This is a genomic window from Chromohalobacter marismortui, from assembly GCF_004364315.1.
Taxonomy (GTDB): Bacteria; Pseudomonadota; Gammaproteobacteria; order Pseudomonadales; family Halomonadaceae; genus Chromohalobacter; species Chromohalobacter marismortui.
On sequence record NZ_SOBR01000003.1, the window covers coordinates 286382 to 512232 of the forward strand.

The following is a 225851-nucleotide window of genomic DNA, read 5'->3' on the forward strand; positions in this document are numbered from 1 at the left end:
CGCAAGGCCGATCATAAATGAGCCAGTAGCCATGGCGAAAACGAAAAGCTATAATAGGAATCACTTTTATACTCAAAAGGCATAAATGCTTTTGGGAAACCATCCGACATCGGATAGCAACGCCTCATTCAAGGAGCTCGCATAATGAAAGACACCCTGGCCCACGCCCTGCGTCCTGTTCGTCTTCTCGGCGCCGCCGCATTACTTGGTGCAGGCTTGATCGCCGGCTGCGGAAGCGATGACGCCAATACGCAATCGATCAAGGTCGGCACCGTGGCAGGACCGGAAACGGACGTCATGAAAGTCGCCAAGCAAATCGCCAAAGAAGAATACGACCTCAATGTCGAAATCATTGAATTCACCGATTATGTCTCGCCCAATGCGGCGCTTGCCGATGGCAGCCTGGATGCCAATGCCTTCCAGCATGAGCCCTACCTGAACAGCATGATCCAGGATCGCGGCTACGATTTCGCCATCGCGGGCAAAACCTTCGTCTATCCGATCGGGGCCTATTCCGAGCGCTACGACACCATTGAAAACTTGCCCGACGGCGCCATCATTGCGCTGCCCAACGACCCATCCAATGAAGGGCGTTCGCTGATCCTGATGCACAACAAGGGGCTGATTGAACTCAAGGATCCCACCAATCTCGAAGCGACGCCCATCGATATCAGCAAGAACCCCCACAACTACGAGTTCCGTGAGATCGCCGCCGCGCAGCTGCCTCGCGTATTGCCCGATGTCGACCTGGCCTTCATCAACAACACCTTCGCCCAACCGGCGGGGCTCAGCCTGGATGACGCACTGATCAAGGAAGGCCCCGAGTCGCCCTACGTCAACTTGATCGTGACGCGTGAAGGCATGCAGGACAACAAGGCAATCCAACAGCTGGTTGACGCCTATCAATCGCCGGCGGTCATCGACAAAGCCGCCGAATTGTTCAAGGGCGCTGCCGTACCTGGCTGGAAGTAACCGCCCTCCGCCACTTCGTTCGACAGGCCGACCCTATGGGGCCGGCCTGTTTCGTTACCATCCACATTCGTTTGGAGACATCATGAGCGACTACGCGCTACTCGCCCGCCAGCTCGAAACCCTGCTGGATACCCGTGACTGGCTGACCAACGCGGCACAAACCTGCGCCTTTCTGACACATGAGATTGGCGATTTGAACTGGGTCGGCTTCTACCTCCAGCGCCAGCCTAGGACACTTGTCCTGGGGCCATTTCAAGGCCTGCCCGCGTGCAACCCCATCCCGTTCGACAAAGGGGTCTGCGGGGCGGCCGCCACCACAAGGCGCACGCAGCGTGTCGCGGATGTTCATGCCTTCCCCGGCCACATCGCCTGCGACGCCGCGTCGCGCTCGGAACTGGTCGTGCCCATCATGCACGACGGCGAACTCTGGGGCGTGCTCGACCTCGACAGCCCGCGCCCCGAACGCTTCAGTGAAGACGACCAGCGTGGAATCGAACGCCTGATGGAGATCTTCAGTGCCGCCAGCGACCTCACCAAGCCATGCAACGTGACTGGATAAGCGCCTGGTTAGCGTTCTCGTAACGCACAACGCAAACGCCCCCGCTGAAAAGACAGCGGGGGCGTTCAATATGCTGGTAGGACCGAGCGGATTTGAACCGCTGACCTCCACGATGTCAACGTGGCGCTCTAACCAACTGAGCTACGGTCCTGCAAATCGATGGTTGGCAGCATGTCGGCTGTTGGGCACTTCTGGCAATTAGCGCGTCTGGTAGGACCGAGCGGATTTGAACCGCTGACCTCCACGATGTCAACGTGGCGCTCTAACCAACTGAGCTACGGTCCTATTGGGCACTCATTGAGCGATACACTGCCATTTAGCGATGCACTGCCGTTGAAGGCTCTCGCCCTTAGCGACGGATGAGTATTTTACTCAGATCGCAGGAAATTGCAAGACTCGAATCTAAAAATTCGCCAAGGTTCAAACGCTTGACGCGCTCATCAGACACCGTGTAAGCGCTGTTGATGCCAGTGCCCTTTATCGAGAATGATTCATGCCCATTTTCGTTTTGCAACACGCCATGGTGCCTTTTTCCTACACGAGGTCATGGTTTAACATGGCGCTGCAGCCCGTATTGCCGTGCCTGTGCAAGGCTCGCACCATCCCATACGACATGGCTCATTCATCGGCCGTTTTACTCGCCAGGTAACGGAACTTTCCATGACACAACAAGATCGCCACGATGCCATCGTCACCTTGGTCAAGCGCCAGGGCTACGCCTCCATCGAACAGCTCACGCAGCATTTTTCCGTCACGCCACAGACGATTCGCCGCGACCTCAACCAATTGGCCGACGAGGGCGCCATCAAACGTGTGCACGGCGGCGCCGGTCTTGAGTCGAGCACGGTCAATACCGCCTACCATACGCGCAAGACGCTCAACGCCGATGCCAAGCAGCATATCGCCGAATGCGTCGCTGCACAGATTCCCGACTCCGCTTCGCTGTTCATCAACATCGGCACCAGCAACGAAATGGTTGCCGAGGCACTACGCGATCACCAAGGCCTCGAGGTCATCACCAACAATCTCAACGTGGCGGCAATCCTCCAGCACAAGGAAGACTTCAACGTCATCATCGCCGGCGGTCAGGTGCGCTCGCGCGACGGCGGCATCATCGGCGAAGCCACGATCGACTTCATCAATCAGTTCAAGGTCGATTACGGCATCATCGGCATCAGCGGTATCGACGATGACGGCTCTTTGCTCGAGTTCGACTATCAAGAAGTCCGTGTCGCCCAGGCCATCATCCGCAACTCACGCCAAGTCTTCCTGACGGCCGACCACTCCAAGTTCCACCGCAATGCTGTGGTGCGCCAGGGCAACATCGCGCAAATCGACGCGCTGTTCACGGATCGCCAACCGCCCGATGGCATGCTACGCCTTCTCCGCGAGCATGACGTGACACTGCATATCGCCGACGCCTGAGCGGCTTGCTCCGCTTGCGGCGCCACCAAGTGACGCCGCGTTCGTTTCGTCGACTTGATGTTCGTTTTCGATTAAACTACTTTCATATCCGAACAATCGATCTGCGAAACCAACCTTGCGGAGCTTGCCATGAACGCCTCCCCCCGGCAGGACATACTCGATCTTTTCGTCATCGGCGGTGGCATCAACGGCACCGGCATCGCCAATGAGGCTGCCGGCCGTGGCTTGCGCGTCGCCCTGAGCGAGCAGCACGATCTCGCCAGCGCGACCTCCTCGGCGAGCAGCAAACTGATCCATGGCGGCTTGCGCTACCTCGAGCATCGCGAATTTCGCTTAGTGCGCGAAGCACTGCATGAGCGTGAAGTATTACTACGCAAGGCGCCGCACATCGTTTGGCCATTGCGTTTCATCCTCCCGCATCAGCCTCATTTACGCCCAGCCTGGATGATCCGCGCGGGACTGTTCCTTTACGACCATCTCAGCCAGCGCGACAGCCTACCCGCGTCCAAGGGATTGCGTTTTGGCTCTGAAAGCCCCTTGAAGCCCGACATCAAGCGCGGTTTCGAATATTCCGACTGCTGGGTCGACGATGCCCGTCTCGTCGTTCTCAACGCCGTGCAAGCGCGCGAGCACGGTGCCGACATCCAAGCGGGTAGCCGCTGTATCGGGGCTCGGGTAGAAGATGGTATCTGGCATATCACACTGGAAGATGTCATCACCGGCAAGCGTCATACACGCTTCTCACGCGCCCTGGTCAACGCTGCCGGCCCTTGGGTGGAACGGGTGGTGCGTGACAACGTTCAACGCGAATCGCGTTACGGCGTGCGCATGATTCAGGGAAGTCATATCGTGGTACCGCGCCTCAACACCGACGAACGCGCCTATATTTTGCAAAATCAGGACCGACGCATCGTCTTCGTACTGCCCTATCAGCAAGACTACAGTCTGATCGGTACCACCGATGTGCGTTATCAGGGCGATCCCCGCAAGGTCAGTGCCAGCCGTCAGGAAATCGACTATCTGCTCGATGTGGTCAATCAGCATTTCACCCAGACGCTGTCTCATGAGGACATCGTCACCACATTCTCCGGCGTTCGGCCGTTGTGCGATGACGAGTCCGCCGATCCGTCGGCGATGACGCGCGACTACACACTCGATCTTGATACACGCGGCGCCCCGTTATTGTCGGTCTTCGGCGGCAAGATCACCACGTACCGCAAGCTGGCCGAGGCCGCGCTGGAACAACTGTCACCTTACTTCCACGCTATCGGTGAGGCCTGGACCGCCGACGCCGTCTTGCCGGGGGGCGATATCGACTCGCGCGAAGCTTTCACCATGCAACTGGTTCGCGATTACCCCTTCTTGGGCGAAGCCCGGGCACGACGCTTCGCTTCCAGTTATGGCTCGCGGTGCCTGCACTTTCTGCAAGGTGTCAGCCGTGAAGACCAGCTGGGCGAGGCGTTCGGCGCCGGTCTGACACAGGCCGAAGTCGACTACCAGGTGAATGAGGAGTGGGCACGTTCGCCGGATGATATCTTGTGGCGACGCACCAAGCTGGGGTTACGTTTCACGCCCGAACACTATCAGCGCCTGACCACCTATCTCGACCGTCATTGCCAGGGGCATGCCGCCTGATGAGGCTACCCGATATCGCCTTTACTTAGCATAACTGCGCGTCAGCCTGCTACGCTCAATCTCCACGCTGACCATGGACGGTAACGCCCCGGCATGGAGCCAGGGGTCGGCGCCGCCTTAACGAGGCCATGATGATTGAGTATGTCGCCGAGCTAGTGCTCACCCTGTTCGCGCTCGTCGCATTTATTGCCACTGCCATCCCATGGCTGAATCTACGCTACTGGTGGGTGCGGGGGTTCGACTTCCCCCGCATGCAACTCGCGGCGCTCGCTGTGGTAATTTTCATTGCCTTGCTGAGTGTGCTGCCTTGGTCACCGCTGGGCTGGACCGGAGCAGTCGTCAGCTTGATCGTGCTCGGCGTGCAAGGCATGCATATTTTTCCCTGGACGCCACTGGCAGCATGCCAGGTGGTCAATGCCGAAGGCAAAGACGCCTCACGCCAATTCTCGCTGCTGATCGCCAACGTTCTCACGCCCAATCGCCAAGCCGCGTCACTGATGCGCCAGATTCACGAGACCGATCCCGATATCGTGCTGACATTGGAGTCCGACGCCTGGTGGGAAGAACGCCTCGACGAGGCACTGAGCGAGAGCCACCCACATACCGTCAAGATTCCCCTCGACAATCTCTACGGCATGCACCTGTATTCACGCCTGACACTGTGTGAACCACATGTCGAGTGGCTGATCCAGGACGATATTCCGTCGATACACGGCTGGTTCGCGCTGCCCAGTGGCGAGCGCGTGCGCTTCCATGCCGTACATCCAAGACCCCCCGCACCCGGCGAAAGCGATGAATCGCTATGGCGGGATGCCGAGCTATTGCTCGTCGGGCAAACGATTCGTGACTCGGATCACCCCACCTTGGTCGCTGGCGACCTCAATGACGTGGCATGGTCGAAAACGACACGTCTATTTTGCCGCATCAGCGGCATGCTGGATCCACGCTGCGGACGCGGACTATTCAGCACCTTCCATGCCGAGCATCGTTGGCTGCGTTGGCCCTTGGACCACGTCTTCGTCAGCGAGCATTTCACCTTGGTCGCACTACGCCGCCTCTCGGCATTCGGTTCCGATCACTTCCCCATTCTCGCCACCCTCCGTTATCGGCCGGCACGCGCCGACGAAAACGACAGCCCCGACGCCGACCGCGAAGAACGGCAAGACGCCGAGCAAACCATCGAAGAAGCCCATGACCGGCGTGGTGAAGAGCCCATCAAGCACGACGACTAAGCCCCTCGTCGTCATCCGCCGACGTCAGCAAAACAAGATGAAACACAACACGATGCGCTACATGAATTGGGCGCCCATGAGGGCGCCCAAGCAACGTCCTGGGGGCCGCGCTGTCACGTCATTCGGGAATACCGCCTTGTGTCAGTTGCGTCGGATCGAGCAAACGCTCGAGCTCCTCGCGGGACAAGTCCGTTTCTTCCTCGGCCACGTCGATGATCGGTCGGCCGGCCTGATAGGCTTTCTTGGCGACTTGCGCCGCCGCGTTGTAGCCGATCACCGCGTTGAGTGCGGTCACCAGGATAGGGTTACGCGACAGCGGCGCCTCGATGTTGTCGCGACGCACATTGAAGGTCGCGATGGCACGATCGGCGAGCAGCGCACTGGCCCGTGACATCAAGCGCACCGAGGTCAACAGGTTGCTGGCGATCAGAGGCAGCATGACATTGAGCTGGAAGTTGCCGCTCTGCCCCGCCACCGTGACCGCACCATCCAGCCCGATCACCTGGGCCGCCGTTTGCGCCGCCGCCTCGGGAATCACCGGATTGACCTTGCCTGGCATGATCGAGCTGCCTGGCTGCAAGGCTTCGAGCTCGATCTCGCCCAGCCCGGCCAAGGGGCCGGAGTTCATCCAGCGCAGGTCGTTGCTGATTTTCATCACTGCGCAGGCATAGGTCCGCAACTGTCCGGAGAGTTCGACGGCGGCATCCTGCGAGCCGAGGCTGGCGAAGAAGCTATCGTTGGGGCGCAGGTTGAGTCCCGTCTGCTCGCTGAGCGCCTTGGCGACGCGCGCGGCGAATTCAGGATGGGCGTTGATCCCCGTGCCCACGGCCGTTCCCCCGAGCGCCAGACGTGCCAGACGCGACTGCGTGCCTTCCAGTCGCTCGATGGCCTGAGCAACCTGACTGGACCATCCGCCCAGCTCTTGGCTCATGCGCACCGGCATGGCATCCATCAGGTGGGTGCGCCCGGTCTTGACGACATCATCGACGTCGCGTGACTTGGCATCGATGGCCGACTGCAGATGGCGCAAGGCAGGCAGCAGGTCGTGCTCGACCGCCAGCGCCGCTGACAAATGTAAAGCGGTGGGAATGACGTCGTTGCTCGACTGCCCCATGTTGACATGGTCATTGGGGCCGACCTCGGTGCCACTCTCGGCAGCGAGATGAGCGATCACCTCGTTGACGTTCATATTGGTCGAGGTGCCCGACCCCGTCTGGAACACGTCGATCGGAAATTGATCGCCATGCTCGCCGTCGACGAGACGCTGGGCAGCGTCGGCGATCGCCTCGGCACGCTCAGCATCGAGCAAGCCGAGATCGCGATTGACCTGCGCCGCCGCCAGCTTGATCCGCGCCACGGCCTGGATGAACTCAGCCGGCATCGCTTGCCCACTGATGGGAAAATTATTGATGGCACGTTGGGTCTGTGCGCCATACAGCGCGTCGGCGGGAACCTCGAGCTCCCCCATGCTATCGCGTTCGATACGCGTCTCGCTCATGACAGCCTCCTCTCGGTTGAGATCACCAGTGTGCGGGCCGCATCATGGCGGCGACAATCGATATCGGCGATCACGACGATAGGCACGCCGAGGCACGCCCGCCCGGTGACTGTCGATATAGGATTGTGCTGCTCAGGGCGCCTTTCAAGGCGTCGATCACCACGCACCGGGAGAAATGACATGTGGCACCGCACCCCCCTGACCCTGCGTCCCCGTCGGCAAGGCTTTCACCTCGTCACCGACGAGATCCTCGAGCAACTGCCGGTACTCGCCGACGTACGCCTCGGCCTGATCCACCTGCAGTTGCTGCATACCTCCGCCTCGCTGACCCTCAACGAAAACGCCGATCCTGATGTGCGCCACGATATGGCACTCTACGCCGCGCGGCTCGCCCCCCAGAACATCGAGGGCATGCAGCACACGCTGGAAGGCCCGGACGACATGCCGGCGCATGTCCTGGCCAGCCTGTTCGGCACGCAAGTCACGCTCGCCGTCGAGTCGGGGCGGCTCGCCACCGGCACCTGGCAAGGCATATGGTTAGGAGAACATCGTCAGCATGGCGGGCCACGCCGCATACTCGCCACCCTCAACGGCGAAGACACATGACGCAGTGCATTACCAGCCCAGCGCCTGCTTGACGAAAGGAATGGTCAACTTGCGCTGAGCGGAAAGCGAAGCACGATCGAGGCGTGCCAGCGCATCGAAGAGTGCGGGCAGCTGTCGCGGGCCCCGATGCAGGATGTAACGCGCGACCTCATCGGGCAGCTGCATGCCACGCACACGCGCACGTAGCTGCAAGGCCTTGAAGCGTCCGCTGTCATCCAGCGACTGGACATGGAAGGTCACGCCCCAGCTCAAGCGCGAGGCGAGATCGGGCAACACGATGGGTAACTGGCGCGGCGCGGCCTCGGCGGCCATCAACAAGCGCTTGTTGGCATCGCGCATGCGGTTGAAGAAATGAAACAGTTCTTCTTCCCAGCGCTTGCGCCCCAGCACCACGGAAAGATCATCGATCGCCACCAGATCGAGACGCTCGAGGTCTTCAAGCATATGCGGCGGAAAATGACCGAGGTCACGCAGAGGAAGATACAGAGCCCGATCTCCTCGGTCGCCGGCTTCATGGCACGCCGCCTGAAGCAGATGGCTGCGTCCGCTGCCCGGCGCTCCCCAGAGAAACAAAAAGGGCTCGCCATCCGCGTCGAGCTGTCCTCGCAAGCGCTCCAGCAACGGGGCATTGCCCGCGGCATGGAAGTTGGCGAACGTTGCATCGTCACTCAGCCCCACCCCTAGTGGCAGCTGCGCGGACCCGGTCATGACCTTTCCTCATCGCCTTCGTGCAAGGCGCCAGCGTGGCGGGAAGTATCGTATAAGCGACTGTTTTTATAGCGCTCGTGTAGGTAACGTAATACTACCATGATGATCGCCGCAACCGGCAACGCCAGCAGAATGCCAATGAAGCCGAACAATTGCCCCCCAGCCAAGACCGCGAAGATGACCGCAATGGGGTGCAAGCCGATCTTGTCGCCAAGCAGTATCGGTTGCAGTACGGTACTTTCGACCAGTTGCCCGATACCGAAGGTCACAGCCACGCCGAGTAACGGCAGCCATTCACCGAACTGGAAGAACGCCACCAGCGCCGCGATACTGATGCCCACGATCACCCCCAAGTAGGGCACGATACTCGCCAGCCCTGCGACCAGCCCGATCAAAAGGCCAAACCGCAAGCCCAGCAGACTCAATCCCGTCGCATAGATCACCGCCAGGCTGAGCATCACCAGCAGCTGGCCGCGCAGGAATGCCGATAGCACCTCGTCGCATTCAAGGCTCAAGCGGGTGACCGTTGGCTCGACATGGCGTGGCAGCAGATCGCGTACTCGCCCCTTCAAGCGGTCCCAATCGAGCAGGAAATAGAACGTCGTGACGGGGATCAGTGCCAAGTTGCCCATCCATACCACGATCGCCATGCCCGACTTGGAGGCTTGTGCCAGGACGGCGGCCGCCACGGTGCCGGTTTCCCGCCAATTGTCCATCAAGGTACTGCGCAACTGATCGAAGTCGGCACTGAGGTCGACGCCGGTCAAGGCCTGAAATTCCGGCAGCACCGTGGTCTGCACCCAATTGAAGATGGCCGGGAAAGCCTCAACCAACTGAGCTATCTGGCGCCCAAGCAGAGGAATCAAGATCAAGAAGGCCAGCACCATGCTCAATGCAAGCACCAGAAACACCACGCTTACCGACAGCCGACGCGACAAGCCACGGGCTTCCAGCCAGTCGGTCACCGGGTCGCCGAGATAGGCCAGGATCATGCCGACGAAAAACGGCATCAAGATGGGTTCCAGCAAGACGAGCAACCAGATCAGCCCCGCTGCCCCTAGAAGACTCCATCCCTGTATGCGTGTCATGCGATGCGCCTCTCCCGGCTTCTTTGATGACGATTCTACACGCCTGCACGGGCGATGCGCCTCCCGTGGGGCAATGCTACAATACGAGCTTCCCTTATCCCGCTCTGGCCTCGGGCGCCAGGCGGCGCCATCGGCTTCGCTCGGTCGCCTCCGCGACCGGCTCACTGTTGACAGGAATGCCCATGACTCGCAGTTCGGACACGCCCACCTCTTCCCACGCATCGCTCAGCTACAAGGATGCTGGCGTGGACATCGACGCCGGCAACGCGCTCGTCGAACGCATCAAGGGCGTCGCCAAGCGTACCACCCGCCCAGAAGTAATGGGCGGACTGGGTGGTTTCGGCGCGCTGTGCCAATTACCCAGCGGGTATCGCGACCCCGTACTCGTCTCCGGCACCGACGGCGTCGGCACCAAGCTCCGCCTGGCCATGGACCTGGCACGCCATGACACCATCGGTATCGACCTGGTGGCCATGTGCGTCAACGACCTGGTCGTCGCCGGCGCCGAACCGCTATTTTTCCTGGACTACTACGCCACCGGCAAGCTGGATATCGACATCGCCGCCGATGTCGTCACCGGCATTGGTGAAGGCTGCAGCCAGGCTGGGTGCGCGCTGATCGGCGGTGAAACCGCCGAAATGCCCGGCATGTATGCGGGCAGCGATTACGACCTGGCAGGCTTCTGTGTCGGCGTCGTCGAAAAATCCGAGATCATCGACGGCAGCCGCGTCGCCGAAGGCGATGTACTGCTCGGGCTGGCATCGTCCGGCCCGCATTCCAACGGCTACTCGCTGATCCGCAAGATTCTAGAGAGGGGACAGGCCGATCTAGCGCAAGACCTTGACGGCATTCCCCTGCGCGACGCCTTGCTGGCACCGACGCGCATTTACGTCAAATCGCTGCTGTCGTTGATCAAGGACAGCGACGTAGACATACATGCGCTTTCGCACATCACCGGCGGCGGCCTGCTCGAGAACGTACCCCGCGTATTGCCCGACACGCTCAGCGCACGCATCGACGCCGCAAGCTGGACCCGCCCCGCCGTCTTCGACTGGCTGCAACGTGAAGGCAACGTCGACGAGCACGAGATGCACCGCGTGCTCAATTGCGGCATCGGCATGGTAGCAATCGTGCCGGCGGCGCAGGCCGAACATGCCCAGGCCACGCTCGAGACCGCGGGCGAAACGGTGTACCACCTGGGAGATATCATCGCGCGCCAGCATGAGGAAGAACAAGTACGTCTGGAGAACGTCCGCTCATGAATGCTACGACTCAAGCCGACACCCCCGACGACAATGACTTCGCCGCGGAGCCGGCCGAGACACGTCGTGTCGTGGTGTTGATTTCCGGCAACGGCAGCAACCTGCAGGCGCTGCTCGATGCGCAGCAACACGACGAGCTGGGCGGCGAAATCGTTGCCGTGATCTCCAATCAGGGCGATGCCTACGGTCTGGTCCGAGCCAAGGAAGCCGGCATCGATTCCGTGGTGCTTCCGCATCGTGAGTACGACGATCGCGAAGCCTACGACCGCGCGCTGATCAAGGTCATCGACCGTCACGCCCCGGACCTGATCGTCCTCGCGGGGTTCATGCGCATTCTCACCCCGACATTCGTGCATCGCTATGCCGGCCGCATGCTCAACATTCACCCCTCGTTGCTGCCGAACTACCCAGGCCTCGACACGCATCGGCGCGCCCTTGCCGATGGCGTATCGGAGCATGGCACCAGCGTGCATTTCGTCACCGAAGAGCTCGATGGCGGGCCGGTCGCCTTGCAGGCCGCGGTTAGCGTCGATAGCGACACCTCCGTCGAGCAACTGGTCGAGCGGGTCCAGGCCCGCGAGCATTTGATCTACCCCATCGCCGTGCGCTGGTTCCTCGAGGGGCGCTTGAGCCTGGGGGCGCAAGGCGCTCAGTTCGACGGTATGCCGCTGCCGCCCACCGGACTGCGGATGTCGCATGAAGACGCCGCGGAAGAGCTCGACGAGGAAGGGTAGAACCCAGCTTCGGGCTTCGGGCTTCGGGCTTCGGGCTTCGGGCTTCGGGCTTCGGGCTTCGGGCTTCGGCAGCATTTTGGCTCGCTGCTCGTGGCCCGTTGCCCGTAGCTCGCTGCTTACGTCCTCGGTAGCGTCACGCCTCTCTGCCCCATGTACTTGCCGCCGCGATCCTTGTAGGAAACGTCGCAGACCTCGTCGGATTCCAGAAACAGCATCTGTGCCACGCCTTCATTGGCATAGATGCGTGCGGGCAGGTTGGTGGTGTTGGAAAACTCCAGGGTCACGTGCCCCTCCCACTCCGGCTCCAGTGGGGTGACATTGACGATGATGCCGCACCGCGCATAGGTGGACTTGCCCAGGCAAATCGTCAAGACACTGCGTGGAATGCGAAAGTATTCCACGGTCCGCGCCAGCGCGAACGAATTGGGCGGAATCACGCAGACATCACCCTTGACGTCGACGAAGCTCTTTTCGTCGAAGCCCTTGGGATCGACCACCGCCGAGTGAATATTCGTGAACACTTTGAATTCATCGGCGCAACGCACGTCATAGCCGTAGCTGGAGGTCCCGTAAGAAATCACCCGCCGCTCATTCACGTATCGAACCTGGTCCGCCTCGAACGGCTCGATCATGCCATCACGCTCGGCCATGCGCCGAATCCATTTATCGGATTTGATGCTCATTGAAGTTTCCTGCTCAGTGCGCTGTCGCGGTGACATCGGGCCGTCTCCGCGAACGCTTGGTCCGTCAACACTCGGTCCCGGAAAACAAAGGGGCCGTAATGATAACGGCCCCATCGCGTCACGCAAACGTTAGGTGGCGAACGTCACTCGCCAAAACTGATGGTCGGCGATTCGTCGGACTGTGCCTCGATCCCCTCGGCCACGGCACGCGCCACCTGGCGGAACGTCTGCGCGACGTTGCCTTCCGGGTCGGCGATCACGCTGGGCTTGCCACCATCGACCTGCTCGCGAATCGTACCGTCGAGTGGCAGTTGGCCCAAGAGCCGGGTCTGGTACTGCGACGCGATGCGCTCACCACCACCGCTACCGAAGATCGGCTCCTGGTGACCACACTGCGAGCAGATATGCTGACTCATGTTCTCGACGACCCCCAGCACCGGCACGTTGACCTTGCGGAACATCTCGATGCCCTTCTTGGCATCGAGCAGCGCGATGTCCTGGGGCGTGGTCACGATCACTGCACCGCTTACCGGCACCTTCTGCGCCAAGGTCAACTGCACATCCCCCGTGCCCGGTGGCATGTCGACGAAAAGGTAATCGAGATCCTTCCAAGCGGTCTGATTGAGCAACTGCTGGAAGGCCCCCGCCACCATCGGGCCGCGCCAGACCATGGGTTCATCGACATCCACCATGAACGCCATCGACATCGCCTGCAGACCATGAGCCTCCAACGGCTTGAAGGCATTTTCGCCCGCCGGCTGCGGACGCACGCCCGGGGCAATGCCCAGCATCTGCGCCTGGCTAGGACCGTAGATATCGGCATCGAGCAGGCCCACTCGGTATCCCTCGGCGGCCATCGCCAGGGCCAGATTGACGGTCACGGTGGACTTGCCGACGCCCCCCTTGCCCGACGCCACGGCGACGATATGCTTCACGCCTTCGATCACAGCAACTCTCCTTTCCACGATATGCTCATCTGCGGTGCGCCAGCCAGGCTGACAGCTCGATGTGCCCAGTATAACGTCCTGCGATGGCACTTACCCAAGCGTTTCAGTCAACTTTTCACCAGGCGTTTTCGAGTGCTCGGCGCACGCAGGCAGCACGTGGCCCGTCAACGCACAGGCATGGCCTCGAGCTTGGTGCGGATGAAGTCGCTATGACTGACATAAAGCAGGTCGGCGAGACGCCGAACGCGGTGCTCTTCCAGGGCATCGAGTTCGCCGTCGGCAAAAGCCAACTGCCACATCTGCGCCACTAACGCCACGCGATCCTCGTAGCCGTACTGCTCGCGAATCAAGCTGACGAATTCATAGTGGTCGACCGCCTGCTCGACCTCGGCCTCGGCCAGCGCCATCAGTTCCTCGACTTCTTCGGCACTGACGTGCAAGCGCGCGGTCAAAAGCTCGCGCAACAGCGCCTTCTCGAGTGGATCATGCTCGTAATCGGCACGCATGATCTCGCACAACAAGGCTGCCACCGCCAACTCCAACGTCACCTGCCGACGTTGAAGTTGCGGGGGTTCCAACATGCGCTGAAAGAATTGCTGAATGCCTGCGATACTCAAGAGATGCTCCCATGACAAAAGATGACATGACCTGTGACACCTTCTGCATACGAGGGTTGCATCCGGCCACTCACTCGACCATGGCATGATGCGCCTTGAGGTTCATGAACTTCTCGACGAAAGCATCCATCACCGGCGGATCGTACTCACGCAAGCCGCTGACCACCAGCTTCTTGGACCCATGGCCGATGGCCGTTTCACCGTCGGTCATCTTGAATTGCAGCAAGGCGTCCCCCCGCTTGCCGCAGACGTCTAACGTCGCGCCAGCAAAGGCCACGCCAGCCTCAGCGACATCCAGCCGTGACAACGAGAAGCCCATGCTGTCATAGATCACCAATGGCCGCTGGGGGTTGAACATGACGCCCTGCTCTTCCATCAGCGGTTTTAGATAGTGCGGAAAGTTGCGCCCCGAAAAGGCCACATAACGGCGCGTGAAGGCCTCGATGACGCCGGCGTCGTGGGTAATGTCCCCGCCGCGCTCGACCTCGAGATACACCTTGCCATGGGCGTCGGTCACTTGGACGGTATCGCCGCACTGAGCGAAGCACAACGGTACGCTGTCGCCGACCATGCCCTTGAAATGGAAGGTCATGCGCTGTGCCAAGCCAAAACGGGCCATCACCAAGGCGAACAACAGATCGCCCGGCACGCAGAAGCGCCGGGCATCCACATCATGAATGGGATTGTAATCGCCAGCGATACACTTGGCGAAACGGCTTGCCTGCTCGGCCGTAATACATAGCCGATCATCGGTCACGGTGTGAAAGTCGTCGAGAAACATGCGCTTATCCCTGCCCATCAAGAAGCGCCCACCACGGCGCGGATCACGAACGCCAAGATGGTATCAAATTCGTTGGCGCTCGGGCGCGGACCCCGCACACATTTCTCAACATAGCGCCACCGGACGATAACATCGAGCCCTCAATCGGCATCCAGCTCAAGCTAATGGCGAAAATGCCGTCGTCGTTGAACCCCGGCGGCGTGACTGGCGAGGCAGATGCCGTATTGCTACCATGCGCGCCTTTACTAGCACTCGACACGAGACATATGCGGTATCGCGTCAAGCTTTTCCCCGAAATCACCATCAAGTCGCGCCCCGTGCGCAAGCAGATGGTGCGCTGTCTGCGCACCAATCTGCGCAACATTCTGACGCCACTCGTTCCCGATGTGCGGATCGCCGACTGCTGGGATGCGCTTGAGGTACGGATTCGCCACGTCATCGACGACGCTACCCGCGCGCGTCTGGAAGCAATGCTGTCGCGCGTCCCCGGTGTCCACGAAGTGCTGGTGATCGACGTGCATACCTTCGTGTCCTTCGCCGATACCGCCGAACGCCTGGTGGCGCTGTGGCAAGCGCCGTTGGCTGGCCGCCGATTTCGCGTCAGCGTCAAGCGCCGCGGGCAGCACGATTTCACCTCCGCGGACCTCGAACGCTACCTGGGCGGCGCGCTGCTCGACGCCAGCCCGGACGCCAAGGTGGATCTTGCGCACCCCGAGTTTAACGTCACGCTCGAGTTGCAGGACCAACGTTTACGCCTGGTCACGCGCCGCTTGCCGGGGCTGGGGGGATATCCACTGGGTACCCAGGGCCAGGCACTGGCGCTCATCTCGGGTGGCTACGATTCACCGGTCGCGGCCTGGCGACTGATGCGCCGTGGACTCAAGACGCACTACCTGTTCTTCAACCTTGGCGGTGCGGAACACGAGCAGGCCGTGCGCGAGGTGGTGCATCGGGTATGGCAGGGCTACGGTGCATCGCATCATGCCCACTTCATCAGCGTGCCTTTCGATGGCGTGCTCGATGAAATCCAGCGTCGTGTGCCTCCCGGCCTGGCGGGCGTCGTGCTCAAGCGCATGATGCTGCGTGCCGCCAATCGCGTCGCGGCACGCGCCCGCATTTCGGCCCTCGTCACCGGCGACGCACTGGCACAGGTTTCCAGCCAGAGCCTGGTCAACCTGGGGCTGATCGACACGGTCAGTGAGCGGCCCGTGCTGCGTCCGCTCATCGCCGACGATAAGCAAACCATCATCGAGGATGCGCGCCGCATCGGGACCGCTGCCCATGCCGAGCGCCTGCCGGAATATTGCGGCACGCTCTCGAAACGCCCCAATACACGCCCCAGACCCGATCAGCTCGACACCGCCGAGGCCGACGTCGACATGAACGTGCTCGATGCTGCCCTCGAGGCCAGCAGCCAAACGCGAGTGGACCGTCTGCTCGATACGCCCGCACCGCGCACGCGCGATGTCCCCGTGATCGGGAGTCGCGAGGCGCTAGGCGAAGCCGAGGATGTCACGGTCATCGATATTCGCCATCCCGATGAACGCGACGCCGCCCCGTTGGAGTTGCCGCGAGGCGAACCCTTGGCGATTCCGTTCTTCGAGCTCGGCGAACGCGCGCCCCAATTGCCGCCGAACCGGCGCTACGCGCTATATTGCGATCAAGGCATCATGAGCAAGATGCAGGCGCTGCGGCTCGCCGACCAGGGGCTCACGAACTTCGTCGTCTACCGTGGCCACCATCACGCCGAACACTGAACCGTCATCCGTCGCCAACACAAGGTCGCCATGCACTCCCCCGTTCTCGCCATTCGTCGCACGCCCTTGGTCGCCGTGTACGGCACGCTCAAGCGCGGGTTGCGCAACCACCATTGGCTCGAAGGTGCCACGTTCGTGGGGGCCGACACGCTCGGAGACATCACCCTCTACGACTTGGGCCATTGCCCCGGCGCCAAACGCGAACCTTCACGCGGCATCGAGGTAGAGCTGTACCGAGTCGACGCCCGCGGCCTGCGCCACCTCGACCGACTCGAGGATTATCGCGTTCGCGCACCGCTGACCGGCACCTATGACCGCGTCCTGCATGACACCGCATTCGGCCCCGCCTGGCTGTACCTTTACAATCCCGAGGTCTCGGGCTGCCCAGTGATTCGTACTGGTGGCTGGCCGGTTAGCTAGTACCACGGGCATCACGGATGCAGCCAAGCGCCAAGCGGGCTACAATCGCCTATTCGATCATGTCGTTCGAGACACTTTTCTTCGTTTCCGATTTCAGTCACTAGAGCCACCATGCCGACTACCGCCAACGCCAAGCGCAAGATCCTGGTCACCAGTGCCCTGCCCTATGCCAACGGCTCGATCCATCTGGGCCATTTGCTCGAGTACATCCAGACCGATATCTGGGTGCGCTTCCAGAAGAGCCGCGGCCACGAGTGCCATTACGTGTGCGCCGACGATGCCCACGGTACCGCCATCATGTTGCGCGCAGAGCAGGAAGGCATCACCTCGGAGCAGTTGATCAGCAACGTCAGCGCCGAGCACCAGGCCGATTTCGCCCGCTTCGGAGTGGCATTCGACAATTACCATTCGACGCATTCGGAAGAGAACCGCCAGCACAGCGAGCGTATCTACACGGCGCTGCGTGACGCCGGCCATATCTCGACGCGTGACATCGAACAGATGTACGACCCGGTGAAGGGGTTGTTCCTCGCCGACCGCTTCATCAAGGGCACTTGCCCCAAGTGCCATAGCGGCGATCAATACGGCGATAACTGCGAGGCGTGCGGTGCGACCTATACCCCGGCCGAGCTGATCGACCCGGTCTCGGCGATCAGCGGTGCCACGCCGGAGGTGCGCAGCTCGACGCACTATTTCTTCAAGTTGCCCGACTTCGCCGATTTCATGCAGGGCTGGATCAACGCCGGTCATGTGCAACCGCAGATCCGCAACAAGCTGCTGGAATGGTTCGAGTCGGGCTTCAACGAGTGGGACATCTCGCGCGACGCGCCCTACTTCGGCTTCGAGATCCCCGATGCGCCAGGCAAATACTTCTATGTCTGGCTGGACGCACCGATCGGCTACCTGGCCAGCTTCCAGAACCTCTGTGAGCGCGAAGGCATCGACTTCGACAGTTACTGGAAGAAGGACTCCGAGGCCGAGGTCTATCATTTCATCGGCAAGGACATCGTCTACTTCCACGCCCTGTTCTGGCCAGCGATGCTCGAGGGCGCGGGGCTGCGCACGCCGACCGGCGTCAATTGCCACGGCTTCGTCACCGTCAACGGCGCCAAGATGTCCAAGTCCCGCGGGACCTTCATCAAGGCGCAGACCTATGCCGAATACCTCAATCCCGAGTACCTGCGCTACTACTTCGCCGCCAAGCTCACCGCCGGCGTCGACGATCTGGACCTCAACCTCGAGGACTTCGCCTCGCGCGTGAACGCGGATCTGGTCGGCAAGGTCGTCAACATCGCCAGTCGCTGTGCCGGCTTCGTCAAGAAGCTGGGTGCCGGCCGACTCGCCGCGCACTGTGCCGAGCCCGAGCTGGTGGCCCGCTTCGTGGCGGCCGGCGAGGCCATCGCCGCCGATTACGAGGCGCGCGAATTCGCCCGCGCCATGCGCAAGGTCATGGACCTGGCCGACGAGGCCAATGCCTACATCGCCGACAAGGCGCCCTGGGTGCTGGCCAAGGAAGCAGGCCGCGAGCAGGAGGTGCTCGACATCTGCTCGGTGGGCATCAACCTGTTCCGCATCCTGATGGTCTACCTGCAGCCCGTGGTGCCGGCGATGGCCGAGCAGGCACGCGACTTCCTGCAGATCGAGTCGCTCGACTGGGAAAGCCGCCGCACCTTGCTCGAAGGCCACGAGATCGCCAAGTTCAAGCCGCTGATGACGCGCGTCGATACCGACAAGATCGCGTCGATGACCGAGGCGTCCAAGGAAGTGCTCGCCGAAGAGCAGAAGCTCAAGGAACAGCCCAAGGGCCCCCTCGCCGACGACCCGATTGCCGACGAGATCGGCTTCGACGATTTTGCCAAGCTCGACCTGCGCATCGTGCGCATCGCCAAGGCCGAATACGTCGAGGGTGCCAAGAAGCTCCTCAAGCTGACGCTCGATCTGGGCGGCGAGACGCGCACCGTGTTCTCGGGCATCCGGGCCGTCTACGCACCCGAAGCACTGGAGGGACGCCTGACCGTCATGGTCGCCAACCTGGCACCGCGCAAGATGCGTTTCGGCGTCTCGGAAGGCATGGTGCTGGCCGCCGGCGACAAGGAAGGTGGCATTTACCTCTTGTCGCCGGACAGCGGCGCGGAACCCGGTCAGCGCGTGACCTGAGGAGGGCAAGGTGTCCGCTAACGCCGCGCTCATCGAGACCCTCGACGCCGAACTGCCGCAGACGCAATGCGGCAAGTGCGGGCATCCCGGCTGTCGCCCCTATGCCGAAGGCATTGCCGCCGGCGAGGCGATCAACAAGTGCCCGCCCGGCGGCGAGGCAACTGTGGTGCGCCTGGCCGAGTTGACCGGCCAGACGCCACAACCTCTGGCGCAGCCCGCCGAGTCGCCCAAGGTGGCGTATATTCGCGAGGCAGAGTGCATCGGCTGCACCAAGTGCATCCAGGCCTGCCCGGTGGACGCCATCCTCGGCGCCGCCAAGCAGATGCATACCGTCATCGCCGGAGAGTGCACCGGCTGCGAACTCTGTGTGGCGCCCTGCCCGGTCGACTGCATCGATATCCTGCCGCATCCCGAATGGGTCGCGGCAGAAACCCAAGCCCAGCAAGACGCCTACTTGGCCAAACGAGCCGAACTGGGTCGCCAACGCTATGAGGCACGCCAGCAGCGTCTCGCCCGCCAGGCCGAGGAAAAACGCCGCAAACGCGAACGCCGCCAGGCCAGCGTGTCGGCCATGTCCAAGCACGAGGCTGCCCCTGCGCAATCGACGCAACAGGGTGATGCCTCTAGTGTGGATAGCACGGCCCTCAAGGCGACGCGTGCCACGCTGGTCGCCGGACTCAAGCGAGTGGAACGTCAACGCCAGCGCGACGACCTGGACGCCGAGGCACGCCAGGCGCTCGATGATCGCGCCGAGACGTTGACCTCGCGCCTGGCGGACGTCGACCGGCAACTCGGCAACGCCCAGACACCGCGCGCCGACACCTCTGCCACGCATCATCGGCGCATGGCCGTCAAAGCCGCCGAGCAGTCATTGCGCAAGGCTCGCCAACAAGTCACGCATGCCCAGCGCCATGGCGATGCCGCCAGTCTCGAGGCCGCGCATGGCCAGGTCGACGACGCCCAGCGCATGCTCGATGCCGCTCGCGCCGCCTTCGATTCCCCCTCATCGTCGTGATTCGCCCATGAACGCTCAAAAACGCTACGAGATCTTTTCGCGCCTGCGCGCTCACACCCCCACGCCGACGACAGAGCTGCATTGGGAGACGCCTTTCGAGCTGCTGACGGCGGTACTGCTGTCCGCCCAGGCCACGGATGTCGGCGTCAACAAGGCCACCGCGCGCCTGTTTCCCGTGGCCAATACCCCACAGGGCATTCTGGAGCTGGGCATCGAGGGGCTCAAGGACAAGATCAAGACCATCGGCCTGTACAACAGCAAGGCCGATAACCTGATGAAAACCTGTCACCTGCTGCTCGAACGTCACGGTGGTGAGGTACCCGACACGCGTGAGGCACTGGAAGCGCTGCCCGGCGTCGGTCGCAAGACCGCCAACGTGATTCTCAACACCGCTTTCGGGCAGCCGACCATGGCGGTGGATACGCATATCTTCCGGGTCGCCAACCGCACACGCATCGCGCCCGGCAAGAACGTGCTGGAGGTCGAGCAAAAGCTGATGCGCCATGTCCCCAAGGAATTTCTGCACGATGCGCATCATTGGCTGATTCTGCACGGGCGCTACACCTGCGTGGCCCGCAAGCCACGCTGCGGAAGCTGCGTGATCGAAGACCTGTGCGAGTACAAGGACAAGACAGAGATCAGTTGAAGACGTCTACAGGCGTTCTTGCCTACTCTCCCCCCATAAGTACCTTACGATAGGCCTCACGCCACGCCGGCCACTGCCAGGCGCACGCGTCGGGCAGTGGCGGACGTGATGCAGGATCCGTCAGCCATTGCGCCAAGGTGGTCTCCAGGGACGCCTGGTCCCCCGTGTAACGGTACGCCGACGCGTAATATTCGGGAAAGCACAGGCGGTCCGGCACCAGCGGTATGCAGCCATGGGTCACCGCCTCCATGACCGCCAGCCCCTGGAACTCATGATCGGTCGTAGATACCACGATGTCGGCGCTGTCGAGCGTCTCTTGGTAGACATCGTCGGGCTGCTCGCCCCAGCACACGACGCGCTCGCCCAACCAGGCCCGTGCCGCCTCGAAGACCGGCGGTTGATCGCGGAACTGCTGTCCCATCACCGCCACCTCGAAATCGATACCTTGGCTCGCCAATGCCTGCAACGCGGTAAAAAAGGCCTCAGGATTCTTGTCATACTCCCAGCGATGATTCCACAGAATGCGCCTCCCCGAGCGCGCAGGCTTTGGCGTTTCTTCCGACAAGGGCACGGGAAGCACCACGGCCTTCTCGGCGACGCGTGACAGCACGGCGTCGAGGGGCAGACGCTCCGGCATGCGCTTGAGAAAGTCGCGCGCCCCACACAATAGGCTGTCGCGATTGTAAGCACTGTTGAAGACCACCACATCCGCCGCCAGCGCCGCGTAGAGATTGACCATCAGCGGCTCGGCGCGGACGCGCTGGCCCTTGGGCAGCGGATAAGCGAATTGATTCTCATGGAAGTACACGACCTTGTGCGCCTTCGCCAGCGAGGGATATAGACCCACCAAGGTCGCCAGATCGACCATCGAGGTGGCGACGATCACCTCATAGTCTTCCTGGAGACAGCCACTCTCCTGGCCCAGCCAGGTCAGGGGGTTACCGCGAATACGCCAGGGAAAATGCCGCGCAGGCAGCTCCAACCGCCGCCAGTCGATCTCAGGGAACTGTTGCTGCAGCCCATCCGCCCAGTGCCGATGGCTAACGGCCGCGTAGGCGGAAAGCAATAAAGCCTTCACGGCGGACTCCTGCTGAAAAACCCCCATGGTAGCCAACCGCGGCAATGACCGGAAAGTGGCATCGGCAGCTAGGACGACGGGGCCTGTCCGGCAGGCGATGTGTCGCCCCCACCCGGCTCGCTGCTCCCATCCCGAGGTGGCAGCGCGGCATCCGAGGACGACATGGCGCCACTTCCCTGGGCGCCACGACGGTAAATCACCTTGCGCGTGCCAGCATCACAGCTGCCCACGATATCGCCTTCCGCCAAAGGGTCGCCTTCGCGAACGCGCCCTTCGACGACCCTATCGCTTGAGATGATATCGAGCTGGAAGTCCTCGACGCCATTGGCACGAATCTTGGCTTCGATCTTATCCTGCAGGATATCGCAGGCCATCACGCCGGTGGCACTGCCATTTCCCGCGTCGTGCGCTCTCTCTGGGGCTTGGGCGTTGGCGATGATCGGCAGCGCCAACAGCCCCAATGCCAGCCCTTTGCCCCACCAGTGACTCGTCATGATCGCTCCTCTAGCGTGTCGCACTCAGGTTCAATTCACCGGTCTGCGCCACGGCACGCTGGTAGTCCGATCGTGCACGTATCCGCGCCAACCAGTCGCCAATGGCGGGAAAATCACCGATGCCACGTCGTGATTCGACCGCCAATACGGGGAAACTCATCTGAATATCCGCCGCCGTGAAGTCGGCGCCGGCAAACCAGGCATGCTCACCGAGCGTGGACGCCCAGAAAGCCAGATGCCGCTCGATCTCGGGATCCAGAAACTTGGCTTGCACGCCCTGGCCCAATTTGCCCGCCACGGGGCGCAATAACGCCGGCACCGGCGGCTTTCCAAGGCGTGAAAAGACCAGGTGCATCACCAGCGGCGGCATGGCCGATCCTTCGGCATAATGCAGCCAATAGCGATAGTCGCGATGCGCGGGCGTGCTCATCGGCGGCGCCAGACGGCCATCATCGTAACGCTCGGTCAGGTAATCGATGATCGCTCCCGACTCGGCCACGGTCAGGCCTTCGTCGACGATCAACGGCGCCTTGCCCAGTGGATGAAGACGCTTGAGACTCTCCGGCGCCAGCAGTGTCTGCGGATCGCGATGGTGCGTCACCAGTTCATAGGGCTGCTGCAGTGCTTCCAGCAGCCAGACGATGCGCAGCGAGCGGGAATTGTCGAGGTGATGCACGGTAATCATGCGCGGCTCCATCGGGATGATAAAAGGGTGGTCTCGCTCTACGCGGCAAGAGTTCCCGGTTCGCGTGCCCAGGCGTCACGGGAATAAAAACGCCACTATTTCAGAGGCCGTGGCTCCAAAGATAGTGGCGTTGGCGGCCGTGTGCGCGATCGCCAGGCGCGTTCAGCGCTCCTCGAACATGTCATCGCCGAGATCGTCGATAAAGCGCTGAGCCTTGCGCAGCGTGAGCTGGATGCAATCCTCACGGTTGGACACGATATCCGAGCGCTCGAAGCGATGCTCACGCGTTTCGCCGCCCTCGACGGGCTTGCGAATCCAGCCGCTGACACGGTACTGACCACCGGCATCCTGCGGGTCCGGCGTGATCAGGTAGCCTTCGTAGTCGGTGGCCGGTATTTCCTCGTCATTGACATTACCGCCACGGAACAAGCCATCGATGAGTCGTTTCAGCATGAAGCCTCCTGCGCGCTGGCCATGCGTGCCACGCCGCCCGACCGGGAGGCGTTCGACGCGAGTGAATGCGGATCAGTTCGCCTTGCGGCCTTTGGCCGCCGCGATGCGTAAACGCAAGGCATTGAGCTTGATGAAGCCCTCGGCATCTTTCTGATCGTAAGCGCCTGCATCGTCCTCGAAGGTGGCGATGGAAGCATCGAACAGTGACTCCGCGGACTTGCGCCCGACCACGGTGGCACTGCCCTTGTACAGTTTCATGCGCACCACGCCGTTGACGTTCCCCTGGGTTTCGTCGATGGCCGCCTGCAGCATCTTGCGTTCCGGGCTCCACCAGTAGCCGTTGTAGATCACCTCGGCGTACTTGGGCATCAGCTCGTCCTTGAGGTGCGCCGCTTCACGGTCAAGCGTCAGCGACTCGATCGCGCGATGGGCACGTAGCATGATGGTGCCGCCCGGTGTTTCGTAGCAGCCGCGCGATTTCATGCCTACATAGCGGTTCTCGACGATATCCAGACGCCCGACACCGTTGTCGCCACCCAGTTTGTTGAGCTTGGAAAGCACCTCATGAGGCTTGAGCGACTCGCCATCGATGGCGACGATATCGCCTTGTTCGAAGGTCAGCTCGATATAGGTCGGCGTCTCCGGCGCAGCCTCCGGTGACACGCTCCAGCGCCACATGTCCTCTTCGGCTTCCGCCCAGGGATCCTCGAGAATGCCGCCTTCGTATGAAATATGCAGCAAGTTGGCATCCATGGAGTATGGCGATTTCTTCTTGCTCTTGGAGAAGTCGACCGGAATATCGTGCTGCTCGCAATAATCCATCAACTTCTCGCGGGAGTTGAGGTCCCACTCACGCCACGGGGCAATCACCTGGACGCCGGGCTTCAATGCATAGGCGCCGAGTTCGAAGCGTACCTGGTCATTGCCCTTGCCGGTGGCGCCGTGAGAAATGGCATCGGCGCCGGTTTCGTTGGCGATCTCGATCAGCCGCTTGGCGATCAACGGCCGCGCAATGGAGGTCCCTAGCAGGTATTCACCTTCGTAGATCGTGTTGGCGCGGAACATCGGGTAGACATAATCACGCACGAACTCTTCGCGCAGGTCCTCGATGTAAATTTCCTTGACGCCCAAGGCCTGTGCCTTGGCGCGTGCCGGCTCGACCTCTTCGCCCTGACCGATGTCGGCGGTGAAGGTCACCACCTCGCAATCGTAGGTTTCCTGCAACCACTTGACGATGACGGACGTATCCAAGCCGCCGGAATAGGCGAGGACGACCTTGTTCACATCGGACATGCGGGACTCCTGAAAAGATGGATATGGATCGAATGGTTCGACTGCGCGAACACAGCAAAAACGTCACCCGATTATAGCGCCGAGCAAGGCCGACGAACACCGAGCGACGGGACGTCGAAGGGCGAAAATGCTACACTCGACGCCACTTTGTCGCCTCCAGCAGGGTATGGCGACGCAATCGAGACTGCATCGGGATGGGAGCAAAAGCATGGGCGACGGCCAGGCACGCGATTTAATGGCTCAACGTTTTCGAGGCTTTCTCCCTGTCGTCGTCGATCTGGAAACCGGCGGCTTCAATGCTCAACGAGACGCCCTGCTCGAGGTCGCGGCGGTGACGCTCACCATGGACGAGCTGGGCAACCTGATGCCCGATGCCACGCACGCCTTCCATATCAAGCCCTTCGAAGGGGCCAATATCGAGCAGGCCGCGCTGGATTTCACCGGCATCGATCTCGACAGCCCACTACGCCAGCAGGTGGCGCTGGATGAGCACGACGCCCTGGGTGAAATATTCAAACCGGTGCGCAAGGCCATCAAGGCCAACCAATGCACCCGTGCCGTTCTGGTCGGCCATAACGCCGCTTTCGATCAAGGCTTCCTGAATGCCGCCGTCGAGCGCAATGGCATCAAGCGCAACCCTTTTCATCCGTTTTCGTGTTTCGATACCGCCACGCTCGGCGGTTTGATCTACGGTCAGACCGTACTGGCACGCGCTTGTCGCGCGGCGGGCATCGAGTTCGACAACGCCTCGGCGCATTCGGCCCGTTACGATACCGAACGCACCGCCGAACTGTTCTGTGCCATGGTCAACCGCTACAAGGATCTCGGCGGCTGGGCACTGGCCCAGAAGGAACAAGGCATGGACGAGAACTGACGCGGTACGCCATCACCCCGACGCCCTGCAAACGCAAAGCCCCGGCGATCTTCATCGACGGGGCCGTGCGATGCACCCTGCGCGCTTTCAGGGAAAGCACGTCTGGCTAACGCCTCACTGCTGTTCGGTTTCGGCGTTGGCTGCGGCTTCCTTGATCAGTTTCTCCAACTCACCGCTTTCATGCATTTCGACGATGATGTCGCAGCCACCGACCAGCTCGCCGTTGACCCAAAGCTGCGGGAACGTCGGCCAGTTGGCGTATTTGGGCAATTCGGCGCGGATGTCCGGATTGTCGAGAATGTTGACGAAGGCGAAGCGCTCACCGCACGCCATCACCGCCTGTACTGCCTGAGCGGAAAAGCCGCACTGCGGCAGTTGGGGCGTGCCTTTCATGTAGAGCAGAATCGTGTTTTCGCCGATTTGCTGCTGGATGTTCTCGAGAGTCGTGCTCATCTCAGTGTCCTCACGCGGGCGGCTTGCCATTGGCGGTCACCGCCGCAATACGTCGGGTGAATGTAGGTCCATTCTACTGATGGCGGGCGCCGAAAACAGCCCTCTTGACGCCGACATTGCGCCTTCTTGGCAGCCTGGCTAGGATGGACGGCTTTCCGCACGGCCCTATGTCGCCCTTGCAAGGCCAAGCGTTGCACAAAGCCGCGCCTCGGAGCGCGTCTTGATGTCACGCTCATGCGCTTTCGTCGGTGGGCGTCGTTGCCCTGATATGCCGTGAAACATATATGAAAGGAGCGTCGCCATGGCCACACGCCACTTCTTGACCTTGCTGGATCTGTCACCCGAGGAGCTTAGTCACCTCATTCAGCGCGCGATCACGATCAAGAACCGTCTCAATGCGCAAGGGCCGACCTACACGCCCTTCACTAATCGCACGCTGGCGATGTTCTTCGAGAAATCGTCGACGCGCACGCGCGTCTCCTTCGAAACCGCCATGGCGCATTTCGGCGGCCACGCGCTCTTCCTCTCGCCGCGCGATACGCAACTCGGACGCGGCGAACCGATCGGCGATACCGCCCGCGTACTCGCCGAGATGGTGGATATCGTCATGATCCGCACCTTCTCGCATGCCGGACTCGAAGAATATGCCGCCGCCAGCCGGGTCCCGGTGATCAACGCGCTGACCGACGACTATCACCCTTGCCAACTACTGGCCGATGTCATGACCTGGACTGAATGCCGCGGGTCGGTGAAGGGCAAGACGGCGGTCTGGATCGGTGACGGCAACAACATGTGTCATTCGTGGATCAATGCCGCGCGGCAATTCGATTTCCGACTACGCGTATGCTGCCCGCCCGGGTACGAGCCGGATGGCGACCTGGTGGCCGCCGCCGGCGACCGGGTGGAAATCCTTCACGACCCGCAGCAAGCCGTACAAGGCGCAGAGCTGGTCACCACGGACGTCTGGGCCTCGATGGGCCAGGAAGAGGAGCAGGCCAAGCGCGAACGGGATTTCACCGGCTTTCAGGTCACCGAGGCATTGCTCGATTGCGCCGCCGATAGCGCGTTGTTTCTACATTGCCTACCCGCACATCGCGGCGAAGAAATCAGCACGACACTGCTCGACGACCCGCGCGCCGTGGTATGGCAAGAAGCCGGTAATCGCCTGCATGCCCAGAAGGCGTTGATCGAGTTCCTGCTGCTCGGCAAGGTCGATGAATAACTGACCGATATCCACGTCCACCGCAAGAAACGATGCCGCCCAGGCGGCATCATCGTCCTTGTCTAGCAAACGAATAAAGCGCGCTTGCTGCGCCACACACCGGTAGCCCCCTTTCCTGTAACGTCACTACCTCGGCCTCGGCCTGCCCGAGGTCCCGCTTGACGACGGTGTCTTTCGCCAAAGCATGTCCAAGATCCTGCGAACGTTGATTTTTTACTACCCGGGCGTCGCCAAGGTCTACGTTGACGCAGCGCTGCCAAACACCGACGTTTCTCTTTACGAGCCCCGTGCTCACAGGCTTCGAGCCTGGCCGTCAGCGGACGGCAGATATGCCTTTCATAGCCTCGAGACTACGGCAGGAGAACGACATGTTTCTCATCGAACAACGCGACAACGAACGTACCATCGAATGTCCGGCATGCAGTATCAGCGAGACGATCGTCGGCGATGAGCGTCTTCAAGCCTTCGAAGAGCGCCGTGCCGAGGACGGTTTGCTATACCGGTGTCTGGAATGCGGCGCTAGCGGTCCCGCCAGCCCTTGAGAGACGCCACCTTCGGCCGATAGGGACAGGGAGCATGGCACACACAAAACCGCCGACGGAGAACGTCGGCGGTTGAATATTCGTGCGGAATTGGTGGAGCCTAGCGGGTTCGAACCGCTGACCTCAACACTGCCAGTGTTGCGCTCTCCCAACTGAGCTAAGGCCCCACGTCGATACCTTGTTTTTGCTTCAGGTGTCGATATTCCAGGGGCAGACATCCGCGCCATTGCCCTAGAACGCTGCGTATATTACGGCCACGGTGCCGGCATGTCAAGGTGCGCATCTTGCCACCCAGCGGTGACGCGTCGCGACTGGATAACGCACGAAAGTGCAAAACCGACGGCAGCATAATGCCATGATTACTGTTAGGTTGATCATGAACGTCGCACAGTCGACATATGGCGCATTGCGCTGACGCGCTACATAATGGCCTTGCCACAGACCATGATGAACACTACCGTTAACCGGCGATTGATTGCAGGAGTTCCCTTGATCAAGGTTCTTGTCGCTGATGATCACCATCTAGTTCGTACAGCATTGCCCGAATGCTCGATTCCGAGGACGGTTTGCAGGTTATCGCCGAGGCCGTCGATGGCGAAGAAGCCGTCAACATGGCACGCGAGCTGCGCCCCGATATTGTCTTGATGGACATACGCATGCCCGGTATCGGCGGGCTTGAAGCCACGCGCAAGATCATGCGCGGCATGTCGGACATCAAGATCGTGATCGTGACGGCATTCCTCGAAGAAGCGTTTGCCCAGCGCCTCATGGACGCCGGCGCCGCCGGATTCATCAGCAAGGGCACGGAACTCGATGAAATGGTGCGCGCCATCCGCGCCATCTTCGGCGGGCAGCGCTACATCAGCCCGGATATCGCCCAGAAGGTGGTACTTTCCAAGATGGGGACGCAGGGCAACCCTTTCGATCAGCTCTCGCATCGTGAATTGCAAGTGGCGATGATGATCGTCAACTGTCAGAAGGTCAGCGATATTTCCGATCGACTTTTTCTGAGTCCCAAGACCGTCAATACATACCGCTACCGCATTTTCGAGAAGCTCAACGTACAGTCGGATGTCGAGCTGACGCACTTGGGATTGCGTTTCGGCCTGATCGATGGCTATGAGGCCTCCTGACAAGCGGTATCACCGATGCCTCGAATGCAGGTCCTCGCCCCCCTCGCCCTTTGATACACTAGCGAGCATGATCGATTCAACGAATGCCCCGCGCCCATGAGCTTCGATGCCAAGCATTTCCTCAAGACCGTTTCCGAGTCACCCGGGGTCTACCGGATGCTGGATACGAACGGCGACGTCTTGTACGTGGGCAAGGCCAAGCGTCTCAAGACGCGCCTTGCCAGCTATTTCCGAGGCGCACTCAACGCCAAGACCCAGGCCCTGGTCGGCCGCATCGATGACATCCAAGTCACCATCACACGCACCGAAACCGAAGCCTTGTTGCTCGAGCAGACGCTCATCAAGGAGCAGCGCCCGCCGTACAACATTCTTCTGCGTGATGATAAATCATACCCCTTCATCTTCGTCTCGGATCGGCACCCCTATCCCGCACTCGAATTCAAGCGGGCGCGGCAGAAACGCAGTGATGGCCGCTACCTCGGCCCCTTCCCCAGCTCGACCGCCGTCCGCGAGAGCCTTTCGCTGGTGCAGAAGATATTTCGCATCCGCAATTGTGAAGATAGTGTCTTCGCTCATCGTACCCGGCCGTGTCTTCAGTATCAGATCCAGCGCTGCAGCGCGCCCTGTGTCGACTACATCGGCCGCGAGGAATACCAGCGCGATATCGAGCACGCCATCATGGCCCTGGAGGGGCGCAGTGAGCAGGTGACCGCACAGCTCACGCAGGACATGGAAGCCGCCAGCCAGGCCCTGGACTTCGAGGAAGCAGGGCGTCTTCGCGATCAGATTCAGCAGTTGCGCCGCCTGCAGGAGCGTCAGATCGTCGATACGGGCGACGGCGATGCCGATATCTTCGCGCTCGCCGAACGTCCAGGCGGCGTCTGTATCAGCACGTTGAGCGTACGCGGTGGACGCATGCTCGGGGCACGCCACCATATGCCGCAAAATGGCCTGGATCTCACGGCAGAAGAACTGCTCGGCGCCTTCATCAGCCATTATTATCTGGGCCACGATCGCGACATTCCCAGCGAGATCATCACGTCCCTGCCGCTGCATGATGCCAACGTCATCCAGGCCGCGCTCTCCGAGCGCAGCGGCAAGCGTATCCGCGTGGCACATCAGGTACGCAGCCACCGCGCCCAATGGCTGCGTCTGGCCAGCACCAACGCCGAACAGCACCTCACCAGCCAATTGGCCAATCGTTCGCAGCTGGCCAAACGCTTCGACGCCTTGCGCGAAGCGCTCGACATGCAGGAAACACCGACACGCCTGGAGTGCTTCGATATCAGTCATAGCCATGGTGAAGCGACTGTCGCCTCGTGCGTGGTGTTCGATCAGGACGGACCGGTCAAGTCCGATTACCGACGTTTCAATATCGACGGCGTCGCGGCGGGCGACGATTACGCGGCCATGCGACAAGCGCTGACACGTCGCTATAAACGTCTAATGCAAGACGCCAGCAAGCTGCCCGACGTGCTTATCGTCGATGGCGGCAAGGGGCAGCTCAATATGGCACGCGAGGTGCTCGAGGACGTCGGCATCGTGAGCACTCGTTTGCTCGGCGTCGCCAAAGGCACGACCCGCAAGCCCGGCCTCGAGACATTGTTCCTGGAGACCGTCGACAATGCCCTGTCGCTCGACAGTGCCTCCCCCGGGCTGCACCTGATCCAGCATATCCGCGACGAAGCACATCGTTTCGCCATTACCGGACATCGCCAGCAACGCGACAAACAGCGCCGCACCTCGACCTTGCAGGACATCCCGGGTGTCGGCCCCAAACGTCGCCGAGAGCTGTTACGCTTCTTCGGCGGACTCCAGGGCGTGCGTCAGGCCAGCCGCGATGAACTGGCACGTGTGCCTGGCATCAGCGCCCAGATGGCCACGACCATTCATCAGGCCTTGCATGGATGAGTCATGAGCGGAAAGATAGAATGGCAAGACGATCTCATTCACCAGTCAGGACCTACGTCGCTCGATGAACATCCCCAATCTATTGACGCTTGCTCGCATCGTGTTCATTCCCTTGCTGGTGATTGCCTTCTACCTCCCCTACGCATGGAGTCTTCTCCTGTGTGCGGGGTTGTTCGGCTTCGCCGCCGTGACCGACTGGCTCGACGGTTACCTGGCTCGCCGCTGGGATCAGAGTACGCCTTTCGGTGCCTTTCTCGACCCGGTAGCAGACAAACTCATGGTCGTTGTCGCGCTGGCGCTATTGATCGAGCGCTTCGACGCCGTGTGGCTGACGCTGCCGGCGCTGGTCATCATCGGCCGCGAAATTGTCATCTCGGCGTTGCGCGAGTGGATGGCGGAACTCGGCAAGCGCGGCAGCGTCGCCGTCTCCTGGATCGGGAAGCTCAAGACCACCTTGCAGATGGTGTCACTTTTGCTGTTGCTCGGCTTCGCGCCTGGCACGATGATTGCCAATCTGGGCGTCGTCCTGCTTTATGTCGCCGCCGCGTTGACGCTGTGGTCGATGTTTCAGTACCTGCGAGCAGCCTGGCCTGAATTGACGCGTTCCATGTAAGCGTTATTGTTACGTGGCCGAGGCACATAAACGTTTGACATTCACAGACTTATCTCTATAATACGTCCTCGAGTTCAGCGGGAATAGCTCAGTGGTAGAGCATCGCCTTGCCAAGGCGAGGGTCGCGAGTTCGAATCTCGTTTCCCGCTCCAGAACTTGATAGCATTGGAACGGCCAACGAGGGTCGCGAGCTGGAACGCCAGCCCGGTCAAATCTCGTTTCCCGCTTCAAGCTCGAACGTTGACCGCTTTTAAGTGCGTTCAACAAGGCTGGATGGCAGAGTGGTTATGCAGCGGACTGCAACTCCGTGTACGCCGGTTCGATTCCGACTCCAGCCTCCATTTCTTCTGCGGTGTTCCCCTTCCGTATCCGTTAGCCCGGATGGCGAAATTGGTAGACGCAAGAGACTTAAAATCTCTCGGTGGTAACACCGTGCCGGTTCAAGTCCGGCTCCGGGCACCAGTCAACATAGAATACTCGGCGCCCTCCCCGCCTCGCAGTTCAACCGATCACGCCTAGAACGCCAACATCGTGTCGCCCATGGGCGTTGTCTCAATGTGCCGGCATACCGGCGAGACGACATGAACTCGGGGGGACGATGCCGGCATGCCAGATAGATTGGCGCGCGCGCCCATCCGCCAACGCCATGAGCCCGTCCAGGTCGTCGACCCTGATTTCTCGTCCCTTGGCGGTCAGCAGTCCCAAGTCCTGAAAACGTCCCAACAGCCGACTCACCGTTTCGACCGCCAACCCCAGATAATTGCCTATATCGCTTCGCGACATGGACAGACGAAAGCAGAACGGTGAGTATCCTTGTTGCCTGAACCGCGTCGACAAGGCAAGCAGGAAGCTTGCCAGGCGCACATCCGAGGTTCGGTTGAGCAACAAGCGTACCATCATGCGCTCTTGATGCAGCGCACGGCTCATCACGCGTAGAAAGCACCCATTACCGCCCTTCTCAGCCGCCTCTTTGCGAGAAAACTCTTCGAGGGCTTCAGGCAAAATTTCGCAGACGGATGTCGTTTCCAACGCCTGTGTCGTCCCCGGATGAAAACCGGTACTGATAGCATCAAGGCCCACCACCTCACCCGGTAAATAAAACTGGGTAATGTGCGCTTCATCGGTGATGTCGCGATAAACTTGCTTCAAGCTTCCACAGCGTACGATATACAGACTTTTCAACGCTTCGCCTTGCGCAAACAGCGTTTGGCGCTTTCTCAACGGTGATATCTGTCGGCTGATGGCACTGAACGTTTCCAGCTCCCCCACCGACAAAGGTGCCGGCAAGCACATGCCGCTCAAGCGATAGGCTGGCGTCGGACGCTCAGGTAGTGCCATGAATCGAGAGGCTTTGTATTGTGATGTCATTGTAGACTTCCCACGTCTGAATCGAGGTTTCAGTATGCGTGAGAGTCTTTTTGAGCACAGTTTGATATTCGTCTTTACGTGTCTGGTTTTTCTCATGCCAAACGCGAATTGCCTCGTAGCATGACACTCATCAAAGTCATGTGAGGCAATTCGCACTATGCGTCAGCCATCCGAAACCTGCATGTCGGCAAGACGCTCACCATCATACACCCCAGACATGCGCACCAGTGCCAGTGCTTGCTCTCGAGAAGCGACCCGCTCGACGCGCACCAATTCATCGTTCAGGCTCACCGGCATCCTGGTACGTTCAGCAAGCATTGATTCGAGCCTTTGCGTATCCAATTCGTCCTCGAAATGCAGCGTATCTACCTGGGCATTATCGCGACTCGGCAGGTAGATCGTGCCATTGGAAAAGTCGATGGCATACGCAATGACGCCGGGGATGATATAAAAAAGCAGGCCCACACCATCGGCGATGGCCACGGCAGGATCGATACGCCCGCTGGGCTGCCCCTTGCGCTCGGGATAGAACACGGTCCCGCATCCCGCCAGCATAGTGGTGGTGACGGCGATGATCAGACCGACTATCCAGCGGCGAACCTGGAGAACTCTACGGTCGTGCATGGCACTCATCACGTATTCCTCTTACTCTGTTGACATACATTATTCAAGATCAACGCTACGTTACTCATCATGCCGGGCATGACGCACGTAAGCATATCGCATGCATCACGGCAATGGGATCCTGCTCTCCCACGAGGCGTTCCTTCGCCCCCTCGCGCCAGGACGTCCCCGCATGCATCGCTTTTGCCGCGTCAACGCCTTGACCGTACAATAGCCTCATTTGCTGCGCCGCTTTTGAGCGACGCGATGTTAGGCCTCGACTCCAAGGAACCGCTTGTCCATGCGTGCCAGTCAATTGTTGCTCTCCACCCTCAAGGAAACCCCCGCCGACGCTGACATCGTCAGCCATCAGTTGATGCTGCGTGCGGGCATGATTCGTCGCCTGAGTTCGGGACTCTATACTTGGCTACCCTTGGGGCTGCGCACGCTTCGCAAGGTCGAGAACATCGTGCGCGAGGAAATGAACCGCGCCGGCGCCCAAGAAGTGCTGATGCCCGCCATTCAACCGGCGGAGCTGTGGCAGGAGTCCGGTCGCTGGGATCAATACGGCAATCTGCTGTTGCGCATTCGCGATCGCCACGACCGCGACTTCTGCTATGGCCCGACGCACGAGGAAGTGATCACTGACCTGGTGCGTAACGAAATACGCTCGTACAAGCAGTTGCCCGCCAACTTCTACCAGATCCAGACCAAATTCCGCGACGAAACGCGCCCGCGTTTCGGGGTCATGCGCGCCCGCGAGTTCATCATGAAGGATGCCTACTCCTTCGATATCGACCAGGCTGGCCTGCAACGCTCCTACGATGCCATGTACGACGCCTACATGCGCATCTTCACGCGCCTGGGGCTGGATTTCCGCGCCGTCGAGGCCGACAACGGCGACATCGGCGGCACCGGCTCCCACGAGTTTCAGGTGCTGGCCGATTCCGGCGAGGACGCGGTGATCTTCTCCACGTCGTCCGACTACGCGGCCAACATGGAAAAAGCCGAGGCACTTCCGGCGCCACTGGGCGAGACTCCCGAGCGCCCCGCCCCCCAGGAGACGTTGCGCCTGGTCGACACGCCGAATGCGCGTACCATCGCCACCTTGGTCGAACAGCACGGCCTGCCCATCGAGAAGACCATCAAGACGCTGATGGTGCATGCCGCCGAGGGCGGCCTGATCGCGCTGCTGGTGCGCGGCGATCACGAGCTCAACGAGGTCAAGGCCGAGAACCTGCCCGAAGTCGCCGCCCCCCTGACCATGGCCAGTGAAGCGGAAATTCGCCAGGCGGTGGGCGCCGGCCCCGGCTCGCTGGGCCCCGTCAACCTGGAGATGCCGCTGATCATCGATCGCAGCGTGGCGCTGATGAGCGATTTCGGCGCCGGTGCCAACATCGACGGCCAACACTATTTCGGGATCAACTGGGAGCGCGATGTCGCCCTGCCCAAGATAGCCGACCTGCGCAACGTGGTCGAAGGCGATCCCTCGCCGGACGGCCAGGGCACGCTGTCCATCGCCCGCGGCATCGAGGTCGGCCATGTCTTCCAGCTGGGGACCAAGTATTCCACGGCGATGAACGCCACCGTGCTCGACGACAATGGCCAGGCAATGCCGTTGCTGATGGGCTGCTACGGCATCGGCGTGACACGCGTGGTCGCCGCCGCCATCGAACAGAATCACGACGCCGGCGGCATCATCTGGCCGAATGCCATCGCCCCCTTCGAAGTCACACTGATCCCCATGAACGCCCACAAGTCCGAGCGCGTTCGCGAATATGCCGACACGCTCTATCAGCAGTTGAGCGACGCCGGGATCGACGTTCTGATCGATGATCGTGACTTGCGCCCGGGCGTCAAATTCGCCGATCAAGAACTCACCGGGATTCCGCACCGTATCGTGATCGGTGAGCGCAGCCTCGATAACGGTGAGCTGGAATACAAGGGGCGCCGCGATAGCGAGGTGACCATGGTGCCCGTCGACACGATCCTGACCTTCCTGCGTCAACACCTGACGACCTGAACCACGCTGGGGCATGGCTTTTACAGCATGCCCCGCTCTTTCCCGCGCTCGCATTCACTGCCACTATTGACCAGAGATCCGCCGCAACGTGGCTCGGCAAGCGCGTGAGCGTGACCATGCGCACCCCATAACGAGGATCGCCCAATTCCATACGACGTCTGAACACCAACACGTCGGGGTACTTTCGACATGGCGCAGGATGGCGCATGACGACTCATCTTTGTTTCGACGATCTTCGGTGTACCGAATGACGCTCGATACTGCCAACCAATTGCAGCGTTTGCGTCACCAACAGCGCCGCAACAACGTGCTTTTCCGTCTTTTCGCGATAGGCAGCGGGAGCGCACTCATGGGGTCGCTGCTTCTGGAGCAACGCCTGTCCTGGCCGCTAGCGATCACCATGATGGTGATGTTGCTGGGCGCGCTATTGCTGCGACATACGGTACGGCAAACCCGCTACAACATCGCACAATGGGAAATCATGCTGCAGGCACAACGACGCCAGACCGATCAGCAGGAAGCCTGGCGCCGGATGCGTGAACTGCTGCAACGCGACCTCGATGAAGACACCTTCTTGCAAACCTTGCTCGATACCAGCGCCGAAATTCTGAACACGGAGCGTGTCAGTCTATGGTTTCTCGACGAGGATCGCGCCCTGATCTGCCGCATGTCGCGCATCGACGCACTCAACGGCGTCAGATTGGCACCCAATGGCCTGGATGACTATATCGCGTCGCTGTCGCAGCATCCTTGCCTGGTCACGCCCGACGCCCAACATGACGAACGCCTCAGCGGCCTGCTGCCTTATCTGCGCGACAATCATATCCACGCCATGCTGGACGTGGGTATCTTCATCGGCGGCGAACTGCGGGGCGCCATCTGTTGTGAGGCGACGTCGCCACGCGAATGGCATGGCGACGAGATCACCACCCTGATGGGGCTGGCGGGATTGCTCTCCCAATTTTCAGAATCCCTGCGGCGTCGCGAAGTGGAGCATGTCCTGCATCGCCAGCTCCACTACGACGAAGTCTCGGGACTGGCAACCCTGAGAGGCCTCCTCGAGCGCTTGACGGCGCTGACCCAAAGCGACGCCCCATTCCACCTGCTGGTGCTACGGCTGGGCGGCCTCGGCCATATCAACGAGACGCACGGTCAGCAAGCCGGCGATGAAGCGATTCGCCAGGTGGCCGAGACGCTCAAGGAACGCCTGACCGAGTTGCACGGCAGCATTCATATCGGACGTCTTCCGGCCAATCGCCTGCTGATCGCCATTCCGGAGCAAACGGATGAGTCGCTGCGCCGCTTCTGCCTGGAGCGACTTCTCTCGTTGGGCGACAATAACTGGCGCATCTTCGGCACGCCCCGCCCGTTGCGATTCAATATCGGCGTGGCACGCCACCCGTTCGATGCCCAGGATATCGAGTCGCTATTGCAGCGCGCCGAGGTCGCGGTGCAACATGCCCGCGAGGCGCCACCGCCCCACCTGACGTTCTACACCAGTCAGTTGAGCGACTGGGAGCAGCGCCTCAATCGCCTGGAACAGGAATTGCGCACGGCGCTCGACGAGCACCAGTTTCGCCTTTACCTCCAGGGACAGTTCGATCCTGCCGGCCATCTGGCCGGCGCCGAGGTGCTGCTGCGTTGGCAGCACCCACGTGACGGGCTACTGGCACCCGGCGATTTCATTGCCGAAGCCGAACACAGTGGCTTGATCCGCCCCATGGGACAGTGGGTGCTCGACCAGGCCTGTGCCTTGCTCAGCGGCGCGCTGCACGACAGTGGGCTGTCGCTCTCGGTCAACGTCTCGGTACAGCAGCTTCATGACGACGCTTTCATGACGCATCTGACGCAATTGCTCGAGCACCACGACTTCGCCCCCCGACGCCTGATCCTGGAAGTCGTCGAGTCGCTACTCGTGACCCCGGGGATCGCCGCTCGGCTCGATGCACTCCGTGAACTCGGCGTACGCCTCGCGCTCGATGACTTCGGGACAGGTTACTCATCACTGCGTTATCTGCAGGATTTCCGCGTTGACGAAATCAAGATCGACAAGGTCTTCGTCGATGCCATCACTTCCCGCCGCGATGCCCCCTTGGTGCGCTCGATCATCGCCCTTGGCAAGGCGCTGGAACTCCGAGTGGTCGCTGAAGGCGTAGAAAATGCGATGCAGCAAGACTATCTACGTGCCCGCGGCATCGATTTCTTGCAAGGCTACTATCTGGCACGCCCCGAACCCATCGATGTCTTCCTGCGCCGACTGGAACGGCTCCCACCGGCGTAACATGCGGCCGACATTCCCCCTTATTGCTTGCGGTCTTCGACCTCGGAGGCCTCTACGTCCGCCGCCAATGGATGCCCCTTGGCAAGTTCCGCGCGCCTCGCCGGGCGGACATCGAGAATGTCGACACGAAACACCAGAGACTGCCCTGCCAGCGGATGATTGGCATCCACCGTCACCTGGGTATCATCCGCCTCGACCAAGGTCACCGTCCGCGGCCCATCAGGCCCCTGGGCCTGAAAACGCATGCCCGGTGATAACGTTTCAACGCCGGGAAAGGCCGTACGCGCCACTGTCTGCACGAGATCGGGCTCATGCGCCCCATAAGCCTCCTCGGGCGCCAGATGGATGTCGCGTGTATCGCCGCCGCAAAGCCCCGCCAATGCCGCTTCCAGGCCGGGCAGGATATTGGCGTGGCCATGCAGGTATTCCAGCGGCGCCTCACGACGCCGCGAGTCGTCGAGCACCTGTTCGGCCGAATCGCACAACACATAATGCAGGCGAACGACATGTTGCGGCGAGATGGTCATGAAACCTCCTGGTGTTACAGCATTGAGCGACGTGTCATGTCATGCGGCGCAGATTGCCCACTGGCAATTCGAGACGCTGCTGCTGATGCAGCATGTTGAGCAGAACGATAGCGCGCTCTTCGCCCTTCTGAGTCTCGAACACCGCTTTGAGCGCCTGAAAAGGCCCGTCGGTTATTTCGACGATTTCCCCTGGGCGAAAGTAGACGTTGCCCGCTTCGCGCATCGTCTCGTCGCGCTGGGCATGGGCAACCAGCATCCCGACCAGGGCATCCGGCACGGGCAGTGGCTCGTCGCCGAACGCGACCAGCTTCAATACCCCCCGCGTGGAGCGGATGGGCCGCCAATTACTGGCCACCCGGTCGAGACGAATGAACAAGTAATGAGGAAACAAAGGCTCGGCGATCCAGACCAGCTTATTGCGGCGCTTCTTCTGCACCTCGAGCACCGGATGAAAGACGCGATAGCCTTGATTGGTCAGGTGTTCGCTGGCACGAAAGGACTCCCCGCCCTTGCACTGCACCACGTACCAGCGAGGGCAGGCGGCCGCGTCGTCGGACGCGTTTGGATCGAGCTGATCGGTCATGTCCTCTAGCCTTCATCGTCGGGGTATGCCACGGTACGCAACCTGCGCGCCTGATGGCGCCGGACGTCACCGTGCAAACGCAACAGTCTAGCATTGTGCCGGATTCATGTCCGAGCCGCACCGGGTGGCTCGCTCACGGGAGGAACCGATGACTCACGATGTCGCACATCGCCGCTGGCGCGACGCCTTGGCGGTCTACCTGCAGGCACCGGTCATCACCATGCTATTTCTCGGCTTCGCCGCCGGTCTCCCCTTCCTGCTGGTATTCTCGACGCTCACCGCTTGGCTGCGCGACACCGGGGTGGACATCGCCGCCATCGGGTTCTTTTCCTGGATCGGCATCCTCTATTCGATCAAGATCATCTGGGCACCGGTCGTCGACCGTTTCGCGTTGCCCGGCCTGGGGCGACGGCTCGGTCAACGCCGCAGCTGGATGCTCTGTGCACAGTTGACGATCGCCGCAGGGTTGCTGGGCCTTGCCACGCTTTCGCCCCCCGGACATCTTCTCCCCATCGCCGGTCTGGCCCTGTTGGTCGCGTTCGGGTCGGCGACGCAGGATATCGTCATCGATGCCTATCGCATCGAGTCCGCCGAGGAAAACGTGCAGGCCGCCATGGCCTCTACCTACATCATCGGCTATCGCGGCGGACTGCTCGCCGCCGGCGCAGGGGCGCTTTATGTCGCCGATGCGGTCTCCTGGCATGCCGCCTACGCGTGCATGGCCGCGCTCGTCGGCGTCGGCGTGATCACCACCCTGGTGAGGCCGGAACCTCAGCGTTCGACGCTTGGCATCCAACTCGCCCATGAGCCACGCGTGCGCGCCTTCCTACACCGGTATCGGCATGCATCCCGGCCACGGCGACGCGTTGGCGCCTGGGTCATCGGGGCCATCGTCTGCCCCTTCACGGACTTTTTTACCCGGCATGGGCGCACGGCCTTGTGGTTCCTGGTGCTCATAGGCCTCTACCGCATCAGCGATCTGGCCATGGCCGCAATGGCCAACCCGCTCTATATCGACCTGGGGTTCAGCCTTTCCCAGATAGCCAATGTGACCAAGGTATTCGGTATCGCCATGAGTATCCTCGGTGGCGTGGCCGGCGGACTACTCGTGGTGCGTTTTGGATTGGGCAGGATGTTGGTGGCAGGCGCCCTGGCGGCTGCCGTCACCAACCTGATGTTCGTGGCCTTGGCGAACGCCGGGCACAGCTTTCCCATGCTGGTGTTGACCATCATGAGCGACAACTTGGCCAATGGGTTGGCCAGCACGGTCTTCATCGCCTTTCTCTCGAGCCTGACCTCACGTGCCTACACGGCGACGCAGTACGCCTTGTTCTCGTCGCTGATGACGCTACCCGGAAAGTTTCTCGGTGGCTTCTCGGGGCTGGTGGTGGATGGCTTCGGGTATACGGGCTTCTTTACCGTCAGCGCAGCCTTGGGCATCCCCGCCGTCCTGCTCGCGCTCTGGCTCACGCGCCCCCAGCGCTGACATCGTGATGGATCATCGGCGGTGGATATCCAGCCACGCCATGGCCCCTGGTGTCGCCATCCACTGATCGCGCATGAGCTGGCGATACTGCCACGCCTCGGCGCGCGTCCCCGGCGCCGGCGCATCGACCGCCAGCGCCACCGGCGTCGGTTTCTCGTCGCACAGCATCGGTACCAGGTAGGGATTGGCCTGCTGAGCAACGGCCAACACGGCGTCGGCCTCGTCACGACGTGACAGGCGATACAAGGCCAGCACACGGGCCATGGTCACGCCGATCATTTCCTCCTCATCGGTGCTACCGCTGAGCTCGGCCGCTTCCTCGTCACGCCCTTCACGCAGCAATTGATCGAGCACCAGCTCACGCAACCCCAGGTCGTCTTCTTCATCGAGCTTGAGCACCCGCTCGGCGAGATGACGCGAACGCGTACGCGCACCGCGCTCCATCCCCACGATCAACGCCAGGGCACAGCGCAGCAGGATGGCATTGTCGGCGTCATCCCACACGAAGGTGCCTTGCTGTGCCTCGAGTTGCGAAAGCCACCCCTCGAACCTATCCGCCAGCGGGGCAAAAAAGCTCTCCGCCATCCAGGGCAGGCTCCCGAAGCGGCTGGTCAATGCCAGGCACAGCGACTGCATCACCGCCGGCGCACCCAGCCACTCGGGATACGCGCACAAGGCAGGCAACCATTCTCCGGCGTTTTCCCAAGGATCCGCCTCGAAGCTCAGCGCCGCGTCTGCGTCGATGGCCACTTTGAAATGCTCGAACCATGCCGCGAAGGCGGTATCCTCGCGAGCGGTGGCATGATATTCCAGGCGCCCTTCCGAGGACCATGCCAACTGCAGCGGCGGCGGGTCTTCCAGGGTGTCGAGCAAGGTGGCAAGCGCCGCCAGCGGCTCGGCCAGATCGTCTTCGGAGTGGATCATCTGCTCGGCCAGGGTCGCTTCGGGATTGGCGGCCAAATCGGCCAAAAACTGTAGTTGATCGGCGTCGAGGTCGGCGCGTTTGGAGAGACGGCGCCACCAGAAATGTGCGCGGGCACGGGCTTCTTCGGCATGCCCCTCATGCAACAGCAGCATGGCCTCGATATAGGCCAGCGTGGGTGAGTCGGGCAACGTTTGCTGAGCGCGGACGAAGGCTTCCCGGGCACTGGCCAAGTCGTCACTGTCGAGGTGCATCAGGCACAGACGCTCGAGCGCCACACCACGCAGGAAGGTCGGGCCACGCTCCAGCACCGCATCGAGCAACGTCGCCCGTTTGCGGTGAAAACCGCGTGCCTGATAGAGGTCGACGAGGATTTCAAATGCCGGCTCGGCCTGCTCAGGAAGGCGCAACCAGTCACGTTCACTGGAAAAAAGGCTTTCGAGTATCTGCTGGGCGCGCCCACGCTGACCGCTTTCCGCCGCGATCAGGCCGGCCTCGAGCAACGCCTGGTCCGGTGCCTTGCCGCTTTTCAAGGCGGCCTTGAGCGTCTCGCCCGTCCATTCCTTGAGTGACAGCATCCACATCAGATGCGGCGGAATCGCGCCCGGCAACGTCACCGCGCCACAACATTGCTTTGTCTTGCGCCCGGAATCGCACCAGCAAGGCTCGTTGCGCCCCGGCCAGGCCAGAGGCTCGGGCTCGAAATCGAGTCGCACCAGCGGTGTCTGATTCCACAGCTGGGGCGCCAGGGCCTGCGCCATGCTCAAATCACCACCGACGCGTACCGCGCCTTCATCACGCGCCCACGTCATCAGCGCCGGATAATGCTCATTGTCGCGTATTGCCTTCAACGCGCCGCTGGCGTACCCCAGCAATTGTTCCACCCATGCGGCCAGCATCGCGACCCTCCTGAAAAATCGCCTTATTCTAGCATGCCCGATAAGCCACCCTCATCCATTGCACCACTGGGTGCACCAGCGGCGCTTTTCGGGTATTGTCGCCGACTGTCCGAACCCCGCCATATCAAGGGATGTCATCGTGCTCCTGCCGTTGCCGTTTCAGCGCAAGTCCTCGCCCTCTCAAGAAACCTCGCAGGTACGCCTCGAGCGCGAAGGGCGCAATGAAATTCGGCGCATCACCGCAGCCGTCGACAAGGTTCCCTGGTCGGTGAGTCTGATGCAGATCCTATGGACGGCCGGCCCCGTCACTCTGCTCGGCGCCTGGGGCGGCTATCTACTCGGATACGGCAAAGCGCCGACCACTGAAAACTACGTTTTCTTCATTTCCTACACGGTCATTACTGGCGCCGCGGGCATCCTGGCCAACCTCGGCTATCATCTCACGCAAGGCCGCAAGGCCGAGAAGACTTCCGGGCAGATCGAGCAGGTCATCAAGACATTGCCCGAGCTGCTGCTGGTCACCCGCGACCTGATCGTCGAAAGCCTCGAGGGAGATGCCCGACGCCGCGAGGCCGCCGCCATGCTGCTGCGCAAGCACGACCTCTCGCCGGAGGGCGTCGAGCTGGCCGCCATCGAACTGCTCGACGACCGCGATAGCGCGCGCCTCATCGGTCAGATCGACGTCTATCGTCGGGTCGGCTTGCATGCCCGCATCCGTGACCTCGTCACGCAATATCGCGATACCCTGGAGCCTCAGTTCAACGCTCTCTACGATATCGCGCCCATCGCCACGCACCTGTTGCGTGAGCGCTTCGAGGGGCGTGCTCCCGACCTTCACCAAGGCGTACCACGCGACGAAAACTTCATCGAGCGCGTCATGGCGGCCATCGAGCAGGACAATGACCTGCTGATGACCCTCCAGGACGTCGAGGAAATGGTGATTCTGGCATTCGAGTTGATCAGCGGGCGCAAGATTCCAGTGCTGTCGTTCGAATACCGTGGCCGCTGGCGTCTCGCCCAGGCGTTCGACAATCTGGAAGAAGCACGCGCACGCCAGCGCATCGCTCAGGCGACCGGCCTGTCGCGCCTGAAGGCACTCAACGTCTATCTCGCCGAACAATCCGGCACCCTGGTCGAGGATAGCGCCTCGGGGCTGCGCGCCGAACTGTTGCTGGAACGCTCGGTGCAAGCGATGGACGCACTGGCCGAGCAGATCGTGCACCTCGCCCAGGCGGTGGAAGCGGGTCAGGAAGATCGCAAGCGCGCATTGCGCACCAAGTCGGATATCCTGGCCAACGCCATCCAGCTGTACAAGAGTGTCTCCAGCGCCTACGAGCAAGTGGGCCGCAGTCATGCCCAGTTGCTCAAGTCGGTGGAACGCTGGGAGCGCATTACCGCCAGCCTGTCAGACGACACGACACGCTTGCGGCTGGGCCCCGGGCGACGCGGGCTGCGCATCCGCGAACGCGCCATCGCGCTGGATGATGAAGCCAAGGCGCGGGTCTGCAAGCATCTCGCCCGCTACCTGAACCAGACGGGTATCACGTCACGCCATCATGACGTGTGGCGTGGCGCGCATCGCGAGACCCAACTGGGCGTCGGCGTGGATGCCGCCAAGCGCCTGGCGATCGAGATCTTCCTCGCGCTCGAACCTCACGTGGGACTCTCGCAACCCGCCACGCAGCGCGCCATCAACAGCTCCAATGCCGCCGACTTCGGCCAGATCGAACCCAACCTCTCGGCGGCCGCCAAGGCCGCACTAGGGGCGTCCATGGTGCGCGAAGTGGATACCGAGTTATCGCGCGCGGCCGAGTCGCTGGCGTTGGCGCTGGTGCGTCACTACCGCGTCGAGCTCGAACCGGCGGCCATCGAGTTCCTCAAGCGCCAGTACGGCGCCCGCGACAGCACGTTGCAGATGCTTTCCAACCTCAATCTGGCAGGGCGCAGCGACGCGCGTAATGTCAGCTTCCTCAGCCATCGGCCGCCTGCCGTGGGCACCCCCCATCGTACTTGGTATCGTGCCTTGGTGCGTGCACGACGTCTCTTCGGACGCCGCTAGTCCAGGTTCAGCCCCAATTCGCCCCACGCCCCAGCGTGAACGTGGCAGAATAAGCGCCATGTTCATGCTGGATCACCTAACGTCATGCGCTTGATCGTCGCCGAAAAGCCCAGTCTGGCACGCGCCATCGCCGACGCATTGCCCGCCAAGACGCAACGCCAGGACGGGTATCTCGAATGCGAAGAGACCTGTATCAGCTGGTGCGTCGGGCACCTCCTCGAACAGGCGCCACCCGACGCCTACGATGCCCGCTATCAGCAATGGCGCCTCGACGATCTGCCCATCGTGCCCCAGCAATGGCAGCTCATACCGCGCGCCAAGGCGCGGGCGCAGTTGGCCGTGATTCGCAAGCTGCTCAAGCGCGCCGACAGTGTCGTGCACGCCGGTGATCCGGACCGCGAAGGCCAACTGCTGGTGCAACGCGTCATCGAACGACTCGGCTGGCGCGGCCCGATGTCGCGCTTGTTGATCAGCGACCTCAACCGCCCCGCCGTGCAACGGGCACTGCGCCACATGGAGGACAACGCGCGCTATCAATCGCTTTTCGAAGCCGCCGAGACACGTTCGCGCGCCGATTGGCTGTATGGCATCAACCTGTCACGCGCCTGGACCTTGACCGGCCGCCACGCCGGCTACTCCGACGTGCTCTCGGTGGGCCGCGTGCAGACGCCCGTATTGGGGCTCATCGTGCGCCGTGACCTTGAGATCGAGCGTTTCGTTCCGCGTCCCTTCTATACCCTGTGGGCGGACCTGGGCGTCGAGCACGGCATGCTACGCGCCTGGTGGCAGCCGCAAGCGCCGCATCCGCTCGATGACCAGGGGCGGCTGTTGACGCGCGAGCCGGCCGAGGCATTGGCAGCCCGTCTGCCCGGTGCCGAGGGGCACTTGAGCGCTCTGCAAAGCAAGAAAAAGTCCCAGACGGCGCCGCTGCCGTATTCGCTATCGGCATTGCAGGTCGATGCCGCGCGCCGCTACAAGCTATCGGCCAAGCGGGTGCTGGATATCTGCCAGGCGCTCTACGAACGCCATCAGCTCATCACCTACCCACGCTCGGATTGTCGGTACCTGCCCGAGGGCCATTTCGCCGCCGCGAAAAAGCTACTCTCTGCGGCCTGTGCCACTGACGAAACACTCGCTGAATGGCTAAGCGGCGCCGACTTCAGTCGCCGCTCACGCGCCTGGAACGACAAGCAGGTCGGCGCTCACCACGCGCTGGCGCCCACCGGGCGCCCGTTCGACGCCGCCCGCCTGTCCCATGACGAGGCCAACGTCTTCCGGCTGATCGCGCGCAATGTCCTGGCGCAATTCTACCCACCGCTGGAAACGCGTGACGTCAAGGCCGAGTTTTCGATCCTCGGCGAGTGCTTTCGCGCCCAAGGCCGCGAGATACTCGTGCCCGGGTGGAAGCCGCTCTTCACAACACGTGATGAAGCACCGGCACTGCCCGCGTTGCGCGAAGGCGAGGCCGGCAAGGTCCGGGAGTGCGCCGTGGAAGACCGTCAGACACGCCCGCCGGAACCGTTCTCCGACGCCAGCCTGATCAAGGCGATGATGAACATCGCTCGCTACGTCGACGATGAAGCAGTACGCCGGACCCTGCGGGATACCGATGGTCTAGGCACCGAGGCGACACGCGCCGGGATTCTGGAGACGCTCATCACGCGCGGTTACGTGATTCGCCAACAGGGCGCGCTGCGTGCCACGCGGCCTGGACGCGCACTTGTTCAAGCCTTGCCGGACACCGCCACACGCCCCGAGCGTACGGCGCTCTGGGAGCAGCGCCTGGCCGAGATCGCCGAGGGCAATGCCGACGCCACGGCGTTCCTGGACACGCTGGTCGGCGACGTCCGACAACTACTGAGTCAGGCGGATGCCGAGCGCATGCGTCAGGCGTTGGCCACCCACGGGGGCCCCGAACCCTCACGCTCGACACACGCCAAGCCCAAAAACGCGCGGCGACGCACTGCAAAACGTTCTCAACGCACCACCACGCGCAAAAAAGGGCCTGACCGATGAGCCAGGCCAACAGAGCATGCCGGCACTCGCGACGCTGTATCTCAACACACCACCATGAATACTCGGATCACGACAAAGGGAAACGCCATGCGCCATCGCCTCTTCATCACATTGCTGCTGGCCTTTCTGCTGCCGGGCCTGGGTCATCTATTCCTACGCCAATGGAGCTGGGCCGCGCTATGGATGATCGGCTTCATCGCGTTGCTCGCGCTGATGATGATCCCTGTTCGCTGGCTGGGCTTCATCTGGTTACTGCTGCTATTGGCCTTGTGGACGGCAAGCATGGTGCATGCGGCCACATTGGCACGCGCTCAAGCTAACGCGTCGACCGGACGCCGGCACGGAGCCTCATGAGAGCGATGGCGCCCACTCGTCTACGTGATCCGTACTTCATCTACCGCTACCGCCATCGACTGCATGTCCTGCGTACCTCGTTAGCGCTGGCCATTACCTTCATCGTCATTCTCACCCTGCAAATACCCCATGGCAGTTGGGCACTGGTCAGCACCATGATGGTGATGGGCAATCTGCCGCATATCGGCGGTGTCATCGACAAAGGGGGACAACGTCTGCTGGGCACGGTGCTCGGGGCCATCTGGGGCATCTTGCTGATGCTGATTCCCGCACCAGCGCCGTGGGTGGTACCCGCCTGGACCCTGATCGGCATCGCGGTCGCCACGCACACCACGTTCGCCACGCGCTATGGCTACAGTGCGCTGATGTTCGGCGTGACATTGTTGATGGTAGTGGGTGACGGCCACCAGGATTTGGGGATCGCGCTGTGGCGCGCCTTCGATGTGCTGATCGGGACGAGCATCGGCATCCTCGCCACCCTGTTCATCCTGCCTCAGAAAGCCACCGATCTATTGCGTTTCCTGCTCGCCGACAACCTCGACAAACTGGCACGCTTGTACCATGCGCATACCAATGCGACACAGCACGATGACGTCGACACACGCCGGTTACTCAAGCGCACCACGGACCAACTGGTCAAGCAGCGTGGCCTGGTGGATGCCATTCACAGCGAGCGCCGCCTGCATCGCGACGACCTGGAACGCATTCTGTCACTGGAGCGACGCATGCTGTCGACGACCGAACTGCTCCTGGAAACACACTGGGCCACACGCGCCGGTCACGACATCATCGCCGAACTGGATGGCTTGCGCGATGAACAGCACCGCCTGGCACGTGCACTAGGCAGCCTGGCCTTCCAGGTGCGCACGGGGCAGTCCATCGACATCACGGTGGCCGCTTTCGACCTGCAGCGTCATGCACAGCCCACGCTGGGGGCGCGCGGCGAAAACGACCGCGCCTTGTTCAGCCCGAGCGGCTACCTGTGGCTCAATCGTGAGCTGGCTCGGCTCACGCAGGCGCTCATCGACACCTTGCAGACGCTCGACCGACTGCCCAGCGCACGCTTGCGGCGCCGCGCCTCACGCCATACCTTGATTCGCGACCGTCTGGCCATGCCGCTGGATGCATCGCGGGGCGACGATGCACCACGCAGCGAGGAAGATACCCGCTCGCACTAACCGACGCGGCGCGCGGACGAAGCGCGTCAGCGCCGCTCCAGTGGCATCGTCGCCAGCAGCCGTACTCGAAACAGCCGACGCGAAACGCGATCTGCGCTGTCCGGCCACAGCCAGATGACGCGACGCCCGAGTCGCAGCCCGATCAACCACGCCCCAATACGCAGAGGTCTCGGCACGACGTTCTGCCACTGCCCCGAGACCTTGCGCCATTGCCATGTCGTCTGTTCTCCGTCGACGCGCTCCCGCAATTCCCAGTGCTGTTGGCCACGCCACCAGTAGCCCAGCAGCACGGCACCGCTCAGCGATACCGCCAACTTCAGCCAAGCGGGCCCCAGGGCAAGCACCACACCGCTCACGCCTCCCCACAGCAGCACATGCGCGGCCAGTGCCAGTCTAGAGGGTCCGAAACTGATCGTTGGAAGTGGTTTCAGCATAATCGACGATCATTTGCACGATACGCCGCAACTCGGCGTCGGCAGGCCATTCACGGCGCATCAACCAGATGAAGAGGTCCTGGTCCTCTTGATCGATCAACGCCTGATAGCGGACCTTGTCCGCCTCATCGAGCTGCGGATAACGATGCTCTAGAAACGGGATCAGGAGTAGATCCAGCTCCCACATGCCACGCCGCGAGTGCCAATAAAGCCGTTTGATGGTTGCATCGTCCTGCATGGAGACTCCCAAGCGCTGTCATGACATGAATAGACGACGAGTATACCCGAGGACTTGGTTACACACATCGTTTACCCACGTGCTTCAAAACCGGACAAGGTTGACTTGCAATGTGCTAGTGCGTTGTTTTATCGAGGTTTGGGCAGTATGCTGAAAGCACAACAATACCGTGGTCGCTTTACTGCCATGAGCAAAGAAGCGGCAAAGTCGCTTGGAGACATTCAATGACCAAATCCGAGTTGATTGAACAGATTGCCATTCGGCAGCCCGAGCTATCGGCCAAGGAGGTCGAGGCAGCAGTCAAGCTCATCCTCGAAGACATCACCCACTCACTTTCCAGTGGCGGGCGTGTCGAAATTCGCGGGTTCGGTAGCTTCTCCCTACACTTTCGAGAGCCCCGGACCGGACGCAACCCCAAAACCGGCGACCCCGTCGACCTCCAGGGCAAATTCGTACCGCATTTCAAGCCCGGCAAGGAATTGCGCGAACAGGTCAATGCCAGTCGCGCACTCGGCTACTGAAGCTCGGGGCGTCATACTTCCATGCAAAAGGAACCTGTCCATGCGTTGGTTTAAAGGTGTCGTGCTGGCCATCATCTTGCTGGTCGTTCTATTACTCGGCATCCTGTTTGCCGTCAATAACCAACAAGCCATCCCGCTTGATTTGATATGGATCGAGTTGCCGTCCGCCTCGTTGGCACTGTGGCTATTGCTGTCACTGGCCTGTGGCATGCTGCTCGGCATGCTGGCCATGACCGGTATCTATTTACGGCTGCGCACGCTCCTGACGCGCGCCCAACGTCATAATCAACAACAGCGCAAGGAACTGGATCGGCTACGTACCCAGGAGTTCAAGGAAGCGCCCTGAATGCTTGATCCACTGCTGCTTGGCCTATTGGTCGCGGCGATCGCCATCGGCTGGTGGCTCGGGCGTCGCGAGCGACGTCGCGCTCGTGAACACCTCTCCCCTGAGGTCTCATTGCCCAGAGACTACTTCATCGGGCTCAATCACCTGCTGAACGAGCAGCCGGATCAGGCCATCGAGACCTTCGTGCAAGCGCTCGAGGTCAACAGCGACACCATCGAAACGCACATTGCCCTGGGCAACCTTTTCCGTTCACGTGGCGAAGCCGATCGTGCCGTCAAGATCCATCAGAATCTTCTGGCACGCCCGACGCTAACCCCTTATCAAGGGGGGCTCGTGCAACTGGAATTGTCGCGGGACTTTCTTAATCTGGGGTTGCTCGACCGCGCCGAACGCCTGCTGCAAGCCTTGGTGAAGGAGTCTCCCGACGACGCGCTTCGCAACGCCGCCAAGCGATTGCTCGTCGATCTACTGCAGCGAGAGAAGGAATGGCAACAGGCACTGGATGTCGCCACGCCACAGCTCATTCGCCAAGACGCCGACATCAAGCGCGCGGCCGCCCACTGGCTCTGCGAGCTTGCCTCACAGGATCGACACAATGCGAGTCCCAGCGTGGCTCGCAAGCATCTGCGTCAAGCGCTGTCCATCGATGAGCGTTGTGTTCGAGCCACTTGGCTACTCGCCGAACTCGAACGCGATACGGGGCATTACAAGGCGGTCATTCGTCATCTCACCCGTATCCCCGAGCAGGATCCCGGCTTTCTACCCATCATACTCGAGCCCCTGCACGAGGCGTATCGACGGCTCGAGGACGAAGCAGGATGGTCTGCGTTCCTGGAAGCGAAGCTGCAAGAAACACACTACACCAGCGTGGTCATCATGCTGGCAGCGTCTCGGCTGCGTACTGACAGTCAGGAAACGGCCATCGAACTCATCAGTGAACAGCTACAAGCGCACCCCAGCTTGCGCGGCGTCGACTACCTCATGGATCTCTATCTGATCGGTGAGGACCATGGCGACCGCGAGCGCCTTCTATTGCTCAAGCAGCACACCCAAAAGCTACTCGCAGCACGCCCTCGCCACCGTTGCCATCGCTGCGGTTTCGGTAGCACCCACCTGCATTGGCAGTGCCCTCGCTGTCATTGCTGGGGCACCACGAAACCCATCATTGGGCTGGAAGGTGAATAGCCGCTAAAGGTACATTTCTTGCTCGATAGCGGCCAAAGCACTCATCGGCTCCGACGCTTGCGTCACTGGCCGCCCGATCACCAGGTGCGTACTTCCCGCCTCCCGCGCGCGTGCCGGTGTCTGAGTACGACGCTGGTCATCGTCATTCGAGACACTCGGCCGTATGCCCGGCGTGACTTTCATGAACGTATCGCCACAAAGCGCGCGTAACGCCGCCGTTTCCTGCGCGGAACACACCACCCCACTCATGCCACTGCGTTGCGCAAGCGCGGCCAGACGCTCGACCTGAGGCAACGGCTCGGCATCGACACCGACTTCGACGAGATCCTCATGCGCCATGCTGGTGAGCACCGTGACCGCGATCAGATGCGTGGTGAGTTGGCGCTTCTCTAGTCGCTCCCTGGCCGCCTCCATCATGCGTCGGCCCCCACTGGCGTGGACGTTGACCATCCACACGCCATGGTCCGCCGCCGCCTCGACGGCGCCCGCCACCGTATTGGGAATATCGTGAAACTTGAGGTCCAGAAACACCTCGAAGCCACGCGCATGCAAGGCCTCCAACACCTGCGGGCCGGTGCGTGTAAATAATTCCTTGCCGACCTTGACCCTGCAACGCCTGGGGTCCAACCGATCGGCCATGGCAAGCGCCTGATCAAGATGCGGGTAGTCGAGCGCGATGATCAACGGCGTATCAAGACGCGGCATGATGTCTCCTGCAAGCAATATGATGGGCGGCGGCATTATACCCACCCCCTCTTTCCTACACCATCTGACGCCACCTTGCCGGGAGGGCTTTCCAATGCCGACGCCAAGTTAATTGATGCTAATTTTGTCGTTTTTAACTTACAAACGATGTCATGAATGGATGACATTTCAATCATGCGATTCTGGGTATGGTAAAACACTCAATAAGATGTATCTAAAGGAGTGATTCCATGAAGAAACTGCTGAGCTATGCCCTCCTGGCCATCGCCCTGAGCGTCACCACCGCCGCGGTCGCCCAGGAAGATGTCACGACGCCCGTCGATATCAATCAGGCCCCGGCGGAGGTACTGGCCACGCTACCGGGCATCGGCGACGTCAAGGCGCAGGCCATCGTCGAAGATCGCAACGCGAATGGGCCTTACGCATCACTCGAGGACTTGACCCGCGTCAAGGGAATCGGAGAAGGAACGGTGCAGGATCTGGACGAGAAAGTCACGTTCTGATGCCACCCACGCCACGACGCTCGCCGGGTCGCTGCCCAGCGGGCGTCTTTCCGACGATGCTTAGATCCTCAACCCGCCATCGCATTCCAGCACCCGCCCCGTGAAGTAATCGTTTTCCACGATATAACGAACGCTCTCGGCGATATGCGCCGGCTTTCCCAAATGTCCAAGGGGAATGCCCTTGCTGATTTTCTCGAGCACTTCGGCACGCATGGAGGCCGTCATCTCGGTCTCGATGAACCCCGGTGCCACCGCCGCCACCCGGATCCCCTGGCGTGCCAGCTCCTTCGCCCACGTCACCGTCAAGGCGGCGACGCCGGCTTTGGAGGCACTGTAATTGCCTTGCCCCATGTTGCCCGCCCGCGAGATACTCGAGACATTGATGATGACACCTCCCCGTTGCGCCTCGACCATCTGCGTTGCACCTTCTCTGCCACACAGAAACACCCCGGTCAGGTTGACGTCGATCACCTGACGCCACTGTCGCAATGTCATGCGCTTCTCGACACGGCCTGCGCTGCCTTTAACCAGTAGCCCATCGTCAGTGACGCCCGCATTGTTGACCAACACCCCCAGCGGACCCAGCGATGCGTATTGCTGCGCGAAGGCTTGAGCCACGGCCTCTTCATCGGTCACGTCCATTAGAAAGGCGTGCACTTCAACATGACAGTGCTTCAACGAGGCGAGTGCCTCATTCAGGGGCTCCGCCTGGTGGTCGAACAATGCTATACGCGCACCCCGTGCGCCGAGTTCGGCCGCCATCGCCAGCCCCAGTCCCCGGGCGCCGCCCGTTATGCCCACCACTGTCCCTTCGAGCTGCATGGCGATACCTCCCACGTTCAAGAAACGAGCCAGATAGCTCATGGCCACTTTTGTGCACCGCAACATGAAGAGCTTAGCATGCGCTGCATGACGGCTCCATTCACCATGCACGACACGCTTGCATCACCGCGTCGCATCCCTTGCAATTCACACTCATGCCACCATCTATCAAGTAGTCGATCATACGGAGCCGCCATGCCACTGTTACTTCTCATTACGCTGTTCGGGCTACTCGATTTCGTGGTGCTATTCGCGATCGGTGGGCAGATCGGTCTGCTCCCGACCTTGGCACTCGTCCTGCTGTCCGGAGCACTGGGCCTTCACCTGATTCGACGCGAGGGCGTACAAACCCTGCAGCGCGCCCAGGCCCGGTTCGCTCAGGGCGAGATTCCGTCGGATGAGTTGATCACCGGTGCCGCGCTCATCTTCGGCGGCGCATTGTTGGTCGCCCCGGGGTTCCTGTCGGATGGGGTAGGACTTCTTTGCCTGATCCCGAGCAGCCGTCGTCTGTTGGGGCGTGGTCTACAACGTGGTGGCTGGCGCGGTCGCATTTTCACGATGGGCCCCGATGGAAGAACACGGGAAGGCACCACGGACAGTGACTGGCACGAGCATGCACCACGTGATGACAAGGCCTCACACGGCGACCAGGCGAGTAACGAACAACCAATTGAAGGCGACTACATAGGGAAGGACGATTCCCGGCATTGAAAAATTTCATCAAGGGCCCTTGAAAGTGAATACGTCGACCCAATCAAGCCCTTAACAAACGATTCGGCCGTAACGCCTTGATGCGTCGGCCTTATAAACAGAAGGCTCCGCCTTCACCCTTGAGCTTGGCTCAACGGGGTTATCCTATGATCCATGTAACCATCAGGAGAACGTGAGCAATGAAAATCCGTCCTTTGCACGATCGCGTCGTCGTCCGTCGCGTGGAAGAAGAGCAGAAGACCGCTGGCGGCATCGTGCTTCCGGGTAACGCTCAAGAGAAGCCGACCCGCGGTGAAGTGCTGGCTGTCGGCAACGGTCGCATTCTCGAGAGTGGTGAAGTGCGCCCGCTGGACGTCAAGGTGGGGGACACCGTGATTTTCAAGGATGGCTTTGGCGTCGAGAAGCAAAAGATCGACGGTGAAGAAGTCTTGATCATGAGCGAAAGCGATATTCTGGCCGTTGCCGAGTAACGCATACCGCTCATTAGGCACATTTTCGTTTCACGTTTGCGCGACTCGATCGCGCCATTAATGGGAAGAGCTAGAAATGGCAGCTAAACAAATCAAATTCTCCGATGATGCCCGTAAGCGCATGGCGCGCGGTGTTAACGTTCTGGCTGACGCGGTAAAGGTCACGCTCGGCCCCAAAGGGCGTAACGTCGTACTGGAAAAATCCTTCGGCTCCCCCACCGTCACCAAGGACGGGGTTTCCGTCGCCAAGGAAATCGAGCTCAAGGACAAGTTCGAGAACATGGGTGCGCAGATGGTCAAGGAAGTTGCTTCCAAGACCTCCGACGTGGCCGGTGACGGCACCACCACGGCGACCGTGCTCGCTCAGTCCATCGTCACCGAAGGCATGAAAGGCGTCACCGCCGGCATGAATCCGATGGATCTCAAGCGTGGCATCGACCAGGCCGTCGACGCCGCGGTCAAGGAAATCCAGTCGCTCTCCGTGCCGTGCACCGATGCCAAGGCCATCGCGCAAGTCGGCACCATTTCCGCGAATGGCGACAAGCGCATCGGCGAGATCATTGCCGATGCCATGCAGAAGGTCGGCAAGGAAGGCGTCATCACCGTCGACGAAGGACGTGGTTTCGAAGACGAGCTGGAAGTCGTCGAAGGCATGCAGTTCGATCGCGGTTATCTGTCGCCCTACTTCGTGACCAACCAGGACACCATGATGGTGGAACTGGAAGATCCGTACCTGCTGATGGTCGACAAGAAGATCTCCAACATCCGCGAACTGCTGCCGGTGTTGGAAGCGGTTGCCAAATCCGGCAAGCCGCTGGGCATCATCGCCGAAGACATCGAAGGTGAAGCGCTGGCAACCCTGGTGGTCAACACCATGCGCGGCATCGTCAAGGTGGCTGCGACCAAGGCGCCCGGCTTCGGCGACCGTCGCAAGGCCATGCTTCAGGATATCGCCATCCTCACCGGTGGTACCGTGATTTCCGAAGAAGTCGGCCTGACGCTTGAGCAAGCCAACCTGGATCATCTGGGTAGCGCCAAGCGCGTCACCATGTCCAAGGAAAACACCACCATCATCGATGGTTCCGGTGCCGAAAACGACATCGAAGCGCGCGTCGCACAGATCCGCGCCCAGATCGAGGACACCAGCTCCGACTACGATCGCGAGAAGCTCCAAGAGCGTGTCGCCAAGCTGGCGGGCGGCGTTGCCGTCATCCGCGTGGGTGCCGCTACCGAGTTCGAGATGAAGGAGAAAAAGGCACGTGTCGAAGACGCGCTGCACTCCACACGCGCCGCGGTCGAAGAAGGCGTCGTGCCTGGTGGCGGTACCGCACTGATCCGCATCCTTGGCAATCTCGCCAATCTCAAGGGTGACAACGAAGATCAGACCCACGGCATCGCCATTGCCCTGCGCGCCATGGAAGCGCCGCTGCGTCAGATCGTGACCAACGCAGGTCAGGAAGCGTCCGTCATCGTCAATCAGATCAAGGCCGGCGAAGGTAACTACGGTTACAACGCTCAAACCGGCGAGTATGGCGATCTGTTCGACATGGGCGTCCTCGACCCGGCCAAGGTCACGCGCAGCGCATTGCAGTCTGCAGGCTCCGTGGCTGGTTTGATGATCACCACCGAAGCCATGATCGCCGACGATCCGGACGAGAAAGAAGCCGGCGGTGGCGCACCGGACATGGGCGGCATGGGAGGCATGGGCGGCATGATGTAATCGCCGCCTGACGACTCCCGGGCCCTGTCCCGTGACTCGAACCCCTACCGGTTGCCCGGTAGGGGTTTTTCATGCGCGGTCGTAGCCCGTAGCCCGTAGCCCGTAGCCCGTAGCCCGTAGCCCAAGTACACTATCGCCCTGCCCTAGACTGCCTCGCGATGTTCTATGCTTTCCAATATTCGTATCGTACTCGTTCAAACGTTCCACCCTGGCAATATCGGCCAGGCGGCGCGCGCCATGAAAACCATGGGCCTGGGTGACCTGGTATTGGTCAATCCTCGTCGCTTCCCCGATGCCGAAGCGACTCGACTGGCCGCCGGTGCCACGGACGTCGTCGATAATGCACGCGTCGTCGACAACATGGCGCAAGCCGTAGACGACTGCGTCCAGGTAGTGGGCGCCAGCGCACGCCTACGCAGCCTTCCCTTGCCGCATTTCGACGATCCCGAGCCCATGGCCGCCGAATTGATCGCGCATGCACAGGACGCCCCGGTGGCCCTGGTATTCGGCCGCGAGCGCTCCGGGCTCACGAATGATGAAATTCGCCATTGCACGCATCAGGTCAGCATCCCCGCCAACCCGGATTACGGCGTGCTCAACCTCGCCCAGGCAGTGCAAATCCTGGCCTACGAAGCGCGCCGAGCCTGGCGTCATCACCAGGCCAGCCCGGCGAGCCCGCAAACGCCGCCTTCACTCCCGACCCGCGACCAGATGGCCCATTTCGAGACACATTTGCATGAGGCCTTGGTGACATCGGGATTTCTGACTCAGCCCCACGCGCGTACCGAAGATCATCTGCGCGCCCTCTTCGCGCGTGCACAGCCCTCCCGCAAGGAACTGTCCATTCTACGCGGCGTATTATCGACACTCGAGCAGGCTGGCAGCCCGGGGCATGGGAAGGAATCACGCTAGAGTCCCGACGCCTAGACATAAAAAAACCGCGCCTCAAAAGAGGCGCGGTTTTTTTTCGGCCAGAGAAAAACCTCCGCTACCGCGTACAAGACGCGGTAGCGATATAGCTTATTCGCCGCCCATCTGCTGCTTGATCAGATCACCGATGGTGGTCGGGCCTGATGGCTCCGGCTCAGCTTCCTGATCCCGCAGTTTACCCATCGCCCGGCGCGTATCGGCCTGATCCTTCGCCTTGATCGACAGATTGATGGCGCGGTTCTTGCGATCGACACCAACGATCTTGGCTTCGACGCTATCGCCTTCGTTGAGCACGTTGCGCGCGTCTTCGACACGATCAGGGCTGATCTCGGACGCTTTCAGCACGGCCACGACATCGGTCGCCAGCTCGACGTGGGCTTCCTTGGCATCGACTTCAACGACGCGACCGGTGACGATGGCCCCCTTGTCGTTGACGGCCAGATACTCGGAGACCGGATCGGTTTCGAGCTGCTTGATACCCAGCGAGATACGCTCACGTTCCGGATCGATCGAGAGGATGACCGCTTCGGCTTCGTCGCCCTTCTTGAACTTGCGCACGGCTTCTTCGCCGGGCTCGCTCCAGGAAATGTCGGACAGGTGAACCAGGCCGTCGATGCCGCCTTCCAGACCAATGAAGATACCGAAATCGGTGATCGACTTGATGGTGCCGGAGACACGGTCGCCCTTGTTATAACGCGCGCTGAAGTCTTCCCACGGATTCGTGGTGCACTGCTTGATGCCCAAGGAAATACGACGACGTTCCTCGTCGATATCCAGCACCATGACTTCGACGTCATCACCGACCTGAACCACCTTGGAGGGATGGATGTTCTTGTTGGTCCAGTCCATTTCGGAAACGTGAACCAAGCCTTCGACACCCTCTTCGAGTTCGGCGAAGCAGCCATAGTCGGTCAGGTTGGTGACGCGGGCGTTGACGCGGGTGTTTTCCGGATAACGATCCTTGATGTTGACCCACGGATCTTCGCCCAGCTGTTTCAAGCCGAGAGACACACGATTGCGCTCGCGATCGAACTTGAGCACCTTGACGTTGATCTCGTCGCCCACGGCCACGATCTCGCTGGGATGCTTGATACGCTTCCACGCCATGTCGGTGATGTGCAGCAAGCCATCGACGCCGCCCAGATCGACGAACGCGCCATAGTCGGTCAGATTCTTGACGATACCGTCGATCTGCTGACCTTCCTGAAGCGTCGACAGCAGCGCTTCACGCTCGGCACTGTTCTCGGCTTCGAGAACGGCGCGGCGAGAGACCACGACGTTATTGCGCTTGGGATCGAGCTTGATGACCTTGAAGTCCAGCTCTTTATGCTCGAGGTGAGCCGTATCGCGAACCGGGCGCACGTCGACGAGAGAACCCGGCAGGAAGGCACGGATGGAAGAGACGTCGACCGTGAAGCCACCCTTTACCTTGCCGTTGATCACGCCCTTGACGATTTCTTCCTTTTCGAAGGCCGCTTCCAGCTCTTTCCAGGCCTCGGCACGCTTGGCCTTTTCGCGAGACAGACGCGTCTCACCGAAGCCATCTTCGACGGCTTCAAGGGCAACCTTGACTTCATCGCCCACGGCGATGGTCAATTCGCCGTTGTCATCACGGAACTGCGCCACGGGGATTTGCCCCTCTGACTTCAGACCCGCATTGACGGTAATCCAGTCACCTTCGATATCGACCACGGTGGCCATGACGATGGCACCGGGTTCCATGTTGATGTCTTGGAGAGACTGTTCGAACAGTTCAGCAAAGCTTTCGCTCATGTTGTTCCTACGTGATCAACGTTAATAGCGGCCGGGCCGCTCATTCTCCGCACCACCAGCAAGCGCGGGCCTTTCCTACATATCCCTGGGGACGTTGGCGCTGGTTCGACCTGCGAAGGCTCTCGGTTGTCGCCCGCACACGTCATGACGTCTGGCCAGGGTCTCCGGATGGGTGCCCGTTTCACCCCAGCTACTCAGTTCGGGAGGCGCCGAGCCCACGTGCACTGAGCAGCCTTTCGATACACTCCACCACGTCCGGTATCGCAAGACTCGTGCTATCCAACAAGACAGCATCGTCTGCCGGCTTGAGTGGCGCTACCGCGCGCTGCATGTCGCGCGTGTCACGAGCCTTAATTTCCTCTAGAAGACTCGTTAGATTAGCATCCCGACCGGCATTCAGCAACTGTTCATGGCGACGCCGCGCCCGCTCTTCCGCCGAAGCCGTCAGGTAGATTTTCAGCGACGCCCGGGGAAAGACCACCGTCCCCATGTCACGCCCATCCGCGACCAGCCCCGGCCAGTCGCGAAAATCGCGTTGACGCATCAGCAGCGCCTCTCGCACCCGCGGCAGCGACGCTACTTGAGAGGCCGCGTCACCCACTTGCTCGGTGCGAATGTCGCCGCTCACGTCGCGACCTTCCAGCTCGATACGCGTTTCGCCAGCACATGCCACGAAGCGGACATCCAGGGTTGCGGCGCAGGACGCAAGCGCTGCTTCATCGTCCAGTGCCAGGCCATGCTTGAGCGCCGCCAATGCCGTGAGGCGATACAATGCCCCGGAATCCAGCAAATGCCATCCCAGACGCTCGGCGATCAAGCGACTGACCGTCCCTTTACCCGCCCCACCCGGACCATCGACGGTCAGTACAGGGATTTCGTCAGGCGACGGGGTCATGACGCCTCCTGCTCTTCAAGGGACAGCCCCACGCGACGCGCCAGATCGACGAATCCCGGGAACGACGTCGCGACGTTGGCACAGTCCTCGATGACGATGTCGTCAGCGGCACGCAGCGCAGCGATGACGAAAGCCATGGCGATGCGATGATCGCCCAGGCTCTCGACATGCCCGCCGCGATAATGCGCGCCGTGCGTATCGCTGACGTCGGCACGACCGACGATGTCGATGCCATCGGGATACACGGTATTGTCCACGCCCAGTGCGGTCAGGCCATCGGCCATCGCCTGGATGCGATCGGATTCCTTGACGCGCAACTCTTCCGCACCACGCAGCCGGGTCACGCCTTCGGCATTGGCAGCGGCCACGAACAACACGGGAAATTCATCGATGGCCAGCGGCACTTGATCCACGGGGATATCGATTCCTTTGAGCGGCGCATGCCGCACTCGGATGTCGGCGACCGGCTCACCGCCGACTTCCCGAGGATCGAGCAACTCAAGATCGGCGCCCATGGCCTTGAGGATGTTGATCACTCCGATACGCGTCGGATTGGTACCCACATGCTCGAGGAGCAGATCCGAGCCAGGCGTAATGGCCGCCGCCACCAGATAGAACGCCGCTGAGGAGATATCCGACGGCACGTCGATAGGCGCCGCCGTCAAGCGGCCACCGCCTTGCAACCAGGCCTCGTCGCCGTCGCGCTGCACCGCGTAACCGAAGCCATTGAGCATGCGCTCGGTGTGATCGCGCGTCGGTGCCGGTTCCCGCACCCGGGTTTCACCCTGAGCATAGAGTCCCGCCAACAAGAGACAGGACTTCACCTGGGCACTCGCCATGGGCATGTCATAGCGAATGCCGCGAAGTGCCTGGCCACCGCGAATGGTCAGCGGCGGCCGGCCACCCTCAGCGGTTTCGATCACCGCCCCCATCTCGCGCAGGGGATCGGCGACACGTCCCATCGGCCGTTTGTTGAGGGACACATCGCCGGTCAGTTCGGTATCGAAGGCCTGTCCGGCGAGCAAGCCGGCGAACAAACGCATGGCGGTGCCCGAATTGCCCACATAAAGGGGACCGGCAGGCGCCGTCAGGCCGTGCAGGCCGACGCCATGGATGGTCACGCGTCCCTGATGCGGTCCCTCTATGGCCACGCCCATTTCACGAAACGCCTGCAGGGTCGCCAGGCTGTCCTCGCCTTCGAGAAAACCATGCACCTCGGTCACGCCATCGGCGAGTGCACCGAGCATGATCGAGCGGTGCGAGATCGATTTGTCCCCGGGCACGCGGATCCGGCCGCGCACATCGCCACCGGGAGTCACGCGGTAACGGATATTGCGTTGTTCCATCGCTTGATAACTCGTCTGGTTCAAAAGCGTATCGAAATACTGCCGCGCATGACTGGCACGATCGAAGATCGCCAGCATGGCATCGCCATCATCATCGATCACGGCACGGCGCAAACGGGCGACACCCGCCTCGAATTCATCCAGTGCACCAAGCACCGCCTCGCGGTTGGCACTGAAGATATCGCGCCACATGACCGGGTCGCTACCGGCGATGCGCGTAAAATCGCGAAAGCCCCCCGCCGCATAGCGAAAGATGTCCAGGCGCTCATCCTGACGCGCCAGGGTATCGACCAACGAAAACGCCAACAAATGCGGGAGATGGCTGGTACGCGCCAAGACCTGATCGTGGCGCGCCACGTCCATTTCCAGCAGCTGCGCGCCGCATGCCGCCCATAATGCCCTCACGCGGGCCAGAGCGTCGGGATCGGTATCGGCGCGTGGGGTCAGTATGACCTTATGCTGTCGATAAAGCCCGGGGTCGGACGCCGCCACGCCGCTCTTCTCGGAGCCCGCGATCGGATGTCCGGGCACGAAACGCGGCGGCATGCTGCCAAAAACGCGCTCGACCGCCGCCTCGATGGCGCCCTTGGTGCTGCCGACATCAGTGATCGCCTGATCGGCGAGGTGCGGGGCCAGCGTTCGCAGCACACCTTCCATCGCCAATACCGGCACCGCCAGCACGATCAGGCTGCTTTCGGCGACCCAAGGGGCCAGCTCGGGGCTACCGGCATCGATCAGGCCCATATCGATCCCGCGCGCCACCTCGTCAGCGTCACGGTCACAGGCCAGTATCCGACCTGCAAACCCCGCTTCTTTCAAGGCTGCCGCCAGGGAACCGCCGATCAGCCCCAATCCAATGATGAGGATAGCGCGCTCAGTCGGCACACAAGACCGCACCGACATTTACAGCACACCCACTGGATAGGAACCCAACACCTTGAGCTCGGCGGCCCGTAACGTGATTTCCTCCAGCACCGCCGCGACCTGCGGGTCGTCGCGATGCCCCTTGAAGTCGATGAAGAACACATAGTTCCAGACGCCCGTGCGTGACGGCCGTGTCTCGACGCGTGTCAGATCGATCTTGTGGCGGTGGAACGGCTCGAGCAAGTCGTGCAGCGCCCCGGGCTGGTTGCGCATGGCGACGACAATGGACGTCTTGTCATCATCGGAAATCGGCGTGTCCTGATGCCCGATGATCAAAAAGCGTGTTGAGTTATCGGGACGATCCTCGATCTTCTCGGCGACCTTCTCGAGTTCGTAGCGCTTGGCGGCCATATCCCCGGCGATCGCCGCGCTGTGCCATTCGCTCTTGATCAGGCGCGCCGCCTCGGCGTTGGACGATACCGGGACCCGCTCGGCATTGGGAAAGTGCGCATCCAGCCACTTGCGACACTGCGCCAGGGACTGGGGATGCGAATAGATGCGCGACACCTTGTCACGGCGCGTGTTACTGGAGACCAGCAAGTGATGGTGAATGCGCAACACCACCTCGCCACAGATGCGCAGGCTGGCATCCATGAAGGTATCCAGGGTGCTATTGACGATCCCCTCGGTGGAGTTTTCCACCGGAACGACGCCGAAATGCGCCGCCCCTGCTTCCACCTCTCGAAAGACCTCATCGATGGCCGCCATCGGCAGGCTCACCGCGCTATCGCCGAAATGCTTGAGCGCCGCCTGCTGAGTGAACGTGCCTTCGGGGCCTAGATAGGCCACCTTGACCGGTCGCTCCAGCGCCAGGCACGCCGACATGATCTCGCGAAACAGACGTGCCATTTCCTCGTCGTCGAGGGGGCCTTTGTTGAGCGCCATGATGCGCCGCAGCACCTGGGCCTCGCGCTCAGGACGATAGAACGTCGCCTGCGAGTCGGTGTCGGTTTTCACCTGGGCCACCTGTTGCGCGCAATGCGCTCGTTCGCTGATCAGCTCGAGAATCTCGCTGTCCAGCGTATCGATCCGCTCGCGCAGTGCCGGCAAGTCTGCCGACGTGGCTGGCGTTTTCTTATCGGACATATCGTGATCAGCCATGGCGTCGTTCGAACTCCCGCATGAAATCGACCAAAGCATCCACCGCCGCTTCCGGCACGGCATTGTAAAGGCTGGCACGCATGCCGCCCACGCTACGGTGCCCCTTGAGATTCAACAGCCCCGCCGCCTCGGCATCGCTGAGAAACGCGTCATTGAGCGCTTCGTCCGCCAGCACGAAGGGGACGTTCATGCGTGAACGATTCGCCTTGGCGATGGGGTTGGAATAAAAATCGCTGGCGTCGATGGCCGCATAGAGCTTCTCGGACTTGCGCGCGTTGAGCCGATCCATCGCCTCGAGACCACCGACGTCATGTCGCAGCCAGTCGAATACCAGCCCCGACAGATACCAGGCGTAGGTCGGCGGCGTATTCAGCATCGAGCCGTTCTCGGCCATGACCCGGTAGTTGAGCATGGTCGGGGTTTTCGGCAAGGCACGCTCGAGCAGGTCCTCGCGCACGATGACCAGGGTCAACCCCGCCGGACCGATGTTCTTCTGAGCGCCTGCGTAGATGATCCCGAAACGCGATACATCCAACGGGCCCGAGAGAATCGAGGACGACATGTCGCACACCAGCGGCACGTCGCCAACCTCGGGAATGTAGTCGAATGCCAGGCCGCCGATGGTTTCGTTGGCCGTGTAATGCAGGTAGGCAGCGTCCGACGACAAGGCCATGTCCTCGGGACGCGGTACCGCCGTCAAGCCATTGGCTTCGCTCGAGGCCGCCACATGGGCGCCCGCGAGATGACGCGCCTCGTTGATCGCCTTCTTGCCCCAGATGCCGGTGTACAGATAGTTCGGCGTGCCCCCCGTACCCAGCAGGTTATAGGGCACCATCGCGAACTGGCTGGAGGCACCGCCCTGCATGAACAGCACTCGGTAATTGTCGGGTACGGCCAGCAAAGCACGCAGATCGCGCTCGGCCCGCAGGGCGATCTGCGTAAAGGTATCGCTACGGTGGCTCATTTCCATGACCGACAGGCCATGCCCCTGATAGTCGAGCAACTCGTCGCGGGCGCGCTCGAGCACGGGGTCGGGGAGTGCCGCTGGACCGGCACAGAAATTGAATTTGCGTGTCATCAGCGTGTTTCCAAACGTAAAGCGACCACTCCCGAAGAAGCGGCCGCATTGAGACTCAATCGCCTTGTGGCGCCTCGCCATCCTCCGGCGTGGGCGTCGCCTCGTCGACCGCTACCCCTTCTTCATCGGGGGCTTGCTCCTCTACCGGCTCATCGACCCGTACCGTGGCCACCAGATGTTCGTTGTCGCCGGTACGGATCAGGGTAACGCCTTGCGTATTGCGCGAGCTGACCGAGACTTCACCGACCCGCGTGCGCACCAGGGTGCCCTTGTCGGTGATCAGCATCATTTCATCGCTGTCGCGTACCTGAATGGCCGCCACCAGGGCGCCATTGCGCTGCGAGGTCTGCATCGCGATCACCCCTTGACCACCACGTCCACGCAGCGGGAACTCATCGAGGCGCGTGCGCTTGCCATAGCCGTTCTCGGAGGCGGTGAGGATATAGACCTGATCGTCACTGACTGTCTGGGGCGCGATCTCCTCGGCGTCATCACCCGTAGCGTCGGCTTCGGCATCGATGGTCAACGACTGCGGAATGATCAAGCTGATCACCTCGGCCTCGCCCTGCAAGCGCATGCCACGCACACCGCGTGCGGTACGTCCCATGGCGCGGACCTTGCTTTCCTCGAAGCGGATGGCCTTGCCATTGGACGAGAACAGCATGGCGTGATCGTCGCCGGAGGTAATGGCAGCGCCGACCAGACGGTCATCCTCTTCGAGATCGATGGCGATCAAGCCCACGCTGCGCGGCCGCGAGAATTGCTCCAGCGAGGTCCGCTTGACGGTTCCCTTGGCGGTGGCAAAGAAGATGTAGCAATCGTCACGGTATTCGCGCACCGGCAAGATGGCGTTGATCGACTCGCCATCATCGAGCGGCAACATGTTGACCAGGGGCTTGCCACGCGAACCACGGCTGGCATTCGGCATCTCGTAGACCTTGAGCCAATAGACCTTGCCGCGGTTGGAGAACAGCAACACGGTATCGTGCGTCGAGGCCACCAGCAGGTGTTCGATGATGTCTTCGTCTTTCATGCTCGTCGCCGACTTGCCTCGACCGCCCCGCCGCTGGGCCTGGTAGTCGGAAAGCGGCTGTGTCTTGGCGTAGCCGCTGCGCGAGATGGTGACCACCATGTCTTCTTCGTTGATCAGATCCTCGATGGTCAAATCCAGATGGCTGGCCTGCACTTCGGTCTGGCGCGCGTCACCGTACTGCGCACGGATGGCCTCGAGTTCCTCACGGATGACCTCGAGCAGACGTTCCGGCGAGGCCAGAATCTCGTTGAGCTCGGCGATGCGCTTGAGAATCGACAAGTATTCGTCGAGCAGTTTCTCGGTTTCGAGTCCGGTCAGACGATGCAGACGCAATTCCAGAATCGCTTGGGCCTGGGCCGGCGATAGACGATATTCACGCTCGTTGTCGGCGAGTCCATAGCCTTCGTCGAGATCCTCCGGCTTGCAGGACGTCGCCCCGGCCCGTTCGAGCATGCCGGTCACCTGCCCCGGCTGCCAGGCGCGCGCGATCAGTTTTTCCTTGGCCTCGGCCGCCGAGGGCGAGGCCTTGATGAGCTCGATCACATCGTCGATGTTGGAGATCGCCACCGCCAGGCCTTCGAGAATATGGCCACGATCGCGTGCCTTCTTGAGCTCGAACAGGGTGCGCCGCGTCACCACCTCGCGACGGTGGCGAACGAAGGCTTCGAGGATTTCCTTGAGGTTGAGGATCTTCGGTTGACCGCCATCCAGCGCGACCATGTTGATGCCGAAAACGGTCTGCAATTGCGTATGCGCGAACAGGTTGTTGACGACCACTTCGCCGGATTCGCCGCGCTTGACCTCGATCACCACGCGCAGGCCTTCCTTGTCGGACTCGTCGCGCAACTCGGCGATCCCCTCGACACGCTTGTCCTTGACCAATTCGGCGATTTTCTCGATCAAGCGCGCCTTGTTCACCTGATACGGCAGCTCGGTGACGATGATGTGGTCGCGCCCGGTCTTGTCGTCATGCTCGATGGTATGCTTGGCGCGTACGTAGATGCGCCCACGCCCAGTGCGATAGGCATCGAGAATCCCGGCACGCCCGTTGATGATGCCACCGGTGGGGAAGTCCGGGGCCGGGATATATGCCATGAGATCGTCGATGCTGAGCGTATAGTCATCGATCAACGCCAGACAGCCGTCGATCACTTCGCCCATGTTGTGCGGTGGGATGTTGGTCGCCATCCCCACGGCAATGCCCGAAGCACCGTTGACCAGCAGGTTGGGCACCTTGGTCGGCAATACTTCGGGAATCCGCTCGGTGCCGTCGTAGTTGTCGACCCAGTCGACGGTGTCCTTTTCCAGGTCGGCCAGCAGCTCATGGGCAAGCCGCGCCATGCGCACTTCGGTGTAGCGCATGGCCGCCGCGCTGTCGCCGTCGATGGAACCGAAGTTGCCCTGGCCATCGACCAGCACATAGCGCATCGAGAATGTCTGCGCCATGCGCACGATGGTGTCGTAGACCGCGCTATCCCCGTGCGGGTGATATTTACCGATCACGTCACCCACGACACGCGCCGACTTCTTGTAGGCCTTGTTCCAATCATTGCCAAGTTCGTGCATGGCGTACAAAACGCGCCGATGCACGGGCTTGAGGCCATCTCGTACATCCGGCAACGCACGGCCGATGATCACGCTCATGGCGTAATCGAGATACGACTGCTTGAGTTCGTCCTCGATATTGACTGGCAGAATTTCTCTGGCGATCTCACCCATGGGTCGTTCAATCCTTTGCACCGCGCCATACCATCGGTCATGGCACTGAATGAAACGAACAGTGGCTGGACGCGTCGCGAGACGCGTCACAGACCACTCTTCAGCGCTCGACGCCAATGGCCGTCACAGCAATCATTAAGCTTCGATGGCGGGCCCACCGCGAAGCGGACCCGAATCGCGCCATCATACCATTTCACGAGACAATGCGGCAGGCTTGGCAATGAGTTCTAAGCGTGTCGGACGTGGGGAGTGGCACCCGCCCTGGCGTTTCGCCATAATGAGCCCCTTTGTGACGGAACAGGCTCATGTGGTTCAAGCACTTGCATCTCTATCGTCTGCACGACACGACACCCATCGCGCTCGAGGCACTCGAAACGGCACTCGAAGCCTTCGCCTTTCGTCCGGTGTCGCCTAGTGAAGGCAAGCGCCTCGGCTGGCAACGCCCCGCGGGTCGGCACGGTCAACAGCTCGCCCATGAGATTCAGGGCCACCGCCTGCTGTCCTTGCTGCGCCAGGAGCGCCTGCTACCGGCCTCGGTGGTACGCGAGGAAGTCGAGGAGCGTGCCGCCGAGCGCGAGGCCGCCGAAGGCCGCCCCTTGCCGCGCCGCGAGCGCCAGGCACTCAAGGAACAAGTCGTGGAGGAATTCTTGCCGCAGGCCTTCACGCGTAGCCAGCGCATCGATATATGGTGGGATACCCGTCGCCACCTCATCGCCGTCAACTGCGCCAGCCGCGCCCGAGCCGAGGACGCCCTCGACCTGCTGCGTCAGTCACTGGGCTCACTGAAGGTCACGCCACTGGCCGTGCGCCAGCTGCCGTCGCGCAGCATGACGACCTGGCTCGAAGATGCCGCCTCACGCCCCGAAGCCCTGCGTCTAGGCGATCAGGTCGAACTCAAGGACGCCAACGGCGACGAGGGTGTCTGGCGCGCACGTGGTATCGACCTCGACGGCGACGAAGTGCAGAGTGTCCTCGCCAGTGGACGTCAGGCCAGTCGTCTGGCACTGGATGTCGAGGATCAACTGTCGCTGGTCCTGCACGACGACCTGACGCTCAAATCGCTGCGCTTCGCCGATGCCTTGCTCGACGAAGCCGCGCAGCAAGAAGACGATGACGACCCCACGCTACGCCTGGAAACGGACTTCGCTCTCATGGCCCAAGTGCTCTCTGGATTCATCGAACAACTCATCGACTGGCTGGGCGGCGAAGCCGATCCGGCAGCACCGACATCATGACGCACGCATCGACTCCTCAATCCGCTCTCCACGATTTCGACGCCATTCGTCCTTATCAGGACGATGAGGTGGCCGCCGTACTCGATCGCCTGGCGCATTGCGACGAACTGCTCGACGCCATCACGCATTTTCGCCTGCCACGGCTGGCGCGCTACGCGCCCCCCGTGGCGCGCTTCATCGCGCGCCTGGGGCTGCAACATGAAATGCGCAACATCGACAGCGTCGCCGCCTTTCAGCAGCGCATCGCGCGCTACATGGCCCGGATGATCGCCACCACCACGGATGGCTTCGAGATCGAAGGCCTCGAGCACCTCGACGCCGACAAGGCCTACCTGTTCATCGGCAATCATCGCGACATCGCCATGGACCCGGCGTTCGTCAACTACGCGCTCTACCAGGAAGGCCGCAATACCGTGCGCATCGCGATTGGCGACAACCTGCTGCAAAAGCCGTTCGTCAATGACCTGATGCGTCTCAACAAGAGTTTCATCGTGCCGCGCTCGGCCAAAGGCAAGCGCGCGATGCTGCAGGCCTATCAAACGTTATCGCGCTATATCCGCCATTCGATCACCGCCGATAACCACTCGATCTGGATCGCCGAGCGCGAAGGACGCGCCAAGGACGGCATCGATCGCGCCGATACCGCCATCGTCAAGATGCTGGGCATGGCCCAACGCATGGATGACGGCGATGCCGATATCGGTGCCGCCGTCTCCGAGCTACGCCTGGTGCCGGTGTCCATCAGCTACGAATACGACCCCTGCGATCTGCAGAAGGCACGTGAACTGTATGCGCGTCATACGGAAGGCCGCTACGACAAGGTCGAATTCGAGGATATTCAATCCATCGTCGCCGGCATCACGGGCCACAAGGGCCGTATCCGCCTGACCTTCGGCACCCCCCTGGGCAGCGCGTTCACGACCCCGGAAGCCGTCACCGAGGAAATCGATCGCCAGGTATTGATGAACTACCACATGTTTCCCAGCCATCAACTCGCGCTGGAAGCGACCGGGCTGGCACCGGAACTGGTCGACCTCAGCGACGTCACCGATGCCGACCGTTCACGCTTCGAGGCACGCCTGGCCACGGTGCCCGATCACCTGCGCCATTGGTGGTTGCGCCAATACGCCAACCCCATCCTCAACCGCGCCGGCCATATCGAGGAAGACGTCTGACGCGTCACTTCCGCCAGAACGTGGGCGTCAGCAGCACCAGCACGGTGAGAATCTCCAGGCGCCCCATCAGCATGCCCAGACTCAAGAGCCACTTGGCCGCATCGGGTAGCGAAGAGAAATTCCCCGCCGGCCCGATGATCGGCCCCAACCCGGGGCCGACGTTGGCCACGGCGGTGGCCGCGCCTGACAATGCGGTGACCAGATCCAGCCCCAGCATCGCCAGCCCCAGCGCCAGCCCCGCAATCGTCAGGAAGAAGAAGAACGAAAACGCAATGACTCCACGCACGACCTCATCGCTCAGCGGCTGCCCGTTATAACGTTGCGCGAAGACCCCTTGGGCATGCACGAGATGGCGCAATTGGGTGAATAGCATGATGGCACCGATCTGAAAACGGAATATCTTCATGCCGCCACTGGTGGAGCCACTGCAACCGCCGACGAAGGTCAGATAAAAGAACGCCGCGACGACCAACGGCCCCCACTGGGTATAGTCAGCGGACGCATAGCCGGTGGTGGTCACCACCGAGATCACGTTGAAGGCGACCTGGGTCAGCGCCGCGAAGATAGGCACCCCGGCGGCAACGCGATACGCGGTCAACCCCAGGATCACGACCACCAGCACCCCTATCAACCCTCGTACCTGCTGGTCTCGCCACAAGACATACGGCGTCTCACGCAGCGCACGAATGAACAGCACGAACGGCAGTGCGCCGCACAGCATGAAGAACGACGCCAGCCACAGAATCAGTGGGCGATCGTGATAAACCCCGAAAGAGGCATCCGAGTTCGCGAAGCCCCCGGTGGACATCGAGCTCATGGCATGCACGACGGCATCCAGCGGCGTCATGCCTGCCAGGTAGTACGCCACCATCGCCATCAGGGTACCGCCCAGGTAGATCGCACCGCTGGCCTTGGCGATGCCACCGGCACGCGGCAGCACCTTGTCGGACCAGTCCGACGACTCGGTCTGGAACAGGCGCATGCCGCCGACCTTGAGAAACGGCAGGATGGCGATCGCCATGACGATGATGCCGATGCCGCCCAGCCACTGCATCAGGCCACGCCAAAGCTTGAGGCCGTCGGACAAGTCATCGATGCCCACCAATACGGTCGACCCGGTGGTCGTGATCGCCGAGATGGATTCGAAGACGGCATCCGTGAAGGACAACTGCGGCGCCCCCAGGATCAACGGCAAGCTCGCGCCGGCACTCACCAGCACCCAGCTCAGGGTGGTGAGGATGAACATCTGGCGCGGCCGCAGCAGAATCTCGACGCCATGCGTCACACACCACATGACGCACGCCGTCCCCGCCACGATGGCGATCGACAGCGCAAAGGCCAGACGATCTGGGTCGCCTTCAAGGGTCAAGATGCCCAGCGGCGCGATCATCAAGGTCGCCAGCACGCCCAGCAGCACCGCCAAGATCCTGACCACCGGCGCAGACACCACCAGACTGCGTTTGATACGCGGATGAATCACCGCCACCTGACCACCTCCTCGCCCCATGCGCGCGGCCACCGCCGGCGCCGCGTCATCATCATGGGGCGCTACTATAAAGAGCGCGCGGGACTTTCTCCACCCGCATGGCGGCGCCTGCATTCACCTTGGCGGCCCACTGCCGTCCGCGGCGACGATGTGCTATCGTCCGCGTCATCATCCTGCGAGCCGATGGGCGACGCCGTGGCCGCACGGCACGCCATCCCGCATGAACCACACGGAGAGAGCCCCATGAGTTCCGCGTCCGAAATGCAGAAAGTCCGGATCATCAACGAGCTGCGTGAATTCATCAAGAAGCTGTTGCAGGATCCGGCGATTCTCGAGCAGTCCCTCGCCATCGCCCGCGCCCATTACACCGACGACGGCGACAGCCGCCAGATGTGGGCCACCATTGCCAACGAAATCTCGGGCAATACCAGCGTGCACATCCCCGAGGACCCTAGCGAGCACTCGGAAGCCGACCGGCTGTTTCTGGAAGTGTTGAAAGAAGTCGTCGACGAAGGGAAGGCGTTGTACTGAAGCGGGAAGCTGGAAGGTTTAAGAGATAAGAGAGAAGGAACAAGAACGAAGGGCCTCAGAGACAATCCGAAATCGAGAGACTAAAAAGGCCGGCGAATGCCGGCCTCCGAATCTGCGATTTTATGTATCACCTGCTGTGGATGTGCAATTAGATACATATTGCTCAGGGACGGTAGTCGTACAGCTCCATGAACGGAAATTATCGCCCTGTGCCTGGGCATACGTGTAAGTGACCGTGTTGGCGTTTGCTGCCGTCAAGCTAGAACTAGCCGATGTAGTACCCGAACCGAAAGTATACGTCACGCTGGCAGGACCATTGGCGTTACCTCCCTCACTCACGCCAACGACGTCAGTTATAGCACCGTACTCACCCTCAGTCCTGATGCCAAGATCATCCGCACTGGTAAAGGTGGCGCCCTGATCGACACGTTCCTGAATGGAAATCTTGGCGCCGCCCAGCAGTGAATGCGCTTCGGCGAATTGTGAGCGCGCCACATAATTCTGGTACTGCGGTATGGCGATGGCGGCGAGGATGCCGATGATCGCGACGACGATCATCAGTTCGATGAGCGTGAAACCGCGTTGCTGACGTTCCATGAAATTCTCCTGTAACCCCTTGTTGAATACCCTGCTGTTCGCCTTTTGGCGAGCCCGGCGTGGATGGATGATAACGCGTTGCGGGCACTCCAGCGAGGCGTGGATCACCTGCCGGCTCTCGGCCAGGCAGCCATCTAGGATGTTACGTTAAATTACACTTCCCATGCTGGCAAGATGATCGAGGTTAAAGTTTACTGAAAACCCGCCGATCCTATACCCATATGCTTATTGACGAGATAGCTCATGCCAAGGGTCTCCAAAGCGGGCATGCATGGGGTAGGATGCAAGAAGTCATGGGGTAGAGGCCGCCCCGCCTGGTCACTCCTTTTGGTGTCGGAACGCCTATGCATTCGTCTTCATCGTCGTCTCCCCCCACATCCGGCGCACCTTTTTTGACCGGGCTCGCCGCTCGTTTGGTCACGGAAGGCCTGATCGAGACGTCCCAGGCGCAGCAGGCTCTGGAAACCGTGCGCGACACGCATCAGTCGCTGCTCGAGCATGTCATCGAGCAGGGCTGGGTCTCGGCGCGCGAGGCCACCCAAAGCGCCGCGTGGGAATATGGCCTGCCCTTCGTCGACCTGGAGGCCGTCAGCCACGAGCGCCTGCCCATCGGCGAGGGGGTGTCCGATACCCTGATCCGCCGCCTCGGGATCTTGCCGCTGGCGCGTGGCGAGCGCCACATCAGCGTGGCGATTCCCTACCCCTCGACGCTGGCCCAGCTCGATGAACTGCAGTTCACCACCGGACTCACCGCCGAAGGCGTGCTGGTGGCCAGCGATCAGTTGAAGCCGGCCATCGAACGTTATCTGACGCACCGCGAGACCCACGGCATGCTCGAAGCCCTCGACGATGCCAGCGAAGCGCTCGAGACGCTGGATCTCGATGATGTCGATCCTCTCGACGACGGGCTCGACACCGATGACGACGACGCCCCGGTGGTCCGCTTCGTGCACAAGATGATGCTCGATGCCGCACGCCGCGGTGCCTCGGATATCCACTTCGAGCCTTATGAGTCGGCCTTCCGCATCCGCTTTCGTATCGATGGCATCCTGGTCGAGGTCGCACGGCCGCCGTACAATCTGCGTGCGCGTCTGTCGGCACGTCTCAAGGTGATGTCGCGTCTGGATATCTCCGAGCGCCGCTTACCGCAAGATGGCGCCATCAAACTGCGTGTCTCGGCCTCGCGCACCATCGACTTCCGTGTCAGCACGCTGCCCACGGTGCACGGCGAGAAAATCGTCCTGCGCTTGCTGGACGCCGGCGCCACTCGCCTGGGCATCGATGCCCTGGGCTTCACGGAAGAGCAGAAGGCGCTCTTCGAGCATGCCCTGGCGCAGCCACAGGGGATGATACTCGCCACCGGGCCCACCGGCAGCGGCAAGACCGTGACCCTGTATACCGGGCTCAATATTCTCAATACCGATGCGCGCAACATCGCCACCGCCGAGGATCCCGTCGAGCTCAAGCTGGACGGCATCAACCAGGTCAATGTACAGCCCAAGATCGGGCTGGATTTCGCCAGCGCACTGCGCGCCTTCCTGCGCCAGGATCCCGATGTGGTGATGGTCGGCGAGGTCCGCGACCTGGAGACCGCGGAGATCTCCGTCAAGGCCGCGCAGACCGGCCACCTGGTGCTCTCGACGCTGCACACCAACTCGGCGGCGGAAACCCTGACACGGCTACGCAATATGGGGGTGGCGGCCTACAACATTGCCAGTTCGGTGACCCTGATCGTCGCCCAGCGCCTGGTACGTCACTTGTGTCCCCACTGCAAGTCACCCGTCGAGCTGCCTCGGGAACTCTTCCTCGATGCAGGCTTCACGGCAGAAGAAGTCGAGACCGCGACCTGCTATCGCGCCACGGGCTGCACGCAATGCACCCACGGCTACAAAGGACGCGTCGGTCTCTATGAGGTACTCCCCGTCAGCGAAGCCATGAGCAAACTGATCATGGCCGACGGCAATTCATTGGAACTCGGCGAACTGGCCCGTCAAGAAGGCCATCCCGATCTTCGGCGCAGCGGGCTGAGCAAAGTACTCGCAGGCATTACCAGCCTCGAGGAAATCAACCGCGTAGTGCTCGAATGAGCGACCAGGGCAAGTGACATGAGGGTAACGACATGGCGGTAGCGACACGCAGCAAGACGCCTCGGCGCGTCGTCCTGCACCGCTGGCGGTGGAAGGGCAAGAACGCCCGCGGTGAAAGCATTCAAGGCGAACTGGTCGCTGCGGATGAAATGGGCGTGCGTCAAGAGCTAGGACGCCAGAGCATCCTCGTCAAGCGCATCCAGCGCGTGCGCAGCCCCTTCGGCATCGGTCGCATACGCCCCCAGGACATCACCCTGTTCGCGCGCCAGATGGCAACCATGATCCGTGCCGGCATCCCCTTGCTGCAAGCCTTCAGCGTGGTGTCGGAAAGCCTCAAGCGTCCCGCCATGCATCACCTCATCGAGACGCTGATGAATGAAGTCTCGGCCGGTGCCAGCTTCTCCGAAGCATTGGCGCAACATCCCCAACACTTCGACCGCATGTTCGTCAACATGGTCGAAGCCGGTGAGCAATCCGGGTCACTGGAGCGCATGCTCGAACGTGTCGCCAGCTACAAGGAAAAGATCGACTCGCTGCGAGCCCGCGTGCGCAAGGCGCTTTATTATCCCGCCGCCGTGGTGCTGGTGGGCATGGGGGTAACGGCCCTGCTGCTGATCAAGGTCGTACCGCAATTCGAGAGCCTGTTTCGCGGCTTCGGCGCCGACCTCCCCGCTTTTACGCAATTGACCATCTCTCTCTCGGAGTGGGTCCAGGCGTATTGGCTACACTTGCTGGGCGCCTTGATCGCATCCGGCCTGCTGGTCCGCCTCGGCATACGCCGCTCGCCGCGCTTCGCCTATCGCGTCGATGGGCTGATGCTGCGCCTGCCGGTGATCGGCGATATCCTCGACAAGTCGTCGGTGGCACGTTTCTCGCGGACCCTGGCGACGACCTTCAGTGCCGGCGTTCCGCTGGTCGAATCCCTGCATACCGCCGCGGGATCGACCGGTAACCGTGTCTACCAGCACGCCATCGAGGAAGTGCGTGAACACGTCGCCAGTGGCCAGCAACTCAACTTCGCGATGCGTGCCACCGGACGCTTCCCCAACCTGGCCGTGCAGATGATCGGCGTAGGCGAAGAATCCGGCGCGCTGGACGCCATGCTCAACAAGGTGGCAGATTTCTACGAGGAGGATGTCGACACCAAGGTCGACGCCCTGACATCGTTGCTCGAACCCTTCATCATCGTGGTGTTGGGTGTGCTGGTCGGCGGCCTCGTGGTGTCGATGTACCTGCCAATCTTCGAAATGGGCTCGGCCATCTAGGACGCTATCGCGTTTACCAATTTATCCGCCCCCGGCCTTCGCCGGGGGCGTTCGTTGCAGGAGTGACACGTTGCTCGCCGATATCCCTTTACCGTGGCTGGCCGCAATGGCATTCGTTCTCGGTACCTTGCTGGGCAGTTTTCTCAATGTCGTCATCGTGCGTCTGCCGGTGATGCTGATGCAGCAATGGCGCCAGGAAGCACGCGATGCACTGGCGCTTCCGGAGGAAGAGGTGGCGCGCTACAACCTGTGCACGCCGCGTTCGCAATGTCCGAGCTGTCGCCAGCCTATCGCCTGGCACGACAACCTGCCCCTCATCGGGTGGTTCAAACGTCGTGGTCGCTGCGCGCATTGCCAGGCGCGCATCAGCGTGCAATATCCGCTCATCGAACTGATGGCGGGCCTCTTGGTGGCGAGCGTCATCATCGTACAGGGCGCCACCTGGGCGGCGCTGGCCTGGAGCGGGCTGTGCCTGGCACTGCTGGTACTGGCGGTCATCGATCTGCGCACCCAGTTGCTCCCCGATATCATCACCTTGCCCTTGCTGTGGGCGGGCCTGCTCTATCAGCTCCTCTTTCAGCCCTACATGCTCGGGAACGCCGTGGTCGGTGCCATGGCCGGCTACGTGCTGCTGTGGAGCTTCTACTGGCTGTTCAAATGGCTGACCAGGAAGGAAGGCATGGGCTATGGTGATTTCAAGCTGCTGGCAGCGCTGGGCGCCTGGCTCGGCTGGACGATGCTGCCGTTATTACTGATGCTTTCCGCCGGGCTGGGCGCCATCATCGGCATACTGCTACAGTTCTCGCTGCCGCGCCTGCGGGGCATGCCGCTGCCGTTCGGCCCCTTTCTCGCCCTCGCCGGCTGGATCACGATACTCTTGGGTACACCATTACGCGCCTGGACCGGCTTATGAGCACTGTGCAATGACATCCACCGCCGCCATCATCGGTGTAACCGGCGGTATCGCGTCGGGCAAGTCCACCGTCGCCGACATGTTTGCCGAACGGGGCATTCCCTGGGTCGATGCCGACCTCGTGGCACGCGATATCGTCGCCCCGGGCGAGCCCGCACTTGACGCTATCGTCGCACGTTACGGCAAGGCGGTGCTCGACGCGCACGGCGAGTTGCATCGCCGTGCCTTGCGCGACATCGTGTTCGCCGATGACGACGAGCGCCAATGGCTGGAAAGCATCACGCATCCACGCATCCGCCAGCGCTTGTGCGAGCGTCTCGAGGCGTTACGTGAGGGCGACGCCCCTTATGCGCTACTCGTCTCACCGCTGCTGTTCGAGACGGACCAAGTGTCGTTGGTCGACCGTCGTCTGGTCATCGATGTTCCCGAAACGCTTCAAGTGGCGCGCACCCAAGCACGCGATGACGTGAGCGAAGCCCAGGCCCATGCTATCCTCGCCGCCCAGATGCCCCGCCAAGAGCGGTTGGCCCTTGCCGACGACATCATCGAAAATCATGGTGACATGACCGCACTGAAGGCGCAGGTCGCCTTGCTCGATGCGCGTTACCGGCAATTATTCGATGGCACCCATCAGGAGCACTCGCCTTAGCATGACGGAGACATCCCAAGACCGCCCCCTTGAAGTCGCTTGCCCCCAGTGTCGCACCAAGGTCGCCTGGACAACCGACAACCCGTATCGCCCCTTCTGCTCGAAGCGCTGTCGCTTGCTCGATCTTGGCGCCTGGGCCGATGAATCCCACCGTATCGCGGGAGAGCCTGCCATGGACGAGGCCGACCTCGACCGCCTGATCGATGACCTGGAACGCGGCGAACCGCGTCAATGACGCATTACACACCAACGGCCCGCCAAGAAGGCGAGCCGTCGATACGCGGCGCATGAAAAGTGCGTCGAGCGCGTTATTTCCAGAGGTCGCGAATCGTTGCGATCCCTTGGGCCCCCACTGCTCGAGCCTGATCGACATCGCCCCGCGTTACTCCGCCCAGGGCATAAACCGGCATGGCCGCCGTCTCCACCAGTTGCTGGAAATCGTGCCAGCCGACCGGGGCGGTGTCAGGATGGCTAGGCGTCACGCGTACCGGTGAAAAGGTCACGAAATCGCAGCCAATCTCAGCAGCCTGTTCAAGCTGTTGAGGATCGTGCGTCGAGGCCCCCAGCCATTTGTCATGCGCAATGGGGCGATGCTTGAGCGCCATCAGGGAACGACTGGGTAGATGGATGCCATCGGCCTCGATATCGTCGAGCAGTGCGGGGTCGCCATTGAGGATCAAGCGTGCCTGGTAACGCCGACAGAGCGCCAGGGCTTGTTCGGCACGCTGCAGGTAGGCGTTGTCATCCAGCGTCTTGGCACGCAGTTGTACCAGCCGCACATGATCGTCGCGCAGTGCTCGCTCGAGCTTGCCGAGAAAAACCGTGTCATCGGATTCCTCATCACTGATCAGATACTCGTGCGGCAGACACACCGCACGCAAGATCGGATGGTTGGCTTCCGGGAACGGATAATTATGCAGCTCATGCTGCGGTACCCAGCGCACCGCCTGGCCTTCGCGCCCATAGGGCTCACCCTGGAATTCATGCACCTGCCAGACATCGAGTAAAATGCGCTTGTCGGCATATTCATGGTGAACGCGAATGAGCGGCTGCGCGCGCAGAATATCCACGCCCAGTTCCTCGCGTAGTTCACGCTTGAGCGCTTCAAAACCGGTTTCGTAGGGTGCCAGCTTGCCCCCTGGGAATTCCCATAGGCCGCCCTGATCGACGATCGAAGGACGGCGTGCCAGCAGCACGTGGCCATCCTCACGAATAATGGCAGCCGCCGCTACGTGTACCCTTCTTTTCACCATGTTGGTCATTTCACCTTGACTGACTGTTCATGATCCGCGGGCCCAAGAGGGCCCGCTTATCGCTGCTGCCATCCGCACTCGACGAGCCGTGCTTCACGACTCGCCTTCAACTACGGTAGTCGGCATTGATGGAGACATAGTCGTGCGACAGATCCGACGTCCAGACCGTCGCCGCCACGTCGCCGCGCCCAAGCCGGATACGAATCGTGATCTCGGACTCGGCCATGACCGCGCTGCCCGCGGCCTCGGTGTACGACGCCGCACGGCCGCCGGATTCCACGAGCGCGACATCACCGAGATCGATGGCGACACGTGACACATCCAGATCGGGTATCGGCGCGCGTCCGACCGCCGCCAAGATGCGCCCCCAATTGGCATCACTGGCATAGAGCGCGGTTTTCACCAATGGCGAATGCGCTACGGTGAACGCCACATCCAAGGCTTCCTGCCGCGCCTTTGCCCCTTCGACCTTGAGCGTCACGAACTTGGTCGCGCCCTCGGCATCACGAATGATGGCCTGCGCCAATTCTACCAGTACCTCGGTCAACGCCGCAGCAAAGCGCGCCTCATGTTCGTCGCTATCGATGCGCGCGCCGCGCCCGGTGGCAGCCAATGTACAAGCATCATTGGTGGAGGTATCCGAATCCACGGTAATGCAGTTGAAGGAGTCATCGACGGCACGCCGCAATAATCGCTGCAGGCGCGCGTTGTCGATGGCGGCATCGGTGAAGACGAAACTCAGCATGGTGGCCATATCGGGCTTGATCATGCCCGAGCCTTTGGCGATCCCGTTGATCGTCACCGGTTGACCGCCGATCTCGATACGCCTGGTAGCGCCCTTGGTCCGCGTATCCGTGGTCAGAATACCCTCGGCCGCCGTCTGCCAGCCATCCGACGCTAACGCGGCAAGCGCCTCCGGCAAGGCATCGCAGAGCCGTTTTACCGGCAGGGGCTCGCCGATCACTCCGGTCGAAAATGGCAAGACGGACTGCGCGGCGACACCCGCCAGCTCGCCTAACGCCTGGCAACTCTGCTCGGCATCGCGCATGCCCTGCTCACCCGTACCGGCGTTGGCGTTACCGGTATTGACCAGCAGGTAACGCGGTCTGTCCGCCTCGAGATGACGTCGTGCCACATGAACCGGCGCCGCGCAAAACGCATTGCGCGTGAACGTCGCTGCCAACGCCGTCGACGCGGGCAACTCGATGACCACCAGATCGCGGCGCCCCGATGCCTTGATACTCGCCATCGCAGTCCCCAGGCGAATGCCTTCGATGGCCGGCATCGCCGGAAAACGTGCTTCCCCCACCGCCATGTCGTCTCTCCTCACGCCACGTTCACCACGGCCTCAGCTCAATTTGCCGTGGCAATGCTTGTATTTCTTGCCTGAGCCACAAGGGCACGGATCGTTGCGCCCCACTTTGGGGCCTTCGCGACGTACCGGCTGACCGTCGTCTCCCTCCGCGGGTGCTTCTTCGCCTTCGGCCACTGACTCGGCCGAGGCCACGGCATCATCGTGGACCGGCTGACTGACCGCTCGCTCGCGCTCCAGTGTGGCGCGCCGCTCATGCTCGAGCTCATCGACTTCTTCCTGGCGCCGAACCTGCACATGACTCAGGATGCGAACGACATCGTGCTTGATGTTGCCCAATAGCGCCTGGAAGAGCTCGAAGGCTTCACGCTTGTATTCCTGCTTGGGATTCTTCTGTGCGTATCCACGTAGATGGATACCGCGACGCAGGTGGTCCATGTGTTGCAGGTGTTCCTTCCAGCGCGTGTCGAGCACCTGCAGCATGACCTGCTTTTCGAAACGCCGCATCAGCTCCGGACCGACCGCTTCCGTCTTGCTGGCGAAGAGTCCCCGGTGCTGATCGTGCAGGCGTTCACGCAGCAATTCTTCATGGAAGTGTTCGTCCTCTTCCGCCCATTGCACGACCGGCACATCGAGGTTGAACTCTTGCTTGAGGTAATCCTGTAGCCCCGGCAGGTCCCATTGCTCGGCCAAGCTCTGTGGCGGCACGTAACTGCTGATGGCCTCGGACAAGACCTGCTCGCGGATCTCCGCGATATTCGAGGAGAGATCATCGGTGGCGAGCACCTCATCGCGCTGCTGATAGACGACGCGCCGCTGATCGTTGGAGACATCGTCGTATTCCAGCAACTGCTTGCGGATATCGAAGTTGCGACCTTCCACCTTTTTCTGGGCACGCTCGACGGCGTTGGAAACCATCTTGTGTTCGATCGCCTCACCGTGTTCCAGCCCCAAGGCGCTCATCAGCCGCTGCACGCGGTCGGAGCCGAACAAGCGCATGAGATTGTCTTCCAGCGAAAGGAAGAAACGCGTCGAGCCGGGATCGCCCTGACGGCCGGAACGCCCACGCAACTGATTGTCGATGCGCCGTGATTCGTGGCGCTCGGAACCGATCACATGAAGCCCGCCCGCGGCGAGCACGGCATCGTGACGTTCCTGCCATGCCGCCTTGAGTTCCGCGACTTGCTCGTCGGTGGGATTATCGAGGGCTGCCGCTTCGGCCTCCCAGTTCCCGCCCAGCACGATATCGGTACCGCGCCCGGCCATGTTGGTGGCGATGGTCACGGCCCCCGGACGCCCGGCCTGGGAGATGATCTCGGCCTCACTCTGGTGCTGCTTGGCATTGAGCACGTTGTGCGGTATCTGATAGTGCTGCATCAGCTTGGCGAGATACTCGGAGGTTTCGATCGATGCCGTCCCCACCAGCACGGGCCGGCCGGCCTCGCGTTGCGTCTTGACGTCGTCGATGATGGCTTCGAATTTTTCCTCGCCGCTCATGTAGACCAAGTCATTATGGTCCACACGCACCAACGGGCGGTTGGTGGGAATCACCATGACGTCCAGCCCATAGATCTGACGGAACTCGAAGGCCTCGGTGTCGGCGGTCCCTGTCATCCCCGCCAATTTCTCGTAGAGACGGAAGTAGTTCTGGAACGTGGTGGAAGCCAGCGTCTGGCTCTCTTTCTGTATCGTGACCCCTTCCTTGGCCTCGACGGCCTGATGCAACCCTTCCGACCAACGACGCCCCGGCATGCTGCGTCCGGTATGCTCGTCGACGATCACCACTTCGCCATCGTTGACGATGTAATCGACATCGCGGTGGTAGAGGTGGCGCGCGCGTAATGCCGAATGCACGTGTTGCAAGAGCCCCAGGTTCTGGGCCGAGTACAGCGAGTCGTCCTGCCCCAGCATGTCAGCGTCACGCAGCAAGCCTTCCAGCTTCTGGTGACCGGCTTCCGTGAGCTCCACCTGTTTTTGCTTCTCATCGAGGGTGAAGTCCCCGCTGGTGGGATCCTCTTCGTCGCTGCACTCCTCGAGCCCCTGAGAAAGCTGATTGATACGCCGATAGAGCTCGACGTTCTCTTCGACCGGGCCGGAAATGATCAACGGCGTACGCGCTTCGTCGATGAGAATCGAGTCGACCTCATCGATGATCGCGTAATGCAAGGCACGCTGGACTTTGTCATCCAGCGAAAACGCCATGTTGTCGCGCAGATAGTCGAAGCCGAATTCGTTGTTGGTACCGTAGGTAATATCGCATGCATAGGCTTCGCGCTTCTCGGACGATGGCTGGCCGGAGAAGATCGTCCCTACGCTCAGGTCGAGAAACTCATAGAGAGGGCGCATCCATTCGGCATCGCGACTCGCCAAGTAGTCGTTGACCGTCACCACGTGCACGCCCTTGCCGGTCAAGGCATTGAGGTAGACCGCCAGGGTGCCGACCAGGGTCTTGCCCTCGCCGGTCTTCATCTCGGCGATGCGCCCTTCGTGCAGCGTCATCCCGCCGACCATCTGCACGTCGAAGTGGCGCATTCCCATCACGCGCTTACTCGCCTCGCGCACTACGGCAAAGGCATCGGGAAGGAGTTTGTCGAGGGATTCGCCCGCCTCCAGGCGCTGGCGAAATTCGCCGGTCTTGGCCGTCAGCGCAGCATCGTCGAGGGCTTCGAACGTCGGCTCCAGCGCGTTGATGGCCTCGGTGGCCTTGCGCATGCGTTTGACTTCGCGGTCGTTCTTCGAGCCGACCAGCTTGCGTACGATCGTATTGAGCATGTGAGTTCCTGAGTTCCAAAAGTGCCGAAAACGTCATGACGATCACCGCTCTGACGCGGTGTCGATGTCGATATCAGGCGATTTTCCGCCCAACATCAGAAAACCAGGCACTCTTTGGAGGGCCGCGACGCGAGACGGCATCCAATCCGACGCTCAAGACATGACAACAACGCTGCGGCAAGCGCCACAGGCGCGATGATGACGGCCGACGTCGGGCACTCGCCAATAGCCGCGTGCGTCGTGCCACTCGACGCGACTGGGCGCGGATGGCTTCCGGCGCCATCAGGCAGATCTGCGTCAAGCGCTCGGCGATGCGCAACGCATCGGCGCTCACCAACCCCGCCGGCAATAAACACCCTACCAACAGGCCGGCAAGCCAGCATTGCGCACGGTGACGTGCGCGAACACGGCGACGTGGCCACGTTGAGCTGTGGTGCGTGGTGCTGCTCATGCTATCGACGAGCTCCGGCTCATGGTAGATTGCGCAGACATTCTGCTTTCCTTCGCGCGGGCAAGCCCATGAGTATAAAGGCTAAGCGTTTCCGAGCCCAGTCCATGCATCACCTTATCGACGGTTCCGGAGAACTGGGATCGGTGGTACGCATGGCCAAACTGCTGGAACACGCCCAACAGCACCTGCGTGCCGAGCTTCCCACCGAAGTCGCCGAACACGTCTATGTCGGCGGCTATCGAGACGGCGCCTTGACCCTGATTACCGATGGGGCCGTCTGGCTGACGTGGCTTCGTTACGAGCGACAGCGATTGCTGATGTTGCTGCGCCAGCTGCCCGAGTTCAACGCCGTGCTCTCGCTCAACTTCAAGGTTCGCCCCGTGCGTCCACTCAAGGCCCCGGTTCATCAGGCGCGCACGCTGTCCCCGGACGCCGCGCACCATCTCATGGTATGCGCCGACGATACCACGGATCCGAAGCTGAAAAAGGCATTGGCGCGCCTGGCGTCGCATGCCCCCGGGGATGCCTAGAGACTGTCTGACAGCGGTCCCCATGAAAAACGCCGACCTGAGCGGTCGGCGTCAATAAAAGCTTGGTCTTACTCTTGGCCTGACGATCAGGCCAGCGCGGGTGCCGCGTACGAGATGGGCGCCGCCTGAGTTTCGTCTTCGAAAGTCACGATCTCCCAGGCATCCTGCTGAGCCATCAAGGCACGGCATAGCTTGTTGTTCAAGCCATGGCCGGATTTGACGCCGCGAAACTCACCGATGAGGCTGTGTCCCAGTTGATACAAATCGCCAATGGCATCGAGCACCTTGTGCTTGACGAACTCATCCTCGTAACGCAGTCCGCCTTCGTTCACGATGCGATAATCATCGACGACGATGGCGTTGTCCAGGCTCCCGCCGAGCGCCAGGTTCTGGGCACGCAAGAATTCCAGGTCACGCATGAAGCCAAAGGTACGGGCGCGCGACACTTCCTTGACGAAAGAAGTGGTCGAAAAATCGACACTCGCGGTCTGTTTCTGATGCGCGAAGACCGGATGATCGAAGTCGATGGCGAACGCCACCTTGAAGCCATTGTGCGGTAGAAAGCGCGCTTCCTTGTCTTCTTCTGCCACCACGATCTCGCGTTTGATGCGAATGAACTTCTTGGGGGCGCCCTGCTCGGCGATACCGGCCGACTGAATCAGGAACACGAAAGGACCGGCACTGCCATCCATGATGGGCACTTCCGGCGCACTGAGCTCGACGAAGACATTGTCGATTCCCAAGCCGGCAAATGCCGACATCAAGTGTTCAACCGTCGCCACCTTGACGCCATCACGCGAAAGTGCCGTACACAGCGTGGTGTCGGTCACATGTTCGGCATTGGCGGCAATCTGCACTACGGGATCGAGATCGGTACGCACGAAGACGATGCCAGTATTGACCGGCGCGGGGCGCAGTGTCAGGTATACTTTTTCACCTGAATGCAAGCCCACACCAGTGGCACGGATGGTATTCTTTAATGTACGTTGTCTAATCATGGGCGTAAGCCAAGCTTGGAAATCGTTATGAAACGGCGTTCACTATAACACCGAACAAGCGTTTCAACAAAAAAATGTCGCCTGGCCACGCCTATGCGCCCAGCATATGTCGCTCGATCAATCGGCCTGACGACGCAAGAACGCCGGAATATCCAGGTAATCATCGAGCTCTTGCGACTTGCGCCGCGACTCCTGCCGAGACTTCGCCGACTCGTCCTGCTCCTTGGCCGCCTGCTGACGCATGACGGTGGGCTGCTGAAGCTTGCGATAATCGGGCGATTCGGCGCTGCGTGCCGCCGCGACCGTTTCACGCTGTGGGGTAGCGACTGCCGCCTTGTCCTTGAGCCCCTCGAGCCCTGCCGCCACGACGGTGACGCGCAACTCGTCGGACAACTCCATGTCGATGGACGTCCCCACCACGATCGTCGCGTCCTGAGACGCGAACTCCTGCACGGTGGCCCCGACATCGTTGAACTCCCCGATGGAAAGGTCCGGCCCCGCCGTGATGTTGACCAGGATACCGCGCGCGCCGTGCAAGTCGATGTCTTCCAGCAAGGGGCTGCGAATAGCCTTCTCCGCCGCTTCGCGCGCGCGATTCTCGCCAGTGGCCGCGCCGGTGCCCATCATCGCCATGCCCATCTCGGACATCACCGTGCGCACATCGGCAAAGTCGACGTTGATGATCCCCGGGCTGGTGATCAGCTCGGCGATACCCTGCACCGCACCGAGCAATACGTCGTTGGCGGCACTGAACGCAGACAACAGGCTGGCATTCTTGCCGAGTACCGCGAGCAGCTTTTCGTTGGGGATGGTGATCAACGAATCGACATACTCGGAGAGCGCTTCCATGCCTTCCTCGGCAGCTCGCATCCGCTTGGGCCCCTCGAAGGGGAACGGACGCGTCACCACCGCCACGGTCAGGATGCCCAACTCCTTGGCGACCTGTGCCACGATCGGTGCACCGCCGGTGCCGGTTCCCCCGCCCATGCCGGCGGTAATGAAGACCATGTCGGCGCCTTGCAGCAATTCCGCGATCCGCTCGCGGTCTTCCATCGCCGCTTGACGACCAACATCGGGACTGGCACCAGCGCCTAGCCCCTTGGTGATCTCGCTGCCGAGCTGAAGAACGGTCTTGGCGGCAACACGTTTGAGTGCCTGAGCGTCGGTATTGGCACAGATGAATTCGACGCCCTCGATATTGCTCTCGACCATGTGGTTGACGGCATTGCCACCGCCGCCACCGACGCCAATCACCTTGATAACCGCGCTGCTAGAAGGTGCGTTATCTACCAGTTCGAACATAAGCCCCGTCTCCTGTGACCGCTACCAGTGCGGCCCTCTCAGAAATTTCCTTTAAACCAACTTTTGATCCTTTCCAACCCCGAGCGCTCCTGCCTTTGTCCACGTCGGGTATGAGCCTCTTCTCTACGGGGCTGAGCCGACACGACGGCATTACGTTTGGCATCATTCATACCGTAGAGTAGCAAACCCACTCCCGTCGAATAAATCGGGTTGCGCACGACATCGACGAGACCGCGAACGTTGTGTGGATAAGCAATGCGCACGGGCATGTGAAAGATTTCTTCAGCCAGCTCGACGACACCCTCCATACGCGACGTACCGCCGGTGAGTACCACACCGGCCGCCACGAGATCTTCGTAGCCGCTACGCCGCAATTCTTCGCGCACCAATGTGAACAATTCCTCGTAACGAGGTTCGACCACCTCGGCCAACGCCTGACGAGAAAGATCTCGCGCCGGTCTGTCCCCCACGCTGGGAACTTTGATCATTTCATCGCTGCTTGCCAGCTGGGTCAGTGCACAGGCGTATTTGACCTTGATGTCTTCCGCATACTGTGTCGGCGTGCGCAAGGCCATGGCGATATCATTGGTCACCTGATCGCCCGCGATGGGGATCACCGCCGTATGGCGTATGGCCCCTTCGGTAAATACGGCGATATCGGTGGTCCCGCCACCAATATCGACCATGCAAACGCCCAACTCGCGTTCGTCTTCCGTCAATACCGCGTAACTCGACGCCAATTGCTCCAGAATGATGTCATCGACTTCCAAACCGCAGCGACGTACGCATTTTTCGATGTTTTGCACGGCATTCAAGGCAGCCGTGACCAGGTGAACGCGTGCCTCGAGTCGGACACCGGACATCCCCAAGGGTTCGCGGATACCCTCCTGGTTATCGATGGCAAACTCCTGGGGCAATACGTGAAGGATACGCTGCCCTTCGGAAATGGCTCGCGCCCGGGCCGAGTCGATGACGCGGTCGATATCCGAAGGAGTGACTTCGCGCTCCTTGATGGCCACGACACCGTCGGAATTCATCGAGCTGATGTGACTACCGGCAACGCCAACATACACCGAGTGAATATCGCAACCCGCCATCAACTCCGCTTCCTCGACGGCGCGCTGTATCGACTGCACGGTCGACTCGATATTGATGACGACCCCTTTTTTCATGCCGCGCGAGGGGTGCGAACCAATGCCTGCGATCTCGATGCTTCCATCATCGGACGGCTGACCAACGATAGCGACTACCTTGGACGTTCCGATATCCAGCCCAACCACCATGTTGGAAGCATTGGATTGTCCTGCCATAGGTCGGGGTCACTCCTCGAACTGCACTGGGTTTAAAAGCCATTGAGACACAAAAAAACGTGTTGAGCCAATTATAGGAACAGGAAACTTAAAGTCACCACCCAACAGGTTAAAACGGCCTCAGAATACGGTGATTTTTGCAAAAAGGGAAACCCGAGTCGCCCGGATTTCGTGGCCTGGCGCCGAAAAAGGCAATTGTGACGTTACTCAATCGCCTCGGTTTCGGTTTCTCCATGCCAGGCCACCGCAACCCCATTGGGATAGCGTAAATCAATGTAGCGGATTTGCGACGCCTGCGCTCCCAACTGGCGTTGCCAGGCCGCGGTAAAACGCGCCAGGCGAGACGCTAGGTCGGCGCGTCCCAGCATCACCCAGACACTATCATTGACCTGGAAACGCCACGCCCCACGATCCTCCAACCGCAACTGCGTGACTTTTAAATCCAGCACGTCCAAGCGGCGACGCAGCGAGTCGAGATACGCCAACACCTCAGGCCCGCTCCCCTTGGGCCCTGCCAGATCCGGCAAGGACTTATCCAAATCCTCGACCGGGCCTGGCGAGAAAGGCTCACCCTGCGTATTGAGAAGCTTGTCATCGTTCCAGTGCGCCACCGGCACTTGTTCGAAAAGCTCGAAGCGCAAGGCATTGGGCCACTCACGCGAGACTTTCACTTCCGAGAGCCAGTCGATTTCGCGCGCCTCATCGCGCACCTGATCGAGATCGATGGATAGCCACGTCTCACCGCTGACCAAGGGGGCCAGATTGTGCTGCAAATAGGCCGCCGAGACATAGTGCAGATCGCCGCCGATGGAAACCCGTTCTATGGGCCGGTCGAGCCAGATCCACAACGTACGCCCGCCAGCACCGAGCAAAACAACGAACAGAATCAAACCTAGCAAGGCACCGCGCAAACCGGCCTCCTTCATTGCCGCATCACTCGTCGCTCGTGGTGTCGAGAATCCGCAACACCAAGGCATCGAAGTCGAGCCCGGCATGCGCCGCTGCTTGCGGAACCAGGCTGTGGTCGGTCATGCCCGGCACCGTGTTGACTTCAAGCAACCAGAAGCGGCCTTGCGCATCGCGCATCACATCCACACGCCCCCAGCCCCGGCCGCCGATCACCTCGAATGCACGGCGGCATAGCTCGCCCAGCGCCCGCTCATCGGCGGCCTCGAGACCACATGGCAAGAGATAGCGCGTGGTGTCGGAATGATACTTGGCCTGGTAATCGTAAAAGCCGCTGGGCACCTCGACACGAATCGCCGGCAACACCTCGTCGCCGAGCAGCGACACGGTATACTCCTCGCCCTGCACGAACCTTTCGGCCATGATGGCATTGTCGAAACGCGCCGCCTCGGTATGGGCGGCGATCAACGCATCCCGCGTATCGACGATGCTGATCCCGATGGTCGAGCCTTCATGCACCGGCTTGACGATCATGGGCAGTCCGAGGGTCGCGATGACCGCATCCCAATCCACCGCACCTTCCAGCATGACGCTCTCCGGCGTGGGCAGGCCGTGGGCACGCCAGAACTGCTTGGTCCGCTCCTTGTCCATGCCCAGCGCCGAAGCCAGCACGCCGCTGCCCGTATAGGGAATGTCCAGCAACTCCAGGGCGCCTTGCAGGGAGCCGTCCTCACCGTCGCGGCCATGCATGGCGATGAAGACATATTCCGGTGCAAGCGCCTCGAGGCCGCTCAACCCACCGCCGGCGAAATCGAACCCACGCGCGTCGACGCCACTGCGCTTGAGCGATGCCAGAATCGCACGCCCACTGAGCAGCGACACTTCACGCTCTGCAGAACGCCCCCCGTAAACCACGACGACGCGCCCCCGATGCGGGCGCTTCGCGCGCGTGCGCGTCACGCTGTCATTCATAGTTCCATTCCATCCAGATGTAACCGGCAGCCGGCCAGACGCAACGAGATACCACCGATGTCGCCAGCCCCTTGGGTGATCAGGATGTCGTCGGGACGCAGCACGTGCGACAACAGCGTCGGCAGTTCCTGCTTGCTTTCGACGAACAAGGGATCGACCTGACCGCGTTGACGTATCGAACCGGCCAGTGTCCGGCCTTCCGCGCCTGGGATGGGAGCCTCCCCGGCGCTATAGACGTCCAGTAGCAACAACGTATCCACACCCGAGAGAACGCGTACGAAATCCTCATACAAGTCTCGGGTGCGTGAATAGCGATGCGGCTGGTAGAGCATGACCAAACGACGCTCCGGCCACCCGGCACGCACCGCGTCGATGACCATCTCCACCTCACGCGGATGGTGACCGTAATCATCGACCAGCATGACGTCGCCTTCGGCGGCCGGCGCCGGGAAATGTCCATGTACCTGGAAGCGCCGCCCCACGCCGGCAAAGTTGGCGAGTCCGCGCTGAATGGCGGCGTCCTCGACGCCCGCGTCACTGGCGACGGCAATCGCCGCCAGTGCATTGAGAGCGTTATGCCGGCCAGGCATGCCCAACTCGATCTCGAGCGGCGCCATGCCCGGCGGACGCTCGGCAGTGAAGTGCACCACGCCACCGCGCTGGACGAAATTGCACAACCGGTAATCGGCGTCCTCGGCAAACCCGTAGGTCACGAACTGGCGCTGAATGCGCGGAATCAGGCCACGCACGTTGTCATCGTCGAGACACAGCACCGCCAGCCCGTAGAACGGCAGGTTATGCAAGAACTCCAGGAAGGTGTCCTTGAGCCTGGAAAAGTCCCCTGCGTAGGTTGCCATGTGATCGGCGTCGATATTGGTGACGATCGACACCATCGGCTGCAAGTGCAGAAAAGACGCATCCGACTCGTCGGCCTCGGCCACCAGGTAATCACCCTCTCCCAGACGTGCGTTGGCCCCGGCACTGGTCAGCTTGCCGCCGATCACGAAGGTCGGGTCGAGCCCACCTTCGCCGAGCAGCGTCGAGGTCAGGCTGGTGGTCGTGGTCTTGCCATGCGTGCCCGCCACGGCGATGCCATGGCGAAAGCGCATCAGCTCGGCAAGCATTTCCGCACGCCGCACCACGGGAATGCGGTGCTCACGCGCCCAGCGGATCTCCGGGTTCTCGGTGTCGACGGCCGTGGAGACGACCAGGACATCGGCCCCCTGGGCGTGCTCATCGACGTGCCCGATGCACACGCGAATGCCGCAGTCGCGAAGATGCCGCGTGACCGGCGACTCACGCAGGTCGCTGCCGCTGACCGTATAGCCTTGGTTGGCCAGCACTTCCGCGATCCCGCACATACCGGCACCGCCGATGCCCACGAAATGAATATTATGAATGCGGCGCATGCCCAACCCGGTACGACTCGGGCGGGTTGCGCCGGCAACGTCATGCGTTGTCAAGATTAGCCTCCATGCACCCTGCCACCAGGCGCTCGATCGCTTCCAGGCGCGCCTCGGAGCGTGCCGCCATTGCCATGGTGGCCAGAGTCTCGGGTTCGAGAAGTACCGCCAGTTCCTCGGCGAGGCTCGCCGCCGATAAATGGTCCTGCGGCATCAAACGCGCAGCCCCGGCATCGACCAATTGCCGCGCGTTGAGCGTCTGATGATCGTCGACGGCATGCGGGTACGGCACCAGGACCGCAGGCTTGGCCGCTGCAGCGAGCTCGGCGATCGTCAAGGCACCGGCGCGGCAGACAATCAGGTCCGCCCAATCATAGGCCGCCGCCATGTCGTCGATGAAGGCGCTGACCGTGGCGCCGACCTCCATCTCGGTGTACGCCGCCCGGGTCGCCATTTCCTTGTCGCGTCCGGCCTGATGCCGTACCTCGGGGCGCCTGTTCGCCGGCAATTGCGCTATCGCCCGAGGGACCGCTGCATTCAGCGCCTGCGCACCGAGCGAGCCCCCCAATACCAGCAACCGCAAGGGCCGCGTGCGTAGCGTCTCCGCATCACGCGGCGTCTCGCCGAGCGTTGCGATATCGCCACGCACGGGATTTCCCACCACCTCCGCCATGCGCTCGCCGAACGCGCCGGGAAAGGCGGCATAGACGCGATGCGCCAGACGCGCCAAATAGCGATTGGTCATCCCCGCTACGGCGTTTTGTTCATGAATGATCAAACGCCGACGCATCATCCACGCGGCCAGTCCACCGGGGCCGCTGGCAAAGCCACCCAGCCCCACCACCCGTTGGGGATCGAATGTCGCGATCACCTGACGTGCTTGCCAGATGGCCTTGGCCAGACGCCATGGCGCCAGCAGCCAACCGGCGACCCCGTTGCCACGCAGGCCGGAGACCTGCACGCGATGCAAGGTCAACCCCGCCGCCGGCACCAACTGGTTCTCGATACCCCGGGGGCTGCCCAGCCATTCCACCACGACACCGCGTTCGCGCAGCGCCTTGGCCAGTGAAAGCGCGGGCACCACATGGCCACCGGTGCCTCCGGCCATGATCAGAACACGGGACACTTGCGGGTGAGGCACTAGCGCTCTCCTCGTTCTTGCTGCTTGGCTTGGCGTGCCGCCTGAGTGGCCCGCGTCTTGGCCCGCATTTCGGCATCGACGCGAAGCAACAAGGCGACCATGACGCAACTGACCGCCAGACTAGAGCCACCATAGCTCAACAACGGCAAGGTCAGCCCCTTGGTCGGCAACATGCCGGTACTGACAGCGATATTGATGAATGCCTGTGCCCCGAACACCAACGAGATGCCATAGCACAGGAAGGCGGAGAAGGCCCAGCCTCGCAACTCTGCCTGGCGCCCGATGCGCAGCCCACGAAAGACGAGCAAGGCGAAGAGGCAGACCACGCTCACGGCCCCGACCAGCCCCAGCTCTTCGGCCAGTACCGCAAACACGAAATCGGTATGCGCTTCGGGCAGATAGAACAGCTTCTGAATACTGTTGCCTAACCCCAGGCCTAGCCAGTGCCCACGCCCAAAGGCAATCAATGCTTGCGTCAACTGATAACCGCTGGAGTATTGCTCAGCCCAGGGATTGGCAAAACTCGTGATACGCTCCAGGCGATAGGGCTCGGAAACGGCAAGCAAGACACCGGCGCCAACGACCAGAATCATGACGAGCCCAAAGCGTCCCAGCGGCGCCCCCGCCAACAGCAGCATGCCCATCATGCAACCGCCGATCACCACGATGGCGCCGTAATCCGGCTCGAAAATCAACAGCACCACGTACACCGCAAGCACCACGAACGGGCGCAAGAAGGCGCCCCAGTCTCGGCGTACTTCGGGCAGATAACGTTGCAGGTAATCGGCAAAGTAGACGATGAGACACAACTTGGCGACTTCCGACGCCTGGATATTGATAAACCCCAGGGGAATCCAGCGCTTGCTGCCATTGACCTCATCACCGATGACCAGCACCGCAATAAGCAGCACGATACCCAACAGCAGCAGCCCGGGCCCCAGGGCACGCCAACGTTTGAGGGGGATGCACACCGCCACGAGCCCGAGAAAGCCAGAGAAAAGCACAAAAATGCCGTGACGAATACTGAAATAGTAGGGGTTGCCGGTGAGACTGGCCGCGATCTCCGTCGATGCCGAAGTCACCATTACCCACCCCACCAGCAACAGGGAGAGGGTCGCCAACAGCAACCATCCATCGGTGGCTTGTCCACGGGTGGAGAGTCGCTCTTTCCACTGCCCTAGCATACCGCCCCTCCCTGCTTCACCAGCCATTGCCGAAAGGCGTCGCCACGTGCCCTATAGTGGGGAAACTGATCGAGGCTGGCGCAGGCAGGCGACAACAGAACGGCGTCGCCGACGGTAGCGATGGACTGAGCCCGACGCATGGCGGATTCAAGGTCCGTCAAACGGGTCACCGGCATCCACTCGGAGAGGACACGCTCGAGACGCTGAGCGTCGCGTCCGAACACCACGACCTCCCGCGCATGACGCCGCAGTGGCTCGACCAATGGCGTAAAATCGGCACCCTTGCCGTCACCGCCCGCCAACAGGATCAGGCGCCCCTCGAGCACCGGCCCCACCCCTTCAATCGCCGCCAGGGTCGCGCCCACATTGGTGCCTTTGGAGTCGTTGATCCAGCGCACGCCATCACGTTCGGCGACCAGCTCACTACGGTGCGGCAAACCGGAAAAGCGCTCGAGCACGCGACGCATCGCCTCCAGCGACAATCCCAGCTGCGTCCCCATCGCCAGCGCCGCCAGGGCGTTGGCATGATTATGTCGCCCCGGCATGCGGACACGGCGCGTCGGCATTATCGGCATGTCGCCATGCACGAGCCAGGCATCACCGGAACGCGCGTCGATCCCCCAGTCTTCTCCCGTGGGAGAACGAGTAGTGAAGCGCACCACATCGGCGACCTGGCTAGCGGGCCATGTCGCGGCATCGTCGGCATTGACGACGGCATGACGCGCGCCGCGAAAGATGCGCTGCTTCGCCGCCTGATAACGGTGCATGTCGCCATGACGATCCAGGTGGTCCTCGCACAGATTTAGAAAAGCCACCGTCTCGGCGCCCAACCAGAGCGTGGTTTCCAACTGAAAGCTAGACAGTTCGAGGACGAATAGCGCCGCCTCCGGGACCTCGACGAGCAAGTCAAGCGCCGGCGTCCCCAGATTGCCCCCGACGGCGACCCGCCACCCCGATGCCTGCGCCATCTCGCCGAGCAGCGTGGTCACCGTGGACTTGGCATTGGAGCCAGTGATCGCGGCTATCGGGGCACGGCACGCACGCACGAAAAGCGCCATTTCACCGACCACCCGCGGGCCTTCGCCTGCGGCATTCACGTACTCGGCAAGTCCCGGCGTGCGCAAATCGACGCCCGGACTGACCACGATTTCACGTGCCTCTTGCATATCCAGCGCTTGCAGCGGACCACACACCACCTCGACATCGGGATGCGCGGCTTTGAAGGCCTCCAGGCCGGCAGGCGCCTCACGCGTGTCGGCGATCATGAATGGCACGCCCTGACGCGCCAGATGCCGCGCGATCGCCTGGCCGGAGAGCCCCAGACCGATGACCAGCGTATAGGCAGTCGGCACCTTGACCATGTCAGCGAATCTTCAACGTGGCGAGCCCCATCAAGACCAGCACGACGGTGATGATCCAGAAACGCACGATGACTCGCGGCTCGGGCCAGCCCTTGAGTTCGAAATGGTGGTGCAACGGCGCCATGCGAAAGATTCGTCGCCCTGTCAGCTTGTAGGAGCCGACTTGCAGCATGACCGAGACCGTTTCCATGACGAACACGCCGCCCATGATGAACAGCACGATTTCCTGACGCACGATGACAGCGACCACGCCCAAGGCCGCGCCCAGTGCCAGCGCCCCGACATCTCCCATGAATACTTGAGCGGGGTAGGTGTTGAACCACAGGAATCCCAGACCGGCCCCCGCGATCGTGCCACAGAAGACGGCCAATTCGCCGGCACCCGGTATCAGGGGAATATGCAGATATTGCGCGAAGACGGTATTGCCGCTTGCGTAAGCGAAGATCGCCAACCCCATGGCCACGAGCACCGTGGGCATGATCGCCAGCCCGTCGAGGCCGTCGGTGAGATTGACCGCGTTGGAACTGCCCACGATGACGAAATAGGTCAGCACGATATAAAAAAGGCCCAGCGGTACCACGATGTTCTTGAACAAGGGCACGATCAGACTGGTTTCGACAGGGCTGGCGGCCGTCAGATAAAGCACCGCGGCCGCCCCCAGCCCGATAGCCGATTGCCAGAAATACTTCCAGCGTGCCGGCAAGCCACGCGGATTCTTCTCCACGACCTTGCGATAATCGTCGACCCAGCCAATGGCGCCGAAGCCCAGCGTCACGGCCAGCACCAACCAGACATAGTGGTTGGTGAGATCGCCCCACAGCAGGGTACTAATGGCAATGGCGATGAGGATCATGGCACCGCCCATGGTCGGCGTGCCGGCCTTGGAAAGATGCGACTGCGGCCCGTCGTCGCGCACTGCCTGGCCAATCTGGCGCTCGACAAGACGCCTGATGACTTGCGGCCCCAGCCACAAGCACAGCATGAGGGCGGTCAGCGTCCCCAGGATCACGCGCAGGGTCAGGTAATTGAAAACGTTAAAGGCGCTTTGGTAATTCGCCAAAAAATCAGCCAGGAAAAGCAGCATGAGTCGCGTTCACCTTGGTGCATCCGTGCGCAGCTCGGCAATCAAGCGTTCCATGCCGGCACTGCGCGACCCCTTGACCAGCACGCTGGCCCCGGAGGGGAGATGGTCGTGGGCATAACGCACGAGCGTCGCCCAATCATCGAAATGACACGCTGAATCGCCGAATGCCGCCACCGCAGGGCGGGCATCGGCACCGAACGTGCCGAGAAAGTCGATCTTCAGTTCCCGCGCAACGTGACCTAGCTCGGCATGCAAGCGTTCGCTGTCGTTACCCAGTTCTCCCATGGCGCCCAGGAAACACCAACGGGGCGCGGGCATACCGGCCAGCACCGTCAAGGCGGCGCGGACCGCACCGGGATTGGCATTATAAGTATCGTCCAGCAAACGTGCGCCGCGCACACCGGGCACGCATGCCATGCGCCCCGGCATCGCCTCACAGGCCTCGAGCCCGGCGACGATATCGTCGCTCGCAACGCCCAGCGCCCATGCTGCCGCCGCACTGGCCAGCGCATTGAGCACATTGTGGCGCCCCAACAGGGCCAAGTGAACCCGACCCAGCGGATCGCCATCCACGGATAGCGTGAAAGCATAACGCCCGGCGTCGTCACAGGCCAGCGCCAAGGCGCGCACCCGTGCCGTGGCATCGAGTCCGAAATCGACCACCTCGACCTCACCCGCCAGTTCCCGCCACAGAGGATAAAACCGGTCGTCGTGATTGAGCACCGCGGTGCCCGAAGACGGCAAGCCTTGCAGAATTTCCGACTTGGCCTGGGCGATCTGCCCCAGCCCGCCGAACTCCCCGACATGGGCTCCCGTGACGTTAGTGATCACCGCGACATCGGGGCGGGCCAGGGCCGTTGTCCAGGCGATTTCCCCCAGGTGATTGGCCCCTAACTCGACGACAGCACGGCGATACGCCGACGACAATGCCAGTAGCGTCTGAGGCACACCGATATCGTTGTTGAGGTTGGCATGCGTGAACAGGGTCGGCTGCGAACGGGACAGGATCGACGCCAGCATTTCCTTGACCGTCGTCTTGCCACTGTTGCCGGTCACCGCCACCAGTTCGCCTGACCAGGCACGCCGCCGAACGCGCCCCAACATCCCCAGCGCCAAGCGCGTATCAGCCACTTCGATCTGAGGCAGTGATGTCGCCACGCGCCGCGACACGATCGCACCTGCCGCGCCCTTGTCGCGCGCCTCCTCCAGAAAGTCATGACCATCGAAGCGCTCGCCGACCAGTGCCAGGAACACATCGCCCGGTGCGATCCGACGCGTATCGCTCACCACCTGGCCCGTGACGGCCTCCACGTCGGGCGCAACAGCGCCCAACCAGCCGGCGATCTCGTGCAACGTCGTCGTGCTCATGCCTCACGCTCCCGGCGTCGCTCGAGCGCGGCTTGCGCGACCTCGACATCGCTGAACGGATAGCGTCGCCCATCGATGTCTTGATAGGTTTCATGTCCCTTGCCAGCGATCAACACGAGGTCGTCCTCGCCGGCTGCCTGCAGGGTACGCTCGATTGCCTCGCCGCGACCCGCCACGCATTGCGCGCGCACATCCGACGCCAGCCCCGCCACGACCTGATCACGAATCGCCGCCGCCGGCTCGCCACGCGGGTTGTCGTCGGTGATCACCAGACAGTCGGCCAGCGCCCCCGCCGCTTGCGCCATCAGCGGCCGCTTGCCGCGGTCGCGGTCGCCGCCGCATCCGAACACGCACCATAGCTTGGCCCCGTCCTCGGCGGGCACATGCGCACGTAGCGCAGCGAGTGCGTTGTGCAATGCCTCCGGCGTATGCGCATAGTCGACCACCACCGTGGGGGCGCCATCGGCGGTCACCCGCTGCATGCGACCGGGCACCGGCGCGAGCCGCGCAGCGGCATCGAACAGCGCCGTCCAATCGCTGCCCAGGCCATGCAGCGTCGCCATCGCCAGCAGAACGTTGTCGAGATTGAAACGCCCCAACAGCGACAGTTCCAATTCACGTTCTCCCTCCGGCGTCGCAATCAAGGCACGCTGCCCGAGCGTATGCGGGAACCAATCGATGACACGCAAGGTCGTGGCTTCGTCACACCCCGTGGCGAGCACGCGCACCCCCTTGGGGAGGCCGGCGAGCATCAAAGGCGTCAGGCGATCATCACCGTTGACCACCGCCAGCGATAGTTCACGATGCTGGAACAGTCGTGCCTTGGCCGCGGCGTAGGCCGCCATGCTACCGTGATAATCGAGGTGGTCGCGGCTGATATTGGTAAACACCGCCGCCTGGAACCGACACCCCCGCACGCGTCGTTGCTCAAGCGCGTGGGACGAGACTTCCATGGCGACGCGCTCGATACCCTGCGCGCCAAGGCTCCCCAACGACGCCTGCAACGCCAGTGGCCCCGGTGTCGTCAGCGCTCCAGGCTCAAGTCGTCCGGGGCGTCCGACACCCAGGGTACCGATCACCGCCGCCGGCGTGCCCAATTCTTCCGACAGAGCCGCAATGTAATGCGTGACCGAGCTCTTGCCATTGGTGCCGGTCACGCCTATCAAGGTCTGTGTCTCGGGGACATCGAAAAGATAGCGACCGAATTCGCCCAGGCGCCCGAACAGCCCCGGCACGCCAAGCACGCGCGCATCCTGCACAGGCGTCTCGTTCGGCAGCGCGTCGGTGTCGCAAAGCACCGCCTCCACGCCGGCCGCCAGTGCCTGCTCGATGAAAGCGCGTCCATCGGCATGCACCCCCGGCACGGCCAAAAACACCACACCAGGCCCCGCCTCTCGACTATCGAGGGTCATCGCACAGGTGGAGGAAAAGGGGCGCCAACCGTCGAGCCGCGCGGGCGTCGCTTGCGATGGCCAGAGTAACGCCAGGCCATCCACCAAACGTTGCGTACCGATTTCCATCACTCGGACATCTCCTGTTGATCGGGGGGTACATCGAGAAGACGCAACGCCTTGCCCACTACGCGGCCGAAGACCGGTGCCGCCACCAGGCCGCCGTAATAGGCGTCTCCCTTGGGATGGTCAATCATCACAACGGTCACGATACGCGGGTCGGAGACCGGCGCGATGCCCGCAAACAAGCCGCGATAGGCTTTCTGCTGATATCCCCCATCGGTCACCTTGCGCACCGTACCCGTCTTGCCGGCGATGCGGTATCCCTCGACCATCGCCCGCGAACCACCGGCACCGGGCTGCACGATTTTTTCCATCATTTCCAGCAGCTCATGGGCGATCTTCGGCGACATGACCTGCTTACCGAGCTGCGGAGAACTACGCTTCAACAAGGAAGGCCGTAGACGGCGGCCATCGTTGGCAAGCGCGGTGTACGCACTGGCCAGTTGGAGGGGCGTCAAGGAAATACCATAACCGTAGGCCATGGTCGCCTGCGCACTGCGGGAAAGGCCGTACAGAGACGGCAGACTGCCACTCCCTTCCCCGGGAAAGCCCGTGCCGGGTGCTTGGCCCAGCCCCAGCTCTCGGTACTGCTGCCAGATCGTGTCTTTATCCAACTTCAAGGCAATATGCGACATGCCGATATTGGAGGAATGCAATAGTATGCCCCCCGGCGTCAGCTTGCCGTAATTGCGAAAGTCACTGATCGTGTAGCCATCGATCACCATCCACCCCGGCGAGGTATCGATCACCGTGTCGGTGTCGATCTTGGCCGTCGCCAGCGCCGCCGACATTGCCAACGGCTTCATCACCGAGCCAGGCTCGATAGCGTCGGTGATTGCCTGATTGCGCAGACCGGCAGCATCGATGGAAGCGCGATTATTGGGGTTGTAAGAAGGCAGGTTAACCATCGCCAAGACTTCACCGCTACGCGCATCCATCATCACCAACGAACCGCCATCGGCATTGCGCTTGTCGACCGCTTTTTTCAGTTCACGATAGGCCATGTACTGCAAACGCAGGTCTATCGATAGCGTCAGATCACCGCCTGGTTTGGCATCCTTGAGCAAGTGCAGGTCGCGCACCAGGCGGCCCTTGCGATCCTTGAGTACACGCCGCTTGCCCGGCTGCCCGGAGAGATACTTGTTATACGCCAGTTCCAGGCCTTCTTGGCCCTGATCGTCGATATTGGTCACCCCGACGAGTTGCGCGGTCACTGCACCTGAAGGGTAATAGCGCTTGTATTCATCCTTGGAGTAGACCCCTGGCATATCGAGGGCCAGCGCTGGCTGCGCCGCCTCTGGTGTCATGCGTCGTCGCAGGTACATGAACTCATGGTCGGCATAACGCTCGACTCGCGACTCGAGCGTCTCAGGGTCCATGTTCAAGGCATGCGCGAGCGTCGCCAGTTGAATCGGGTCGGAAGGCAGCTCCTGAGGGTTGGCCCATAACGTGACCACCGGCGTGGAAATCGCCAGAGGGTCGCCATTGCGGTCGGTGATCATGCCACGGTGTGCCTTGATAGGCTCGACGCGCAGCGTACGCGCATCGCCTTGATTCTGCAGAAAATCGCGATCGATCACGTTGAGATAGACAATGCGCCCCACCAGCGCGCCCAAGGCCACGACAATCAACGTCAACATGAAAACATAACGGCCGCGTCCCGACGGTCCCGTGCTGGGTGGACGACGCGTCGAGGTCGATGGACGCTCGCGGCTCATGGGCGAATCACCTCGACGTCATTGACATCGGGCACATGCATGTCCAACCGCTGGGTGGCGATTGTCTCGACACGTCCCGGTGCCGACCAGGTGCTCTCCTCGAGCAGCAGTCGCCCCCAGGCGGTCTGCAAGCTATCACGCTGTTTTTCCAAGTCCTGGAAGCGCGCATACTGCACGCGTGTTTGATGCGTACTGACAATGGAGGCCAACGCGCTGGCCAATGTCATCAAGATCAGCACCAGCAGAATAACGTGGCGCCAACGCAAACGCCCCGCGAACGGCCAGTTTGCCTTGGGCGAGGTATTTCGTCCTTGAGCCACCATCACCAACCTCAGTCGAGTTTCCGAGCCACACGCATCACGGCACTGCGCGCACGAGGATTGTCGGCTACCTCGTCCTCCCCTGGACGACTCGCCTTGCCCACCATGGCCAGGCGTCGATTCAACTGCGTGTCACGCACCGGAAAGTCACGCGGTAAATGCGTATCGCCACGAGCCTGATCGCGAATGAAGCGCTTGACCAACCGATCCTCCAAGGAGTGGAAACTGATCACTACTAGCCGCCCCCCCGGCGCCAACGCCTCGAGAGCGGCTGCGAGCGCGGCCTCTAGCTGTTCGAGTTCAGCATTGACATGAATGCGTATCGCCTGAAACACCCGCGTTGCCGGGTGCTTGCCTTTTTCCCAGGCGGGATGCGCAGCCTTGACGAGTTCCGCCAAGTCCTCGGTATGCGTCAACGGCCGCTCGGCACGACGCGCGATGATCGCTTTGGCAATGCGCCGCGCGAAACGTTCCTCGCCATAACGCTTGAAGACATCGACCATCTCGCGCTCGTCGACTCGCGCCAGCCAGTCGGCGGCACTTTCCCCTTGCGTGGGGTCCATGCGCATGTCGAGCGGTCCATCGCGCAAGAAGCTGAATCCCCGCGCGGGATCATCGAGCTGCGGCGATGACACCCCGACATCCAGCAACACGCCCGCCAAGCGGCCGTGCAGCGCATGGTCATGAGCAATAGCATCCAGCTCGGCGAAACGGCCGTATTGAAGGGAGAAGCGCGGATCGTTGAGCCTGGCCCCCTCGGCCAGAGCGTCCGGATCACGATCGATGGCCAGCAAGCGTCCTTGTGGCGATAATCGCTCGAGAATAACGCGGGAATGCCCACCGCGACCAAAGGTGCCGTCCAGATAACTGCCATCGGGATCGGTCACCAGTGCATCTACCGCGCCGTCGAGCAATACGCTCGCATGTCGGTAGTTAGCCACTCGCTCATCGGCCGCATGCGGCGTATCGGAAAGCGGGTCCTTCTCGGGATGGTCACGATGCTGCATGAATCACTCGGGCATTGGGGCCTGCCGCCGCTGTTTCAGGCCGCCCGAAGGCAGACGTCGCGGCATGACGCGCACAGACCCGGAGATCTGAAATTCGAATGGGAGCCAGCCTATAAGCCGGGTTCTGTCGAGGACAGCCATTCCTCTAGGGGCCGCGTCACCGCGACCCTCAAGCAACCTACCCGAACCCAGCGCGGGCCACGCCTTTGGGTTCCTATTTGGTCTTGCTCCGGGTGGGGTTTACCTTGCCACGCACTGTTACCAGGCGCGCGGTGCGCTCTTACCGCACCCTTTCACCCTTACCGGCGGACCGAAGCCCGCTTAGGCGGTCTACTCTCTGCTGCACTTTCCGTCGGCTCACGCCGCCCAGGGGTTACCTGGCACCCTGCCCTATGGAGCCCGGACTTTCCTCCCCCGTGCCAGTGCACGGCGGCGACTGTCCGGCCGGCTCCCAAGCAGGCAAGAATAACAGCCCCTCGTAGGCCCCTCAAGCGCGCGAGTGGCTCATGCGCATATTGTTACCCATCGCCGTCCTTGAGGGCTTGGGCACACTGATACCAATATTTCTTGCGCCCCCCGAGTCGGCCAGCCACGACCGTCGCCGCCGCTTTGACGCCAACCCCTTCGGCAAGCATCGCCGCCAACCACGCCTCGCCCTCGGCCAAGGCGTGCGTTTCGTCATCCGGAGGCGCAGCGCCCGCGACCATGATCACGAATTCGCCACGCGCCTGATTGGGGTCTTCCTGCATACGCCTCCCCAATGTCTCGGCATCCGCATCGAGAAAGGTTTCAAACGTCTTGGTCAACTCGCGCGCCAGCACCACGCGGCGCGTGCCGAATAACGCTGCGATGTCTTGAAGTGTCGCTTGGATGCGATGCGGCGACTCGTAATAGACCAGGGTTTCTTCGCGCTCCCGCCCCTCCATCAGACGTTGGCGACGCGGCCCGCCCTTTGCCGGCAAGAATCCTTCGAAGAGAAAACGATTCGTGGCCAGCCCCGCCGCTGACAGCGCCGTGATCAAGGCACAGGCGCCCGGCACCGGAATCACGCGATGTCCGCTGGCACGCAGCTCGCGCACGACCACATAACCGGGATCGGAGATCAAGGGAGTCCCGGCATCGCTGATCAAGGCCACGTTCTTTCCCGTATCCAGCGCTTGACGCAGCGTTTCCACGCGCATCTGTTCGTTATGCTCATGTAGCGAGACCAGCGGCTTGTCGATCCCCAGCGGACGCAGCAGGCGCGCGCTATGCCGGGTATCCTCGGCAGCGATCCAGTCCACTTCGCCCAACACCCGGGTCGCTCGGGGACTCAGGTCCTCGAGATTCCCAATCGGCGTAGCGACCACGTACAATGCCCCTTCAAATCCTTCGCTCATTCGTTAATATCCCGGTTGCGACGCCTATAATGGAAACTTCGCGTCGTGTCGCTAGCGCCCGCATCAGATCCCGCTTGCGTCAGACAACGTCCGGAAAGGGAACTGTCCGAGCCATACCGCCAAAAAGGAATGACACCATGCCCATATCACTGCGCAGCTTACTCGGGCTCGCCCTGATCGCTTTAGTCCTTGCCGGGTGTGCCGGTGGACCTGTAGGCAGCGGAACACAGCGCTCCTCACCCGGCCCGAGCGCCAGTGCACTACTCGACAAGGCTCAGGACCAATCCCCCGCGCAGGCGGCGCAGAGCAGGCTCCAAGCGGCCGATATCCTAGCACGACAAGGCAACGACGAGCAGGCGCTGAACGTCGCTCGCGACATTGATACTTCACGCTTGAACCGTGGCGCCCGCATCGACTGGGCACTTCTGGTCTCCGATTTGAGCCTGCGCAAGAAAGGTGGCCGCAGTGCACTGGCGGCCACACAGATACTCAGCGATATCGACAACCTCCCACGCGACGCACAGCAAACATTACGCCATCGTCGCGGCCTGGCACTGACATTGTTGGGCAACTCTCGTGCGGCAGCGACGACCCTGATCGATCTGCAACGCGATGGCGCGCCTTTCGAGCTCAATGATGACATCTGGAAACCGCTTTCACGCCTGAGCGTCAACGCCCTCGACGACATGGCCGATAATGCCGACTCACTGACCCAAGGCTGGGTCGCGCTAGCCCGTTCATACCGCCAGAGCGGAGGCAACATATCGCGCCTCACCGACTCACTGAGCGATTGGCGTGAACGCTACTCAAGCCACCCCGCCGCACGCCGCCTGCCGGGTAATTTATCGGCGCTGCGCGAACTACGTGGACGCGAAGTCACGCGTGTTGCCGTCTTTCTCCCCGAGTCGGGCCCATTGACCAATGTCGCCAACGCCATCAAAACCGGCATCCAGGCACGCAACAGGGCGGCACTCAATCAAGGCGAGCGCACTCCGCAACTGACGTATTACGACAGCAGCGCAGGCAATCTGGAGGCACTTTACGCCCAAGCCACCATGGGCGGTGCCCAGGTGGTACTCGGCCCCCTCGACAAAGAACTCGTGTCACGTCTCGAACAACGCGACGCGGTACCCTTGCCGACGCTGGCCTTGAATTATGGCAAGCATCCACGCAACTTGGCCGACAACCTTTATCAGTATGGCCTGTCTGCCGAGGACGAGGCTCGCCAGATCGCCACGCGCGCACGCATGGACGGGCACTCGAAAGCCGCTGCGCTGGTACCCGATAACGAGTGGGGAGCACGCGTCCTCGATGCCTTCAAGCAAAGCTGGGAAAGCCACCAGGGCAAGCTCGAAAGCGTGGTTCATTACGCCCCCAAGGGTCCCGTCAGCGATGCGGTAAAACGCCTGCTGAATGCCGGCAAGAACGGCGCTCACAACGAAGACATTGACATGCTCTTTCTGCTGGCACTGCCCCGCTATGCACGTCAAGTTCCTCCCATGATGGAATATTATTACGCTGGCGACCTCCCCATCTATGCCACATCGCAGGTCTATAGCGGCCAGCCACAGCCGCGTGCCGATCATGATCTCAATGACGTCATGTTCGTCGACATCCCCTGGCTGATTCCGGATGCCGCCATGGGCGGAGAAAAAGCCCTTCCATTTTACGCCACCTATCGCAATCTCGATGCCCGCAGCAACCCGAACATCCTCAAGCTCAACGCCATGGGCGTCGACGCTTACGAACTGGCACGACGCCTGCCGCTGATACAGGCATTACCTTCGATGGAAGTCTTCGGTGCCACGGGCACGCTAAAGGCGCGCGACGATGGCCGGATCAAGCGCGATCTCCCCTGGGCACAGTTCCAGGCAGGCGTCCCCGCGCCACTCCTGAAAGGGCTCTCCGTTCCGGATATCGGCGATGTCACACTCGCCCCATGACCCGCGGCGTCGCGGTCTCGACATGGAGCGCCGCACCGCCGACTGGTTGATCTCGCAAGGCCTGCACTTGGTGGATACCAATCAGCACGCCAGGCGCGGAGAGATCGACCTCATCATGCGCGACGGCGAGGTTCTGGTATTCATCGAAGTCAGGCACCGCACCCATACCGGTCATGGTCACCCCCTCGAGACCGTGACCGCCGCCAAGCGGCGCCGCCTGGTCAGCGCTGCACGTTTTTATCTTCATCGCAACGGGCTATCATGTGCGTGTCGTTTCGACGTCGTAGGCGTCACCGGCACGCCACCCAAGGTGTCGTTCGAGTGGATTCGTTCGGCATTCGACGCCTTTTGACCCAAGCAAGGCCTCTATCCATGGATTTCCAATCACGCATACTCGGCCATTTCAACGCCAGCATCGACGCCAAGACCTACGCCAGTGAGGTTCTTCCGCCTTTCATCGAGGTCGCCAGCCAGATGATGGTTCAGTGTCTCGTCAGTGACGGCAAGATTCTCGCCTGTGGCAACGGCGGAAGCGCTGGTGACAGCCAGCATTTTTCTTCCGAGCTGCTCAACCGTTTCGAGCGTGAACGCCCAAGCCTACCCGCCCTGGCGCTGACCACCGATACATCGACACTCACGTCGATTGCCAACGACTACAGCTACAACGAGGTCTTTTCCAAGCAGATCCGCGCTCTGGGGCAGCCCGGCGATGTCCTGCTGGCGATTTCAACCAGTGGCAATTCCGCCAATGTCGTACAAGCGATTCAGGCTGCTCACGACCGCGATATGCATATCATCGCGCTTACAGGGCGTGATGGCGGCGACATGGCATCACTTCTCGGTCAGGACGACTGCGAAATTCGTGTTCCCTCGACATCCACGGCCCGCATACAGGAAGTGCACTTGCTTGCAATACACTGTCTGTGCGATCTCATCGATCAACAGCTGTTCGGCAGCATCGAATAAGGAATTCGTCATGATACGTCAGGCCATTCTCCCTCTTCTTCTCGGCATCACACTGGTGCTGACCGGCTGCGCCTCTCCCGCCACTGATGACCAAGGCGGGGAGAACTACGGTAAACGCACGCCCGGCATGCAGGTGGAAGATGAAAACATACAAGACAAGATCGCCAGCAACCTGGTGCGGACCGACGCACGATTTCGCGACGCGCATATCAACATCGACAGCTACAACGGCATAGTGCTTCTCACCGGCCAAGTGGCCAGTGAAGAGCTCAAGCAAAAGGCCGGCAATATTGCGGAGCGGGTCAGACGGGTGCGCATCGTCCACAACGAACTGCAAGTCGCCGCCAACTCGCCGATTGGCCAGCGCATGACCGATCTTTGGCTCACCGGGCGCGTCAAGGCGAACCTGGCCACCGACGAACGCATCGACGCCAGCCGGATTCAGGTCACCACCGAGAACAGCACGACCTATCTGATGGGGATGGTGACACACCGGGAGTCCGATATCGTGGTCGATATCGTCTCGCAAATAGGCGGGATTCAACGAATCGTCAAGGTCTTCGAATATCTCGATTGAACATCGAGCATCCAGCAGGGCCACAGGCCCTGCGTTTGCTTTGTCACTTCACTACTCGCAGTGACGGGCGCCCCTTGTCACGCGGAGCGTCTTCACTTTCGCCCCGGGCTTCCTCTTCGTCACTCGCCTCCACGCTTTCCAAGGCTGGACGCTCTTCGCCTGCCTCCTGAGAAGCCTCGTCATGCGCCTCGCTGTCCGGCATGACCGGCTCATGACCAAAGACCATGCCGACACCGTTTTCGCGTGCGTACAAGGCAATCAGCGCCTCCATGGGCACGATGACCTGCATCGGCTGACCAGAGAAGCGCGCCCCAAAGGTCACGGCAGCGTTCTCGATACTCAGGTCACGCACCGCAGAAGGCGAGACGTTGAGGACAATTTGACCATTCTGAACATACTGCCTGGGCACGCTTACACCTTCACGCTCGGCATCGACAACGATATACGGCGTATGCTCGTTGTCCAGCAACCACTCGTAAAGTGCGCGGGCCAGGTACGGGCGACTGGAAAGCATAGAACACTTCCTCTTTCGGTTCGCGGCGACGCTTCATAAGCGCTGCGCTCATGGCGCGGCAACGCCTAAGTGCGCATTTCCTTTTCAGCCTCCAGCAGAGATGCCTTGAAGGCATCACGACTGAAGAGGCGCTCCATGTAATTCATCAGCGGCTTGACTTGCTTTTCCGGCAGCTCGACGCCAAGCGCCGGTAGTCGCCATAGAATCGGCGCAATACAGCAATCTACCAGCGAAAACTCGTCGCTCATGAAAAAAGGCATGTCTTCGAAGATCGGTGAAATACCCGTGATACTCTCACGCAACTCCTTGCGCGCCTTCTCGGCATCTTTCTTGCTGCCCTGCTGGATCGTTTCGACCAACGGGCACCACTCGCGCTCGATGCGGTGCATCCACAGGCGACTCTGAGCACGCGCCACGGGATAGACAGGCAACAGCGGCGGATGCGGAAAACGCTCGTCCAAGTACTCCATCATGACCTTGGACTCATAGAGCACCAGGTCACGATCCAGGAGGGTCGGCACGCTATTGTACGGGTTAAGATCGGCAAGCTCTTCGGGATGGTTGTCGTCATTGACCTCAATGAAATCGACGGCCACCCCCTTTTCTGCCAACACGATACGCACGCGATGGCTATAATGATCATCGCTACCGGAATAAAAGGTCATCGACGACCGCTTGGCCACTACACCCATGAAACATTCCTCGCTTCAGTTCGAACCTGGATGATAACACGTTAATCAGGCGCACGAATGCCACCCATCGCCAGGCATTGGCTGCCAACTGGATGCATGAGGTCGTGCCCCATACCAGCGAATCACTATCGCGCGCGCCAAGCAAAAAGGCCCGGACAATGAGCCCGGGCCTTTGCGCATTGCACACCGACGGGTGCGAAACGCTGCGTCTTTAACGCTTGGAGAACTGCGGACGGCGACGCGCCTTGCGCAGACCGATCTTCTTACGCTCGACCTGACGGGCGTCGCGCGTCACGTAGCCTGCATCGCGCAGCGGACGGCGGAAGTCTTCATTGTAGGCGAGCAAGGCACGCGTGATGCCGTGACGAATCGCCCCTGCCTGCGCAGAGCCACCGCCACCGCTCACGGTGACATAAACGTCGAACTGGCCTGTGGTCTCAGTCAATTCGAACGGCTGGCGCACCACCATCTCACCGGTGACACGACCGAAATAGTCGTGCAACTCACGGTTGTTGACGGCGATTTTGCCGGTGCCCGGCTTCAAAAAAACCCGAGCTGTGGAAGTCTTGCGGCGCCCGGTACCGTAATACTGCTGTGTCATGGCGAAGAATCCCTTAGAGGTTCAGTTCAAGCGGCTGCTGCGCGGCGTGCGGGTGCTCGGCACCGGCATACACCTTGAGCTTGGAATACATGGCGCGGCCCAGCGGACCTTTCGGCAGCATACCCTTGACCGCGCTTTCGATGACGCGCTCCGGCGCGTGATCGATCAACTTCTCGAAGGACATGGAGCGCAGACCGCCCGGATAGCCGGTATGACGGTAGTAATTCTTGGCTTGCGCCTTGTTGCCGGTGACACGCACCTTTTCGGCGTTGACGACGACGATGTAGTCGCCGGTATCGACGTGAGGGGTGTACTCCGGCTTGTGCTTGCCACGCAAGCGGCGAGAGATTTCGGTGGCCAGGCGGCCGAGCGTCTTGTCAGTCGCATCGACGACATACCAGTCGCGTGTGACGGACTGTGGCTTAGCACTGAACGTCTTCATGGGTGAATCACCAATTGCTTGTGTGGACGTCACGCGCATTAAGGGCGTGATCAGCCAATCCCTATTTTTCTTGGTTGCCTCGTCCCGCAAGACGGACAACGTTAGAGCGAGCGCGCATTGTACATGACGTTTCTCCGACCACAAAGCACGATTTTGCGCTTAACGGCCATCCTCACGGCTTGTGCGGCAATGCCAGGTACTCCTTGGATTGCATTTCCTGCAAGCGAGACAACGTCCGCTCGAATTCGAACTCCAGCTGGCCATGGGTGTAAAGCGATTCGATGGCGACCTCGGCGGAGAGGAGCAGCTTGACACCGCGATCGTAGAACTCGTCGACCAGGTTGATGAAACGCCGCGCCAGATCTTCCGTCGCCCCACTCATCTGCGGCACATTGGAAACGAGCACGGTATGGAATTCCCGTGACAACTCGATGTAATCGTTCTGACTGCGAGGCCCATCGCAGAGTGTCTCGAACTCGAACCATACGACATCTTCATGTAGCCGACGAGGCTGCAGGACACGGTGATTGACGTGGATCTCGGCGTCCCTCTCGCCTTCGGCGCCCGCAATGGCATGAAAGCTGTCGTCCAGCGCACGGTCGGCGCTCTCACCCAGCGGATGATAGAAGATGTTCACTTGCTCCAATGCGCGCAACCGATAATCGACCCCCGAATCGACATTGACCACCTCGCAGTGCCGCTTGAGCAGATCGATGGCGGGAATGAAACGGGCACGCTGCAGACCATTCTTGTAGAGGTCGTCGGGCACGATATTGGACGTCGTGACCAGCACCACTCCCTGGGCAAACAACGCCTCGAGCAGGTTAGCGAGGATCATCGCATCGGTAATGTCCTTGACGAAGAACTCATCGAGACAAATCACCCTGGCTTCGGAGGCAAACTTGGCCGCGATCAGCGTCAGCGGGTTCTTCTCGCCCTTGTAATGCGTCAACTCATTGTGCACACGCTGCATGAAGCGATGGAAATGCGTGCGCATCTTGTCGGCAAACGGCAGGGTCTCGTAAAACGTATCCACCAAATAGGTCTTGCCACGCCCTACCCCTCCCCAGAAATACAATCCCAGCACCGCCGGCGGCGCATCGAAGGGAGAGGGGGCAGACTTCTTGGCAAACAACTTGGCGACCTTGGACTTGAGACCATCGCCACTTGCCGACGGGCCATTCGACGTTTGTCTTGGCGCGCTGACCAACTCGTCATAGAGCCGTTGCAAGTGCTTGACGGCTTCTTCCTGGCCGGGATCATATTGAAAATCGTCGCGCTGCAAATCCTGACGATATTTTTCCAAGGGCGTGCGTGCGCCCGCAGACGGCGGCATGGTGGCACTCATGGGGTCGAACTACACCTCGACTGATCGATGAAAGCTGCCATTATACGCGTCATCACGACGCTTGCATGGACTCACGCCGTGTGGCGCAGCCCTTTTGGGTTTGACCCGCCGCGCCAAGACATCGATATAATGGCTCGATACCAATATGCCAACGCATTGCATACCGCATGCCCCGTGACGACCAAGGAGAGCATTGTGAACGAGAGCAACATCGACTGGATTCTGGCCATCGCGTGCTTTCTGGCGGGCATCGGTATCGGTGCCCTCGGGTACCACCTGCTGAATGCCAATGTGGCGCGCAATCAGAAGGTGCGACAACGTCTGGCAGAAGCGGAACTGGAGCTCAGTCAAGTGAAGGATGCCCTGAACGACCACTTCGCCAAGGCGTCCGATTTGGTCACCAGCATTCAGCGCCAGAGCCATGAGCTCGAACAAGAGCTATCGCAAGGTGCCGACCGCCTCGTCGACGATCTGCAGCTCAAACGCCGCTTACACCCCCGCCAGGCGGACGAAGCGCAGGAGAATGAATCCGACCCTCCCCAGATGCCGCGCGATTATGCCGAAGGCACGAAAGGCACGCTTTCGGAAGATTATGGCCTCGAGCCACGCAAGCAGCGCGTCACCGAAGAAGAGGCGCCTCCGCGTTACTGACCTGCTCTCGGGCATCCGCCCTGCTCGATGCCTCCCCCATCACCCGACACGGGCGCCGACCGCTTTCAGAGTGGTCGGCGCTTTTTCTTTCCGGAAACGTTCAGGCGGGGTTGTCGATATCGACAAAACGGTGCGTGATCGCGAAACGCGACGCCAGCCAATCTCCCAGGGCCCGAACGCCATCGCGCTCGGTGGCGTGATGACCGGCCGCGACGTAGCTGACGCCCATCTCGCGCGCCATATGGGTCGTGCGCTCCGAGATTTCTCCCGAGACGAACGCATCGACACCCGCCTCGGCCGCCAACGGCAACATATCCTGAGCCCCACCGGTACACCACGCCACGCGTGCGATCGGCCGAGCATGACCTGCAACGACCAGCGGAGCACGCCCCAACCGGCGCTCGACATGCTCTGCAAAGGCGTCATGTGCCATCGACGTTGGCATGTCCCCATACCATAAGAGCCCCCGCCCGAGCGCGCCGTCGAGACAGCCTAGCGGCGTGAGGTCGAGACGCTCAGCAAGCTGCGCGTTGTTGCCCAGGGTCGCATGCGCATCCAACGGCAAATGGTATGCCGCCAGGTTGATGTCATGGGCCATCAACGTCGCCAGGCGACGGCGCTTCATGCCCGTGATCGCCACCGGTTCATTCTTCCAGAAATAGCCATGATGAACGAGCACGAGGTCGGCGTTCCAGGCCACGGCTTCATCGAGCAGCGCCTGATTGGCGGTGACGCCACTCAACACGCGTGACACGGAGTCACGCCCCTCCACTTGCAGGCCATTGAGGGTGTAGTCCTTGAAATCGCCGGGCTCCAGTTCGGACTCGATCGCGGCGATCAGTTCTTGTCGAGCACTCATGCGCGGCTCCAGACAGGCTAGGGATGCAATGTTACACTCGGCGCCATTGTAACGGCTGCCCGACGGGGCAGCGACTACCCGCTTGCCAACGAGGAATCGTACATGCGTCGCTCGCTGATGTCGCTTATCTGGCCCATCATCAGTGGCATATTGCTCGCCATCGTGCTGCTCAACGCCTTCCCCCGGTTGCTAGGCGAGCGCACCACCGACGATGCCGCCGCCCTCATCCCCGATACCGGTGCCGTACGCGCCATCGCCGAGCATACCGACACTGCCGAACACGCCCCGGAGGTCATCGAAGCGGCACCCTTGAACCGGTCCCAAGGCCCGACGAGCTACGCCAACGCAGTCGATAAAGCCGCCCCCGCCGTCGTCAACGTTTATTCATCCCGCATCATAGAACGTAGCAATCATCCGTTGATGTCCGACCCCTTCTTCGAGCAATTCTTCGGCAAGGACATGCCCCAACGCCAGCGCATGCTATCCAGCCTAGGCTCTGGCGTCATTGTCAGCCCCAAAGGGTATGTACTCACCAACAATCACGTCATTCGCAATGCCGATGAGATACAGGTCGCCCTCCGCGATGGCCGGGAAACGCTTGCCAAAGTCGTCGGCACCGACCCCGAAAGCGATCTCGCGGTCCTCAAGATTCCGGCCGAGGACTTGCCCGTCATCAAGCTCAGCGACTCCGAAAAAGTGGCGATTGGCGATGTCGCCTTGGCGATCGGCAACCCCTTCGGCATGGGCCAGACCGTCACCATGGGAATCATCAGTGCCACCGGGCGTGATCATCTCGGACTGAATGCCTATGAAGACTTCATTCAAACGGATGCGGCGATCAATCCAGGCAACTCCGGCGGCGCCCTGGTCAATGCCAAGGGCGCCCTGGTCGGCATCAATACCGCCATTTTCTCACGTTCGGGAGGCTCGCAAGGCATCGGCTTCGCCATTCCCGCCAACCTGGCCCACAAGGTGCTCAACCAGATCGTCGCGCATGGGCGTGTCATTCGCGGCTGGCTGGGCATCGATGTGCAAGCGATGACACCGACGCTAGCCGCCTCATTCGGCCTCAAAACGCTCAAAGGGGTGGTCATCGTCAGCGTGGTACCCGGCGGTCCCGGCGACAAGGCCAACTTACAACCCGGCGACATTCTGCTTTCTCTCGATGGCAAGACCATCGTCGACGCGCGCGAAACCATGGCCGACATTGCAGAAATCTCGCCGGGTACCAAGCTGCCCATCACGATCGTGCGCGGTGGGAAAAAACAACACGTCACGCTTACCGTGGGAGAACGTCCACAGCCCACTCCTGCGCAGCCGGCGTCATCCGGTAAAAGCACCTCACCTCAGACAGGCGCCTCACGCAACACACAATAGCCCCATCGGATATACCGGCGGGGCAAGTTGAAGACGCAGCTAACCCCGCTCAAAAGCACGCACTCTGATCTATTTCAAACGACTTTCCGCCGAACGCGCATGCGCCGTCAACGACTCGCCGCGCGCGAGCACAGACGCCGTGCGTCCCAATGTGGCCGCCCCCTGCGCCGAGCAGTGAATCAGCGATGAGCGCTTCTGAAAGTCGTAGACCCCCAAGGGAGAGGAAAAGCGTGCGGTACCCGAGGTCGGCAGGACATGGTTGGGACCGGCACAGTAGTCACCCAATGCTTCCGCCGTATAGCGACCCATGAAGATGGCGCCAGCGTGACGTACTCCCGCGGCCATAGACTCGGGATCGCCAACCGACAGTTCGAGATGCTCGGGCGCAATGCGGTTGACGATCGTCAGCACCTCATCGCGATCGCGACATTGGATCAAGGCCCCGCGTGACGCCAACGACTCGCGAATGATCGCCTCGCGTTCCATGGTAGGCAGCAAACGCTCGATCGCGGCTTGAACCGCATCCAGGTGGGTCGCGTCCCAGCCCACGAGAATCGCCTGTGCATCCTCATCGTGCTCGGCCTGCGAAAACAGGTCCAGGGCCAACCATTCGGGATCGGTCTCGCCATCGGTCACCACCAGAATTTCGGAAGGCCCGGCGATCATGTCGATGCCCACTTGACCGAAAACCGCGCGCTTGGCCGTGGCCACATAGATATTGCCGGGCCCGACCACCTTGTCGACGCGCGGGATGCTCTCGGTGCCATACGCCAGCGCCGCCACGGCCTGGGCGCCTCCCACGGTAAAGACGTAATCGACACCGGCCAGGTGAGCAGCAGCCAACACGAGCTCATTGAGTACGCCATCCGGCGTGGGCACCACCATGACGATTTCACGCACGCCGGCCACGTGCGCGGGAATGGCATTCATCAGCACTGATGAGGGGTAGGCTGCCTTGCCGCCCGGCACATAGATGCCGGCACGATCCAGCGGCGTGACCTTCTGGCCCAGCACACTGCCATCGGCCTCGGTGTACTGCCAGGACTCAGGTTTCTGGCGCTGATGATAGAGCCGAATGCGCTCGGCGGCGTGCGTCAGGGCCTCACGCTGCGCGTCCGGCAAGCTCTCGTAGGCCTGCTGCAGCCGCGCTGCACCCAGCGTCAATTCGCCGATGTCGCGCGCCTGCATGCGATCCAGACGATTGGTGTACTCCACCACCGCGGCGTCGCCTCGCGAGCGCACGGCATCGATGATCTCTTCGACACGCTCGGCTACCTGCTTGTCGGAGACACCTTCCCACGCCAACAGCGCATCCAGGCGCGTATCGAAATCGGCTTGAGTAGTGCTCAAGCGCGCTACGTTCACGGCATTGTCAGTCATCTTGCCCTCTCGTGTTCTTACGCCTGAGTCTCGCCACGCCGCACCGCGACCGCATGGCCTAGACGCTCGATCAATGGCTTGAGCCGATCATGCTTCATGGTCATCGACGCCTTGTTGACCACCAGTCGTGAGCTGACGTCATCGATCAACTCACGCGGTTCCATGCCATTGGCACGCAGCGTATTGCCAGTATCGACGATATCGACGATCTCGTCGGCCAGATTCATCAAGGGCGCCAGCTCCATGGCGCCATAGAGCTTGATCACTTCGGCCTGGATGCCCTGCTGGGCATAGTATCGACGCGCCACATTGACGAACTTGGTGGCCACGCGTCGCCGCGCATGCTTGGGTTGCGCCCCGACGACACCGGCGGTCATCAACTTGCAACGCGATATCTCCAGATCCAGAGGCTCATACAACCCCTCGGCGCCGTGCTCGAGCAAGGTATCCTTGCCGGCCACACCGACATCGGCGGCACCGAGCTGCACGTACGTGGGTACATCGACCGCGCGGATCACCACGAGCTTGACATCGGGCAGGTTGGTATCGAACAGCAACTTGCGGCTCTTGCCGAAGTCGTCCGCCGGTTCGATGCCTGCATCGGCCAACAGCGGGAGCGTTTCTTCCAGTATGCGCCCTTTGGACAGGGCCAGAATCAGTTGCTTTGACATGATGTTGGCACGTCTATTGAACTTGGCGTTCCACCATGGCGGAACGCGAGAATGAAACCGCCACTCAGCCCGGCACGCGACGGATCTTGGCACCAAGCAGTTGCAACTTCTCTTCGATGCACTCGTAACCGCGATCGATATGGTAGATACGATCCACCTGCGTTTCGCCTTCGGCCATCATCGCCGCGACCACCAAGCTCGCCGATGCCCGCAGGTCGGTGGCCATGACCGGCGCACCGGAGAGACGCTCGACGCCGGTAATCATCGCGGCGTTGCCTTCCAGCGCTATCCGCGCCCCCATGCGGTTGAGCTCTTGCACATGCATGAAGCGATTTTCGAAAATCGTCTCCACGACGGTGCCCGAGCCTTGGGCAATGCAATTGAGTGCGACGAACTGAGCCTGCATGTCGGTGGGAAACGCTGGATAGGGCGCCGTGCGCACATTGACGGCACGTGGGCGCCGTCCGCGCATGTCGAGCTCCAGCCAGCCATCGCCGACCTCGACGCGGGCACCGGCCTCATCGAGTTTGGCGAGCACGGATTCCAACGTATCGGCACGTGTATTGCGGATTCGAACATGGCCGCTGGTCGCCGCGGCCGCTACCAGGAAGGTGCCCGTTTCGATACGATCCGGCATCACATCGTAATGGCATCCGTGCAGGCGCGGCACGCCCTCGACCACGATCGTATCCGATCCGTGACCACGGATCCTGGCCCCCATGGCAATCAGGCACTCGGCCAGGTCCACCACTTCCGGCTCACGCGCCGCATTCTCGAGCACGGTGGTGCCCTCGGCCAGCGTCGCGGCCATCAGCAGGTTCTCGGTCCCGGTCACGGTCACGGTATCGAAGAAGATCGTGGCCCCTTTCAAGCGACCGGCACAGCGCGCTTGGACATAACCGCCGTCGACATGAATCTCGGCGCCCATGGCCTCGAGGCCGCGCAAGTGCAAATCGACCGGGCGTGAGCCGATCGCGCAGCCCCCCGGCAAGGACACATCGGCCGTGCCGAAGTGCGCCAGCAAAGGGCCGAGCACGAGGATCGACGCACGCATCTTCTTCACCAGCTCGTAAGGCGCATGGCAATGCGTCACCTGGGAGCCATCGAGCTGGATGCTCATCTTGTCGCCCATCACCGGCTCGACGCCCATGCGTCCGAGCAGCTCGAGCGTGGTGGTTATATCCTGTAAATGCGGCAAGTTGCCAATAGTCACCGGCTCGTCGGCCAACAGGGTCGCCGCCAGAATCGGCAAGGCAGAATTTTTCGCCCCGCTCGCCCAGACTTCACCGTCGAGCGGCCCATTCCCGGTAATGATCAATTTGTCCATGGAATTCCGTGCTTAGACGCCCACGTTTTCAGGAGCTGTCTCCCACTGAGACGGGGTGTAGGTCTTGATGCTGATGGCATGCAAGGCACCACTGGCGATTTCATCGGACAACGCCGAATAGATCATCTGTTGACGCTTGACGGGAGACAGGCCGTCAAAGACATCGCCGACGGCGACCACCTGGAAGTTACAGCCCTCACCTTGAATATAAAACTGGCAATCTTCGATGCGCGATTCGAGTAGGGCCTTGACGTCGCTGGGTTGCATGGGGCGCTGACTCCTGTTCTACGGCACGGCACGCATAACCTGCGCGGGTGCGTTATCAAGTCGGGATTTCGAACGGGCATGATAAAGAAAACGGACGCCGTTGGCGACGTCCGCTTTGTACACTGGCGCGTTGAGGGGCACGCCCATGCCTGTCATGACGCTCGTGAAGGCGCTCGTGCTTCATGGTCGGGCAGCAAGGGGCCCAACTCCGCCATGGTCGTCAAACGTACCAAGGGTGGCGACAGCGTCACGTGACGGATATGGATATCATGCGCCTGCGCGCTGCGCAGCCACTCGAGCAGGACACTGAGCACGGCACTGCTGGCGCAATCGACACCGGTCAGGTCAAACTCGACCTCGGTGTCACGCGGCAAGCCTAGCAACCATTCCCGGCCTTTGGCCGCCAGCGAGGCGGCGCTGTCGAAATCCGCTTCGCCGTCGACTTTCAGTGTCCGCTCATTGCACACTTCGAGTCGGGCGTCGGCGCGTTCGAGCAAGACAGTCATTGATCGCTGCCACCAGCCTCGAGCTCGTCGGTCGCCACTTGAGGTGCCCAACCATCGATGACCGCATCGATGTCGCGATTATTGTCACGCATGGCCTGATCGAACTGATTGCGGAACGTCAGCCCCAGGTTGATGCCATTGACAATGACATTGATCACACGCCACGCCCCTTCACGCTTGTGTAACGTGTACTCGACCGGGTACACCTCGCCATTGGTAGAAACCACTTCCATTTTAACGCTGGCCTGGTTTTCGTAACGCCGCTCATCGCTGCCTTCAAGAACGCGTATGTCGCGATAGTCGAACGTCACGAGTCCCTGTGCATAGGTATCGATGAGCGTGTCACGGAACACACCCACGAAGCGCGAGCGTTGCTCGGGCGTTGCAATACGGAAGTAACGTCCCATCACGCTAGCGGCGATGTAATGGAAGTCGGCAACATCGTCGAGGCTCGCGTCGACCAGCGACTCGAGCTCTTCCTCGTGCTTAGCGTAATAATCCTTGCGCCCTTCCAGCTTTTTCATTAACGCGGCGACGTTATCCTCGATCAGTTGCTGCGGATCCTGCTGGGCCTGCGCCGTCAGCGTAACGCACCACAAGCATGCCAACAGCAATATACAAAGGTACTTGAAACGCAAGGCTGCGCATTGCTTTGAACCCATCATCCTGAAGCCTCCTCGGCTCAATTGCCTGACATGTTCGACACGAACTGTTGGATCAATTCTTCCAGCACCAACGCCTGCTGTGTATCGCGAATAGTATCGCCATCCTTGAGCATGTCGGGGGAGCCCCCCACGCTCAAGCCGACATACTGCTCGCCCAGCAGTCCCGACGTGAGAATCGATGCCGTGCTGTCCCGCGGAATCTTGCCTTCGAGATTCTCGTCGATCTCCATGGTGACCTGGGCATCGAGCCACTTCGGATCAAGGCGTATACCACTCACCCGACCGACCGTCACACCGGCCATGGCCACCCGAGAGCCCGACTTGAGCCCTCCCACATTGGCGAAATTGGCCTGCAGCGTGTACGTATCTTGCGGCATGCCGAAACCGAGGCCGCTGACCCGCAGGCCGAGAAACACCATGCCCAGAATGCCGGCCAGGACGAACAGCCCCACGCCGAGTTCCATCATCTTGCTGCGCTTCATCCGAGTTCTCCAAACATCAGCGCGGTCAGCACGAAATCCAGTCCGAGCACCGCCAGGGAGGAATAGACCACCGTACGGGTCGTGGCCCGCGAGATACCTTCCGACGTGGGGGTCAAATCATAGCCCTGAAAAACCGCGATCCAGGTGACCACGAGGCCAAACACCACGCTCTTGAGCATGCCGTTGAGAATGTCGTCGACGAACGTGACGTTGCTCTGCATGTTGCTCCAATAGGAACCGTCGAATACACCCAGCCACTGAACGCCGACCAGATACCCGCCCCAGATACCGACGACACTGAAGCCCACGGCCAGCAGCGGCATCGAAACGAAGCCGGCCCACAGGCGTGGCGCCACGATGCGCCGCAAGGGATCGACACCGATCATCTCCATGCTGGTCAATTGTTCGGTCGCCTTCATCAAACCGATCTCGGCGGTCAATGCCGACCCGGCACGCCCCGCGAACAGCAATGCCGTGACCACCGGGCCCAACTCTCGCAACAGCGACAAGGCTACCATCTGCCCGAGCGCATCCTCCGCACCGAAACCGACCAGAATAGTGAAGCCCTGCAAGCCCAGCACCATGCCGATGAAAAGCCCCGAGACCAGCACGATCGCCAGCGACATGACGCCGATGAAATGCATTTGTCTCAACCAGAGATGCCACCCCTCACGCGAGGGAACGGCCAACGCTGCCTGCACCAGGAACATCGCCGCCCGGCCCAATGCGCTCAATGTCTCGAGCGTCCCCCGGCCGAGCGACATGATAGACCGAATCATCGCCCTCCCCCCTTGACGGCCAGAATATCGCGATAAAAATCAGGCGCCGGATAATGAAACGGCACCGGGCCATCGGGCTCGCCATGCACGAATTGCTTGACGCGCGCGTCACTATCGACATCCAGCGTCTGCGGCGTGCCGTGCGCCATGACCTGGCCATCGGCGATGATATACACGTAATCCGCGATGGACAGCGTTTCCTTGATATCGTGCGACACGATGACCGCCGTCAGCCCCAGCGCTTGATTGACCGTCTTGACCAACTGCACCAGCACGCCCATGGAAATCGGATCCTGGCCGACGAAAGGTTCATCGTAGAGCACCAGCTCGGGGTCGAGCGCCACGGCACGTGCCAGCGCCACACGCCGGGCCATGCCGCCGGAGAGCTCCGCCGGCGACAAACTGCGCGCGCCGCGCAAGCCTACCGCTTGCAGCTTCATCAGCACGATATCCCGCACCATGGCTTCCGGCAGATCGGTGTGCACACGTAGCGGAAACGCCACATTCTCGAAAACGCTCAAGTCCGAAAACAGCGCGCCACTCTGGAACAGCATGCCCATGCGCCGACGCATGCGAAACAACGCACGACGGGACAGTCGATGCACATCTTCTCCGTCGATGCACACACGCCCGGCATCCGGCACCAACTGCCCACCGATCAATTTGAGCAGCGTGGTCTTACCCGTACCACTGGGGCCCATGATCGCGGTAATCTTGCCTTTGGGAATACTCAGGTCGACGCCACGAAAGATATCATTCTCGCCACGCGAGAAATGCAATCCCTCGACATCGACCAGGGTCGTGTCAGTCACGTAACGTTCACCCACGTCTCGATAATTATCGAACATCGTATCCTAACTCTAGCGATCACCGCCAGCCTCGCCTTGCAACACGCTCGTCGAGTGCGTTTAATGAGCGCCCCAATTGACTCGCCGCTCACCGGGCATCGGCGAGGCTTGAGCCCAAGGCCGCGAAGGGCAACAATCACCATCATGAACACCGTTACCGAGCAAGATTATCGAGCCAGCGCGCGACGCACGCTGACACTCGAATCACACGCCATCGCTGCATTGATCGAACGCCTCGATGCCGCCTTCGACCATGCCTGCCAGTTGCTGCTGCAATGCGAGGGCCGCGTCGTCGTCACCGGCATGGGCAAATCCGGGCATATCGCCCGCAAGATCGCCGCCACGCTTGCCAGCACCGGCACACCGGCTTTTTTCGTCCATCCCGGCGAGGCCAGCCACGGCGACCTGGGCATGATCACCTCGCGAGACGTGGTGCTGGCGCTCTCCAACTCAGGTGAAACCGCCGAAGTCACGGCACTGTTACCCCTTCTGAAACGCATGGGAACGCCCCTGGTCAGCATGACCGGGCGCCCCGGCTCAAGCCTGGCATGTCACGCCGAAGCGCATCTGGACACCGCCGTCGCCCGGGAGGCGTGCCCACTCGATCTCGCACCGACCACATCGACGACCGCCGCGCTGGCCATGGGCGATGCCTTGGCAGTCGCATTGCTGGAGGCACGTGGCTTCACCGCAGAGGATTTTGCCTTGTCGCATCCCGGCGGTAGCCTGGGGCGACGCCTACTGCTCAAGGTCGAAGACCTCATGCATCACGGCGAACGCCTGCCGCGTGTCGCGCTGGGCAGTCCGCTACGCGATGCCTTGCTGGAAATCACTCGCCAGGGACTCGGCTTTACCTGCGTCATCGATGAAACCGGTCACCTGGCCGGCATCTACACCGATGGTGACCTGCGGCGCACCCTCGACCGTCACGACGACCTGCACCATCTGCGTGTCGATGACGTCATGACGCATGGCGGCAAAACCATTCGGCCGTCGCTGCTCGCCGCCGAGGCCGTCAAAATCATGGAAGACAACCGCATCACGGCACTCGCCGTGGTCGACGACGAAGGCCGCCCGGTCGGAGCGTTGCATATGCACGACCTACTGGCCAGCGGTGTCATTTGAGGCCCCCTATGACGCACTCCGCCAATTGGCATGAAAAGGCACGGCGCATCCGTTTACTGGCGCTGGATGTAGACGGCGTCCTCACCGATGGCACGCTGCACTTTCACAGCGATGGACAGGAAACCAAAAGCTTCAACATTCTCGACGGCCTCGGCATCAAGCTACTGCAGCAAGGCGGTGTCGACGTGGCATTGATCACCGGGCGCGAATCCCCCATGGTCAGCCGACGCGCCGAGGCACTGGGCATCGCCCACGTCTTGCAAGGCCGCGAGGATAAACTCGTGGCGCTCAATGCCCTATGCGAACAACTCGCCCTACCGCTGGCATCAGTCGCCTACTGCGGTGATGACTTACCGGATCTGGCCGCGATTCGCGCTGCGGGGCTCGGCCTGAGCGTGAGCAACGCACCGGCCTATGTGCGCGAGTACGCTGACTGGATCCCTTCGCGTCCAGGCGGTCAAGGCGCGGTACGCGACATCTGTGACGCCTTGCTGACCTGCCAGGGACGCTGGGACGCCAGCCTGGCACCGTACCTTGACGATCTAGAGTGAGCCCCACCATGCCGACTTTCTTCTCTTCTCGTAAATGGACACGCATCGCGCTGTTGCTGGTCCTCATCGTGCTCGGCATAGGCTTGGCGATCGTCGAACAGCGCAACACGCCGTCGCCAGGCCCCGTCCCTAGCGACTCTGCCGGTGAGCCGGATTATTACCTCGAAGGCGTCACCATGACGCGCTTCAATAAGCAAGGCATTGCTCACCAAACACTGACATCGCCACGCCTCGTGCACACGCCTGCCGACGATGTCATTCGCGCCACGTCACCGGACGCCACGATACGTGACGAAGCAGGCCGCCAATGGAATATTACAGGCGACAAGGGACGCCTCGGGCCGCAGCGCGATCTGCTCACCCTGACCGGCAACGCCCAACTCGTGCAACCCGAGCAGGGCTGGCGTCTCAACACCGACGTACTGCATTACCAATCCAGCGATGGCCACGCCTGGAGTGACAGCGAGGCCGTGTTGCGGCAGCATGAGCAACGCGTGCGCGGCAATCGCTTCGATGCCTGGATCGACACCGATCAAGCACGTCTCAGCGGTGATGTGCGAGGCCACCACCCACAGCTTGCCGAGGACGAATCATGATGACACGACCACTGACGACGGCACTGGTCTGCGCCGCGCTGGGACTCGCCAGCCACACGGCGCTCGCACTGGAAAGCGATGCCAATCAACCCATCGAGATCGCCGCCGACCGACTGGATCTCGACGACCAGGCCGGTACCGCGGTCTATACCGGCGATGTCGACATGCAGCAAGGCAGCATGCAATTGACCGCCGTGCGCGTAGAAATCGAACGCAATGCGCAAGGCGAGGTGTCCACCGTCACGGCCCATGGTAGTGATAGTGAACGCGCCTATCTCGAACAGAAGCCCGCCCCCGACGAACCCGTCGCCAAGGGCTGGGGCGATACCGTGATCTACCATGCCGCCGAGCGGCGCGTGGAACTCATCGATAATGCCGAGCTTCATCAAGCCGGGGACACCTTCAATGGCGCCTATGTCGAATATTTTCTCGACCGCCAGCAGGTGCATGCCCGCTCCGACGATGACGGCAAGGGCGATCAACGCGTGCGCATGACGCTGACGCCTCGCAATAACCAGTGACATCGCCATGATTCTTCTACCCAAGCCAGGCAGGATCCGACACCCATGAAGACCCTGAGCGCCGCCAACCTCGCAAAGAGCTACAAGGGCCGCCGCGTGGTGCATGACATCAGCCTGACCATACGCCAGGGCAGCATCGTCGGCCTGCTCGGCCCCAACGGTGCCGGCAAGACCACCTCGTTCTACATGATCGTCGGGCTGGTCGGCGCCGACGCCGGCAGCGTGCATATCGACGAACGCAACCTGTCGCACGCCGCCATGCACGAACGTGCCCGCGCCGGCATCGGCTACCTTCCCCAAGAAGCCTCGATCTTTCGCAAGCTCTCGGTCGCCGACAACATCATGGCGATTCTCGAAACGCGCCGCGATCTCGACAAGGCCGCGCGCAAGGCGCAACTCGAGCGCCTCCTCGAGGAGTTTCATGTCACCCACATCCGCGACAACCCCGGCATGAGTCTCTCCGGGGGGGAACGGCGTCGCGTGGAGATCGCTCGGGCGCTGGCCACCGAACCCGCTTTCATCCTGCTCGACGAGCCCTTTGCCGGGGTTGATCCAATTTCCGTCGGCGAGATCAAGAGCATCATTCGCCAGCTACGAGATCGCGATATCGGCGTCTTGATCACCGACCACAACGTGCGTGAAACCCTGGACATCTGTGACAACGCCTATATCGTCGGCAACGGGCAGATCATCGCCGAAGGGCATGCCGACGCCATCCTGGCCAACCAGAAAGTACGCGACGTCTATCTCGGGCATGAGTTCCGACTGTAAGCGCAAGCTATTGGCATCGCTCATCGCTCATATAAATGGCATGGTTGTTGCTTCCATTCTTGCAAGTGGCATCGTTGCGGGATAACGTACGGGCACCGTTTCAGGAAGCGACGATCGATTCTCCATGTCCATGAAACCCACGCTGCAGCTTCGTGTCGGCGCCCAGCTGACGATGACGCCTCAATTACAGCAAGCCATCCAGCTCCTGCAGTTGTCGACGCTGGACTTGCGCCAGGAGATTCAGCAGGCGCTGGACTCCAATCCCATGCTGGAACTCGAGGAAAGCTTCGACGAACGCGAGGTCAGCGAATCTCCGCAGGAAGATGACTGGACGGACGACATTCCCGAGAACCTGTCGCTGGATAGCGAATGGAGCGACACGTATCAGGATGCCGGCGCCTCGCCGTCGGGTAAGGGCAGTGGCAGCGAAGAAGGCCCCGACATAGAGCGCAATGTCGCGCATACCAGCCTGCATGACCACCTGGCCTGGCAGCTCGCCATGGCGGACATGACCCCGCGCGAGCATGACATCGCCGAGAGCCTGATCGATGCCGTGGGCACCGATGGTTACCTCACGCTCTCGCTCGACGAACTGGTCGACGGTCTTCGCGGTCAAGGCCTCGCCGGGCTCAAGATCGGCGATGTCGAGCACGTCATGATGCGCGTGCAGCAGTTCGATCCTACCGGGGTCGGTGCTCGCGATCTACGCGAATGCCTATTGCTTCAACTCGGCGCCCTCCCCGAGGACATGCCTCTGCTGACTCAGGCCAAGCGTCTGGTGCGCCAGTTTCTAGACGCCCTGGCCGGCAACGATCGCAAGTTGCTCAAGCGACGCCTGCGCCTCGACGACGAGGAGCTCGATCATGTCATCGCACTCGTGCGCACGCTCGATCCACGCCCCGGCCTCGCCTTCGAGGACAACAGCAACGACTATGTCATTCCCGATCTGATCGCACGCCGCATTCGAGGCGACTGGCGCATCGAGCTCAATCCCGACGCGCTGCCTCGGGTGCGCATCCAGCCGGATTACGCCGCGCTCATCAAACGTGCCGACAAGAGCGACGACAACACCTTCCTCAAGCAACACCTGCAGGAAGCCAAGTGGTTGCTCAAGAGTCTCTCGAGCCGAAACGACACCTTGCTGCGTGTGGGCCAGGAGATCATGGCACGCCAACTGGACTTCCTCGAACATGGCGAGGAAGCCATGAAACCGCTGATTCTGGCCGATATCGCCAGTGCCGTGGACATGCACGAGTCGACCATTTCCCGTGTCACGACACAGAAATTCATCCATACGCCACGCGGTGTCTTCGAGCTCAAGTATTTCTTCTCCAGCCACGTCGGTGGGCAAGGCGAAACCGACGCGCACTCCAGCACGGCGATTCGTGCACGCTTGAAGAAACTGATCGGTGACGAGCCACCGCGCAAACCCTTGTCCGATAGCAAACTCGTCGATCTGCTGGCCCAGGATGGCATCCAGGTGGCACGCCGCACCGTCGCCAAGTACCGCGAAGCAATGGGCATTCCCCCTTCCAGCGAGCGCAAGCGACTCGCCTGAAAGTGGGCGAGTTGCGCACAGTTGCCACGCTGCGTAGACTCGCCACGGCCGTCGTCAGCCAGCGCTCGCTCAGGGCTATGCAGCGCTCTAAAAAGGGTTACAATCGAAGAGCCAACCGATGGAATAGGAGCGTGCCATGCAAGCCAATATCACCGGTCACCACATCGAACTGACCGATGCCCTACGCGACTACGTCAATGAAAAGCTCGCGCGTCTGGAACGTCACTATGACAACATCACCACCGTCCAGGTCACGTTATCCATCGAGAAAGAACGTCACTTGGCCGCATGCACGCTTCATGTCGCAGGCGCGGACCTTCACGCCGATGCGCAAAGCGACGATATGTACGCCGCTATTGATGCCCTAGCCGACAAGCTCGATCGCCAACTCGTCAAACACAAGGAAAAGGTGCAGGCACGCGCTCAGGGCGCCGGTGCCCGTTAATCCGCCATGACATTGGAAAGCATCCTACCCCCCGAGCGAGCACTCTTCGGCGTCGCCGGGGGGAGCAAAAAGCGTGTGCTGGAGTTTTTCAGCACGTTCATCGCACAGAACACGCCAAGCCTCGACAGCCAGGAAGTCTTCGGGCGTCTCATCGGTCGAGAGCGCCTGGGCAGTACCGGCGTCGGTAATGGTGTCGCCATTCCGCATGCCCGCAACCCCCACTGCAAAGAGCCGATCGCCGGCTTTCTACGTCTTCAAGAACCCATCGACTTCGATGCCACCGATGGCGATCCCGTCGATCTGATATTCGTCCTGCTGGTACCGGAAGAAGCCGACGACGCGCACTTGTCATTGCTCGCTCAAGTTGCCGCCATCATGAATGACAGCGGCATCCGCGCCAATCTTCGCCAGGCGCAGACCCAGCGACAGCTTTACGATGCCTTGATCGAAGCCATCCGCCAGCACGACTCCAACGCAAATTGATACGCGCGTAAATCAAGGGGCGCCCATGCAGCTTGTGATCATCAGCGGCCGTTCCGGCTCAGGCAAATCGATTGCCCTGCAAGCACTCGAGGATCTCGGTTACTATGCGATCGATAACCTGCCGGCCAGTCTCATGGCACCCCTGATCGACGAGTTGCGTGAGGGACCGCCGTCACGTACCCATATCGCGGTCAGTATCGACGCACGCAATCTTCCAGATGCGCTGAGACGCTTTCCCGTACTGCTCGAGGAGATCCGCGCCCGTGGCATTCAATGCCAGGTGGTCTATTTAACCGCCGACTCGCGCATCCTGCTGGAGCGATACTCGGCAACGCGGCGGCGTCACCCGCTGACGCGTAGCAGTGAAATGACGCTTGCCGAAGCCATCGAACAGGAGCAGTCCTACCTCTCTTCGATTCGCGATATCGCCGATCTGGTCATCGACACCTCCAACCTATCGGTGCATGAGCTGCGCGGCCGCATCGCCGAACAGGTGGCACGCCATAGCGGTCGACATCTCACCTTGACGTTCGAGTCATTCGGCTACAAACACGGCGTCCCACTGGATGCCGACATGGTCTTCGATGCCCGCTGCCTGCCCAACCCCTACTGGGACCCTCAGTTGCGTGGATTCGATGGGCGCGATACGCAAATCGTCGCATTTCTCGAAGCCTATCCCGACGTCGGGGCCATGGTCGACGACATCCGTCAGTGGCTGGAACGTTGGCTGCCCGCCTATGTGGCCACCCATCGCAGCTACCTGACCGTGGCCATCGGTTGTACCGGCGGTCAGCACCGCTCTGTCTACCTGATCGAAGGACTGGCCCGGCATTTCGCGACGCAAATGAGCGGGGTGCGTCTGCGCCATCGCGAACTAGGGGTACAGGCGGCGTTGCCGGAGAATGGCGATGCCGCAACGTAGGCTGCAGCTCATCAACAAGCGGGGACTCCACGCACGCGCCGCGACCAAGCTCGTCCAGTGCTGCCAGTCTTACACCTCGCGGGTGAGCGTTTTCCATGGTCAACGTGAAGCAGACGCCGCCAATATCATGTCGCTGCTCATGCTGGCAGCTCCCTGCGGGACCGAACTCGACATTCAGGCCGAGGGGGATGATGCCGACGACGTGCTCGAGGCCCTCGCCGCCCTGTTCGAGTCACGCTTCGAGGAAGATGTGTGACCCTTCTCCCACTTTGACGCCCCGAGCCATGAAAACGGTATGCAATTCATCCAGCAAAGCAAGTACTCAACGGTTTATTACGATCCGCACGACGATACATTCATAAAGACGTTCCAGCCCAAACTGATCGATCATCTGCGTTACTCACTCGGTATACGCCCACATCCTGGCCACAACTTCGCCAAGATTGCGGCCAAGCTGCAGACACTCGGTATCGCCACCCCGTCGATCGTCATAGCGAAAAAGCGCTATCTGGTTACCAGCAACGTTCGGGGCGTTGCGCTCAAGACGCGCATTCTCGATTCCCCCGACTTGCAGGCGCGTTACCTCGATATACTGGCAACGTATTATCACCACGACATTCATTGCCGCGGCCTTCACACAGATAACTTCTTGGTCAGAGACAATGTCATTTACGCCATCGATCTCGATGCCTATAAGGCACCGACATTCTTCAAGTATTCAAAACGCGAGTTCCTGGAATGTCTGCAACGCTCCTTAAAGGGGGATGAAGCATTTCTATTCGATCGGCTACTGAAAAGGCTGGCACTCGATGAGGACTACCAGCCACTATCGAAGCATTAAGCGTTGCAGCATTAACGAACGGTGTTCGTGCTTGTCTGACGTGATGCTAGAATGGCATCTCGCCCTAGGATCGACCAAGGATGCCGATTCCCCATGAGCCCCAATCACAAGCAATTGCAACCTCGCCTGGACCGACTCAGCGATGCCCTGGAAAGTGGTGCGCTGGACCAGGCTCGCCGCATGCTCAATCGCGGCTTGGCGCCGGTCGATGTCGCGCATCTCCTAGAGTCGACACCGCCGCGTGAGCGCAATGTGCTCTGGGAACTGGTCGAGCCCGACCTGCAAGGCGAAGTACTGCAGTATCTGGGCGACGATATACAAAGCGAGTTTCTGAGCCGCATGGATGCCGAGCAGCTCGTCTCGGCGACCGAGGGGCTCGACGTCGACGACCTCGCCGACTTGCTGCAACGTTTGCCCAACACGGTCATTCACGAAGTTCTGCAAGCCATGGAGGCGCAGGAGCGCCAGCGCATCGAGACCGTACTGTCCTATCCCGAGGACACGGCGGGCGGCTTGATGAACACCGATACCATCACCATTCGCCCGGATATCACCCTGGACGTGGTGCTGCGTTATCTACGCCGACACGAAAAGCTGCCCGACTCCACCGATACGCTACTCGTCGTCACCCGCCGCGATGAATTGATCGGTACGCTCCCGCTCAATTTGTTGCTGGTCTCCGATCCCTCGATCCTGGTGCGCGAGGTCATGAATACCGACTTCCCCTCGGTGCAGGCCACGGCCGCGGACACCGAAGTCGCCAGCCTGTTCGAGAAATTCGACCTGATCTCTGCGCCGGTGATAAGCACTGACGGCGCCTTGCTGGGGCGTATCACCATCGACGACGTCGTCGACGTGATTCGCGAGGATGCCGAACACCAGGTCATGAGCATGGCCGGGCTCGATGAAGACGAGGACACCTTCGCGCCGGCGTGGCGCACCGGGCGTCGACGCGCCGTGTGGCTGGGCATCAACCTGATCGCGGCGACCATCGTATCGTTCGCTATCGGCATCTTCGAATCGACCATTCAGCAAATCACCGCGCTGGCGGTGTTGATGCCCATCGTCTCCAGCATGGGCGGTATCGCCGGGTCGCAGACGCTAACGGTGCTGATTCGTGGGATTGCCCTGGGACACGTCGGCGGGGCCAACGTGCAGTGGCTACTGGTCCGCGAAATGCTCTCGGGGATGATGAACGGTGTGCTCTGGGCCGTGATCGTCGCGCTGGTCGCCATCGTGCGCTTCGACGACTACAAACTCGGCGGCATCATCGCCCTGGCGATGGTCATCAACCTCACCGTCGCCGCGCTGGCCGGCACCCTGATTCCCGTGCTGCTCAAGCGCCTCAAGATCGATCCAGCGCTTTCGGGAGGCGTGCTGCTGACGACGATCACCGACGTCGTCGGCTTCGTCGCATTCCTGGGGCTCGCCGCCGCGCTTTATTGAAACGCGCAACGAGCGCCACGCTATCACACACCTGAAATAGCAGCGACGCAGTGCCAAGGCCCTGCGTCGCCCAACGTTCTTACTCGCCGGCTACCGTCATATCATCGATCAACCAGCTACCGGTGTGCACACTGCCTCGCGTATCGGTATCGTCGCCCACCCCCTGGAGATTGGCGAACATATCGCGCAAGTTGCCGGCAATGGTGAATTCCTCGACGGGATGCTGAATCTTGCCATCTTCGACCCAGAAGCCCGACGCACCACGCGAGTAGTCACCGGTCACCCCATTGACGCCCTGCCCCATCAACTCGGTAACCAATACCCCACGCCCCATCCGCGCAAGCAACTCATCCCGCGAGGCCAAGGGTGCATCGATACGCAGATTGCGCGCACCGCCCGCATTGCCCGTGGTCGTCATGCCAAGGCGGCGCGCGCTGTACGTCGAGAGCATGTAACTCGCCAAGCGTCCTCGGTCGATGAAGACATTATCGCGCGTGGCGACACCCTCATTGTCAAAAGCCGTACTCGCCATGGCCCCATATTCACGTGGCTGCTCGCGTAGAGAGAACCAGGCGGGGAAGACAGCCTCTCCTAAGCGGTCGCACAGGAAAGAGGCCTCACGATACAAGGCGCCCCCGGCGATGGCCCCCATGAAGCTGCCCACCAGGCCACTGGCAAGCTCGGGCGCAAAGAGCACCGGCATCCGCCCCGTCGCCGGTGAGGTCGCCCCCAATCTGGCCAGGGTCTTCTCGGCGGCACGCTGTCCCACCGACTCGGGCGATTTCAAATCCGCTGGATTGCGCACCGCGGTATAGTCATAATCGCGCTGCATGTCCGCCCCTTGGCCTGCGATCAGCATGCACGACAATGAATGGTGACTGCCCCGCTGGCTGCCCAGGAACCCATGGCTATTGCCATAGACGCGCACCCCTTCTCCGCTCGACAAGTTCGCTCCTTCGGAATTGACGATGCCGTCGACCCCGCGTCCGGCGGACTCGCAGGCGAGCGCCAGCTCGATGGCATCATCGGTACTCAACGCCCAGGGGTGATGAACGCCAAGATCAGGCAATTCCGTCGCCATCAGCGACGCGTCCGCCAAGCCAGAAGCCGGATCCTCTGCGGTATAGCGGGCAATATCCAACGCTTTTTCGACGACCGCACGCAGAGATTCATCGCTGGCATCGGACGTCGACACACTGCCTTTTCGCTGCCCCACAAAGACGGTGACCGCAATCCCCTGATCGCGCGACAGTTCGACGCTTTCCACGTCCCCCAGGCGCACACCGACCTCGATTCCCTGGTCCACGCTGGCGCCCACCTCGCACGCATCCGCGCCCAAGCGCTTGGCCAATTCCAAGGCCTGCGCGACGCGTGCCTCCAAGCGTGCTTGCTGCTCTACGGCATCGAAGGCCTGGCTCATGATCTACTCCTGTACTCATAAGGCCCGAGACACTGCTCAAGGGCTCGGTAGGATTGTCGAGGAAGCCTGATATACTGCACAGTCACCCCGAAGCATGATGGTAATGCAATGTCGTCGATCGACCTCCCCGACCCGCAAGACGAAGAAGCGGGACGTCCCAGCAAGACCCAGCGCAAGCACGAGATGAGGGCCCTGCAGGCGCTCGGCGAGCGCATCATCGCCATGAGCGATGCCGAACGCGCGCGCCTGCCGCTCTCCGACGACATGCGCTTCGCGGTCGAGGAAACCTCACGTATCCGCTCCCACGAAGGCCGCCGTCGTCACATGCAGTATGTCGGCAAGGTCATGCGCCGCGAGGATTTGGCAGCCATCCAGGCCACGTTCGAGGCCATCGAACAGGAACAACTGCATCGCGATAACGCCTTTCATCGTCTCGAACGCTGGCGCGACCGGCTCATCGACGATGACAGCACCGATACGTTGGAGGCCTTCATCGCCGACCATCCCGAGGTCGATCGTCAGACGCTGCGACAACTCATCCGCAACGCCAAGAGCGAACGTCAGCGCGAAAAACCGCCGACGAGCGCCCGCAAATTGTTCAAACTGATCCGCGAAACCGCTGACCTCTAAGCCAGAAAATACGGCTTTGCCGCTCGAAGCCAGGAATTTTCTTCTTCCAACTTCCAGCCGCGTAGCGGCGCTCTTCCCGCTTCGAGCTTTATGACTGTGTCCCACCCACGGTGAGTTCGTCGATCTTGAGTGTCGGTTGGCCCACACCGACCGGCACTCCCTGACCTTCCTTGCCACAGACACCCACGCCCGTATCCAAATCGAGGTCGTGCCCGATCATCGACACCTGCTGCATCACTTCCGGCCCGTTGCCGATCAAGGTCGCGCCTTTGACGGGCGCCGTGATCTTGCCATCCTCGATCAAATAGGCCTCGGACGCGGAGAACACGAAGCGTCCCGAGGTGATGTCGACCTGGCCGCCACCGAAGCTCACCGCATAGATGCCGCGTTTGACGCTCTTGACGATATCCTCGGGATCATCCTGGCCCGCCAGCATGCAGGTATTGGTCATGCGCGGCATGGTGACGTGTGCATAGGACTCGCGACGCGCATTGCCGGTCGGCGCCATCCCCATGAGACGCGCGTTGAGCTTATCCTGCATGTAGCCTTTCAGGATGCCGTCCTCGATCAGCGTGTTGCACTGACTCGGCGTGCCCTCGTCATCAACGCTCAGCGAGCCCCGCCGGTCAGCTAACGTGCCATCATCGATGACCGTGACACCCGGCGCCGCAACGCGTTCGCCGATACGCCCCGCGAAAGCCGAACTGCCTTTGCGGTTGAAGTCGCCTTCGAGGCCATGCCCCACCGCTTCGTGAAGCAGGATACCCGGCCAGCCATTGCCCAAGACCACTGGCATCTGGCCAGCCGGCGCATCGACCGCTTCCAGGTTGACCATCGCCTGACGTACCGCCTCCTTGGCATAGCGTTCGGCCACTTGCTCGTCACGCAGCCGTGCCATCGAATAGCGCCCACCACCGCCGGCACTGCCACGCTCACGACGGCCATCACGCACCGCGATGACGCTGACGTTGAAGCGCACCAAAGGACGAATGTCGGCTGCAAGCGTGCCATCGCTGGCGCGCACCATCACCACTTCATAGACGCCGGACAGCGAGGCACTGACCTGCGTGATGCACGGATCGGCGGCACGGGCCACGCGATCCGCCGTCTTGAGCATGGCGATCTTGTCCTCGGCGGAAAGCCCTGCCAGGGGATCCACATCGGCATAGCGCCGCGTCGGCATGGCTACCTGCACCGTCTGTGGTGGCACGCGCTGACCGCTACGCGCAATCCCCGAGGCGATACGCCCGGTATCGGCCAGCGCCTCGGCATTAATCTGGTTGGAATAGGCAAAGCCGGTCTTTTCACCGGTCAGAGTGCGCACGCCGACACCGCCATCGATGTTGTACCCGGCCTCCTTGACATCGCCGTCCTCGAGGACCCAGCTTTCCTGCCAAGTGCGTTGAAAATACAAATCAGCATAGTCGATGCCCGGCCCCATGGCGTGCGCCAGGCCGGTGTCCAGCGCCGATAGGTCGAGCCCACCCGGCGCGAGGAGCAAAGAGGTCGCCTGATCCAAGGCGCTGTCATTGAGTGCGTTCATCGGGCGCTTTCCAGTGTCAGTTGCGGCGACGACCATGGGCCGTGCACGCGGTAATGTATCTGCGTTGCCTTATCGAGCCAGCCGCCGAACAGCTTGTGGGCAAGATACAACCCCACCCCTACCTGCGGCGCGCCGACGAGCACAGCCGCCAGCGGTAAATTCTGACTCACCGGAACGGTGATACTCAGTCGTTGATCCAGTGTACGCTGCACGAGATCGGCCTCGCCTTGCAAGGTGAAATGGGTGGCCGAACCGTCGATTTCAACCGGGCCTCGGGTCACGAGCTTGCCGTCGAACAGCGTCGCTTCGCCCTTGACACTGTTGAAGGCCGTTCCCTCCTGCGTGATATCGGAAAAATCCAGCGTCAGGCGGCGAAAGATATTGTCCAGGTTGAGCAGTCCCACCAGCTTGGCCGGTCCCGACTCGATCTTTCTGAAACGGCCGTTGGTCAAGGCCAGCGACACGCTGCCTTGCGCGCGTTCAACGGCAAATTGCCATGGCGCACCGGGCCAGGCCAAACGTGCTTCTATATTGACGGTTTCGCTATTGACGACTTCGGGCTGCCCCAGGCGCACCAACGCTTCCCCCAGATTACTCCCTTTCAAGGTCATTCGCGCGCGAGTGAGACTGCCTTGTTGCCCCGCCTCTTCCCAGGCCAGCTCACCGCTCGCCGTCACGCCGTTGATCACCAGTGACAGTGGGTTGATGCTCAAGCGTCGCGATGACGTTTGCCAGTCGGCCTCGAGCGGACCGAACGTTTGTCCATCGCGACGCAACTCACCGATATGCAAGTGGCCATCCGGCCAGCGCTTGACCCCCTCCGGCAAGGCCACGGGATCCGGCGGCGTGGCGATTTCCTCACTGAGCGTCACTTTACCGTCACCCTGGGCAGCAGGGTCGGCGGGCCATAGCGAGCCCAAATCGAGATGCGTGAGATCGATATCCACCGGCTGCTCGGAATCCGGCCGCCACTGCGCGTTGCCCGCGGCGATGGGCCCTTCCAGCACCAGTTGCCATCCACTCACGAGCGGCGTGATGGCCGCTTGCAGGGCACCGCGACACCGATCGGCCATGACGACACAGGGTGTCGACACCGATATGCGTTGCAGACCGCGTGCGGCGTCCTGGCGATCACCGCCCGTTGCCCCTAGCGGTGCGCCTGCAGACTGTTTGATGACAGGTCGATTGAGGGCACGTTCTCGCAGCAGCGATATCCATTGCCGAGGGTCGAGGCGTGACGGCTGCCAGTTCAGGGTCCAGCCACTTTGCTGTGGCCATTGCGGGGTGCGTGGCCAGTCTTCCAACCAGATCTGGCCCTGCAGACGTTCGCCTCGCGTGCGCCAACGCGCCCGTCCCCAATCGGATATCCGGACCTGTCCGCTCCCCGAGGCCACATCGGTCGTCACTTCCAACGCCCCCGCGGCATCGGCCGCCTTGCCGAAGGGATCCGGCAAATGAAGCGCCAGCCCCTGAAGGTCACTGGTGACCCTTACGCTCGCCTTGTCCTTGTCATCGAACGTCACCCGCGCACGATAGGGAAGCGTGCCTTCGACCAGCGCGGGCTGTGGCGCCAATCCCGCCCAGTCCAGAAGCCCTTCGACACTGGCTCGTCCAGTAAAAGTGAGGCCATCACCCCCCACATCCAGATCGCCATGCAAAGGCCCTCCCCACGCGTGTGCATTGAGGTCACCGGTGAGCATGTCCTGATCCTTGCGATGACGGTAATGCAGCGTTCCTTGTACATCCTTGATGGGAAGGCGCAGCGTATCGATATACAGTCGCGAGGCCTCGACGCGGCCTTGAATATCGGCTTGCATCATCTCGGGAACCGCCAGCGGCACCGTCAAGTCAAGGTCGGCCTGAACCTGGCCCTCACTGCGCCACCCGGCAAAGGTCTCGTCGAGCCCGTCCAGCGGCGCCGCCGCGAGAAAATCCAACAACGACTGGCTGGTGCCCGTCACCGGTCCACGAACACCCAAGGTGTTGCCCACCATGAGAACACGCGCATTCTCCGTTTCCAGCCCCATGCTCGTGGCATGCGCCACATCGGCGACAAGACTCTGATTCTCGATGGATAGATGACCCGCGACGTTTTCCAGCACAGGCCATTCGCTGTCATAGGGGAGCCGCCCCTGCTCGACATCCAGCTCCAGCTGCAGGCGATCCTCGGGGTTGACGAACAGCTGGCCTTCAGGGGCCTCGCGTTCGGTCAGCGTCTGCGATAGCGACAGAGACCCCTGGGGCACGCGTCCCTCGACCTGCGACAGCCATTCGAGCAGTTCTTCGTCCATGGGCTGGGTGGGCAACCAATCGAGCAGCGGCGTATCGATCGCGTCCACATCGGAAAATGCCAGGTCGAGATCGAGATGCCCTGGTACGTCCTCGGCCAATGGCAAGCGGACCGCGAAGGTGCCCTCCACATCGGCGCCACGCCAGGTCGCTTGTAGCGCCTTGCCCACGATCTCGAAGGCATCGCCGTCACGCTGCCACTCGACACGACCGCTGGCGGCATCCACGTCGATCGGCTGGGCATAGACGTCGGGAAAGGCCAGCACCATGCCCGGCTCATGACGAAAACGCACATGCCCCGAAGCGTTATCGGTAGTCACCCAGGCGCTGAACGGCCCGCCACCGGGAATGCCGTCCCAGGCCGACACGCGTACTCCCGTCAGTGACGTGCGTGAAAACCAGCGTCCCGCTTGCTGCCCGACCTCGAGACCCTCGACTTGCCCCGTTGGCGCCATGTGCTCGAGCATTCGCGCATGTTCATCGGACAAGGGCAGCATGCCGCCCCAAGCCGTCAGCGCATCGAGGGGAAAATCGCTGCTGCGCAGCCACCAGTCATCCCCATCGATACGTGCCTGCACCCGTTCAGGCAAGGGCAGCTTCTCGAGGCCGTCGTCATCCCGCTTGACGGACAAGCCATTGGCCCAGACATTCCAGACACCCTCATCGTTACGCAACGCCTGGGCACGCACGCCGATATCCTCGAACGCCAACGGTGCGCCCTCACGTCGCGTCATGACCAATGTCGGCAGCGACAGGCGCAGGCGCACATCTTCGAGACGCGCATCGCGCCAGCGGGCCCAAAGCCGAGCATCGCCGTCTACCGTTTTCAACGTATAGCGTTGTCGAGCCGTCAACATCCGGCCCAACGAACGCAGCCCCGCGGCATTGACGTCGACTTGCAGGGCAGCGTTGAAGGCGCCCAATCCTCGCCGCCCGGGCAGCACGTCGAGTACCGCACTCAGGGTGGTCTCCGGTTGGCCTTCGACATGCATCTGCCCTTCGAGGTGGGCCCTGGCATCACCACCGGCCATCAGCACACGTGGCGCCACCAGCGTGACGTCGTCCTGGCGTCCATGCAGGACCACGCGCACGTCATGAATCGCGACACGCTGACGCAGAAGCGCACCGACCCAGCGGTTGATAGCGGCGAGACGCAAGCGACCCGACGACTCGATCTGGTCCGGCACGTCCACCGAGGGCCACCCCCATCCGCCGTCCTCATTCTGATAGAGATGGAGGGTCGCTCGGGCGACATTGGCCCTTTCGAACACGGGATAGCCGGCACGCAATGACGCCAGCGTATCGAGACGTGCATATGCCTTCTCGAGCCTCAACAAGGGGCGCGATTGCGGCGACTTGGTACGCAGCGTCATGCCCGACAGCGTCACTGACGGGTCCCAGCCATTCCAGCCGGCGCCCAGGTGCCGCAACTCGGCATCCGCATTGAAACGTTGGGCGAGCTGCGCTTCGATATCGTCGCGCAAGGCATCGACCTGCGTCGCCAGGCCACGCAACGTCAGCAACACCACTGCGATGATGCCCAGTATCACCGCCACCGCGGTGAGCAGCCAACGCCCTTTTCTTCGCAACGGGGTCATGGGGTCACATCAGCACGATATCGTACTGCTCTTGGGAATAGTGGGCCTCGACCTGAAAACGAATCGTCTTGCCGATAAAGACCTCCAGGTCCGCCACTGCCGTCGATTCTTCGTCGAGCAGCCGATCGACCACTCTCTGAGAAGCCAGCACCATGTAGGTTTCCGGGCTGTAAGCACGTTCCTCGCGCAGGATTTCGCGAAATATTTCGTAGCACACGGTTTCAGCTGTCTTGAGCGTGCCGCGTCCCTGACAGGTCAAGCAGGGCTCGCATAGGGTCTGCTCGAGGCTTTCGCGAGTACGCTTGCGTGTGACCTGTACCAACCCCAACTCGGTCACACCGGTCAGCTTGTTCTTGGCGTGATCGCGTTCCAGCGCTTTCTCGAGGACGCGCAACACCTGGCGCTGATGCTCGAGTTCTTCCATGTCGATGAAATCGATGATGATGATGCCACCCAGATTGCGCAGCCGCAGCTGCCGCGCAATCGCCGTGGCCGCCTCGAGGTTGGTCTTGAAAATAGTCTCCTCGAGGTTGCGATGCCCGACATAGCCTCCCGTGTTGACATCAATCGTGGTCATCGCCTCGGTCTGATCGATGACCAGATACCCCCCCGATTTGAGCTGTACCTTGCGTCCCAGCGCCTTCTGGATTTCGTCTTCGACGCTATAAAGATCGAACAGCGGGCGCTCGCCGGGATAGTATTCGATGCACGACTCGACATCGGGCATGAATTCCTCGGCGAATTCCTTGAGCTTGACATAGTTTTCACGGGAATCGATCCGTACACGCTCGATATCGGCACGCATCACGTCACGCAGCGTACGAATGAACAACGGCAGATCATCGTAAAGAAGGGCCGGCGGCACGGCACTGTGCCGACGCTCATCGATTTTGCGCCAGAGTCGCAACAGGAAATACATGTCGGCGGCCAGCTCTTCCTGGCCCACGCCCTCGGCCGCCGTGCGGATGATCACACCTCCCGGCGTATTGCCACTCATTTCCGCCTGGGAGGCTTCAATCAGTGTCCTGAGCCGCTCGCGTTCGTTTTCGTCTTCGATACGCTGGGAGACGCCGGTATGCGGGGAGTCAGGCATATACACCAGGTAGCGCGACGGCACCGACAGGTGCGTGGTCAAACGCGCCCCTTTCGAGCCGATGGGGTCCTTGGTGACCTGCACGACCAACGATTGCCCTTCCTGGAGCAACTGAGAGATCGTGACGTGCTCGTCAATGCTCGCGTTGGGCGCCACGACTTCATTGACATGTATGAAGGCCGCCCGCTCGAGCCCGATATCAACGAAGGCGGCCTGCATGCCCGGTAACACCCGCACCACCTTGCCCTGATAGATATTGCCTACGATCCCACGCCGACGACTGCGCTCAATGAAGGCTTCCTGCAAGACACCGTTTTCGACCACGGCGACACGCGTCTCCATGGGCGTCAAATTGATCAGTACCTCGCCGCTCATGCGTTGCCCCTAACCAGATTATCTGTCGGCATTATGGCACAGCCGGACGCTCGCCCCACAGCGAGACACCTTGGCGCGTCAATAACTTGGCAGTCTCGAAGAGAGGTAACCCGACCACCGCGGAATGACTGCCTTCGATGCGCTCGACGAAAATCGCGGCCAGCCCTTGAATGGCATAGGCCCCCGCCTTGTCCACCGGCTCGCCGCTGCGCCAGTATGCGTCGATCTCAGCCGGCTGTATCTCGCGGAGCGTCACCCGTGTGACGACATGGGTCGACAGCATGCCATGCGGTCCCGTGACCGCAACGCCCGTCATCACGTCATGAGTGGTACCCGACAAGGCGCTGAGCATGGCGACGGCCTCCTCGCGATCACGCGGCTTGCCCAGGATACGCTGGCCCAGCACCACGGCCGTATCCGAGCCCAATGTAGGCAATGCTGTTCCTGCGGCACCGGCTTGGGCCTTGTCTCGCGCCAGACGCGCGACATAGGCGGCAGGCGATTCTCCCGCGTGCGGCGTTTCATCGACAGCGGTCGGGAACACTTCGACGCCGACTCCGATCGAAGCCAGTAAATCCCGGCGCCGGGGTGAAGCCGATGCCAGGCGCAACGACACTGCCTGGGGAGTAGACATAGGCGCTTCCTCACGACATGGATGAGAGACACATAATGCGGCGTGACGACAGGATCACACGATTTTCAAGCGTCGCCGCAGCACTTGCATCATGGTAAACAACCACGGCCACAGGGCAGCGCCCACGAACGCGGGCAACAGAAACGCCAGGTGGATCGATACCGGCCCGAAGATCGTCCGCAACCATTGCTCGATGAGTTGAACCAAGCCCAGCAAGACGAATAGCAATACCGCCTGTTGCCAAATGGAATAGGCCCGCAGACGCTGATAAAGCAACAGACACAGATAGGTGAGAAGCGACAATGTCAGGGCATTCTGCCCCAGCGGGGCTCCCTCGATCAGATCCAGCAACAAGCCCAGCACGAAGCCATGGAAGACACCGACACGCTGAGGAGCGACGATGCACCAATAGACCAATGCCAGCCCCAGCCAATTAGGACGCCACATCAACCACGCATCGGCTAGCGGCATGACCTGCAGACACAGACTCACCAGCAGGGTGAGCCAGATCATGAGGAGGCCTGGCAAGCGCATCATGGTCGCGCCCCCTCGAGTTCGACGGGCGTCTCGGCCACGCGACCGTTCGCGACGCGTAACGCCGCTCCGATATTGATATCACTACTGGCGGCCACTGCCGCCGTCGGTGGAAACAGCAACAAGAAGTGTCGCGAGCGCTCGAGCTGCGCAAGTGGTCGTGCCTCGACATTGGCGAAAGAATGCTGGTCATCCCGGTCGACCCGCGTCACTTCCGCAACGGGATAACCCTCGGGGAAACGCCCCCCAAGGCCGGACGTCGTGAGCAGATCGCCTTGCCTGATATCGGCGGTAGCCGGCACATTGAGCACGCTCAGGGTATCGACCTCGCCAGTGCCCTGAACGATGAAACGCTGACCACTGCGGTTGACCTGCACCGGCACGGCATTATTGGCATCACTCACCATCAGCACACGACTGGTGTACGCGGAAACGGCAATCACCTGCCCAACCAAACCGGAAGCATCCATGACGGGCTGGCCGACGTAAACGCCATCCCGGCGCCCTCGCCCGATCACCATCTGCTGTGTAAAGGGGTCGGAATCCAGAGACAATAAGTCAGCCGTGATATAGGGCACCTCATCGCGTGGCGCAGCATTCAGCAATTCCCGCAGACGCACGTTTTCCGCCGTCAGGTTCGCCATGCGCTGGACACGATGCGACAGCGTCAACAACTGCTGACGCAAGCGCTGATTCTCTTCTACCAAGGCACGCTGGTCCGAAAAAACCAGCGCTGCCCAGGACAACCCCTCGCTAGGCAGGCTTACCGCCCATTGCACGGGGGCCACCACGGTACTCAGTTGCGCGCGCACATCGTCCATGAACGGTAGGCGAGTATCCGCGAACATCAGGGCAAAGGCGGCAACCGCGCATAACAGCATGCGGTAACTGGGTACTGGACCATGCGAAAACAGAGGTTTGATAAGCCTTCCTCCGCAGACAAGGCGCAGGTCTCACTAAGCTCCATCCATCGAGCCACGCGCAACGCGAGCGGCTTCAGACAAATGAACAGGCACTAGCAACACGAGCCCCAAGGGCATCAATCGCTGGACAGCAGCTCAAAGGTCCGCTGATCGATCATTTCCAATGCCTTGCCGCCACCGCGCGCCACGCACGTCAACGAATCCTCGGCAACGATGACCGGCAGCCCCGTCTCCTCGGCGATCAACTTGTCGATATCACGCAACAAGGCGCCGCCGCCGGTCAGCACCAGACCGCGCTCGGCAATATCCGACGCCAGCTCGGGAGGCGACTGCTCGAGTGCGCTCTTTACCGCAGCGACGATGGACGACAACGGATCTTGCAGGGCATCGAGAATCTCGTGCGAATTCAGCGTGAAGCTGCGCGGAATGCCCTCGGCCAGATTGCGGCCGCGCACATCGATCTCACGCAGCTCGCCGCCGGGGTAGGCGCAACCGATCTCTTCCTTGATGCGTTCCGCAGTCGCCTCGCCGATGAGGCTACCATAATGGCGACGCACGTAGGCCGTGATCGCTTCATCAAAACGATCGCCACCCACACGAATCGATTCGGAGTACACCACGCCATTGAGTGAAATGATCGCAATCTCTGAGGTCCCGCCACCGATATCCACGACCATCGAACCGGTCGCTTCTTCGACTGGCAGGCCGGCACCGATGGCGGCGGCCATGGGCTCCTCGATCAGGAACACCTCGCGCGCGCCGGCCCCTTCCGCCGACTCCTTGATGGCACGTCGCTCGACCTGAGTCGACATGCACGGCACGCAGACCAGAACACGCGGACTCGGCGTCAAGAAGGTGCTTTGATGCACCTTGCGAATGAAGTGCTGGAGCATCTGCTCGGTGACGGTAAAGTCAGCGATGACGCCGTCCTTCATGGGACGGATCGCCGTAATGTTGCCAGGGGTACGACCCAGCATACGCTTGGCATCGATCCCTACGGACGCGACGCTGCGCATATTGCCAGACTGGCGGATGGCTACGACCGACGGCTCGTCCAGCACGATACCGCGACCGCGTACGTAAATCAGTGTGTTGGCGGTCCCCAAGTCGATCGATAAATCGCTCGAGAAAAGCCCCCGTAAACGTTTAAACATGGAAGTCTTTCACCTAGTCCAGACCGGAACCCTGTGCGGACGCAAACGGTATCATCGCGGGGGTGGCGCGGCAAGCAAAGGCCTGTCAGCGCGCGCCAGATATGATAAATTCTGGGGTTGCTCCGGCGTAAAACCTTCATTGACGCGGCGCTGAACACGCGCCGCGCGGCATCCATCAAAGGTAACCCGATATGGCGATCGAACATGCAGACGTGCTCCGTGCTGCCCACCTGGCTCGCGTCGGCTTGAGTGAGGACGAAGCAACTGGTTACGTCGATGACTTGAGCCGCATTCTGGAAATGGTCGATCAGCTTCAAGCCGTCGACACCCAAGGCATCACCCCATTGGCGCACCCGCTGGACGCCACGCAGCGCCTGCGCCCCGACGAAGTGACCGAGCGAAGCCAGCGCGACCGCTTCCAGGCTTGCGCCCCGGCCACCGAGGACGGCCTCTATCTTGTCCCGCGCGTCGTCGAGTGAAGCTTCCTCGTCAGGATTCGAACCAGGAGTCATATTCTTCCATGCATGACAAGACCCTCACGGAGCTTGCCGCTAGTCTTGAAGCAGGCGAGTTCTCCAGCCGTGAGCTGTGCCAGGCCGCGCTGCAACGCATCGAGCAGCTCGATGGCGGACTCAACAGCTTCATTACCGTGACCGCCGAGCAGGCACTCGCCAATGCCGACGCCGCTGACCAAGCACGCAAGGCCGGTCATGCCGGCCCGCTCGCCGGCCTGCCGCTGGCGCTCAAGGACATCTTCTGCACCCAGGGCGTACGCACCAGTTGCGGTTCGAAGATGCTCGACAGCTTCGTCGCGCCCTATGACGCCACGGTCGTCGAGAAGCTGGGCCACGCCGGCGCCGTCAACCTCGGCAAGACCAACATGGACGAGTTCGCCATGGGCTCGTCCAACGAAAACAGTTTCTATGGCCCGGTCAAGAACCCCTGGGACGTGAGCGCCGTGCCCGGCGGTTCCTCGGGCGGCAGCGCCGCGGCCGTGGCGGCGGGCCTGGTACCGGCAGCGCTCGGCACCGATACCGGCGGTTCGATTCGTCAGCCGGCCGCCTTCTGCGGCATCACCGGCCTGAAGCCCACCTACGGGCGTGTGTCGCGCTACGGCATGGTGGCCTACGCATCGAGCCTCGACCAGGGCGGCCCCATGGCACGCACCGCTGCCGACTGTGCCCTGCTGCTCGAAACCATCGCCGGCCACGACGTGCGCGATTCCACCAGCGTGGCACGCGTGGTGCCCGACTACTCCGCCGAGCTCGACACCTCGCTGGCCGGCCTCAAGATCGGGCTGCCCAAGGAATATTTCGGCGACGGGCTCGACCCCGAGGTCGAAACCGCCGTGCGTGACGCGATCAAGGTCTACGAGTCGCTCGGCGCCAAGGTCTGCGAAGTCAGCCTGCCGCACACGCACCTGGCGATTCCTGCCTACTACGTCATCGCGCCGGCGGAGGCATCGTCCAACCTGTCGCGTTATGACGGTGTGCGCTTCGGCCACCGCTGCGAGGATCCGACCGACCTCGAGGACCTCTACAAGCGCACGCGGGCCGAAGGCTTCGGCGAAGAGGTCAAGCGGCGCATCCTGATCGGCACGCACACGCTTTCCGAAGGGTTCTTCGACGCTTACTACCTCAAGGCACAGCAAGTGCGCCGCCTGATCCGTCAGGACTTTCTCGACGCCTTCGACGACGTCGACGTGCTGATGGGGCCGACCGCCCCCACGCCGGCCTTCGATCTGGGCGCGCAGAAAGATCCGGTCTCGATGTACCTGCAGGATATCTACACCATCGCCGTCAACCTGGCCGGCATTCCGGGCATCAGCGTTCCGGTCGGCTTTGCCGGTAACCGCCCCGTCGGCCTCCAGGTGCTGGCTCCGCACTTCGCCGAGGCCCAACTGCTCGGCGTGGCGCATCAATTCCAGCAGGCCACCGACTGGCACCTCAAGCGTCCGGCATTCGGCAAGGAGATGGCATGATGCAGTGGGAAACCGTGATCGGGCTCGAGGTCCACGTTCAGCTCGCCACCCAGTCCAAGATCTTCTCCGGCGCGTCCACCGCCTTCGGCGCCGAGCCCAATACCCAGGCGTGCGCCGTCGACCTCGGCATGCCCGGCGTGCTGCCGGTACTCAATGAAAACGCCGTGGCGATGGCGGTGAAATTCGGTCTCGCCGTCGACGCCGAGATCCCCGAAACCTCGTTGTTCGAGCGCAAGAACTACTTCTACCCGGATTTGCCCAAGGGCTATCAGACGAGTCAGATGGCGCAGCCCATCGTCGGCCCCGGCCAGGTCGAGATCACCCTCGACGACGGTTCGACGCGCAGCGTCCGCATTCATCACGCTCACCTCGAGGAAGATGCCGGCAAGTCGCTGCACGAGGACTATCACGGCATGACCGGCATCGATCTCAACCGTGCCGGCACGCCGCTGCTGGAGATCGTCTCCGAGCCCGACATGCGCTCGGCCAAGGAAGCGGTCGCCTACATCAAGGCACTGCACGCCATCGTCACCTATCTCGGCATCTCCGACGGCAACATGGCCGAAGGCTCGATGCGCTGCGACGTCAACGTCTCGGTGCGTCCCAAGGGGCAGGCCGCTTTCGGCACTCGCGCCGAGATCAAGAACGTCAACTCGTTTCGCTTCGTCGAGAAGGCCATCGCCTTCGAGGTCGAGCGCCAGATCGAACTCATCGACGATGGCGGTCAGGTCGTGCAGGAAACGCGACTGTTCGACCCGGAACGCGACGAGACGCGCGGCATGCGCACCAAGGAAGAAGCCAACGACTACCGTTACTTCCCCTGTCCCGACCTGCTTCCAGTGATGCTCGACGGTGCCTATGTCGATCACCAGCGCGCACTCATGCCTGAACTGCCCAGCGAAAAGCGCCACCGCTTCGAAAACCAGCTGGGCTTGTCCGCCTATGACGCCGGCGTGCTGGCCTCGAGCCGTGCCATGGCCGAGTACTTCGAAGCCGTCAAGGATGTCTGCGGCGACGCCAAGCAGGCCGCCAACTGGGTACAAGGCGAACTCTCGGCCAACCTCAACCGCGAAAACCTGGAGATCGACGATAGCCCGGTCACGGCCGGGCAGCTCGGCGGCCTCATTCAGCGCGTCATGGACGACACCATCAGCGGCAAGGCCGCCAAGCAGGTCTTCCAGGCGCTGTGGGACGGCGAGGCGGACAGCGCCGATGCCATCATCGAGGCCCGCGGGCTCAAGCAGGTCACCGATACCGGCGCCATCGAAGGCATGATCGACCAGGTCATCGCCGACAGCCCGGTTCAGGTCGCCCAGTACCGTGAAGCCGACGAGGCCAAGCGCGGCAAGATGATCGGCTACTTCGTCGGCCAGGTCATGAAAGCCTCGCGCGGCACCGCCAACCCGCAACAGGTCAACAGCCTCCTCAAGCAGAAGCTGGATCAGGCTTGACGGCATCCTGGTGGCCTTAATTCAACCACCACGACAGCAACAACAGTAGCAGCAGCACACCGGCCACGACTTTCCACAGCGTGGCCGGTTGCTGCCATGGCTGGTGCGGCTCAGGGTCATCACGCCGCCTGGGCGTGCGCAAATGGTAGGCGAACTCCCCCAGACGCCGGAATCGCAGCGCACGCTGCGGATCGAGCGCACGCCGCAGTGCGTCATCGAGCTCAGCACCGATCGCCGGATTATAGCGGCGTGCACTGGTGTAGCTCATGCGCTCAAGATCGGTATGGCTGCGCAATTCGTTGGGCGCCAGCGCATAAGGCTGATGGCCGGTCAGCAGCCAGTAGATGGTCGAGGCCAATCCATATTGGTCGCTACGCCGTCCCACCTCAGTGTCCAGGGCGTATTCGGGGGCGCTATGCTCGGTCAACCCCACCTGCCGCGCCAGTTCACGCGCCCCTTGCTGGCTATCGCTTTCACGCAAGTGGCAGGCACCGAAATCCGTCAACACCAGCTGGCCATGTGTATCGACCATCAGATTATCGGGATGGATATTCTGATGCATCACATCACGACGATGCAGGGCCTGCACTGCCTTGACCAATTGCCGCGCCAAATCCAGGCGCGCCTCGAGACTGGCCTGGGGATGACGCAACGCCCAATCGCTGAGCGATTCGCCCTTGATGTAATCGATCAGATAATACTGGTAGCGTCGTGGTCGAGCCGAATCCACGACCTTGGGCAAGAACGGTGAGTTGACGCGCTGCACGACCCACTGCTGAAGCGCGAAATGCTCCTGATAGGCGTTGCGCAGCGACAGCTCGGGGCTGGGCGCCTTCATCACCATCTCGCGCTCGTTGCGGGCGTCCCGCACACGATAGACGCGTGACTTGGCGGTGCGCGACAGCACCTCGAGCACCTCCAGCCCATCGAGACGCTCACCGGGCGTCAATTCGGGCGGCACCGGCAAGTCGCCATACAGCGGCACGGGATGCTCCGGCTCGACCTCTTCGGGCAAGCGATCGATGCGCACCAGCTGGAAGCAGAACTGATCGCCGCCGTAGCCACGCTCCTGGGCACGCCTGTGCGCCGCCTCGGCCAGACGTTCGCAGGCCGCGTCGAGATCGCTGACATCGGCGCGGATCAGTTGCACGAAATCCGAGGGCAGCAAGGTCCCGCGCACAGCCTGGGTGGTAAACAGGAAGAGATCGCCCTGCTTGAGTGAATCCGTCGCATAATCGATATCCAGGCTACCGTCCATGCCCAGTGCACGCGACGGATAGCGATAGCCGCCCAAGTCGGTGACATGGTCGCGAGACAATTGCTCGAATTCGGCCCCCCGCAGACGAAAGACCAATGTGTCGCCCATGTGAAACAGGTGCATTTCACGACGACGGAACACCATGGCCGAGAGGGAGCAAATATAACTGCCGCCTTCGATGTAGGCGCTTTGGCTATAACTCCAGCTATTCAGGGCACGCAGCACACGATGCGCCGATGTCTTGACATCCCAATGTTCCGGGGTCGAATAATAATCGGCAAGAAAGCCTCGTACGCTCAGGTCTCCGGCCTGTTTGGCGATCGCGTTGCGCCAAGTGGAATCACTGATCAGCGCGCAAGCGCCCTTGGCGGACAGCTGAGAGCCAGCGGGCACCTGGACCGACATCGAGCTGCGATGACGACGTCGATCCGGTGCCACGAACGCCTGCCCGAAGCTGATAGAAAGGCTGCTTTCCGTCAACGATCGTCTCCTTGTCGATGATGATGAGACGGATAATTCTTGCGAGCGATGAGCATGGCAACACCAGACGACGATTGCATGATCTCATTGACGTCCCACGCCGGTTGGTAAACGCTGGACGCTACTCGTATAATTTCTCGGATTTTCTCCCGCTGGTGTTCAACCTGCAAACCGCAAGGACTCGACGATGAGTTTCAACAACATTCCCGCTGGCAAGGATCTCCCCAACGACGTCTACGTGGCGATCGAGATTCCCGCCAATCACGCACCGATCAAGTACGAGATCGACAAGGACATGGATGCGCTGGTCGTCGACCGCTTCATGGCCACACCAATGTTCTACCCGGCCAACTACGGCTTCATCAACAACACCCTGGCCGACGATGGCGACCCACTCGACGCACTCGTGGTCACCCCCTACCCGGTTCAGGCAGGCAGTGTGATTCGCGCGCGCCCGGTCGGCGTACTCAACATGTCCGACGAAGCCGGCGAAGACGCCAAGCTGGTCTGCGTCCCGCACCCCAAGCTGAGCGCCCTGTATGACGACGTACAGGAAGTCACCGACCTCCCCGAACTGCTGCGTCAGCAGATCGCGCATTTCTTCGAGAACTACAAGGATCTCGAAAAAGGCAAATGGGTGAAGATCGACTCCTGGGATGGCGCCGAGGCCGCCCGCAAGGCCATCGAGAAAGCCGCCGACGCTTACACCAAAGCCTGATTTCGCCTCTCACCAACGTCACCCCGCGTCGCTCCCCCGACGCGGGGTGTCTGGTTCAGGGGTATCACTCGTCGAGCTAGACGCTTCGAGATCGCTACGTATGCGGGCGATCAGTTGCGATGCCTGCAACGTATAATTCGCCATCATCAACGAGTGGTTGGCGAAGATACCGAAACCGCTGCCGTTGAGCACGATGGGGCTCCATAGGGGCGCCTGCGAGGCATCGAGCTCAGCGATCAACTGATCGAACGCCGTGCCGACTCCGGCCGCTTCGATGGCCGGCGCGAAGTCTCGCCTGGCAGCGTCGAGAAGGTGCTTCAGGGCCCAGGTATTACCGCGCGCTTCGAAGAAAACGTTGTCGATACGCCACCACGGCGTGTTCACGCCATCCTCGCCGCGTTCGATATCGGCACTACGACGCTCGGCGTGCCCCACGCTCGCTGCCAGCCGCTGGGTCTGCCGCTCGAGACGAGTCTGCACGCGCCCAAGCCAAGCCGCCAACGCTGGCGCCTCCTGAGAGAAGCTCGCCTGCTGCTCTCGCAGACGCCCCAGATAATCGCGCAGCGCCTCGCGCGCCGCCTGATAACGCCCTTCGGCGGATGGAAAACGCCAAGCGTCACTGTGCGTCTCCAGGGCATCGACGGCGTGTTGCAGAGTATCGTTAGTGCCATCGGTGATCGCACCATTGAGCGCCGCACTCATGGCCCTGACTTGCCCGAGCACGCCCTGCTCCCAGCTCGGCATGTTATCCAGCCACAGCCCCGGCGGCGCGATATCGTTACGCAAATAGCCACCGGGCTTGTCGAGCAAGCTGCCGAGTAACGTCACCGTGGTGGCGAGCACGGTCTCGCCGGGACGGGACGCATCCGTCACGGCCTCGGCACCGGAGGACTGCGCAGCGCCACGCTGCAAGCTCACCGCATCGTCGACATTGAAAGCATCGGGGCGCTGGCTCCACCAAACGCCCAATGCCACACAAACCACGAGGTAGATAACCAGCAAGGCGATCAGGGGTTTCCAGATCCAGCCATACTGAGGCGATTCCAGCACATTGCGCTGGTCACGCTCACGCTTGCGAAAAAGAGCCATGATGACGTCCTTGTATGAAGTTGAGAGCGGTGACTTCCATCCTATCACGCAGTCGCGTTTTTGCCGTCGCTATGATGCATGCTCAAGGACATCCGTCCTCGGTGGCCAAAAGGCATCACAACAATTGCAAACTAGACAGTTCGCCAGTTTTTGGGCAAACTCCGCTCACGCTAACGATATATGGCACCAGCGGCGGTATCTTGCATGATCGTGCCGTGATCTAAGCCAATCCTGAACAGGTTAACAGCGTCGATCTGGACTCATGACATGGCGAATCTTCTCGTACTCAACGGCCCTAATCTCAACCTGCTCGGTACGCGCGAGCCAGGCGTTTACGGCACCACTACCCTCGAGGATATCCGCCTGCGCCTGACCCAGCGCGCCAGCGACGCTGGCCACCGTCTCGACTGGCTGCAGTCCAACGCCGAACATCTACTGGTCGAACGTGTGCACGCAGCACGTCACGACGGCACCGACTTCATCCTGATCAACCCCGCCGCCTTTACGCATACCAGCGTTGCCTTGCGCGACGCGCTCACGGGTGTCGCGATTCCCTTCATCGAGCTGCACCTTTCCAACGTGCATGCGCGCGAGCCGTTTCGTGCGCATTCATATTTTTCGGATGTTGCTCGCGGCGTCATCGCCGGATTCGGCGCCGACAGTTACGAGCTTGCCCTGGAAGCCGCGCTGCGCCAGCTCGGCTGACGAGGCACACGCTCCGATGGCAAACCACGCCACCTCACATTCACATTGATCGAGACAGGCTTATGGATATTCGCAAGGTCAAGAAACTCATCGAACTCCTGGAAGAGTCCAATATCAGCGAGATTGAAATCCAGGAAGGCGAGGAGTCCGTACGTATCAGCCGCCACACCGGTGGTTTCAGCGCCCCCCCCGCAGCCCAGGCGCCCGCGCCCGCTCCCGCCGCTGCGCCTGCTCCCGCCGCACCCGCTCCAGCCGCCGCACACGAGGCCGAAGCCGCGCCCGCCGAACCCAGTGGCCACCCGGTGACCTCGCCCATGGTGGGCACGTTCTATCGCTCGCCAGCGCCAGGCGCCAAGCCGTTCATCGAAATCGGGCAAAGCGTCAAGAAAGGCGAAACCGTGTGCATCGTCGAAGCCATGAAGATGATGAATCAGATCGAGGCCGATCAGGATGGCGTGATCGAGGCCATCATGGTAGAGGATGGAGAACCGGTCGAATTCGACCAGCCGATGGTCATCATCTCTTGAGGCCGTTTGCGATCACTGCACATGAACGATCGCTAACCGCTTCCGAGCTTACATAGAGACGGACGACACTATGTTGGACAAGGTACTCATCGCCAATCGTGGCGAGATCGCCCTTCGCGTGCTACGCGCCTGCAAGGAACTCGGCATCAAGACCGTCGCGGTACATTCCAAGGCCGACCGCGAGCTCATGCACGTGCGGCTGGCCGATGAAGCCGTGTGCATCGGCCCCGCGTCCTCGGCGCAATCCTACCTGAACATACCGGCCTTGATCAGTGCTGCCGAAGTCACCGATTCCAGCGCCATTCATCCCGGTTATGGCTTTCTCTCCGAGAACGCCAACTTTGCCGAACAGGTAGAGCGTTCGGGCTTCGTGTTCGTGGGGCCGCGCGCCGACACCATCCGCATGATGGGCGACAAGGTCAGCGCCATTTCAGCGATGAAAAAGGCCGGCGTGCCCACGGTGCCCGGCTCCGACGGGCCGCTCCCCGAAGATAACGACGACGCGATCCTGGCCACCGCCAAGCGCATCGGCTACCCGGTCATCATCAAGGCAGCTGCCGGCGGTGGCGGCCGTGGCATGCGCGTGGTGCACAGCGAGGGCAGCCTGCTCTCCTCAGTCAGCGTGACGCGCAACGAAGCCAATTCGGCGTTCGGCGACGGCACGCTGTACATGGAGAAGTTCCTCGAGAACCCGCGTCACGTCGAGGTTCAGGTACTGGCCGACGGTCAGGGCAATGCCATTCACCTGTACGATCGCGATTGCTCCCTGCAGCGCCGTCACCAGAAGGTGCTGGAAGAAGCCCCCGCGCCGCATCTCGATCCCAAAGCCCGCGCCGATGTCCTCCAGGCCTGCGTGGATGCCTGCAACGAGATCAACTATCGTGGCGCCGGCACCTTCGAATTCCTGTACGAAAATGGGCAGTTCTTCTTCATCGAGATGAACACACGCGTTCAGGTCGAACACCCGGTTTCTGAAATGGTCACTGGCGTGGACATCGTCAAGGAGCAGCTGCGTATCGCGTCCGGTCACCCGCTGTCCATTTCTCAAGAAGACGTGCAGCTCAACGGGCATGCCTTCGAGTGCCGGATCAACGCCGAAGACTCGCGCACCTTCATGCCTTCCCCCGGCAAGATCGATCTCTACCACGCACCCGGTGGTTTGGGCGTACGCATGGATTCGCATATCTACACCGGCTATAGCGTACCGCCGCACTACGATTCCCTGCTCGGCAAGTTGATCACCTGGGGCGCCAGTCGCGAGACCGCGCTGACCCGTATGCGCAATGCCCTTGACGAGCTGCTGGTCGAAGGTATCAAGACCAACATCGACCTGCAGAAGGATCTGGTTCGCGACAGCGCTTTCCAGCAAGGTGGGGTAAACATTCATTATCTCGAGAAGAAACTCGGCCTGAGCTAGTCAGACCGAGCGACTCGACACGGGGCGGCCTTGGCCGTCCCGTTTGCGTTGATGCCCAAGGAGGCCCGCATGACCTGGTTGCAACTCAAGGCCCACATCGCCCCACAGCATGCCGAAACCCTGGAAGAACTGCTGCTGGCCGAAGGTGCCCAGGCCATCACCCTTCAGGACGCTCACGATGATCCTGTCTTCGAGCCCGAGAGCGGCACCACACCGCTGTGGGACGAGACCGTGCTGACAGGGCTCTACGACGACCTGGAGGATATCGAGCCGATGCTCGAGCGCGTGCGCCAGCAATGGGCCGCCGAAATGGCCGATGAACCGTGCCCCGAGATCGACTACGAGTTGCTCGCCGACCGTGATTGGGAACGCGAGTGGATGGACGACTTCGCTCCGCTCAAGATGGGCGAGCGACTGTGGGTGGTGCCCAGCTGGCACGCTGCTCCCGAGCCCGACGCCGTCAATCTGGTGCTCGATCCGGGACTGGCCTTCGGCACCGGGACGCATCCGACCACCGCACTTTGCCTCGGCTGGCTCGACGGCCTCGACCTCGATACGCGCAAGGTGCTCGACTTCGGCTGCGGCTCCGGCATCCTGGCCATCGCCGCCCTCAAGCTGGGAGCCGACCATGCCACGGGCACCGATATCGACCCACAGGCCCTGCAAGCGAGCCGTGACAACGCCCAGCGCAACGCCATCGCCGATGAGCGCTTGTCGCTTTGCTATCCGGAGCGGCTCGAGGCCGAGCGTTATGATGTCGTGGTCGCCAACATTCTCTCCGGCCCTTTGGTGGAGCTCGCGCCCACGCTCTGCGCACATCTGGCACCAGGAGGCCGCCTGGCCTTGTCGGGCATTCTCGCCGGCCAGGCCGATGAGGTCATGGACGCATATCACGAGCAAGGCATGCTGCTCGATGCGCCCCACGAGCGCGAAGGTTGGGTGCGCATCACCGGCGTAGCGCCGGCATGATCGCGCTTGACGCGTGGAGCGGTGAACTGCCCCTTCAAGAACGTCGCCCCGGCGGCTATCATGGACGGCTTTAACCACCTAGACCTCTTGTGATGTCGACCCACGTCTCACCTCCGGCGACGCCATTGCCGTGCATCGGCCCTTACGCATTGCCCAACCGGGCGATTCTCGCGCCCATGGCGGGCGTCACCGATCGCCCGTTTCGACAATTGTGCCGAGAGCTCGGCGCAGGCCTGGTCGTCTCGGAAATGGTCACCGCTGATACGCGCCTGTGGCATACGCGCAAGTCCCGGCAACGCCTCGATCATACCGGTGAGCCCGGCCCCCGCGCCGTGCAGATCGCCGGCGGCGATCCAGACATGCTCGCCGAAGCCGCGCGTCTCAATGTCGTGCAAGGCGCCGAGATCATCGACATCAACATGGGCTGCCCCGCCAAGAAGGTATGTAACAAGGCCGCCGGTTCCGCGTTGCTGCGCGACGAGCGCTTGGTCGCGGCGATTCTCGAAGCGGTGGTCGCGGCCGTGGATGTCCCGGTGACATTGAAGATCCGGACCGGTTGGTGCTCGGAGTCGCGCAACGGCATACGTGTGGCGCAATTGGCCGAGGCCGCCGGCATCCAAGCCCTCGCAGTCCATGGCCGCACCCGTGAGCAGCGCTATCAAGGCAACGCCGAATACGACACCATCGCTGCCATCAAGCAAGCAGTGTCGCTGCCGATATTCGCCAATGGTGATATCGACAGCGCCGAGAAAGCCGCCCGCATCCTCGACTACACTAAAGCCGATGCGGTCATGGTCGGACGCGGCGCCCAAGGCAATCCGTGGTTATTTCGCGAAATCGAGCATCATCTGCGTACCGGCGACACCCTGGCGAGCCCGACACCCACCGAGATCGCCGCCGTCATGCACCGTCATCTCGATGCACTGCATGCCTTTTACGGTGAGCACATGGGGGTGCGCATCGCACGCAAGCATGTGGGGTGGTATCTCGCCACTCGCCCACAAGCAGCGGCATTGCGCGCACGCTTCAACGTTCTGGAACAGCCCTCGGCCCAACACCGTTTCGTGGATGAGCTCGCCCACGATGCGCCAACGTTGGCCTCAAATGGAAGCAATGCAGCATGACCAGCAGGCAAGCATTTCCCATCGATCAGAATACGCTCGATGCCACCTCCACGGCATCGCCGACGCATCAGCAAACCCTGCGTGAGTCGGTCGAGCTCGCCATGCAGCGCTACTTCGGCCACCTGGACGGCGAAACGGTCAGCGACCTCTACGCCATGGTGCTGACCGAAGTCGAAGTCCCCTTGCTGGAGGCCGTGATGCGCTACGCCGACGGCAACCAGACCCGCGCCGCCGACATGCTGGGCCTCAATCGCGGCACGCTGCGCAAGAAGCTCAAGCAGTACGACCTGATCTGATTCCATCGCGGGGCGTCGCGCCAGCGACGCCCCGTTGCGTTTCGCCCGGCGCCCATCGCGCGCCCTCATCTTGCAAGAGTGGAGCCCCATGGCCGAACACACCACCCCGTCGTCCGCCCTCCCCGTGCGCCGCGCATTGATCAGCGTGTCCGACAAGACCGGCATCGTGGCGTTCGCCCGCGAGCTGGCCACGCGTGGCGTCACGCTGCTATCCACCGGCGGCACCTTTCGCCTGCTCAGCGAGCACGGCATCCCGGTGACGGAAGTCTCCCAACATACCGGTTTCCCCGAAATCATGGATGGCCGTGTCAAGACCCTGCATCCCAAGATCCACGGTGGCATCCTCGGTCGTCGTGGACAGGACGACGAGGTAATGGCGACGCATGGCATCGATGCCATCGACATGGTCGTGGTCAACCTCTACCCCTTCGCCGACACCGTAGCCCGCGAGGAGTGCACGCTGGAAGAGGCCATCGAGAACATCGACATCGGCGGTCCGACCATGGTGCGCGCTTGCGCCAAGAACCACGCCCACACCACGATCGTGGTCAACGCCGGCGACTACTCGCGGGTGCTGGAGGACATGAGCGCCCAGAACGGGGCCGTCGGCCAGGCGCTGCGCTTCGACCTGGCGGTCAAGGCCTTCGAACATACCGCCGGTTATGACGGTGCCATCGCCAACTATCTCGGCACTCTGGCGGAAGGCGGCGAGGCGAATTTCCCGCGGACCTACAACGTGCAGTTCCACAAGAAGCAGGCCATGCGCTACGGCGAGAACCCGCACCAGCAAGCGGCCTTCTATGCCGAAGCCGATGCTTCGGAAGCCAGCGTAACCACGGCAGCGCAGCGTCAGGGCAAGGCATTGTCATTCAATAACGTCGCCGATACCGATGCCGCTTTCGAATGCGTCAAGGCCTTCAGCGAAACCGCTTGCGTCATCGTCAAGCATGCCAACCCCTGTGGCGTCGCCGTTGCCGACACGCCGCTTGCCGCCTATCAAAGCGCGTTCGCCACCGACCCGACCAGCGCCTTCGGCGGCATCATCGCCTTCAATCGCCCACTGGACGCCGACACGGCACGCGCCATCGTCGACCGTCAGTTCGTGGAAGTCATCATCGCGCCGGGCATCAGCGACGAAGCTGCCGACATCGTCGCCGGGAAGAAAAACGTGCGCCTGCTCGATGTCAGCGACCATTGGCCCGGACAGCGTCGTCCCTCGCACGACTTCAAGCGCGTTAACGGCGGGTTGCTGGTGCAGGACCGTGACCTGGGCATGGTCGAGCGGGAGGAGTTGCGCACCGTCACCGAGCGCGCGCCCAGCGAGCAAGAAATGCACGACCTCAGCTTTGCCTGGAAGGTCGCCAAGTTCGTCAAATCCAATGCCATCGTCTACGCCAAGCATGGCCAGACCATCGGCGTGGGGGCCGGGCAGATGAGCCGTGTCTATTCCGCCAAAATCGCCGGCATCAAGGCCGCTGACGAAGGTCTGGAAGTGCCCGGCTCGGTGATGGCCTCGGATGCCTTCTTCCCGTTCCGCGATGGTATCGACGCCGCGGCCCAGGCCGGCATCACCGCCGTCATCCAGCCTGGAGGCTCACTGCGTGACCAGGAAGTGATCGACGCCGCCAACGAGGCCGGCATCGCCATGGTCTTCACCGGCATGCGTCATTTCAGGCACTGAAGCTCGAAGCTCGAAGCTCGAAGCTCGAAGAAAGTCTAAGCCCCGCCAATAGCAAAACACCCTGCCGGATGCACCGGCAGGGTGTTTTTCTTCATACTTCCAGGCGCATAGCGCCGCGCTTCGAGCTGCCAGCGCTTAGCCTAGATCCATGCACAGATACTTGGTTTCCATGTACTCGGCAAGACCGTATTTGGAGCCTTCACGCCCCAGCCCTGAGGCCTTGACGCCCCCGAATGGCGCACTGGCGTTGGAAATCAAGCCGGTGTTGATGCCGACCATGCCGTACTCCAGCGCTTCGGCCACGCGCCAGACACGGCTCAGGTCGTTGGCATAAAAATACGAGGCCAGACCGAACTGGGTGTCATTGGCCATGCGCACGGCATCTTCCTCGTCTTCGAACGGAATCACCGCGGCCAGCGGGCCGAAGGTTTCCTCGTGCGCCACCTTCATCTCGGTGTTGGCATGGCTCACCAACGTCGGTGTGAAGAAGCGTCCACCGAGCGGATGGGCGTGTCCACCCAGCAACAGCTCGGCGCCTTTGTCGACGGCATCCTGGATATGCTCGGAGACCTTGGTGACCGCGTCGTCGTCGATCAGCGGCCCGATATTCACGCCTTCTTCGGTGCCCGGGCCGACATGCAATTCGCTGTTCATGGCCGCCGCCAGCTTTTCACTGAACGCATTGATCACGCTGGACTGCACGAGGAAGCGATTGGTGCACACGCAGGTCTGGCCGGCGTTGCGAAACTTGCTCGCCATCGCCCCCTCGACGGCGGCATCCAGATCAGCGTCCTCGAAGACCAGAAACGGCGCGTTGCCTCCCAGCTCCAGCGAAATCTTCTGGATATGCTCGGCGGCGCCGGCCATCAACTGACTGCCCACCTCGGTGGAGCCGGTGAAGGTGATCTTGCGTACCACGGGCGACTCGGTCATCGCCTTGGCGATCTCGCTGGCACGCCCCGGCACTACGTTGAAGACACCGCGAGGAACGCCGGCCTGCTCGGCCAGCGCAGCCAGCGCGGTCGCCGAGAATGGCGTCTGACTGGCCGGCTTGATGACGATGGGACAGCCTGCCGCCAACGCCGCGGCCGCCTTGCGCGTGATCATCGAGGAGGGAAAGTTCCACGGCGTGATCGCCCCCACGACACCCACCGGCTGCTTGAGCACGACGATCCGCTGATTGGCCTTGGCAGCCGGAATGGTATCGCCATACACGCGCCGCGCTTCTTCGGCGAACCAGCGCATGAAGCTCGCCGCATAGGCGATCTCGCCGGCCGCTTCCTTGAGCGGCTTGCCCTGCTCGGCGGTCATGATCGCCGCCAGCTCGTCCTGATGCTCGAGCATCAGGTCATACCATTTCATCAGGGTATCGGCGCGCTCCTGGGCAGTCAGCGCACGCCACGCGGGCCAGGCCGACTCGGCGGCCTCGATGGCACGCTCGGTTTCGGCGTGCCCCAGCTTGGGCATGCGCCCTACGATCTCGCCGGTTGCAGGATCATCGACCTCGATTTGCTCGCCGCTGTCCGCTGCTACCCAGTTGCCGTCAATATAGGCAAAGGGACGAAACAGCGAGTTCTCCTGAAGGGACTCCATGGCGTTCTCCTTCCTGACAATGAGAGCGACGCTGACCGTCGCCGTGAATTCATCTTATGCCGAGTCACCCGATGCCACCAAGTGCAGCACTCGCTGACGTGACGTTCACCCCACCCCCCAGATAAAGAGGCTCAGCACCGCGATGGCGATAGCGGCCCCGCACAGCGCCTGACCTCTATATCGCGCCGGCGAGCGCCGTACCTGCCGGATACCCAGCACTGCCAGGAGCATCGCCAGCGCATCGACGAGCAGCATATAAGACGCCAACAGCGGCGCCAGGGTGACGAGCACCAGCGCCAGCACCGCCCAGGGCGACAATAACGACGATTTGACGCGTCCTTGATCGTCACGCGTTTGCCGCGCGGTACGTTGAGGCACCGGCGCATCGAACACCTGCTCGGCACATCCTCCATCGCCATCGAAGCGTAGCCGGCTACCTTCCCTGGGAAGTCCCCGGCCACGCCACTCGGTCAGTGTGAATGTATAACGATATCCATCGTCACCGACGATCACGCCGCGTTGGGCCGCGTCATCGAAGGTTTCCAGCTTACCGTGCACGCCATGACTCCCGGCCAATTCCCGATGGCATGATCAACATCCCTCACTCTAGACGCGAGTCCGATAACGTCACCGACACGGAGTCTGAAAAGCGCAGCGCGAACGGCTTATCGACTTCTACCTGCGCCGTGAGGACCTGCTCGTAACTCATGATGATATCCAAGATTTCGCGGGTCATGCGTTCCAGCAAGAGAAAGCGATTGTCCTCGACATAGCCGATGATGTGCTTGGTGATCGTACGATAATTGAGCGCCTGCTCGATATGATCGAACTTGACCGCACGTTCGGCCCGATAACGAATGGTGGCATTGATCACCACATCCTGACGGTTCTGGATTTCCTCGTCCTTGATACCGATATGGGTACGCAGACGCAGGTTCTTGATGCTAATCGTCGCCAGATCATGATCGAGATGCTGATCGTTCAGTGCATGTAAGGCCATGCGGCATTTCTCCTAAACTACGAAACACGCGTCATGCGCGCAGTGGTGACCGGCGCATCGCTCAGCCATGCACCAGCGTCAAGAATTCCTGACGCGTGGTCAGGTTGTTGCGGAAGGCGCCCAGCATCACGGAGGTCTTCATGCTCGAATTCTGCTTCTCGACACCGCGCATCATCATGCACATGTGTTGCGCCTCGATGATCACCCCTACACCGCGCGCTTGGGTGACTTGCTGCACGGCCTCGGCGATCTGACGCGTCAGATTTTCCTGGATCTGCATGCGCCGCGCGTACATATCCACGATGCGCGCAAATTTGGAAAGCCCGAGCACCCTGCCTTCGGGCAAGTACGCGATATGGCACTTGCCGATGAACGGCAACAAATGATGCTCACACATCGAATAAAGTTCGATATCCTTGATCAAGACCATTTCGTCGGTCTGCGATTCGAATACCGCACCATTGACCAATGATTCGAGCGTCTGCCCGTACCCCTGATTGAGAAACTGCATGGCCTTGGCGGCACGCATGGGGGTATCGCGTAACCCCTCCCGGTCGGGATCCTCGCCCAGGCCGGCGATAATGGCGCGATAATGCGTTGCAAGTTCTTCTGTCATTTAAGTGCCTTCGTCATGACGCCCGACCGGGCATACGTTACAAAATGAATACAACACCGGAAGTTTGCCACATGGGGAAAGTGCTACGCACGCACGATTCGCGTCGACATCGGCAACACGACATTTCCCGACGCCGCGGAAACGTCGAGATGGCGAGTTCACGCCAGCCAGCGCGGGTTTTCCAACGCTAGGCGCTGTTGCTCGAGAATACGGATGTGCTGATCCCAATAACCTTCGCTCGCCACCCAAGGAAATGCCCGTGGAAACGCCGGATCTTCCCAGCGATCGACCAGCCAGGCGCTATGCCGCATCAAGCGCATCGTGCGCAGAGGCTCGATCCAGCGCAGTTGACGCCGATCGAACTCGACATGCTGTTCATAGCCCTCGATCACCTCGGAAAGCTGCATTTGCCATTCGTCGGCTTCAGGCGCCGTCAATAACATCCACAGATCCTGGACCGCCGGCGCCGTGCAGCAATCATCGAAGTCGACCAGCGCAAATGCGTCGTCACGCCCCAGAATGTTGCCCAGATGGCAATCCCCATGAACGCGTTGCAAGGCTGTCTCCGGCCACCGTTGCTCAGCCAGTAACGTCTGCAGGCGCTCGGCGATGCGGGCATACGCCTGGCGTTGACGACGACTCAACCAGTCGCTCGCCAACACCCGCTCGCAACTCGCCTGGCTGATCGCCATGGGTTCCTGAACAGGGCGCGCCTGGAAGGAACCGCGGCGCGCCACGGCATGCACCTGGCCGATTAAATCGCCGAGGGCAAAAAGATGCGCAGGATTCTCGAGCTCCGGCGCCTGCCCCGCGACGTGTGGAAACAATGCGAACGCGAATCCGTGGGCATGGTGGAGTGTCTCGCCCTCAGCGTCGCGCCAAGGGGGCGCACCGGGCACGCCCGCGGCCGCGAGCTCATCGAGAAAGACATGTTCTTCGCGAATCTGCGCCTCGCTCCAGCGCTCGGGCCGATAGAACTTGGCCACCCAGCGACGACGATCGTCGTCGCTCAACAGGAACACGCGATTTTCATAGCTATTGAGCGCGAACGGCTCGCCTGGCAACCAAAAACCCAGCGACTCGACGGCATCGACCACGTGTGCGGGCGATAAACTTTCGAACGGGTGCTTCGGGGCGGTCATGGTGTGTCCTATTGAAGATGCTCCACCATGCTATCAGATTCCTCGCGGCGTTCGCGTCATCGCCCACGCCTCGACATGCTGCGCACCCGCCTCTCGACAGGCATCCGCCAGTGCCGACAGCGTGTTACCGGTGGTCATCACGTCATCAACCAGCGCCACATGAGCCGGCAGCTCGGACGCCACATGAAAAGCGCCGCGCACGTTGCCGCGACGCGCGCGGCGTGTCAGCCCTCGCTGAGTCGGCGTGTCACGCGTACGCCAGGCACGCTGATGTGGCACGCCCAATTGACGCGAGAGTTCGCGTGTCAGCCAGACGCTGTGATCGAAACCGCGCTCACGCCGCCGGCGCGGGTGCGTCGGTACCGCAATGAGCACCTCGGGTAACCCCCCTTCGCGGCTGCGCGCGAAGAGGGTCGCCAGCAAGATGCCCGCACGCGGCTGAGCGCCGAACTTGAAACGTTGCAGCAATGCCTGCGAGGTATCTTCGTAGCGCAGCGGCGCTCGTGTCACATCGAAAGACGGCGCATGACGCAGACAATGGCCGCAAAGCTCCGCAGGACGCGCCAACGGTTCGGCGCAGCGCGCACAGGCCACACTATTCCATGGCAGCGCCTCGAAACACGCCTCGCACCACGGCGACGGCGGCGGTGCCATGCCCATGCAAAAGGCGCAATGGCCCGGCAGCCCTACGCGCACCGATAAGTCGACCATCATCTTTAGCTTGGTTGACAAATGCCAAGCGTTTCTCGCTATCGTCATGACTTACTAATTCTTTTTTCAAGGTCACAGGGCTACCACGCCCCATGCGATAGGAAAAGACTAGCATGCCCGCCACCTCCAGCACGCTGCCTTCGATATCGACCACTATCGCCGTGACTCCCCCTATCGAGACGTTCACTACGGCTTCGACGCCCGTGGCGATTGACTTCCCACGCGGCATACGTAGAATATCGCTCGACCTGCCAGACTGCGGATGTGGTGGAATTGGTAGACACGCTAGATTTAGGTTCTAGTGCCGAGAGGCGTGGGAGTTCGAGTCTCCCCATCCGCACCATTTTTCTTCCTAAGTTATTGATTTTATTGAGCCAGCCAGCTCATCTCGCCAAATTCTCAGTCCCCAGCCAGTCCCCACTTTCTTACCGAAAACCAGATATACACGTGCATGTGCGCCTATCATGCGGGGCAAGCTCAGAATCCTTGGGAGCCTCGGAAAAAGGTAACAAAGGTAATGCCTTGTCAGAATCTCGCCTAACATATTGAATATAAAGAGATTCGAACAGTCGTTCAAAAGGTAACAAAAAGGTGATGCAAAGGTAATGCGTTACCTTTTTAAGAGGTCACAGAGAAAAATATCCATATCCTTTAAAAACAGCTACTTGCGAGCACGTTACCTTTTGCATTACCTCACGTTACCTTTTACGGGTAACAGAAAAATATTGATAAATCAGACGGTTGGGGCATGATCTACCCCCATGTGACCAATGTTACCTTTTTCCGAGGCCCCCACACCTTCATAAGGCGCCTCCCCCCTCCTGTGCTTCCCCACCACCCGTTTTTGGCGCTGCTCGATTTCGCATGATTCCGCATGACCAATCTCCCTCTGCCACCCGCCTCGAAGCCCTGCAGCCAGGCTGTATTGACCGTCCTGCATGAGTGCGTGAAAAGCGACAGGTTTAGCGCGCAGGCGGGGCGGGGTGTCGACGGCGCGCTGCGGGCGAGCAAGGTGTATCTTCTTGGTCTATGGTGAACCAGTGAATGACGCAACCAATGGGTGGCACCGTGGATAACTATCACATCACGAAAGACGACGGCGACTGGAAGCTTCAGAAAGAAGGAAGTGACCGCGCTATAAAGCGATCTGACACAAAGGATGAAGCCATACAGCACATGAGAGGCTATATGGACGGCAAGGAAGGGTCAGTAAAAATCCACAAAGAAGATGGGAAGATCCAAGAGGAACGCACCTATCCCGGTAGCTCTGATCCTCATAGCTCCAAAGGATGAAGGAGGGGTCGCCAATCGGGCGACCCCTTCTAATTTACATACCATTCAGCGGTTGGTGATGATCAGCTCTCCCCGCTTTCCAGTTGATTGCTTGCCGACGGTGTAGTTGATCTGGGTGGTGTGGATCTTGAGGTCCGCGAACGCTCGCCGCATCTCCGGGATATCGTTGACGCTGATGACGACCTGCCCTTTCGCTTTCCGTGCCAGCTCGGCCATTCGATCATACTGCTCGAGCCCAAAATCCTGACCGTAGCCAGCGGTCCCCCTGTATGGTGGGTCAAGGTAGAAAAGGGTTCCTTCACGGTCGTAGCGACGTATGCACTCAGACCAGTCGAGGTGCTCGATGAGCGTTCGCGCAAGCCGGAGGTGCGCCGTGCTGAGATCTTCCTCGATCCGCAACAGGTTCAAACGTGGTGGTGACACGGCAGAGGTTCCGAAGGACTGTCCTTCCACCTTGCCACCAAATGCCAGTTTCTGGAGATAAAAGAACCGCGCCGCACGCTGTATGTCTGTTAGGTGGGCTGGATCAATGTCTCTCTGGGTCAAGTACTCCTCTCGGCTGACAAGTGCCCAGCGGAACTGGCGCACCAGCTCCTCCAAGTGATGCTTGACGATGCGATACAGGTTTACGAGTTCGCCATGGGCATCGTTGATCACCTCTACTGGGCTCGGCTCCTTCATGAAGAACAGCGCCGCTCCACCGCAAAACGGCTCCACATACGTACGATGGGGCTGAAACAGCGGCATGATCTGCTTCGCGAGGCGTCGCTTACCTCCCATCCATGGGAGAATCGGTTTAGTCGTCATCCTTAACACCTGTCTATTTATACAGCATTTGGTATACTGAAGGTGTTGCTCGAGGAGCATGGAAGGCTCCCTAGCGATCAAGGATGAACGCAAGCAATCTGCGCCCGATGGCTAACGCCTCGGGCGTTTTTTATTTGGCCGCGCCAGGAGCTGGAGTGCCTCCATCCAGCGAGTATTCCCGGAAGCGGATCACCTTCTCGCCGATAATGTCGTTGATCTCTTCGAAGACGGCTTGCAGTGGCTCGAGCTCGTTGGTGACGAAGACCTTGGCGGCTTTCTCCACGTCACCGAAGCCGCCGACGTTGTTGGGCATCACGCCCATCAGTTGGGGCGGGACGCGATGCCCGGCGAGGGTATCGTCGCGGGTTTCTTGCTTGATGCCGGCGAATTCGTCCTTGGCGGCAACTTCCGAGATGGGGATGATCTGCACGCCATCCTTCTTGCCGCCTGGGGAGTGAAGAAACAGGTTGCGGAAATTACCGACGCCCTTGCTCTCCTTGAGCGCGGCGCGCATGGCGTCGATGTCTTCCTGGTTCTGCGCGGTATCGCTGACGTACATCACGAAGCCCGCATGGGAACCGTTCAGATAATATTTGCGACGGAACAGGGTGGCATTTTCGTTGAGCAGGATCGACTGCAGCGCGCCGAGATAATCCGGCACGCCGTAGATCTCCTGGTTGATGTCCGGCTCCATCAAGTGGATCACCGAATCGCGCTCGAACTCCTTGGCCACCTGCCAGGATGTAACCCACCAGAATTGCCCCTCCTCGACACCCCGGCGCACGTACTTTGCCTGCGCCGGGCGCAATGCCAGCAGCCGCCCAAGTCGTCCATACACCCGCTCGATGTAGGCATTGCCGAACACCAGGTAATCGGTGACCAGGGCGCGGAACGCCTGCCGACTCAGTAGGCGATGCGGAATGAACGATCGCGACAGGATGTTGCGCTTCACCTGCAAGCTAGAGCCGTGATGCGCCGTCGAACGATACATCTTGGCCAGCGCCGGGAGATCCACCGGCGGTTCGTACCAGCGCGCCGTCAGCATCCAGCAGCCGGTATAGAGAAAGTCGGCCAGATCCGTCACCGGTACCGGCTCGCCGAAGGTGAACGCCTCGGCCCGCGCCGGGACTGGCGACGCCTCCGCCGCCGGTTCGGACTCGGACAGGGTCGCCGGCACGCGCATGCGGGGTTTGTCGGCCATGGTCATTCGGACATCTCCATGATGGCGCCGCCGCGCTCGCCCTCGGCGAGCACGTCGATAGGTTCGTTGTTGAGAGCGTGCATCGTCGCCCACGCGAGATCCGCGTGGCCGGTCTGGGCGTTGCGCCCAGCGGTAAAGGTGAATTGGCGGCCGCTCGCGGTCAGCTCGCGGCGAATGGCGGTGAACGACTGCGCTATGATCACGTCGCGGCTATCGAACTCGAGACGTCCGCGCTCGATGATGTGCTGGGCCTGACGCACCAGCGCCGCCTTGCTGTCCGGCGTATAGCGATAGCGCGTCACGCGCGGGAAAAACTTGGCGACAAGCTGCGCCACCGCCTCGCCCATGCCGTTGATATCGATGCCGATGAACTGGACGTTGTAGCGCCGCGTTACCTGCTCGATGAAGCCCGCCTGCTCTTCGTAGTCCTGCCCCTTGATGCGGTGCTTCTCCAGGATGCGATGCCGATCGTTGCGATTCTTGGCCGGTGCCAGCACGACCAAGCCCGCGCCATCGCCGTCCAGGTTGTCCCCCGCCGGGTCGTAGCCCAGCCACACCGGCTTATCCCCGAATGGCCGCGCGGCGAAGGGCTTCCAATCGCGCCAAATGTCCCAGCTATCCACCATGCAGCGTTGCATGGTCATCATCGGGAACGCCGACTGCGAATCGTCGACGAACTCGCACATCAAGAGGTTGGCGAATTCCTCGTCGCTGTATTCCAGTCGCAGTTGGTCGAGATCGAACAGATCGCAGCCGCCGGCGATCGCGTCCTCGATGGTCACGATCTGGCGCCACTGGCCATCGGCGCCACGCGCACCACCGGCAAGCGCCGCGTGGCTGACGTCGATCTCGACGCGCTCGTCTTTCTTGCGACGCTTATTGAAGCGCTCGCCCGTCCAGAATGGATACGCCTCATGCGCCACCGATGACGGCGTGCTGAAGTAGGTTTGCTTCCACTTCTTGTGCATCGCCATGCCTGACGTGACTTTGCGGAACTGCTCGAAACCGTTGATCCAGAAGTATTCGTCGAGATAGGTGTCGCCGTGGTAGCCCTGCGCGGTCTTGGCGTTCGTCCCCAGGAAGTGGAGCTCGGCGCCATTGGCCAAGACGATGGGGTCGCCTTTGAGCTCCACGCCAGTGGCCTCTTTTACGAACTGCACGATGTAGTGCTTGAAGATGTGCGCCTGGGCCTTCGAGGCGCTCATGAAGATCTTGTTCTTGCCGGTCTCCACGGCGTCGGCGATCGCCTCGCGCGCGAAGTACCAGGTCGCGCCAATCTGCCTCGACTTGAGCAGGTTGCGGATACGTTCGTGCTGGCCGGCGCGGTACCAGGCGCGCTGGTAATCGAATAGTGAGGCTTCGAACGCCTCGACGATCTGGATCACGCCCTCGTCGCCGACATCGTTGCGCGCGGGTTTGCGCTTCTCGCCGGCGTTGCGCCGCTCGATGTTCGGATTGAGGTCGCTTTCTTTGCCCGATCCCTCGTACTTGTGGACCCGCGCCAGGCGCTCGACCTGGCGCCCCAGGAGATCCAGCTCCTTGAAGTCCTTGCCCTCCTTCGCGTCTTTCCAGATCAGTTGGATCATGCGCGCCTCGAGCGCGCCTTCGATGCGCTGACTGGGCGAGGCATCGTCCCAGGCATCGCGTTTCTTCCAGCTATCGATGGTGGCACGAGGCAGGTCGAGGAATTCGGCGATACGCGCGATGCGCCACCCCATCCAGTAGAGGTGCCGGGCGGAGAGACGCGAGGCGTCTTGGGTATCCAGGTCGGGGGTCGGTGTCGTCATGGCGCCCAGCGTACCCGCGCGCGGGGGGTCGCTATTGCAAGCCCCGGTGTAGACGGCATGACTCACACCCGGCCCGCGTTGAGCCGGGCAGCGAGTGCGCGGAACCTGACGCCCATACGCATTCCGTACCCCGAGGGCACTTCATGAAATGGTTCCGCATCGCGACCGAGGGCGCGACGACCGACGGCCGCAACATCAGCGCCGCCTGGCTGCAACAGATGGCCGACAACTTCGATCCCGACACCTACGGCTGCCGGATCAATCTGGAGCACATGCGCGGCATGCTGCCCGACGGGCCGTTCAAGAGTTACGGCGACGTCACCGCGCTGAAGGCCGAGAAAGGCGAGGACGGCAAGCTTCAGCTGCTCGCGGCCATCGATCCCACCGACGACCTGAAGGCGCTCAACGACAAGCGCCAGAAGGTCTACACGTCGATGGAAGTCGATCCCAACTTCGCCGATTCAGGCGAGGCCTATCTCGTCGGCCTGGCCGTCACCGACTCCCCCGCCTCGCTGGGTACCCAGATGCTGCAGTTCGCCGCCGGCGCGGGTAGCGAGTCACCGCTGGCCGGTCGCAAGCAACGCCCGGACAACCTGTTCACCGCCGCCGTCGAGACCGAGTTCGACTTCACCGCCGAGCCACCGGCCGATTCAGGCCCGTCGCTCACCGAACGCGTGAAGGCGCTGTTTCGCAAGCACGACGCCAAAAGCGAGGCGGGATTCGCTACGTTTCGAGAAGAGCTCGAGCAGACCCTGGGGCTATTCGTCGAGAAGCATCAAGCGCTGGCCGACGATCTCAACGCGCGGCCCAGCGCCACCGCCTTCAATGACCTGAAAGCCGCGCACGACACCCTGCAAACCCGCTTCGACGAGCTGTATACCCAGCTCGACAGCACGCCGCGCCACACCCAACGCCAGCGCGCCACCGGCGACGACGGCGCGATCGTCACCGACTGCTAAGGAACCCCGACGCTCATGCGCAACGATACCCGCATCCTCTTCAACCAGTTCGCCGACCAGGTGGCCAAGCTCAACGGTGTGCCCGACGCGACCCAGAAATTCGCCGTCGACCCCACCATTCAGCAGCGCCTCGAAAAACGCATTCAGGAGTCCAGCGACTTCCTGAATCGCGTCAACATGATCGGCGTCGACGAGCTGAAAGGCGAAAAGCTCGCCCTGGGCGTCTCCGGCCCGATCGCCGGGCGTACCAACGTCAGCAATCAAGATCGCCAGACCCGCGATCTCTCCACGCTCGACCCGCAGGGCTATGAGTGCCGCATGACCGAGTTCGACACCCATCTCGGTTACAACAAGATCGACGCCTGGGCCAAGTTTCCCAACTTTCAGGCGCTGATCCGTGATGCCGTCATTCGCCAGCAGGCGCTTGACCGCATGACCATTGGATTCAACGGCACCAGTGCCGCCGCGCAGACCGACCGCGCCGCGAACCCGATGCTCGAAGACGTCAACATCGGCTGGTTGCAGCAGTACCGCAACAACGCCCCGGCCCGCGTCATGACGGGCGGTGCCACCGCCGGTACCGTCCAGGTCGGCAAGGGCGGCGATTACGTTAACCTCGACGCCCTGGTCTACGACGCCGTCAACAGCCTGCTCGAACCCTGGTACCGCCGCGTGCCGGGCCTGGTGGTGATCGTCGGCCGTGACCTGCTCAGCGACAAGTACTTCCCGCTGCTCAATACCGAACAGCCGCCCACCGAACAGATGGCTGCCGACCTGGTCATCAGCCAGAAGCGCATCGGCGGCCTGCAGGGCATGGACGTGCCGTTCTTCCCCGACAACGCGCTGATGGTCACCACGCTGGATAACCTCTCGATCTACTGGCAGACCGGCGCGCGCCGCCGCTACGTCACCGAGAATCCCAAGCGCAACCGCATCGAGAACTACGAGAGCTCGAACGACGCCTATGTCATCGAGGACTTCGGTGCCGGCTGCTTGATCGAGAACATCGAGCTCGGCGACTTCACGGCCGCGTAAGGGGGAGCGATGACCAGCCCAGCCCGCCGACACTTCGAACGCGTCAGCGCCGCACAAGCGGCGCGTGACGCCGGCGACGCGCCCATGCAGGGCGACGAATATCACTTCATGCAAGCCAAGCTCTTCGAGGACTACCGCCGGCTCAAGTCGGTGCAATCCATCGAGCGCAAGGTCGCTATCAAGCGCGAGATCTTGCCCGACTACGCCGCCTATGTGGACGGTGTGCTCGAAGCTGGCCAGGGCGCACAAGACGAGGTGCTGATGCGCGTCATGCTTTGGCGCATCGATGTCGGGGATATCGAGGGCGCGTTGAGCATCGGCTGCTATGCCCTGCGCCACGGGCTAGAGCCTGGCGATCAATTTCAGCGCTCCACCGCCGCGATTCTCGTGGAGGAAGCCGCCGATCAGGCGCTCGCCCTGGGCGACGACGACGCCACCCTGATCGCAGAACTCCAGGAGATCGAGCACCTCACCGAGGGCGCGGACATGCACGACCAGATCCGCGCGAAATTGCACAAGGCCCTGGGCAACGCCCACCGCGCCGAGGGCGCACCACAGGAAGCGCTGACGCACTTTCGCCGGGCGTTGGAGCTCAACGAGCGCGCCGGCGTCAAGAAAGACATCGAGCGCCTAGAACGCGAAGTAAAAAACGCAGGCGATCAGGCCAATACCTGACCGTCGCCAACGAGTCGCACGCCGACGTCAGGGGGCGCGACGGTAGAGGCAAGCCCAAGGGGCGCAGCTTCGACCCGTCGCCCACCCCCTTCTTGACCAGCACCAGGAGCCACGATGAGCAGCTTCGTTTCGACCGGCACCACAAGCACGACCACCGCCGAGCCCGAGCCCATCACGAATAACGGCTTCTGGCCGGATATCGAGCCCGATGCGTTTCGTGACTCGCATCGCCTCGACGGCACCATCACCGCCGTGCGCATCGAAGGCGCCCTGCTCGCCGCCATGGCGACAGTCAACCGCACCCTGCGCAACTGGCAAACCAAACAGACCGAGGCGGGCTATGCCACGGTCGACGCCGTGCCGGTGCCGATCTGGCAAGCGCCGGGGGTGTTCGTGGCGCTGTATCACCGCGCGGTGTATTCCACGGCACACGCCAGCCTGGTCGAGCGTTACGCCGACTATGACACCACCAACAGCGGGCGCGAGCGTAGCGAAAGCCTCGCCGAGCCGGCGGAGAGTTACCGGCGCGATGCGGCCTGGGCGATCAGCGAGATCGAGGGGCGCCCCCATAGCACGGTCGAGCTGATATGAGCCGCACCGTGCATGCGCGCCAGGGCGACACGCTCGATGCCATTTGCTATCGCACTTACGGCCGCACCGCCGGCGTCACTGAACGCGTGCTGAAGGCCAATCCCGGCCTCGCGGAACGCGGCCCCGTGCTGCCGCATGGCACGCCCGTGACGCTGCCCGAGATCATCCAACAACCCAGCCGCGCACCGACCGTGCAGCTCTGGGACTGAGCTTTTAACCGCGCCCGACACCGCGCGATCGCCGCCGAGGATGGCATGCCCGAGGATCAAAATGTGAAGCCCTCAATATTCGAACGTCACCTGCAGACCGGCATCCAGTTGATTCTGGTCGCTCTGCTCGGCTGGGCCGGTCTCAAGCTAGTCGCTCTCGGCGAGGGCAACGCAGCACTGCGCGAGAGGATCGCGTACCAAGGGGAACAGATCGGCATGCTGCGCCGCGACCTGCGTGACTGGAGCAACCTGTATTACCGCAAAACGGACGCCAATCGCGAGATTGGTGCGTTACAGAAGGACATTCAAGCACTCAAGCAACGCATTGTTATCTTGGAGGAATATCACCCATGACACGCATCAGCCCCAATTTTCAACGTCACGAATTCGCCTGCTCATGCGGATGCGGCTTCGACACCGTCGACAGCGAGACCCTCGCCGTGCTCGAGGAGGTGCGCGGTCACTTCGACACACCTGTCATTGTCACCAGCGGCTGCCGCTGCCCTGAATACAACGCCCAGATCGGCGGCGCCGAACATAGCCAGCATAAGCTTGGTCGCGCAGCGGACATTCAAGTGAAGGGAGTCGATCCCGGCGAAGTGCATGCCTACCTCGTCGAGCTATATCCCGGGCGCTACGGAATCGGGCGATACGACACCTTCACTCACGTCGATACCCGCACTGACGGCCCCGCGAGGTGGAACGGATGAACCTGATCGGCAACATTCTCGGCACCGTCGCCGGCCCGGTATTCGATGTCATCGACCAGGCCGTCACCGACAAGGACCAAGCCAACAAGCTCAAGGCCGAGCTGAAGCGCCGCGTGATTGATCAGCAAGATGCCAGCCTTCAGGCACGTATGAAGGTAGTGCTTGCCGAGGCTACCGGCGAGTCGTGGTTGCAGCGTAACTGGCGGCCACTGCTGATGACCGTGATTGTCGCCATCGTCGCCAACAACTACCTCCTCGCCCCCTACCTCGGCGCAATGTTCGGCGTAGGGCTGCAACTGGAATTGCCTGAGCAGCTCTGGAACCTCATGACGATGGGAGTCGGCGGCTACATCGCCGGACGCAGCGGCGAGAAGATCGTCGGCACGCTCAAAGGCAAACGCGGCAACTTCATGAGCCAGGTCGATAGCCGATGAAAAAACTTCACCTGCTGCGCACGCACCTGATTAACGCCGTGCCGGGGCTGGCCCGCGATCCCGACCGGCTGCTGACCTTCGTCGAGGATGGCAGCCTCGAGTTTCGACGTGGCCCCAACCTGTCCCACGAATATCAGTTCGCCGCGCAGTTGGTGCTGACCGACTTCGGCGATGACCTCGACACCGTCATGGTGCCGCTGCTGCAGTGGTTGGCCGAGTACCAGCCCGACGCGGATCCCGGCGAGGCGGTCAGCTTCGAGGCCGAGATCCTCAGCAACCAAGCGGTGGACGTCGCGCTGCGCGTCCAGCTCACCGAGCGCGTGATCGCCAAGGTCGATTGCGACAGCGGCCATATCCACGTCGACCATGTCGTGTCGCGATTCGAGCGCGATGCCTGTCCCATCACGCATTGGCAGCTACTACTGCGCAACGCCAAGACTGACGACGACTACACCCTGGTCGCCGAATGGGGCGAGACCGATGACGGATGACCTGCAAGCCCTGGAAGACTGGGCCGCGCCCCTGCTCGCCCAGCTTGAGGCCAAGGAACGCCGCCGCTTGGCGCGTGCCATCGCACGTGACCTACGCCGCAGCCAACGCCAGCGCATCCGCTCGCAAACCAACCCCGACGGCACGCCCTATGCGCCGCGCCAGCCCCAGAAATGGCGCGCCCGGCAAGGCAGCATCCGCCGAAGCGCCATGTTCGACAAGCTCTCCACCGCGAAGTGGCTGAAAGCCACTACGCATGGCGACACCGCCGTGGTCGGTTTCATGGGCAACGTCGCGCGCATCGCCCGCACCCACCAATATGGCCTACGCGACCGCGTCGATCGCGACGGCCCCACCATCGAATACCCGCAGCGCGAGCTGCTCGGCTTCACCGATGCCGACCGCGAGCTCGTCATCAATGCGCTGTTCACCCATCTGGGCTCGGTGTAAGACGCCCGCGCCACACCCGCCCCCGCTTCGCCTGGCACCGCAGCTTCCGCACGATAGCGGCATGCAAAACGTCGCCGAACTTCTCCGCCTGATTCACAACTTGATCCGCCTGGGCACTATCGACCAGGTCGATCACGACACCGCGCGCGTACGCGTGAAATCCGGCGAGCTGCTGACCGACTGGCTGCCGTGGATCGAAGGCCGCGCCGGCACGACGCGCGACTGGGATCCGCCCACTGTAGGCGAGCAGGTAGTGGTGTTTTCGCCCGGCGGCGACCCGGCCGCTGGCGTGGTGCTTACCGGCCTTTACCGCCGCGCGCATCCTGCGCCAGCCAACTCCGGCGATGTTTGGCATCGCGTGTTTCCCGATGGCGCTGTCCTGGAGTACGACCACGCGGCACATCATCTGCGGGCCTCCCTGCCCGGCTCAGCCGGCCTGACCGCGAGTGGTCCCGTGACCGTCTCTGCCGACGGCGCTATCGAAGCGACGACTGGATCGACCCTCACCGCCACGGCCGCCGGCGGCGCGACGATCAACGCCAACACCCTCATCAACGGCAACCTGACGCTCAACGGCAACTTCAGTCAGCCCGCCGGCAAAAAGGCGACGATGGCCGGCGACGTGGCATTCAAGGGTGCCGTGACAAGCAACGGCAAGGACATCAGCTCCAGCCATCGACATAGCGATGTCGAGCGCGGCGGAGATCAGTCCGGGAGTGTCGTCTGATGCCTGGCATGTCGCGCACCACCGGCCAGCGTCTCGACTCGCTCGAGCATCTCCGGCAATCCATCGTCGATATCCTGACCACGCCGCTGGGCTCGCGGGTGATGCGCCGCGACTACGGCTCGCTGCTGCCCGAACTCATCGACCAGCCGCTGAACGGCGCCACGGCTCTGCGCGCCTACTCGGCCACCGTCGTCGCGCTGATGAAGTGGGAACCGCGTGTCCGCGTAACGCAGATCACCCGCATCGTATCCACCACGCGCCCAGGGCGTTTCGACCTGCGCATCGCAGGGCGCCGTATCGACACCGGTGATGACGTGGACATCGACGTCCCATTGGGTGCCGCCTCATGAGTAGCCCGATCGATCTCTCCCGCTTACCGGCCCCGGCTGTCGTCGAGGAACTCGACTTCGAGACCATCTTCGCCGAGCGCAAATCCCGCTTGCTCGAATTGACGCCGGAGGATGAACGCGCCGACGTCGCGGCCACCCTCGAGCTCGAAAGCGAGCCGCTCACCAAGCTGCTCGAGGAAAACGCCTATCGGGAGCTGCATTGGCGCCAGCGAGTCAATGAAGCGGCCAAGGCGGTCATGATCGCTCATGCGCAAAACGGGGACCTCGACAACCTGGTCGCCAATTTCAATGTTCAACGCCTGACCGTGGAACCCGGTAATACGGAAGCAGTACCACCGGTCCCTCCGACGCTGGAACCGGACGACGACCTCCGCATGCGCGGGCCCGAAGCCTTCGAGGGACTCAGCGTCGCCGGACCGACCGGCGCCTACGAATTCTATGCCCGCAGTGCCGATGGACGTGTCGCCGATGCTCGTGCGATCTCGCCGGCACCGTGCGAGGCACTGATCACGGTGCTGTCGCGCTTGGGTAATGGCGAGGCCCCGCAGGACTTACTCGACAACGTGTATGACGCACTCACTCCCGAAGACATTCGGCCACTGGGTGATCGAGTCACTGTCCAATCCGCGGCAATCACCGAATACACCATCCAGGCCGTCCTGCACTTGTATGAAGGACACGGCCCCGAGCAGGAACTCATCCTCGAAAGCGCTCTGGCCCGCGCAGAGAAGTACCGCAACGAGCAGCGCAAACTCGGTCGCAGCATCTACACCGACGCGATTGAAGCCGCTCTGCATGTCGAGGGGGTCGAGCATGTCGACCTGATCTCACCGACGGCCCACATCCTCTTCGACCTCACCCAGGCCGGACATTGCACAGGCATCAACGTCACCCTGGGGGCGAGCAATGGCTGATCACTGGACGTTGCTACCCCCCAATGCGTCGTTCCTCGAGCGCGCCGCTGCCGAGGCGGGCACCGAGATCGAGCGTGTCCCGGTGCCTCTGCGAGATCTTTGGCATCCGGACCGCTGCCCAGCTCGGCTGCTGCCCTACCTGGCATGGACCTTCTCGGTCGATCGCTGGGATCCAACCTGGTCAGAGGCCGCCAAGCGCGCGGTGATCCGTAGCTCGTTCTATGTACACCGCAAGAAAGGGACGATCAGTGCGCTACGCCGCGTCGTCGAGCCCCTGGGCTACCTGCTGGAAGTCACCGAATGGTGGCAAATGGAACCGCTCGGCGAGCGCGGCACCTTTGCACTACGCATCGGCGTGCTCGATACCGGCATCACCGATGCCATGTATACGGAGCTCACCCGACTCGTCGACGACGCCAAACCATTGACCCGGCACATCGCCGGGCTCGACCTGCTCGGCGAAACGCGCGGCCCGCTGTACCTCGGCTGCGCGGTCTACGACGGCCACACCACCACGGTATACCCCTACGCCGCGCCGGCCACCGAAAGCACCGGGCTGCTCTACCTCGGCGCCGCGCTCCACGTCATCGATACCACCACCGTCTACCCGAAACCTGAATAGGAGCTGTCGCCCATGCCCCAGTTCTACACGCTCCCCACGGCCATCGGTGAAGCGAAAATCGCCAACGCCATCTCCTTAGGCCGCACCGTCGAGATCACCAAACTCGCCATCGGCGACGGCGGCGGCAGCCTACCCACGCCGGACAGCGACCGCACGTCACTGGTCAACGAGATCCGCCGCGCCGCAATCAACACCAGCGTCGTCGACGACGACAACCCCAACTGGATCGTCGTCGAGCAGGTACTCCCGCCCGACATTGGCGGCTGGACCATTCGCGAGATCGGCCTGTACGACGCCGACGGTGACCTCATCGCCTACGGCAACTACCCAGAAACCTATAAGCCTGTGCTCAGCGAGGGCAGCGGCCGCACTCAGACCATCCGCTTTGTGATGCAGGTCTCCGATACCGCCGCCGTCACCCTCAAAGTCGATCCCAGCGTCGTCCTCGCCACGCGCCAGCTCGTCGACGACGAGATCGACGAACACGCCCAGAGCCGGAACCACCCCGACGCCACCACCACGGCGAAGGGGTTTATGCAGTACGGGACAAGCGAGGAAACCCGACAAGGCACCCGCACCGACCGCGCCGCGCATCTCGCCGGGGTGAAAGCCGCGATTGATGATCGCGTGGCAGATCAAGACACGGTCGACACCGGCACCAACGACACCAAGTTCGTCACCCCGAAGAAGCTCAAAGCATGGGCAACGAGCTGGGTAAAGCAGGCGACCGAGACCGTTGTCGGCATGCTCAAAGTTGCGACTCAAGCCCAGGTTGAGGCGGGGGAAGACGACAAAACGGCGGTGACGCCGAAAAAAATGCGCTGGGGATTCGATAGTAATCTAGCCTCGACCGGATACATCGTGTTCCCGACGTGGTTGGCCGGCCTGATTATCCAATGGGGAATCTATTATCACAGTCCAGGATGGAGCACCGTAGGGTTCCCCATCACATATCCCAATGCCCCCTTATGGGTGGGAATAACTGATGTAGATCAATCCCCAGGAGATACGGAGTATTTCTCTCTAGATGTTTTCTATGGGAATGAGGGGGTTACCCAAACACATTTCAAGTTTACGGACAATATTGGTGGCGGCGGCCGAGTTCGCTGGTTTTCAATTGGCCATTAAGTGGTGACGAATAATGCATTACAGTCCATCGAGAGATAGCTTTTATCCCGGCTCTCTACGCGCCGAATATGAGCGCCTGGGAGTTTGGCCAGATGATGCTATCGAGGTTACAAAAGCGGAGTTTGCCACCTATGGCCAGGGCTCCCCGCCCGAGGGCATGCAACGCAGCGCTACGGAGAGCGGTCGCCTCTGTTGGGTGAAAATTCCAGCCGAGCCCCTGGCCGACCTCGCCGCGCGCAAGCGCCGCGCCATCGAAGCCGCACGCGACGAGGCCATCGCCGCCGGCTTCGAGCACACTTTCGGCGATACGACGGACACGGTGCAGATGCGCGCCCGTGATCGCGAAAACATCATGGGCCTGGCTGTCTCAGCTCAACGAAATCCCGAGGGTACGTTCGCGTTCCGCGCCGAAAGCAACGCGCAATACGAACTGACAGCGGACGAAATGCTCGAGCTCGCCGAAGCCGCCCAGGCGCACGTCAGCGCGCAATACCAGCACAGTTGGCAGCGCAAAGGCGAGATCGACGCCGCGCTCGAGGCTGAGGTTAGGGAAGGGATTGAGACGGTGGAGTGGTAAAGATGGCCCGCCAGAAGGCGGGCTCTTAACAACAGATAATAACTAATGAAGCTACTAACTTTTCGACACAACCTTCCTATAAACCAAGTAAGCCAACCCCACCATCACGGGGAGGAAGAGCATAACTTTAAACATATGGTACATCTCACTATCACTCATACTGTATCCATATGGCTCAAACAAGAAGACAAAAGCACCAACCAGAAACACCCAAAAAGCGGACCCAGCAATAAAGCAGCGCCGCACCACGCCTCCTTCTTTGAAAACCCTAATCACAAAATTTTTCAAAGCAGGCACGTTGCGAATAATCTCTGGGAGGTACTTAACAAACAAAACCCCAAACAGTATGGGCACAACGATTCCGGCAGGCCCACGCGGCAAGAATAGACTCCCCGTCACCTCATATATTAGAACGACACAAAGAAGCTCCACTCCAAAACCAACAGAGAAACCAAGAACAAACAACAATGCTTTAAATAAAAAATCTTTCACATACCCTCCCAAGAAAAAACATCGGCGATGGAGTTTCATAAAGAAGAAAAACACCACCTTTCGACCGACACATTATACTAATTAAGACCCACTTTTTAAATATTTCCTTCAACATAAGTAAGTATAAAAATAAGATTGCTTGCATATTCACTCTATCCAACCTCATGGACCTGCCGCGCCACACGCACGATATCGGCGTGAACCCACGGTTTCTTTTAAAACTCAGGCTGAACCTGCGCAGGAGCCTCCATGGCATTCGACCAATACCTCGGGGTGCGCTCGAGACAGTGGCGTGATGAGCCTCACTCTGCAGGTTCAGTGCCCAGCAATAGCCATTCAGATTCTGGTTTTTCGTAACTTTCAAGATGTTTATTGAATCCAAGGGTTTCCAGGACGGAAGCCCAGTCATACGAAGAGTCCATTCGAGACTTGAAAAGCAAGGAGCACAGAATAACCTTTCGGTAGCCCCGAAGCTGGACAAAGATATGATCAGAAAGCCCCGGGGCAGCTTTAACGATTTCAGAGACAAATTTTGAGAATGCACAAACATCATCAGAGACAACCTTACCCAAGTACCGTTGAACAGAGGGTTCCTCTTGCCTCAATTCCCCCAAAACCATCTCATTCTCAAAAAAATCTACGCATCTAGCTCGAGAGCTTGTATAGAAAACACCATGCCTCACGAAAAAATCATCACCCAATATCTCCCGCAAATCCTTATCCAAGTTATCATCTAGAGTTCTCATAAGCTGTGGCAGCAACGAGGAAGCCCTCTGATAAGCGTCCGTTCGAACTTGGTATGCAGCAGCCTGATCTATTTGGGCCTTCTGCTGCTCTATAAGCTCATCTTGCTTCTGCACCAAATCATCCTGTTGCCGAACAAGAACACTCTGCTGGTAGAGCGTATGCACAAGCGCGATGAGGGTAGCAGTCAGGACAGCCACACCAACCGTACCGGAGAGGTAGGTAGCAAAGTCGGCCCAGTCGCCAGGATTATCTGATAACGAGCTGCCATGAAAGTGCACAGCATATAAGCCAATGGCCACTATGGCAGCCACTAGAACAGAGGCTACAAGCATCCAGTACTGTCTCAACGCCTTACCCATAACACCTTCCTATGTTGGCTGATACGAATGGGTTAAGCCTAACCCGCCCATTCCACGTTATAGACCCACAACTCAAAACAGCCCTTGCTCATCTGTTATCGGCAGCTCGCAAGCCTAAGGTGTAAACCCCACCTCCCACACCCTGCCCGACTAACACCCTGCCGCGCCACCCCGCACGATAACGGCGTGAATTCACGGTTTCTTTTGAAACTCAGGCCGAACCTGCGCAGGAGCCTCCATGGCACTCGACCAATACCATCACGGGGTGCGTGTCTCCGAAGTCAATGACGGTACCCGCACCATTCGCACCGTTTCCACGGCGGTCATCGGCGTGGTCTGCACCGCCGAGGATGCCGACGCCACCACCTTCCCCCTTGACCACCCGGCGCTGGTCACCAATGTCGACACCGCCATCGGCAAGGCCGGCACCCAAGGCACGCTGAAAGACACCCTCACCACGATCAGCCAGCAGTCCAAGCCGGTCATCGTGGTGGTGCGCGTGGCCGAAGGCATCGACGACGAGGAAACCACCGCCAACGTCATCGGCACCACCACCGAGACGGGCCAGCGTACCGGCCTGCAAGCGCTGCTCACCGCCAAGCAAAAGCTGGGGATCACGCCGCGCATCATCGGCGTGCCAGCGCTGGACACCCAGCCAGTGGCCACCGCCCTGGTGCCGGTGCTGCAACAGCTGCGTGCCTTCGGCTACGCCTACGCCCACGGCTGCGACACTATCACCGACGTGACCGCGTATCGCGATGAGTTCGGCGCCCGGGAGCTGATGGTGATCTGGCCTCAGTTCGAGGCGTTCGATACCGATGACGCCGCCACGGTCACGGTCAGCCCCGTCGCCGTCGCGCTCGGCCTGCGCGCGAAGCTCGACCAGGAGGTCGGCTGGCACAAGACCCTTTCCAACGTCGTGGTCAACGGCGTCACCGGGATCGATCGCGACGTGTTCTGGGATCTGCAATCGCCCAACACCGATGCCGGCATCCTCAACGCTGCCGACGTCACCACGTTGATCAACCAGGGCGGGTACCGCTTCTGGGGCTCGCGCACCTGCGCCGGGCCGGAATCCCTGTTTCCCTTCGAGAACTATACCCGCACCGCGCAGATTCTCGCCGACACGGTCGCCGAGGCGCACCTGTGGGCAGTCGACAAGCCGCTTCACGCCTCGCTCGCGCGGGACATCATCGAAGGGGTCAACGCCAAGTTTCGCGAGCTCAAGAACCTGGGGCTGATCGTCGACGGCTCGGCCTGGCTGAACGAAGACCTCACCACCGAGACCTCCCTCAAGGCCGGCAAGCTGCGCATCGATTACGACTACACGCCGGTGCCGCCGCTTGAGGATCTCGGGTTCCAGCAGCGCATTACCGACTCGTATCTCGCCGACTTCGCCGAGCGCGTCGCGGCCACCGCCTGAACTGACTAGATAGGGACCGAGCATGGCACTCCCCAAGAAACTCAAGGACCTGAACCTGTTCAGCAATGGCGATAGCTGGCAGGGCATCGTCCAGTCCGTCACGTTGCCCACCCTCGCGCGCAAGATTGAGGAATGGCGCGGCGGCGGCATGGATGGCCCGGTCGGCATCGACATGGGCCAAGACGGCCTCATGACCTGCCAATGGACCGTCGGCGGCCTGGTCGAAAGCATCTTCGACAACTTCGGCACCTCGCGCATCGATGCCGACATGCTGCGCATGACCGGAAGCTACGAGCGCGACGACGTCGACGAAGCCTCGGCGGTCGAGGTCGTCATGCGCGGCCGTCACACCGAAATCGACATGGGCGACGCGCAGGCCGGCGAGAACACCGAGCACCAGGTCACCAGCACGCTGAGCTACTACAAGCTCAGCATCGACGGCGCCCCCAAGGTCGAGATCGACCTCATCAACCAGGTGTTCAAGGTCAACGGCGAAGACCGCCTCGCGGGCCGTCGCCAGCGCCTGGGTATCTAAGGCTGTCAATGGTCGCCGAGCGAAGAGACCCACCTAAGCGGCCCCGCACGGGGCCTTATGCAATACATCAGGAGCACCACCGCATGACTAAAACCCAAGTCGCCCAAGCCATCACTTCTACCGTCGAGCTCGACACGCCGATCAAGCGCGGCGAGACCGAGATCAGCGAAGTCACGCTTCGCAAGCCCAGCGCCGGCGAGCTGCGCGGCGTGAATCTCTCCGACGTGCTGCAGATGCAGACCGACGCGCTGATGACCTTGATCCCGCGGCTCTCGACCCCTTCGCTGACCGCGCCCGAAGTGCGCCATATGGACCCCGCCGACCTGGTGCAATGCGGCGGTGAAATTGCCGGTTTTTTGCTCTCGAAGCGGGCCAAGGGCGAGGACGCATAGCCCTCCCCGCCTCGGTGGAAGACGCGATGGCGGATCTCGCCATCGTCTTCCACTGGACACCCAGCGATTGCGCGGACTTCTCCCTGCGCGAACTGATGGACTGGCGCGAACGCGCGCGCAAGCGTAGCGGCGCCGATAGTGACGGAGCCGGCCATGGCGCGCGATCTCAAGCTTCAGGTCATTCTCGACGCCGCTGACAAGGCCACGGCGCCGCTGAAGAAGATCACCCAAGGCAGTAGCAAGACCGCCGACGCCCTGCGCTCAAGCAAAGAGGCGCTGCGCGCGCTCGAGCGCCAGCAGCGTGACCTGGGCTCGTTTCGCAAGCTCAAGGAAGCCACGCGGGAGAACGGCGAGGCCCTGGCCGCCGCGCAGGAACGGCTGCGCAACATGCGCGGCGAGCTCAAGCGCACCGACGCCCCCACCGAGAAGTTCCAGCGCCAATTCAAACAGGCCAGCGACGAGGTCGAGCGACTGAGCGGCAAGCTCGGCGATCAACGCCGCCGCCTGGGCGAGTTGCGCAACGGTCTGCGCCAGGGCGGCGTCAGCACCGACAACCTGGGCCGCAGCGAGGATAAGTTGGCCGAGCAAATCCGCGCGGCCAATACCCAGTTCGATGAACAAAAGCGCAAGATGAGGGAGGTCGCCCAACGGCAGAAGCGGCTGACCGAGGCCCAACAGCGCTACCACCGCACCATCGGGCAAGCCAACAACATGACCGGCGCGGGATTCACCGCAGCGGCCACCGGCGGCGCGGCTCTCTATGGCGCCAGCCAGTTGCTCGCCCCCGGCGTCCAATACGGCGAAACCATGAGCCGCGTGCAAGCCCTCACCCGGACGGAAAAAGGTGACGAGCAATTCAAAGCACTGAAAGAACAGGCGCGCGCCCTGGGCTCGAGCACGGCATTCAGTGCGTCGCAAGTCGGTCAAGGCCAGGCGTTTCTCGCCATGGCCGGGTTCACGCCCAAGGCCATCCGCACCTCGATGTCGGACATGCTCAACCTGGCGCTCGCCGGCGGGCTGGATCTCGGCCGCACGGCGGACATCTCGTCGAACATCCTTAGCGGGTTCGGGCTCGCGCCCGACCAAATGGGTCGCGTCAGTGACGTCCTCACCGCCACGACCACCCGTGCCAACGTCGACCTGGAAATGCTCGGCAACTCCATGAAATATGTCGCGCCCCAGGCCAGAGCCATGGGGCTCTCGCTCGAGCAGGCCGCCGCCATGGCTGGCATGCTCGGTAATGTCGGCATCCAAGGCAGCCAAGCCGGCACCACGCTGCGCGCCATGATGACGCGACTCGCCGCGCCGACCGCCGCCGCCTCAAGCGCGCTTAAAACGCTAGGTGTCAACGCTCAAGACGCCCAGGGCGATTTGCGCGACGTGCCCAGCATCCTCGCCGACATCGCCAAGGCCAGCGCGGACATGGGCAACGCCGAGCGCGCTGGCTACTTGAAAGACATTTTCGGCGAGGAACCCGGCGCCGGCATGGCGGAGCTCATCGCCAAACAAGGCACCGCCGGCATCGAGAAATTTACCGAGATCATTTCGGCGTCCGCTGGTGAGAGTGCCCGCGTCGCCAAAACCATGACCGACAACATCGCGGGCGATCTCAAGGGGCTGAACTCGGCATGGGAAGAGGTTGGGATCAGCCTGACCCAAACCAACAAGGGCCCCCTACGCGACTTGATCCAAACCGTGACGGCCATTACCCGAGGCATCGGCAACTGGATCAAGGCGAATCCCGAGTTGGCGAGCGTACTCGCCAAGGTCGCCGCCGTGCTGGCCACCGTGGTGGCCGTCGGCGGTGCGCTCACCGTCATGCTGACCTCGATCCTCGGGCCAATCGCCGCCGTACGCTACGCCATGACACTGCTATCGCTCAACCCGGCCGCGCTGACCATTATGGGAATCGTCGCCGCCGTGGCCGCCCTCGCCGGCGCCGCCTACCTCATCTACAAGAACTGGGGCGCTATCAGCGACTGGTTTGCCCAGCGCTGGGCCGACGTTAAAGCCGCGTTCTCCGGCGGCATCGGCAGCGTCATGCGTCTTTTGCTCAACTGGAACCCCATCGGCCTGCTCTATCGCGGCATCACCGCTGGGCTGGCCAAGCTCGGCATCGAGATCCCGGCCAAGTTCACATCGCTCGGCAGCGCCATCGTTGATGGCCTGATCGGTGGCCTGACGGGCAAGCTCGCCGCGCTGAAAGACAAAGTCGTCGGCATGGCCAGCGACGTGAAGGGCTGGTTCGCTGGCGTGCTCGATATCAACTCGCCGTCGCGCGTCTTTGCTCGTTTCGGCGGCTACACCGTGGACGGCCTGAACGTCGGGCTCGATGCCCAGCGCGACGAGCCCGCCCGGCGTGTGGCCGAGATCGCCAAGCGCGTGCAACGAGCCGGCGCAGGGCTGGCCCTGGGCGCTGCAACGCTGCCCGCTGCCGCGTCGCCCGACATCGCCCAGCAAGCGCCGATCCAGTTCGATAACCGGCCGCCGCTTGCCGCCGGCCGTGGGCAACAAAGCGTCGATAACAGCGTCACCATCGGCGATATCCACGTCCAGCCCGCTCCCGGCATGGACGAACGCCAGCTCGCTCAATACGTCGCCCAGGAAGTTCAGCGCGCCCTGGAAGACGCACAGCGCGAGCAAGCCGCCCGTCGCCGCTCATCCCTGCACGATATCGAATAGGAGATTGCCATGTTGATGGCCCTGGGCATGTTCGTTTTCGAGGTTGGCAGCGTGCCGTATCAACAGCTCAAGCGCGCCACGCAGTGGCGCCATGCCTCACAGTCCCGCGTGGGCGACCGGCCCGCGTATCAGTTCGTCGGGCCCGGCTCCGACACCATCACCCTGAGTGGCACCTTGCTGCCCGAATTCACCGGCGGCCGTGTCGACCTGGATGAGATCCGCGACATGGCCGACAAGGGCCAGGCGTGGCCGCTGGTCGAAGGCACCGGCCGGCAATACGGCCTGTGGGTGATCACCAAGGTGGATGAAACCTCGAGCGCGTTTTTCCGTGACGGCGCCGCGGCTAAGATAGAATTCTCGATGACGCTCGAGCACGTCGACGATCAACGCACCGACCTGATGGGCGATCTCACCACCTCCACCCTCGCCCGTATTGCCGGGGCCTACGCATGAATGACAACGCCGAGCGCCGCTACCGGCGCCCCAGCTATCGCATCACGCTCGATGAAAAGGACATCACGCCCAGAATCAACGGCCGCTTGATCCGCCTGCGCCTGCGCTCACAACGCGGCCTCGAGGCCGATCAATTGGACCTGACCCTCGCCGACCACGATGGCGCGCTCGCGCTACCGAGACGCGGCGTGTCACTGCGCGTCGCTTACGGCTGGCAGGATGAAGGCCTGGTCGACAAGGGGCTGTTCACCGTGGACGAAGTTCAGCACAGCGGCACGCCGGACCAGATCACCATCCGCGCGCGCAGCGCCGACATGCGCGGCCGTCTGCCCGGCAAGCGCAGCCGCAGCTGGCACGACATCACCATCGGCGAGATCATCGACACCATCGCCAAGCGCCACACGCTCGCGCCGGTGGTCGGCGACACCGTGCGCGGCATTCGTATCGGCCACATCGACCAGACCGAAGAATCGGATTTGAATTTCCTGACGCGCCTGGGCGAACGTTTCGATGCCGTGGCCACCGTCAAAGCCGCCCGGCTGCTGTTCACCCAGGCCGGCGAAGCCCTGACAGCCAGCGGCCTGGCCATGCCGGCCGTCACCCTGACCCGACGCGATGGCGACCGGCACCGCTACAGCGCCACCGATCGTGACACTTATACCGGCGTCATCGCCTACTGGAACGACAAGGCAAACGCCGAGCGCCAGCGTGTCATCGCCGGCAGTGACGAAGATGCCAAGGAATTGCGCCCCACCTACGCCACCGAGGCCGACGCCCTGGACGCCGCCAAAGCCGAATGGCGGCGCGCGCAACGCGGCGAAGCCACCTTCGACATCACCCTTGCCGAAGGGCGCCCCGACATCCTCCCCGAGTCGCCACTCAAGGCCATCGGCTTCAAGCCAGACATCGACGCCACGCTCTGGCTGGTCACGGAAGTAGCAGACTCACTTGATAACAATGGCTTCGGCACGCGGGTGCAGTGTGAGGTGAAGCAAGAGAATTAAGTCCCTAAGCGAAAACAGAATTTGTCATAATGGTTTGCGTAGGCAACAGTCGACAATAGAGACTATCAAACTCACTACCTGCCGATAATGTTCGCGCTGACACGCATGAACAGCATCGCCTAGTCGATCACAAGACACCTAAGAAAGATAGCTTGCAAGGTCGACTACTTTCCTATAGCTCAGAAAGTTTTCACCATTGCTTGCTTCACGCAGCATGACATTCCGATAACGTAACCCGTCAATATTATTGCTAAGCATAGCCATTAATTTACTCTTGCTAACCAAAGAGCACTCCGTATACTCCTTTGCCAGCTCATGAACATCTACACACTTAGTGGTAAAATAGAGCTTCCACGGAGAAAACCTATTCACAACACTTGCCGTAAAACTTTCAAAGTTACCGCTTACCAATGCATCATAAGCTTCAGGATCAGAATTTTTTAAAAACACCAAGTAAGCCAAGAAGAAAAAATGCACCTTGCTCTTATGCACACTAGAAAGGGAAGCATTGATATGCATAACAATCTTATCTATATCACGCAACGAAACCTCAAAAGTATGGCAAAGAGCAAGAATTATAACCTTTTTCTCGTTTAGAGCTCCATCCTCCGAAACTATAGTACGGCTATCTGGCAAAACCGGCTCACCATCTAATTGGATACGAAAATCTCGTGTGCGGTCATAGGCTCTCAGCGACAGGTCAAGGCAGTAAGCATTGCCTGCAAAATTAACATTCGCCTTACTTGAAATCCAGCCACTCAAATCTCTATTATCAAGAGTATATGTAATATCAAAAAAGCGCTTCAAATAACCAAAAGAGTTGAACCCGTTGCCATAAACGGCTCTCACGGAATGACATAGCTGCCTAGTATCTGTTGCAATGACAAACTTGCACCCAGGTACATCAAGGAAATGCTTTATCCGTTCTAGAAGCTCAATAGCATACGTAGGCCTACATCTATCAAGCTCATCAACTAAGACATAAACTGGCTTGAACTCATCACCACCACTCAAATGCCGTCCTACTTTTTCAACCAGCTCTTCAAAGACTTCTCTAAAACTCTCAACCACTTGTATATTTTGCTCACTACTTTCAATAAGCGACTTTACGGCTTTGACGGCAGCTTCATCAGCCACGCCCCTCGCATCTTCGCAAGCTCCATCCAGTAACGCGAAACCCGATTCAAAACCTCCTTCCCTCTCATCATCAAAGGCCCCTTTAACCTCGTCTACGTCAACCCCAATCAACTTTCTAACTAAGCCCTTTCCAATTGCTTTCATAAGAACTGGAGATGCACTTAGTATAGCCCCGGACGCTTTGGTAGAAAAATCATCAAATCTTGAAATAAACCTTCCTTCATCAACTTGGCTTTCCAGCTGATTTTTAATGGCAGATACAAGTGAGACAAAAGGGTCACCAGTATAATCTCTCTCCCATGCATTAAAATATACAACACCTCTTTCTTTATCAAGATCTTCCTTCCAGTTCTCAAGAAAAAAAGTTTTCCCTGACCCCCATGCAGAGTCTATATTTACAACCTTGATATCATCATCATTTTCAAGGAGATTCTGGAGAAACTCGGCAACCTTCTTTCTTTCCAGGAGATCATTTTCCCAAGCCACGACGCCTCCTTACAAAAATTTACCATCAATGCATAGAGTAATAGGTATGCCCGTGATGCACCACCACCTCGCTTCAAAGCTCTGACGTAAAAGCTATAAGCACTAAGATTGCTTTCTTCTCAGCAGCTCATGATACAGTCCGGCCCTTTTGCCGGAGCCCCCACATGAAGCCCCTTGCCACCCTCGCCTTTTTCTTTGTGTTCATGGCGCTTTCCGCCCAAGCCGAGCCCCCTTCATCGTTCTCCGCCGCCAAACGGATCGCGGAGCGCGAGATCTACTACGACCAGGACCGCACCTTCTACTGCGGCTGCAAGCTCGATTTTGAAGAGGGGCCATATCTCGCCAGTTGCGGCTATGAGGTCCGCAAACAGCCAAAACGCGCTGCCCGAATCGAGTGGGAGCATGTCATGCCGGCTTACGATTTCGGCCGACAGCGTCAGTGCTGGCAGGAAGGTGGGCGACGGCACTGCCGAGCAACTGATCCCGTTTTCCGTCGTGCCGAGGCCGACTTGATCAACCTCGTACCATCAGTCGGCGAGGTGAATGGCGATCGCTCGAACCTGCGCTACGGGATGGCCACCAGTGCCAGCGCTTATCAGTACGGCCAGTGCCGCGCGAAGGTGGATTTCAAGGCAGACGTCTTCCAGCCACCCACCAATCAGCGCGGCAACGTTGCACGCATCTACTGGTACATGCGCGACGAGTACGGTATACGCATCAGCCGGCAACAACAGCAGTTATTCGAGGCCTGGGCCAAGCAGGACCCGGTCGATGCCTGGGAACGTGAACGCAACCGCCGGATCGCTGCTATACAGGGCCATGGCAATCCCCATGTCAGCGGAAAAGCGACGCCCCATCAACCGACTCTACCTGATCGGGCGGCAGGCAACGACGAGGGCCTACCGCATGACGACGGTGATTTCAGCTGCGCTACCCGCAAAACCTGTGGCGCTATGACGTCATGTGAAGAAGCTGTCTTCCACCTACAGCAGTGCGGGAACGGACGGCTTGATGGTGACAACGACGGCACACCATGCGAAGCAATTTGTAGTTAGCTACCACCCATACCGCCTTGCCTGGCTCACCACCACACCCCGTAGATCCGACCGTCTGGCCCATAGCGATTCCTTGGGGCCGACGGTCGGCATCAGACGCAAGCGCCCGCCGATGCGATGGCTCTTGAAGAGCCGCTGCTCACCTTCCAGGTCCACCACCACCAGATCCGCGTGCCCGGCGGGCTTCTGCTCATCAACTATCAACAGGTCACCTTCCATCAGCGGGCCGTTCACGCCAGCTTCTTCGCTCACCTCGACCAAATAGCAGCTTGGTGAAAACTGTGACGCGTCATAGCCCCGCATCACTGGATGGTCGAGCCCCGCCACGAGCGGTCCCACGTAGTGCACACGCATGCTGACTCCCTGCGCCGTTGAAGGTGTCTAACGTGGCTTGCTCATTACATAAGCATTTGCCGTCTTCTCGATGCTTAGCTTAATACTGTATAAATACACAGCACAAGTGAAACACAAGGAGGCGCTCATGCACGCGACATACATCGGCGCTCAGGATTCCGCCGCACCTGCCACGTTGCTCCCTCTCGCGGCGGACAGCGTCCGCGCAGGGTTCCCGAGTCCCGCAGATGATTACATCGAAGCGGAACTGGATCTCGTCAGCCATCTCGTGCAACACCCCAGCGCGACGTTCTACGTGCGCGCGCAGGGCGACTCAATGGTGCAACACGGCATCCATGACGGTGACCTGTTGATCGTCGATCGCTCGCTCGATCCTCGCGACGGCGACATTCTGGTCATGGCCATCGACGGCGATCTCACGGTCAAGAAACTCGGCACGATCGGCCAGCGCCCGTATCTATTGCCAGGCAATCCGAATTACGCGCCGATTCCCATGGACGGCCGCGAATGTCATGTGTGGGGCGTGGTCACGCACAACGTGCATGCGCATCGGGTAGGAGTGGGAAAGTGAAGGCCCGTTGCCGGGCCTGTTGGCTACCTTACAATCCGAGTCGCGTCGCATCCTGCTAGCGCCCGGCATCCCTTAGCCAACGCTCATAAAGCTAATGCAAAAGTAAGCAAAAATCAATATAAAGGGGATCTCATGCTCGCCTTGGTCGACTGCAACAACTTCTACGCCTCATGTGAACGGGTTTTCCGCCCCGATCTCGAGGGCCAGCCGGTCGGAATTTTGTCCAACAATGACGGCTGCGTGATCGCCCGCAGCAACGAGATCAAACCGTTGGTCGCCATGGGCATGCCGCTCTACCAGATCCCGCCCGACATCCGCCGACGCGTTACCCTGCTATCCAGCAACTACGCGCTTTACGGCGACATGAGCCGGCGCGTCACGCAGACCCTGCGTGAGTTCGCGCCCGAGATCGAGGTCTACTCAATCGACGAATCGTTCGTGCATCTTGAGGGATTCCCGCGCGACGGTATCGAGGCCCACTGCCAACGGCTACGGCAAACGGTCAAACGCAACACCGGCATTCCCGTCAGTGTCGGGGTGAGCACATCCCGCACCCTCACCAAAATCGCAAACCACCGCGCCAAGAAAATCGCGGACTACGGCGGCGTATGCATCATGGAGCCCGACACCCCCGCGACTCGCCAGGTGCTCGAGCAGCTCCCGCTGACGGAAATATGGGGCGTCTCCGGGCGACTCGCCGCCCGGCTGATGGATCTCGGCATCAACACCGCGCTCGACTTGCGCGACGCCGACCCCAAACGGATACGGCGCCATTTTTCAGTCGTCCAGGAGAAGCTGGTCTACGAGCTGCGCGGCGTGAGCTGCATCGAGACCGACGATCTCGCCGAGCCGAAGCAACGCATCATGACCTCGCGCTCATTCGGTACCGCAACGAATCACTACCCGGACATCGCCGAGGCAATCCGCACGCACGCAAGCCGAGGCGCGGAGAAACTGCGCAAGCAAGGCAGCGTCGCGCGGGCTTTGATGATACTGCTGCGTACCAACCGCCACCGCCCGGACCTGCGCCAGCACAATCCCGACCTGGTCGTGCAGCTCCCCCACTCAACCGACGACACCCGGCTCATCGTGCAGACCGCACAACGCGCCCTCAGCGCCGCTTACGAGAAAGGCCCCTGCTACATGAAGGCCGGGGTCATGATGCTCGACATCGCCGACAAAGCCACGCTCCAGGCAGACCTATTCGACGCGTCACAAAGCCAGGAAGAAAAGCGTAAAAGCGAGGCCCTGATGAGCGTGGTCGACAAGCTCAACGCCCAGATGGGGCGCGACACCATCCGCCTGGGGGGACAGCGCAAAGACGCCGTGTGGCAGCTACGCCGCGATTACCTCACGCAGCGCTATACGACGGAATGGGGGGAATTGCCGAAGGTGAAAGCATGAAGACACTGTCCTTGGACTGTCACGAGCCCTATGCGGAACATTGAATGATATCGGACAGTCATCTTGGCAATGAGCACATTCAAGAGCCGTCGTTGGCAGAGCGACTGGCGCCCTCTGCAGCCCCAAGTTTTATCGCGATAAGTTGGTGATAGCCGACAGCCAGTAGTGGAAATAGAAGCCTGTCAGATTAAATATATAAAATAAAGCAGCAGCGCCCTAACTCTACTTAAAGTCATCTAATGCTGACTTGGCAGCCTTACGCCTTTTCGCAGACCTTTTGCAATCTCGCACAAAATTATTAACAGCTTCAAACTCTTTCCAAATACAGGCAAGGGCAAATATTCCTATACCTAACAAACCACCGATAACATCGTAGCCGGCAAAAAAAAGCGGATTCTTTGAAGGAATAAGAAAAACGGCTGCAGAAAAAATTGCAGAAAAGACATAAAAGCCTCCTGCTATCCAAACCTGCCGCCTTTTTGCCGACACTATTCTAGTCAGACGGGTCTCTTCCATCCGACTTAATCCATCAGTATCTTCTAACCCTCTGAGTTTACCGATAAGTTGCACACAGAAACCAATTGGAAAAAGAAATACAGACATGAGTAACCATGGAGGCGAATATGGCACACCTTGAGGATGGAGAGAAAGAATCAAGTCAAAAGCCAAAGCCCCCAAGCCTGCTGAGAGCAGAAGCGCCATAGCACCAAGGCCCGACCAGCCTGCTTGCACTCTCAGCGGTTTGCACATAACTTATTCCTCTGAATCAGAACCAGCATTATGATCTTTTCCCGGATCAATCTGCTCTGTAGCAATTTTATCTTTCAGCCACACTTTCATTTTATCAAAAAGGTCATTTTCATCAACCATACCATTGAAGGTTTTAACTGAGATCCTACCAGTCAGCTTAAGATCTTCACCCGAAATAACTCCACCACCATCAAGGTAAATTTTGACATCATCTTCATGCTGATGTCTAAGGGCAGTTGCCATATTATCAAGAACCTGGTGTCCTTTTTTTGTTGTTTTTCTCAGGTATGTTATTTCAAGACTTACTTTAAGGTTGGCATCATCCAGAGACTCTTTAAGATCTTGCTTATCAAACCAGTCTTGATCAATAAGGGCCCGAACGATATCGGCCCCCATCCCTTTTGGCGAAAACTTAAGCTTATTAGAGCTCTCACTAACAACTTGATCAGATTCACTCTGAGCATGCTCTTCAGAGTCAACTAAATAGCCGTCACCGGTCTCAATTGGAGCACCCAAACAAATAGACTTAGCGGGGTTTTTTTCAATTTTCTTTACGATATCAGGCGCTGGCTTATCTTGAAGAATAAGCGCAGACTTAGATGAAAACTTTTCCGTAAAGTACTCAAAAAGCCATTTAAGGTGAGTTTCTAAGTCTCTTGCCTTCAAAGCCATGGATTGTATAACCACCAAGTGGTTATCTTTGACGCCAAAGTACAACATGGACTCGACAAACTCTTTCCGCTTCTCCAGCCTCTGCTCATCTCTACGTTCTTGACTTGCAACACGACCCTCTTCTTCATGTTGCTTATCACCGCCTCTCTCGGCTGCTACTTCAGACGCCTCTAGCGAGTCAATTAAAAAGTATTCAGAGTCATCATCAATAGTTAAAAGAGCTTGACCTTTACCATTCTCGAAAACGACAAGCTGACCAAAGAACATGCCACGACTTTCACTATAATGATTGACAAGGCGAAATATCTGTTCATCCTGACTAATAGACTCAAGACGTTTTTTCGCTTTCCTAGCCTCACTTCCAGAAGAAAAAACATCCTTAATAAGGTCCTGTAAAGTAAAGCTACAGGTGGTAATATTGGCAAACTTATAGTGAATAGATTTATTTTTTGAGTCGGTTTTCATGGTCCCTCCGCAAATGGTTCTTAGCTATATACTTCATTCATTATTAATCACTACAGCCAAGTGGTACGCATAAGTCACGAAATTCCGCCGATCCTGACCTCGTACTATCAAAGATCTTTACCTCGTACATCTATTCAGGCGGATCATCTCAGACTCATAGTGCTCGTTGTCGCTTATGAGATAGAGCGCACCACCGACCTCGAACTACTCACTGAAATTCCCAGAGCACCAGATGATCATCCACTGAAGCTACAGCACAAAATAGTATATAAAAGATCATTTAAACCACATCCCTAACAAAGCTCTTAAGAGAGCGCGCATACCCATCTAGCCCCGGGAAAAGACTAGCAGCAGTTATATTCATCATACTTAAATTAAAAAGTATATAATTATGCATCTCCTGTGGTATCACTATTTTGATAGCCGCATAGTCAAAGACCTCACCTTCCTCTAAATCAAATACATGATAGTCATCACTAGGCAGACGCTCTGAAAACTGACATTCGTCTATCATCAATGTTTCGGATAAGTTTTTTTCAAAGGATTCTGTTATGTTTGCAGGTAACACAAACAGTCCTTGCTGAACCGAGATACGCTCATTTAAGATATATGGCTCTACAGGAATGGCCATAGATGAAAAACCTGTAGGGTTTGAGAGAACCTCCCCAGATAGAGACCTAAAGTAACTTTCTATTTTTCTTATTGTCTCATGACCAGACAAATACTGGCCATGATAACTTTGGAAGAATTCTGGATTAAAACACCAAACCGCAGCATCTCCCGAGCTATTCTCTATAGCAAAAAAAGCCGCCACGTAAAAAGATGAAGTAAAATCAAGCAGCCTAGTGGGCGCACCAAAATGTTGCATCAAAGCAAGCCATTCGAGATCATTCTCTTCTTCGGGCAAGTTCCTCAAATACAAATGAGCTCTTCTTTTGAACTCATGAAGCATGTGCTGCTCTCTATTAATTAAGAAATCAAGATCAAAGCCCTGATCTTTGCACACTCTTTCAAGTGATGATGACAAGCCCCATTCTGCATTTGCCTGTCCTCGAAAAATGAAGCTGGCCATGGAGGATCCAAGCTCGTTCACTTCACTCCAGTCCAGTGCCCTGATTACTAGAAGATTCTGTCTATCAAGATTATTTGACATTCAGCTTACACCTAATCACTACGCAATCCGCCCAATCCTGACCCGGCACCGTCCCAGGATCTCCACGTCCTGCATCTCGTCGGGCTTGATCATCTCTTTCTCGTAAGCGTGGTTGTCGCTGATCAGCAGCCAGGCTCCACCCGCGACGCGTTGCACGCGCTTGATGCGGTATTCCTCCCCCACGCGAAGCAAGAACACGCCGTCCGGCGTGCGCTGGCTGCAGTCGACGATCACCCGATCGCCGTCCTGGAGCGTGCTGCCCATGGAGTCGCCGCGGACCTTCGCGCCTATCAGGTGCGCGGGATCGAGCCCTTCGGCGGATAGCGCCTGGGTCTGGAAATAGAGGGTGCTTTCGACGTTCTCGTGCTCGATGAGGCGCCCTGCGCCGGCAGCGGCCTCGATGTCGTACATCGGTACGGGGGACAGCCCTTCATTGGCACCAATCGGTTCCAATGCAACATCCAATTCCTCTTTCCCGATAGAAGCAAATCGCTCCCCAGTCAGGACGTATTGAACATCGATCCCGGCCTTGGCAATTGCGGTGAGATAGTCCGCTTTGGGACTACGTTGCTCGCTTTCATAGAGCATTTGGGACTTTTTGGTGATCTTCGCCAATTCACCAAACTGGGTCTGGCTCAATCCCAGACGCTCCCTTTCCTCACGTAGCCGATCACCAAAAGATACCATTCGGTATTATTTCCTCTTGACATGGATACCGTTCGGTTCCACTCTGTTTGTGCAGTCTTTCACTGGTTTTCACATCACAAGGGAGCCACTGCCATGGCCGACCCCGAAATGATCACTCCTGCGGCCCGCGCTACCCGCGAGCTGCACGAAAACGAGCCAGCCGAGGTGTACGTCCGCGGCCTGCACGTCGAACTCTCCAAGTGTTCGTCCGGCATGCGCATGGCGCTGCTGCGCTACATCTCGCCGGAATCCGGCGGCAGCAATCCCCTGGCCGAGCTTGAGGCGCTCGAGGAACGCACGCTGGCCGAGGCCTGCGCCAAACTGGCCGGCGACATGGTGTCCGCCCGCCGGGACGACGACGCCATCGAAGACGCGCTCACCACCCTGCGTGGCCACCTGGAAGAACACTTCATCCAGCGTAAGTACGCAGCGCTCTACGAACGGTGAGGTGCCTGACCATGCTCGTCCCACACCGTTTCCGCCGGGTACAACACACGCAGCCCTTTCTCGGACTGGCGATGCAGCTCCACTACATAGGGCTCGGCGAGCCGCAACAGGTCGAGCCGGGTGTAGTCCTCGCCCGGAGTCGCGCCTGCCATCAGCAAGCTTTCCTCGATGTTGGCGGCTGCCGCATAGAGCGTATCGCTGAACCCCGAAGCATCCATGGTCTCGAGCCTTGGAAACAACGGACTCGGCGCCTTTTTCCCTGCCGGCATACCGGCGCTCCTTGTCTTTCACTCCATTGAGGAAGCCTAACCTATGAGCCATCCCGACACCATCATGTCGCCCACCGTGAGTCGCGCGCCCAAAGGCTGCAATCGCCCGGTGATGACCCACCTGACGGAAACCGAGCGGCAGCGCCTGGAGAGCATCGCCGAGTTGGAAATGCGCTCGCTCTCCGCGACGTCTCGCCTGCTGATGATCAAGGGCATCGAGCAGTACGACGCCGAAACCGAGCAGGCCGCTCGATCTTGATCTTTCCATCGTCCTGCATTGCCGCATAAGGAACTCCGCTATGTACCAGGACCCAAAACGCGTTCGCACCAAGGCCACCGTCTATCTGGACCAGTACGAAGCCGACGTCATCACCGCATTGGCCAACTACCTGGGCGTACCCAAAGCCGAGGTCATGCGCCAGATGATGATGAAGGAGGCGCGCGAGGTGCTCGGCGTCGACCTCGCCGTGCTTGCCGACACTATCGCCGCCTGCGCCAGCTGAGCCCAGCCCCACATCCACCGTGCATTCGAGGTGCTTCATGCCGGAAAAAGCGATGGAGCTCGACCCACAGCTACAAGACGTGCTCGACGCCATTCGTGACCAACAAGGGCTGGAAAGTCGCGAGCAGGCTGCGGAATGGCTGCTGCGCCGACGCATCCGCCGCGGCGCGCAAGAGCTGACAGGACGTGGCCGCGCCCTTTACCCCGCAGGGAGGAAACATTGATGACCGTACAGAACCGCCACCGCATCCCATGCCCGCATTGCGGCGTGAACCTGCGCGTTCGCAAGAGCCAGGGGCTCACGCCGGTGTACCGCGAGGCGGTCTTCGAGTGCCGCAACGAGGATTGCGGCTGGCGCGGCAAAGCGTCGATCGAGATCACACACACCATCGCGCCCAGCGATATCCCCAACCCGACCGTGGCCTTGCCGTTCGTGCCACGCCTGCGGGACCTGATCGCCAAGCAAGCCCACGCCGCCAACGGCTAATACCGGAGAACAGCATCATGAACAGCACAGCCAACAACGTGACCAACCTCGCCCCGCACAAAGACGCGCACAACATCGCTGCCGGCCGCCTGCTCCGGGATCGCTGGGAGAACCGCGTCAACGCCCTGGGGAATTGCATCGAGCACCTCATCGTCGATCACGACATGACTGAAGCAAACGCCGAACTGGTGGCCATCCAAGCCTACGCCGATCTGGAGTCCACCAACCAGGTCGCCCGTATCGATATCGATGCGTGTACGTCCCACGTGGTGGTGCTGCGCACCGAGGGCGGTCGCCCGGTGGTATTCACCGTGACCGACCTGATGCACGTGCTGACCCAGGCCCGTCAGGAAGAGCGTGCCGTGGTCGTCGATCGCGAGCGCCGGCGCCCCGTCGTTCTCGAGTACTGAAGCGGGCAGCCGCCGCCCTTCACTGCGTTCTCTATTCATGAGTAAAAGGAGGCCCAGCGTGAATCCATCGCTGCGCCAGGACATTCTTGCGCGCTTGACGCGCGACTATCAGGCCGAGGAACGGGGCCCGTACCTGCAAAAGGTACAGTGCCCCGACTGCGGCAAGCGGGAGGCGTTCATCAACGCCGAGTCGCCGTGGATGCTCAAGTGCGGGCGGGAGAACAACTGCGGCGCGCAGCACCACGTCAAAGCGCTGTTCCCGGAGCTGTTCGATAGCTGGACGGAACGCTATGACGTGCCCGAACAACGCGCCGAGAGTGGCTCGCCAGTCGCCGATGGCTACCTGCGCGATGGCCGCGGCTTCGATCTCGAGCGCATTCGCGGCTGGTACACACAAGAGAGCTACTGGAAGCCGGGCATCGGCGGCTCCGCCACGGTGCGTTTCGCCCTGCCCGGCGGCGCCTACTGGGAGCGCCTGCTCGACAAGCCCGAGCGCTTCGGCAAGCAGAAAGCCAACTTCGTCGGCCCGTACAAGGGCGAATGGTGGCAGCCGCCGGCGCTGACCGATGCCGACCTGGTGGAGGCCGGCGAGGTCTGGATCACGGAAGGCATCTTCGATGCCACGGCCCATTACCACCACGGCAAGGCCGCTGTCTCGGCGATGAGTTGCTACAACTATCCCGACGGGGCCTTGGCGCGGCTGGCTGATGCCGCCCATGCCGCGGGCACCGCGCGCCCGACGCTGGTGTGGGCACTGGACAGTAACCGCGCCGGCCAAAACAACACGCTCAAGCATGTGCGCCGCGCCCGGGCCGAGGGCTGGGAATGCAAGGCCGCGCAAATCCCCGGCAATGGAAAGCACGACTGGAACGACGCGCACCAGCGCGGCGAGCTGACCGACGAGCACTATGCCACTTACCGCCACCACGGCGCCCTGCTATTGGCGCCGTCGGCCATGGCCAAGGCGCTGCTCCTCTACAAGCGTACCGAGCGGCGCGAGTGCTGGTTCGAGTACAAGCGCCAGATCTGGTGGTGGAAGCTGGATGTCGACGCCTTCGACCGCGCGGTACGCGCCGAGGGTGAGGACGGTGGCGACCAGGAGCAGCTGAACCCGGCGATCCGTGATGCCGCGCTGGAACAAGCCGGCAGCGTGAAGCGCATCTGCACCTGCTACCCCACGGCACTGTACTACCAGGCCAACGCCGTCACCGACGAGAGTTGGTACTACTACCGCGTCGAGTTTCCCGATGGCCGGGCGCCGGTGAAGAACACGTTCAGCGGTGGCCAACTGGCCAGTGCCAGCGAGTACAAGAAGCGCCTTCTCGGCGTGGCGCCGGGCGCGGTATGGACCGGTACCAGCCAGCAGCTCGATACCCTGCTCCAGGACCAGATCGGCAACATCAAGACGGTCGAGACGATCGACTACATCGGCTACAGCAAGGAGCACGGGGCCTATGTGTTCGGCGATCTTGCCGTGGCCGGCGGCAAGGTAGTGTCGATCAACAGCGAGGACTATTTCGAGCTTGGCCCGCGCAAGCACCTCAAGACCTTGAGCCAATCCGTCACGCTGCATTTGAACCCCGATCGGGACGCGTACAGCACCGCGTGGACGCGCCAGCTGCTGGGCGCCTTCGGTGCCAAGGGCGTGGTGGCCACCGGCTACTGGCTGGGCAGTCTGCTCGCCGAGCAGATCCGCGCCGCGCAGGGCAGCTTCCCCTTTCTCGAGATCGTCGGCGAGGCCGGCGCTGGCAAGTCCACGCTGATCGAGTTCCTGTGGAAGCTGGTCGGCCGGCGGGACTATGAGGGGTTCGATCCCAGCAAGGCCACCATGCCGGCCCGGTCCCGCAACTTCGCCCAGGTTGCCAACCTGCCGGTGGTACTGATCGAGTCCGACCGTGAGCAGGAAGGCGGCGTCAAGCAGAAGCAGTTCGACTGGGACGAACTGAAGACCGCCTTCAACGGCCGCTCGATCCGTGCCCGCGGCGTCAAAAGCAGCGGTAATGAGACCTACGAGCCGCCCTTCCGCGGCAGCATCGTTATCAGCCAGAACGCGCCAGTGCAGGCCGGCGAGGCCATCCAGACCCGTATTTGTCACCTGCATTTTACCCGCGAGGGTCAGACACCACAGACCAAGGATCTCGCCGAGGCCTTGGAGAAAACCGAGCTCGAGCACGTCAGCCAGTTCGCCCTGGACGTGGCCAAGCGGGAAAGCGCCCTGCTCGAGCTGATCAATACCCGCTCGCGCGAGTACGCCAACCGACTGACCGACGATCCCGACATCAAGGTGCTACGCATCGCCAAATGCCATGGCCAGTTGATGGCGCTACTGGACTGCCTCGGCCCCGAAGGCTTGGGCCTGTTCGACGCCCAGACCATCGACCAGGCCTGTGGCCACGTATGGCAAATGGCGCGCGATCGCCAGCAAGCCATCAACGCCGATCACCCGCTCGTCGCCGAATTCTGGGAGGCGGTCGAGTATCTCGAGGGGCTTTCCGAAGAACCGCTGCTCAACCACTACGGGAAGAACGCGGACCTGATCGCCATCAACCTCAAGGACTTCGAGCGCCGCTGTGCCGACTACAAGCTACGCATCCCTGAGGTGCGCGAGCTCAAGCGCTACCTGAAGTCCAGCAAGACCCGCAAGTACGTCGATGCCAACCGCACTGTCCGCAGCCAGATCCGCCTGGGCAACACCAGCGTGAAGTGCTGGGTATTCCAAGCCTGAAACCACAAAAGGAGCCTGTGATGACCACCCCGCCAAGCATGCCGCGCGTTACCCAGCGACTGCGTGAACGCAATCACAAGACCCTGGAGGCCATGTACCTCGCCGAAGCCGATGCCAAGCGCCGCTTAGATCGCGTCGAGCAGCTCGGCCCCGCGGCGCTGAACCGCCTTGTCCGGGTCGCTCAGGGCGACAGCGGCCAGAGCCACCACTGCCGCCGCTTGCTGCTCGCTATCTACAACGGGCCCGAGTGGCCTTTCGAACTCACCCGCCTGCGCGTGATCGATCGCGACCTGCAAGATGCCGCCCTGGTCGTCATCGAGTGGGCCACCTACACCGGCCGCGAGCTGCACGAGTACCTGCCCAATGGCGATGGCCTGATGCAGCGCTTTTGGCTCATCGAAACCCGCGGAGAGGACTGACCCATGGCCGACAACGCAGACCGCGCCACCGAACTGATGGAACAGACCCTAGAGCACGCCCTGGCCACCAGAGCAAGCTGGACCGGCGTCGACTGGGCACGTGCCGAGTGTGAGGAATGCGGCGACGAGATCCCCGCCGCCCGCCGTGAAGCCGCGCCCTGGGCAACAACCTGCATCGAGTGCCAATCCATCCGGGAGCAACGGAGGCGGCATGTACGGTGAAACGGTAAAAGGCGGGCCACTGGCCCGCCAAGCCGCCATACTGTGCAGAGACACGCGTTTCCGGCTCTACCTGGATCGCCGACGGCGCCACAAGTTCGGGCTCAGCGAGCAAGAGTTACCCGACGGCACTCACGACGAGCAAGACGCAAGGGAGTGGCTCTGCGCCGCTTGCGGGATTGAGAGCAGGGCCGAGCTGGATCACAATTACCGTGCTGCGGAGACTTTCCACGGTATCCGTAAACGTTTTGGTCGCTGGGTGTACCAGCTGTCAGCAGGGATGCTTGCATGAAGGCCACAAGCTTAGAGGGACTGAAAGTCCCTTTCGGGATTAAGCACGGACGGCTGTATTCTCCTGGCCAGGTTGATAATGGCTTGAGGTGCGGCTGCCACTGCCCACAATGTAATGCTCAATTGATCGCAAACCACCCCAAAAGAAAGCGTCCATACTTCGCGCATCATAAGGCCGAAGAGTGCAAAGGAGCCTATGAAACCGCCCTTCACCTAATGGCCAAGCAAATCATCGAGGATACTGGGAAGGTAGTTATCCCGCCGATCACGCTCGAAATCACTGCCGAAACTTTTTCTGGCTTCCAGGTCCCAGAGCGCGTGGCTTTCAAGGCCAGAGAGGTCGAGCTATTCAATGCCACCCAGGAATTGTCAGTCGGAAGATGGCGGCCAGACCTGACCGCTCAACTGAAAAATAGCTCGACCGTTTACATAGAGATACTGGTATCTCATGCGGTGGAGCCAGAAAAAGCGGAATCTCTCGACAACCTGATGGAGATCGACTTGAGCCAGGTGGAACCTGACCAAGTGGCTGACCTCGACACTCTGGTCGAGATCGTTACCAGAAAGGCACCTCGTCACTGGTTTAATTGCTCGCTCTATAACGAAGTGCGCCGAGTAGAGCATACGAAGCAGAAGCTCGAAAGCTGGGAAGTGAGCACGATTCTGGGGCAGAAGGTCAAAAGCTATTCCATCACGATCGCCGATAGCTCCATTTAGAACAGCCCTTCAATTCCGCTTTCGAGGCCATAGATAACGGTATAAGAAAGAAATCCACCGTGCTTCCACCCCTGCCACAGTCCTAAAGATTCTCTTAGACTGTATAAGAGTACAGTTAAAGGAGGTCGCTATGGCGGGTTTTGAGGTTCACCGCGGCAAGCTGCGGGTCTACTTCCAGTACCAGGACGAGAAATGTCGCGAGCCATTCGGGCCGGACACGCCAGAAAATCGCGATCGAGCCAAGGCATTCGCCCAAGTGCTCGACTATGAGCTTTCATCTGGCACCTTCGACTATGCCAGACACTTCCCGAACTCCACGCGGGTGGCACGCAATACCTTCGGGCACTACCTCGACGGATGGCTGAAGAGCAAGGAGCGCGAGGTCGCGGCCTCATCCATCCGAAGCTACCGGAACAAGTCCAACAGGCACATCCGGCCCAAGTGGGGCGATCGCCAAATCCACACCATCGAGCACGTGGAACTGAGGAACTGGATCGCCGACGAACTCAACTACCTAGCCAGCAAGACCATCAAAGAAGTGGTGGCCATCCTCACCCAAGTGTTCGAGCTTTATGTCGCCAGCGTGAAGGCTTCCTACAACCCGGCGGCCGGAATCGTCGTCCGGCTTCCTGACGCCCAGGATCCCGATCCCTTCACCTTGGAAGAGATAGAGCGGATCGCCACTACGCCGACGCACCGGCCACAGCCGATGAATCTCATGCTTTTCATGCTGTGGGATGGCGCCCGGCTCAGTGAAGGGATCGCGCTCTGCTGGGAAGACATCGAGGATCTCGAGAACGGCCTGATCCGCTACCGGCATGCGATCGTCGAGGGTGGGTGGAAAGTCACCAAGACCAAACGCTCGAGCCGCCGGCACCGGCTTCTCAAGCCAGCACGAGAAGCACTCAAGGCGCAGCACGCCATCACCGGACACCTCAAGTCAATCACGGTGGAAGTGATGGACCGGGATAACCGTACAGTGCGGCGGCGCAAGGTACGTCCCGTGTTCCTCAACGACAAAGGCACACCGTTCTCCGGCGACCAGGCCATTCGGGAGAAGTTCTGGCGCGCCCACCTCAAGAAGGCCGCCGTTCGCTACCGCGGGCCAGGCAACGCCCGCCACACCTTCATCAGCCAGATGCTCTCAACTGGCCTAGTCCCTATTCACTGGATCGCCGACCACGTCGGCCACAGCAGCATCCAGATGATCCAGCAGCGCTACGGCAAGTGGATCCACGCCGACGGCCCGGACATCCACAAGGCGGTCGAGAAGCTGCTCGAGCTATAGCTGAGTCCCCACTTTAGTCCCCATGGGTGCAGAATCTGCGCCCATCAAATATCATCTAATTGATTTAAAAGCATTTTTACAGCTGAAAAATGAGGGTTCGAGTCTCCCCATCCGCACCACAGGGCTTCCCCAAGCATCCCCTGATCTCCCCAAGATACTCTGAAAGCCGCTCAACCACGGGCTTTTCTTTCACCTGACCTAATCCGAACTATACGCAACAGCGCTTAGCGCCGTGTATACCCACGTGTACCCTAAAATTCGTGGGTACATGGGATACAAGCGTGGGGGAATGCTCATCATGAAACGATCGCAGATCAAGCGGTGACCGGCCCCAATCGTCCGCCGGTGATGCCTTGAAAGAGAGAGCCCCCAAGGACGATTGGGAGCTCTCAATCAGCATACGCCTCTGTGTCTGAATGAATTCAACACGTCCTTGGCCGCTGGGTATCTTTCCTAGATGCAGGCATTCTGACAAAGTTCGAATACAATAAACTTAACCTGCATTAACTAAAGGCAAGCCTGCATACTCATCGCAGGTTTTTCTGTGACCTGCGGCTACCCCATCGAAACTGCATGCACATAGCAGTATGCGTAAGATCGTTTACTATGCCGTATCGATCGTCGACATTGAGACAAAAAAACGCCGGCTGTCAGTCAACCGGCGAGGCGCCACATGCTGCATGGCGGAGATGGATACGCCGGCCTTTCTAGACCGGTTGGAGGCGGATACGTGCCCCGCCTCTGGAGACACACATGAGACTTGCGTCTTCCTTGGCGATTCGGATCACATGAGCCTGCGAGGCGGCATCCGCCTTCTTCCCTGGCTGCCGGCCACCAACCAGCGCGTTCACGCATTTCCCTTGGCAGCGTCCCAGTGACCGGTGATCGCTTGAATCACCTCCCATCTTAGACGCGTAACCGACATTGGAAAAGCTTTGTACAATACGCACCCTCAGCAATGCGTTCACTCGCTCACCGAGGTGCGGTGTACAGCATCACGATCACCGGCTGCCTGCCAGCCTGGCGCGGCAATCGCGAAAAAACGCTCGACCACAGCGTTCGAGGCCGGTCGTGTCAGACAGGAGACCAGCACGAATATCGGCAGGTTGATCAGCAGTCCCCAGAACCCGGCATGCACCCCCAGCGGGTTCCGCCACACGAGGGTAAAAACCAGCGTGACCGAAAAGCCGGCCACGATGCCGCCCAACACGCCCCACCTCGAGGCACGCGTCCAGAAGAACATGCCGATGAAAGCGGGCAATACCTGGGTCGCGAACCCTAGCCCCACGAGCAATATCATTACCAGATTGCTGGGTTCGGCGATGGCCACCGGCGCGACGATCAGTGCCATGATCGGCAAAAGCAAACCACGTGCCAGCTTACCGGCGCCAACATCGGAAAGCTTGAAAGCCGGCTGTGCGATATCCTTGGCGTAGGACAACGCCACCGAGTGCAAGAAGGGTTCGCACGACGACATCGACGCGGCCAGCGTGCCCGCACCCAACAAGCCCACCAGCCAGACCGGCATCTGTTGCATGGCAAGCTCCAGGGCCACGGTATCGGCACGCGCCAGCTCGGGCAGGCTATAGATGCCGATGAAGCCCACCACCACCATGGGCAGGATGACCACATAGTAACTTGGCAGCCAGGTGGCGCTGCGGCGAATGGTGCGTGCCGACGAGGCACTCATCCACTGCGTCCACACCGGCGGCATGAACGACAGCATCGAGACGATGATCGACGTGGTCCAGAAGGCGAAGCTCATATCGCCCTGCGCGCCCGGCAGTGTCAGAAACCGAGGGTCCCGGTCACGCAAGGTGGCGAACACATCGCCGAACCATGGCCCGCCACCGAATCGCTGCGACGCCCAGAGTCCGATCGCCCACGCCACGGCCAGCATCAGCACGCCCTGAAAAGCGTTGGTCATCCCGATCGCACGTTGGCCGCTGGCATAGAGATAAAGGGCGATACAGCTCAAGACCACCAGCACCCCCACCCAGATCGGTAAACGTCCAGCACTCATGACGTGCAGAATGTACGCCGCTCCTATGGTCTGCAGTACCGCATAAGCCAAGGATGCGATCGACATGACCGCCGCCGCCAGACCGCCCAGCAAGGGGCTCTCGTAGCGATCGGCAATGGCCGCCCCTTGCGTGACATGGCCGAAACGCCGCCCGAAGGCCCAGACCTTGGGCCCGAAATACCAGGCCACCAGCGCCAGGTAGGAGAGATAGATCACCACGTAGAAGACGGCAACGCCCTTGGTGTAGGCCCAGCCTGGCGCGCCCATGAAAGTGTAAGCGCTCACGCTGCCTGCGGCGATCAGCAGATAGAGAGTGACAGGCCCCATGCTGCGCCCGGCGACGCCCCACTCTTCCAGAGAATTCATCGAGCGTCCTGTCCGGGCGCGCAAGCCCAGGAAGATCGCCACGCCCAGATAGGCCAGCGTCATGACAATCGGCACGCTACTCGTCATCGGCACTGCGCTCCACTAAACGGTTGCCGACAGCCATGACAGCACAGCAGGCGAATACGATGATGTATGCCCATACCGCGATCAGTGGCAAGCCGAGTACCACCCAGGCCCGATTGATCCAACCGATCACCGGCCAGATGCCCGCCGCGATAAGCACGGCGAATGCCAAGGTCAAGCCCCAGCCACGGCCCGTGGTCGGCCGCACGATATAATGCTTCATGAAACGTTCCACTCAGGAAGGGTGAACTATCTTGCCAAAGCGTATGCGTGACAATGGCGATAAACGAAAGGCGCTCATGGTAGCGTATTCAACCGCTAGAGGGGATCGGGCGTATTCGGTGTATGCTGAACGCCGCTGGGCAACGTCAACACAAGCGGCATGCCTCCTGCCGCTCCCTGCGCCCATTTTCCGACGACAAGGATGTCTTCAATGAAATTTTCCCTGGCCGACTTGCGTAACGCACTCAGCGGCACGGCGAGTGCCGGCTATATCGCCAAGGGTATAATCTATATCACCATCGGTTGGCTTTCGTTGCTCACGACGCTGGGCCTCGGTGGCCAATATGCCGGCACGGAAGAGGTCATTCGCACCATCGCGCTATGGCCGTTCGGCACCCTGCTGATCATCCTGCTGGGCGTCGGTCTGGTGGCCTACGTTCTCTGGCGACTCGCCCAAGCCTGGTGGGACCTGGAACACAAGGGCAATCACTGGACAGGTCGCCTCCAACGCCTGGGCTTTGCGATCAGCGGCATCTTGTATACCGCGCTAGCCTGGCAGTGCGTCACCCTGATCACACACTCCCTGGCCGGTGGGGGCAGTAGTGCCTCACCGCATTCCCTCGCGTTACTCGACTATCCGGGCGGCTTGGTCGTGCTGTTCGGGATCGGGAGCATCTTCATTGGCGTAGGGTTACATCAGCTTCAACGTGCCTGGAACCGCCAATACCGGCGCAACTGGCACATGCAAGCAATGCCCAATGGGCCACTGCCCATCCTGGAAGGCATCGCACGTCTGGGGCTCGCGGCACGCGGCCTCGTGTTCGGGATCATCGGCACTTCCCTGTGCGTGGCCGCCATCGACGTCGAGCCCGAAAAGATTCGTCGCCTGGGCGGAGCTCTCAACACGCTCGCCGAGCAACCCTATGGTCGCTGGTTGCTCGGCGGTGTCTCGTTGGGCCTCATGGCCTACGGACTCTATTGCTTCATCAATGCCGGTTACCGACGCACACGGACACCGCGCCTGTAACCGACGTCGACTCAGCCCATCATCAAGGCGCCGCCGACCGCCGCGATGGCGGCGCCGATGCCACGCAGCCAACGGTTGTCGCGGCGCGCCAGCCACTCACCCAGCACACGCCCGCCCAGGGTGATGGCCACGCTGGTCGCCACGAAGCCCAGCGCGTAAAGCAGCGCAGATGCCCCCGGTGCCAGCTCGCTGCCATGGGCATGGCCATGCAGCAGGATGAACGCAAATACCAACATGGCTCCCAGGACACGTGGCAAGCGTACCAGCGAGGCCAGCAGCACCCCGGCCAGCAACACGCTCGAGGCGATGCCGAATTCGACGCCCATGAGCGGCACACCGGCCCAGGCGAGGCCGGCACCGGCCACCATCCCCAGGGCAATCAGCAGCGGCATCGCGCGACGCAGCCCCGCTGCCTGGCGAAAGCTCCACAGCCCGATGGCGGCCATCGCCAGCAAGTGATCGAGCCCGGTCAGCGGGTGCATCAGGCCGGCCACGAAACTGCCCGCATGCGAGTGCGGCACGTGCCCGGGATGCGCCACTGCCGCACCGGTATACAACACTGCCAACGGCAACATGGCCCAGACGCAGCGACGCGCGTGAAGACGAGACATGAACATGGAACCTCTCCCTTGTGACGAATGATAAGAAGCGCTATCAGGCACCGGCCGGGGCCTCGCCGAGCGTAGCGGTAGCGGCTCCGGCACGCTGCGACGCCGGCCGGCGCTCCGGCAGCATGCCCCGTTCGAGGATGAAGGCGACGATCTCCTCGACCCCCACCCCGTCGTGCAGGTTGGTGAACACGAACGGCCGCTCGCCGCGCATCTTGCGTGCGTCACGGTCCATGACCTCCAGCGAGGCATGCACCTGCTCGGCGATATCGATCTTGTTGATGATCAAAAGATCGGACTTGGTGATCCCCGGCCCGCCCTTGCGCGGAATCTTGTCGCCGGCAGAAACGTCGATCACGTAGAGCGTCAGATCGGAAAGCTCGGGGCTGAACGTCGCCGACAGGTTGTCGCCGCCGGACTCGACCATCACCAGCTCGAGCGCGGGGTGGCGCGACTGTAGCTCGTCGATGGCCGCCAGGTTCATCGAGGCGTCCTCGCGAATCGCCGTATGCGGACACCCCCCGGTTTCCACCCCCAGGATACGGTCGGCAGCCAGGGCGTCGTGCTTGAGCAGGAAGTCGGCATCCTCGCGGGTATAGATGTCATTGGTGACCACGGCGATATCGTAATGATCGCGCAGGGCCAGACAGAGTTGCTTGAGCAGCGCCGTCTTGCCGGACCCCACCGGGCCGCCGACGCCGACACGCAGATAATGTGTCATGGTCTCACTCCTTATGTGAATTCGAATGCACCGGTCTTGTTTCTTCCAGGCGCGAAGCGCCGCTCTTCCAGCTTCAAGTCGCGAAGCGACGTCTTTCGTCTAGCTCCTGAACAAGCGTGAGTACTGCGTTTCGTGCAAGGCGCTGGCCAGCGCCAGCCCCGGCAACGCCGGTCCCAGCTCATCGTCTTCCAGCGCCAGGGCCTCGCTGACTGCCGTGACAAGGGCCGGACGCAGGCGCTCGACGAGACGCTGGGCACTCGTCTGCCCCAGGGGCAAGGCCTTGCAGGCCACCGTCAACTGGTTCTCCAGCCACGCCCAGGCGAAGCCCAGCATGGCATCTTGCCGGCTCACCCCGCGTACCCGAGCAGCCAGCGCGAAGACCACCACGTAGCCCGGCGTCTCGGGCAAAGCCGGCGTCTCGGGCACCTGATCGAGGCTTCTCAGCAAGCGCACCAGCGTGCCGCCCAGGCGTTGCTCTTCCTCGAGCAGCTCGCGGGTCTCACGATTGGCCTGCAGCCAGTCATTCCAGTGCGCCAGGGCATCGGCGTCGCCCTCCGCCCAGGCGCGATGGGCGCGCGCCAGCACCGGCAATTCGCAGCGGGTCAGGCCATCGTCGAGCACGCCGGCAAGCCACTCGCCGAGGCTCGCCTCATCCTCGACCCAGCCCAGCTCCAGCGCGCTCTCGAGCCCCTGCGACCAGGCGAAGGCCCCGATCGGCAGCGCCGGACTGACCAGTTGCATGAGCCCGGCCAGGGCCAGCGGATCGTGCTGCGACACCGGCTCAGTGGACATGTGCCGACGCCTGATGGTGGTGATGATCGTGACCATGACCGTGGCCTTCCGCCTGGCCATAGGCGCCCGGCTCGGGATCGAACGGCGCCGCGTGATGCTCGAGCGTCGCGCCCAGCCGCTCGGACAGTTCCTCGAGCACGTGATCCGGCGGAAAGCGCACCCAGCCGCGTTGGGCATCGCCCGCGATGGCCAGTTGCACGTGACGATTGCCCAGGTGATAGCACAGCCGCGCCAGCGCCAGTGCGCCTTCGATGCGTGCCGTGACCACCGGCTCGTCGGCCGCCTTGACGCGTACCACCTCGCCGCTCTCGGCACGCAGCCCGTCACCGTCGCGCAGCACGGGGCCGCGATCGAGGAACAGGCCCAGCTCGCAGCCGGCATCGCTGACCGCCTTGAGCCGCCCGCGCATGCGCGCCTCGAACGGCAACGTCAGGGTGTCGCTCGCCACGCTCTCATCTATCGGCCCCAGGCGTTCGATCAATCTCAGCATAACGACTCCTTCAGTGTTCATTGAGGGGCGCGAGACGCCGCCCCAGGATGGCAAGCGAGGTCGGCTGACCGTCGAGATCCGCAACCTCCGGCAGCAGTCCCCAGCGCTCGAACCCGCAACGCTGAAACAAGGCCAGGCTCGGAGCATTGTGAGCAAAGATGAACCCCAACAGCGTCTGGCGCCCGAGCGTCGTGGCCGAGTCGATCAATCGCTCGAGAAGCTGCTTGCCAACCCCTCGCCCCTGATGCTCCTTCGCGACATAAAGGCTTGCCTCATTGGTCGCAGCATAAGCAGCGCGGCCATAGAAAGGCTGCAGGCTCGCCCACCCGACGACCTTTGCGTCCATCTCGAGGACCCATAGCGGGTGAGCGTCATCATGCGCATCGAACCATGCCTGACGCGCCTCGACCGTGACCGGCACCAGATCGGCCGTCGCCAGCCGCCCGGGTATGGACTGGTTGTAGATTTCCACGATGCGTGCCAGGTCGCGGGATTGCGCATGCCGAAACATAAGGGAGCTCTCTCAAAACAGGTGATATCGCTGGGCGAGCGGCAGCTCGGTGGCGGGCTCGCAGGTGAGGATGTCGCCATCGCAACGCACCTCGTAGGTCTGCGGATCCACCTCGAGATGAGGGCAGGCCTCGTTGAGCTTCATGTCGGCCTTGCGCACGCCGCGCACGTCCTTGCAGGCCGCCAGTTCGCTATTCAGTCCCAAACGCGTCTTGATACCCGCGTCGAGCGCGGCCTGGCTGACGAAGGTCAGGCGCGTGCGGCTGGCCGCCCGCCCCAGGGCGCCGAACATGGTCCGGTAGTGCACCGGCTGCGGCGTGGGAATCGAGGCGTTGGGGTCGCCCATCGGCGCGGCAGCGATCATGCCGCCCTTGAGCATCATGGCCGGCTTGACGCCGAAGAAGGCCGGGTCCCACAACACCAGATCGGCCAGCTTGCCGACCTCCACCGAGCCCACCTCATGGGCGATGCCATGGGTGATCGCCGGATTGATGGTGTACTTGGCGATATACCGCTTGGCACGGTGGTTGTCCGCACCGCGTGCGGTGTCCTCCGGCAGCAGGCCACGCTGCACCTTCATCTTGTGGGCGCTCTGCCAGGTCCGGCAGATCACCTCGCCGACTCGCCCCATGGCCTGGGAGTCGGAGGCGATCATCGAGATCACGCCCAGGTCGTGGAGGATGTCCTCGGCGGCGATGGTCTCGCGGCGGATCCGCGAATCGGCGAAGGCGACGTCCTCGGGGATGTTGGGATCGAGGTGGTGGCACACCATCAGCATGTCGAGGTGTTCGTCAATGGTGTTCACCGTGTAGGGCCGCGTGGGATTGGTCGATGACGGCAGCACGTACGACTTGGCGCAGGCGGTGATGATGTCCGGGGCATGCCCACCGCCGGCACCTTCGGTATGGTAGGTATGAATGCAGCGTTCCTTGAACGCCGCCAGGGTGTCCTCGACGAAGCCCGACTCGTTGAGCGTGTCGGTGTGGATGGCGATCTGCACGTCGTACGTCTCGGCCACGCTCAGGCAGTTGTCGATGGACGCCGGCGTGGTGCCCCAGTCCTCGTGCAGCTTGAGGCCCATGGCGCCGGCCTCCAACTGCGCCTCCAGCGCCTCGGGCAGGCTGGCGTTGCCCTTGCCGAGCAGGCCGATGTTCATCGGCATGTCATCGACGGCCTGCAGCATCTTGCCGAGATGCCACTCGCCCGGGGTGCAGGTGGTGGCGTTGGTGCCGGTGGCCGGGCCGGTGCCGCCACCCAGCATGGTGGTGATCCCGCTCATCAGCGCTTCTTCCACCAGTTGCGGGCATACGAAGTGGATATGCGCGTCCAGGCCACCCGCCGTCAGGATCTTGCCTTCGCCGGCGATCACTTCCGTGCCGGGGCCGATGACGATGTCGACGTCCGGTTGCGTATCCGGGTTGCCGGCCTTGCCGATACCCGCGATGCGGCCCTGCCTGAGGCCTACGTCGGCCTTGACGATGCCCCACCAGTCGAGAATCAGGGCGTTGGTGATGACGGTATCCATCACCGCTTCGTCGACCCGCTGGCTCTGTCCCATGCCATCGCGGATCACCTTGCCGCCGCCGAACTTGACCTCGTCGCCGTAGTGGGTGAAATCCTGCTCGACCTCGATCCACAGCTCGGTATCGCCGAGCCGCACGCGATCGCCGACCGTGGGGCCGTACATGTCCGCATAGGCCTGGCGGTCGATGGTAGTCGGCTTCATGACGTCGCTCCTTTCTCATCCAAGGCGCCCATGACCGCCTGACGGAATCCGTAGACATGCCGCCGGCCGACGAAGGGAATCAGGGTCACCTCGCGGCGCTGGCCGGGCTCGAAGCGAATCGCCGTGCCCGCCGCCACATCGAGGCGATAACCGCGCGTCTTGTCGCGGTCGAAGATCAAGGCCGGATTGGCCTCGGCAAAATGGTAGTGCGAGCCGATCTGGATGGGCCGGTCGCCGGTATTGGCGACTTCGACACTGATCCGCTCGCGCCCCGCGCAGAGCTCGATCTCGCCGTCCTGCAACTGGTATTCACCGGGAATCATCGAGAACTCCTTACACAATCGGTGAGTGAACGGTCACGAGTTTTGTCCCATCAGGAAAGGTCGCCTCCACCTGCACCTCATCGACCATCTCGGCCACGCCTTCCATGACATCGTCGCGGGTCAGGATCTCGCGTCCGGCACTCATCAGTTCGGCAACGCTCTTGCCGTCGCGCGCACCTTCCAGGATCTCGAAGCTGATCAAGGCCACCGCCTCGGGATAGTTGAGCTTGAGGCCACGGTCACGGCGGCGTTCGGCAAGTTGCGCGGCGGAAAACAGCAGCAGCTTGTCTTTATCTCTCGGCGTCAATTCCATATCGGCAACTCTCTCTGCATGAATTCGGCCTGCGGGCTTCGGGCTTCGGGCTTCGGGCTTCGGGCTTCGGGCTTCGGGCTTCGGGCTTCGGGCTTCGGGCTTCGGCAGCATGGCGTTCGATGCCCTTCACTCACACTCATAGCGGGTTTTCGCTTTTGACCTTTCTTCCAACTTCTCTCTTCAGGCGCGCCAGCGCCGCACTTTCAGCTTCGGGCGTAGCCCGAGCCCTCAGGTCATCCAGATCCTCGGCACACATGCCTCCCGCCCGCAGAGCAAGGGCCGCAGCACCTCCCAGGCCTGCTGACAAATCTCCCAGGCGGCATTGCGCTCATCGCCCAGATAGCGCAGCAGGAGCACGTCGCGGCGCTGGGTGACCGCCCAGTGCCGCGATGCCGGCAAGCCCTCCCTCAAGGCTTCCACCGCCGCCGCCGCGTCGTCGAGTCCCACCGCCCAGAGCGTCGCCTGCACCGTACTGCCGCCCTGCCCCCAATGGCCGTGGAACCTTGGGTGCATGGGATCCAGCGGCTGACGTTCACGCCATAGCGGACGTCCGTCGCGCGTCAACGCGAAACGCTGCTCGACCCGTCCGCTGGCAAACGGCAAGCGGCTGGCGGGACGCCCCAGCGCCAGGACTTCCCAGCCCACGCAGCCGCCATCGCCCTGCACATCCAGGGTCGTGCTCTGCATGCCACGCGCGCCGTCGAAACACAGGGTTTCCTGCGGCAGCCATTCGAGCAGCGCGCCGGGCCGCACGGTCAGATGCGTGTGCTGCCCCCAGCACACGCCATGGCGGTCGGCGCGATACAGCTTGGTCGCCGCCGGCGTGGTCAGCAGGGCATGGGCGCCGCGCTCGGCCTCGATGTCGATGCGCAGCTCGTCGCCGCTGACCAGTCCGCCCGGCGGGTGCAACAGATACACATGGCAAGGCTCCGCGTAGCGAGCATCGGGAACATGGCCCGTTTCGGGATAGAACGGCCGTTGCACGCGCAGAGGACCGTGGTGGCGCGCACGCGTCATCCGCGTGCGCCCCTCGCGGTCGCGAAAGCCCAGCGACAGGGAAGCCGCCCAGTGGCGCCGGGTGTCGAAGCGGTGCCCCGATGCACCGGACGACGTCTGCCCTGCCCCTTCACCGGGCGACGCCGTCTGGCCGGGAAACGACAAGTCCGTCATACCGTCAGGTGCCGTTTGATCAGGTCATCGTCGAGTTCGCCGATCTCGCCGCCGGCCACCGTCTGCCCCCGGTCCATGATCGTGAAGCGATCGGCGTACTTGCGCGCGAACGGCAGCTTCTGTTCGACCAGCAACACGGTAAGTCCGTCCTCCCGGTTGAGGCGGCGTATCACCTCGCCGATCTGCGCGACGATATTGGGCTGGATGCCCTCGCCGGGTTCGTCGAGGATCAGCAGGCGCGGCTCGATCACCAGCGCCCGGCCGATGGCCAGTTGCTGCTGCTGGCCGCCGGACAGGTCGCCGCCACGCCGGTGGCGCATGTCCCGAAGCACCGGAAAGAGTTCGTAGATACGCTCGGGAATGCCCCGCTCCGCCGCGCCCTGCACACGCTTGCGCCGTGCCGGCAGACCGATGCGCAGATTCTCCTCCACGCTCAGCGTGGCGAAGATCTGCCGCCCCTGGGGGACATAGCCGATACCCAGGTCGGCGCGGCTCTCCGGGCGCCGCTCGAGCAGATTCTCGTCGGCGAAACGCACCTGACCGGCGCGCACCGCCACTTCGCCCATGATGGCCTTGAGCAGCGTGGTCTTGCCCACGCCGTTGCGGCCCATGACACAGGTGCAGCGCCCCGCCGGTACCTGCAGCGAGAGATCACGCAGGATATGGCTTTCGCCGTAATACTGATTGAGCTTGTCGACGCTGAGCATCAGGTTTCCTCCCGCACGTCGGACGCTTCGTCGCCGCCCAGATAGACCTCGATCACCCGCGGGTCGTTGGCGACCTCGTCCATGCTGCCCTCGGCGAGCACGCTGCCCTGGTCCAGCACGGTGACGGTACGCGCGATCGAGCGCACGAAGCCCATGTCGTGCTCGACCACCACCACCGACTGCTGGCCGGCCAGGCGCGTCATCAACTCCGCCGTGCGATGCATTTCCGGCTCGGTCATGCCCGCCACGGGCTCATCGACCAGCAGCAGGCGCGGGCGCTGCATCAGCAACATGCCGATCTCCAGCCATTGCTTCTGACCATGCGAGAGCACACCGGCCAGCCGGTCGCGCTCGGCACTCAGGCCGATGGTCTCCATGATCTCGTCGATACGCTCGCGCCCCTCGTGGTCGAGCCGGGCCAGCAAGGTCTTCCACACGCGCCGGTCGCCGACCATCGCCAGCTCGAGGTTGGCGCTCACCGACAGCGCCTCGAACACGGTGGGTTTCTGGAACTTGCGGCCGATTCCCAGGTTGGCGATCTGCGGTTCATCCATCTGCAGCAGGTTATGGCGGCTGCCGAACCAGGCCTGCCCGCGATCGGGGCGCGTCTTGCCGGTGATGATGTCCATCATGGTGGTCTTGCCGGCCCCGTTGGGGCCGATGATGCAGCGCAGCTCGCCGTCATCGATGGTCAGGTTGAGATCGTCGATGGCCTTGAAGCCGTCGAAGCTCACGCTGACATCCTCGAGGTAGAGAATCGGCCCGTGACGCACGTCGACGGGGGAATCCGCCGGGGCCATGAAGTCGAAGACGCGATCGGGACGCGCGAACTCGCGCAGGCGTTCTACATTCGTCATGCTCATGCTGCCACCTCCCGACGCCGACGCAGGCGTGCGAGCACGCCCGCCACCCCTTGGGGCAGGAACATGGTGACCACCACGAACAAGCCACCCAGGAGAAACAGCCAGGCATCCGGCATCACCCCGGTCAGCAGCGTCTTGAGATAATTGACGACCAGCGCGCCGAGCAACGCCCCGTAAAGCGTGGCGCGGCCGCCCAAGGCGACCCAGACCACGACCTCGATGGAGAACAACGGCGCGAAGGTACTCGGATTGATGATGCCGACCTGTGGCACGTAGAGCGCCCCGGCAATGCCCGCGATCATCGCCGACAGCACGAACACCGCCAGCTTGACGTGCTCGACGCGATAGCCGATGAAGCGCACTCGCGCCTCGGCATCCCGGGTGGCCATGCACACCCGCCCGAGTCGCGAGCGGGTGACCGCCTTGCAGCCCCAGAACGCCAGCAGCACGGCCACGCCCGAGGCCACGAACAACGCCACGCTCATGCTCTCGCTGGCCAGCGAAAAGCCCAGCAACTCATCGAACCGCGTCAGCCCGGTGCTGCCGCCCATGTCCATCTCGTTGCGGTTGAAGGCCAGCATCAGGGCAAAGGTCAGCGCCTGCGTGATGATCGAGAAGTACACGCCGGTGACCCGCGAGCGAAACGCCAGCCAGCCGAAGACCAGTGCCAGCAGCCCGGGCGCCAGGACCATGGCGAGTGCCGCCACGGGGAAGTGGGCCATGACGGTCTGCCAGGGCGCCAGCGGCGCTTGCTGGGCCGTCAGGTAGAGGCCCATGGCGTAGCCGCCCAGGGCGAAGAAGGCCCCGTGGCCCAGGCTCAGGATGCCCAGGTAGCCCCAGATCAGATCCACCGCCAGCGCCAGCAGCATGTAGGTCAGGTACTTGCCCAGCAGCGTGACCACGGAGCCGTTCAGGTGCCAGGCATGCTCCGGCGGCAAGGCATGGAGCACGACCACCGCCAGCATGCCGACGATCAGCACGATGCTGGTGATCCAGGTCGAGCGTTCATCGAGCAGGGAATTGCGTTTGAACATCGTGGCGAGACTCATGACGTCCGCCCCTTGGGCGCGAAGAGGCCCTGCGGACGTTTCTGGATGAAAAGGATGACGCCGATCAGCACGATCACCTTGGCCAGCACGGCGCCGACCCAGGGCTGCAGGACCTGATTGATCACGCCCAGCGACATGCCGGCGACCAGCGTGCCCCACAGGTTGCCGACGCCGCCGAAGACAACCACCAGGAAGGAGTCGACGATATAGCTCTGCCCCAGGTTGGGCCCCACGTTGGTGATCTGGGAAAGCGCGACGCCCGCCAGCCCGGCGACCCCGGCGCCCAGGCCGAAGGTGAGCATGTCCACCCGCGCGGCGCGCACGCCCATCGAGCGTGCCATGGTGCGGTTCTGGGTCACCGCGCGCACCTCGAGTCCCAGCCGGGTGTAGCGCATCAGCGCCCACAGCGCGGCGAACACCACCAGACAGAAGATCAGTACGCCCAGGCGGTTGAGGGTCAGCGACAAGGCCTCATTGAGCTGCCACGCGCCCTGCAGCCAGTCCGGCGAGTTCACACGCCGATTGAGCGGCGAGAACACCGTGCGCACCAGTTGCTGCAGGATCAGGCTGATGCCGAAGGTCGCCAGCAGCGTTTCCAACGGGCGCCCCTTGAGAAAGCGGATCACGCTGCGCTCGATGAGAATCCCGAACGCCCCCGCGACCAGGAAGCCGCCGGGGATCGCCAGCAACAACGCCAGCCCCGGCTGCCCGGGCAGCAGTTGCTGGATCATCCAGGTGGTATAGGCCCCCAGCATGATCAGCTCACCGTGCGCCATGTTGATCACCCCCATCACACCGAAGGTGATCGCCAGGCCGATCGCCGCCAGCACCAGCACCGACCCGGCGCTCAAGCCGAAGAACAGTGTCTGGCCGCGCTCGTACCAGGCACGCTTGCTCTCGATGCCGGCCAGCACGTCGCCGGCCTGGGCGGCGATCGGCGAATCGCTGTTGGCGATGTCGGCGAGCGAGTTGCGTATGCGGGTGTCGAGATTGCCGCGCAGGGTCGCCAGGCCCGAGGCATCGCCCTGCTCCACACGATACAGCGCCAGCGCGGTCTCGAGCTCGGCGCGTACCGCGGGACTCTCCTCGTTGTCGAGCTGGGTCGCGATCGACTCGGCACTTTGCGCATCGACCTCGCCCACCAGGCGCTTGGCGGCGGCAAGGCGCGTTGCCTCGTCACCCGCGCCGAGCGACAGCGAGGCAATCAAGCGCTGCAATTGCGTGCGCAGGTCGTTGTTGATGCGGAAGGTATCGACGCTGCGCCGGGAACCGGTGCCGGCATCCTCGAAGGTAATGGCATCGATGATCGGCCATTCGCGACCGCTGTCATCGGTGATGATGTAGAAGCGCTCGCCGTCGCGCTCGCGTCCCAGACGGCCATCGAGCAAGGTCTTGAGCCAGCGCGTTTTCTGGGCGGCGTCACTGGCGGCGATGGCCTGGGCGGCCTCGGCCTTGGCCTCGAAGTCGTCGGTGTCCAGTGCCTGAAGCAAGGCCTGGGCACGCTGCGGCGTCACCTCGGCCTGCACCGGCGAAACGCCGACAAGCCACACCAGCAGTACCGTCACGACCGCCAGGCAACGCCTAAGGCCGGTGCCGGCCTGCGATCCGCTCACGCTGCCAGGCCGCCTATTCATCGTGTGAGTTGGCGTCATCGAAAGGTTCCTTCTCGCGCCGCGACGGTCGCGGCGCACGATTCGGGAGCGCCCCGTTCTTCAAGGCGCCTTGACGTGAAGGAAACGGCGAGCGCAGATCGCTCGCCGTGGGCGTGCTTACTCGGCGCCGGCGCCGTCCTCGCAGGTCATGGTGTCGACGTTGAGCTTTCCGCAGCGCAGCGGCGCGCGCCAATCGCTGATCAGGTTCTGCGATTCGGGGAGATAATCGGACCAGGCGTCGCCGGCAATGGTGCCAGCGCTTTTCCAGACCACGCTGAACTGACCGTCGTCCTGGATCTCGCCGATCATCACCGGCTTGGTGATGTGGTGGTTGGGCATCATCGCCGAGGAACCGCCGGAGAGGTTGGGCACCGAGACGCCGATGATGGAATCCTTCACCGCGTCGACATCGGTGGTACCGGCCTTGCGTACCGCTTCCAGCCACATGTTGAAGCCGATGTAATGCGCTTCCATGGGGTCGTTGGTCACCGCCATGTCATTGCCGGTGAACTCGACCCAGTTGTCGATGAAGTCATAGTTGGCGTCGCTGTCGACGCTCATGAAGTAGTTCCAGGCCGCCATGTGCCCCACCAGCGGCCCGGTGTCGATGCCGCTGAGTTCCTGCTCGCCCACCGAGAAGGCGATGACCGGAATCTCGGCGGCACTGACGCCCTGATTCGCAAGCTCGGTGTAGAACGGCACGTTGGCATCGCCGTTGATGGTCGAGACCACGGCGGTCTTCTTGCCCTGGCTGCCGAAGTCCTTGACCTCGGCGACGATCGACTGCCAGTTGCTGAAGCCGAACGGCGTATAATTGATCATGATGTCGTCGTCGGCGACACCGTGATCCTTGAGGTAGGCCTCGAGAATCTTGTTGGTGGTGCGCGGATAGACGTAATCGGTGCCCAGCAGCGCCCAGCGTTCAACGCCTTGACTCATCAGGTAGTCGACCGCGGGAATCGCCTGCTGGTTGGGTGCCGCGCCGGTATAGAAGATGTTCTCGGAGGATTCCTCGCCCTCATATTGCACCGGATAGAACAGCAGGCCGTTTTCTTCCTCGACCACCGGCAGCACCGCCTTGCGCGACGCCGAGGTCCAGTTGCCGAAGATCACATCGACCTGGTCGTCCCCGGTGAGCATGTCGCGCGCCTGCTCGGCATACAGCGACCAGTCCGAGGCCGGGTCCATCACCACGGGTTCGAGCTGCTTGCCCAGCAACCCACCGTTTTCGTTCTGCTGCTCGATGAGCATCAACAGCTCATCCTTCAGCGTCGACTCGCTGATGGCCATGGTCCCGGAAAGAGAGTGCAGGATCCCGACCTTGATGGTGTCTTCCTGGGCCGCGGCCGGCAGCGCGATGCCCATCGAGAGTAACAGTGCGGCGGTGGAGGTGATCTTGTTCACGAACGACTCCTTGCGGGTCTGATTGTTGTTGCAGCGCCAATGCACGCTGTTGTCGTGATATCCAGCGACGACGTCCGATGACGTCTGCACGACACCTCGCAAGTCATGTGCCAACTTCGTGCACTAAAAGTTAAAATTAATAAAAAACAAAGACTTAAATAGTATAAAAAAGGGTAGCGAGCGAATCGTTTGCACCTAAATAGCGCACGCCGGATCCGCAGGCGCACCAAAAGGGAGGAGGAGTGGCGTCATGAGCACCAAAGCAGTGCACACAGGGAAGGCTGGCAGAGAGGACACGAATGACAAGGCGCCCGAATCTCGAGCGCAGGCAGGCAGCAGGGGAAAAGCGAGCGCTCGGTCTCAGGCGCTCGAGGCGTTGTCCAGGGGCGTGGGATGCTTACCGTCCCGCCAGCCTTGGCTGGACGAAGACGCCGGCTCGAACCAGTCCAGCCGACCGTGCAGCGACACCACATCACCGACCACGATCAGCGTCGGCGGTCGCACGTCTCCCGCATCGATGGCAGCCAGCAGCCCCTCGGGAAGCGACGCCAGGGTGCCCACATGCACTCGCTGGCGCGCGGTGGTGCCCTGTTCGATCAAGGCCAATGGCGTGTCGCCGGACATGCCATGCGCCTGCAGCTCATGGCGGATGGTGGCCAGCGAGCCCAGCCCCATGTAGAACACCAGCGTCTGCCCGGGACGCGCCAGCGTCGGCCATTCGAGGTCGCAGCCGCCGTTCTTGAGATGCCCGGTGACGAAGCGCACCGATTGGGCATGATCGCGGTGGGTCAAGGGAATGCCCGCATAGGCGGCGCAGCCGCTGGCCGCGGTGATGCCCGGCACCACTTCGAAGGCGATGCCCGCCTGGGCCAGGGTGTCCAGTTCTTCGCCGCCACGCCCGAAAATGAACGGATCGCCGCCCTTGAGCCGCACCACGCGATGCCCGGCACGCGCCCAGTCGACCAGTGCCTGGTTGATGCCATCCTGGGGCACGCTGTGCGATGACCGCGCCTTGCCGACGTACAGCCGCCGCGCCTCGGGGTTGGCCAACGCCATGATCTCCTCGCTGACCAGACGATCGTGCAGCACCATGTCGGCTTCTTGCAGCAGGCGCAGCGCCTTGAGCGTCAGCAGTTCCGGATCGCCGGGCCCTGCACCGACCAGCGACACGTGGCCGTGGAGACGTCGGGGACGCGACGAACGCGATGTCACATCAGGCGAAGAGGCAGGCATCTTTATTCCCTGTTCGACTTAAAAAACGAGGTCTTATAGCCAAAACGATAAGGTTCCTCGGCATTACGGGGAAGGAACGTCTGGTTGGAAGGTTATAACCAAGTGGTGGCCCATGCCATTGCGCGGGGCACGCAATGGCATGGCGAACGGTGCGTCAGGCGTTGATCCGCTCGACGCCATCCATGTAGCCGCGCAGGGCCTCGGGAATCACGATGCTGCCATCGGCTTGCTGATAGTTTTCGAGCACCGCCAGCAGGCAGCGCCCTACCGCCAGGCCGGAGCCGTTGAGCGTATGCACCAGCTGCGGCTTCTTCTGCTCCGGATGCCGCATGCGCGCCTGCATCCGTCGTGCCTGGAAGTCCTCGCAGTTGGAAATCGAGGAAATCTCGCGGTACGTCTCCTGGCTCGGCAACCAGACTTCGAGATCATAGGTCTTGGCAGCGCCGAAGCCCATGTCACCGGCACACAGCGTGACGGTGCGGTAAGGCAGCTCGAGCGCCTGCAGGATCGCTTCAGCGTGGCCGCGCATGGACTCCAGGGCGTCGTAGCTGGTGGCCGGATCGACGATCTGCACCATCTCGACCTTGTCGAACTGATGCTGGCGAATCATGCCGCGGGTGTCGCGCCCGTAGGCGCCCGCCTCGCTGCGGAAACACGGCGTGTGGGCAGTCAGCTTCAGGGGCAGCTCGGCAGGCGTGAAGATCTGCTCCCGCGCGATGTTGGTCAACGGCACCTCGGCGGTGGGGATCAAGTAGAAGTCATGATCCCCCTCCAGCTTGAACAGGTCCTCGCCGAATTTGGGCAATTGCCCCGTGCCGGTGAGCGAGGCGTCGTTGACGATATAAGGAACGTAGCATTCCTCGTAGCCGTGCTCGCGCGTCTGCTTGTCGAGCATGAACTGCGCCAGCGCGCGGTGTAGCCGCGCGATGGGGCCACGCATCACGGCAAATCGCGACCCGGTCAGCTTGGCCGCCATCTCGAAATCGAGATAGCCGAACTTGGCGCCCAGATCGACATGATCGCGCACCTCGAAGTCGAAGGTGCCCGGCGTTCCCCAGCGATGCAGCTCCACGTTATCGGCCTCGTCGAGCCCCTGGGGCACACTGTCATGGGGCAGGTTGGGCAACGCCGCCGCGAGCTCATCCCACTCGGCCTGTACCTCGGCGAGACGCGCCTTGGCGGCGTCGAGGCGCTCACCCAGATCGCTGACTTCGTCGAGCAGCGGCTGAATGTCCTCGCCCGATGCCTTGGCCTGACCGATCGCCTTGGAGCGCATGTTGCGCTCGTTCTGCAGGCGTTCGGTCTCGGTCTGCAGCTCGCGGCGGCGCGATTCCAGCGTCTCGAGATGCGCCGTGTCGAGAGTAAAGCCGCGACGGGCCAGTCGTTCGGCGACCAATGCCGGGTCGCTACGCAACAATTTAGGATCGAGCATGGATCTTATCCGTCGAAAAGAAATAATGAAGCCACGTGAATAGGCCCACATTGTAGGGAAAAGCCACGCCGTTCACCACGCTCGCCGTCTTCTCCCGCGCCGTCGGGATGCGTCACGCGCCAGGCTGCAGTAAAGTAGGCCCATAAAATATCACCAGATTGTATCGTCCCGACGACGCCGCACGGCCAGACGGTCGCAGAAACCGTCGTCCGGCGCTGACCGATGGCTTGAGACTCCATGATCGCACCCCTGGATACCCCGGAACGCACCGCCACACCTTACCTGCGCTTCCTCGATGCGCTCGACCAGGCCGGTTTCGGTGGCGACATCGCCCCGGACTACGCCAACCGCACAGTACTGGCCACCGACAACTCCATCTATCAGCGCCTGCCCCAGGCCGTGCTCTACCCGCGTAACGCCGAGGATCTCGCCTGTCTGGCACGCCTCGCCGGGCGCGAAGAATTTCAGGCCATCGTGCTCGCACCACGCGGCGGGGGCACCGGCACCAACGGGCAGTCGCTCACCGACGGCCTGGTGGTCGACGTATCGCGGCACATGAACCACATCCTCGAGATCGACGTGGAGAACCGTCGCGTGCGCGTCCAGGCCGGCGTGGTCAAGGATCAGCTCAACGCCGCCCTCAAGCCGTACGGTCTGTTCTTCGCTCCAGACCTGTCGACCTCCAACCGCGCCACCATCGGGGGCATGATCGCCACCGATGCCAGCGGCCAGGGCAGCTGCGAATACGGCAAGACCCGCGATCACGTCCTGGCGCTGGACATGCTGCTGCTCGGCGGCGAGCGTCTGCATACTCAGCGCCTCGACGCCGAGACTCTCAAGCAGACCTGCGAGCGCGACGATCGCATCGGCGAGGTGCATCGCTCCGCGCGCGAGATCGCCGACACCCAGAGCGCCTTGATCGAGGCCACGTTTCCGCCGCTCAACCGCTGCCTGACGGGCTACGACCTGGCCCACCTGCGCCGCGCGGACGGTACCTTCGATCTCAACAGCGTGCTGTGCGGTGCAGAAGGAACGCTGGGCTTTCTCGCCGAGGCCACGCTCAACGTCCTGCCCATCCCCAAGCATTCGACCCTGGTCAACATTCGCTATCCCGGCTTCATGGATGCCCTGCGCGATGCCAAGGCACTGATGAGCGGCGACAGCCACCCGACCTCCATCGAGACGGTCGACGACAAGGTGCTGGGGCTGGCCATGGAAGACTTCGTCTGGGATGGCGTGGCCGAATTCTTCCCTGCCGAGGGCGAGGACATTCACGGCATCAACCTGGTCGAATTCAACGACGACGACCCCGAACGCTTGGCGGCACGCGTCGAAGTCTTCTGCACGCACCTCGCCACCGACACCCAAGTCGAGCGCCTGGGCTATACCCTGGCCGAAGGCCGCGAGGCCATCGGCCGTGTCTACGCCATGCGCAAGCGCGCGGTGGGCCTGCTCGGCAACGCCAAGGGCGAAAAGCGCCCGATCCCCTTCGTCGAGGATACTGCCGTACCGCCCGAGCATCTGGCCGACTACATCACCGAGTTCCGCGCCTTGCTCGACGCCCACGGACTGGCGTACGGCATGTTCGGCCACGTCGATGCCGGGGTCTTGCACGTGCGCCCGGCCATCGACATGAAAGACCCGGCGCAAGAAGCCCTGATCCGCGAGATTTCCGATGAGGTCGCCATCCTGACCCAGCGCTACCACGGCCTTTTGTGGGGCGAGCATGGCAAGGGCGTGCGCTCGGAATACGCGCCGCAGTTCTTCGGCGAGCTCTACCCCAGCCTGCAGCGCCTCAAGGCGGCGTTCGACCCGCACAATCAGCTCAACCCCGGCAAGATCGCCACACCGCTTGCCAGCCGATTCCAAGACAACGGCGCCATGGCTACCGACAACAAGGCTTCGGGAGCGGGATGCAGCGAAGCTCCTTTGCCAGGGAAGGCAACCGTCGCGCCCACGGAAGGGGCCACAGCGCCTTCGCAAGAGTCCGCTTCCGATGACGCTGTTGCCGTCGAGGCGGAGCCGGTCACGTGGGTCGATCCCGGGCTTTTGACCATCGATGGCGTGCCCACCCGAGGGCAGCTCGACCGGCAGATCGACGAGCGCGTCTGGCAGCATCACGCCAGCGCGGTCTATTGCAACGGCAACGGCGCCTGCTACAACTACGACCCCAATGACGCCATGTGCCCCTCGTGGAAGGCCACCCGCGAGCGCGTCCACTCGCCCAAGGGACGCGCCAGTTTGATGCGCGAGTGGCTGCGCCTGCAAGATCAAGCTGGCATCGATGTCATCGAGGAATCACGCCAGAAGCAAGCCGAAGGTATCTGGGGTGCCACCAAGGCGTTCCCGCGTCGCCTGCGCAACACCTTGGCCAAGCGTCGCGGCCGGGAAGATGTCTCCCATGAGGTGTACGACGCCATGGCCGGCTGCCTGGCGTGCAAGTCCTGCGCTGGCCAATGCCCCATCAAGGTCAACGTCCCCGAGTTTCGCTCGCAGTTTCTGGAGCTCTATCACAACCGCTACCTGCGGCCACCGCGCGACTACCTGATCGGCGCGCTGGAATTCTTCGTGCCCTACCTCAAGCCGGTGGCACCACTGTACAACGCACTGCTCGATACGCGCCTGGCGGACCGCCTTCTCGCCGGGCCGATGGGCATGGTCGACACCCCACGCCTGTCCCGGGCGAGTCTCGCCAAACAGCTCGAGGCCTGGGGCATCGCCGAAGCCACGCCTACCACGCTGGGCTTTCTCAGCGAACGCCAGAAGGCCCGCAGCGTGGTCATCGTCCAGGATGCATTCACCAGCCATTTCGAAGCCAAGCTGGTGATGGATATCGTCGAACTGCTCTCGCGCCTCGACATTCGTGTCTTCGTGGCGCCCTTTCACGCCAACGGCAAACCGCTGCACGTGCAAGGCTTTCTGGGGGCGTTCGAAAAGACCGCCACCGCCCAGGCGAAACGTCTCAAGACCCTCGCCGGCTTCGGCGTCCCCTTGGTGGGCATCGACCCCGCCATGACGCTCGCCTACCGCCAGGAGTACGTCAAGGCGCTGGGGCCCGAGGCCGTCCCCGAGGTGCTACTGCTCCAGGAGTGGTTGCTGTCCCTGGGGCGCGCCCTGCCGCCCGCCGGCCTGTCGACGCTCGACGACCCTGGTTACAAACTGTTGACGCACTGTACCGAGAAGACCAACGCACCGGGCGCTACTCAGGCCTGGCAGCAAGTCTTCAAGACTTTCGGCCTGACGCTGGAAAGCATCGCCACCGGATGTTGCGGCATGTCCGGCACCTACGGACACGAAGCCCGCAACCGCGAGACCTCCGAGAAAATCTACGACCTCTCGTGGCGCGCGCCGGTCGAGGACGACGCTAATGCCGGACGCCTGCTGGCCACCGGCTACTCGTGCCGCAGCCAGGCCAAACGCCTCTCCGATGCCGAACTGCCGCATCCGTTACAGGGCTTGCTGACGGCACTCAAACGCACCCGATCTTGAAGGCGCCGATAATGTCCCGATCGCTGATTTTTATTGGCCTGGCCATCGTGGTCATCGGCTTGCTGTGGCCTTGGCTCTCCAAGTTGCCGCTCGGGCATCTGCCGGGTGACATCGTCATCAAGCGCGAGGAATTCGCCTTCTATTTTCCGATCACCACCATGATCCTCGTCAGTGTGGTCGTATCGGCCTTGTTATGGCTTTTCAACCGCTGAATCGACGTGCACCGGTGCGATGCAACGCAACACACCCTGCGGGGACAACGAATAGCGATGCAAACGCATGCATCATTAACGCTTGCCGTGCATTGCAACTGCCGTGAGGCGACGCTAGGCTTCGCGCTTTCGCTTTCATCCACCCAAGGAGCGCGACCATGGAGCACGCTGCCGTCGACCTGACCTTGATCGGCCTGCTCGCGCTGATTTGCCAATGGCTGGCCTGGCGACTCAAGTTGCCGGCGATCCTGCCGCTTTTGATCGTGGGCATCATCATGGGCCCCATTACCGGTCTGCTCCAACCCGACGCGCTGCTCGGCGATCTACTCTTTCCGCTCGTCTCATTGGCGGTGGCAGTGATCCTGTTCGAAGGCAGCCTGACCCTCGACTTCGGCGACCTGCGCGGCCATGGCCATATCGTGCGTCGGCTGGTCACCTGGGGGGCCCTGGTCACGGGGATTACCGCCATCGTCGCGGCACGCTATACGCTGGGACTGACGTGGGAGATGGCCAGCGTTCTTGGGGCCGTGCTGGTGGTGACAGGGCCGACGGTGGTGCTGCCCATGTTGCAGACGCTGCGCGCCCGCGAGCACCTTTCGCAGATCCTGCGCTGGGAAGGCATCCTGATCGATCCGGTGGGGGCCATCGGCGCGGTACTGGTGTATGAGTTCGTCGCCCTGGGCGCGTCCAATGGGGCCGCCACCTACACCTTGGCATTGTTCGCCAAGACCGCCCTGATCGGTTTCGGTCTCGGCGGCCTGGGAGGGTATCTGTGGGGGTGCGTGCTGCGCCATCATTGGTTGCCGCAACGCCTGCACAGCTTCGGTACGCTGATGGCCATGCTGTCGCTGTTCACGCTCTCCAACATGCTCTTTCACGAATCCGGGCTGTTGACGGTGACGGTGATGGGCGTGTGGCTGGCCAACATGCGCGGTGTCCCCACGCAGCAGATCATCGAGTTCAAGGAAACGCTCTCGTTGCTGTTGATCTCGGGGCTTTTCATTCTGCTCGCCGCACGCCTGACCCTCGATCAGTTGGCGCAACTTTCCTGGCCGGCCTGGGCGTTCCTGCTCATCCTGGTGGGCGTGGCTCGCCCGCTGGCGGTATGGGTCTGCACCCTGGGCACGCGGCTCAACTGGCGCGAAAAAGCGCTGCTGGCATGGCTATCGCCGCGCGGCATCGTCGCCGCCGCCGTGGCCTCGCTGTTCGCCCTCAAGCTCGAGAACCTGAACATGCCGGGCGCCGAGATGCTGGTCCCGGTGACCTTTCTGGTCATCATAAGCACCGTGGTGGTACAAAGCCTGCTGTCACGCCCCATTGCGCTAGCATTGAAGGTCAGCGAACCGCCGCCCGCCGGTTTTTTGATCATCGGTGCCAACCCCGTGGCCCGCACCATCGCCAAGGCGTTGGAAGAAGCCGGTTTCACCGTGCGCCTGACCGACAATAGCTGGGACGCCGTGCAGGAGGCGCGCATGGCCGGTTTGCCTGTCTACTACGGCAATCCACTCTCCGAGCATGCCACCCAGCATCTCGAACTGACCGGTATCGGCCATCTGCTGCCGCTGTCGCCCTATCGCGAACTGAACAATCTGGCGATCCTGCATTTCGAGCATGTGCTGGGACACGGCAAAGTCTTTCGTCTTGCGGCGGGCACCAGCAAACATGCTCACCGCCACCAGGAACAGGCGCTGGATCACCTGCCCATGGTCTTTGGCGAAGACGTGACGTATGCCCAACTGTCGAGCGTGGTCTACCGTGGTGGCGAGGTTCGCAAGACCAAGCTGAGCGCCAACTTCAGCATCGAGGACTACCGTCAGGCGCACCAGAATCGCTTGCTGCCCCTGTTCTGCATCGGCCCCAACGGTCGCATTCGGGTCGCCAACGACCGGGCACCGCTCACGCCTCGTGCCGGGGATACCCTGATCAGTTTGATCTACCCCGACTCCCCCGAATTCTGAACGCCCCACCCTTCTGCCCCCCCCCAACGCCATCGGGCCGCACAAGGCGGCCCGATAGGAGACGGCATAAGAAACTGGCGCAGGCGCGTCTAGAAAAACAGGCGACGCAAGGCACTGCCCGGCTCGTCTTCCCGCATGAAGGCCTCGCCGACCAGGAAGGCGTTCACGTCGTGCTCGCGCATGTGCTCGACATCGTCGCGCGTGTGAATGCCCGACTCGGTGACGACCGTGACATGCGGCGGAATGCGCGGAAGTAGCTCGAAGGTCGTCGCCAACGAGGTCTCGAAGGTGCGCAAATCGCGATTGTTGATGCCTACCAGCGTCAAATCCAGCGCCAGCGCACGCTCCAGCTCATGGGCATCATGGACCTCCACCAGCACATCCATGCCCAATTCATGGGCTTGTTGGTGCAATGCTTTCAGGCGGGCGTCGTCGAGTGCCGCGACGATCAGCAGGATGCAATCCGCACCAATGGCCCGTGCCTCGCTGACCTGATAAGAGTCGACGATGAAGTCCTTGCGGATCACCGGCAGAGCGCAGGCCTCGCGCGCCGCCTGCAAGTCACGCTCATGGCCCTGGAAGAAGTCGGCATCGGTCAATACCGAGAGGCAACTGGCCCCGGCTTCGGCGTAGGCCTTGGCGATCTGAGCCGGCTGGAAGTCCTCGCGAATCACGCCCTTGGAGGGCGAAGCCTTCTTGACCTCGGCGATGACGGCCGGGTCACCCGCGGCAATGCCGCGCTCGAGCGCGGCGACGAAGCCACGCGGCGCGGCTTGCTGGCGCGCCTGTTCTAAAAGCTGTGCTTCGCTGACGCGCGCGCGACGCTCACGAATCTCGTCGTCCTTGCGCGCCAGAATCTTGGCCAGAATGGTCGGCAGGCCGGTGTCATGTTCGTGGCTCATCAGCGCTCGTCCTTATGGGCCAGAATGCGCGTAAAGTCTGCGAGCTCTTTCATTTTTTCCAGCGGCAGCTTGGACCCTTGGGCATCCTGCGCCAGGATCACGCCCTCTTTCAACGTGTCCGCCACGCCGGCAGCATAAAGCGCCGCCCCCGCATTCAACGCCACGATATCCGCCGCCGGGCCGTCTCCCACCAGCGCGGCCTTGACCAGCTTGAGACTATCCTCGGCGGTCACCACCTTCAGCGTTTCCAGCGACTGGCGTTCGAGGCCGAAGTCCTCCGGTGCGATGGTGTATTCGCGAATCTCGCCGTCCTGCAACTCGGCCACGCGCGTCGGCGCGGCCAGGGAAATCTCGTCGAGACCGTCCTCGGCATTGACCACCAGCACATGGTCGCTGCCGAGTCGCTTCAAGGCTTCCGCCATGATCGTCAGCAATGCAGGGTCGTAGACACCCAATAGCTGATTCGGCGTATTGGCGGGGTTGGTCAGCGGCCCCAGGATGTTGAACACGGTGCGCACGCCCATTTCGCGGCGCGGACCGATGGCATGCCGCATCGCCTGGTGATGCATGGGCGCGAACATGAAACCAACCCCGACCTCCTGGATGCAACGCGCCACCTCATTCGGCGGCAGATCCAGCGAAATGCCCGCCACATCGAACAAGTCGGCGCTCCCGGAAGACGACGACACGCTACGATTGCCGTGCTTGGCAACCCGCCCACCAGCAGCAGCGACCACGAAGCTGGAAGCAGTCGAGACATTGAACAGGTTGGCACCATCGCCCCCTGTACCGACGATATCCACCAGGTGCGTGCGGTCGACCTCGACGGGCAGCATCAGTTCACGCATTACCTGCGCGGCGGCCGTGATCTCGTCGGCCGTCTCGCCCTTCATCGACAGGCCGATCAGAAAGCCGCCGATCTGGGCATCACTGGCCTCCCCGGTCATGATCGACTTCATCACCGCATGGGTGTCGTCGAAGCTCAGATGGCGGTGACGCATCACCGCGCCGATGGCTTCTCGCATCTGCATGTTTGGCTCCTCGTTACGCGCGGCGTTTCAGAAAGTTGGCTAGTAGCTCGTGGCCCTGACGGGTCATGATCGACTCGGGATGGAACTGCACGCCCTCGATATCCAGCGTCTTGTGGCGCATGCCCATGATCAAGCCAGGCGTGACGTCATCGGCCACGACGCGTGCCGATATTTCGAGACATTCCGGCAATCCCTGTTCGGCGACGACGAGCGAATGGTAGCGCGTCACCTCGAGCGGATGGGTCAAGCCCTCGAACACGCCGCGACCATCGTGCTCGATCCGCGACGTTTTGCCGTGCATGACCTGCGGCGCCCGCACCACCTCGCCGCCGAACACCTGGCCAATGGCCTGATGCCCGAGGCAGATGCCGAGGATCGGCAAATTGCCTGCGAAATGCCGCACGACATCGAGTGAAATGCCCGCCTCGTTGGGCGTGCACGGCCCCGGCGAGATCACCAGATGACTCGGCGCCAGGCGCTCGATTTCCTCGAGGGTGATGGCATCGTTGCGGTAGGTGACGACCTCAGCCCCCAACTCCGACAGATATTGCACGACGTTGTAGGTGAAACTGTCATAATTGTCGATCATCAGCACGGACATGGCGATAAAGTCCTGTTTCTCATTAAGTTCTTTGGCATGAGCTCTTGATAACGCAGATTGTGGCTCACAATCTTACCCAAGTCGGCCTCTCTAGGGATGCCAGCCGTGCAGGGAGCGATAGACACAAAAATGCCGCCCTGACGGCGGCATTTTGTTCAGTCGCAAGCGTGCCGCCCCTCGCTCAGGAGCGCCACCACTGAATAAAGCTATATGTCGAGTCGATAGTCATGGTCATCATATTGCCGTTTGCAGTGAGGCCATGTCAATCGAGCCGAACATGCCCATGGCCCCACGAACTTGATCTCGCATGGCTTCGACGTCAGACCTATACTCACTACAGTACTGATACACCGTTTTATATCCTTAGGGGGTATCGATGAAACGCATGATAGGCGCCGCCATTGCCAACTGGTTCCGTAAGCCCGAGAACCGCGAGAAGGCAAAGCGAACGGCCAAGCAGATGGCCGACAAGTATCAGAACCGCCGCAAGAAATCGTCCAACGACTCGTCTTCTCGCTAAGCATGCACTTGCACGGCGCTACGTCATCACGCAGCGCCGCCCTTCCCTCATAGGTGCAGCCCTGCGGCCACATCAACCGAGATTGTCGAGGCCCCGCTCGGCCATCGCCACCGCGCGAAACAAAGCACGGCCCTTGTTGAGCGTTTCCTGCCATTCCTGCTCGGGCACCGAGTCGGCGACGATACCCGCGCCCGCCTGCACATGCAGCTGACCATCCTTGATGACCGCCGTGCGAATGGCGATGGCGGTGTCCATGTTGCCGTGCCAGGAGAGATAGCCGACCGCGCCGCCGTAGA

The 225851-nt window shown here is 61.4% G+C and carries 232 protein-coding genes, 7 tRNA genes, 1 other RNA gene and 1 pseudogene (2 of these 241 running past the window's edge); 122 read left to right on the top strand and 119 right to left on the bottom strand.

Annotated elements, in window-relative coordinates:
• From C8E00_RS07890 to C8E00_RS07900, 3 genes are all read left to right on the top strand, one after another.
• Positions 1-21, top strand: partial view of a methionine ABC transporter permease gene (locus tag C8E00_RS07890; RefSeq protein WP_133696620.1) — the end only. Its footprint begins 633 nt before the window's first position; only the last 21 of its 654 coding nucleotides appear in the window; its start codon lies off the left edge, out of view; its stop codon occupies positions 19-21.
• Positions 22-144: 123 nt separating this feature from the next.
• Complete coding sequence (locus C8E00_RS07895) at positions 145-972, top strand: MetQ/NlpA family ABC transporter substrate-binding protein (RefSeq protein ID WP_133696623.1); 828 nt, start codon at positions 145-147, stop codon at positions 970-972.
• Positions 973-1054: 82 nt separating this feature from the next.
• Entirely contained in the window at positions 1055-1531 is a 477-nt protein-coding gene (locus C8E00_RS07900; protein ID WP_133696625.1) for a GAF domain-containing protein, read from the top strand.
• A 74-nt stretch (positions 1532-1605) separates the two neighbouring features.
• On the opposite strand, the gene C8E00_RS07905 is transcribed toward C8E00_RS07900, so the two are convergent.
• Both C8E00_RS07905 and C8E00_RS07910 read right to left on the bottom strand, forming a co-directional pair.
• A tRNA-Val gene (locus tag C8E00_RS07905) sits at positions 1606-1682 on the bottom strand.
• Between the two features lie 57 nt (positions 1683-1739).
• Positions 1740-1816 (bottom strand) — tRNA-Val (locus C8E00_RS07910).
• Positions 1817-2191: 375 nt separating this feature from the next.
• On the opposite strand from C8E00_RS07910, the gene C8E00_RS07915 reads away from it, so the two are divergent.
• From C8E00_RS07915 to C8E00_RS07925, 3 genes are all read left to right on the top strand, one after another.
• The gene (locus C8E00_RS07915; RefSeq protein WP_133696628.1) at positions 2192-2956 is read left to right on the top strand and encodes a DeoR/GlpR family transcriptional regulator; all 765 of its coding nucleotides are present in this window, start codon (positions 2192-2194) and stop codon (positions 2954-2956) included.
• A gap of 129 nt (positions 2957-3085) precedes the next feature.
• Entirely contained in the window at positions 3086-4591 is a 1506-nt protein-coding gene (gene glpD, locus C8E00_RS07920) for a glycerol-3-phosphate dehydrogenase (protein WP_133696631.1), read from the top strand.
• Between the two features lie 131 nt (positions 4592-4722).
• Positions 4723-5823 (top strand): endonuclease/exonuclease/phosphatase family protein, encoded by a 1101-nt coding sequence (locus C8E00_RS07925; RefSeq protein WP_208291898.1) that lies wholly within the window; start codon positions 4723-4725, stop codon positions 5821-5823.
• 118 nt (positions 5824-5941) lie between these two features.
• Here C8E00_RS07925 and C8E00_RS07930 read toward each other — a convergent pair whose 3' ends face one another.
• Positions 5942-7321, bottom strand: a complete 1380-nt coding sequence (locus C8E00_RS07930) for a class II fumarate hydratase (RefSeq protein WP_133696635.1) — start codon at positions 7319-7321, stop codon at positions 5942-5944.
• Between the two features lie 180 nt (positions 7322-7501).
• On the opposite strand from C8E00_RS07930, the gene C8E00_RS07935 reads away from it, so the two are divergent.
• Entirely contained in the window at positions 7502-7927 is a 426-nt protein-coding gene (locus C8E00_RS07935; protein WP_133696638.1) for a secondary thiamine-phosphate synthase enzyme YjbQ, read from the top strand.
• Positions 7928-7936: 9 nt separating this feature from the next.
• Here the strand turns inward: C8E00_RS07935 and hda are convergent, their stop codons facing one another.
• Positions 7937-8635, bottom strand: coding sequence for a DnaA regulatory inactivator Hda (hda, locus tag C8E00_RS07940; RefSeq protein ID WP_133696640.1), 699 nt, complete (start codon positions 8633-8635; stop codon positions 7937-7939).
• A complete protein-coding gene (locus C8E00_RS07945; RefSeq protein ID WP_133696643.1) occupies positions 8632-9723 on the bottom strand; it encodes an AI-2E family transporter in 1092 nt (363 codons plus the stop codon). The genes hda and C8E00_RS07945 overlap by 4 nt, the downstream gene beginning before the upstream one ends.
• A gap of 182 nt (positions 9724-9905) precedes the next feature.
• On the opposite strand from C8E00_RS07945, the gene purM reads away from it, so the two are divergent.
• Both purM and purN read left to right on the top strand, forming a co-directional pair.
• Positions 9906-10985: a phosphoribosylformylglycinamidine cyclo-ligase gene (gene purM / locus C8E00_RS07950; RefSeq protein WP_133696645.1), complete on the top strand. Its 1080-nt coding sequence runs from the start codon at positions 9906-9908 to the stop codon at positions 10983-10985.
• A complete protein-coding gene (gene purN, locus C8E00_RS07955) occupies positions 10982-11719 on the top strand; it encodes a phosphoribosylglycinamide formyltransferase (RefSeq protein ID WP_133696648.1) in 738 nt (245 codons plus the stop codon). Before purM ends, purN begins: the two co-directional genes overlap by 4 nt.
• A 116-nt stretch (positions 11720-11835) precedes the next feature.
• Here the strand turns inward: purN and dcd are convergent, their stop codons facing one another.
• From dcd to C8E00_RS07975, 4 genes are all read right to left on the bottom strand, one after another.
• Positions 11836-12402, bottom strand: a complete 567-nt coding sequence (gene dcd / locus C8E00_RS07960) for a dCTP deaminase (protein WP_133696650.1) — start codon at positions 12400-12402, stop codon at positions 11836-11838.
• Positions 12403-12545: 143 nt separating this feature from the next.
• Entirely contained in the window at positions 12546-13346 is an 801-nt protein-coding gene (gene apbC, locus C8E00_RS07965) for an iron-sulfur cluster carrier protein ApbC (RefSeq protein WP_166638291.1), read from the bottom strand.
• A gap of 167 nt (positions 13347-13513) precedes the next feature.
• On the bottom strand, positions 13514-13930 hold the full coding sequence (locus C8E00_RS07970; RefSeq protein WP_243833145.1) for a tellurite resistance TerB family protein: 417 nt from the start codon (positions 13928-13930) through the stop codon (positions 13514-13516).
• 106 nt (positions 13931-14036) lie between these two features.
• Positions 14037-14747, bottom strand: a complete 711-nt coding sequence (locus tag C8E00_RS07975) for a DUF3581 family protein (protein ID WP_133696659.1) — start codon at positions 14745-14747, stop codon at positions 14037-14039.
• A 266-nt stretch (positions 14748-15013) separates the two neighbouring features.
• Here C8E00_RS07975 and thiI point away from each other — a divergent pair, with 266 nt between their 5' ends.
• From thiI to nth, 5 genes are all read left to right on the top strand, one after another.
• Complete coding sequence (gene thiI / locus C8E00_RS07980) at positions 15014-16504, top strand: tRNA uracil 4-sulfurtransferase ThiI (RefSeq protein WP_133696661.1); 1491 nt, start codon at positions 15014-15016, stop codon at positions 16502-16504.
• 30 nt (positions 16505-16534) lie between these two features.
• Positions 16535-16924, top strand: a complete 390-nt coding sequence (locus C8E00_RS07985; RefSeq protein ID WP_133696663.1) for a gamma-glutamylcyclotransferase family protein — start codon at positions 16535-16537, stop codon at positions 16922-16924.
• A gap of 111 nt (positions 16925-17035) precedes the next feature.
• Positions 17036-19081 carry a methionine--tRNA ligase gene (gene metG / locus C8E00_RS07990; protein ID WP_133696666.1) on the top strand — a complete coding sequence of 682 codons (2046 nt, stop codon included), beginning with the start codon at positions 17036-17038 and terminating at the stop codon, positions 19079-19081.
• 10 nt (positions 19082-19091) lie between these two features.
• Positions 19092-20096 carry an electron transport complex subunit RsxB gene (gene rsxB, locus C8E00_RS07995; RefSeq protein WP_133696669.1) on the top strand — a complete coding sequence of 335 codons (1005 nt, stop codon included), beginning with the start codon at positions 19092-19094 and terminating at the stop codon, positions 20094-20096.
• A gap of 7 nt (positions 20097-20103) precedes the next feature.
• On the top strand, positions 20104-20742 hold the full coding sequence (gene nth / locus C8E00_RS08000; RefSeq protein WP_133696671.1) for an endonuclease III: 639 nt from the start codon (positions 20104-20106) through the stop codon (positions 20740-20742).
• 22 nt (positions 20743-20764) lie between these two features.
• Here the strand turns inward: nth and C8E00_RS08005 are convergent, their stop codons facing one another.
• From C8E00_RS08005 to C8E00_RS08025, 5 genes are all read right to left on the bottom strand, one after another.
• Complete coding sequence (locus C8E00_RS08005) at positions 20765-21820, bottom strand: tRNA-queuosine alpha-mannosyltransferase domain-containing protein (protein WP_133696674.1); 1056 nt, start codon at positions 21818-21820, stop codon at positions 20765-20767.
• Positions 21821-21888: 68 nt separating this feature from the next.
• The gene (locus C8E00_RS08010) at positions 21889-22314 is read right to left on the bottom strand and encodes a DUF1161 domain-containing protein (RefSeq protein ID WP_133696676.1); all 426 of its coding nucleotides are present in this window, start codon (positions 22312-22314) and stop codon (positions 21889-21891) included.
• Between the two features lie 10 nt (positions 22315-22324).
• Positions 22325-22999, bottom strand: a complete 675-nt coding sequence (locus tag C8E00_RS08015; protein ID WP_133696679.1) for a glutathione S-transferase — start codon at positions 22997-22999, stop codon at positions 22325-22327.
• 162 nt (positions 23000-23161) lie between these two features.
• On the bottom strand, positions 23162-23452 hold the full coding sequence (locus tag C8E00_RS08020) for an HlyU family transcriptional regulator (protein WP_133696681.1): 291 nt from the start codon (positions 23450-23452) through the stop codon (positions 23162-23164).
• 72 nt (positions 23453-23524) lie between these two features.
• Positions 23525-24745 carry an argininosuccinate synthase gene (locus tag C8E00_RS08025; RefSeq protein ID WP_133696684.1) on the bottom strand — a complete coding sequence of 407 codons (1221 nt, stop codon included), beginning with the start codon at positions 24743-24745 and terminating at the stop codon, positions 23525-23527.
• Between the two features lie 208 nt (positions 24746-24953).
• Between C8E00_RS08025 and rnt the strand changes: the two genes are divergently transcribed.
• A complete protein-coding gene (gene rnt, locus C8E00_RS08030; protein ID WP_133696686.1) occupies positions 24954-25619 on the top strand; it encodes a ribonuclease T in 666 nt (221 codons plus the stop codon).
• A 114-nt stretch (positions 25620-25733) separates the two neighbouring features.
• Here rnt and grxD read toward each other — a convergent pair whose 3' ends face one another.
• The gene (gene grxD, locus C8E00_RS08035) at positions 25734-26072 is read right to left on the bottom strand and encodes a Grx4 family monothiol glutaredoxin (protein WP_133696688.1); all 339 of its coding nucleotides are present in this window, start codon (positions 26070-26072) and stop codon (positions 25734-25736) included.
• Positions 26073-26373: 301 nt separating this feature from the next.
• Between grxD and argF the strand changes: the two genes are divergently transcribed.
• Positions 26374-27294 (top strand): ornithine carbamoyltransferase, encoded by a 921-nt coding sequence (gene argF, locus C8E00_RS08040; protein ID WP_133696691.1) that lies wholly within the window; start codon positions 26374-26376, stop codon positions 27292-27294.
• Between the two features lie 368 nt (positions 27295-27662).
• On the top strand, positions 27663-27836 hold the full coding sequence (locus C8E00_RS16605; protein ID WP_166638278.1) for a hypothetical protein: 174 nt from the start codon (positions 27663-27665) through the stop codon (positions 27834-27836).
• 91 nt (positions 27837-27927) lie between these two features.
• On the opposite strand, the gene C8E00_RS08045 is transcribed toward C8E00_RS16605, so the two are convergent.
• Positions 27928-28003: transfer RNA gene (locus C8E00_RS08045), tRNA-Ala, on the bottom strand.
• Between the two features lie 322 nt (positions 28004-28325).
• Here C8E00_RS08045 and uvrY point away from each other — a divergent pair.
• The 6 genes and pseudogenes from uvrY (at position 28326) to C8E00_RS08075 (ending at position 31955) form a co-directional block, all read left to right on the top strand.
• Positions 28326-28969 (top strand): annotated as a pseudogene (gene uvrY, locus C8E00_RS08050) (UvrY/SirA/GacA family response regulator transcription factor).
• Positions 28970-29065: 96 nt separating this feature from the next.
• Positions 29066-30880 (top strand): excinuclease ABC subunit UvrC, encoded by a 1815-nt coding sequence (gene uvrC, locus C8E00_RS08055; RefSeq protein WP_133696693.1) that lies wholly within the window; start codon positions 29066-29068, stop codon positions 30878-30880.
• Positions 30881-30944: 64 nt separating this feature from the next.
• Entirely contained in the window at positions 30945-31493 is a 549-nt protein-coding gene (pgsA, locus tag C8E00_RS08060) for a CDP-diacylglycerol--glycerol-3-phosphate 3-phosphatidyltransferase (protein WP_133696695.1), read from the top strand.
• Between the two features lie 77 nt (positions 31494-31570).
• Positions 31571-31645: transfer RNA gene (locus C8E00_RS08065), tRNA-Gly, on the top strand.
• Between the two features lie 115 nt (positions 31646-31760).
• Positions 31761-31834, top strand: a tRNA-Cys gene (locus C8E00_RS08070).
• A 34-nt stretch (positions 31835-31868) separates the two neighbouring features.
• A tRNA-Leu gene (locus tag C8E00_RS08075) sits at positions 31869-31955 on the top strand.
• Between the two features lie 90 nt (positions 31956-32045).
• Here C8E00_RS08075 and C8E00_RS08080 read toward each other — a convergent pair.
• Together C8E00_RS08080 and C8E00_RS08085 are read right to left on the bottom strand one after the other, a co-directional pair.
• Positions 32046-32861: a helix-turn-helix domain-containing protein gene (locus tag C8E00_RS08080; RefSeq protein ID WP_208291899.1), complete on the bottom strand. Its 816-nt coding sequence runs from the start codon at positions 32859-32861 to the stop codon at positions 32046-32048.
• Positions 32862-33023: 162 nt separating this feature from the next.
• Positions 33024-33494: a hypothetical protein gene (locus C8E00_RS08085; protein WP_133696698.1), complete on the bottom strand. Its 471-nt coding sequence runs from the start codon at positions 33492-33494 to the stop codon at positions 33024-33026.
• Between the two features lie 271 nt (positions 33495-33765).
• On the opposite strand from C8E00_RS08085, the gene C8E00_RS08090 reads away from it, so the two are divergent.
• Positions 33766-35487 (top strand): proline--tRNA ligase, encoded by a 1722-nt coding sequence (locus C8E00_RS08090; RefSeq protein WP_133696700.1) that lies wholly within the window; start codon positions 33766-33768, stop codon positions 35485-35487.
• Positions 35488-35734: 247 nt separating this feature from the next.
• The gene (locus C8E00_RS08095) at positions 35735-37768 is read left to right on the top strand and encodes a putative bifunctional diguanylate cyclase/phosphodiesterase (protein WP_166638279.1); all 2034 of its coding nucleotides are present in this window, start codon (positions 35735-35737) and stop codon (positions 37766-37768) included.
• A gap of 20 nt (positions 37769-37788) precedes the next feature.
• Here C8E00_RS08095 and C8E00_RS08100 read toward each other — a convergent pair whose 3' ends face one another.
• Together C8E00_RS08100 and rfaH are read right to left on the bottom strand one after the other, a co-directional pair.
• On the bottom strand, positions 37789-38295 hold the full coding sequence (locus C8E00_RS08100) for an FKBP-type peptidyl-prolyl cis-trans isomerase (protein WP_133696705.1): 507 nt from the start codon (positions 38293-38295) through the stop codon (positions 37789-37791).
• Between the two features lie 34 nt (positions 38296-38329).
• Positions 38330-38878, bottom strand: a complete 549-nt coding sequence (gene rfaH, locus C8E00_RS08105) for a transcription/translation regulatory transformer protein RfaH (protein ID WP_133696707.1) — start codon at positions 38876-38878, stop codon at positions 38330-38332.
• A gap of 148 nt (positions 38879-39026) precedes the next feature.
• Here rfaH and C8E00_RS08110 point away from each other — a divergent pair, with 148 nt between their 5' ends.
• Positions 39027-40364: an AmpG family muropeptide MFS transporter gene (locus C8E00_RS08110; RefSeq protein ID WP_133696709.1), complete on the top strand. Its 1338-nt coding sequence runs from the start codon at positions 39027-39029 to the stop codon at positions 40362-40364.
• 12 nt (positions 40365-40376) lie between these two features.
• Here C8E00_RS08110 and C8E00_RS08115 read toward each other — a convergent pair whose 3' ends face one another.
• Positions 40377-42185, bottom strand: coding sequence for an SEC-C metal-binding domain-containing protein (locus C8E00_RS08115; RefSeq protein ID WP_133696711.1), 1809 nt, complete (start codon positions 42183-42185; stop codon positions 40377-40379).
• A gap of 139 nt (positions 42186-42324) precedes the next feature.
• Here C8E00_RS08115 and C8E00_RS08120 point away from each other — a divergent pair, with 139 nt between their 5' ends.
• From C8E00_RS08120 to C8E00_RS08135, 4 genes are all read left to right on the top strand, one after another.
• Entirely contained in the window at positions 42325-44244 is a 1920-nt protein-coding gene (locus C8E00_RS08120) for a hypothetical protein (protein WP_133696713.1), read from the top strand.
• An 84-nt stretch (positions 44245-44328) separates the two neighbouring features.
• Positions 44329-46260, top strand: coding sequence for a DNA topoisomerase III (locus C8E00_RS08125; RefSeq protein WP_133696715.1), 1932 nt, complete (start codon positions 44329-44331; stop codon positions 46258-46260).
• Between the two features lie 87 nt (positions 46261-46347).
• Positions 46348-46614 (top strand): hypothetical protein, encoded by a 267-nt coding sequence (locus C8E00_RS08130; RefSeq protein WP_133696717.1) that lies wholly within the window; start codon positions 46348-46350, stop codon positions 46612-46614.
• Between the two features lie 5 nt (positions 46615-46619).
• The gene (locus C8E00_RS08135) at positions 46620-47792 is read left to right on the top strand and encodes an FUSC family protein (RefSeq protein ID WP_133696719.1); all 1173 of its coding nucleotides are present in this window, start codon (positions 46620-46622) and stop codon (positions 47790-47792) included.
• Positions 47793-47818: 26 nt separating this feature from the next.
• On the opposite strand, the gene C8E00_RS08140 is transcribed toward C8E00_RS08135, so the two are convergent.
• Together C8E00_RS08140 and C8E00_RS08145 are read right to left on the bottom strand one after the other, a co-directional pair.
• Positions 47819-48226, bottom strand: coding sequence for a hypothetical protein (locus tag C8E00_RS08140; protein WP_133696721.1), 408 nt, complete (start codon positions 48224-48226; stop codon positions 47819-47821).
• Positions 48186-48464 carry an FAD assembly factor SdhE gene (locus C8E00_RS08145; protein WP_133696724.1) on the bottom strand — a complete coding sequence of 93 codons (279 nt, stop codon included), beginning with the start codon at positions 48462-48464 and terminating at the stop codon, positions 48186-48188. Before C8E00_RS08145 ends, C8E00_RS08140 begins: the two co-directional genes overlap by 41 nt.
• Positions 48465-48628: 164 nt before the next feature.
• Between C8E00_RS08145 and C8E00_RS08150 the strand changes: the two genes are divergently transcribed.
• Genes C8E00_RS08150 through lapB form a run of 3 tightly spaced genes read left to right on the top strand, consistent with a single transcriptional unit; the run spans position 48629 to position 50516 of the window.
• Positions 48629-48985, top strand: a complete 357-nt coding sequence (locus C8E00_RS08150; protein ID WP_341765848.1) for an integration host factor subunit beta — start codon at positions 48629-48631, stop codon at positions 48983-48985.
• 40 nt (positions 48986-49025) lie between these two features.
• Positions 49026-49331 (top strand): lipopolysaccharide assembly protein LapA domain-containing protein, encoded by a 306-nt coding sequence (locus C8E00_RS08155; protein ID WP_133696728.1) that lies wholly within the window; start codon positions 49026-49028, stop codon positions 49329-49331.
• On the top strand, positions 49332-50516 hold the full coding sequence (lapB, locus tag C8E00_RS08160; protein ID WP_133696730.1) for a lipopolysaccharide assembly protein LapB: 1185 nt from the start codon (positions 49332-49334) through the stop codon (positions 50514-50516).
• A 3-nt stretch (positions 50517-50519) separates the two neighbouring features.
• Here lapB and pyrF read toward each other — a convergent pair whose 3' ends face one another.
• A complete protein-coding gene (gene pyrF / locus C8E00_RS08165) occupies positions 50520-51221 on the bottom strand; it encodes an orotidine-5'-phosphate decarboxylase (RefSeq protein WP_133696733.1) in 702 nt (233 codons plus the stop codon).
• Between the two features lie 230 nt (positions 51222-51451).
• Here pyrF and C8E00_RS08170 point away from each other — a divergent pair, with 230 nt between their 5' ends.
• Entirely contained in the window at positions 51452-51724 is a 273-nt protein-coding gene (locus C8E00_RS08170) for a ComEA family DNA-binding protein (protein ID WP_133696735.1), read from the top strand.
• A 60-nt stretch (positions 51725-51784) separates the two neighbouring features.
• Here the strand turns inward: C8E00_RS08170 and C8E00_RS08175 are convergent, their stop codons facing one another.
• A complete protein-coding gene (locus tag C8E00_RS08175) occupies positions 51785-52546 on the bottom strand; it encodes an SDR family oxidoreductase (protein ID WP_133697225.1) in 762 nt (253 codons plus the stop codon).
• Positions 52547-52741: 195 nt separating this feature from the next.
• Between C8E00_RS08175 and C8E00_RS08180 the strand changes: the two genes are divergently transcribed.
• The 4 genes from C8E00_RS08180 to C8E00_RS08195 all read left to right on the top strand — a co-directional run bounded on the left by C8E00_RS08180 (position 52742) and on the right by C8E00_RS08195 (position 56359).
• Positions 52742-53257: an FxsA family protein gene (locus C8E00_RS08180; RefSeq protein WP_133696738.1), complete on the top strand. Its 516-nt coding sequence runs from the start codon at positions 52742-52744 to the stop codon at positions 53255-53257.
• Positions 53258-53436: 179 nt separating this feature from the next.
• A complete protein-coding gene (locus tag C8E00_RS08185) occupies positions 53437-53727 on the top strand; it encodes a co-chaperone GroES (RefSeq protein ID WP_011507456.1) in 291 nt (96 codons plus the stop codon).
• Positions 53728-53803: 76 nt separating this feature from the next.
• Positions 53804-55447: a chaperonin GroEL gene (gene groL / locus C8E00_RS08190; RefSeq protein ID WP_133696740.1), complete on the top strand. Its 1644-nt coding sequence runs from the start codon at positions 53804-53806 to the stop codon at positions 55445-55447.
• A gap of 165 nt (positions 55448-55612) precedes the next feature.
• A complete protein-coding gene (locus C8E00_RS08195; protein ID WP_133696743.1) occupies positions 55613-56359 on the top strand; it encodes an RNA methyltransferase in 747 nt (248 codons plus the stop codon).
• Positions 56360-56467: 108 nt separating this feature from the next.
• Here the strand turns inward: C8E00_RS08195 and rpsA are convergent, their stop codons facing one another.
• From rpsA to gyrA, 6 genes are all read right to left on the bottom strand, one after another.
• Entirely contained in the window at positions 56468-58150 is a 1683-nt protein-coding gene (rpsA, locus tag C8E00_RS08200) for a 30S ribosomal protein S1 (protein ID WP_133696745.1), read from the bottom strand.
• Positions 58151-58340: 190 nt separating this feature from the next.
• Positions 58341-59045, bottom strand: a complete 705-nt coding sequence (gene cmk, locus C8E00_RS08205; RefSeq protein WP_133696748.1) for a (d)CMP kinase — start codon at positions 59043-59045, stop codon at positions 58341-58343.
• Complete coding sequence (locus tag C8E00_RS08210; protein WP_133696750.1) at positions 59042-61294, bottom strand: bifunctional prephenate dehydrogenase/3-phosphoshikimate 1-carboxyvinyltransferase; 2253 nt, start codon at positions 61292-61294, stop codon at positions 59042-59044. The genes cmk and C8E00_RS08210 overlap by 4 nt, the downstream gene beginning before the upstream one ends.
• Positions 61295-62416 (bottom strand): prephenate dehydratase, encoded by a 1122-nt coding sequence (gene pheA, locus C8E00_RS08215; protein ID WP_424948541.1) that lies wholly within the window; start codon positions 62414-62416, stop codon positions 61295-61297.
• Entirely contained in the window at positions 62409-63494 is a 1086-nt protein-coding gene (gene serC, locus C8E00_RS08220; protein ID WP_133696752.1) for a 3-phosphoserine/phosphohydroxythreonine transaminase, read from the bottom strand. The genes pheA and serC overlap by 8 nt, the downstream gene beginning before the upstream one ends.
• Positions 63495-63549: 55 nt before the next feature.
• On the bottom strand, positions 63550-66246 hold the full coding sequence (gene gyrA, locus C8E00_RS08225; RefSeq protein WP_133696754.1) for a DNA gyrase subunit A: 2697 nt from the start codon (positions 66244-66246) through the stop codon (positions 63550-63552).
• Between the two features lie 305 nt (positions 66247-66551).
• Here gyrA and C8E00_RS08230 point away from each other — a divergent pair, with 305 nt between their 5' ends.
• Together C8E00_RS08230 and C8E00_RS08235 are read left to right on the top strand one after the other, a co-directional pair.
• A complete protein-coding gene (locus C8E00_RS08230; RefSeq protein WP_133696757.1) occupies positions 66552-67481 on the top strand; it encodes a recombination-associated protein RdgC in 930 nt (309 codons plus the stop codon).
• A complete protein-coding gene (locus C8E00_RS08235; RefSeq protein WP_133696759.1) occupies positions 67478-68656 on the top strand; it encodes a 1-acyl-sn-glycerol-3-phosphate acyltransferase in 1179 nt (392 codons plus the stop codon). Before C8E00_RS08230 ends, C8E00_RS08235 begins: the two co-directional genes overlap by 4 nt.
• A gap of 4 nt (positions 68657-68660) precedes the next feature.
• On the opposite strand, the gene C8E00_RS08240 is transcribed toward C8E00_RS08235, so the two are convergent.
• Positions 68661-70142 carry a TrkH family potassium uptake protein gene (locus tag C8E00_RS08240; RefSeq protein ID WP_133696762.1) on the bottom strand — a complete coding sequence of 494 codons (1482 nt, stop codon included), beginning with the start codon at positions 70140-70142 and terminating at the stop codon, positions 68661-68663.
• A gap of 243 nt (positions 70143-70385) precedes the next feature.
• On the opposite strand from C8E00_RS08240, the gene C8E00_RS08245 reads away from it, so the two are divergent.
• Entirely contained in the window at positions 70386-70673 is a 288-nt protein-coding gene (locus tag C8E00_RS08245; protein ID WP_133696764.1) for a hypothetical protein, read from the top strand.
• Positions 70674-70793: 120 nt separating this feature from the next.
• Here the strand turns inward: C8E00_RS08245 and C8E00_RS16730 are convergent, their stop codons facing one another.
• Positions 70794-71270 (bottom strand): pilin, encoded by a 477-nt coding sequence (locus C8E00_RS16730; RefSeq protein WP_133696766.1) that lies wholly within the window; start codon positions 71268-71270, stop codon positions 70794-70796.
• Between the two features lie 344 nt (positions 71271-71614).
• Here C8E00_RS16730 and pilB point away from each other — a divergent pair, with 344 nt between their 5' ends.
• From pilB to yacG, 5 genes are all read left to right on the top strand, one after another.
• Complete coding sequence (pilB, locus tag C8E00_RS08255; protein WP_133696769.1) at positions 71615-73357, top strand: type IV-A pilus assembly ATPase PilB; 1743 nt, start codon at positions 71615-71617, stop codon at positions 73355-73357.
• A gap of 32 nt (positions 73358-73389) precedes the next feature.
• Positions 73390-74622 carry a type II secretion system F family protein gene (locus tag C8E00_RS08260; RefSeq protein WP_133696772.1) on the top strand — a complete coding sequence of 411 codons (1233 nt, stop codon included), beginning with the start codon at positions 73390-73392 and terminating at the stop codon, positions 74620-74622.
• Between the two features lie 70 nt (positions 74623-74692).
• A complete protein-coding gene (locus C8E00_RS08265) occupies positions 74693-75535 on the top strand; it encodes a prepilin peptidase (protein WP_424948542.1) in 843 nt (280 codons plus the stop codon).
• 10 nt (positions 75536-75545) lie between these two features.
• A complete protein-coding gene (gene coaE / locus C8E00_RS08270) occupies positions 75546-76184 on the top strand; it encodes a dephospho-CoA kinase (protein ID WP_133696774.1) in 639 nt (212 codons plus the stop codon).
• A 1-nt stretch (position 76185) separates the two neighbouring features.
• Complete coding sequence (gene yacG, locus C8E00_RS08275; protein ID WP_133696777.1) at positions 76186-76419, top strand: DNA gyrase inhibitor YacG; 234 nt, start codon at positions 76186-76188, stop codon at positions 76417-76419.
• 73 nt (positions 76420-76492) lie between these two features.
• Here the strand turns inward: yacG and C8E00_RS08280 are convergent, their stop codons facing one another.
• The 4 genes from C8E00_RS08280 to C8E00_RS08295 all read right to left on the bottom strand — a co-directional run bounded on the left by C8E00_RS08280 (position 76493) and on the right by C8E00_RS08295 (position 81972).
• Positions 76493-77437: a Nudix family hydrolase gene (locus C8E00_RS08280; protein WP_133696780.1), complete on the bottom strand. Its 945-nt coding sequence runs from the start codon at positions 77435-77437 to the stop codon at positions 76493-76495.
• Between the two features lie 106 nt (positions 77438-77543).
• Complete coding sequence (argJ, locus tag C8E00_RS08285) at positions 77544-78752, bottom strand: bifunctional glutamate N-acetyltransferase/amino-acid acetyltransferase ArgJ (protein WP_133696782.1); 1209 nt, start codon at positions 78750-78752, stop codon at positions 77544-77546.
• A 33-nt stretch (positions 78753-78785) separates the two neighbouring features.
• The gene (gene secA, locus C8E00_RS08290) at positions 78786-81521 is read right to left on the bottom strand and encodes a preprotein translocase subunit SecA (RefSeq protein ID WP_133696784.1); all 2736 of its coding nucleotides are present in this window, start codon (positions 81519-81521) and stop codon (positions 78786-78788) included.
• A 73-nt stretch (positions 81522-81594) separates the two neighbouring features.
• Positions 81595-81972 (bottom strand): hypothetical protein, encoded by a 378-nt coding sequence (locus C8E00_RS08295; RefSeq protein ID WP_133696787.1) that lies wholly within the window; start codon positions 81970-81972, stop codon positions 81595-81597.
• Positions 81973-82076: 104 nt separating this feature from the next.
• On the opposite strand from C8E00_RS08295, the gene C8E00_RS08300 reads away from it, so the two are divergent.
• Complete coding sequence (locus tag C8E00_RS08300) at positions 82077-82502, top strand: DUF721 domain-containing protein (RefSeq protein WP_243833136.1); 426 nt, start codon at positions 82077-82079, stop codon at positions 82500-82502.
• Between the two features lie 86 nt (positions 82503-82588).
• Here C8E00_RS08300 and lpxC read toward each other — a convergent pair whose 3' ends face one another.
• The 17 genes from lpxC to rsmI form a co-directional block, all read right to left on the bottom strand.
• A complete protein-coding gene (lpxC, locus tag C8E00_RS08305) occupies positions 82589-83500 on the bottom strand; it encodes a UDP-3-O-acyl-N-acetylglucosamine deacetylase (RefSeq protein WP_133696791.1) in 912 nt (303 codons plus the stop codon).
• Between the two features lie 117 nt (positions 83501-83617).
• Positions 83618-84802, bottom strand: coding sequence for a cell division protein FtsZ (gene ftsZ, locus C8E00_RS08310; RefSeq protein WP_133696794.1), 1185 nt, complete (start codon positions 84800-84802; stop codon positions 83618-83620).
• Positions 84803-84840: 38 nt separating this feature from the next.
• Positions 84841-86112 (bottom strand): cell division protein FtsA, encoded by a 1272-nt coding sequence (gene ftsA, locus C8E00_RS08315; RefSeq protein WP_133696797.1) that lies wholly within the window; start codon positions 86110-86112, stop codon positions 84841-84843.
• 203 nt (positions 86113-86315) lie between these two features.
• Positions 86316-87038, bottom strand: coding sequence for a cell division protein FtsQ/DivIB (locus C8E00_RS08320; protein WP_133696800.1), 723 nt, complete (start codon positions 87036-87038; stop codon positions 86316-86318).
• Between the two features lie 7 nt (positions 87039-87045).
• A complete protein-coding gene (locus C8E00_RS08325) occupies positions 87046-87990 on the bottom strand; it encodes a D-alanine--D-alanine ligase (protein ID WP_133696802.1) in 945 nt (314 codons plus the stop codon).
• Entirely contained in the window at positions 87987-89399 is a 1413-nt protein-coding gene (murC, locus tag C8E00_RS08330) for a UDP-N-acetylmuramate--L-alanine ligase (protein ID WP_243833147.1), read from the bottom strand. Before murC ends, C8E00_RS08325 begins: the two co-directional genes overlap by 4 nt.
• 40 nt (positions 89400-89439) lie before the next feature.
• A complete protein-coding gene (gene murG, locus C8E00_RS08335; protein WP_243833148.1) occupies positions 89440-90501 on the bottom strand; it encodes an undecaprenyldiphospho-muramoylpentapeptide beta-N-acetylglucosaminyltransferase in 1062 nt (353 codons plus the stop codon).
• Positions 90502-90533: 32 nt separating this feature from the next.
• Positions 90534-91718 carry a putative lipid II flippase FtsW gene (gene ftsW / locus C8E00_RS08340; RefSeq protein WP_133696809.1) on the bottom strand — a complete coding sequence of 395 codons (1185 nt, stop codon included), beginning with the start codon at positions 91716-91718 and terminating at the stop codon, positions 90534-90536.
• The gene (gene murD / locus C8E00_RS08345) at positions 91712-93079 is read right to left on the bottom strand and encodes a UDP-N-acetylmuramoyl-L-alanine--D-glutamate ligase (RefSeq protein ID WP_133696811.1); all 1368 of its coding nucleotides are present in this window, start codon (positions 93077-93079) and stop codon (positions 91712-91714) included. The genes ftsW and murD overlap by 7 nt, the downstream gene beginning before the upstream one ends.
• Position 93080: 1 nt before the next feature.
• Complete coding sequence (gene mraY / locus C8E00_RS08350; protein ID WP_133696814.1) at positions 93081-94163, bottom strand: phospho-N-acetylmuramoyl-pentapeptide-transferase; 1083 nt, start codon at positions 94161-94163, stop codon at positions 93081-93083.
• Between the two features lie 9 nt (positions 94164-94172).
• Positions 94173-95531 (bottom strand): UDP-N-acetylmuramoyl-tripeptide--D-alanyl-D-alanine ligase, encoded by a 1359-nt coding sequence (locus tag C8E00_RS08355; RefSeq protein ID WP_133696817.1) that lies wholly within the window; start codon positions 95529-95531, stop codon positions 94173-94175.
• Positions 95528-97051, bottom strand: coding sequence for a UDP-N-acetylmuramoyl-L-alanyl-D-glutamate--2,6-diaminopimelate ligase (locus C8E00_RS08360; RefSeq protein WP_133696819.1), 1524 nt, complete (start codon positions 97049-97051; stop codon positions 95528-95530). The genes C8E00_RS08355 and C8E00_RS08360 overlap by 4 nt, the downstream gene beginning before the upstream one ends.
• Entirely contained in the window at positions 97051-98763 is a 1713-nt protein-coding gene (locus C8E00_RS08365) for a peptidoglycan D,D-transpeptidase FtsI family protein (RefSeq protein WP_133696821.1), read from the bottom strand. The genes C8E00_RS08360 and C8E00_RS08365 overlap by 1 nt, the downstream gene beginning before the upstream one ends.
• Positions 98760-99086, bottom strand: coding sequence for a cell division protein FtsL (gene ftsL, locus C8E00_RS08370; protein WP_133696824.1), 327 nt, complete (start codon positions 99084-99086; stop codon positions 98760-98762). Before ftsL ends, C8E00_RS08365 begins: the two co-directional genes overlap by 4 nt.
• Positions 99087-99094: 8 nt before the next feature.
• Positions 99095-100090: a 16S rRNA (cytosine(1402)-N(4))-methyltransferase RsmH gene (gene rsmH / locus C8E00_RS08375; protein WP_133696826.1), complete on the bottom strand. Its 996-nt coding sequence runs from the start codon at positions 100088-100090 to the stop codon at positions 99095-99097.
• Between the two features lie 97 nt (positions 100091-100187).
• Positions 100188-100542, bottom strand: an RNA gene (gene rnpB / locus C8E00_RS08380) — RNase P RNA component class A.
• A gap of 66 nt (positions 100543-100608) precedes the next feature.
• Positions 100609-101469 (bottom strand): 16S rRNA (cytidine(1402)-2'-O)-methyltransferase, encoded by an 861-nt coding sequence (gene rsmI, locus C8E00_RS08385; RefSeq protein ID WP_133696829.1) that lies wholly within the window; start codon positions 101467-101469, stop codon positions 100609-100611.
• Positions 101470-101606: 137 nt separating this feature from the next.
• Between rsmI and C8E00_RS08390 the strand changes: the two genes are divergently transcribed.
• Genes C8E00_RS08390 through C8E00_RS08405 form a run of 4 tightly spaced genes read left to right on the top strand, consistent with a single transcriptional unit; the run spans position 101607 to position 104955 of the window.
• On the top strand, positions 101607-103412 hold the full coding sequence (locus C8E00_RS08390; RefSeq protein ID WP_133696832.1) for a penicillin-binding protein activator: 1806 nt from the start codon (positions 101607-101609) through the stop codon (positions 103410-103412).
• Entirely contained in the window at positions 103393-103764 is a 372-nt protein-coding gene (locus C8E00_RS08395; protein ID WP_133696834.1) for a YraN family protein, read from the top strand. The genes C8E00_RS08390 and C8E00_RS08395 overlap by 20 nt, the downstream gene beginning before the upstream one ends.
• 20 nt (positions 103765-103784) lie before the next feature.
• A complete protein-coding gene (locus tag C8E00_RS08400; protein ID WP_133696837.1) occupies positions 103785-104378 on the top strand; it encodes a phosphoheptose isomerase in 594 nt (197 codons plus the stop codon).
• A 10-nt stretch (positions 104379-104388) separates the two neighbouring features.
• A complete protein-coding gene (locus C8E00_RS08405; RefSeq protein WP_133696839.1) occupies positions 104389-104955 on the top strand; it encodes a BON domain-containing protein in 567 nt (188 codons plus the stop codon).
• 43 nt (positions 104956-104998) lie between these two features.
• Here the strand turns inward: C8E00_RS08405 and C8E00_RS08410 are convergent, their stop codons facing one another.
• The 5 genes from C8E00_RS08410 to zapE all read right to left on the bottom strand — a co-directional run bounded on the left by C8E00_RS08410 (position 104999) and on the right by zapE (position 108552).
• A complete protein-coding gene (locus C8E00_RS08410) occupies positions 104999-105469 on the bottom strand; it encodes a ClpXP protease specificity-enhancing factor (RefSeq protein ID WP_133696841.1) in 471 nt (156 codons plus the stop codon).
• A gap of 65 nt (positions 105470-105534) precedes the next feature.
• Positions 105535-106161 carry a stringent starvation protein SspA gene (sspA, locus tag C8E00_RS08415; protein WP_133696843.1) on the bottom strand — a complete coding sequence of 209 codons (627 nt, stop codon included), beginning with the start codon at positions 106159-106161 and terminating at the stop codon, positions 105535-105537.
• A 211-nt stretch (positions 106162-106372) separates the two neighbouring features.
• Entirely contained in the window at positions 106373-106762 is a 390-nt protein-coding gene (gene rpsI, locus C8E00_RS08420; RefSeq protein ID WP_133696846.1) for a 30S ribosomal protein S9, read from the bottom strand.
• A 13-nt stretch (positions 106763-106775) separates the two neighbouring features.
• Positions 106776-107204, bottom strand: a complete 429-nt coding sequence (gene rplM, locus C8E00_RS08425) for a 50S ribosomal protein L13 (RefSeq protein WP_133696848.1) — start codon at positions 107202-107204, stop codon at positions 106776-106778.
• Positions 107205-107376: 172 nt separating this feature from the next.
• Entirely contained in the window at positions 107377-108552 is a 1176-nt protein-coding gene (zapE, locus tag C8E00_RS08430) for a cell division protein ZapE (RefSeq protein ID WP_133696851.1), read from the bottom strand.
• Between the two features lie 195 nt (positions 108553-108747).
• Between zapE and C8E00_RS08435 the strand changes: the two genes are divergently transcribed.
• Entirely contained in the window at positions 108748-109203 is a 456-nt protein-coding gene (locus C8E00_RS08435; protein ID WP_133696853.1) for a Z-ring associated ZapG family protein, read from the top strand.
• 100 nt (positions 109204-109303) lie between these two features.
• Here C8E00_RS08435 and C8E00_RS08440 read toward each other — a convergent pair whose 3' ends face one another.
• The gene (locus tag C8E00_RS08440) at positions 109304-110062 is read right to left on the bottom strand and encodes a Nif3-like dinuclear metal center hexameric protein (RefSeq protein WP_133696856.1); all 759 of its coding nucleotides are present in this window, start codon (positions 110060-110062) and stop codon (positions 109304-109306) included.
• A gap of 102 nt (positions 110063-110164) precedes the next feature.
• On the opposite strand from C8E00_RS08440, the gene C8E00_RS08445 reads away from it, so the two are divergent.
• Positions 110165-111439 carry a Do family serine endopeptidase gene (locus C8E00_RS08445; RefSeq protein WP_133696858.1) on the top strand — a complete coding sequence of 425 codons (1275 nt, stop codon included), beginning with the start codon at positions 110165-110167 and terminating at the stop codon, positions 111437-111439.
• 69 nt (positions 111440-111508) lie between these two features.
• Here the strand turns inward: C8E00_RS08445 and hisD are convergent, their stop codons facing one another.
• From hisD to C8E00_RS08490, 9 genes are all read right to left on the bottom strand, one after another.
• Positions 111509-112819, bottom strand: a complete 1311-nt coding sequence (gene hisD, locus C8E00_RS08450; protein ID WP_133696860.1) for a histidinol dehydrogenase — start codon at positions 112817-112819, stop codon at positions 111509-111511.
• A gap of 17 nt (positions 112820-112836) precedes the next feature.
• On the bottom strand, positions 112837-113490 hold the full coding sequence (gene hisG / locus C8E00_RS08455; protein ID WP_133696863.1) for an ATP phosphoribosyltransferase: 654 nt from the start codon (positions 113488-113490) through the stop codon (positions 112837-112839).
• Between the two features lie 64 nt (positions 113491-113554).
• Positions 113555-114817: a UDP-N-acetylglucosamine 1-carboxyvinyltransferase gene (gene murA, locus C8E00_RS08460; protein WP_133696865.1), complete on the bottom strand. Its 1263-nt coding sequence runs from the start codon at positions 114815-114817 to the stop codon at positions 113555-113557.
• A 12-nt stretch (positions 114818-114829) separates the two neighbouring features.
• Entirely contained in the window at positions 114830-115084 is a 255-nt protein-coding gene (locus tag C8E00_RS08465; RefSeq protein ID WP_133696868.1) for a BolA family protein, read from the bottom strand.
• Positions 115085-115236: 152 nt separating this feature from the next.
• Positions 115237-115590, bottom strand: coding sequence for an STAS domain-containing protein (locus tag C8E00_RS08470; RefSeq protein WP_133696870.1), 354 nt, complete (start codon positions 115588-115590; stop codon positions 115237-115239).
• On the bottom strand, positions 115587-116255 hold the full coding sequence (locus C8E00_RS08475) for an MlaC/ttg2D family ABC transporter substrate-binding protein (protein WP_424948543.1): 669 nt from the start codon (positions 116253-116255) through the stop codon (positions 115587-115589). Before C8E00_RS08475 ends, C8E00_RS08470 begins: the two co-directional genes overlap by 4 nt.
• Positions 116256-116272: 17 nt before the next feature.
• Entirely contained in the window at positions 116273-116737 is a 465-nt protein-coding gene (gene mlaD / locus C8E00_RS08480) for an outer membrane lipid asymmetry maintenance protein MlaD (RefSeq protein WP_133696873.1), read from the bottom strand.
• A complete protein-coding gene (gene mlaE / locus C8E00_RS08485; protein ID WP_133696875.1) occupies positions 116734-117516 on the bottom strand; it encodes a lipid asymmetry maintenance ABC transporter permease subunit MlaE in 783 nt (260 codons plus the stop codon). Before mlaE ends, mlaD begins: the two co-directional genes overlap by 4 nt.
• Positions 117513-118364, bottom strand: a complete 852-nt coding sequence (locus C8E00_RS08490; protein ID WP_133696877.1) for an ATP-binding cassette domain-containing protein — start codon at positions 118362-118364, stop codon at positions 117513-117515. The genes mlaE and C8E00_RS08490 overlap by 4 nt, the downstream gene beginning before the upstream one ends.
• Positions 118365-118508: 144 nt before the next feature.
• Here C8E00_RS08490 and C8E00_RS08495 point away from each other — a divergent pair, with 144 nt between their 5' ends.
• The 12 genes from C8E00_RS08495 to mgtE all read left to right on the top strand — a co-directional run bounded on the left by C8E00_RS08495 (position 118509) and on the right by mgtE (position 127623).
• On the top strand, positions 118509-119489 hold the full coding sequence (locus tag C8E00_RS08495) for a KpsF/GutQ family sugar-phosphate isomerase (protein WP_133696879.1): 981 nt from the start codon (positions 118509-118511) through the stop codon (positions 119487-119489).
• Positions 119490-119497: 8 nt separating this feature from the next.
• Complete coding sequence (locus C8E00_RS08500; protein ID WP_133696881.1) at positions 119498-120040, top strand: KdsC family phosphatase; 543 nt, start codon at positions 119498-119500, stop codon at positions 120038-120040.
• 8 nt (positions 120041-120048) lie between these two features.
• Complete coding sequence (lptC, locus tag C8E00_RS08505) at positions 120049-120636, top strand: LPS export ABC transporter periplasmic protein LptC (RefSeq protein WP_133696883.1); 588 nt, start codon at positions 120049-120051, stop codon at positions 120634-120636.
• Positions 120633-121157, top strand: a complete 525-nt coding sequence (lptA, locus tag C8E00_RS08510) for a lipopolysaccharide transport periplasmic protein LptA (protein ID WP_133696885.1) — start codon at positions 120633-120635, stop codon at positions 121155-121157. The genes lptC and lptA overlap by 4 nt, the downstream gene beginning before the upstream one ends.
• Before the next feature lie 45 nt (positions 121158-121202).
• Positions 121203-121928 (top strand): LPS export ABC transporter ATP-binding protein, encoded by a 726-nt coding sequence (gene lptB, locus C8E00_RS08515; protein WP_133696888.1) that lies wholly within the window; start codon positions 121203-121205, stop codon positions 121926-121928.
• Between the two features lie 124 nt (positions 121929-122052).
• Positions 122053-123486 (top strand): RNA polymerase factor sigma-54, encoded by a 1434-nt coding sequence (locus C8E00_RS08520; RefSeq protein WP_133696890.1) that lies wholly within the window; start codon positions 122053-122055, stop codon positions 123484-123486.
• A 136-nt stretch (positions 123487-123622) separates the two neighbouring features.
• The gene (gene hpf, locus C8E00_RS08525) at positions 123623-123931 is read left to right on the top strand and encodes a ribosome hibernation-promoting factor, HPF/YfiA family (protein ID WP_133696892.1); all 309 of its coding nucleotides are present in this window, start codon (positions 123623-123625) and stop codon (positions 123929-123931) included.
• A 6-nt stretch (positions 123932-123937) separates the two neighbouring features.
• Positions 123938-124414 (top strand): PTS IIA-like nitrogen regulatory protein PtsN, encoded by a 477-nt coding sequence (gene ptsN, locus C8E00_RS08530; protein WP_133696895.1) that lies wholly within the window; start codon positions 123938-123940, stop codon positions 124412-124414.
• A 25-nt stretch (positions 124415-124439) separates the two neighbouring features.
• Complete coding sequence (gene rapZ / locus C8E00_RS08535) at positions 124440-125336, top strand: RNase adapter RapZ (RefSeq protein WP_133696897.1); 897 nt, start codon at positions 124440-124442, stop codon at positions 125334-125336.
• The gene (locus C8E00_RS08540) at positions 125323-125592 is read left to right on the top strand and encodes an HPr family phosphocarrier protein (RefSeq protein ID WP_133696899.1); all 270 of its coding nucleotides are present in this window, start codon (positions 125323-125325) and stop codon (positions 125590-125592) included. The genes rapZ and C8E00_RS08540 overlap by 14 nt, the downstream gene beginning before the upstream one ends.
• A 39-nt stretch (positions 125593-125631) precedes the next feature.
• Positions 125632-126177 (top strand): BUD32 family EKC/KEOPS complex subunit, encoded by a 546-nt coding sequence (locus C8E00_RS08545; protein WP_133696902.1) that lies wholly within the window; start codon positions 125632-125634, stop codon positions 126175-126177.
• A 93-nt stretch (positions 126178-126270) separates the two neighbouring features.
• Positions 126271-127623, top strand: coding sequence for a magnesium transporter (gene mgtE / locus C8E00_RS08550; protein WP_133696904.1), 1353 nt, complete (start codon positions 126271-126273; stop codon positions 127621-127623).
• Positions 127624-127702: 79 nt separating this feature from the next.
• Here mgtE and pmbA read toward each other — a convergent pair whose 3' ends face one another.
• Positions 127703-129043 (bottom strand): metalloprotease PmbA, encoded by a 1341-nt coding sequence (pmbA, locus tag C8E00_RS08555; protein WP_133696906.1) that lies wholly within the window; start codon positions 129041-129043, stop codon positions 127703-127705.
• A 108-nt stretch (positions 129044-129151) separates the two neighbouring features.
• Between pmbA and yjgA the strand changes: the two genes are divergently transcribed.
• Positions 129152-129673 (top strand): ribosome biogenesis factor YjgA, encoded by a 522-nt coding sequence (gene yjgA / locus C8E00_RS08560; RefSeq protein WP_133696907.1) that lies wholly within the window; start codon positions 129152-129154, stop codon positions 129671-129673.
• Between the two features lie 88 nt (positions 129674-129761).
• Here yjgA and tldD read toward each other — a convergent pair whose 3' ends face one another.
• From tldD to C8E00_RS08595, 7 genes are all read right to left on the bottom strand, one after another.
• Positions 129762-131216 (bottom strand): metalloprotease TldD, encoded by a 1455-nt coding sequence (tldD, locus tag C8E00_RS08565; RefSeq protein ID WP_133696908.1) that lies wholly within the window; start codon positions 131214-131216, stop codon positions 129762-129764.
• Positions 131213-135103: a YhdP family phospholipid transporter gene (locus C8E00_RS08570; RefSeq protein ID WP_133696909.1), complete on the bottom strand. Its 3891-nt coding sequence runs from the start codon at positions 135101-135103 to the stop codon at positions 131213-131215. The genes tldD and C8E00_RS08570 overlap by 4 nt, the downstream gene beginning before the upstream one ends.
• A 4-nt stretch (positions 135104-135107) precedes the next feature.
• Positions 135108-136571: a ribonuclease G gene (gene rng / locus C8E00_RS08575; RefSeq protein ID WP_133696910.1), complete on the bottom strand. Its 1464-nt coding sequence runs from the start codon at positions 136569-136571 to the stop codon at positions 135108-135110.
• Positions 136572-136602: 31 nt separating this feature from the next.
• Positions 136603-137205, bottom strand: coding sequence for a Maf family protein (locus C8E00_RS08580; protein ID WP_133696911.1), 603 nt, complete (start codon positions 137203-137205; stop codon positions 136603-136605).
• Positions 137206-137259: 54 nt separating this feature from the next.
• A complete protein-coding gene (gene mreD, locus C8E00_RS08585) occupies positions 137260-137742 on the bottom strand; it encodes a rod shape-determining protein MreD (RefSeq protein WP_166638280.1) in 483 nt (160 codons plus the stop codon).
• Complete coding sequence (gene mreC / locus C8E00_RS08590; protein WP_279586112.1) at positions 137739-138662, bottom strand: rod shape-determining protein MreC; 924 nt, start codon at positions 138660-138662, stop codon at positions 137739-137741. The genes mreD and mreC overlap by 4 nt, the downstream gene beginning before the upstream one ends.
• Before the next feature lie 116 nt (positions 138663-138778).
• Positions 138779-139816: a rod shape-determining protein gene (locus C8E00_RS08595; protein ID WP_133696916.1), complete on the bottom strand. Its 1038-nt coding sequence runs from the start codon at positions 139814-139816 to the stop codon at positions 138779-138781.
• Between the two features lie 191 nt (positions 139817-140007).
• Between C8E00_RS08595 and gatC the strand changes: the two genes are divergently transcribed.
• The 3 genes from gatC to gatB are packed head-to-tail and all read left to right on the top strand — an operon-like array spanning position 140008 to position 143248.
• Entirely contained in the window at positions 140008-140295 is a 288-nt protein-coding gene (gene gatC / locus C8E00_RS08600; protein ID WP_133696919.1) for an Asp-tRNA(Asn)/Glu-tRNA(Gln) amidotransferase subunit GatC, read from the top strand.
• 41 nt (positions 140296-140336) lie between these two features.
• On the top strand, positions 140337-141797 hold the full coding sequence (gene gatA, locus C8E00_RS08605) for an Asp-tRNA(Asn)/Glu-tRNA(Gln) amidotransferase subunit GatA (RefSeq protein ID WP_133696921.1): 1461 nt from the start codon (positions 140337-140339) through the stop codon (positions 141795-141797).
• Positions 141797-143248, top strand: coding sequence for an Asp-tRNA(Asn)/Glu-tRNA(Gln) amidotransferase subunit GatB (gatB, locus tag C8E00_RS08610; RefSeq protein WP_133697230.1), 1452 nt, complete (start codon positions 141797-141799; stop codon positions 143246-143248). Before gatA ends, gatB begins: the two co-directional genes overlap by 1 nt.
• A gap of 16 nt (positions 143249-143264) precedes the next feature.
• On the opposite strand, the gene C8E00_RS08615 is transcribed toward gatB, so the two are convergent.
• Positions 143265-144911, bottom strand: a complete 1647-nt coding sequence (locus C8E00_RS08615) for a bifunctional protein-serine/threonine kinase/phosphatase (RefSeq protein ID WP_424948545.1) — start codon at positions 144909-144911, stop codon at positions 143265-143267.
• Between the two features lie 262 nt (positions 144912-145173).
• Here C8E00_RS08615 and ppa point away from each other — a divergent pair, with 262 nt between their 5' ends.
• Complete coding sequence (ppa, locus tag C8E00_RS08620) at positions 145174-145704, top strand: inorganic diphosphatase (RefSeq protein WP_133696925.1); 531 nt, start codon at positions 145174-145176, stop codon at positions 145702-145704.
• A gap of 18 nt (positions 145705-145722) precedes the next feature.
• On the opposite strand, the gene C8E00_RS08625 is transcribed toward ppa, so the two are convergent.
• The gene (locus C8E00_RS08625; protein WP_133696928.1) at positions 145723-146793 is read right to left on the bottom strand and encodes a DUF2333 family protein; all 1071 of its coding nucleotides are present in this window, start codon (positions 146791-146793) and stop codon (positions 145723-145725) included.
• A gap of 267 nt (positions 146794-147060) precedes the next feature.
• Here C8E00_RS08625 and aroQ point away from each other — a divergent pair, with 267 nt between their 5' ends.
• The 7 genes from aroQ to purH all read left to right on the top strand — a co-directional run bounded on the left by aroQ (position 147061) and on the right by purH (position 153512).
• The gene (aroQ, locus tag C8E00_RS08630; protein WP_133696931.1) at positions 147061-147498 is read left to right on the top strand and encodes a type II 3-dehydroquinate dehydratase; all 438 of its coding nucleotides are present in this window, start codon (positions 147061-147063) and stop codon (positions 147496-147498) included.
• 62 nt (positions 147499-147560) lie between these two features.
• Positions 147561-148025, top strand: coding sequence for an acetyl-CoA carboxylase biotin carboxyl carrier protein (gene accB, locus C8E00_RS08635; RefSeq protein WP_133696933.1), 465 nt, complete (start codon positions 147561-147563; stop codon positions 148023-148025).
• Between the two features lie 70 nt (positions 148026-148095).
• Positions 148096-149442, top strand: a complete 1347-nt coding sequence (gene accC, locus C8E00_RS08640; protein WP_133696936.1) for an acetyl-CoA carboxylase biotin carboxylase subunit — start codon at positions 148096-148098, stop codon at positions 149440-149442.
• A 69-nt stretch (positions 149443-149511) separates the two neighbouring features.
• Positions 149512-150411, top strand: a complete 900-nt coding sequence (prmA, locus tag C8E00_RS08645; protein ID WP_133696938.1) for a 50S ribosomal protein L11 methyltransferase — start codon at positions 149512-149514, stop codon at positions 150409-150411.
• A 92-nt stretch (positions 150412-150503) separates the two neighbouring features.
• The gene (dusB, locus tag C8E00_RS08650) at positions 150504-151535 is read left to right on the top strand and encodes a tRNA dihydrouridine synthase DusB (RefSeq protein ID WP_133696940.1); all 1032 of its coding nucleotides are present in this window, start codon (positions 150504-150506) and stop codon (positions 151533-151535) included.
• Positions 151532-151831: a DNA-binding transcriptional regulator Fis gene (gene fis, locus C8E00_RS08655; protein WP_208291900.1), complete on the top strand. Its 300-nt coding sequence runs from the start codon at positions 151532-151534 to the stop codon at positions 151829-151831. The genes dusB and fis overlap by 4 nt, the downstream gene beginning before the upstream one ends.
• An 88-nt stretch (positions 151832-151919) precedes the next feature.
• Entirely contained in the window at positions 151920-153512 is a 1593-nt protein-coding gene (purH, locus tag C8E00_RS08660) for a bifunctional phosphoribosylaminoimidazolecarboxamide formyltransferase/IMP cyclohydrolase (RefSeq protein ID WP_133696943.1), read from the top strand.
• Between the two features lie 135 nt (positions 153513-153647).
• Here purH and C8E00_RS08665 read toward each other — a convergent pair whose 3' ends face one another.
• The 6 genes from C8E00_RS08665 to C8E00_RS08690 all read right to left on the bottom strand — a co-directional run bounded on the left by C8E00_RS08665 (position 153648) and on the right by C8E00_RS08690 (position 158577).
• Positions 153648-155105 carry an NAD-dependent succinate-semialdehyde dehydrogenase gene (locus tag C8E00_RS08665; protein ID WP_133696946.1) on the bottom strand — a complete coding sequence of 486 codons (1458 nt, stop codon included), beginning with the start codon at positions 155103-155105 and terminating at the stop codon, positions 153648-153650.
• A gap of 105 nt (positions 155106-155210) precedes the next feature.
• Complete coding sequence (locus tag C8E00_RS08670; RefSeq protein WP_133696949.1) at positions 155211-155663, bottom strand: hypothetical protein; 453 nt, start codon at positions 155661-155663, stop codon at positions 155211-155213.
• Positions 155664-155706: 43 nt separating this feature from the next.
• On the bottom strand, positions 155707-156105 hold the full coding sequence (folX, locus tag C8E00_RS08675) for a dihydroneopterin triphosphate 2'-epimerase (RefSeq protein WP_133696952.1): 399 nt from the start codon (positions 156103-156105) through the stop codon (positions 155707-155709).
• Between the two features lie 61 nt (positions 156106-156166).
• Positions 156167-156721, bottom strand: a complete 555-nt coding sequence (gene folE / locus C8E00_RS08680; RefSeq protein ID WP_133696955.1) for a GTP cyclohydrolase I FolE — start codon at positions 156719-156721, stop codon at positions 156167-156169.
• Positions 156722-156879: 158 nt separating this feature from the next.
• Complete coding sequence (locus C8E00_RS08685; RefSeq protein WP_133696957.1) at positions 156880-157863, bottom strand: serine/threonine protein kinase; 984 nt, start codon at positions 157861-157863, stop codon at positions 156880-156882.
• Between the two features lie 33 nt (positions 157864-157896).
• Complete coding sequence (locus tag C8E00_RS08690; RefSeq protein ID WP_133696960.1) at positions 157897-158577, bottom strand: ComF family protein; 681 nt, start codon at positions 158575-158577, stop codon at positions 157897-157899.
• Between the two features lie 255 nt (positions 158578-158832).
• Here C8E00_RS08690 and C8E00_RS08695 point away from each other — a divergent pair.
• Positions 158833-158917 (top strand) — tRNA-Leu (locus C8E00_RS08695).
• 701 nt (positions 158918-159618) lie between these two features.
• Positions 159619-159867, top strand: a complete 249-nt coding sequence (locus C8E00_RS08700; RefSeq protein ID WP_243833137.1) for a DUF2188 domain-containing protein — start codon at positions 159619-159621, stop codon at positions 159865-159867.
• 45 nt (positions 159868-159912) lie between these two features.
• Here C8E00_RS08700 and C8E00_RS08705 read toward each other — a convergent pair whose 3' ends face one another.
• The 3 genes from C8E00_RS08705 to C8E00_RS08715 all read right to left on the bottom strand — a co-directional run bounded on the left by C8E00_RS08705 (position 159913) and on the right by C8E00_RS08715 (position 163728).
• Entirely contained in the window at positions 159913-160674 is a 762-nt protein-coding gene (locus C8E00_RS08705; RefSeq protein ID WP_133696963.1) for a DNA adenine methylase, read from the bottom strand.
• A gap of 130 nt (positions 160675-160804) precedes the next feature.
• The gene (locus C8E00_RS08710; protein WP_243833138.1) at positions 160805-161875 is read right to left on the bottom strand and encodes a phage portal protein; all 1071 of its coding nucleotides are present in this window, start codon (positions 161873-161875) and stop codon (positions 160805-160807) included.
• Between the two features lie 2 nt (positions 161876-161877).
• Positions 161878-163728 carry a terminase large subunit domain-containing protein gene (locus C8E00_RS08715; protein WP_481752911.1) on the bottom strand — a complete coding sequence of 617 codons (1851 nt, stop codon included), beginning with the start codon at positions 163726-163728 and terminating at the stop codon, positions 161878-161880.
• Between the two features lie 77 nt (positions 163729-163805).
• Between C8E00_RS08715 and C8E00_RS08720 the strand changes: the two genes are divergently transcribed.
• The 16 genes from C8E00_RS08720 to C8E00_RS08795 all read left to right on the top strand — a co-directional run bounded on the left by C8E00_RS08720 (position 163806) and on the right by C8E00_RS08795 (position 173532).
• On the top strand, positions 163806-164621 hold the full coding sequence (locus tag C8E00_RS08720; protein ID WP_133696971.1) for a GPO family capsid scaffolding protein: 816 nt from the start codon (positions 163806-163808) through the stop codon (positions 164619-164621).
• Between the two features lie 15 nt (positions 164622-164636).
• Positions 164637-165656, top strand: a complete 1020-nt coding sequence (locus tag C8E00_RS08725; RefSeq protein WP_133696973.1) for a phage major capsid protein, P2 family — start codon at positions 164637-164639, stop codon at positions 165654-165656.
• Positions 165657-165665: 9 nt separating this feature from the next.
• Positions 165666-166331 (top strand): phage terminase small subunit, encoded by a 666-nt coding sequence (gene gpM, locus C8E00_RS08730; RefSeq protein WP_133696975.1) that lies wholly within the window; start codon positions 165666-165668, stop codon positions 166329-166331.
• A 114-nt stretch (positions 166332-166445) separates the two neighbouring features.
• Positions 166446-166922 (top strand): head completion/stabilization protein, encoded by a 477-nt coding sequence (locus C8E00_RS08735; RefSeq protein ID WP_133696978.1) that lies wholly within the window; start codon positions 166446-166448, stop codon positions 166920-166922.
• Positions 166919-167131: a tail protein X gene (locus C8E00_RS08740; protein ID WP_133696980.1), complete on the top strand. Its 213-nt coding sequence runs from the start codon at positions 166919-166921 to the stop codon at positions 167129-167131. Before C8E00_RS08735 ends, C8E00_RS08740 begins: the two co-directional genes overlap by 4 nt.
• Positions 167132-167176: 45 nt before the next feature.
• A complete protein-coding gene (locus tag C8E00_RS08745) occupies positions 167177-167485 on the top strand; it encodes a hypothetical protein (protein ID WP_133696982.1) in 309 nt (102 codons plus the stop codon).
• On the top strand, positions 167482-167841 hold the full coding sequence (locus tag C8E00_RS08750) for a D-Ala-D-Ala carboxypeptidase family metallohydrolase (RefSeq protein ID WP_133696985.1): 360 nt from the start codon (positions 167482-167484) through the stop codon (positions 167839-167841). The genes C8E00_RS08745 and C8E00_RS08750 overlap by 4 nt, the downstream gene beginning before the upstream one ends.
• Positions 167838-168275 carry a 3TM-type holin gene (locus tag C8E00_RS08755; RefSeq protein ID WP_133696987.1) on the top strand — a complete coding sequence of 146 codons (438 nt, stop codon included), beginning with the start codon at positions 167838-167840 and terminating at the stop codon, positions 168273-168275. The genes C8E00_RS08750 and C8E00_RS08755 overlap by 4 nt, the downstream gene beginning before the upstream one ends.
• Positions 168272-168766, top strand: a complete 495-nt coding sequence (locus C8E00_RS08760) for a phage tail protein (RefSeq protein ID WP_133696989.1) — start codon at positions 168272-168274, stop codon at positions 168764-168766. The genes C8E00_RS08755 and C8E00_RS08760 overlap by 4 nt, the downstream gene beginning before the upstream one ends.
• The gene (locus C8E00_RS08765) at positions 168756-169214 is read left to right on the top strand and encodes a phage virion morphogenesis protein (RefSeq protein WP_133696991.1); all 459 of its coding nucleotides are present in this window, start codon (positions 168756-168758) and stop codon (positions 169212-169214) included. The genes C8E00_RS08760 and C8E00_RS08765 overlap by 11 nt, the downstream gene beginning before the upstream one ends.
• Positions 169215-169275: 61 nt before the next feature.
• Positions 169276-169941: a phage baseplate assembly protein V gene (locus C8E00_RS08770; protein ID WP_133696993.1), complete on the top strand. Its 666-nt coding sequence runs from the start codon at positions 169276-169278 to the stop codon at positions 169939-169941.
• Entirely contained in the window at positions 169941-170291 is a 351-nt protein-coding gene (locus tag C8E00_RS08775) for a GPW/gp25 family protein (protein ID WP_133696995.1), read from the top strand. The genes C8E00_RS08770 and C8E00_RS08775 overlap by 1 nt, the downstream gene beginning before the upstream one ends.
• Positions 170288-171205: a baseplate J/gp47 family protein gene (locus tag C8E00_RS08780; RefSeq protein WP_133696998.1), complete on the top strand. Its 918-nt coding sequence runs from the start codon at positions 170288-170290 to the stop codon at positions 171203-171205. The genes C8E00_RS08775 and C8E00_RS08780 overlap by 4 nt, the downstream gene beginning before the upstream one ends.
• On the top strand, positions 171198-171827 hold the full coding sequence (locus tag C8E00_RS08785) for a phage tail protein I (RefSeq protein WP_133697001.1): 630 nt from the start codon (positions 171198-171200) through the stop codon (positions 171825-171827). Before C8E00_RS08780 ends, C8E00_RS08785 begins: the two co-directional genes overlap by 8 nt.
• A gap of 12 nt (positions 171828-171839) precedes the next feature.
• Positions 171840-172955 carry a phage tail protein gene (locus C8E00_RS08790; RefSeq protein WP_133697003.1) on the top strand — a complete coding sequence of 372 codons (1116 nt, stop codon included), beginning with the start codon at positions 171840-171842 and terminating at the stop codon, positions 172953-172955.
• 13 nt (positions 172956-172968) lie between these two features.
• Complete coding sequence (locus C8E00_RS08795; protein ID WP_133697006.1) at positions 172969-173532, top strand: DUF4376 domain-containing protein; 564 nt, start codon at positions 172969-172971, stop codon at positions 173530-173532.
• 54 nt (positions 173533-173586) lie between these two features.
• Here the strand turns inward: C8E00_RS08795 and C8E00_RS08800 are convergent, their stop codons facing one another.
• Positions 173587-174024, bottom strand: coding sequence for a hypothetical protein (locus C8E00_RS08800; protein ID WP_133697008.1), 438 nt, complete (start codon positions 174022-174024; stop codon positions 173587-173589).
• A gap of 302 nt (positions 174025-174326) precedes the next feature.
• The gene (locus C8E00_RS08805) at positions 174327-175130 is read right to left on the bottom strand and encodes a hypothetical protein (protein WP_133697010.1); all 804 of its coding nucleotides are present in this window, start codon (positions 175128-175130) and stop codon (positions 174327-174329) included.
• 238 nt (positions 175131-175368) lie between these two features.
• Here C8E00_RS08805 and C8E00_RS08810 point away from each other — a divergent pair, with 238 nt between their 5' ends.
• The 7 genes from C8E00_RS08810 to C8E00_RS08840 all read left to right on the top strand — a co-directional run bounded on the left by C8E00_RS08810 (position 175369) and on the right by C8E00_RS08840 (position 181619).
• Positions 175369-176553: a phage tail sheath protein gene (locus C8E00_RS08810; RefSeq protein WP_133697013.1), complete on the top strand. Its 1185-nt coding sequence runs from the start codon at positions 175369-175371 to the stop codon at positions 176551-176553.
• A 22-nt stretch (positions 176554-176575) separates the two neighbouring features.
• On the top strand, positions 176576-177088 hold the full coding sequence (locus tag C8E00_RS08815; RefSeq protein ID WP_011506679.1) for a phage major tail tube protein: 513 nt from the start codon (positions 176576-176578) through the stop codon (positions 177086-177088).
• 83 nt (positions 177089-177171) lie between these two features.
• Positions 177172-177480: a phage tail assembly protein gene (locus C8E00_RS08820; RefSeq protein ID WP_133697016.1), complete on the top strand. Its 309-nt coding sequence runs from the start codon at positions 177172-177174 to the stop codon at positions 177478-177480.
• 26 nt (positions 177481-177506) lie between these two features.
• Positions 177507-177677: a GpE family phage tail protein gene (locus tag C8E00_RS08825; RefSeq protein WP_133697018.1), complete on the top strand. Its 171-nt coding sequence runs from the start codon at positions 177507-177509 to the stop codon at positions 177675-177677.
• Positions 177634-180162 carry a phage tail tape measure protein gene (locus C8E00_RS08830; RefSeq protein WP_133697021.1) on the top strand — a complete coding sequence of 843 codons (2529 nt, stop codon included), beginning with the start codon at positions 177634-177636 and terminating at the stop codon, positions 180160-180162. The genes C8E00_RS08825 and C8E00_RS08830 overlap by 44 nt, the downstream gene beginning before the upstream one ends.
• A 9-nt stretch (positions 180163-180171) precedes the next feature.
• Entirely contained in the window at positions 180172-180615 is a 444-nt protein-coding gene (locus C8E00_RS08835; protein WP_133697023.1) for a phage tail protein, read from the top strand.
• On the top strand, positions 180612-181619 hold the full coding sequence (locus C8E00_RS08840) for a phage late control D family protein (protein WP_133697026.1): 1008 nt from the start codon (positions 180612-180614) through the stop codon (positions 181617-181619). The genes C8E00_RS08835 and C8E00_RS08840 overlap by 4 nt, the downstream gene beginning before the upstream one ends.
• A 138-nt stretch (positions 181620-181757) precedes the next feature.
• Here the strand turns inward: C8E00_RS08840 and C8E00_RS08845 are convergent, their stop codons facing one another.
• Positions 181758-183242 (bottom strand): KAP family P-loop NTPase fold protein, encoded by a 1485-nt coding sequence (locus C8E00_RS08845; protein WP_133697028.1) that lies wholly within the window; start codon positions 183240-183242, stop codon positions 181758-181760.
• Between the two features lie 164 nt (positions 183243-183406).
• On the opposite strand from C8E00_RS08845, the gene C8E00_RS08850 reads away from it, so the two are divergent.
• Positions 183407-184297: an endonuclease gene (locus tag C8E00_RS08850; protein WP_133697031.1), complete on the top strand. Its 891-nt coding sequence runs from the start codon at positions 183407-183409 to the stop codon at positions 184295-184297.
• Here C8E00_RS08850 and C8E00_RS08855 read toward each other — a convergent pair whose 3' ends face one another.
• Positions 184298-184651: a LexA family transcriptional regulator gene (locus C8E00_RS08855; RefSeq protein ID WP_133697033.1), complete on the bottom strand. Its 354-nt coding sequence runs from the start codon at positions 184649-184651 to the stop codon at positions 184298-184300.
• 127 nt (positions 184652-184778) lie between these two features.
• Between C8E00_RS08855 and C8E00_RS08860 the strand changes: the two genes are divergently transcribed.
• The gene (locus C8E00_RS08860) at positions 184779-185222 is read left to right on the top strand and encodes a LexA family protein (RefSeq protein WP_133697035.1); all 444 of its coding nucleotides are present in this window, start codon (positions 184779-184781) and stop codon (positions 185220-185222) included.
• A 132-nt stretch (positions 185223-185354) separates the two neighbouring features.
• Positions 185355-186626: a Y-family DNA polymerase gene (locus C8E00_RS08865; RefSeq protein WP_133697037.1), complete on the top strand. Its 1272-nt coding sequence runs from the start codon at positions 185355-185357 to the stop codon at positions 186624-186626.
• Positions 186627-186848: 222 nt separating this feature from the next.
• On the opposite strand, the gene C8E00_RS08870 is transcribed toward C8E00_RS08865, so the two are convergent.
• From C8E00_RS08870 to C8E00_RS08885, 4 genes are all read right to left on the bottom strand, one after another.
• Positions 186849-187376: a hypothetical protein gene (locus C8E00_RS08870; RefSeq protein ID WP_133697039.1), complete on the bottom strand. Its 528-nt coding sequence runs from the start codon at positions 187374-187376 to the stop codon at positions 186849-186851.
• A gap of 3 nt (positions 187377-187379) precedes the next feature.
• Positions 187380-188513: a hypothetical protein gene (locus tag C8E00_RS08875; protein ID WP_133697042.1), complete on the bottom strand. Its 1134-nt coding sequence runs from the start codon at positions 188511-188513 to the stop codon at positions 187380-187382.
• A 280-nt stretch (positions 188514-188793) separates the two neighbouring features.
• Positions 188794-189585 carry an FRG domain-containing protein gene (locus C8E00_RS08880; RefSeq protein ID WP_166638281.1) on the bottom strand — a complete coding sequence of 264 codons (792 nt, stop codon included), beginning with the start codon at positions 189583-189585 and terminating at the stop codon, positions 188794-188796.
• A gap of 99 nt (positions 189586-189684) precedes the next feature.
• Positions 189685-190305, bottom strand: coding sequence for an XRE family transcriptional regulator (locus C8E00_RS08885; RefSeq protein WP_166638282.1), 621 nt, complete (start codon positions 190303-190305; stop codon positions 189685-189687).
• Between the two features lie 141 nt (positions 190306-190446).
• Here C8E00_RS08885 and C8E00_RS08890 point away from each other — a divergent pair, with 141 nt between their 5' ends.
• Positions 190447-190800 (top strand): hypothetical protein, encoded by a 354-nt coding sequence (locus tag C8E00_RS08890; RefSeq protein WP_133697049.1) that lies wholly within the window; start codon positions 190447-190449, stop codon positions 190798-190800.
• On the opposite strand, the gene C8E00_RS08895 is transcribed toward C8E00_RS08890, so the two are convergent.
• Positions 190788-191069, bottom strand: coding sequence for a hypothetical protein (locus C8E00_RS08895; protein ID WP_133697052.1), 282 nt, complete (start codon positions 191067-191069; stop codon positions 190788-190790). The genes C8E00_RS08890 and C8E00_RS08895 overlap by 13 nt on opposite strands.
• Before the next feature lie 43 nt (positions 191070-191112).
• Here C8E00_RS08895 and C8E00_RS08900 point away from each other — a divergent pair, with 43 nt between their 5' ends.
• The 11 genes from C8E00_RS08900 to C8E00_RS08950 all read left to right on the top strand — a co-directional run bounded on the left by C8E00_RS08900 (position 191113) and on the right by C8E00_RS08950 (position 198127).
• Positions 191113-191328 carry a hypothetical protein gene (locus C8E00_RS08900; protein ID WP_011506664.1) on the top strand — a complete coding sequence of 72 codons (216 nt, stop codon included), beginning with the start codon at positions 191113-191115 and terminating at the stop codon, positions 191326-191328.
• A 40-nt stretch (positions 191329-191368) separates the two neighbouring features.
• Complete coding sequence (locus C8E00_RS08905) at positions 191369-191572, top strand: hypothetical protein (protein ID WP_011506663.1); 204 nt, start codon at positions 191369-191371, stop codon at positions 191570-191572.
• A 37-nt stretch (positions 191573-191609) separates the two neighbouring features.
• On the top strand, positions 191610-191795 hold the full coding sequence (locus C8E00_RS08910; RefSeq protein ID WP_083831085.1) for a hypothetical protein: 186 nt from the start codon (positions 191610-191612) through the stop codon (positions 191793-191795).
• Entirely contained in the window at positions 191795-192058 is a 264-nt protein-coding gene (locus C8E00_RS08915) for an ogr/Delta-like zinc finger family protein (RefSeq protein ID WP_166638283.1), read from the top strand. Before C8E00_RS08910 ends, C8E00_RS08915 begins: the two co-directional genes overlap by 1 nt.
• A 17-nt stretch (positions 192059-192075) precedes the next feature.
• The gene (locus C8E00_RS08920; protein ID WP_133697056.1) at positions 192076-192468 is read left to right on the top strand and encodes a hypothetical protein; all 393 of its coding nucleotides are present in this window, start codon (positions 192076-192078) and stop codon (positions 192466-192468) included.
• Positions 192469-192526: 58 nt separating this feature from the next.
• Entirely contained in the window at positions 192527-195193 is a 2667-nt protein-coding gene (locus C8E00_RS08925) for a toprim domain-containing protein (protein ID WP_133697059.1), read from the top strand.
• A 20-nt stretch (positions 195194-195213) separates the two neighbouring features.
• Entirely contained in the window at positions 195214-195612 is a 399-nt protein-coding gene (locus tag C8E00_RS08930) for a DUF7673 family protein (protein ID WP_133697061.1), read from the top strand.
• 3 nt (positions 195613-195615) lie between these two features.
• Positions 195616-195834 (top strand): TraR/DksA family transcriptional regulator, encoded by a 219-nt coding sequence (locus tag C8E00_RS08935; RefSeq protein ID WP_133697063.1) that lies wholly within the window; start codon positions 195616-195618, stop codon positions 195832-195834.
• A complete protein-coding gene (locus C8E00_RS08940) occupies positions 195824-196123 on the top strand; it encodes a hypothetical protein (RefSeq protein ID WP_133697066.1) in 300 nt (99 codons plus the stop codon). The genes C8E00_RS08935 and C8E00_RS08940 overlap by 11 nt, the downstream gene beginning before the upstream one ends.
• Positions 196120-196839 carry a competence protein CoiA family protein gene (locus C8E00_RS08945; RefSeq protein WP_133697068.1) on the top strand — a complete coding sequence of 240 codons (720 nt, stop codon included), beginning with the start codon at positions 196120-196122 and terminating at the stop codon, positions 196837-196839. The genes C8E00_RS08940 and C8E00_RS08945 overlap by 4 nt, the downstream gene beginning before the upstream one ends.
• A gap of 130 nt (positions 196840-196969) precedes the next feature.
• Complete coding sequence (locus C8E00_RS08950; RefSeq protein ID WP_133697071.1) at positions 196970-198127, top strand: Arm DNA-binding domain-containing protein; 1158 nt, start codon at positions 196970-196972, stop codon at positions 198125-198127.
• 964 nt (positions 198128-199091) lie between these two features.
• Here the strand turns inward: C8E00_RS08950 and C8E00_RS08955 are convergent.
• A complete protein-coding gene (locus C8E00_RS08955) occupies positions 199092-200603 on the bottom strand; it encodes a sodium:solute symporter family protein (protein WP_133697073.1) in 1512 nt (503 codons plus the stop codon).
• Positions 200593-200823 (bottom strand): hypothetical protein, encoded by a 231-nt coding sequence (locus C8E00_RS08960; protein ID WP_133697075.1) that lies wholly within the window; start codon positions 200821-200823, stop codon positions 200593-200595. The genes C8E00_RS08955 and C8E00_RS08960 overlap by 11 nt, the downstream gene beginning before the upstream one ends.
• Positions 200824-201033: 210 nt before the next feature.
• On the opposite strand from C8E00_RS08960, the gene C8E00_RS08965 reads away from it, so the two are divergent.
• Positions 201034-201849: a DUF1206 domain-containing protein gene (locus C8E00_RS08965; RefSeq protein WP_133697077.1), complete on the top strand. Its 816-nt coding sequence runs from the start codon at positions 201034-201036 to the stop codon at positions 201847-201849.
• A gap of 11 nt (positions 201850-201860) precedes the next feature.
• On the opposite strand, the gene C8E00_RS08970 is transcribed toward C8E00_RS08965, so the two are convergent.
• The 16 genes from C8E00_RS08970 to serS form a co-directional block, all read right to left on the bottom strand.
• Positions 201861-202466 (bottom strand): HupE/UreJ family protein, encoded by a 606-nt coding sequence (locus C8E00_RS08970; protein WP_208291901.1) that lies wholly within the window; start codon positions 202464-202466, stop codon positions 201861-201863.
• Positions 202467-202503: 37 nt separating this feature from the next.
• Entirely contained in the window at positions 202504-203178 is a 675-nt protein-coding gene (ureG, locus tag C8E00_RS08975; protein ID WP_133697080.1) for an urease accessory protein UreG, read from the bottom strand.
• A 99-nt stretch (positions 203179-203277) separates the two neighbouring features.
• A complete protein-coding gene (locus C8E00_RS08980; RefSeq protein WP_133697082.1) occupies positions 203278-203970 on the bottom strand; it encodes an urease accessory protein UreF in 693 nt (230 codons plus the stop codon).
• Positions 203960-204460 carry an urease accessory protein UreE gene (gene ureE / locus C8E00_RS08985; protein ID WP_133697085.1) on the bottom strand — a complete coding sequence of 167 codons (501 nt, stop codon included), beginning with the start codon at positions 204458-204460 and terminating at the stop codon, positions 203960-203962. Before ureE ends, C8E00_RS08980 begins: the two co-directional genes overlap by 11 nt.
• 10 nt (positions 204461-204470) lie before the next feature.
• Complete coding sequence (locus C8E00_RS08990; RefSeq protein WP_133697087.1) at positions 204471-204971, bottom strand: GNAT family N-acetyltransferase; 501 nt, start codon at positions 204969-204971, stop codon at positions 204471-204473.
• Positions 204972-204983: 12 nt separating this feature from the next.
• Positions 204984-206696 (bottom strand): urease subunit alpha, encoded by a 1713-nt coding sequence (gene ureC, locus C8E00_RS08995; protein ID WP_133697089.1) that lies wholly within the window; start codon positions 206694-206696, stop codon positions 204984-204986.
• Positions 206693-207019 (bottom strand): urease subunit beta, encoded by a 327-nt coding sequence (locus tag C8E00_RS09000; RefSeq protein WP_133697091.1) that lies wholly within the window; start codon positions 207017-207019, stop codon positions 206693-206695. The genes ureC and C8E00_RS09000 overlap by 4 nt, the downstream gene beginning before the upstream one ends.
• A gap of 10 nt (positions 207020-207029) precedes the next feature.
• A complete protein-coding gene (locus tag C8E00_RS09005; protein WP_097023022.1) occupies positions 207030-207332 on the bottom strand; it encodes an urease subunit gamma in 303 nt (100 codons plus the stop codon).
• Between the two features lie 228 nt (positions 207333-207560).
• Positions 207561-208502: an urease accessory protein UreD gene (locus C8E00_RS09010; protein ID WP_208291902.1), complete on the bottom strand. Its 942-nt coding sequence runs from the start codon at positions 208500-208502 to the stop codon at positions 207561-207563.
• Positions 208499-209209: an urea ABC transporter ATP-binding subunit UrtE gene (gene urtE, locus C8E00_RS09015; protein ID WP_133697093.1), complete on the bottom strand. Its 711-nt coding sequence runs from the start codon at positions 209207-209209 to the stop codon at positions 208499-208501. Before urtE ends, C8E00_RS09010 begins: the two co-directional genes overlap by 4 nt.
• Positions 209209-210066: an urea ABC transporter ATP-binding protein UrtD gene (gene urtD, locus C8E00_RS09020; RefSeq protein WP_133697235.1), complete on the bottom strand. Its 858-nt coding sequence runs from the start codon at positions 210064-210066 to the stop codon at positions 209209-209211. Before urtD ends, urtE begins: the two co-directional genes overlap by 1 nt.
• Positions 210067-210068: 2 nt before the next feature.
• Positions 210069-211121 carry an urea ABC transporter permease subunit UrtC gene (gene urtC / locus C8E00_RS09025; RefSeq protein ID WP_133697095.1) on the bottom strand — a complete coding sequence of 351 codons (1053 nt, stop codon included), beginning with the start codon at positions 211119-211121 and terminating at the stop codon, positions 210069-210071.
• Complete coding sequence (gene urtB, locus C8E00_RS09030; protein ID WP_133697236.1) at positions 211118-212755, bottom strand: urea ABC transporter permease subunit UrtB; 1638 nt, start codon at positions 212753-212755, stop codon at positions 211118-211120. The genes urtC and urtB overlap by 4 nt, the downstream gene beginning before the upstream one ends.
• Before the next feature lie 135 nt (positions 212756-212890).
• The gene (gene urtA, locus C8E00_RS09035) at positions 212891-214138 is read right to left on the bottom strand and encodes an urea ABC transporter substrate-binding protein (protein WP_243833149.1); all 1248 of its coding nucleotides are present in this window, start codon (positions 214136-214138) and stop codon (positions 212891-212893) included.
• 399 nt (positions 214139-214537) lie between these two features.
• On the bottom strand, positions 214538-215410 hold the full coding sequence (gene cobA, locus C8E00_RS09040) for a uroporphyrinogen-III C-methyltransferase (protein WP_133697100.1): 873 nt from the start codon (positions 215408-215410) through the stop codon (positions 214538-214540).
• A gap of 154 nt (positions 215411-215564) precedes the next feature.
• Positions 215565-216842, bottom strand: coding sequence for a serine--tRNA ligase (gene serS / locus C8E00_RS09045; protein WP_133697102.1), 1278 nt, complete (start codon positions 216840-216842; stop codon positions 215565-215567).
• Positions 216843-217079: 237 nt separating this feature from the next.
• Between serS and C8E00_RS09050 the strand changes: the two genes are divergently transcribed.
• From C8E00_RS09050 to C8E00_RS09060, 3 genes are all read left to right on the top strand, one after another.
• On the top strand, positions 217080-220331 hold the full coding sequence (locus C8E00_RS09050; RefSeq protein WP_133697104.1) for an FAD-binding and (Fe-S)-binding domain-containing protein: 3252 nt from the start codon (positions 217080-217082) through the stop codon (positions 220329-220331).
• Positions 220332-220342: 11 nt separating this feature from the next.
• Positions 220343-220543 carry a DUF2905 domain-containing protein gene (locus tag C8E00_RS09055; protein ID WP_133697106.1) on the top strand — a complete coding sequence of 67 codons (201 nt, stop codon included), beginning with the start codon at positions 220343-220345 and terminating at the stop codon, positions 220541-220543.
• A 158-nt stretch (positions 220544-220701) separates the two neighbouring features.
• The gene (locus C8E00_RS09060) at positions 220702-222501 is read left to right on the top strand and encodes a cation:proton antiporter (RefSeq protein ID WP_133697108.1); all 1800 of its coding nucleotides are present in this window, start codon (positions 220702-220704) and stop codon (positions 222499-222501) included.
• A gap of 89 nt (positions 222502-222590) precedes the next feature.
• Here the strand turns inward: C8E00_RS09060 and trpC are convergent, their stop codons facing one another.
• The 3 genes from trpC to C8E00_RS09075 are packed head-to-tail and all read right to left on the bottom strand — an operon-like array spanning position 222591 to position 225035.
• Complete coding sequence (gene trpC / locus C8E00_RS09065; protein ID WP_133697110.1) at positions 222591-223403, bottom strand: indole-3-glycerol phosphate synthase TrpC; 813 nt, start codon at positions 223401-223403, stop codon at positions 222591-222593.
• On the bottom strand, positions 223403-224434 hold the full coding sequence (trpD, locus tag C8E00_RS09070) for an anthranilate phosphoribosyltransferase (protein ID WP_133697112.1): 1032 nt from the start codon (positions 224432-224434) through the stop codon (positions 223403-223405). Before trpD ends, trpC begins: the two co-directional genes overlap by 1 nt.
• A gap of 13 nt (positions 224435-224447) precedes the next feature.
• On the bottom strand, positions 224448-225035 hold the full coding sequence (locus tag C8E00_RS09075) for an anthranilate synthase component II (protein ID WP_133697115.1): 588 nt from the start codon (positions 225033-225035) through the stop codon (positions 224448-224450).
• A gap of 376 nt (positions 225036-225411) precedes the next feature.
• On the opposite strand from C8E00_RS09075, the gene C8E00_RS16610 reads away from it, so the two are divergent.
• A complete protein-coding gene (locus tag C8E00_RS16610) occupies positions 225412-225555 on the top strand; it encodes a hypothetical protein (RefSeq protein WP_166638284.1) in 144 nt (47 codons plus the stop codon).
• Between the two features lie 72 nt (positions 225556-225627).
• On the opposite strand, the gene trpE is transcribed toward C8E00_RS16610, so the two are convergent.
• Positions 225628-225851: the 3' end of an anthranilate synthase component I gene (trpE, locus tag C8E00_RS09080; RefSeq protein WP_133697237.1), read on the bottom strand. The gene runs 1264 nt beyond the window's last position; only the last 224 of its 1488 coding nucleotides appear in the window; the start codon falls outside the window, past its right edge; its stop codon occupies positions 225628-225630.

Bases quoted from the DNA above. Each gene is read 5' to 3' on its own strand.
- C8E00_RS09075 (WP_133697115.1), bottom strand. From the start codon at position 225,035: ATGTCCGTGCTGATGATCGACAATTATGACAGTTTCACCTACAACGTC.
- uvrC (WP_133696693.1), top strand. From the start codon at position 29,066: ATGAGCTTCGATGCCAAGCATTTCCTCAAGACCGTTTCCGAGTCACCC.
- C8E00_RS08990 (WP_133697087.1), bottom strand. From the start codon at position 204,971: ATGTTTCGGCATGCGCAATCCCGCGACCTGGCACGCATCGTGGAAATC.
- C8E00_RS08840 (WP_133697026.1), top strand. From the start codon at position 180,612: ATGAATGACAACGCCGAGCGCCGCTACCGGCGCCCCAGCTATCGCATC.
- urtB (WP_133697236.1), bottom strand. From the start codon at position 212,755: ATGAATAGGCGGCCTGGCAGCGTGAGCGGATCGCAGGCCGGCACCGGC.
- C8E00_RS08260 (WP_133696772.1), top strand. From the start codon at position 73,390: ATGGCGGTAGCGACACGCAGCAAGACGCCTCGGCGCGTCGTCCTGCAC.
- secA (WP_133696784.1), bottom strand. From the start codon at position 81,521: ATGCTCAATACGATCGTACGCAAGCTGGTCGGCTCGAAGAACGACCGC.
- C8E00_RS16610 (WP_166638284.1), top strand. From the start codon at position 225,412: ATGAAACGCATGATAGGCGCCGCCATTGCCAACTGGTTCCGTAAGCCC.
- mlaD (WP_133696873.1), bottom strand. From the start codon at position 116,737: ATGAAGCGCAGCAAGATGATGGAACTCGGCGTGGGGCTGTTCGTCCTG.
- hda (WP_133696640.1), bottom strand. From the start codon at position 8,635: ATGACCGGGTCCGCGCAGCTGCCACTAGGGGTGGGGCTGAGTGACGAT.
- C8E00_RS08440 (WP_133696856.1), bottom strand. From the start codon at position 110,062: ATGAGTGCTCGACAAGAACTGATCGCCGCGATCGAGTCCGAACTGGAG.
- dusB (WP_133696940.1), top strand. From the start codon at position 150,504: ATGTCGACCCACGTCTCACCTCCGGCGACGCCATTGCCGTGCATCGGC.
- groL (WP_133696740.1), top strand. From the start codon at position 53,804: ATGGCAGCTAAACAAATCAAATTCTCCGATGATGCCCGTAAGCGCATG.
- C8E00_RS08145 (WP_133696724.1), bottom strand. From the start codon at position 48,464: ATGCAGGACGATGCAACCATCAAACGGCTTTATTGGCACTCGCGGCGT.
- C8E00_RS08980 (WP_133697082.1), bottom strand. From the start codon at position 203,970: ATGTCCACTGAGCCGGTGTCGCAGCACGATCCGCTGGCCCTGGCCGGG.
- C8E00_RS08905 (WP_011506663.1), top strand. From the start codon at position 191,369: ATGTACCAGGACCCAAAACGCGTTCGCACCAAGGCCACCGTCTATCTG.
- C8E00_RS08720 (WP_133696971.1), top strand. From the start codon at position 163,806: ATGAAATGGTTCCGCATCGCGACCGAGGGCGCGACGACCGACGGCCGC.
- ureC (WP_133697089.1), bottom strand. From the start codon at position 206,696: ATGAAGCCGACTACCATCGACCGCCAGGCCTATGCGGACATGTACGGC.
- prmA (WP_133696938.1), top strand. From the start codon at position 149,512: ATGACCTGGTTGCAACTCAAGGCCCACATCGCCCCACAGCATGCCGAA.
- pilB (WP_133696769.1), top strand. From the start codon at position 71,615: ATGCATTCGTCTTCATCGTCGTCTCCCCCCACATCCGGCGCACCTTTT.
- C8E00_RS08950 (WP_133697071.1), top strand. From the start codon at position 196,970: ATGGCGGGTTTTGAGGTTCACCGCGGCAAGCTGCGGGTCTACTTCCAG.
- C8E00_RS08880 (WP_166638281.1), bottom strand. From the start codon at position 189,585: ATGGCCAGCTTCATTTTTCGAGGACAGGCAAATGCAGAATGGGGCTTG.
- C8E00_RS08320 (WP_133696800.1), bottom strand. From the start codon at position 87,038: ATGAAGGAGGCCGGTTTGCGCGGTGCCTTGCTAGGTTTGATTCTGTTC.
- C8E00_RS08970 (WP_208291901.1), bottom strand. From the start codon at position 202,466: ATGTTCATGTCTCGTCTTCACGCGCGTCGCTGCGTCTGGGCCATGTTG.
- C8E00_RS08710 (WP_243833138.1), bottom strand. From the start codon at position 161,875: ATGGCCGACAAACCCCGCATGCGCGTGCCGGCGACCCTGTCCGAGTCC.
- C8E00_RS08705 (WP_133696963.1), bottom strand. From the start codon at position 160,674: ATGACGACTAAACCGATTCTCCCATGGATGGGAGGTAAGCGACGCCTC.
- tldD (WP_133696908.1), bottom strand. From the start codon at position 131,216: ATGAACGCACTCAATGACAGCGCCTTGGATCAGGCGACCTCTTTGCTC.
- hisG (WP_133696863.1), bottom strand. From the start codon at position 113,490: ATGTCAAAGCAACTGATTCTGGCCCTGTCCAAAGGGCGCATACTGGAA.
- argF (WP_133696691.1), top strand. From the start codon at position 26,374: ATGGCCACACGCCACTTCTTGACCTTGCTGGATCTGTCACCCGAGGAG.
- gyrA (WP_133696754.1), bottom strand. From the start codon at position 66,246: ATGGGTGAGATCGCCAGAGAAATTCTGCCAGTCAATATCGAGGACGAA.
- C8E00_RS08360 (WP_133696819.1), bottom strand. From the start codon at position 97,051: ATGGAAATCGGTACGCAACGTTTGGTGGATGGCCTGGCGTTACTCTGG.
- aroQ (WP_133696931.1), top strand. From the start codon at position 147,061: ATGGCGAATCTTCTCGTACTCAACGGCCCTAATCTCAACCTGCTCGGT.
- C8E00_RS09050 (WP_133697104.1), top strand. From the start codon at position 217,080: ATGATCGCACCCCTGGATACCCCGGAACGCACCGCCACACCTTACCTG.
- ptsN (WP_133696895.1), top strand. From the start codon at position 123,938: ATGACATTGGAAAGCATCCTACCCCCCGAGCGAGCACTCTTCGGCGTC.
- C8E00_RS08700 (WP_243833137.1), top strand. From the start codon at position 159,619: ATGACGCAACCAATGGGTGGCACCGTGGATAACTATCACATCACGAAA.
- C8E00_RS08850 (WP_133697031.1), top strand. From the start codon at position 183,407: ATGAAGCCCCTTGCCACCCTCGCCTTTTTCTTTGTGTTCATGGCGCTT.
- C8E00_RS08520 (WP_133696890.1), top strand. From the start codon at position 122,053: ATGTCCATGAAACCCACGCTGCAGCTTCGTGTCGGCGCCCAGCTGACG.
- C8E00_RS08540 (WP_133696899.1), top strand. From the start codon at position 125,323: ATGCCGCAACGTAGGCTGCAGCTCATCAACAAGCGGGGACTCCACGCA.
- C8E00_RS08025 (WP_133696684.1), bottom strand. From the start codon at position 24,745: ATGTCCGATGTGAACAAGGTCGTCCTCGCCTATTCCGGCGGCTTGGAT.
- gatA (WP_133696921.1), top strand. From the start codon at position 140,337: ATGCATGACAAGACCCTCACGGAGCTTGCCGCTAGTCTTGAAGCAGGC.
- thiI (WP_133696661.1), top strand. From the start codon at position 15,014: ATGCGGTATCGCGTCAAGCTTTTCCCCGAAATCACCATCAAGTCGCGC.
- cmk (WP_133696748.1), bottom strand. From the start codon at position 59,045: ATGACCCCGTCGCCTGACGAAATCCCTGTACTGACCGTCGATGGTCCG.
- ftsL (WP_133696824.1), bottom strand. From the start codon at position 99,086: ATGGTGGCTCAAGGACGAAATACCTCGCCCAAGGCAAACTGGCCGTTC.
- C8E00_RS08490 (WP_133696877.1), bottom strand. From the start codon at position 118,364: ATGTTCGATAATTATCGAGACGTGGGTGAACGTTACGTGACTGACACG.
- rsmH (WP_133696826.1), bottom strand. From the start codon at position 100,090: ATGCAGCATCGTGACCATCCCGAGAAGGACCCGCTTTCCGATACGCCG.
- C8E00_RS16605 (WP_166638278.1), top strand. From the start codon at position 27,663: ATGTTTCTCATCGAACAACGCGACAACGAACGTACCATCGAATGTCCG.
- C8E00_RS07900 (WP_133696625.1), top strand. From the start codon at position 1,055: ATGAGCGACTACGCGCTACTCGCCCGCCAGCTCGAAACCCTGCTGGAT.
- C8E00_RS08195 (WP_133696743.1), top strand. From the start codon at position 55,613: ATGCTTTCCAATATTCGTATCGTACTCGTTCAAACGTTCCACCCTGGC.
- C8E00_RS08755 (WP_133696987.1), top strand. From the start codon at position 167,838: ATGAACCTGATCGGCAACATTCTCGGCACCGTCGCCGGCCCGGTATTC.
- rpsA (WP_133696745.1), bottom strand. From the start codon at position 58,150: ATGAGCGAAAGCTTTGCTGAACTGTTCGAACAGTCTCTCCAAGACATC.
- serC (WP_133696752.1), bottom strand. From the start codon at position 63,494: ATGACACGCAAATTCAATTTCTGTGCCGGTCCAGCGGCACTCCCCGAC.
- C8E00_RS09060 (WP_133697108.1), top strand. From the start codon at position 220,702: ATGGAGCACGCTGCCGTCGACCTGACCTTGATCGGCCTGCTCGCGCTG.
- lptA (WP_133696885.1), top strand. From the start codon at position 120,633: ATGATGACACGACCACTGACGACGGCACTGGTCTGCGCCGCGCTGGGA.
- mgtE (WP_133696904.1), top strand. From the start codon at position 126,271: ATGAGCCCCAATCACAAGCAATTGCAACCTCGCCTGGACCGACTCAGC.
- C8E00_RS08835 (WP_133697023.1), top strand. From the start codon at position 180,172: ATGTTGATGGCCCTGGGCATGTTCGTTTTCGAGGTTGGCAGCGTGCCG.
- C8E00_RS08325 (WP_133696802.1), bottom strand. From the start codon at position 87,990: ATGAATGACAGCGTGACGCGCACGCGCGCGAAGCGCCCGCATCGGGGG.
- C8E00_RS08615 (WP_424948545.1), bottom strand. From the start codon at position 144,911: ATGTCGGTCCAGGTGCCCGCTGGCTCTCAGCTGTCCGCCAAGGGCGCT.
- C8E00_RS08595 (WP_133696916.1), bottom strand. From the start codon at position 139,816: ATGTTTAAACGTTTACGGGGGCTTTTCTCGAGCGATTTATCGATCGAC.
- C8E00_RS08790 (WP_133697003.1), top strand. From the start codon at position 171,840: ATGCCCCAGTTCTACACGCTCCCCACGGCCATCGGTGAAGCGAAAATC.
- zapE (WP_133696851.1), bottom strand. From the start codon at position 108,552: ATGAGTGCCACCATGCCGCCGTCTGCGGGCGCACGCACGCCCTTGGAA.
- C8E00_RS09010 (WP_208291902.1), bottom strand. From the start codon at position 208,502: ATGACGGACTTGTCGTTTCCCGGCCAGACGGCGTCGCCCGGTGAAGGG.
- C8E00_RS08390 (WP_133696832.1), top strand. From the start codon at position 101,607: ATGCCCATATCACTGCGCAGCTTACTCGGGCTCGCCCTGATCGCTTTA.
- mlaE (WP_133696875.1), bottom strand. From the start codon at position 117,516: ATGATTCGGTCTATCATGTCGCTCGGCCGGGGGACGCTCGAGACATTG.
- rsmI (WP_133696829.1), bottom strand. From the start codon at position 101,469: ATGAGCGAAGGATTTGAAGGGGCATTGTACGTGGTCGCTACGCCGATT.
- C8E00_RS08230 (WP_133696757.1), top strand. From the start codon at position 66,552: ATGTGGTTCAAGCACTTGCATCTCTATCGTCTGCACGACACGACACCC.
- C8E00_RS08805 (WP_133697010.1), bottom strand. From the start codon at position 175,130: ATGGGTAAGGCGTTGAGACAGTACTGGATGCTTGTAGCCTCTGTTCTA.
- C8E00_RS08750 (WP_133696985.1), top strand. From the start codon at position 167,482: ATGACACGCATCAGCCCCAATTTTCAACGTCACGAATTCGCCTGCTCA.
- C8E00_RS08395 (WP_133696834.1), top strand. From the start codon at position 103,393: ATGTCACACTCGCCCCATGACCCGCGGCGTCGCGGTCTCGACATGGAG.
- rpsI (WP_133696846.1), bottom strand. From the start codon at position 106,762: ATGACACAGCAGTATTACGGTACCGGGCGCCGCAAGACTTCCACAGCT.
- C8E00_RS08020 (WP_133696681.1), bottom strand. From the start codon at position 23,452: ATGCTGAAACGACTCATCGATGGCTTGTTCCGTGGCGGTAATGTCAAT.
- C8E00_RS08920 (WP_133697056.1), top strand. From the start codon at position 192,076: ATGAACAGCACAGCCAACAACGTGACCAACCTCGCCCCGCACAAAGAC.
- metG (WP_133696666.1), top strand. From the start codon at position 17,036: ATGCCGACTACCGCCAACGCCAAGCGCAAGATCCTGGTCACCAGTGCC.
- C8E00_RS08140 (WP_133696721.1), bottom strand. From the start codon at position 48,226: ATGCTGAAACCACTTCCAACGATCAGTTTCGGACCCTCTAGACTGGCA.
- C8E00_RS07915 (WP_133696628.1), top strand. From the start codon at position 2,192: ATGACACAACAAGATCGCCACGATGCCATCGTCACCTTGGTCAAGCGC.
- accB (WP_133696933.1), top strand. From the start codon at position 147,561: ATGGATATTCGCAAGGTCAAGAAACTCATCGAACTCCTGGAAGAGTCC.
- ftsA (WP_133696797.1), bottom strand. From the start codon at position 86,112: ATGGCAGGACAATCCAATGCTTCCAACATGGTGGTTGGGCTGGATATC.
- C8E00_RS08770 (WP_133696993.1), top strand. From the start codon at position 169,276: ATGCAAAACGTCGCCGAACTTCTCCGCCTGATTCACAACTTGATCCGC.
- ppa (WP_133696925.1), top strand. From the start codon at position 145,174: ATGAGTTTCAACAACATTCCCGCTGGCAAGGATCTCCCCAACGACGTC.
- C8E00_RS07970 (WP_243833145.1), bottom strand. From the start codon at position 13,930: ATGTTGGAACCCCCGCAACTTCAACGTCGGCAGGTGACGTTGGAGTTG.
- urtD (WP_133697235.1), bottom strand. From the start codon at position 210,066: ATGACGAATGTAGAACGCCTGCGCGAGTTCGCGCGTCCCGATCGCGTC.
- ftsZ (WP_133696794.1), bottom strand. From the start codon at position 84,802: ATGTTCGAACTGGTAGATAACGCACCTTCTAGCAGCGCGGTTATCAAG.
- trpC (WP_133697110.1), bottom strand. From the start codon at position 223,403: ATGAGCCACGAACATGACACCGGCCTGCCGACCATTCTGGCCAAGATT.
- C8E00_RS08875 (WP_133697042.1), bottom strand. From the start codon at position 188,513: ATGAAAACCGACTCAAAAAATAAATCTATTCACTATAAGTTTGCCAAT.
- purM (WP_133696645.1), top strand. From the start codon at position 9,906: ATGACTCGCAGTTCGGACACGCCCACCTCTTCCCACGCATCGCTCAGC.
- C8E00_RS08445 (WP_133696858.1), top strand. From the start codon at position 110,165: ATGCGTCGCTCGCTGATGTCGCTTATCTGGCCCATCATCAGTGGCATA.
- C8E00_RS08855 (WP_133697033.1), bottom strand. From the start codon at position 184,651: ATGCGTGTGCACTACGTGGGACCGCTCGTGGCGGGGCTCGACCATCCA.
- C8E00_RS08110 (WP_133696709.1), top strand. From the start codon at position 39,027: ATGACTCACGATGTCGCACATCGCCGCTGGCGCGACGCCTTGGCGGTC.
- C8E00_RS08775 (WP_133696995.1), top strand. From the start codon at position 169,941: ATGCCTGGCATGTCGCGCACCACCGGCCAGCGTCTCGACTCGCTCGAG.
- C8E00_RS08760 (WP_133696989.1), top strand. From the start codon at position 168,272: ATGAAAAAACTTCACCTGCTGCGCACGCACCTGATTAACGCCGTGCCG.
- C8E00_RS08765 (WP_133696991.1), top strand. From the start codon at position 168,756: ATGACGGATGACCTGCAAGCCCTGGAAGACTGGGCCGCGCCCCTGCTC.
- rapZ (WP_133696897.1), top strand. From the start codon at position 124,440: ATGCAGCTTGTGATCATCAGCGGCCGTTCCGGCTCAGGCAAATCGATT.
- C8E00_RS08935 (WP_133697063.1), top strand. From the start codon at position 195,616: ATGGCCGACAACGCAGACCGCGCCACCGAACTGATGGAACAGACCCTA.
- yacG (WP_133696777.1), top strand. From the start codon at position 76,186: ATGACGGAGACATCCCAAGACCGCCCCCTTGAAGTCGCTTGCCCCCAG.
- C8E00_RS08580 (WP_133696911.1), bottom strand. From the start codon at position 137,205: ATGTCTACTCCCCAGGCAGTGTCGTTGCGCCTGGCATCGGCTTCACCC.
- C8E00_RS08725 (WP_133696973.1), top strand. From the start codon at position 164,637: ATGCGCAACGATACCCGCATCCTCTTCAACCAGTTCGCCGACCAGGTG.
- C8E00_RS08570 (WP_133696909.1), bottom strand. From the start codon at position 135,103: ATGACCCCGTTGCGAAGAAAAGGGCGTTGGCTGCTCACCGCGGTGGCG.
- C8E00_RS08780 (WP_133696998.1), top strand. From the start codon at position 170,288: ATGAGTAGCCCGATCGATCTCTCCCGCTTACCGGCCCCGGCTGTCGTC.
- C8E00_RS08130 (WP_133696717.1), top strand. From the start codon at position 46,348: ATGCGCCATCGCCTCTTCATCACATTGCTGCTGGCCTTTCTGCTGCCG.
- C8E00_RS08175 (WP_133697225.1), bottom strand. From the start codon at position 52,546: ATGCAGCTCGAAGGGACAGTGGTGGGCATAACGGGCGGCGCCCGGGGA.
- C8E00_RS07930 (WP_133696635.1), bottom strand. From the start codon at position 7,321: ATGAGCGAGACGCGTATCGAACGCGATAGCATGGGGGAGCTCGAGGTT.
- C8E00_RS08015 (WP_133696679.1), bottom strand. From the start codon at position 22,999: ATGATTACCGTGCATCACCTCGACAATTCCCGCTCGCTGCGCATCGTC.
- fis (WP_208291900.1), top strand. From the start codon at position 151,532: ATGACCAGCAGGCAAGCATTTCCCATCGATCAGAATACGCTCGATGCC.
- C8E00_RS08405 (WP_133696839.1), top strand. From the start codon at position 104,389: ATGATACGTCAGGCCATTCTCCCTCTTCTTCTCGGCATCACACTGGTG.
- lptC (WP_133696883.1), top strand. From the start codon at position 120,049: ATGCCGACTTTCTTCTCTTCTCGTAAATGGACACGCATCGCGCTGTTG.
- C8E00_RS08915 (WP_166638283.1), top strand. From the start codon at position 191,795: ATGACCGTACAGAACCGCCACCGCATCCCATGCCCGCATTGCGGCGTG.
- C8E00_RS08495 (WP_133696879.1), top strand. From the start codon at position 118,509: ATGAACACCGTTACCGAGCAAGATTATCGAGCCAGCGCGCGACGCACG.
- C8E00_RS08100 (WP_133696705.1), bottom strand. From the start codon at position 38,295: ATGACCATCTCGCCGCAACATGTCGTTCGCCTGCATTATGTGTTGTGC.
- C8E00_RS08155 (WP_133696728.1), top strand. From the start codon at position 49,026: ATGCGTTGGTTTAAAGGTGTCGTGCTGGCCATCATCTTGCTGGTCGTT.
- rnt (WP_133696686.1), top strand. From the start codon at position 24,954: ATGGGCGACGGCCAGGCACGCGATTTAATGGCTCAACGTTTTCGAGGC.
- gatC (WP_133696919.1), top strand. From the start codon at position 140,008: ATGGCGATCGAACATGCAGACGTGCTCCGTGCTGCCCACCTGGCTCGC.
- C8E00_RS08125 (WP_133696715.1), top strand. From the start codon at position 44,329: ATGCGCTTGATCGTCGCCGAAAAGCCCAGTCTGGCACGCGCCATCGCC.
- C8E00_RS08095 (WP_166638279.1), top strand. From the start codon at position 35,735: ATGACGCTCGATACTGCCAACCAATTGCAGCGTTTGCGTCACCAACAG.
- serS (WP_133697102.1), bottom strand. From the start codon at position 216,842: ATGCTCGATCCTAAATTGTTGCGTAGCGACCCGGCATTGGTCGCCGAA.
- trpD (WP_133697112.1), bottom strand. From the start codon at position 224,434: ATGCAGATGCGAGAAGCCATCGGCGCGGTGATGCGTCACCGCCATCTG.
- ureE (WP_133697085.1), bottom strand. From the start codon at position 204,460: ATGCTGAGATTGATCGAACGCCTGGGGCCGATAGATGAGAGCGTGGCG.
- ureG (WP_133697080.1), bottom strand. From the start codon at position 203,178: ATGACACATTATCTGCGTGTCGGCGTCGGCGGCCCGGTGGGGTCCGGC.
- sspA (WP_133696843.1), bottom strand. From the start codon at position 106,161: ATGGGTGTAGTGGCCAAGCGGTCGTCGATGACCTTTTATTCCGGTAGC.
- accC (WP_133696936.1), top strand. From the start codon at position 148,096: ATGTTGGACAAGGTACTCATCGCCAATCGTGGCGAGATCGCCCTTCGC.
- C8E00_RS08740 (WP_133696980.1), top strand. From the start codon at position 166,919: ATGAGCCGCACCGTGCATGCGCGCCAGGGCGACACGCTCGATGCCATT.
- C8E00_RS08085 (WP_133696698.1), bottom strand. From the start codon at position 33,494: ATGAGTGCCATGCACGACCGTAGAGTTCTCCAGGTTCGCCGCTGGATA.
- C8E00_RS08090 (WP_133696700.1), top strand. From the start codon at position 33,766: ATGCGTGCCAGTCAATTGTTGCTCTCCACCCTCAAGGAAACCCCCGCC.
- C8E00_RS08865 (WP_133697037.1), top strand. From the start codon at position 185,355: ATGCTCGCCTTGGTCGACTGCAACAACTTCTACGCCTCATGTGAACGG.
- C8E00_RS08170 (WP_133696735.1), top strand. From the start codon at position 51,452: ATGAAGAAACTGCTGAGCTATGCCCTCCTGGCCATCGCCCTGAGCGTC.
- C8E00_RS08280 (WP_133696780.1), bottom strand. From the start codon at position 77,437: ATGGTGAAAAGAAGGGTACACGTAGCGGCGGCTGCCATTATTCGTGAG.
- yjgA (WP_133696907.1), top strand. From the start codon at position 129,152: ATGTCGTCGATCGACCTCCCCGACCCGCAAGACGAAGAAGCGGGACGT.
- C8E00_RS08815 (WP_011506679.1), top strand. From the start codon at position 176,576: ATGGCACTCCCCAAGAAACTCAAGGACCTGAACCTGTTCAGCAATGGC.
- coaE (WP_133696774.1), top strand. From the start codon at position 75,546: ATGACATCCACCGCCGCCATCATCGGTGTAACCGGCGGTATCGCGTCG.
- hisD (WP_133696860.1), bottom strand. From the start codon at position 112,819: ATGACTGACAATGCCGTGAACGTAGCGCGCTTGAGCACTACTCAAGCC.
- C8E00_RS08965 (WP_133697077.1), top strand. From the start codon at position 201,034: ATGAAATTTTCCCTGGCCGACTTGCGTAACGCACTCAGCGGCACGGCG.
- C8E00_RS08400 (WP_133696837.1), top strand. From the start codon at position 103,785: ATGGATTTCCAATCACGCATACTCGGCCATTTCAACGCCAGCATCGAC.
- rng (WP_133696910.1), bottom strand. From the start codon at position 136,571: ATGAGCGGCGAGGTACTGATCAATTTGACGCCCATGGAGACGCGTGTC.
- C8E00_RS08245 (WP_133696764.1), top strand. From the start codon at position 70,386: ATGAGTTCCGCGTCCGAAATGCAGAAAGTCCGGATCATCAACGAGCTG.
- C8E00_RS08365 (WP_133696821.1), bottom strand. From the start codon at position 98,763: ATGAGCCGCGAGCGTCCATCGACCTCGACGCGTCGTCCACCCAGCACG.
- C8E00_RS08745 (WP_133696982.1), top strand. From the start codon at position 167,177: ATGCCCGAGGATCAAAATGTGAAGCCCTCAATATTCGAACGTCACCTG.
- C8E00_RS16730 (WP_133696766.1), bottom strand. From the start codon at position 71,270: ATGGAACGTCAGCAACGCGGTTTCACGCTCATCGAACTGATGATCGTC.
- C8E00_RS08930 (WP_133697061.1), top strand. From the start codon at position 195,214: ATGACCACCCCGCCAAGCATGCCGCGCGTTACCCAGCGACTGCGTGAA.
- glpD (WP_133696631.1), top strand. From the start codon at position 3,086: ATGAACGCCTCCCCCCGGCAGGACATACTCGATCTTTTCGTCATCGGC.
- murA (WP_133696865.1), bottom strand. From the start codon at position 114,817: ATGGACAAATTGATCATTACCGGGAATGGGCCGCTCGACGGTGAAGTC.
- C8E00_RS08900 (WP_011506664.1), top strand. From the start codon at position 191,113: ATGAGCCATCCCGACACCATCATGTCGCCCACCGTGAGTCGCGCGCCC.
- C8E00_RS08180 (WP_133696738.1), top strand. From the start codon at position 52,742: ATGCCACTGTTACTTCTCATTACGCTGTTCGGGCTACTCGATTTCGTG.
- nth (WP_133696671.1), top strand. From the start codon at position 20,104: ATGAACGCTCAAAAACGCTACGAGATCTTTTCGCGCCTGCGCGCTCAC.
- C8E00_RS08300 (WP_243833136.1), top strand. From the start codon at position 82,077: ATGCATCACCTTATCGACGGTTCCGGAGAACTGGGATCGGTGGTACGC.
- dcd (WP_133696650.1), bottom strand. From the start codon at position 12,402: ATGAGCATCAAATCCGATAAATGGATTCGGCGCATGGCCGAGCGTGAT.
- C8E00_RS08860 (WP_133697035.1), top strand. From the start codon at position 184,779: ATGCACGCGACATACATCGGCGCTCAGGATTCCGCCGCACCTGCCACG.
- C8E00_RS08500 (WP_133696881.1), top strand. From the start codon at position 119,498: ATGACGCACTCCGCCAATTGGCATGAAAAGGCACGGCGCATCCGTTTA.
- C8E00_RS08955 (WP_133697073.1), bottom strand. From the start codon at position 200,603: ATGACGAGTAGCGTGCCGATTGTCATGACGCTGGCCTATCTGGGCGTG.
- C8E00_RS08810 (WP_133697013.1), top strand. From the start codon at position 175,369: ATGGCACTCGACCAATACCATCACGGGGTGCGTGTCTCCGAAGTCAAT.
- rplM (WP_133696848.1), bottom strand. From the start codon at position 107,204: ATGAAGACGTTCAGTGCTAAGCCACAGTCCGTCACACGCGACTGGTAT.
- C8E00_RS08080 (WP_208291899.1), bottom strand. From the start codon at position 32,861: ATGACATCACAATACAAAGCCTCTCGATTCATGGCACTACCTGAGCGT.
- C8E00_RS09005 (WP_097023022.1), bottom strand. From the start codon at position 207,332: ATGGAATTGACGCCGAGAGATAAAGACAAGCTGCTGCTGTTTTCCGCC.
- C8E00_RS08410 (WP_133696841.1), bottom strand. From the start codon at position 105,469: ATGCTTTCCAGTCGCCCGTACCTGGCCCGCGCACTTTACGAGTGGTTG.
- C8E00_RS08470 (WP_133696870.1), bottom strand. From the start codon at position 115,590: ATGACTGTCTTGCTCGAACGCGCCGACGCCCGACTCGAAGTGTGCAAT.
- urtC (WP_133697095.1), bottom strand. From the start codon at position 211,121: ATGAGTCTCGCCACGATGTTCAAACGCAATTCCCTGCTCGATGAACGC.
- gatB (WP_133697230.1), top strand. From the start codon at position 141,797: ATGCAGTGGGAAACCGTGATCGGGCTCGAGGTCCACGTTCAGCTCGCC.
- pmbA (WP_133696906.1), bottom strand. From the start codon at position 129,043: ATGAGCCAGGCCTTCGATGCCGTAGAGCAGCAAGCACGCTTGGAGGCA.
- mraY (WP_133696814.1), bottom strand. From the start codon at position 94,163: ATGCTGCTTTTCCTGGCTGATTTTTTGGCGAATTACCAAAGCGCCTTT.
- C8E00_RS08910 (WP_083831085.1), top strand. From the start codon at position 191,610: ATGCCGGAAAAAGCGATGGAGCTCGACCCACAGCTACAAGACGTGCTC.
- C8E00_RS08625 (WP_133696928.1), bottom strand. From the start codon at position 146,793: ATGGCTCTTTTTCGCAAGCGTGAGCGTGACCAGCGCAATGTGCTGGAA.
- murG (WP_243833148.1), bottom strand. From the start codon at position 90,501: ATGGCCGGAGGCACCGGTGGCCATGTGGTGCCCGCGCTTTCACTGGCC.
- C8E00_RS08795 (WP_133697006.1), top strand. From the start codon at position 172,969: ATGCATTACAGTCCATCGAGAGATAGCTTTTATCCCGGCTCTCTACGC.
- C8E00_RS07975 (WP_133696659.1), bottom strand. From the start codon at position 14,747: ATGTTTCTCGACGACTTTCACACCGTGACCGATGATCGGCTATGTATT.
- argJ (WP_133696782.1), bottom strand. From the start codon at position 78,752: ATGGCGGTGGGGGAAGCACGTTTTCCGGCGATGCCGGCCATCGAAGGC.
- hpf (WP_133696892.1), top strand. From the start codon at position 123,623: ATGCAAGCCAATATCACCGGTCACCACATCGAACTGACCGATGCCCTA.
- C8E00_RS08690 (WP_133696960.1), bottom strand. From the start codon at position 158,577: ATGATGGTCGACTTATCGGTGCGCGTAGGGCTGCCGGGCCATTGCGCC.
- murC (WP_243833147.1), bottom strand. From the start codon at position 89,399: ATGCGCCGCATTCATAATATTCATTTCGTGGGCATCGGCGGTGCCGGT.
- pheA (WP_424948541.1), bottom strand. From the start codon at position 62,416: ATGGCTGATCACGATATGTCCGATAAGAAAACGCCAGCCACGTCGGCA.
- C8E00_RS09055 (WP_133697106.1), top strand. From the start codon at position 220,343: ATGTCCCGATCGCTGATTTTTATTGGCCTGGCCATCGTGGTCATCGGC.
- cobA (WP_133697100.1), bottom strand. From the start codon at position 215,410: ATGCCTGCCTCTTCGCCTGATGTGACATCGCGTTCGTCGCGTCCCCGA.
- C8E00_RS08685 (WP_133696957.1), bottom strand. From the start codon at position 157,863: ATGACCGCCCCGAAGCACCCGTTCGAAAGTTTATCGCCCGCACACGTG.
- C8E00_RS08820 (WP_133697016.1), top strand. From the start codon at position 177,172: ATGACTAAAACCCAAGTCGCCCAAGCCATCACTTCTACCGTCGAGCTC.
- grxD (WP_133696688.1), bottom strand. From the start codon at position 26,072: ATGAGCACGACTCTCGAGAACATCCAGCAGCAAATCGGCGAAAACACG.
- murD (WP_133696811.1), bottom strand. From the start codon at position 93,079: ATGGTCAAGGTGCCGACTGCCTATACGCTGGTCATCGGTCTGGGGCTC.
- folE (WP_133696955.1), bottom strand. From the start codon at position 156,721: ATGACAGAAGAACTTGCAACGCATTATCGCGCCATTATCGCCGGCCTG.
- C8E00_RS08825 (WP_133697018.1), top strand. From the start codon at position 177,507: ATGGCGGATCTCGCCATCGTCTTCCACTGGACACCCAGCGATTGCGCG.
- C8E00_RS08295 (WP_133696787.1), bottom strand. From the start codon at position 81,972: ATGAGCAGCACCACGCACCACAGCTCAACGTGGCCACGTCGCCGTGTT.
- lptB (WP_133696888.1), top strand. From the start codon at position 121,203: ATGAAGACCCTGAGCGCCGCCAACCTCGCAAAGAGCTACAAGGGCCGC.
- C8E00_RS08870 (WP_133697039.1), bottom strand. From the start codon at position 187,376: ATGTGCAAACCGCTGAGAGTGCAAGCAGGCTGGTCGGGCCTTGGTGCT.
- purH (WP_133696943.1), top strand. From the start codon at position 151,920: ATGGCCGAACACACCACCCCGTCGTCCGCCCTCCCCGTGCGCCGCGCA.
- C8E00_RS08895 (WP_133697052.1), bottom strand. From the start codon at position 191,069: ATGCCGGCAGGGAAAAAGGCGCCGAGTCCGTTGTTTCCAAGGCTCGAG.
- C8E00_RS08355 (WP_133696817.1), bottom strand. From the start codon at position 95,531: ATGAGCACGACGACGTTGCACGAGATCGCCGGCTGGTTGGGCGCTGTT.
- C8E00_RS08945 (WP_133697068.1), top strand. From the start codon at position 196,120: ATGAAGGCCACAAGCTTAGAGGGACTGAAAGTCCCTTTCGGGATTAAG.
- C8E00_RS08545 (WP_133696902.1), top strand. From the start codon at position 125,632: ATGCAATTCATCCAGCAAAGCAAGTACTCAACGGTTTATTACGATCCG.
- C8E00_RS08135 (WP_133696719.1), top strand. From the start codon at position 46,620: ATGGCGCCCACTCGTCTACGTGATCCGTACTTCATCTACCGCTACCGC.
- C8E00_RS07945 (WP_133696643.1), bottom strand. From the start codon at position 9,723: ATGACACGCATACAGGGATGGAGTCTTCTAGGGGCAGCGGGGCTGATC.
- urtE (WP_133697093.1), bottom strand. From the start codon at position 209,209: ATGCTCAGCGTCGACAAGCTCAATCAGTATTACGGCGAAAGCCATATC.
- C8E00_RS07925 (WP_208291898.1), top strand. From the start codon at position 4,723: ATGATTGAGTATGTCGCCGAGCTAGTGCTCACCCTGTTCGCGCTCGTC.
- pgsA (WP_133696695.1), top strand. From the start codon at position 30,945: ATGAACATCCCCAATCTATTGACGCTTGCTCGCATCGTGTTCATTCCC.
- C8E00_RS08475 (WP_424948543.1), bottom strand. From the start codon at position 116,255: ATGATGGGTTCAAAGCAATGCGCAGCCTTGCGTTTCAAGTACCTTTGT.
- C8E00_RS08665 (WP_133696946.1), bottom strand. From the start codon at position 155,105: ATGGAGTCCCTTCAGGAGAACTCGCTGTTTCGTCCCTTTGCCTATATT.
- C8E00_RS08890 (WP_133697049.1), top strand. From the start codon at position 190,447: ATGGCCGACCCCGAAATGATCACTCCTGCGGCCCGCGCTACCCGCGAG.
- C8E00_RS08940 (WP_133697066.1), top strand. From the start codon at position 195,824: ATGTACGGTGAAACGGTAAAAGGCGGGCCACTGGCCCGCCAAGCCGCC.
- urtA (WP_243833149.1), bottom strand. From the start codon at position 214,138: ATGGGCATCGCGCTGCCGGCCGCGGCCCAGGAAGACACCATCAAGGTC.
- C8E00_RS08785 (WP_133697001.1), top strand. From the start codon at position 171,198: ATGGCTGATCACTGGACGTTGCTACCCCCCAATGCGTCGTTCCTCGAG.
- C8E00_RS08960 (WP_133697075.1), bottom strand. From the start codon at position 200,823: ATGAAGCATTATATCGTGCGGCCGACCACGGGCCGTGGCTGGGGCTTG.
- C8E00_RS07985 (WP_133696663.1), top strand. From the start codon at position 16,535: ATGCACTCCCCCGTTCTCGCCATTCGTCGCACGCCCTTGGTCGCCGTG.
- lapB (WP_133696730.1), top strand. From the start codon at position 49,332: ATGCTTGATCCACTGCTGCTTGGCCTATTGGTCGCGGCGATCGCCATC.
- purN (WP_133696648.1), top strand. From the start codon at position 10,982: ATGAATGCTACGACTCAAGCCGACACCCCCGACGACAATGACTTCGCC.
- C8E00_RS08465 (WP_133696868.1), bottom strand. From the start codon at position 115,084: ATGCAACCCAGCGACGTCAAGGCCCTACTCGAATCGCGCATCGAAGAT.
- pyrF (WP_133696733.1), bottom strand. From the start codon at position 51,221: ATGCCGCGTCTTGATACGCCGTTGATCATCGCGCTCGACTACCCGCAT.
- C8E00_RS08185 (WP_011507456.1), top strand. From the start codon at position 53,437: ATGAAAATCCGTCCTTTGCACGATCGCGTCGTCGTCCGTCGCGTGGAA.
- C8E00_RS08210 (WP_133696750.1), bottom strand. From the start codon at position 61,294: ATGTCGGTGCGGTCTTGTGTGCCGACTGAGCGCGCTATCCTCATCATT.
- ftsW (WP_133696809.1), bottom strand. From the start codon at position 91,718: ATGCTAGGGCAGTGGAAAGAGCGACTCTCCACCCGTGGACAAGCCACC.
- folX (WP_133696952.1), bottom strand. From the start codon at position 156,105: ATGGCCTTACATGCACTGAACGATCAGCATCTCGATCATGATCTGGCG.
- C8E00_RS08830 (WP_133697021.1), top strand. From the start codon at position 177,634: ATGGCGCGCGATCTCAAGCTTCAGGTCATTCTCGACGCCGCTGACAAG.
- gpM (WP_133696975.1), top strand. From the start codon at position 165,666: ATGACCAGCCCAGCCCGCCGACACTTCGAACGCGTCAGCGCCGCACAA.
- C8E00_RS08735 (WP_133696978.1), top strand. From the start codon at position 166,446: ATGAGCAGCTTCGTTTCGACCGGCACCACAAGCACGACCACCGCCGAG.
- C8E00_RS08115 (WP_133696711.1), bottom strand. From the start codon at position 42,185: ATGCTGGCCGCATGGGTGGAACAATTGCTGGGGTACGCCAGCGGCGCG.
- C8E00_RS07935 (WP_133696638.1), top strand. From the start codon at position 7,502: ATGTGGCACCGCACCCCCCTGACCCTGCGTCCCCGTCGGCAAGGCTTT.
- C8E00_RS08010 (WP_133696676.1), bottom strand. From the start codon at position 22,314: ATGACGAGTCACTGGTGGGGCAAAGGGCTGGCATTGGGGCTGTTGGCG.
- C8E00_RS07895 (WP_133696623.1), top strand. From the start codon at position 145: ATGAAAGACACCCTGGCCCACGCCCTGCGTCCTGTTCGTCTTCTCGGC.
- C8E00_RS08235 (WP_133696759.1), top strand. From the start codon at position 67,478: ATGACGCACGCATCGACTCCTCAATCCGCTCTCCACGATTTCGACGCC.
- mreD (WP_166638280.1), bottom strand. From the start codon at position 137,742: ATGATGCGCTTGCCAGGCCTCCTCATGATCTGGCTCACCCTGCTGGTG.
- rfaH (WP_133696707.1), bottom strand. From the start codon at position 38,878: ATGACCGATCAGCTCGATCCAAACGCGTCCGACGACGCGGCCGCCTGC.
- lpxC (WP_133696791.1), bottom strand. From the start codon at position 83,500: ATGATTAGACAACGTACATTAAAGAATACCATCCGTGCCACTGGTGTG.
- C8E00_RS09000 (WP_133697091.1), bottom strand. From the start codon at position 207,019: ATGATTCCCGGTGAATACCAGTTGCAGGACGGCGAGATCGAGCTCTGC.